This is a genomic window from Mycolicibacterium chengduense (genome assembly GCF_033741155.1).
GTDB lineage: Bacteria > Actinomycetota > Actinomycetes > Mycobacteriales > Mycobacteriaceae > Mycobacterium.
In genome coordinates this window covers 452673-678163 of record NZ_JAWQNH010000001.1, presented here as the reverse complement: position 1 = coordinate 678163, position 225491 = coordinate 452673, and the positions used below count along the sequence as shown (strand labels likewise).

Sequence of the window (225491 nt, the reverse complement as noted above, 5' to 3'; positions counted from 1 at the left end):
CTGGAGCAGATCCTTTTGAAGGAGAGCGCCATCAAGCGACTGGTGGAACCGGCGGAGGTGGCCGATCTGGTCGCTTGGCTGGCGTCGCCGAGTGCGGGCATGGTGACCGGGGCGTCCTACACCATGGACGGCGGATGGAGCGCACGGTGATCGGAGCGACGCTGACGTGACATATTCTCCCCAGGTGACGACGCCGCAGTGGGAACCGACCCCGGCCGGGATCGAGGCAGCCCGGATCACCGATTTCGCGCGGTTCGCCGGCCGGCCCGGTGACTATCCCGCGCTGTGGCAATGGTCGGTCGACGAGCCCGCCGAGTTCTGGGGCACGCTCTGGCGATACTTCGATCTGGGCGATATCGCCGGTGAGGTGCTGGCCGGCTCGGATATGCCCGGCGCGCAATGGTTCCCGGGCACGTCGCTGAATTATGTCGATCAGATCGTTCGGCAGGCGCGCACCGATCGGCCGGCCATCCTGTGCATCGGCGAGGGCGTCGCCGACACCGAACTTTCCTGGACGGAATTGCTGGGCCGCACGGCGGCGTTCGCGGCCACCCTGCGCGATCTCGGTGTCCGGCCCGGTGATCGAGTGGTCGGGTATCTGCCGAATATCGCCGAGGCCGTTATCGCCTTCCTCGGCACGGTCAGCATCGGCGCCGTGTGGAGTGCGTGCGGCCAGGACTACTCGGCCAAAGCCGCCCTGGACCGGCTGGGCCAGCTCGAGCCGGTGGTGCTGGTGGCGGCCGACGGCTACCGGTTCGGCGGCAAGGTGCACGACAAGAGTGCCGATGTGGCCGAACTGCGGGCCGGCCTGCCCACCCTCAAGGCGACCGTGGTTGTGTCGCGGCTGGCACCGGTGCCAGCCGGATGTCTGGACTGGGCGCAGGCCAGCGCGCCCGGCGCCGACGAGCTGGTGACCACCGCCGTGGACTTCGACCATCCGCTCTGGATTCTGTTCTCTTCCGGGACGACCGGCTTGCCCAAGGGCATCATCCACGGTCACGGTGGGGTGCTTGTCGAGCACCTCAAAGCCGTTGCCCTACAAAGTGATATCGGACCCGGTGACACTTTCTTCTGGTTCACCAGTCCCAGTTGGATGATGTGGAACTTTCAGGTCGCGGGGCTGCTCACGGGCGCAACCATCGTCTGTTACGACGGCAGCCCGTCGCACCCCACGCCGGATGCGCTGTGGCAGATCGCCGCTCGGCTCGGGGTTACCGTGCTGGGCACCAGCCCGGGTTATGTGCTCAGCTGCGCCAAGGCCGGCTCGGTACCGCGCACCGACCATGATCTGTCGGCGTTGCGCACCGTCGGGATCACCGGTTCGTCGCTGCCGCCGTCGACGTCGTTGTGGATGCGCGACAATCTGGGTGAGCGAGTGCAGGTGGCCTCTATCAGTGGCGGCACCGATGTGGTGTCGGCGTTCGCCGGTGGCGCCCCGACGGTGCCGGTGTGGCCGGGCGAGTTGTCTGCGCCGTATCTGGGGGTGGCGCTGGACGCGTGGGACGAAACCGGCCGGCCGGTGCGTGGTGAGGTGGGGGAGTTGGTGGTGACCAAACCCTTGCCCTCCATGCCGGTGGCGTTCTGGAACGACCCGGACGGTGTCCGGTACCACGACGCCTATTTCGCGATGTACCCCGGGGTGTGGCGGCATGGTGACTGGATCACCATCACCGATCACGGCAGCGTCATCGTGCACGGCAGGTCGGATTCCACGCTCAACAGGCACGGGATCCGGATGGGCAGTGCTGATATCTATCAGTCGGTGGAGCGTCTGCCCGAGGTCGCCGAGGCCATGGTGATCGGCGTCGAGCAACCCGATGGCGGGTATTGGATGCCGCTGTTCGTGGTTCTGGCTGAGGGGATCGAACTCGACGACGCCTTGGTGCGCAAGGTGAACGAGACCATCCGCTCCGAGGTGTCGCCCCGGCATGTGCCCGACGAGATCATCGTGGCGCCAGGGATTCCGCACACCCGGACCGGCAAGAAACTCGAGGTGCCGGTCAAGAAGTTGTTCCAGGGCGCGGACGCTGCGAAAGTTGTCGAACGCAGCGCCGTCGACAATCCCGATCTGCTGGATTGGTATGTCACGCAGCGTCGAACATGACCAGATCGGCACTGAGCCGGCCCTCGGTGATGCTGATCCGTCTTCGGATCGGCGGCCCCGGTAGTGGCGGGGCGATCGACTGGTAGACGGCTCCGGTCGGAGTGGTGAAGTCCGCTCGGTGGCGACCGTCCCGCTCCGTCGTGCGCACCCGCCAGCCGGGGGATTCCTTGGCATAGTTGCACGCCTCGCAGACACCGAGTCCGTTGACCGCGCTCGTGCGGCCGGACTCACGGTGGGGTTGCGCGTGATCGTGGTGACGGATCGAGGCGTCGCAATACGGGGTGCGGCAGGTTTGATCACGCAACCCGATGAAGGTGGCCAGCCCTTTGGGGAAGATCCGCGAGCGTGATTCCATAGCGACAAGCTGCCCGCTGTCGGGGTGCCGGTAGAGGCGCCGCAGTGTGGCCTTGCAGGTTTCGTCCGTCGCCGCGTCGCCGACGATCTTGCACGCGAATCCGGCTGGCACCGGGCCGTAGCCGTCCAACCAACCGGGCTCGTCGTCGTCCCCGGCCAAGGTGGTATCCGCCATCACCAAATTGAGGGCGACCGGAACGGGTGCGTCGGCGGGGCGCCCGGTGACACGCTCGACCACCGTGTCGGCCATCACCTGGCCGCGGGAGCGCCCGTCGAACGTGGTATCCGCCTCTCGTTTGAGGCTGGCGTACACCGCCACTCCTTGCGCGACGGGCAACAACATCGTCACATAGGTCATGGTGTCCGGTGCGGGGCGGATCCACACGCATCGCTCCTCGGCCGCCTTGGCATTGCGTTCGACCACGGCTTCCGTGTCCAGTCGCACGGTGATCTTCTTCGCCTCGGCCGCGATCCGCTTGTCGCCCCAGCCTTCGAGCTTCGACGCATCACTGCACATCTCGGCGTCGAGCTGTCTGCGGTGCTCGACGGACAGACAGGCAGATTCACGCACGATCAGCGTCGCGCGCCATTCGGTGAGCACCCCGCGTTCCAGTGCCGCCAAGGTATGCGGCATCTCGCGCACCAGGGCCGTCGCCAGCCCGAGATGCTGGCCGCCACGCTTGGGAGCGACGCGACGGGCCAGGGCTACTTCGCTGGCCAGCCCGCGACCGCGCTTCTTCTTCGGTACGCCTGAGGCCATCTCCGCCGCATGGCGCTTCGTTGCCCAGGCCTCCGTTGCACGCGCCTGCGCCGCGGCGGCGGCCGCTTTCAGCCGTTCGAACTGCTCGACGAGCCCACGCAGCGTCACCTCGTCGGCATCGGCGTACGCATCGACACCGAAGTCGAAGCCGAACGTACTTTCGAACATGGCCTGACTGTACGCCCACCGTCCGACAAGTCAGGTCAACCAAGGCCCCATCCGGGACAACGCCTCGGTGATCTCACCGGCGGTCCCCGCAAAGGACAGCCGGACGAACGACCCGCCGTGCACGGTGTCGAAATCCACCCCTGGTGCGATGGCGACCCCGGTGTCGGCCAGCAGCCGCGCGCAGAAGTCCAGCGAGTCCTCCGAGTACCGGGAGATGTCGGCGTACACGTAGAACGCGCCATCGGCGGGGGCCAACCGGTCCAACCCGATCTCAGGCAGCCCGCGCAACAGCAGGTCCCGATTCACCGCGTACTCCTGGACCAGGGCATCGGCGGTGGCCAGCGACTCCGGATCGAAGGCGGCGATGGCAGCCAGCTGCGGCAGGGTGGGTGGACAGATGGAGAAGTTCCCGGTCAGGCGGTCCACGGCGCGGCGCAGCGGCGCGGGCACCAGTAGCCAACCCAAGCGCCAGCCCGTCATCGCGAAGTACTTCGAAAAACTGTTCACCACAATGGCATTGCGGGAGGTCTCCCACGCGCAGCTGGTGGCCGGGGCGCCGGGATAGACCAGACCGTGATAGATCTCGTCGCTGACCAACTGCACCCCGCCGGCGTCGCACCATCGGGCGATCGCCGCCAGATCGGCCGGGGCGATGACGGTCCCGGTCGGGTTCGCCGGGCTGGCGATGATCAGCCCCTTCACCGGCGGGTCCAGCGCCTCGAGCATGGCCACCGTCGGCTGGAATCGAGTCTCCGGTCCGCACGGCACCTCGACCACCTCACAGCCCAGCGCCGAGAGGATGTTGCGATAGCAGGGATACCCGGGACTGGTGACCGCCACCCGGTCGCCGACGTCGAAGCACGCCAGGAATGCCAGCAGGAAACCACCGGTGGAGCCGGTGGTCACCACCACCGCGTCGGGTTCCACATCCAGGCCGTGCCGGTCCTGGTACGACGCGGCAATGGCCGCGCGCAGCTCCGGAATGCCCAGGGCCACGGTATATCCGAGGTTATGGTGGTTCAGCGCCTCGGCTGCGGCCGCGCGCACCGGCGTTGGGGCCTGCGCACTGGGTTGCCCCGCCGACAAATTCACCAGGTCCCCATGCGTGCGCTGCCGCTCGGCGGCGGCCAGCCACACGTCCATCACGTAGAACGGCGGGATACCGGCGCGCAGTGCCACGGGGTTGGTCACCTGAGTCAGGCTAGAACACCTGGCCGCAATACCGGCTGGCCGGTCGAAGGTGCATGCACAATCATCGGATGACTCAGGTTGTGGTGGGTGTCGGCCCCGTCAGTGCCGACGACGTCGTGCGGGTGGCGCGTCAGGATGCGGAAACGGTGATCGCCGACGACGCGGTGGCTGCGATCACAGCCAGTCGAGCTCGGATCGAAGCACTGGCGAACGATCCCGTCCCGGCGTACGGCATCTCCACCGGTTTCGGAGCGCTGGCCACCCGTCACATCCCGGCAGAGTTGCGAACCAAGCTGCAACGCAGCCTGATTCGCTCGCACGCGGCGGGATCGGGACCGGAAGTCGAGCGAGAGGTCATCAGGGCGATGATGTTGCTGAGGTTGTCGACGCTGGCCACCGGCCGCACCGGGGTGCGACCGCATGTCGCCCAGGCCTACGCCGGGCTGCTGTCGGCCGGGCTGACGCCGGTGGTCTACGAATACGGCAGCCTCGGCTGCTCCGGTGACCTCGCGCCGCTGTCGCATGTCGCGCTCGCGATCATGGGTGAAGGTCACGTCCGCAGCCGCGACGGCGCGCTGCTGCCCGCCGCCGACGCCCTGCGCGCGCATGGGCTGGAACCGGTCACCTTCGCCGAGAAGGAAGGCCTGGCCCTGATCAACGGGACCGACGGGATGCTGGGTCAGCTGGTGCTGGCACTGGCAGATCTCGATCGGTTGCTCGTGCTGGCCGATATCGCGGCGGCGATGAGCGTCGAGGGTCTGCTGGGCACCGACCGAGTGTTCGCGGCACATCTGCAGGCTTTGCGACCCCAGGCCGGTCAGGCGATCGCGGCCGAGAACATGACGCGGATGCTGGCCGGGTCGCCCATCGTCGCCAGTCACAGCGGCCCGGACTGCCCGCTGGTGCAGGATGCCTACTCACTGCGGTGTGCTCCCCAGGTGGCCGGTGCCGCGCGGGACACGGTGGCGCATGCCCGCACCGTCGCCGACCGGGAACTGGCCAGCGTCGTCGACAATCCCGTCATCACCGATGCCGGCACCGTCGAGTCCAACGGGAACTTCCACGGCGCCCCGGTCGCCTACGTGCTGGATTTCCTCGCGATCGCCGTGGCGGACCTGGCCAGCATCAGTGAGCGGCGCACCGACCGCTTCCTGGACGCGGCGCGCAACCGCGGCCTCAATGCCTTCCTGGCCGACGATCCGGGTGTGGACAGCGGTCACATGATCGCGCAGTACACGCAGGCCGCCATCGTCTCCGAACTGAAACGTCTGGCACAGCCGGCGAGCGTCGACTCGATACCGTCATCGGCCATGCAGGAGGACCACGTTTCCATGGGGTGGTCGGCGGCCCGCAAGCTGCGCACGGCCATCGACGGGCTCACCCGGGTGCTGGCCATCGAAGTGCTCACCGCCGCGAGAGGAATCGAAATGCGGGCCCCGTTGCGGCCGGCGCCGGCCACCGCGGCCGTGATCGCCGCGGTGCGAGACAGGGTTCCCGGCCTGGGCCCGGATCGTCACCTGGCGCCCGAGATCGAGGCCGTCGTCGAATTGGCCAGGGAAACAACGCTGGTGACCGCCGCCGAGGCCGTCACCGGGTCGCTGCGCTGAACTAGGGGACGAGGCGGCCGAGATCGTCCAGCAGGGTCTCGGCCGCGGCGAGATCCCCACGCAGGTCCCGGTCCGCGTCGTCCCATGGCAGATCCGCAACCAACGCCAGAGCTTGTCCGGCGACACCGGTGAACGTGTGCTGCAGACCGCGCTGCCGCAACAGCCGGAGCGCCCCGAGCAACTCGCAGCACAACAGCACCCGGTAGGCGGCCACCGACCGTTCCAGCTGGAGGGCGCTCTGGGAGGCGAACGTGGCGTCCTCCTCCATGCCCCGGGACAGCACGAGCGTCCCGACGGACGCGGGCTGTGCCGCGGCCCGGATTTCCGCGATGGCCCCGGCGGCCACGTATTCGACCATCATCAGCCCGGACGAGCCATCCTCGGCCACCGCCAGAAAAGCATTGCGGCCGTTGGTCTCCGGATCGTTGAGCATGCGGATTCGGGAGTGCGTGATCGGCGCGGTCAACGCCAGTGCCAACGTGGTGCCGTCGAGTTCCAGTGACAGCGCCGCCTGGTAGAACGCCCCGTGGTGCACCACCTGATCACCTTCGATGTCGAACAGTGGATTCTCTTGGGTCGTGTTGATGGTCCTTTCAAGCTGTCCCACAAGAGATTTCAGCGTCGCGATGACGCTGGCCTGGGCGACAGGGTAGACCCGCAGCCCGTACGGATCCTGGATGCGCGCCGGCCGGTGATCGGGATGGCCGGCGCCGGTGAACAGCGACCGCAAGCGGTCGGCCAGCGCATCGACTTCGGGCGCGGCGGCCGCCCGTGCCGCCGCGGCGGCGAATGCCGACGGGTTACCGTCCAGGGCAAGGAAACTCAGCATGTAGATGACGCTCGACGCGCGTTCGAGCCGGATCAGTTCGTCGGCGGCCAGACAGCTGCGGCCGACGGTCAGCGCGCTGCTACTCATGAACGGCAGTGCGCTGTCGGCGCCCCACGGGGGCATCGGGCTCAGTGGTCTGGTAGCGGGCCGCTCGCCCATCAAGGTGAGCGCGGTTCCGGCCAACGCCGCCAGATCGCCGGTCCCGATCGACGCGTAGTGCCGCAGTTCGGGCAGGGCGTCGTCGTTGAGCATCTGCTGGAGGCCGCCCAGGATGTGCGGATCCAGCCCGGCTCCCGGAATGCACAGCTGGATGAGGCGGACGGCCAGCATGGCGCGCACCGTGCGATCGTCCAGCGGGTCACCCGCGTCGGCGGCGTGGCTGCGCAGCAGTCGCAGCCCGTAGTCGTCGTCATCGGGTGCCACCGGGGTGCTGCGATTGGCTCCCACGCCGGTGGTGCGGCCGTAGGTGGCAAAGCGCGAACTCAGATCGGCCGCCTGCTGATGGGCTCGGGTCACCGCGTCGAGCACGGCGGGTGCGACGCAGACCTGATCGCGCCGCTCTGCCAGCGCCACGACGTCGGCAATCGTGCCCGCTCCGGTCAGCGCAATCATCCGAATCTCCTCGTTCTCTACCGCAGCCGCGCGATCGGTCCTATCATCGCCGAAAGCCGAGAGTTTCCGCCAGATGGAAATCAGATTTTACTTAGTGGAAACGCGAGGTGTGTTGTTCGAAACGTCGGGGCCCTAATTTCGGTGTCGAGGACAGGACGTGCAGGAGGGAGGTCGCCGTGGCCGAAGCGTCCACGCGGACCGTCGAACGGGCGCTGGCGCTGCTCGCGACGGTCTGTGAGACGGGCGGCACGAACCTCGTCGACAGTGCCCGGGAATGCGAGTTGGCGCCCAGCACCGCGCTGCGGTTGTTGCGGACCCTCGAAACGACAGGTTTCGTCAGCAAGGACGAATCCGGCAACTACCGGCCCGGCGGGCGGATCATCCAGCTCGGCGCCCAAGCGTTGAGCAGCGAGTCCCTGATCGATCTGGCCAAACCTGCCATGGACGCACTGGTCGCCGAGACGGGCGAGTCCGCTTATCTGTCGGTGCGGGGGCACGGCCAGACCGCGCTCTACCTCAATATCGTCGAAGGCACCCACTCCGTCCGGCATGCCAACTGGGTGGGTAGGACGGTGCCCCTGGACACCTCGGCGGCCGGGCATGCGCTGCGCGGTGACATTCCCGCCGACGGCTACGTCGTGGTGGAGCGCGGCGTGGAAACCGATGTCACCGCCATCGCATGTCCCGTCCGCTCGGAGGCTCGGATCGTCGGGGCGCTCAGCCTCGTCATCCCGAGCTATCGGCTGACCGCGGCCGAAACGGCGCGGTACGGCCACATGCTGGTCTCGGCCGCCGCGGAGGTTTCCGCCCGGCTGAGCGGATCCACCAAATCAGGCCCCCCGGAAAGACAGTCATGATCACATTCGACACCGTCTCCAAGGTGTACCCGGACGGCACCGTGGCCGTCGACAAGCTGACGCTCACCGCGCCCAACGGCAAGATCACCGCGCTGGTCGGCCCGTCCGGCTGCGGCAAGACGACCTCCATGCGGCTCATCAACCGGCTCATCGAACCCACGTCGGGCACCATCGAACTCGACGGTGTCGATACCCAGTCCCTGGACCGGGTGGCATTGCGGCGCAAGATCGGTTACGTCATCCAGAACGCCGGGCTCTTCCCGCACCGCACCGTGGTCGACAACGTCGCCGCGCTGCCCCGGCTACTCGGCGGCGGGAAGAAGGAAACACGTTCGGCGGCAATGGAACTGTTGGAACGGGTCGGCCTCGACGCCAAGTTCGCCCGACGATACCCATGGCAGCTGTCCGGCGGACAGCAGCAACGCGTGGGCGTGGCGCGAGCGTTGGCGACAGATCCGCCGTTCCTGCTGATGGACGAGCCGTTCAGCGCCGTCGATCCGATCGTCCGAAGCCAACTGCAGGACGAATTCCTGCGCCTGCAGGCCGACATCTCCAAGACCATCGTGATGGTCACCCACGATATCGACGAAGCGCTCAAACTCGGCGACCAAGTGGTGGTGCTGCGCGAAGGCGGCACCCTCGCGCAGGCGGCGACCCCGGCCGAACTGCTGGCGGCGCCCAAGGACGCCTTCGTCGCCGACTTCGTCGGCTCGGCGCGGGGCTACCGGGCTCTCGGCTTCCACACCGGTGACGACCGACTGCCCGTGCAGCAGGAGCCGACCATTGTGGTGGGGCAGCCGCTCTCGACGATTCCACCCGGGGTGGGACGGTGGGTGCTGGCGGTGGACGCGCACCGGTCGCCGATCGGCTGGGTCGACACCGCCGCGGTGTCCGGCGACACCGTGCTGGACAGCCACGTCAACCTGTGCGGCACCACCGCACGCCGTGGTGACCCGTTGCGTGACCTGCTCAACGCGGCGCTGTCCAGCCCGAGTGGACGCGGTGTCGTCACCGACGAATCCGGAGTCCTGCTCGGCACCGCCACCGACCACGACATCATCGACGCGATCCGCCGGGCCAAGGACACCAGGGCGGTTTCGGCATGAACTGGATCTCGTCGAATATCGACCGCATCATCTCGCTGACCATCAGCCACACCTGGCTCACCCTCGTACCAACGGTCCTCGGGCTGCTGCTGGCTTTGCCGCTGGGCTGGTGGGCGCACCGGTCGGGCCGCGGCTACGCCGCCATCGTGGGAACCGCCGGGCTGCTGTACACCATCCCGTCCCTGGCGCTTTTCATCATCCTGCCGGTCATCCTCGGCACCAAGATCCTCGACCCGGTGAATATCGTTGTCGCGCTGACCTTGTACACGCTGGCGCTGCTTGTCCGAGTGGTAGCCGACGGTCTGGGTTCGGTACCGCACGACACAGTTGCCGCCGCCGAAGCGATGGGCTACCGCGGCTGGCAGCGCCTGCTGCTGGTGGAGCTCCCCGTGGCCGTACCGGTGATCGCGGCCGGGTTACGGGTGGCGGTGGTGTCCAACGTCAGCATCGTCACGATGGCCGCCCTGCTCGGCATCCCGCAGTTGGGATCGCTGTTCACCCAGGGCTTTCAACTACGGCTGTACGTCCCGCTGATCACCGGTGTGGTGCTGTGCGTGGTGCTCGCCGTCGTCTTCGACGGGCTGATCATCTGGCTGAACAGACTGCTCACCCCGTGGCGGCAGCGGACGGTGACGTCATGAACATCATCGGCTGGTTCACCGATCCGGCCAACTGGACCGGAGCGGGCGGCATCCCGATGCAGATCGGCTACCACCTGCTGTACTCGGCCATGGCGCTGCTGGCGGCACTGGCCATCGCGGTTCCGCTCGGCATCATGATCGGCTACACCGGCCGCGGCGAAGCGGTGGTGGCCGGGCTCGCGAATGCCTTGCGCGCGTTGCCGTCCCTCGGCCTGTTGGTGCTGCTGTTCCTGATCATCTCACCGGTGGTGGCCGGCAAGCTGGTGTACATCCTGCCCACCATCGTCGTGCTGGTGCTGCTGGCAGTCCCGCCCATCCTGACCGGAACATACGCAGGCATCCAGAGCGCCGATCCGCATGCGGTGGACGCCGCTCGCGGCATGGGCTTCACCAGAACCCAGATCCTGCTGCGCGTGCAGTTGCCGTGCGCGTTGCCACTGATGCTGTCCGGCGTCAGAAGCGCCACCCTGCAGATCGTTTCGACGGCCACCATCGCGGCGTATCTCGGTCTGCAGGGCCTTGGCAGGTTCATCCTGGACGGTCGGGCGACGGCCAGCTTCAGCGAGATGGCCGGTGGCGCGATCCTGGTCGCCCTGCTTGCCATCGTGCTCGAGTTCGCCTTCGCCTGGATCGGCCGGCTCGTCGTCTCGCCCGGCCTGCGCCGAGCCACCACCGAATCCACGTCCCCCGTCGAAACCTCAGTAACCACCGTCACCTTGGAGAGAACATCATGAACAAGCGCAGCATCCTGTCGATCGTCGCCACCACCGCAGCGCTCGCGCTCAGCGCATGCGGAGGCGGCGGGGGCGACCCGCTTTCCGGCGGCGGGAACAGCACCGGATCTGCCGGCTCGCAGATCATCGTCGGGTCCGCCGACTTCACCGAGAGCCAGCTCATCGCCAGCATCTACTCACAGGCGTTGCAGGCCAAGGGTGTCAGCGTGAAGGAGCAGTTCAACATCGGCAGCCGCGAGGTGTACATCCAGGCGCTCAAGGATGGATCCATCGACCTGGTCCCGGAGTATTCGGGAGCGCTGCTGAGCTACCTGGACCCCAAATCCACCGCGGCCACCAAGGACACCGTCACCTCCGAACTCAAGTCCAAGCTGCCCGCCGGCATCGCCATGCTGACCCCGTCCGATGCCGAAGACAAGGACGTCGTCGCCGTTACGCAGGCCACCGCGGACAAATACAAGCTGAAGACCATCTCCGATCTCGCGCCGGTCGCCGGTGAGCTGGTCCTGGGTGGACCGGCGGAATGGAAGACCCGCCAGCAGGGTGTGGTCGGGCTGCGTGACGTGTACGGACTGAACTTCAAGGACTTCGTCAGCCTGGACGCGGGGGGCACACTGACCATGACCGCCCTGACCAACGGTCAGATCCAGGCCGGCGACCTGTTCAGCACCGACCCCGGGCTGAAGACGAATCACCTTGTCGCCCTGGAGGACGACAAGAACCTGTTCGCCGCGGAGAACGTGGTTCCGCTGATCAAGGCGGGTAAGCAGAACGACACCGTGACCAAGACCTTGGACGCGGTGTCGGCCAAACTCACCACCGACGACCTCATTTCGATGAACGCCGAGGCGGCCACGGGCGCCAACCTCTCCGATATCGCCAAGAAGTGGCTGGCCGGCGCCGGCATCAGCGCACAGTGAACGACTCTCTCGTCAAAGGAACTGCAGTGACCCATTCCGAGCCCCTTCCCGTGACCGGCCCCCGCCCCGTCCGCGCCCCGCGCGGCACCGAAATATCGTGTCGCGGCTGGCAACAGGAAGCCGCCCTGCGGATGCTGATGAACAATCTCGACCCCGAGGTGGCCGAGCATCCCGAGGACCTCGTCGTCTACGGCGGCACCGGCCGCGCGGCGCGCAGCTGGGAAGCCTTCGACGCCATCGTGCACACACTGCGCTCGCTGGCCGATGACGAGACGATGCTCATCCAATCCGGTAAACCGGTCGGCGTCGTCCGGACCAACGTCTGGGCGCCGAGGGTGTTGCTGGCGAACTCGAACCTGGTGGGCGACTGGGCCACCTGGGAGCAGTTCCGCAAGCTGGAGGCCGAGGGATTGACGATGTACGGCCAGATGACGGCCGGTTCGTGGATCTACATCGGCACCCAGGGCATCCTGCAGGGCACCTTCGAAACCTTCGGCGCCGTGGCGCGCAAGTTCGCGGCCTCTGGCCGCTATGAGCACAGCAACGGAACCCTGGCCGGCACCATCACGCTGACGGCCGGTGTCGGCGGGATGGGTGGCGCCCAGCCGTTGGCGGTCACCATGAACGAGGGTGTGGCGATCTGCGTCGATTGTGACGAGAGCCGGATCGACCGGCGTATCGCCCACCGCTACCTGGACACCAAGGCCGCCGATATCGACGAAGCCCTGGCGATGGCGATCGAGGCCCGGGATGCCAAGCGGCCGTTGTCCATCGGCTTGGTGGGCAACGCGGCGGCGGTGTTCCCCGAACTGCTGGAACGCGACGCCCCGATCGATATCGTCACCGACCAGACCTCCGCACACGACCCGCTGTCCTACCTGCCACTGGGTATCGACTTCGAGGACATGAAGAAGATGGCGGACAAGGACCCCGCCTACTTCACCGAGCAGGCCGAGCTGTCGATGGCCAAGCATGTCGCGGCCATGGTCGGCTTCATGGACAAGGGCGCCGAGGTATTCGACTACGGCAACTCGATCCGCGACGAGGCTCGCAAGGCCGGCTACGACCGAGCCTTCGCCTTCCCCGGTTTCGTCCCGGCCTACATCCGCCCGCAGTTCGAGGAGGGCCTCGGACCGTTCCGCTGGGCCGCGCTGTCCGGTGACCCCGCCGATATCGCCGCGACGGACCGGGCGATCCTGGAGCTGTTCCCCGACAATGCCCATCTGCGGCGCTGGATCACCATGGCCGGTGAGAAGGTGGCGTTCGAGGGTCTGCCCGCCCGGATCTGCTGGCTCGGCTACGGCGAACGGCACCGGGCGGGCTTGCGGTTCAACGAGATGGTGGCCTCCGGTGAGTTGTCCGCACCCCTGGTCATCGGCCGCGACCACCTGGACTCGGGGTCGGTGGCCTCGCCGTACCGCGAGACCGAATCGATGCTCGACGGTTCCGATGCGATCGCCGACTGGCCGCTGCTGAACGCCTTGGTCAACACCGCGTCCGGGGCGTCCTGGGTGTCCATCCATCACGGCGGTGGCGTGGGCATCGGGCGCTCGATCCACGCCGGTCAGGTATGTGTGGCCGACGGCACCGCACTGGCCGCGCAGAAGCTCGAGCGGGTGCTCACCAATGATCCGGGAATGGGTGTGATCAGGCACGTCGACGCCGGCTACGAGCACGCCGCCGACGTGGCACGCGAACGCGGTGTGCGTATTCCGATGTGGGAGACCGCGTGACATCGTCTGGCACCTCGTTCGACACGCTGTGGCCGGCCATCCTCGAGGTCGGCCGCAACCCGGCCAACGGCGGCTATCGCCGGTTCGCGTGGACGGACGCCGATCTGACCCTGCGGGAGTGGTTCACCGGCGAGGCCGCGCGACGCGGCATGGATGTCGAGGTCGACCGCAACGGCAACCTGTGGGCTTGGTGGCTGCCGCCGGGGTGGTCCGGTGATCCGCGCGACGCATTCGTGACCGGCTCACACCTGGATTCGGTGCCCGACGGTGGGGCGTTCGACGGGCCGCTCGGTATCGTGTCGGCCTTCGCCGCGGTCGATATCGTGCGCGAGCGCGGTGTGGTGCCGGCCATCCCGGTCGGGGTGGCGGCGTTCTCGGATGAGGAGGGCGCCCGGTTCGGCGTGGCGTGTGTGGGATCGCAGTTGTCCACCGGCGCGCTGAGCGCCGACCGGGCCCGAGGTCTGCGTGATATCGACGGAATCACGTTGGCGGAGGCCCTGACCCGGGTGGGTCGCGATCCTGCGCACCTGGGCCCGGATCCCCGGCTGGCCGAGCGGGTGGGCGTGTTCGTCGAGCTGCATGTGGAGCAGGGCCGGGCGCTGGATCTGGTCGACGCCCCGATCGCGGTGGCCTCGTCGATCTGGCCGCACGGCCGGTGGGAGTTCACCTTCGACGGTGAGGCCAACCACGCCGGTGCCACCCGGCTGATCGATCGGCGTGACCCGATGCTGGCGTTCGCGTCCTCGGTGCACACCGCGCGTGAGCAGGCCGCCGCTCACCAGGCGGTGGCCACCTTCGGCAAGGTGATCGTCGCCCCCAACGGGGCCAACGCGATCCCGTCGCAGATCCGTGCGTGGCTGGATGCCAGGGCCGCCGACGAGGCCACCCTGGGCGCGTTGGTCGAGGCCATCTCGGTGGAAGCGCAGCGGCACGCCACCCGTGAGTCGGTGATCCTGGACGTGATCGCCGAATCGATCACGCCGATCGTCGAATTCCCGGAGGGGCCGCGCGCCCGGCTGACCACAGCGCTGCGGCACCTGGGTGATATCCCGGTGCTGCCGACGGCGGCCGGCCATGATGCCGGCATCCTGTCCGCCCTGGTGCCCACGGCCATGCTGTTCGTCCGGAACCCGACCGGTGTGTCGCATTCGCCCGCCGAGTACGCCGAACCGGCCGACTGCAACCGCGGCGCGGTCGCCCTCGCCGACGTGATGGCCGACTGGGTCACCCGGTGACGTCCACCTGGTGGTGTGAGTACGCCTGGCTGAACCAAGCGGTGCAGCCAGGCGTGCTCATCACGGTGCAGGACGGGCGGATCACCACGATCGTGGCGGGCGATCCGGCCCCGGCCGGAGCGAAACGGTTGTCCGGCTTGGTGATTCCCGGCATGGCCAACGCCCATTCGCATGCCTTCCACCGCGCACTGCGGTCGCGCACCCAACGCGACCGTGGATCGTTCTGGACGTGGCGTGACCTCATGTATCAAGTGGCGGACCGCTTGGACCCCGACCGATACCGGGCGCTCGCGCGTGCCGTCTACGCCGAGATGGCGCTGGCCGGTGTCACCGCGGTGGGGGAGTTCCACTACCTGCATCACGACGCCGGCGGGCGGCGCTACGGCGACCCCAACGCGATGGGACACGCGCTGATCGAGGCTGCCGCCGACGCGGGGGTGCGGCTGACCCTGCTCGACACCTGCTATCTGAGCTCCGCACCCGACGGCGCCCCGCTGCACGATGGACCCCAGCGACGGTTCGGCGACGGCAGTGGTGCCGGGTGGGCCGACCGGGTCGAAACGCTGCGCGACCAAACCCGTTCGCGGCCAGGTGTTCTCGTCGGTGCGGCGCTGCACTCGGTGCGCGGCGTCCCGGTCGGCCAGATGCCCGATGTGGTGGAGTGGGCGTCGACGCACCAGGCTCCGCTGCACGTGCACTCCTCCGAGCAGCGCGCCGAGATCGAGCAATGCCTGGCCGTGCACGGTCGCACCCCCACCGCGGTCCTGCGCGACGCCGGTGCGCTCGGCCCGCGGACCACCGCGATTCATGCCACCCACCTGACGGCCCAAGACATCACCGACATGAGTGTCTCGGCGACCGGTGTCTGCTTCTGCCCCACCACCGAACGGGACCTCGGTGACGGGATCGGCCCGGCGCCGGCCCTACTCGCGATGCCCGGGCCGTTCAGCCTGGGATCCGACAGCCATGCCGTCATCGACATGTTCGAAGAGGCCCGTGCCGTCGAGCTCGATGAGCGACTGGCCCGGCAGGAGCGCGGCATCATCGGCGCACCCGCCTTGTTGCGCGCCGCCACCACCGACGGCCACCACGCGATCGGCTGGACCGATGCGGGCGTATTGCAGGTCGGGGCACGCGCCGATCTGGTAGCGGTGGACCTGCATTCGGTACGCACGGCCGGTGGCGGCGCCACCGCGGAGACGGTCGTGTTCGCCGCGTCGGCCGCCGACGTCACCGACGTGGTGGTCGACGGTGCGGTGGTGGTCGCCGACGGTAAGCATGTCCGCGTCGATGTGGCCGCGGAATTGCACGCGGCGATCGCCGATCTGCTGGAGGACGCATGACCATCCTGTACGACGGCATCGTCGAACTGGTCACCAATGATCCGGCCCAGGGTGACGGCAGCGCCCTCGGCGTGATCGGCGATGCGGCCGTGCTGGTCAGCGGTGACACGATCGAATGGGTCGGCCCGCGCGCCGATGCGCCGGCCGCAGATCACCATGTCGACTGCGGCGGTGTCAGCGTGGTGCCCGGTTTCGTGGACAGCCACGCGCATCTGGTCTTCGCCGGTGAACGGTCCGCGGAGTTCGCGGCCCGGATGAGTGGACGCCCCTACGCCGCAGGCGGTATCGCGACGACGGTGGCGGCGACCCGGACGGCCGACGATGCCATGCTGTCGGCGGGCGTGCGCCGGCTCGCCGATGAACTGCTCGCCGCAGGCGTGACGACGTTCGAATGCAAGAGCGGATACGGCCTCAACGTCGCCGACGAGACGCGTTCGCTGGCGGTCGCCCGCGAATACACCACCGAGACAACATTTCTCGGGGCACATGTGGTGCCCGTCGAGTACCGCGACGATCGCGCCGGCTATGTCGAACTGGTCACCGGCGCGATGCTGGATGCCTGCGCGCCGCTGGCCCGCTGGATCGACGTGTTCTGTGACCGCGGCGCTTTCGACGTCGACGAATCCCGCGCCATTCTCACCGCGGGCATCGAGGCCGGGCTACAACCGCGGATGCACGCCGGTCAACTCGGTCCCAGTGCAGGCATCCAACTGGCGGTGCAACTCGGCGCGGCCTCGGTCGATCACTGCACCTATGCCACCGACGCGGACATCGAGGCGCTGGCCGCCGGCAGCACCGTCGCCACGCTGTTGCCGGGTGCGGAGTTCTCCACCCGCGCACCGTGGCCGGACGCCCGCAGGATGATCGACGCCGGCGTGACCGTCGCCATCGCCACCGACTGCAACCCCGGGAGCTCCTTCACCACCAGCATGCCGTTCTGCATCGCGGTGGCGGTGCGTGACATGAATTTCACCCCAGCCGAGGCGTTGTGGGCGGCGACCGCGGGCGGCGCGGCCGCGCTGCGCCGCAACGACGTCGGCATGCTGGCGGCCGGTAAACGGGCCGACTTCGTGTGTCTGGACGCGCCGTCCTACATCCACCTCGCGTACCGGCCGGGGGTGCCGTTGATCCGCGATGTGGTGCGGGCCGGTCAGCCGGTCTAGAACACCTCGGCTTCCAGCCGGCGCAGGTGCTCGCGGGGCGGCCCGAGCAGCTGCGCGCTGCCGTGGGCTCGCTTGAAGTACAACTGGATATCGTGCTCCCAGGTGATCGCGATACCACCGTGCAGCTGGATTGCCTCGGCCGTGACCGTCGAGAGCGTCTCGCTGGCCATGAACCGGGCCAGCGCCGCGGCAGCCGGTGACGGTTCGGCGATCGCATCGTTGACGACGGCGCGGGTCGCCGACACCCGCACATACAGATCGGCCATCCGGTGTTTGAGCGCCTGGAAGCTGCCGATCGGCCGGCCGAACTGCACCCGGTCCTTGGTGTAGGACACCGTCAGATCCAGCACCCGGCTCGCGGCGCCGACCTGTTCGGCGGCCATCAGCAGCGCGGCGGTATCGGCCAGGCCAGGGTCGGCGCCGAGCGGGCTGGTCTCTGCGGGGGTGACGGCCGAGAGCCGGCGGGTCAGGTCCATGGTGGTCTTGGCCTGGGCGGTGAACGTGTTCCAGCGGGTCAGGTTCGCACCGTCTGCGGCGATCACCACGTCGGCGACGTCGCCGTTGACCACGAACTCGGGATCGAACACCACGGTACCGATCGAGGTGCCCTCGGCGAGCCCCTCGAGCGGCTCGTGCACATCGGCGGCCAGCAGGGCCAGCTCGGCCAGCGTGGTACCGAGCAGCGGGGTGGGCACCAACGCCTTGGCCAGTTCCTCCAGAACCACTGCCGCGTCGGCCAATTGACCGCCGGCACCACCCAGCTCCTCAGGTACCACGAGCGCCGCCGCGCCGACCTGTTCGCACAGCAGCTGCCACAGTTGTTCGTCGTAGCCGCGGTCGGAGACCATCGCCGCGCGCACGGCTTCCGGTCCGGCGTGCTTGTCGACCAGCGCGGCGACGGTGTCGCGCAGCAGCTCGCGTTCTTCGCTCATGGGTTAGATGGCCTCCAGCAGTCTACGGCGGTGCAGGGTCGGATCACCCCAGGCCGAGCGCAGTGCCTGCACCCGCAACAGCAGCAGCGACAAATCGTGCTCCTGGGTGAAGCCGATGGCGCCGTGGGTCTGCAACGACGAGCGGGCGGCCAGCAGCGCGGCATCGGCGGCGGCCACCTTGGCGGCGCTGATATCGCGCGCGGTGTCCGGTGATGCGTCGGCCAGAGCGAGCGCCGCGCCGTACACCAGCGGGCGGGCCAGCTCGACGGCAATGTGCACATCGGCCAGCTTGTGTTTGATGGCCTGGTAGGAGCCGATGATCCGGCCGAACTGGCTGCGCTGCTTGGCGTATTCCACGGAGTGGTCCAGCATGGCCTGCCCGGCGCCGACCAACTGGGCGGCGGTGGCCAGCACGCCGAACTCGTAGGCGCGGGCGGTGTCGGCCGGCGCTGCGGCACCGGATGCGGTGACGTCGAACAGGGTGCGGGTCGGATCGACGGACTCGTGGCCGGCGCCCTGCTGCGTGTCGATGCTGGCCTCGCTGACCTGACCGGCTTCGGCCAACAGGACCAGCCCGGCCACGTCGGCGTTCACCGCGCGCGGCACCGACGGCGGCAACGCGACGGTCGCGATCAGCTCACCGGATGCCAACCCTGCGCCGCGATCGTCCTCGGCGAGCAGAATCGGGGCGACGGCGATGGATTCGGTCACCGGGCCGGGCACCGCCCAATAGCCCAGCCGTTCCATCGCGACCACCAGGTCCACCGGATGCGCCTCGATGCCGTCGAACTTCTCGGGCACTAGCAGGGCGGTCACCCCGAGGTCGGCCAGCTGGGCCCACACCTTGCGGCCGGGCGCGGTGTCCCCGCCCGCCCAGGCCCGCACCGCGGCGGGCACATCGGCGGCGCCCAACGCGGCGTCGATGCTGGAGGCGAAATCGCGCTGTTGTTCGTCGAGTTCGAAGTTCATTTGCTCTTCCCCCCGGAGGCCTCACGCGGCAGCCCGAGCAGGCGTTCGGCGATGATGTTGCGCTGAATTTCGTTGGTGCCCGCGTAAATCGGCCCACCCAGGGCGAACAGCAGGCCTTCTGTCCAGGAATCGACACACTCGGCGTCGGGGCCCTGCATATCCAACGCGGTCTGGTGCAGCGCGACGTCGAGATCGGACCAGAACACCTTGGTCACCGACGATTCCGCGCCCAGCTCACCTCCGCCGGCCAGCCGGGTGACCGTGCCGAAGGTGTGCAGTCGATACGCCTGGGCCTTGATCCAGGCGTCGGCCACCCGGTCGGTGAACACCGGGTCGCGCTCGGACTTCCACAGCGCGACAAGCCGTTCCGCCGGTGCCAGGAACCGGGCCGGGCTGCGCAGCGACATGCCCCGCTCATTGCTCGACGTGCTCATCGCCGCTCGCCAGCCGTCGTGCACGCCGCCGATGACGTCTTCGTCGGGCACGAACACGTCGTCTAGGAAGATCTCCCCGAATCCGGTGTCCCCGCCGAGCTGGGCGATCGGCCGGACGGTGACGCCGTCGGCCTTCAGGTCGAACATGACATACGTCAGGCCCTTGTGCCGCTGGGCCTCCGGATCGGAGCGAAACAGGCCGAAGCCGCGTTCGCCGAAGGGTGCCCGGGAACTCCAGATCTTCTGGCCGTTGAGCAGCCAACCACCGTCGGTCCGGGTGGCCGTCGACCGCAGTGACGCCAGATCGCTGCCGGACTCCGGTTCCGACCAGGCCTGCGCCCAGATCTCCTCGCCGCTGGCCATTTTCGGCAGCACCCGGTCGAGCTGTTCGTCGGTGCCGTGCGCGAACAGGGTGGGCGCCAGCATGGACGTGCCGTTGGCGCTGGCCCGTCCGGGCGCGCCGGCGCGGAAGTACTCCTCCTCGAACACCACCCACTGCAACAGAGTGGCGTCCCGGCCGCCATACTTCTTCGGCCAGGCGATCACCGACAGCCCGGCGTCGAACAGGACCTTGTCCCACCGCCGGTGCTGCTCGAAACCCTCACGCGTGTCGTAGGACTCGGTGGGGAACGCGTCCCGGTTGGCCGAGAGGAACTCACGGACCTCGGCCCGGAACGCCTCGGTCTCCTCGTCGAAATGCAGATCCACCTCAGGCCCTTCCACCGATCTCACGCAGCATTGGTTTGACCACTTTGCCTCCTGGGTTTCGCGGCAGAACCTCGAGGAACTCCACCGAGCGGGGCACCTTGAAATTCGCCAGATGCTCACGGGCGTAGGCGATCACCGCGGCCTCGTCGAGTTGTGCACCGGGCTTGGTGACCACGAATGCCTTGCCGACTTCGCCGAGCCGGTCGTCGGGCACCCCGATCACCGCCGAGTCGGCGACCCCGTCGAGGCGGGCGAGCGCCTGCTCGATCTCGGCGGGGTACACGTTGAAGCCGCCGCAGATGTACATGTCCTTGAGTCGGTCGGTGATGGTCAGATTGCCTGCCGCGTCGAGGGTGCCGATGTCGCCGGTGTGCAACCAGCCGTCGGCGTCGATCGCGGCGGCGGTGGCCTCCGGGTCGTCCAGATAGCCGAGCATCACGTTCGGGCCCCGCAGCAGCACCTCACCCGAGTCGCCGAGGCGCAGTTCGAAATCGGCGATGGGCCGGCCGCAGGTGGTGGCGACGGTGACGGCGTCGTCGTCCGCGCGGCACATGGTGCCGAACCCGCTGGCCTCGGTCAGCCCGTAGGCCGTGAGCACGATGTCGATGTCCAGCTCGGACTGCATCCGCTCGATGAGCACTACCGGCACCACCGCGGCTCCGGTGACCGCGAAGCGCAGCGAGCTCAGGTCGTAACGCTCGCGGCTGGGATGGTCGAGCAGCATCTGGTAGATCGTCGGTGGGCCGGGCAGCACGGTGATCTGGTGCTCGGCAACCGCTTTCATGGCTTGCTCGGGATCGAAGGTCAGCTGCGGGATCAGCGTGGCTCCGGTTTGCAGGCAAGCCAGGATGCCGGCCTTGAACCCGAAATTGTGGAAGAAGGGGTTGATGCACAGGTACCGGTCGGCGCTGGTCACCTGGCCGCACGCCGCCCAGGCCGCCGAGGCGTCCAGCGACTGCCGGTGCGCACAGCGCACCCCCTTGCTGCGGCCGGTGGTCCCCGAGGTGAACAGGATGTCGGAGACGTCGTCGGGACCCACGGCGGCGGCGCGGGCGTCGACAGCGGCCAGCGCCTCTTCTTTGCCGCCATGGGCCACGAATTCATCCCAGGTACCGTCGTCGGCCTCGATCGGGATCCGGACGATGTGGCGCAGCGCCGGCAGCGCGGCCCGGTTGAGTTGGGTCGTGCGGTCGGCGCCGAGGAACTGCCCGGCGGCGAACAACAACGGGGCGTGTGTGCGGGCGAGGATATCCGCCGCTTCACTGGCGGTGTAGCGGGTGTTCAGCGGGACGACGACGGCGCCGGCGTAGTGCGTGGCCAGCGCGGCAACCACCCAGTGCCAGGTGTTGGGAGACCAGATGGCGATGCGGTCACCGGGCTGCACACCGTGTTCGATCATGGCGCCAGCCGTGAGCCGGACCTCGTCGCGCAACTGCCCGTAGGTTAGGCGGCGCTGGTCGGTCACCACCGCGAGATGGTCGGGAAGCTGCCCGGCCACCCGATCCAGCACCGCCGGGACGGTCCGCGGTTCCCTCGTCATCGACGCTCCTCTAACAAAGCAAGTGCTTGGTAGGTTAGCCTACAAGGGTGATAGAGGTCGAGGACTTCCGGGCCGAGGTCCGGCAATGGCTCGCCGAGAATCTCGTCGGCGAATACGCAGCGCTCAAGGGTCTGGGCGGCCCGGGTCGGGAGCATGAGGCCTTCGAGGAACGCCGCGCATGGAACCAGCATCTGGCCGCCGCCGGGCTGACCTGCTTGGGCTGGCCGAATGAGCACGGCGGGCGTGGCCTGACCGTCGCGCACCGGGTGGCCTTCTACGAGGAGTACGCCAAGGCCGACGCCCCCGACAAGGTCAATCACCTGGGTGAGGAGCTGCTGGGCCCCACCCTGATCGCATTCGGCACCCCCGAACAGCAGCAGCGTTTCCTACCGGGCATCCGCAACGTCACCGAACTGTGGAGCCAGGGTTACTCCGAGCCCAACGCGGGCAGCGATCTGGCCAACGTGTCGACCACCGCCACGCTCGACGGTGACGAATGGATCATCAACGGGCAGAAGGTGTGGACGTCGCTGGCGCACTGGGCGCAGTGGTGCTTCGTGGTGGCTCGCACCGAGAAGGGCTCCAAGCGGCACGCCGGCCTGTCGTATCTCCTGGTGCCGCTGGACCAGCCCGGCGTGCAGATCCGACCGATCATCCAGCTAACCGGTGACTCGGAGTTCAACGAGGTGTTCTTCGACGACGCTCGCACCGACGCGTCGCTGGTCGTCGGGGAACCCGGTGACGGCTGGCGGGTGGCCATGGGCACGCTGACGTTCGAGCGCGGCGTGTCCACCCTCGGTCAGCAGATCCGTTATGCCCGTGAGCATGCCAATCTGGTCGAGTTGGCCAAACGCACCGGCGCGGCCGACGACCCGCTGATCCGCGAGCGGCTCACCCGATCCTGGACCGGTTTGCAGGCCATGCGCTCGTACGCGCTGGCGACGATGGATGTGGAACAACCCGGCCAAGATTCGGTGTCAAAACTGCTGTGGGCCAACTGGCATCGCGAGCTCGGTGAAATCGCCATGGACGTGCAGGGCATGGCCGGTCTGACGCTGCCCGGCGGTGAGTTCGACGAATGGCAGCGGCTGTACCTGTTCTCCCGCTCGGACACCATCTACGGCGGATCCAACGAGATCCAGCGCAACATCATCGCCGAGCGGGTGCTCGGCCTTCCCCGAGAGGCAAAGGGATGACCGACCTTTCAGTCGCACCGCAGGAGATCGAGGGCCACGGCCTGCTGGCAGGCAAGGTCGTGCTGATCACTGCAGCCGCCGGCACCGGCATCGGGTCGACAACGGCGCGGCGCGCCCTGCTCGAGGGTGCCGATGTGGTGGTCTCCGACTACCACGAACGCCGACTCAACGAGACCAGGGACGAACTGGCCGCACTGGGGCTGGGCAAGGTCGACGCAGTGGTCTGCGATGTCACCTCCACCGACGCCGTCGACGCGTTGATCACCCAGGCGGTGGCTGCCGCCGGCCGGATCGATGTCCTGGTCAACAATGCCGGGCTGGGCGGGCAGACCCCCGTCATCGACATGACCGACGACGAGTGGGATCGCGTCCTGAACGTGACCCTGACCTCGGTCATGCGCGCCACCCGGGCGGCGCTGCGGTACTTCCGCGACGCCGGACACGGCGGTGTCATCGTCAACAACGCCAGCGTGCTGGGCTGGCGCGCGCAGCACTCGCAGTCGCACTACGCCGCCGCCAAAGCCGGCGTGATGGCGCTGACCCGTTGCAGCGCAATCGAAGCCGTCGAGTACAGGGTGCGGATCAACGCGGTGTCGCCCAGCATCGCACGACACAAGTTTCTGGAGAAGACGTCGTCGGCCGAACTGCTGGACCGCCTCGCCGGTGACGAGGCCTTCGGTCGAGCCGCCGAACCGTGGGAGATCGCGACCACCATCGCCTTCCTGGCCAGCGACTACTCCAGCTACCTGACCGGAGAGATCATCTCGGTGTCGAGCCAGCGCGCCTGACCATTCCGCCAATTTCGGGTCGAGGGTCGGTTAGCGTGCGAATTCATGCAGCAACTCTCGGCGTGGATGGGTGCGGGCGTGGTCACCGCCGGTATGTCAGCGGCGATGCTGGCCGGTGCGGGCGCGGCGGCGGCCGACCCACCCACCGGGTCTGACACCGGAAGCTCCTCGGCGAGTACCAGCGCGCCGAAGACCGGCGAGTCCAAGCAGGCCGAGACCAAGCCGCCCGAGACCAAGACTCCCAAAACGGAAACCGCGGGCCAGGATTCGCTGAAGCCGACGACAACACATCGCAAGAAGAAGAAGACGTCCGACGCCGAGACGCGGTCCGCCAAGACCACCGCAGCCGAGGCCGCCGACGGCACGGATGCCACGGCCGACAAGTCCGCGCGCCGCACCCGCTCGACCACCCAGCCCCCGGCCGAGCCCGCCACCGTTTCGGTGAGCCGGCCGGCTGCGGCGTACGCGGCCCCGCTCGCTGCGGCGAGTAGCACCACCGCGCCACGGGTGCCTGCGCTAGTCGGGCTTGTCCAGTCCGTCGTCACCGGCATCGCCCGTGAGGTGCGGGTCGCCGTCAACGGGGTGAGCGCGGTCGCGGTGGCGGTGGTGCGCGCCGCGCAGACCGTGGTCACCGGACCGCCACCGAAGTCGTCGGCCGAAGCATTCCAGCGTTTCGTCTACGCGCCGGTACACACCGTCGCCGAGGCGTGGATCGACACCGAGCTCGGCCGTCAGGTCAACGGTGTCATCAACAGGGTGGCCGGATCGTATGTGATCGGTGACGGAGCCGACGGCACCGCAGCGCACCCCGACGGCGGGGTGGCCGGTTGGTTGCTCGGCGACGGCGGCAACGGCTGGAACAGCACCGAAGCCGGGGTAGCCGGCGGGACCGGCGGCAAGGCCGGACTGCTGGGCAACGGCGGTGAGGGTGGAAACGGTGGAACCGCGGCGGCCGGCGGCCGGGGTGGCGCCGGTGGTCTGCTGATGGGGATCGGGGGTGACGGCGGTGACGGTGGGGCAGGTCCGGCCGGGGGTTCCGGCGGATTCGGCGGCGATGCAACCGGTTTGGTGTTCGGGATCGGCGGCGCCGGTGGCGACGGAGGTGCGGGGGTCGACGGCGGTCGAGGCGGCAACGGTGGGGACGGCGCGCGGCTGCTCGGCAGCGGTGGGGCCGGCGGGGATGCCGGTAACAGCGGCGTGGGCGGAACTGCCACCACACTGCCCGCCCTCGGTGGCGCCGGTGGCAATGGTGGCCTGTTCGGAACACACGGCGGCGTCGGGCATTTCGGCACCGGCGCGGTGATCGCGGGCAGTCCGGGGACCGGACTGTCCACCACCGGCACCTGGATCACCAACGGGGACGGGCAGGTCGTCATCCTGCACGGTGTCAACGAGGTCTACAAGATCGCCCCCTATGACCCGGCCGCCAGCGGCTTCAGCGAGGATGACGCAGAGTTCCTGGCGGCCAACGGTTTCAACGTGGTGCGCCTCGGTGTCATCTGGGCGGCGGTGGAACCCCAACCCGGCGTGTACGACACCGCATACCTGGCATCGCTCGAGCAGACCGTGCAGATGCTGGCCGACCACGGTATCTACACGTTGCTCGACATGCACCAGGACCTCTACAGCAGCACGTTCGCCGGCGAGGGCGCACCCGAGTGGGCCACGCAGACCGGTGGGCTACCCAACCAGAACTTCGGCTTCCCTGGCAGCTACTACCTGAACCCCGCCATGAATTACGCCTGGACCCGGTTCTGGAACAACGCCGAGTCACCGACCGGTCTCGGCTTGCAGGACGCCTACGCCCAGATGTGGGAGAACGTCGCCAGCCACTTCAGCGGTAATCCGGCCGTCATCGGGTACGACGTGATCAACGAGCCGTTCCCGGGCTTTTCCTGGTTGCCGACGCTGCTGGGCAGCCCGCACTTCGGATACCAACAGCTGACCCCGTTCTACAACCAGGTGATCGCGGCCATCCGGGCCGTCGACCCCACCACGGCGGTGTACATCGAACCGGCCAACCCGGCGGTGTCCGAGATCCTGGACATCCTCGGTTTCCCTACGATGCTGGGCACCGTCGACGACCCGAATGTCGTGCTGGCATTCCACGATTACTGTGGCGGACCAAGCCTGAGCGCGCTGTGCGAGTATATCGCCAAAGCGCTTGCCCGCGGCGCCCACAACTACGCGACGCAGCACGGCATCCCGGCGTTCATGAACGAGTTCGGGGCGACCAGTGCCAGCGGTGATCTGACAGCGCAGCTGGCCGCCGCCGACCGTTACCTGATGAGCTGGGCGGTGTGGGCGTACACCGGCAAGGGTGATATCACCACCAGCGGAACGCATGACGGCGAGGCGCTGGTGTACGACCCGGCGTCGCCACCGACCGGTGACAACGTCAACACGGGCAATCTCAAGCTGCTGTCGGCGCCCTATCCGCAGGCCGTGTCGGGCACCCCGACGTCGTGGAGTTACCGCGACGGCACCTTCCGGTTCAGCTACTCGACCGCCAAGGCCGACGGGTCGGGGCACTTTCCGGTCGGGGCGCAGACCACCATCTCGGTGCCCGCCGTCCAGTTCCCGGACGGGTATCAGGTGAGCGTCACCGGCGGGCAGGTGGTGTCGGCGCCGGGTGCGGCGCAGCTGGTGATCGCCGCCGATGACGGGGCGGGCACGGTCAGCGTCGTCGTGACGGGCGCGGGCGGTACTGCGGGGGCGGCTTGACCTCCACCACACATTCGACCTAGCAAGCGCTTGGTTGCTATGCTCTGGTGATGGGGACGGAATCGCCCGGCCAGCCGGCGAGCAGGCGCGACGAGCTGCTGGATCTCGCCGCCACCATGTTCGCCGAACGGGGTCTCAAGGCGACCACCGTTCGCGATATCGCCGATTCCGCGGGCATTCTGTCCGGCAGTTTGTACCACCATTTCAAGTCCAAGGAACAGATGGTCGAGGAGGTTCTCCGGGACTTCCTGGATTGGCTGTTCGCCAAGTACGAGCAGATCGCAGCCTCCGAGGACAGCCCGCTGGAACGGCTCAAGGGACTGTTCCTGGCTTCGTTCGAGGCGATCGAGCACCGGCACGCCCAGGTCGTGATCTACCAGGACGAAGCCAAACGGCTGTCCGCCCTGCCGCAGTTCGCCTTCGTCGACAAGCGCAACCGCGAGCAGCGCAAGATGTGGTTGGACCTCCTGAACCAGGGCATCGCCGACGGATCGTTTCGACCCGACCTCGATGTCGACCTGGTCTACCGGTTCATCCGCGACACCACCTGGGTGTCGGTCCGCTGGTATCAGCCGGGCGGACCCCTCACGGCCGATGAAGTCGGCCGGCAATACCTGGCCATCGTTCTCGGCGGCATAACGAAAAAGGAGATCAGTCATGGGTGAGGCGTACGTCATTGATGCCGTTCGCACCGCGGTCGGCAAGCGCGGGGGATCGCTGTCCGGAGTGCATCCGGTCGACCTGGGGGCGGCCGCCTGGCGCGGACTGTTCGACCGTAACGACCTGGATCCCAGCGCCGTCGACGACGTGATCGCCGGCTGCGTGGACGCCATCGGAGGCCAGGCCGGCAACATCGCCCGGCTGTCCTGGCTGGCCGCCGGCTACCCCGAAGAAGTCCCAGGGGTGACGGTGGACCGCCAATGCGGATCCTCGCAACAGGCCATTTCCTTTGGCGCCCAGGCCATCATGTCCGGTACCGCCGATGTGATCGTGGCCGGTGGCATGCAGAACATGAGCCAGATCCCGATCAGCTCGGCGATGATCGTCGGTGAGCAGTTCGGCTTCACCTCGCCGACCAACGAATCCAAGAGCTGGCTGCACCGCTACGGCGACCAGGAGATCTCGCAGTTTCGCGGCTCCGAAATGATCGCCGAGAAGTGGAACCTGTCCCGCGAAGAGATGGAGCAGTTCGCGCTCACCAGCCATCAGCGCGCACAGGAGGCCATCCGGGCCGGGTACTTCGAGAACGAGATCATTCCGGTGGAGGGGTTCGTCACCGACGAGGGCCCGCGTGACACCTCGCTGGAGAAGATGGCCGGACTCAAGACCCTGGTCGAGGGTGGCCGGCTCACCGCCGCGATGGCAAGCCAGATCTCCGACGGCGCCAGCGCGGTGCTGCTCGCCTCGGAAAGCGCGGTGAAGACGCACGGGCTCACGCCGCGCGCCCGAATCCACCACATCAGTGCCCGCGGCGCGGACCCGGTGTACATGCTCACCGGTCCCATCCCGGCCACCCACTACGCGCTGCAGAAGACGGGATTGTCGATCGAGGACATCGACACCGTCGAGATCAACGAGGCGTTCGCCCCCGTTGTTCAGGCTTGGATCAAGGAGACCGGCGCCGATCCCGCCAAGGTCAACCCGAGCGGCGGCGCCATCGCGCTGGGCCACCCACTCGGTGCCACCGGCGCCAAGCTGTTCGCCACCATGCTGAACACGTTGGAGCGCACCGGCGGTCGCTACGGCCTGCAGACCATGTGCGAGGGTGGCGGCACCGCCAACGTGACCATCATCGAACGGCTCTGACCGCGCGGTCGGTGCTCACCCGTCGACGATGACGAACGACTTGCGGATCGTCTCCCGGATGACCCAGGTTCCCCGCCACCCGCGCGGCAGGACCAGCAGTGAACCCGGGCCGATGTCGGCGGCGGCGCCGTCCTCGCCGGTGACCGTTCCGTAGCCCGAGATGATCTGACACACTTCGGTATTGGTGCTGCGGTCGGCGGTAAACTCACCGGGCCCGCATTCCCACACCCCGGTGGACAGGGCTCCTGCCGACCACACGTCGAGGGTCGATTCCAGCTGATTGCTGCGGCTGGTCGGCTTGGGTTCCGGCGTCGGCAGTTCGGTCACGGTGGCGTGCACGTGGTGCAGACGGACCGCAGTGGGCAGGCTGTTCGATTCGGCAGACACGATAGGGTCCTCGGCGCTCAACGTCCGGTGATCATGTTCGCGATCCGGGCAATTCGGCTGGTGGTCGGCAGATCCCGTGTGCCCTCGCGGCGATCGGCCATCCGGTACAGCACATACATGCTCTGCACACCCAGCCACCGCAGCGGCTCGGGTTCCCAGCGGCGCACGCGGCGGCCCACCCACGGCAACCGGGTCAAGGCGGTGTCCTGGCGCAGCACCAAGTCGGCGAGGGTGCGGCCGGCGAGGTTGGTGGTGGTCAGTCCGCTGCCGACGTAGCCGCCGGCCGTGCCCAGACCGGTCACCGGATCGAGGTCGACCGTCGCCGTCCAGTCCCTCGGCACGCCGAGCACCCCGCACCACGCGTGCACGATGGGCACCGACCGGGTCGCGGGGAACATATCGTGCATCAAGTCGGTGAGCGCGCTGACCGTCCAGTCCTGGGTGGCCCCGTCGATATCGGTGCGGGAGCCGTAGCGATAGGGGATGCCGCGCCCACCCAGCGCGATCCGGTTGTCGGCGGTGCGCTGGGCGTACATGTAGCCGTGCGCGAAATCGCCCACCAGTTCTGCTCCGCGCCAACCGATCTCAGAGGACGCCTGCTCGGACAGCGGTGCGGTGATCACCATCGAGGAATTCATCGGCAGCCAGTCGCGTCGCTGTCCTTCCAGACTGGCGGTGAACCCCTCCAGGCACCGCAGCACCACCGGTGCGCTGACCACCCCGTGATCGGTGACGGCACGGCCCTGCTCGATCCGGGTGACGGTGGTGCCCTCGAAGATCGTGACACCGGCCTCCTCGACGACACGGGCCAGCCCGAGCACCAGTTTGGCGGGTTGCACCCGAGCGCAATGCGGGGTGAACACGCCACCCAGGGCGCCGGCGATCCTGATGCGTTCGTCCAGTTCGTCGCGGGTCAGCGCAACGAAATCCTCGGGCTCTGCACCCCATTCCCGTTCGTAGCGCAGCATTTCGTGCATCCGGCCGAGTTGTGCGCGCGACCGTGCAACGTGCAGCACACCGTCCTTGACGATATCGGCGTCGATTCCCTCGGCCTGCGTGACGGCGATGACGTCATCGACGGCGGTCCGCATGGCCCGCATCAGGTCGGCCACACCTTCACGGCCGTGCGTCGCGGCGTAGGCGTCGCGGCTGCCTGCCAATTCCGCCGACAGCCACCCGCCATTGCGGCCGGATGCGCCGTATCCCGCGAATTCCTTCTCCAGGATGGTGATACGCAGATCGGGTTGTTGCCGCTTGAGGTAGTACGCGGTCCACAGACCGGTCAGGCCGGCACCGACGATGCATACGTCGGCGTCCTGATCACCCGGGAGCGCGGGTCGGCGCTGAGGGAGGCCGATCGATCGATACCAGTACGACACAGCACCGTTGATGAACTGCGTCGAGTCCGAAGACATTTCGGAAGACATTGCTGTACTCCTGTTCGTGTTCGTCACGTGTGCCACTGCGGTTGCGCGCCGTCCGGAAGCGGCACGTCTCATATCGTCGGCGGGCTGACGATCCAGAGAAGTTCGGCGCGTTCGGCGCTGTGGTTGTGCACGGTGTGCGGCACCGATGTCCGGTATTCGGCACTGTCACCGGCCTCGAGCTGATGCATCGCCCCGTCGAGCTCGAGCACGATGCTGCCGGCGATGACGAGCATGATCTCCTGCGAGTCGTCGTGCACGTAGGCGTCTCCTGCGCTGCCACCGGGAGCGAACTCTGCGACGTAGACCTCGAGATTGCGCAAGGGCTTCTGGGACAGCAGGTATTTCGCGCTGGTATCCGAGACGTGGATCTCCGGCCGGTCGCGCTTGCGCAGGATACGCGCGCCGTGCGCATGGTGGTCGGTGAACAGATCGGGCAGCGTGACACCCAGTTCTTCGCACAGCCGGCGTAATGTCCCGACGCTAGCGTTGACCTGACCGCGCTCGAGCTGGCTCAGGAAGCCCGCCGACGTCGCGGCCCGGCTGGCGAGGTCCCGCAGGGTCAGCCTGCGGGCCAACCGGAATTCGCGGATCCGCGCACCCAGATCGGCGTCCGCATCCGCGGCCGCGGGTGCCGCGGCGACGCCTGCGCCGTCAGATTGCATCGATCTGAACCGCCCGTTCGTGGAGGTAAATCCGAAATTCTGTATAACTAAACAAAGTGTTCGTTGACGATATGGCATCGGTGGATCGGGCGCAACCCGCAGACCTGCCTCATGCGCTGACACCGCTCCGCTGTTCGGCGGCAGCCCCGGGGCTAGGGTTGAGCATGGGCAATTCGGGGGAGGCATCCGCAACCGATGTAGGTCAGAACGAGAGCCTGCTCACCGTCGCCGTCGCGCTCGGCGCGAATGTGCTTATCGCCGTTGCCAAAACCGTTGTCGCCGGGCTAACCGGGTCGGCGTCGATGTTGGCCGAGTCCGCGCACTCGTGGGCCGATACCGGCAACGAGGTGTTCCTGCTGATCGGTACCCGCCGGTCGATGAAACCGGCCGATGCCGACCACCGGTTGGGTTATGGCCGCGCCGGCTATATCTGGTCGATGTTCGCGGCCTTCGGCCTGTTCACGGTCGGCGCCGCGGTGTCGGTCTGGCATGGGGTGCAATCACTCGGCGGCGAATCGGAGGCGACCTCATATGCCTGGGCCTATGCGGTTCTCGGGGTCTCCTTCGTGCTGGAGGGAACGTCGTTCCTACAAGCCTTGCAACAAACCAGATCCGGTGCTGCGCAACGCCGAATCCATCCGCTGCGGTACGTCCGGGTGATGTCCAACCCGATGCTGCGCTCGGTGTTCGCCGAGGACCTCTCGGCGTTGATCGGGATCGTCATCGCTTCCGCGGGAATCCTGGCGCACCAGCTGACGGGGGATGCGGTCTGGGATGCCGTCGGCTCCATCCTGGTGGGCATCCTGTTGGGCGGGGTCGCGCTGTTCCTGATCGGTCGCAACATGGACTTCCTGACCGGTGAGGCCGTCACCCCGCTGGCCCGCAATACCGCGCTGCAGAGCCTGCTCGACCACCGCGACGTCGAGCGGGTCAGCTACCTGCACATGGAATGGGTTGGCGCCGATCGGATCTACCTCGTCGCAGCCGTCGATCTGGTCGGGGATGCGGCGGAATCCAACGTCGCTGCCCGGCTGAACGCCATCGCAGACGAGCTCCAGTCGCGGCCCACCATCGTGCGGGCGGTGCTGACGCTGACCCGGCCCGGTGATACCACCGACCTGCGGCCCGGTGAGTTACCGGACTGGTATCGCTGAGCGCTGCTGGACGGTCGTGATTCGGTAGGCGCCGGCGCATGATGTCGAGCAGACTGGAACCATGACCGAGCCAGGCAGCGCCGACAACTCCACCGACCCGCACCGCCCGGAGTTCCACCCGTATCACCACCCCGCTGCCGGGTGGGGAGCGGCCATCAGCGTCACCAAGTTCCTGGCGCGTGAACGCGAGCCGTTCGACGGACCCCGGGCCATCATGAAGATGAACCATGAAGACGGTGGCTTCGACTGTCCCGGCTGCGCCTGGCCCGACGACCTCAAGGGTCTCAAGCTCGATATTTGCGAGAACGGCATCAAGCACGTCACGTGGGAGATGACGCACAAGCGTTGCGGGCGGGAGTTCTTTGCCGCGCATACCGTCTCGGAACTCGCGAGCTGGAGTGACTTCGCGCTGGAAGACCAGGGCCGGCTGACCGAACCCATGGTATACAACCCGGATACCGACCACTACGAGCCGATCGGCTGGGCGGACGCGTTCGCCATGGTGGGCGGCGCGCTTGCTGATCTCGACGATCCCAACCAGGCCGCGTACTACACCTCGGGCCGGCTCGGGAACGAAGCGACCTTCCTCTACCAGCTGATGGCCCGCGAGCTGGGGACCAACAATCTTCCCGACTGTTCGAACATGTGCCACGAGGCCAGCGGCCGCGCGATGCAGGCCGCGCTGGGCACCGGCAAGGGCACCGTGGACCTCGCGGACTGGGAGACCGCCGATGCCCTGTTCGTTCTCGGGGTCAATGCCGCATCCAACGCGCCGCGGATGTTGACCGCGCTGTCGGAGGCCTACCGCCGCGGCGCGCAGATCGTGCACATCAACCCGCTCGTCGAGGGCGGCGCAACCAGGACCATCATCCCGCACGACTTCCTGCGCATGGCGACGTTCAAATCGACCAAGACCAGCACCTTGAACCTGCAACCCAAGATCGGCGGCGATCTGGCCCTGATCCGGGGTATCGCCAAAGTCGTTCTGGAACAGTCGAAAACGGATCCCAAGGCGCTCGACGTGGAGTTCATCGAACGCTTCACCGCCGGATTCGAGCAGTACCGTGACGTGGTCGAAGCCACCCCGTGGGACGAGATCGAAGCGAAATCGGGCGTGTCCGAGCGCGATATCCGCGCTGCGGCCAAGATCTACCGCGACGCCGACCGCAGCATCATCAGTTGGTGTCTGGGCGTCACCCAGCACGAACACGGCGTCGACACCGTCCGCGAGATCGTCAACCTGCTGCTGCTGCGCGGGAATCTGGGCCGGGAAGGCGCCGGCCCGTCGCCGGTGCGCGGCCACAGCAATGTGCAGGGCAACCGCACCTGCGGTATCGATCACCGGCCCACCGAGGGCTTTCTGGACAGGCTGGCCGACGTCTGCAAGATCGACCCGCCCCGCGCTCACGGGCTGGACACCGTCAGGACCATCGAAGCCATGCACAGCGGCGCACTGAAGGTGTTCGTGGGCATGGGCGGAAACTTCGCCGCCGCCGCACCCGACACCGAATACACCTACGCCGGCCTGCGCAAATGTGAACTCACCGTGCAGGTCAGTACCAAACTGAACCGTAGCCACGTCGTCCACGGCCGCCGTGCCCTGATCCTGCCCTGCCTCGGCCGGACCGAGAAGGACCACCAGCGCTCAGGGGTGCAGTCATGTTCGGTCGAGGACTCGATGAGCATGGTGCATCTGTCCCGTGGGATGAAGAAGCCCGCATCCCCGCAGCTGATGTCGGAGCCGGCCATCATCGCCGGTATGGCGGCGGCAGCCCTTCCCGGTAGTGCCACCCCATGGCACTGGTACGTCGAGGATTACGACCGGATCCGCGACACGATGGCCAAGGTGCTCGACGGATTCGAGGATTTCAACAGGCGGGTCCGCCTGCCGCTGGGGTTCCGGATCAAGCAGCCCGCCCGTGAGCTGGTGTTCCTGACTCCTTCGGGCAAGGCCGAATTCTGGGCGCCGCCACTGCCCGACGACACTGTCGGCGAAGACAACCTCATCCTTGCGACACTGCGTTCGCACGATCAGTGGAACACCACCGTCTACTCCGACAACGACCGCTACCGCGGGGTGAAGAATCTGCGCACCCTGGTCTTCATGAACGCCGCGGACATGGCCGATCGCGGCATCCGCGAGTTCGACGAGGTCGATATCGTCGCCACTGCACGCGACGGCAGCACCCGATCGCTACGCCGGTACAAGGCCATTCCGTACAGCATTCCGCGTGGCAACGCTGCCGGCTACATGCCGGAGATGAACGTGCTGTGCGCCATCGGCGATTACAGCACGCAAAGCGATCAGCCGATCATGAAGAACATCAAGGTCCGGGTGCAGCGTTCCGGCTGACTCCGCTGACACGAGCAGCCGGATCAGGCCTGGATGTACTTGGCGGCCGACTCCAGATGCTCGATAGCCTCGGCGACGATCGCCGGGACCAGCTCGGCGCAGGTCGGTAGGTCGTCGAGGATGCCGGCCACCTGGCCCGAGGCCAGCACGCCGGCCTCGGTGTTGCCCTCGACCAACCCTGCTTTGAGCAGCATCGGGGTGTTGGCCGCCATCACCACCTGTGACCAGGTGAGGTCTTTGCCGTGCCGCATCGCCAGGCCGTCGGTGATCATCGACTTCCAGGTCATGCCGGACATCTTCTTGAACTTCTGGGCGTTGGCCACCGCGGCGGCCAAACCCCGCACCGGCGAACCGCTTTCCAACTTCTCGACCAGGCCGGTGCGCAGCACGCGATGCGGCATCCCGTCGACCCGGGTGGACACCACGGTGCCGTCCAGGGCTGCGTCCAGGTACCGGCGTTTGACCGCGTCGGGCACCGTCGAGTCGGCCGTCAGGAGGAAGCGGGTCCCCATCGCGACACCGGCCGCGCCGTAGGACAGCGCCGCAGCCAGGCCGCGACCGTCGAAGAATCCACCGGCGGCCACCACCGGCATACCGGTGTCCTTGACCGCGTCGAGCACCGACGGCAGCAGCAGTGTGGTGGCGATAGGACCGGTGTGGCCACCGCCCTCACCGCCCTGCACGATCACCGCGTCGGCGCCCCAGCCGGCCACCTTCTTGGCGTGTTTGGCCAGTCCGACCGACGGAATGACCACCACGCCGGCATCTTTGAGCTTGGCGATCAGGTCGGGCTTGGGAGCCAAAGCGAAGGAGGCGACTTTGACTCCCTCGCGGATCAGGAGGTCGACGCGGTCGTTCGCGTCGCCGGCGTCGGCACGGATGTTGATGCCGAACGGTTTGTCGGTCGCGGCCTTGACCTTGGTGACGGCCGCTTGCAGTTCTGCCAGTGTCATGGTGGCCGACGCCAGGATGCCAAGACCGCCGGCGTTCGAGGTCGCCGAGACGAGCCGGGCACCCGCGACCCAACCCATCCCGGTCTGTACGACGGGGTGCTCGATACCGACCAGCTCGGTGAGGGGGGTGACCAGCTTACTCATGACCTAAACCTTGACTTCTTTGTCGCGCAATGACTTCGGATCGATCACCTCGCGCAGCAGGCGCTGCTCGTCGGCGTCGGGCAGGCGGGTGGTCTCGGCTTCGCCCAGCCCGTGCACCTCGAACGAGGTGTTCTCGGCGACCTGTTCGGCGTCCACCCCGGGATGCAGCGAGACGGCCCGCATCTGGTGCTCCGGACCGTTGAAGTCGAACACGCCCAGGTTGGTCACCACCCGGTATATGTTCGCGAACCGGTAGGCGGGGTTCTTCGGATCGACTTTGTCCCAGCCGATTCCGGACACGATGTCGACGTTGTCGGTGAACACCCGCTTGGAGTGATTGCCCACCCAGTAACTGGTGGCATGGTTGATCGAGTTACCCGGCGCGCCGCGGACGCCGAACATCTGGCGGGTCGGATGCTGGATGGGGCCGAACGCCGACAGGTTCTGGTTGCCGTAGCGGTCGATCTGGTTGGCGCCCATCACCACGTGGCGCTTGCCCCAGGCCAGGGTTTCGAAAACGCGGTTGAACGGCATCCAGCCCTCGATCGCCGCGGCCGCGCCGATGGCCGGGGTGTCGGCGATGATGCGTGCTTCCCCGTCGGTCAGCACGATGTCGGGGGAGAAGGTCAGGCGTGCCAACCGAGCACCCACCGACACGATGGTGGTCATGGGGGACACCATGATCTCGCCGGCGTCGCGGAACAATTCGGCGCAGGCGACGGCGCAGACCTCGGCGCGGGTGGGAGTCATCGGTTGGCCTCCTCGGCAAACGTGCGCACGGCAGCTTGGTAGTCGTCCTCGCTGCCGGACAGATACGTGGCGACGAACTGGGCCCAGGTGTCATCGGAGCCCGCTGCCTCGGCATAGTGCCGCTGGAACTTCTCGGCCCGCCGGTAGTCGGGCTCGTTGGTGGTGAAGTGCGCACCGCCCGGCGCCTCGACGACGGCATCGACCATCATCCGGTTGATCAGCAGTGCCTGCGGCGGAACGGCTTTCACCAGCTCTTCGGTGGTCACGACGCGTTCCACCGATAGGAACCGCTGCTGTGCGGACATCAGGAACAGATCGTCGAAGTACGGGTCGATACCGGTGTAGGCGGCGTTGCCCCGCTCATCGCCGAGGTTCATGTGCACGAACGCGGCATCCAGGTTCAGTGCCGGCATGGCGATGAGTTCCTGAGCGTCGTAAGGAGATTTGACGGTTTTGAGCTCGTCGCCCCAGAAGGTGCGGACGTCGCTGCCCAAGCCGGCGCGGATCGGCAGGAACGGCAATCGCTGGGCGGCAGCCTGTAGGCCGCAGCGCAGCATGCCCTCGTCCATTTCGCGGGCCTCGATGGCACCGGTGGTGCGGGCCTTGGCGAACCACGGGTCGTAGAACGGCGGCGAGTCCAGCGACACGAAGCCGTAATACACGCGCTTGACCTTGCCCGCCGAGCACAGCAGGCCCAGGTCGGGTCCGCCGTAGGTGACCACCGTCAGGTCCGTCACGTCGGTGCGCAGCAGTGCGCGGACGAAGGCCATCGGCTTGCGCCGGGACCCCCAGCCGCCTATGCCGATGGTCATGCCGCTCTCGATCGAGGCGACCGCCTCATCGAGTGTTGTTCTCTTGTCTGCCACTATTTCCCACCCTTGTCCGTCCCGGCGAACGCATCGCGGTGCTCGTCGGAGACGCCCGCGAGGTTGAGTTCGAAGGTAAAACCTTGTTCCATCCGGTATCTCGCGTTGACCGGCTGGACGTCGATGAAGTTCAACGCCTCCTTGGCTGCGCGGATCACCCGGGTGTCCTTGCTGGCGATATCGCGGGCCACCCGCAGGGCGGACTCGTCGAGGTCGGCGCGCGGCACCACCTCGTGTACCGAGCCGAAATGGTGCAGGGTTTCGGCGGGCACGGTCGCGGCGGTGAAGAACAGCCGGCGCATCAGATGCTGGGGCACCAGCCGGGACAGGTGGGTGGCGGCACCGAGGGCGCCGCGTTCCACCTCGGGCAGGCCGAACTTGGCGTCGTCGGAGGCGACGATGACGTCGGCATTGCCCACCAGCCCGATACCGCCACCCACGCAGAAGCCGTTGACGGCGGCCACCACCGGCACCTCGCATTCGTACACCGAGCGGAACGCGTGGTAACAGCCGCGATTCGCGTCGATCAGGGCGGTGAAGCCCTCGGTGTTCTGCATCTCTTTGATGTCCACGCCGGCGTTGAAGCCGCGCCCCTCGGCTCGCAGGATCACCACATGGGTGCTGCGATCGCGCCCGGCGGCGGTGATGGCATCGCCGAGTTCGAACCATCCGCGCGACGGGATGGCGTTGACCGGTGGGTAGTTGACGGTGACCGAGACGATGCCCGGTTCGACTGTCGTGGTGGTGATCGTCATCAGACACACTTCCTGAAGGGGTCGCTACCTAAGCAAGCACTTGCTTGGTACGCTAGCACAGTGACTGACGGGGCTGGAATCAATCTGCAACTCGCGGGCCGGGTGGTCCTGGTGACGGGCGGGGTGCGCGGGGTCGGCGCCGGGATCAGCGCGGTGTTCGCCGCCCAGGGCGCCACCGTCATCACCTGTGCACGCCGTCCGGTCGAGGGCTCGCCGTACGAGTTCCATGCGTGCGATATCCGCGACGACGAGGCGGTCAGGGGCCTGATCGGCACCATCGTCGCGACGCACGGCCGCCTCGACGTCGTCGTCAACAATGCGGGCGGATCGCCCTATGTGCTGGCCGCCGACGCCTCGGCGAAATTCAGCACCAAGATCATCGAACTGAATCTGATCGGCGCGCTGTCGGTCTCCACGCACGCCAACACCGTCATGCAGAAGCAGGACGGCGGCGGGTCCATCGTGAACATCTCCAGTGTCAGCGGCCACCGGCCCACTCCGGGCACCGCCGCCTACGGGGCGGCCAAGGCCGGCATCGACAACCTGACGACCACCCTGGCCGTCGAATGGGCACCGAAGGTGCGGGTCAACTCGGTGGTGGTGGGCATGGTGGAAACCGAGCAGTCCGAATTGTTCTACGGCGACGCGGACTCTATCGCGGCTATTTCCAAGAACGTGCCCTTGGGGCGCCTTGCCAAGCCGGCCGATATCGGTTGGGCAACAGCATTTCTGGCTTCCGAGGCAGCTTCCTATATCAGTGGTGCTTCGCTACAGGTCCACGGCGGCGGTGAGCCGCCGCACTACCTGAGCACCACGACCGCCGACATCAAATAGAGGAGAGAACAGCAATGGGTTTGCTTGACGGCCGCGTGGTCATCGTGACGGGCGCCGGCGGCGGAATCGGCCGTGCGCACGCGCTCGCCTTCGCCGCCGAAGGGGCGCGCGTGGTGGTCAACGACATCGGTGTGGGCCTCGACGGGTCACCCGCCGGCGGTGGCAGCGCTGCGCAGGCCGTCGTCGACGAAATCCGCTCGGCCGGAGGCGAAGCCGTCACCAGCGGCGCGAACGTCGCGGACTGGGCGCAGGCCGAGGGTCTGATCCAGACCGCGGTCGAGGCGTTCGGCGGACTCGACGTGCTGGTCAACAACGCCGGCATCGTGCGTGACCGGATGTTCGCCAACACTTCCGAGGAAGAGTTCGACGCCGTCACGGCCGTTCACCTCAAGGGCCACTTCGCCACCATGAAGCACGCCGCAGCGTACTGGCGTGCCCAGTCGAAGGCCGGTAACACCGTCGACGCCCGCATCATCAACACCAGTTCCGGAGCCGGGCTGCAGGGCAGCGTCGGTCAGGCCAACTACAGTGCCGCCAAAGCGGGTATCGCCGCCCTGACCCTGGTGGCCGCCGCCGAGATGGGCCGTTACGGTGTCAGCGTCAACGCCATCGCACCCTCGGCCCGTACCAGGATGACCGAGACGGTGTTCGCCGACATGATGTCCACGCAGGAGCAGGATTTCGACGCGATGGCCCCGGAGAACATCTCCCCGCTGGTGGTGTGGCTGGGCAGTGCCGAGTCGCGCGATGTCAGCGGCCGCGTCTTCGAGGTGGAGGGCGGCATCATTCGGGTCGCCGAAGGCTGGGCGCGGGGTGCCGAGATCGACAAGGGCGCCCGCTGGGACCCGGCCGAACTGGGGCCGGTGGTCAGCGACCTGTTGGCCAAGTCGCGGACCCCGCTGCCGGTATACGGCGCCTGAGCGGGCGCGGTCGGCCCCCGGCGCGGCCGGGGGCCGGCTACGCCGGATCGCAGATGACGATCGGGATCTTGCGGTCGGTGTAGGACCGGTAATTCGCGAAATCGGCGTACATGGCATCCAGCTTGGGCCAGTATTCGGCGCGTTCGGCGTCCGTTGCATCGCGGGCCACCAGGTTCAGCTTCTCGTTCTTGGTCTGGAAGCTGATGTTCGGGTTCGCCTTCAGATTCAGATACCACATGGGGTTGGTGGCCCGACCGCCCTGCGAGGCGACCAGGACGATCCGGCTGCCCTCCTGCAGGAAGAGCAACGGACTGTCCCGCAGCTCGCCGGTCTTGCGGCCGGTCGTGGTCAGGATGCCGACCTCGGCGCCGCGCAGGAACTTGTTGGCCAGCTTGCCGCCCGACTTCTTGAACAGCCAGGTCTGCGCTCGCGACATCCACTTGATCGCGGTGCCCGTGGCCGGGGCATTGAGCCGTTCGACCTGCTTGGCATTGAGTGGGCGAGGCGGAGTGGCCATGGCTGCGATCCCTATCGGCTGATGAAGGGGGTGAGTGAGGCTCTGATGTGGTGAATCTTGCCGTCGGAGGCCGGGATCAGGAACGTCTCGTCGACGTGTGAGCACACCCGCCGGCCGAACAACCGCGGTTTGGTCAGCACGTCGAACCGGGCCCGCACCTGATCGCCGTCGACGGAGAACTCCGGCGTCGTCGTCGCCTCGATGATCTTGAACTGCGGACCGTTGTTCAGGCTGCGCCGCAAGTGATCTCCGGAGCGGCCGGTCTTGAGCCCCATCTCGATGCGCACGCATCCCGGTGCGAAAGGCACCTCGTCGGCCCGGTGGGTGACGAGGGCATCGATATACGCCTGCGCCGCGGCGATGCGGTCGGCTTCCGAAGCTGGCACCGGCCGGACTCAGATCCGCTCGATGATGGTGCCGGTGCTCAGCGCCCCGCCGGCGCACATGGTGATCAGCGCCGTGCTCTTGCCGGTGCGCTCCAACTCGTGCAGCGCCGTGGTGATCAACCGGGCGCCGGTGGAACCGACCGGGTGGCCCAGCGCGATGGCCCCACCGTTGACGTTGACCTTGTCCATATCGGCCTCATGGGCGCGCGCCCACGAGAGCACCACCGATGCGAACGCCTCGTTGATCTCGACCAGGTCGATATCGCCGAGTTTCATCCCGGCCTTCTCCAGCACTCGGGCGGTGGACTGCACGGGACCGTCGAGGTGGTAGTACGTTTCGGCGCCCACGTTGGCCTGCGCGACGATGCGGGCACGGGGCTTGAGCCCGAGCGCACGCGCCTTGTCTTCGTCCATCCACAGCACCGCTGCCGCACCGTCGGAGATCTGCGATGACGTCCCCGCGGTGTGAATACCGCCTTCCAGCACCGGTTTCAGCGATGCCAGCCCCTCGGCGGTGGTGTCACGCAGGCCTTGGTCGCGGGTCACCGGAGCCCATTCGGCGGTGGGTTGTCTGTTCTCGTCGAGCACCGGCGCGGAGATGGGCGAGATCTCGCGGTCGAAGCGGCCCTCGGCCCAGGCCTGCTTGGCCTTGAGTTGGGAGGCCAGGCCGAGCGCGTCGATGTCGGCGCGGGTGATGCCGCGGCGCTTGGCAATCCGCTCGGCAGCCTCGAATTGGTTGGGCATGTCGATATCCCATGACGCGGCCCGGATCAGGCCCCGGTCCGGGCCGGCGTTGGCGCCCAAGCCGACCCGGCTCATCGCCTCGATGCCGCACGCGATGCCGATATCGATGGCACCGGTGGCGATCAGACCGGCGATCAGGTGGTTGGCCTGCTGGGCGCTGCCGCACTGGCAGTCGATCGTGGTCGCCCCGACGTGCTCGGGCAGGCCCGCGGTCAGCCAGCCGACGCGGGTGATGTTGTTGGACTGCTCGCCGTACTGCGTGACGCAGCCGCCGATGACCTGCTCGACATCGCCGGCGTCAATCCCGGCCTTCTCCACCACGGCCTTCTGCACCGCGCCCAGCAGTTCGGTGGCGTGCAGACCGGACAACCAGCCGTTGCGCTTGCCGATCGGGCTGCGGGTGGCTTCGACGATGACAGGATTACCCATGTCGTCAGGCTAGAACACGTTTCATTACTCTGACAAGCGACGATGCCACCGTGCCTTTTATCTGCGGTGGAGGCATGTTTTACTGGCACTAGAACACGTTGCATTCTTAGGAGCGCACTTCCATGCCATGCCCCATCCCGAGTGATTTCGACCTTCTCGACGCCAGCCTCAACCTCGAACGGCTGCCCGTGGAAGAACTCGCCGAACTGCGTAAGTCCGAGCCCGTGCACTGGGTCGACGTGCCCGGTGGCACCGGTGGGTTCGGTGACAAAGGCTACTGGCTGGTCACCAAACATGCCGACGTCAAAGAGGTGTCCAAGCGCAACGACATCTACGGCAGCTCACCCGACGGCGCCATCCCGGTGTGGCCGCAGGAGATGACCCGAGAAGCGGTCGACCTGCAGCGCGCCGTGTTGCTGAACATGGACGCTCCGCAGCACACCCGGCTGCGCAAGATCGTCTCCCGCGGATTCACCCCCCGCGCCATCGGCCGACTGGAGGCCGAGCTCGCCGAGCGCGCCCAGAAGATCGCGCAGACCGCCGCGGCCGAGGGGTCCGGCGATTTCGTGGAGCAGGTGTCTTGCGAGCTGCCGCTGCAGGCCATCGCCGGACTGCTCGGTGTCCCGCAGGAGGATCGCGACAAGCTTTTCCGCTGGTCCAACGAGATGACCGCGGGCGAGGATCCCGAGTACGCCGACGTCGACCCGGCCATGTCGTCCTTCGAGCTCATCAGTTACGCGATGAAGATGGCCGAGGAGCGGGCCAAGAACCCGACCGACGACATCGTCACCAAGCTCATCGAGGCCGATATCGACGGTGAGAAGCTCTCCGACGACGAATTCGGCTTCTTCGTCGTGATGCTCGCGGTGGCCGGTAACGAGACCACTCGCAACTCGATCACCCACGGCATGATCGCCTTCTCTCAGCATCCCGAGCAGTGGGAGCTGTACAAGAAGGAACGCCCCGAGACCGCCGCCGACGAGATCGTCCGGTGGGCCACCCCCGTGTCGGCCTTCCAGCGCACCGCGCTGGAAGACACCGAATTGGCCGGCGTGCAGATCAAGAAGGGCCAGCGGGTGGTGATGTCCTACCGCTCGGCGAACTTCGACGACGAGGTCTTCGAGGACCCGCACGCGTTCAACATCCTGCGCAACCCGAATCCGCACGTCGGGTTCGGCGGCACCGGCGCGCACTATTGCATCGGCGCGAATCTGGCCCGCATGACCATCAACCTGATCTTCAACGCGGTCGCCGATCACATGCCCGATCTGAAGCCCGTCGGTACGCCGGAGCGGCTGAAGTCCGGCTGGCTCAATGGTATTAAGCATTGGCAGGTCGACTACACGGGTAAGTGCCCGGTCGCGCACTGAGCAAGGAGCACACGGGTGGACTTCGCACCGAACCCGGAGCAGCAGGCTGTCATCGATGTGGTGACGTCCGTGCTGGATCGGGACAACAGTTGGGACGCACTGGTTTCCGGCGGTGTTCTTGCGCTCGCCGCACCGGAGCGGCTCGGCGGTGATGGTCTCGGGCTGCTCGAGGTGGCGACCGCGCTGACCGAGATCGGCAGGCACGGCACCATCAGCCCGGCGCTGGCGACGCTCGGTCTCGGGCTGGTGCCGCTGCTCGATCTGGCGTCGGCCGAGCAGCAGGATCGCTACCTTGCCGGGGTGGCCAAGGGGGCGGTGCTGTCGGCCGCCCTCAACGAGCCGGGTTCCTCGCTGCCCGAGCGGCCGGCTGTCACGTTCGCCGGCGGGCGGCTCAACGGCACCAAAATCGGTGTGCCCTATGCCCAATCGGCCGAATGGCTGGTGGTCACCGCCGACAGTGCCGTCGTCGTGGTCTCCCCGACTGCCACGGGCGTAACCCTGGTCAAGACGCCGGCGGCCAACGGCTCCGACGAGTTCGTGGTGACCTTCGCCGACGTGCAGGTGCCGGCCGCCGACGTGCTGCAGGGTGCGACCACGCATCGGGTGAACCAGTTGGCGCTGGCGAGCACCGGGGCGTTCGCCGCCGGTCTGGTCGCCGGTGCGCTGCGGCTGACCGCCGACTACGTCGCCACCCGTGAGCAATTCGGCAGGCCGCTGTCCACCTTCCAAACGGTGGCCGCGCAGCTGTCCGAGGTCTACATCGCCTCGCGCACCATCGGTTTGGCGTCCACCTCGGCGGTGTGGTTGCTGTCGGAGGGGCTGGACGCCGATGACGACCTGGCGATCCTGGGATACTGGGTGGCATCGCAGGCCGCCCCGGCGATGCGCGTCTGCCATCACCTGCACGGTGGTATGGGTATGGACATCACCTACCCGATGGATCGTTACTACTCGTCGATCAAGGATCTGACCCGGCTGCTCGGCGGTCCGACGTATCGCCTCGACCTGGTGGGAGCGTAGACCACATGTATATCGAGTTGACCCCCGAGCAGCGGGCGCTGCAAGCCGAACTGCGGCAGTACTTCTCGAACCTGATCACGCCCGAAGAAGCCGCGGCGATGGAAACCGACCGCCATAACGAGGCCTACCGCGCCGTCATCAAGCGGATGGGTTCGGACGGCAAACTCGGCGTCGGCTGGCCGAAGGAATACGGCGGCCTGGGTTTCGGACCGATCGAGCAGCAGATCTTCGTCAACGAGGCCAACCGTGCCGACGTCCCGCTGCCGCTGGTCACCTTGCAGACCGTGGGTCCCACCCTGCAGGTGTACGGCACCGAGGAACAGAAGAAGAAGTTCTTGCCCGGGATCCTCTCCGGCGATATCCATTTCGCCATCGGCTACTCCGAACCCGACGCCGGCACCGACTTGGCCTCGTTGCGGACCACCGCCGTCCGGCACGGTGACGAGTTCATCGTCAACGGGCAGAAGATGTGGACCACCGGCGCACATGACGCCGACTACATCTGGCTGGCCTGCCGTACCGATCCGTCGGCGGCCAAGCACAAGGGCATCTCGATCCTCATCGTCGACACCAAGGATCCGGGCTACAGCTGGACCCCGATCATCCTGTCCGACGGTGCCCATCACACCAATGCGTCCTACTACAACGACGTCCGCGTTCCCGCCGACATGCTGGTCGGTGAGGAGAACGGTGGCTGGAAGCTGATCACCACCCAGCTCAACCACGAGCGGGTCGGCCTGGGTCCGGCCGGACGGGTCGCCGGCATCTATGACCAGATCAAGACGTGGGCCTCCAAACCGGGTTCGGACGGAGTCACCCCGATCGAGCACGATGACGCCAAGCGGCTGCTCGGCCAGATCAGGGCCATCTGGCGGATCAACGAACTGCTCAACTGGCAGGTCGCGGCGTCCGGCGAGACCATCGCCGTCGCCGATGCCGCGGCGACGAAAGTCTTTTCCACCGAACGGATTCAAGAGGTCGGCCGGCTTGCCGAGGAACTCGTCGGCAGATACGGCAACCCGGCCGATCCGGAGACCGCCCACCTGCTGGACTGGCTGGACAAGATGACCAAGCGCAACCTGGTCATCACCTTCGGCGGTGGCGTCAACGAGGTGATGCGGGAGATGATCGCGGCGTCGGGCCTGAAGGTCCCGAGGGTTGCCCGATGAGCGCTTGCGCGAAGAGAAGAGTTGCGCGATGAGCGCTTGCGCGAAGAGAAGAGAGCTTGAGTGAGCGATCTGCAGCAGGGGATCGAGGAGATCCTCGCGTCTGGACGCGGTGAACCCACCGTCGCGCGAGATCCGGTGAATCAGCCCATGATCCATCATTGGACGGATGCGATCGGCGACAAGAACCCGATCTACGTCGACGACGAGGCGGCAAGGGCGGCCGGCCACGACGGTATCGTCGCGCCGCCGGCGATGATCCAGGTGTGGACCATGATGGGTCTGGGTCGCTCGCGGTCTGACGATGATCCGCTGGCGCGCGCGATGAAGCTGTTCGACGACGCCGGATACGTCGGCGTCGTCGCCACCAACTGCGATCAGACCTATCATCGCTACCTCCGGCCGGGCGAACAGGTCGCGATGAGCGCCGAGATCGTCAGCATCATCGGCCCCAAGCAGACCGCACTGGGCGAGGGCTACTTCATCAACCAGAAGATCCGTTGGCATGTCGGCGCCGAGGAAGTCGCCGACATGGACTGGCGCATCATGAAGTTCCTGCCCGCCGCCAAGCAGGCACAACCCGAGGCAGCGGCGATCCCGGAGGATCTCGACCCGGACAAGCTGATGCGCCCGTCGTCGTCACGTGACACCACGTTCTTCTGGGACGGTATCAACGCCCACGAGCTGCGCATCCAGCGCCGCCCCGACGGCACCCTGCAGCATCCGCCGGTTCCCGCCGTGTGGGCGGACAAGGATGCACCCGTCGACTACGTGGTCGCTTCGGGCAACGGCACGGTGTACAGCTACGTGGTGCACCATGCCCCGAAGGTGCCGGGTCGCAGCCTCCCGTTCGTCATCGCGTTGGTGGAACTCGAGGAGGGCGTCCGCATGCTCGGGGAACTGCGCGGGCTCGAGCCCGATCAGGTGAAGATCGGATTGCCGGTGCGCGCAACGTATCTCGACTTCCCCGACAGTGACGTCAGTCCGGCATGGTCGTTGTACGCATGGGAGCCCCAAGCATGAGTGTGACAGCCGAGGTCGGGACCAAGCTGCCCGAACTGCAGATCTACGGCGACCCGACGTTCATCGTGTCCACCGCCATCGCGACCCGCGACTACCAGGACGTGCACCACGATCGGGACAAGGCGCAGGCCAAGGGATCCAAGGACATCTTCGTCAACATCCTCACCGACACCGGGTTGGTCGGGCGTTACGTCACCGATTGGGCCGGGCCCGACGCCCTCGTCAAGTCGATCAAGCTGCGCCTCGGCGTGCCCTGGTATGCCTACGACACCATCACGTTTCGGGGCGAGGTGACAGCGATCGACGGTGACGTGGTGACGTTGAAAGTGGTGGGCAGCAACAGCCTCGGCGATCACGTCATCGCCACATCCACCGTTGCGTTGGGGGGAAGGCAGTGAGTCTGTCGGGTAAGGCGGCCATCGCCGGAATCGGCGCGACCGACTTCTCCAAGAATTCCGGGCGCAGCGAGCTGCGGTTGGCCGCCGAGGCGGTGCTCGACGCGCTCGACGACGCGGGCCTGGCCCCGTCGGACGTCGACGGGCTGGTCACGTTCACCATGGACTCCAACCTGGAGACCGCGGTGGCGCGCTCGACCGGCATCGGTGACCTCACGTTCTTCAGCCAGATCGGTTACGGCGGCGGCGCTGCGGCCGCGACCGTCCAGCAGGCAGCGCTCGCCGTCGCCAGCGGGGTCGCCGAGGTCGTGGTGGCCTATCGCGCGTTCAACGAGCGCTCGGAGTTCCGGTTCGGCCAGGTGATGACCGGCCTGACGGTCAATGCCGACTCCCGCGGAGTCGAGTACAGCTGGTCCTATCCGCACGGGCTGAGCACCCCCGCCGCATCGGTGGCCATGATCGCGCAGCGGTACATGCATGAATACGGAGCCACCAGCGCCGATTTCGGCGCTGTCTCGGTCGCCGATCGAAAGCACGCCGCCAACAATCCGAAGGCGCACTTCTTCGGCAAGCCGATCACCATCGAGGATCACCAGAATTCGAGGTGGATCGCCGAACCACTGCGGCTGTTGGACTGCTGCCAGGAAACCGACGGCGGCGTGGCGATCGTCGTCACCACCCCCGAGCGGGCCAAGGACCTCAAGCACCGGCCGGCGATCATCGAGGCCGCCGCGCAAGGCGCCGGCACCGACCAGTTCACCATGTACTCCTACTACCGGGATGAGCTCGGTCTGCCCGAAATGGGTCTGGTGGGTCGACAACTGTGGGAGCAGAGCGGGCTGTCACCGTCCGATATCCAGACCGCGATCCTGTACGACCACTTCACCCCCTACACGCTGATCCAGCTGGAGGAGCTGGGGTTCTGCGGTAAGGGTGAGGCGAAGGATTTCATCGCGGGCGGCGCCATCGAGATCGGTGGGCGGCTGCCCATCAACACCCATGGTGGTCAGCTCGGTGAGGCCTACATCCACGGCATGAACGGCATCGCCGAGGGCGTGCGCCAGCTGCGTGGCACGTCGGTGAACCAGGTCGACAACGTGGAGCATGTGCTCGTCACGGCGGGCACCGGAGTGCCGACGTCGGGCCTCATCCTGGGCTGAGCCGCGGGCCCGGCACGTGCCGCCGGCCAGAACGGTGCAGGAAGTGTCGAGCGGTGGGCCGCAGGCGCGGTAATCTCGAGAGCGCTGTTACGTGTGCTCGAGGGGGGCCTTGGCATGGGCATTCAGCCCGATATGAGTCCATTCGGCTCGCAGACGGTGACCGGACCGGGCTGGCCGAACGTCGACGAGGATGCGCTGGGTGCTGCGGCGGCGCAGTACGAGGCGCTGGCGGCGAAGATCACCGGGACGGTGGTGCCGCAGCAGCAGGGCCAGCTGATGAAGCTCGCCGACGCATGGCAAGGCGGATCGGCCATCGCCGCGGCGGGTGAGGCGACCACCATCATCGGCGGTCACGAGTCCAACGGGGCGCTGGCGGCCGCCATCGCGGCCAAGCTGCGCAGCATGGAGGCCGCCGTGGTCGCCACCAAGACGCTGGTGAACACCATGGCCGAAGAGACGAATGCCGAGTGCATGGCCATCCAGTCCATGCCGGTCAGCAATGTGCAGGAGCTGCTCCAGGCCAGGATCAAACTGGGGCTGTCGCAGAACACCGCCACGGTGACCGCCAACGCCACCGAACTCGCCAACACCATCGGCGCACCGCCGAGCCTGCCGGCATCGGGTCCGCCCGCGGTCGGTGCGCAGCAGTTGGCCGGTCAGGACCCGCAACAGGCGATGCAGATGATGAGTCAGATGGGCTCCATGCTCACCCAGCTGCCGCAACAGCTGGGCCAGGCGCTGGGGCAGGCACCGCAGCAGATGATGCAGCCGCTGCAACAGCTGACCCAGCCTCTCCAGCAGCTCACCTCGATGCTCGGCAAGGGTGGCTCCCCCTCGGCCGGTGGTGGGCCGTCGCCCTTCGCGGCGTTCTCCAACCACCCGCTGGCGGGTGGTTCGGGCGCCGGCGGTGGCGCCGGGATGGTGCGTGCGGCTGGGCTGCCCGGTGCCGGTGGCGGATCGGCGCAAACCCCGCTGATGGCCAGTTTGGTCGGCAAGACCCTGCCGGTGGCGGTAGCCCCGGCCGAGGCCGCGGCCGGTGCTGTGGTGGGCGGTGTCGCGCCGGTCGCGGCGGGTGGCGGCGGCATGGGCGGTGGGCCGATGGGCATGATGGGCCAGCGCGGCGGCGAGGGCGGGGGAGTCAAGCAGGGTCTGGCGTTACCGCCGTCCCTGGATTACGGGGAAGACGAGGTTGACGACGATGAGTGGTGATCGGCGATGACGAGTCCGCTGGAGAAACCCGAGGGACTGAGTTGGGATGCGGCGTCGGTGGAACTGCCGCCGATGCCGACCATCCCGCCCGGCGCCGACGCGATGAGCATGACCATCGCGGCCGTGTTGCCGACCCTCGAAGCTTCCCTGACGGCCAACGTGTCCGCCGTGGCGGCGAAGGAGAACATGTTCTCCGGCAAGGTCGGGGCGGCGCAGTCGGCGTACCAGAATGCCGATGAGGCCGGTGGCCAGTCGGTCGGCCAACTCGGCAGCATGCTCGGTCAGATGGGTCAGATGAGCCAGTTGGCCCAGACGCCGATGCAGGCCGCCGGCAGCCTGGGCGGGCAGACCGGCAGCTTCGGCTCGATGATGCAGCAGGCCATGGGCAGCGCCGGTCAGGGCGGTGGCTCCGGTTCGGGTGCCGGCGGCGCCGGCGGACTGGGCTCGCTGGGGTCGTTGGGCTCGCAGCTGGCCGGGCAGATACCGCAGGATCAGGGCCGCCCCGAGGACCGTGAGCAGCTGGATCAGCGTGAGCAGCAGCTCAATGAGCGGCAGACGCAGCAGGATCAGCGCCAGACCGAACAGGATCAGCGCGAACACCAGCTCGACCAGCGGCAGGCGCAGCAGGACGCGCGCGACGCGGTGCCCCAGCACGGCGCGGCCGGGCCCGCACCAGGTGCGGCCGGCCCGGCGCCGGTGTCACCGCATGAGCACGGCCGACCGTCCGGTGGTGAGGACCTGTCCCGCCGGGTCTGATCAGGCGGGGACGAGTTCCACACCGGACAACACCACGGCGTTGTCCCGGCTCGGTGCCGTCAATTGCCCGACCAGCTTGCCGTCCTGCTTCCAGATGGCGGCCCGCAGCGTCTCCCCCGGGATGACGGTGCCGGCGAACCGCGCCCCGTAGCTGCCGACCTGGGTGACGTCGCCGTCGAGGAAGTGGTCGACGATGGCCTTGCAGCCGATGCCGTAGGTGCACAGGCCGTGCAGGATCGGCCGGTCGAAACCGGCCGCCTTGGCGAACGCGGGGTCGGAGTGCAGCGGATTGCGGTCCCCGCACAGCCGGTACAGCAGTGCCTGCTGCGGCAGGATCGGCAGCGCGATCTCCGCGTCGGGGGCGCGGTCGGGCAGCTCGACGGACGTGGAGGGCCCCCGCTCGCCGCCGAAACCACCCTCGCCGCGGGCGAAGATCGACCGTTTGGTGGTCCACAGCACGGTGCCGGACTCGTCGGTCACGGTGGACTCACTGACGATGACGGCGGCCTTGCCCTTGTCCCATATCTCGGTGAACCGCTGCTTGGACCAGGCTTTGCCGCTGGTGGGGATGGGGCCGGGCACGGAGACGCCCTCGCTGGCGTGCAGCACCTTGGACAGTTCGATGTCGATGCCGGGGAACTGCACCGTCGGCGCCTCGGTCATGTGGAAGCTGGCCGCGACATTGCCGAAGGTGGGCAACACCTGCGGGGTGTTGTCGGTCAGATAGCGCAGCTCGCGTTCGTCCATCGGGTCGGCGCCCGCGCCGAGGCCCAGGTGGTAGAGCTGGATATCGCTGCTGGTCCACGAGAACTCGATGGGGTCCAGGTCGGCGGCGAGCGCCTTGTCGACGTCGATGGGCATATCAGCTCTCTGTCTTGGAGGTGGCCGACCCGGCCGAGGCGAGATGAAGGGCGGCGAGGTAGCCGAACGTCATGGCGGGCCCGATGGTGCCGCCCGGTCCGGGGTAGGTATGGCCCATCACGGGCGAGCTGACATTACCGGCGGCGTAGAGCCCCTCGATGATCGAGCCGTCGTCGCGCAGGGCGCGGCCGTGCACATCGGTGCGGATACCGCCCTTGGTGCCCAGGTCGCCGGGCACCATCTTGGCCGCGTAGAACGGTGCGTGCTTGATTTCGCCGAGGTTGGGGTTCGGCTTGTTGGTGGGATCGCCGTAGTAACGGTCGTAGGCACTCTCGCCGCGGTGGAAGTCCTGGTCCACACCGGTGCGGGCGAACCCGTTGAACCGCTCGATGGTGGCACCGAGGGACTCGGCGGGCAGACCGGTTTTCTCGGCCAGTTCGGCCAGGGTGTCGGCCTTGACGACGACGCCGGACTCCAGCCACTTCTTCGGGATGCGTTGTCCTGGCTGCAGACCCGCGAAGATGTAGCGGTCGCGGTACTGCTGGTCGAAGACCAGCCAGGCCGGCACGTTCTCGCCAGGGCCGGGGCCCTGGCCGAACTCGCCGCCGTACATGTGGTGGCAGGCCTCGACATAGGGCATCGACTCGTTCATGAAACGCTTGCCGCTGAGGTTGACGATGATCGACCCCGGCGAATTACGCTCCGACAGGGCGAACCACGGCGCGTCGACCAAGGGGACCGTCGGGCCCCACCACGAGTCCTCCATGATTTCCAGTGCAGCGCCGAGCTTTTCGGCAGCCAGGATGCCGTCGCCGGTATTGGCCTTCGCGCCGACGGTCCACTCCGTGGTGATCGGTTGCCGCTGGTACTTGGTGCGCATCTCCTGGTTGTGTTCGAAGCCGCCGCACCCGAGGATGACCCCCTTGCGAGCCCGGATCAGTTGCGGCTCAGCGGATTCCGAAGCACCTTCGGTGCGCACGTAGATACCGCGAACCAGGCCGTCCTCGACGTACAGGTCTGTCAGGGCGGTGTTGAGCAGCACCGGCACCCCGGCGTCACGCAGGGCGATGCGCAGCGGGGCGATCAGTGCGCGGCCCATGCCGACGAGATTCTTACCGGTGGCGTTGGCCCATACCGAACGGACGCCGACCTTGATGCTGCGCAGCACGCCGCGCGGGTGCCGCTTGAGCTGGTTGAGCCGGACATAGTCCTGCTGCAGCACCACCATGTTCATCGGGACCTTGCCGTACGGCGGTTCCAGGCCCTTTTCGTCGGGGCCGAGCTTCTTGGCGTTGAACGGCTTCGGCTCGACCGAACGTCCGGTGGCCTTACCGCCCGGCGTCTCCGGGTAGTAGTCGGAGTAGTTCGGCACCCAGCACAGTTTCAGTGGCGAGTTCTTCAGCACGAACGACAACATCTCCGGACCACGGTCCAGGTAGGTGTCGATCTTCTCGGCCGGGACCACGTCGCCGACGATGGTGTGCAGGTATTTGCGGGCGGCGTCGGCGGTGTCCTTGACCCCGTCACGCTTGAGAATCTCGTTGTTCGGGATCCACACTCCGCCACCTGACCGCGCAGTGGAACCTCCATAGTGCGGAGCCTTTTCAACGACTACTGTCGAGAGGCCCTGGTGGGCAGCGGTGAGGGCGGCGACCATGCCGGCGGCTCCGCTTCCCACCACGACGACGTCGAACGCACCGTACTCCTGTCCAGTCATGTAGAACACGTTATAGAATTGCGGCGGCATTCGACAACAGGCCTGCAACTGTGCCGGTCGAAGGCTTGATCAGATTATGAGGGGAATTCATCGAGATGCTGAGTGCGCAGGTCCGTGACGAACTCGCGGCAGATCTCGCCCAAGCGGAGCGCAGCAGGGTCCCGACCACGCCGTTGACCGACCGCTACCCCGATATCGACGTGGTGGATGCCTACGAAATCCAGCTGATCAACATCCGGCAGCGGGTTGCCGAGGGTGCCCGGGTCATCGGGCACAAGGTGGGCCTGTCGTCGGAGGCCATGCAGAAGATGATGGGCGTGGACGAGCCCGACTACGGTCATCTGCTCGCCGATATGGAGGTTTTCGAGGACAAGCCGGTCCCGACGGCGAACTACCTCTACCCGCGGGTGGAGGTCGAGGTGGGCTTCGTGCTGGCTGATGACCTGCCGGGCGCGGGCTGCACCGAGGACGACGTGCTGGCCGCGACGGCCGCCTTCGCGCCGTCGATCGAACTGATCGACACCCGCATCACCGACTGGAAGATCCAATTGTGCGACACGATCGCCGACAACGCCTCGTCGGCCGGCTGGGTGCTCGGGCCGGAACGCGTGTCGCCCAAGGACATCGATATCAAGGCCATCAACGCGATCCTCAAACGCAACGGTGAGGTGGTGGCGGAGGGGCGCAGCGACGCGGTCCTCGGAAATCCGGTCACCTCGGTGGCCTGGCTGGCCCGCAAGGTCGACCAGTTCGGGGTGCGCCTGAAGGCCGGGGACATCGTCCTGCCGGGCGCCTGTATGCGGGCGATAGATGCCCGTCCAGGCGACGATTTCGTAGCAGATTTCGACGGACTGGGTTCAGTCCGACTGAGTTTCGAGTAGGGGACGTTTGCAATGGCGGATAAGGCGTCAGTGGCGATTGTCGGGTCGGGCAATATCAGCACCGACCTGCTGTACAAGTTGTTGCGTTCGGAGTGGCTGGAACCGCGCTGGATGATCGGGATCGACCCGGAGTCCGAGGGGTTGGCCCGGGCGCGCAAGCTGGGCCTGGAAACCAGCCACGAGGGTGTGGATTGGCTTCTGGCACAGAAGGAATTGCCGGATCTGGTGTTCGAGGCGACCAGTGCTTACGTGCATCGGGACGCGGCGCCCCGGTATGAGGGGGCCGGCATCAGGGCGATCGATTTGACCCCGGCGGCCGTGGGCCCGGGAGTGATCCCGCCGGCGAATCTGCGGGCGCATCTGGACGCGCCGAACGTCAACATGGTCACCTGCGGCGGGCAGGCCACCATCCCGATGGTCTACGCGGTAAGTCGCGCAGTGGCCGACAAAGGGGGCGTGCCCTATGCCGAGATCGTGGCGTCGGTGTCCTCGGCCTCGGCCGGTCCGGGCACCCGAGCCAATATCGACGAGTTCACCAAGACCACCAGCGCCGGGGTGCAGAACATCGGCGGGGCGGCCAGGGGTAAGGCGATCATCATCCTGAACCCGGCCGAGCCGCCGATGATCATGCGCGACACCATTTTCTGCGCGATCCCCGAAGATGCCGACCACGCCGCGATCACCGCGTCGATCAAGGAGGTGGTGGCCGAGGTGCAGACCTATGTGCCCGGCTACCGGCTGCTCAACGAACCGCAGTTCGACGAGCCGTCGGTGGTGAACGGCGGCAACCATGTCGTCACCGTTTTCGTGGAAGTGGAAGGTGCCGGTGACTACCTTCCGCCGTACGCTGGAAATCTGGACATCATGACCGCCGCGGCCACCAAGGTCGGCGAGGAAATCGCCAAAGAACGTGCCTCTGCAGGAACAGGAGCGCAAGCATGAGTGCAGAAGTCTGGTTCGACGCCAGCTGGGACGTCCGGATGACCGACACGTCGTTGCGCGACGGGTCGCACCACAAGCGTCATCAGTTCACCAAGGATGAGGTCGGCTCGATCGTCGCGGCGTTGGATGCCGCCGGGGTGCCGGTCATCGAGGTCACTCACGGCGACGGCCTCGGCGGGTCGAGCTTCAACTACGGGTTCTCGAAAACCCCTGAGCAGGAACTGATCAAGCTCGCCGCCGAGACCGCCACCCAGGCCAAGATCGCCTTCCTCATGCTGCCAGGGGTGGGTACCAAGGAAGACATCAAGGAAGCCCAGAACAATGGCGGTGAGATCTGCCGGATCGCCACGCACTGCACCGAGGCCGACGTGTCGATCCAGCACTTCGGGCTCGCCCGCGAGCTCGGGCTGGAGACCGTCGGGTTTCTGATGATGAGTCACACCATCTCCCCGGAGAAGTTGGCCGCCCAGGCCCGGATCATGGCCGACGCCGGCTGCCAGTGCGTCTACGTCGTGGACTCTGCCGGTGCGTTGGTGCTCGAAGGGGTCGCCGACCGGGTGGCCGCGCTGGTCGCCGAATTGGGGTCGGATGCTCAAGTTGGTTTTCATGGCCACGAGAACCTCGGCCTCGGCGTCGCCAATTCGGTCGAGGCCGTGCGCGCCGGTGCCAAGCAGATCGACGGGTCCTGCCGCCGCTTCGGCGCCGGTGCCGGCAATGCGCCCGTCGAGGCGCTGGTCGGGGTCTTCGACAAGATCGGCGTGAAGACCGGTATCGACTTCTTCGATATCGCCGACGCCGCCGAAGAGGTCGTCGCGCCGGCGATGCCGGCCGAGTGCCTGCTCGACCGCAACGCACTGGTGATGGGCTACGCCGGGGTGTACTCCAGCTTCCTCAAGCACGCGGTTCGCCAGGGCGAACGTTATGGCGTGCCCGCCCACGAGTTGTTGCTCCGGGTCGGGCAGCGCAAGCTGATCGGCGGCCAGGAAGACCAGCTCATCGACATCGCCTTGGAGATCAAGCGCGAGCAAGAGGCCGCCGCGAACGCTTGACCCCCTCCCGCCCAATTGATCAAACGGGCGGAAAAGTGCGAGAGCGAGCCGGCAAAAGGTCGGTTTGGGTAACTACCAGCCGGCACCGGCAAGATGGGCGCATGTCCACCCCTGCGACTGCACGCCGACGGGCGGGCTCGCTCGAACTGCTGCTGGTCGGTCTCATCGCGCTGGCCTTGTCGGCGAGCTTCGTCAGTGATCTGCTGACGACGCATCCTCGCATCGCCGCGGCGGCGACCATCTTCTGTGGCGTGTTCGTCCAAGCGCTGCCGTTCCTGGTGCTCGGCGTCATCGTCAGCGGACTGGTCGCGGCGTTCGTCACCGCCGAGCGGTTACAGCGCTGGCTGCCGCGCCGGCCGGTGCTCGCCGTGGCCGCAGCGGGCGTAGGCGGGGCTGCGCTGCCCGGCTGCGAATGCGGTTCGGTTCCGGTGGCGCGCCGATTGTTCAGCGCTGGCACCGGAGGGGCCGCGCTGACCTTCATGCTCTCCGCACCGGCGATCAACCCAGTGGTGCTGGTGGCCACCGCCGTCGCCTTTCCCGGCCAGCCGCAGATGGTGGTGGCCCGCTGCGGTGCATCACTTGTCACCGCGGTCGTCATGGGCCTGCTGTGGCAGCGGTGGGGCCGCACCGACTGGGTCACCCGCACCCTGCCGACCCCGCACGACGACGCAGCGCCGCGCTGGGCGGTGTTCACCGGCGCGGCCCGGCATGATTTCCTGCAATCCGCCGGTTACCTGGTGCTCGGTGCGGCCGCCGTGGCGCTGCTGCGGGCGTTCGTGCCGGCCTGGGTGTTCGGCCACGTCGCGGGCAATATGGCGGTGGGTATCGTCATGATGGCGGTGCTCGCGGTGGTACTGGCGCTGTGCTCGGAGGCCGACGCCTTCGTCGCCGCCGGGTTCACCATGCTGCCGTTACTGCCCCGGCTGGTGTTCCTGGTCGTCGGTCCGGCGATCGACGTGAAACTGTTCGCGATGCAGGTCGGCATGTTCGGGCGCGCGTTCGCGGTGCGGTTCGCACCGGTGACATTCGTGGTCGCGACGACCAGCGCCGTCGTCGTCGGGTTGCTGGTGCTGGGCACGACATGAGTCGGGTCACCGAGAACACCCTGGTGCTGTTGATCGGCCTGAGCGCGGGCTTGCTGGTGCTCAAGGGCACCTACCTCAACTTCGTCAAACCCGGTCTGCTGCCGTGGTTGATCGCCGCCGCGGTGCTGTTGGTGGCTCTCGCGCTGGCCGGCTTCGTCGCCGACGCCCGGCATGGTGCCGCCGAACACCAGCACCATCGCAGCATGGCGTGGCTGCTCCTGATTCCGGTGGCACTCACCGCTTTTGTGGCGGTACCCGCGGTCGGTGTGGTCGGTGCGACACCGGAAACCGTAGCTGCCGCCCAGCCGCAGAAGCGGGCGTTTCCACCGTTACCGGCCGACGGCACGGTGTCCCTACCGGAGCTGCTCATGCGTGCGGCCGCCGATTCGACCAACAGCCTGGACAACCGAACAATCACCACCACCGGTTTCACCATGGGCGGTGACCTGGGCCGGGTCGTCATCATCTGCTGTGCGGCGGACGCCCAACTGGCCCGGATTCACCTGGCGGGCAACATCTCCGAACATCCCGAGGACACCTGGCTACGGGTAGAGGGCCGCGTCGTTCCCGGAACCTCGAATCCGTCCACCAACTTCGTCCCGACTCTGGAGGTCATCCGGGCCACCCCGATTCCGAAACCGGCCAACACCTACGCGTACTGAGCGACTGGTCAGCTGGGCGTGTATCCCGGTTCGGCCAGCAACTCGCGCAGACCCGCGTCGATGAAATCGGTGTCGACGGGATTGCTGCCGCCACCGGCGAAGTGCCCCCAGATGCCGGGGATCACCCGGACCTCGCCATGCGGGATGAACTGGCTTGCCCACTGCTCGTCCTCGGGCGGGAAGTACAGGTCCTTCTCCGCGGGCATGGCCAACAGTGGACAGCGGATGGAAGCCAGCGCCTTTTCCACATCGCCTCCGAAACCCGGTGTGTTCCCGACGTTCCCGCTGTGCCACGTCCCGATCATGGTGATCAGGTTGTTGGGGTCGCGTCCATCGCGGAAAAAGCCCTCCCAGAACCCGTACAGGAAATCATCCAACGACGTGTAGCCCAGGGTCCGCCAGGTCTCCTCCCAGTAGAACGCCTGCGAATAACCCCAGCCCGAATAGACCCGAGCGAAGGCCCGCAGTCCTTTGATCGGCGGCTTCTCGGGGTCGTAGTCGCCGGCAGCGAAGGCGGCATCGGCAGACAGGGCGGTCACCAAGGATTCGAGGAACACCTTGTTGTGCGGAGCCGTCACACTTGAGCCGCAGAACGGTGCGGCCCGCTGCACCATCTCAGGGTGGCTCACCGCCCACTGGTAGGTCTGGCCCGCACCCATCGACCATCCGGTCACGAGGGAGAGTGACGAGATCCCGAACTTCTCGGTGACCAACCGGTGCTGTGCTTCCACTTGGTCGTAAAAGGTGACGGCCGGAAAGCGGGGGCCGTCATAAGGGGCGGGCGTGTTCGACGGCGAGGAGGACAGGCCGTTGCCCAGCATGTTCGGGATGATGATGAACCGTTCATCGGGATCGAGGGCGCGACCGGGCCCGATGAGCCATTCATTGTTGGTGTGCCAGCCGGAGTACCAGGTCGGGTAGACGATGGCATTGGACTTGTCCGCGTTCAGGGTGCCGTAGGTCTTGTAGGCCAGCGTTGCATCGCGCAGTGTGCAGCCGTTCTGCAGCGTGAAATCGCCGAGATCGAAGTACTCGGCATCCGTGGGTGCGGGCATGGACGTCCTCCGTCGCAGACTTTTACTGCCATTTGGAAATAATGGTCAAACCTACTCGTAGCACGCCCGGCGTCAAGCGGAAGCGTGCGGGTCACGGGAGCGCCGTGTCGAGGGCCATCGGCCGCCCGGCATCATGGGGGCATGCCAACACGCTGCGAGGCACAGGCGATCCTGGAACAACTCGCCGGCCCGGGCGCCGAGCTGCGCGACGATCAATGGACGGCCATCGAGGCGCTGGTGGTGCACCGGCGGCGCGCACTCGTGGTGCAGCGCACCGGCTGGGGTAAGTCGGCGGTGTACTTCATCGCCGCCAAACTGCTGCGGGCCGCCGGGCGTGGTCCGACGGTCATCGTGTCGCCGCTGCTGGCGCTGATGCGTAACCAGGTCGCCGCCGCCCAACGGGCCGGGGTGGCCGCTGCGACCATCAACTCCAGCAACGTCACCGAATGGGACGACGTGCATCAGCGGGTGACCGCGGGTGAGCTCGACGTGTTGCTGGTCAGCCCGGAACGGCTGAACAATCCCGACTTTCGCGATGCGGTGCTGCCGGCGCTGGCCGCCGATGCCGGGCTGGTGGTGGTGGACGAGGCGCACTGTGTCTCGGACTGGGGCCACGATTTCCGCCCCGACTATCGCCGCATCCGCACGCTGATCGGCGAACTGGGTTCCGATATACCGGTTCTGGCCACCACAGCCACGGCCAACGACAGGGTGGTCGCAGACGTTGCGGCGCAGCTGGGCGTCGGCGTCGGCGGTGCCGACAATGCAGCTGGCGTCGGCGGTGCCGACAATGCGGCCGCTGCCGACACCCTGGTGCTGCGCGGCGGGCTCGATCGCGAGTCGCTTCGGCTGTCGGTGGTACAAGCCGGCGGTCCCGCACAACGCGCGGCATGGGTTGCCGCCCAACTGGATTCGCTGCCCGGTTCGGGCATCATCTACACGCTCACGGTGTCCCAGGCACACGACATCGCCACGCTGCTGCGGGAGCGTGGCCATCAGGTCGGCGCCTACACCGGGTCGACGGAAGCGGCCGAGCGGGAACAACTCGAGGCCGACCTGTTGGCCAACCGGGTCAAGGCCCTGATAGCGACGTCGGCACTGGGCATGGGATTCGACAAACCCGATCTCGGGTTCGTCGTGCATCTGGGGGCCCCGTCCTCGCCGATCGCCTACTACCAGCAGGTGGGCCGAGCCGGGCGCGCCACCGCCAGCGCCGAGGTGATCCTGCTGCCAGGGCGTGAGGACGCCGACGTCTGGCGGTACTTCGCATCGGTGGCCTTCCCGTCGGAAGCCATGGTGCGCAAGGTGATCGGTGCGCTGGAGGCCGACCGGGCATTGTCAACGGCCGCACTGGAACCGCTGGTCGACCTCAACCGGTCTCGCCTGGAAATGGTCCTCAAGGTGCTCGATGTGGATGGCGCGGTCCGCCGGGTCAAGGGCGGCTGGATCAGCACCCGGCAACCCTGGGAGTACGACGAGCCGCGCTACCGCCGGCTGGCGGAGGCCCGGCAACGGGAGCAGCAGGCCATGCTCGACTACCAGTCGACCAGCGAGTGCCGAATGGCCTTCCTGCGCCGGCAACTCGACGATCCCGAGCTGACCGCCGATCATTGCTGCGGGCGGTGCGACAACTGCACCGGCCCGCGATACGCGTCGACGGTGGACTCGGCGGCAGCCGAGTCGGCCCGGGCGCAGTTGATGCGGCCCGGCGTGGAGCTCGCCCCGCGTAAGCAATGGCCCACCGGGCTGGCGGCCATCGGTGTCGAGCTGTCCGGACGTATCCCGGACGGACCCGAGCCCGGCCGGGTGATCGGCCGGCTCACCGACCTCGGGTGGGGGACCCGGCTGCGGCGGCTGCTCGACGAGCCCGACGGCGATGTGCCCGACGACCTGGTGCAGGCGGCCGTCGAGGTGCTCAAGGCGTGGAATTGGACGACCCGGCCCACCGCAGTGCTGGCCATGGATTCGGCCACCCGCCCGCTGCTGATCCGTTCGCTGGCGGCGCGGCTCGCTCAGCTGGGCCGGCTGACCGACCTCGGCGTGCTCGACTACCGGGCCGGGCACCGGCCGATCACCGCGGCCAATTCGGCCTATCGGGTGGCCGGGTTGCGGGACGCTTGGGACCCGCCCGCCCAGATCGACACCGGCCCGGTGTTGCTGGTCGACGATGTCACCGACACCGGCTGGACGCTGACCATGGCGGCCCGGGTGGTGCGCCGCGCCGGCGCCTCAGCCGTCCTGCCGTTCGCGTTCGCTGCGGTGCGCTGAGAACCCCAGCTGACCGGCGACCGCCTCGACGCCGTCGAGTCGAATATCGCTGCGCCGGATGGTTTCCCATCGATCACGGCTCATCGCGAAGGAGATGATCACGTCCCCGCGGTCGCGCCGGGGCTCGACCGCGTCGCCGGTGCGTACGTAGGGCAGCGAACGGGTGACGGCCAGCGATGCCGCGTTGTCATGCCACGCACGAGTGCGGGCCTGCTGGGCGCCCATCCCCGCGAAGATCAGGTGCAGCGCGGCCTGACGCATCTCCTTACCGATGCCGCGGCCCTGGTGGGCGCGGCCCAGCCACGATCCCGTCGTCACCGAGCGGCGCTGCGGAAAGTCTTCCGCGTGCACCGTGCACACCCCGACGGCCCGACCGTCGACCACTACGGCGAGGGGGATGTCCCAGTGCTCGGGCGTGACCTCGGCTCGGCACCGCCACAAGTACTGCAAGGTATTGCGTTCCAGCTGCGGTGACGCGACGTCGGTCCAGGGCTCGGAGAACGGCATGGTGGCGGGATCGTGGATGCCGCGGGCCGCCAGCACCGCCAATTCGGTGGCCAGCTCGTCGGTGATGTAGCGCAGCACCAGGTTCGGGGTGGTCACCTCCAGTTCTGCCAGAGGCCAGATCGGATCCGCCATGGCTGCCATCGCAGCACAGAAAGCGGTTCAGGGGAAACGATTTTGCGTGCGCCTAGAGGATCTTGATATCGGTCGCGGGATCCCACACCGCACGCATGGTGGCGATCTTCCCGGAGTCGTCGAAGGTCATGATGTCGATCGGCTGCACCTCGTAGCCGTTACCGGCGGTGCTGACGCGCAAGCGGAACTCGAAGACTGCGGTATCCCCGGCCACGCGGCTCCACAGCAGTTCTGACGTGGTCTCCTCCATGCCGGCGATCACGCTGTAGAACTCGACGAAGGACGCGCGGTCGGTCCTGAGTTCGGAGCCGACCGGATCTTCGATCGTGGCGCCGACGGCGAACAGGTCCGCGACGGCCTCGGGCTGATGGGCGGCGACGAGTTCGACGTATCGCGCCACGGTGTGCTGGATCTGGTCTGGGGATGGCATGCGTGTCTCTTCCGGAGATGGGTGCTCGAACGGCACGACCATACACCAATCGAGCAAATGTATGGTCAGTGTGTGGCGTCGGGACCGGGTGCGGTACCGCCCAATTGGGCCGTCAGTGCGCCTGCGGTGGCCATCACGGCGTGCGCCCGCTGGGTGATCTCGGGTTCGGTCAGCGCATGGCCGACCTGGAGTGAGACGACCATGACTTGGCGTTGGTGGTGGTCGAACACCGGGGCGGCGATGACGCTGACATCGTGGCGGGCGTGGGGGTCCGCCTCGCTGCCCTCTGCTCTTCGCGCAAGCGGCTCATCGCTGCCCTCTGCTCTTCGCGCAAGCGGCTCATCGCTCGGCAGGTAGACGCGCTCGCCGATATCGGACACCAATTCGCCCAGCAGTGCCCGCAATTCGTCGGGCAGCGTGCTCGACATCCCGGCCATCAAGGCGTAGAGCCGTCGTCCGCCGGGCGTGAGGCGTTCCACCAGATATCCGGTGCGCCGGCATTCGGTGATGACCCGGTCCAGGCGCTCGCTGTCGGTACGCAGCGGGATGGTCGGCTCCTTGGCAAGCCAGTCGCGCACGGCCCGCTCGTCCCACAACACGAACATCAGCCCGACCGGCGGGGCGAACGGATAGCTCTGGCCGACCCTGACCGCCGGCGGGGTGCCGGTCGGCGCGACCAGCTCGAGCAAGGTGATCCGGTCGTCCACGACGCCCGACAGCGCCGCGGTGCCGGCGAATGTCTCGCTGAGGCGCCCGAGCTCGGCCCGCGCGGCGGGGCTGACCCGCATCGATTCCTGCGCGGTGTGCCCCAGCGCGATCAGCGCAGGGCCCAATCGATACGTCTTCTCGGTTGTGTCGCGCACGAGATAGCCGGCATCGGCGAGCGTCGTCACGATGCCCAGGCAGGTGGGCTTGCTGAGGCCGACCTGGCGGGCCAGTTCGGACAGCCCGAATCGGTCATGGGGATGGCGGGCCAGGAACTCCAGTACCGCCACCACTCGAGCCGTCGGGGGTGAGGCGCGCCCGGCCGGTTCCGGCAGTGGCATGGCGACCCCTTCGTTGACGCGGATTAGAACGCGTTCTAGTCTCAGGTCGGAAACTCTACCACCGTGTTCCAATATTGGAACGCGGGGATCGGATGGAGATGTACGCACAGCCATTCCTGGACGCCATCGCCGAGGCCGAGCGCCTGGTGCGCGAGGCGCACTTCATCGAGTCCGAGGCCGACCTGATGGAAGGTCTGCAATACCTCGCCGGAGGCATCTCGGCCTGCACCCACATCGCGTTCGACTACGACCGCGATCACCCTTTCCTGCATACCGGCACCGGTCCGTTCAACAAGATGGGCCTGGACAATCCGGACACCATGTACTTCGGCACCCGCGTGCAGGCTGGTCATGAATACGTGGTGACGGGGCGGCGTGGGACCACGACCGACGTCAGCTTCCAGCTGCTCGGCGGCGAGTACACCGACAAGGTGGTGCCCGACAGTGAGACCGCGTTCGACGACCGCAAACTGGACATCGCCGCCGACGGCACCTTCGAATGGCGGTTCACCCCGGACGCGCCGTCACAATTGGTGATCCGCGAGGTCTACAACGACTGGTCGGCCCAGCGTGGCTCCTTCGCCATCGCCCGGACCGACACCGCAGGCACCGCGCCACCGCCGCTGACCCGTGAACTGATCGAGAAGCGTTTCGCGGTGGCGGGCACCCAACTGGTGCAACGGGTCAAGACGTGGCTGCAGTTCCCCAAATGGTTCTACGACAATCTGCCGGTCAACACGCTGACCGCGCCACGCCTGACCCCGGGCGGCTTGGCCACCCAGTACTCGTCGGTCGGGCACTACGACATCACCCCCGACCAGGCGGTCCTGATCACGCTGCCTGTCACGGACGCGCCGTATCTGGGCTTCCAGCTGGGCAGCCTCTGGTACATCTCGCTGGACTACATCAACCACCAGACCTCGCTGAACGGCACTCAGGCCCAAGCCGATCCGGACGGCAAGATCCGCATCGTGGTCTCCGATGCGAACCCCGGGGTGACGAACTGGTGCGAGACCCTCGGGCACCGCAAGGGTTACCTGCAGTTCCGGTGGCAGCGGGTGTCACGTGAGCTGACCGAGGCCGACGGCCCGACCGCCGAGATCGTGGACCTGGCCGAGGTGCCGGCGAAGCTGCCCTACCACGAATCGAACAAGATCTCCGAAGATGACTGGCGCGCCCGGATCGCGCTGCGGCAGAAGCAAATCGGCGAAAGAATGGTGGGTTAGATGTCCGGACTGTTGCAAGACAAGGTCGTCGTCATCAGCGGTGTCGGGCCGGCACTGGGCACCACGCTGGCCCGCCGATGTGCCGAGGCAGGTGCCGATGTGGTGCTGGCCGCGCGCACCGTGGAGCGGCTGGACGATGTTGCCAAGCAGGTCACCGCGTTGGGCCGGCGGGCGGTGGCCATCGGCACCGACATCACCGATGACCAGCAGGTTGCCAATCTGGTCTCGGAATCGGTGGCGGCCTACGGCAAGATCGACGTGCTGATCAACAACGCGTTCCGAGTTCCGTCGATGAAACCGTTCGCCAAGACCAGCTACGACCACATTCGGGAGACCGTCGAACTGACCGTGTTGGGCGCGCTGCGGCTCATCCAGGGCTTCACCCCCGCACTCACCGAGGCCAAAGGCTCGGTGGTGAACGTCAACTCGATGGTGGTCCGGCACTCCGATCCCAAACAGGGTGCCTACAAGCTGGCCAAGTCCGCACTGCTGGCCATGTCCCAGTCGCTGGCCAGTGAGCTCGGCGAGGCCGGCATCCGGGTCAACTCCGTTCTGCCCGGGTATATCTGGGGTGGAACACTGCAGAGCTATTTCGAGCACCAGGCCGGCAAATACGGCACCACGGTGGACGAGATCTACAAGGCGGCCGCGGCCAACAGCGACCTCAAGCGGTTGCCCACCGAGGACGAAGTGGCCTCGGCGATCCTGTTCATGGCCAGCGATCTGTCCAGCGGCATCACCGGACAGACGCTGGATGTCAACTGCGGAGAGTACAAGTACTGATCATGAGCCCGAGAACCAATGTAGGCACTGTCGACGACCTGCACGCATCGGCCGTGAAGGCTTGCGGTCTCGACGATTTCGGCCCCGACGAAGACAACTACAAGGAGGCGCTCGCCGTCCTGCTGGAGGCTTACCAGCGCGAGGCCGACCTCACCGAGCTCGGCAGCAAGATGCAGCGCTTCTTCGTCAGGAATGCGTTGGTCGCCCGCTTGGTTTCCGAAGCGGCGTTCAAGCAGTACCCCCAGCACGCCGACGTCCCGATCGAGCGACCGATCTTCGTCACCGGGCTGCCGCGCACCGGCACGACGGTGATCCATCGGCTGCTCACCGCCGACCCCGCACACCAGGGCCTGGAACTGTGGCTGGCCGAGTTCCCGCAGCCTCGCCCGCCACGGGAAACATGGACGCAGAACCCGGTTTTCGCGCAACTGGACGCTCAGTTCAGCAAAGCGCACGAGGAGAATCCCGACTACACCGGCCTGCACTTCATGACCGCCGACGAGGTGGAGGAGTGCTGGCAGTTGCTGCGCCAGTCGCTGCACTCGGTGTCGTACGAGACGCTGGCGCACATCCCCACCTACTCGCGGTGGTTGGCCCAGCAGGACTGGACCAAGTCGTATCAGCGGCATCGCCGCAACCTGCAGCTGATCGGACTCAACGAGCCGGAAAAGCGGTGGGTACTCAAGAATCCCAGTCACCTGTTCGCACTCGACGCGCTGTTCGCGACATATCCCGACGCACTGGTGGTGCAGTGCCACCGGCCGGCCGAGACGATCATGGCGTCCATGTGCTCGCTGGCCCAGCACACCACCGAGGGCTGGTCGAACACCTTCCGCGGCGAGGTGATCGGGGCCGACTCGATGGAAACCTGGTCACGCGGACTGGAACTGTTCAACGCCGAGCGGGCCAAGCATGATCCGGCTCAGTTCTGCGATGTCGACTATTTCGAGTTCGTCAAGGATCCGATCGGCGCGGTGGAGGGCATCTACCGGACCTTCGGGATCGAGTTCACCGATGCGGCGCGCCACGCCATGGCCGACAGCCACGCCAAGAGCCAGCAGGGGCCGCGTGCACCGAAGCACACCTATTCACTGGCCGACTACGGGTTGACCGCTGAGCAGGTCAAGGAGCGGTTCACCGGATTGTGACCGTCACGCGGCGGTATTGGCCAGCTGTTCAATACGTTTGAGTGCGTCCTTGGCCAGCGCGCCGACGTTGTAACCGTTCACCGGGCCGCAGGTGGTCAGTTCGACGGCGGCGTTGTGTGCCGCGACGAAGGCGTTGTCGCATGCCCAGTCGGCGGCGTGGAATGACCACACCACGATGTCCGGAGACCGCGGATCGGCCGGTGCCGGCCCCATGGTGAACAGGTACTTGCGGCCCTTCATATCGGTGACGCTGAACGGGGTGTCCCCGCACGACGCCAGGGCAGCACGTGCCCCGTCGACGGCGGCCCCGGGATCGAAGTCCGAGGGGTAGACGGCGACGATCTCCTCGACGTACACCTCGTGGCCGTCCGTGGTGACCCAGTGCCCGCCGTCGGTGGCGGCCGGATGGTGATCGACGATGAAGGGGGCGTCCTGCTCACGGGCCACGCCCGCGCAGGAGGCCGGTTCGACGGTGACGAACCGGTTGCCGTCCTTGCCCTTGGCCTGCTTGCTGAGCAGATCACCCACCTGGGTGGCCAGAATGGGGCCAACCCGTGGCGCCGAATGGGGTACCGCGGTGTCGATGAGGCGAGTGCACCCGGTCAGGCCGGCGGTCAGCGCGACCGCGGCGATGCAGCTAGCCGTCGCCAGGCGACGGCGCGCTCGACACCTCTTCCAGACAGCCTTCTGCGATGGCATGCCTGATGCTATCGGTCAGCTTGGGACAAGACCGGGTCCTGGCGGGATCGCCCCCTGCGGTCCGGATCTCGCCGAACACGGCGCAGCGCTGTGTGGCGTCGCTGTTCCACTGCACCGAGGTGTGCTCCGGACCGAGCTTCTTCACCTGTACGGCGACATGACAGAACCGGCAGTCCACCGACACCAGGCCCGAGGTCAGGTAGCGCTCGCGATCCCGCGCCGTGGCCTCCCGCACCTCGGCGGCCCGCTGCGGATCGCCGGTGAAATCCGGTGCCTTGGACCAGGATCCGGCCGCCGGCGCTCCGGTACCGACAGGCTGGTCGTGCTCGTCATGGCCGAGCAGTTCCAGCATCGAACGGGCCAGATTGTCGACATCCGGTGTCTGGGCCCGCTCGTTGTGGGTGGTCATTGGGTCGGTTGGGTCGCGGCTTCGTTCTGGCGCTTGAGGTTCTCCTCGACCTCGACATGCCACTTCTCGTTGGCGGCCGTGGTGTCGACCTCCATCTCGAAGCGGTCGGTCATGTCCGCGGTGATGTCGGCGACGTCGACGTAGAACTGCTGGTACCACCGGCGCATCTGGTAGACCGCGCCGTCCTCCTCGACCAGCAGGGGATTGTCGATCCGGGTCTTGTGCTTCCAGATCTCGACGTCTTGCAGGAAGCCCTTGCTCACACCGTCGGTGAAAGCCGACGCCAGCTTGTCGGTGGTGGCCTCGTCCATGCCCTTGGGCTTCTCGACGATGACACCCCATTGCAGGATGAACGAGTCCTGGGTGACGGGGTAGTGGCAGTTGATCAGGATCGACTCGGCCTTGAAGCCGCCGTAGTTGTTGTGCAGCCAGTTGATCATGAACGACGGGCCGAAGTAGGACGCCTCGGAGTCCAGGTGCGCCTCGCCGTAGGCGGTGCCCATGCCACCGATGTCGGGCCGGCCGACGTTGTGCAGGTACTGCGAGGCGATGTGGCCTTCGAAGACGTTCTTGAAGTAGGTGGGCAACCCGAAGTGGATGTAGAAGAAGTGCGCCATGTCGGTGACGTTGTCGATGATCTCGCGGCAGTTGGAGCCCTCGATCAGCATCGAGTTCCACCGCCAGTCCGTCCAGTCGTCGCTGGCGAACTCCGGGATCTCGGGGATACGCACCTCGGGCTGCGGCGGGTTGCCTTCGTGGTCGTGCCAGACGAACAACAGGCCGCCACGGACGTCGGTGTGCCAGGCGCGGGTGCGGGCCAGGCGCGGCGTGCGCTTGGCGTACGGGACCAGCTTGCACTTGCCGTCACCACCCCAGCGCCAGTCGTGGAACGGGCAGGCCACCTCGTCGCCCTTGATCGTGCCCTGCGACAGGTCACCGCCCATATGGCGGCAGTACCCGTCGAGGATCTTGAGTTCACCCTGTGAGTCGGCGAAAACGACCAGTTTGGTGCCGAACGCTTGCACCGGGTGCGGCTTGCCGTCCAGGAACTGCCGTACCGGCCCCAGGCAGTGCCAGCCACGCGCAAAACGATCTGGCAGGGCGCCAGTGTCGATCTCCCTGATGGCGGCGGCAGATTCGGTATTCACGGTGGGCCTCCCGTATCGGTCTCTCTAACTAGAACACGTTACAGTTTTGCTCCTCCATCGCGCAACGCGGGTATGCCCACCTGCGGTATATGTGAACCATGCCTCTTTACGAATTCGAGGGCCGGGCCCCGGTGGTGGACCCGGACGCCTTCGTCGCGCCGACGGCGACCCTCGTCGGGGATGTGCATGTCGCCGCGGGCGCATCGGTCTGGTTCAACGTCGTACTGCGGGCCGATTACGCACCGGTCATCATCCGGGAAGGGGCCAACGTGCAGGACGGGTCGGTGCTGCACGCCCCACCCGGAATCCCGGTCGATGTCGGCCCGGGGGCGACCATCGCGCACGGTTGTGTCATCCACGGCGCGCATATCGGCCGCAATGCGGTGATCGCCAACCACGCCACGGTGCTCGACGGCGCGGTGATCGGGGCACGCACCCTGGTCGCCGCGCATGCGCTGGTGGTGGGCGGGACAAAGGTGCCCGACGAAGTCCTGGTCACCGGCGTCCCGGCCAAGGTCAAGGGTCCGATCGCCGGCACCGGTGCGCAGACCTGGGTCCAGACCAACGGCGAGGCCTACCAGGAGTTGGCGCGCCGCTACCGGGAAGGCCTCACCGAAGTACTCACAGGGCAGTAGCCAGCCCGGTGCGCAGGGCGATCGCCTGCATCTTGCCGACATTGGTGACGAACTGATCGGTCGTCGGATCGCCGATCGCGCTCTGGAACTCCAGTCGCACCAGGGCGCGGTCCACCGTGAAGAACATCAGCGTGACCGACTTGTCCTCCTCGGGCTTGGCCCCTCGGACGACGATGCCGCCATTACCGACCGCGATGGGCTGCGGAGTGCCGCCGGCCACCAGCGAGGGCAGCGTCGCCTGGGCCTGTTGCAGGGTGGCTGCGGCGGTCGCGGCGTTCGGGTACACCAGCACCACCGTGCTGATGGCGCGGGTGTCCTCGTCGTTGACAAAGAAGGCGCTCGCACCGGGCATGCCGTCAGGTTGGGATTGCGCCGACTGCTGGTGGAAGGTGTCCTCGGCGTCACTGAGGTCGTCGGCGGTGATCAGCAGCTTCTGGTAGTCCGGTGCGGCCTTCGGTTTGGACGGTGCCGAGGTGCTGGTGGAGGTGGGTTGCGCGGGTAGTCCCGGGAGACTGGTCGCCGCGGGAGTGCTCCCGTCGGGGGCGGTACAACCGCTGATCAGCAGGGCTGACAGAAGGGCGAGAACGGCGAAGCGGAAGCGAAACACTGGGCTCTATTGACTCGTGGGGAAGGTTGACGTCGGAACTACCGACAACCGTACAGAGCCTAGGTAGGTGTTGCCGTGCTCGCGGCCCGGCTCACTTCCCAGTACGCCCGCAGGGCGAGCATCTCGCCCTTGTCGTTCACCCGGTAGGTGAACACGCCCTCGGTGGTGATCCGGTGCCCGCCCATGGTGGTGACGATGCTGCCGATATTGGCCTCCTCGTCACCGCACTGGAAGGTGTCGACGAAATGGAATTCCAGCTTGTCGGTCGGGGCGATGGCTTTGTCCCAGAACGCGGCGATGGCTTCCTTGCCGCGGTGCCCGGCGCCCTCGGGGTCGAAGAACGACGGTCCGATCGGATCCTGCACCACCGCGTCGTCGGCGAACACCGCCAGCCACGCCTCCTTGTCGCGCGCGGCCACCGCGGCGCGGGAGCGCTTGCCCGCCAGATGTGCGGGATGGTCGGGATCGGTGACCGCCATGTCAGCCCTTCGGCGTCGGCTTGTCGGCGCCCACCACCCACATCGAGTAGTACTGCGCACCACCGCCGTAGGCGTGGCCGAGCGCCTTCCGAGCACCGGGTACCTGGTGGTCGCCACCCTTGCCCATCACCTGGATGGCGGACTCGGCGAACCGGATCATGCCCGAGGCGCCGATCGGATTCGACGACAGCACCCCGCCGGACGCGTTGAACGGGATCCGCCCGCCGATCGCCGTCTCGCCGGCCTCGGTCAGTTTCCAGCCCTCGCCCTCCGGGGCGAACCCGAGGCTTTCCAGCCACATCGGCTCGTACCAGGAGAACGGCACGTAGACCTCGGCGGCGTCGATCTCGTCGATGGGCGAGGTGATGCCGGCGTCTCGCCAGAGCGCGGCGGCGGCATCCCGGCTGGCCTGCGGATTCACCTGATCGCGACCGGCGTAGGCCAGGGGTTCGGTGCGCAGGGCGGTCGCGTGCACCCAGGCGACCGGGTGCCCCTTGGCGAGATGCGCTTCCGCTGAGTTTTCATCGCCGATCACCATGGCCGCCGCACCGTCGGAGGACGGGCAGGTCTCGTCATAGCGGATCGGATCCCACAGCATCGGGGACTGCATCACCTTCTCGACGGTGATATCGGGCTGGTGCAGGTGCGCCAGCGGGTTCTTGGCCCCGTTGAGGCGGTCCTTGACGGCCACGATGGCGCCGATGTGGTTGGGGGCGCCGGAGCGGCGGATGTAGGCGCGGATGTGCGGGGCGAAGTACCCGCCGGCGCCGGCGCCCACCGGCTTGGTGAACGGCACCGGAATGCTCAACGCCCACATGGCATTCGACTCGGACTGCTTCTCCCACGCCATGGTCAGCACGCGCTTGTACTTACCGGACTGCACCAGGCTGGCCGCGACGATCGCGGTCGACCCACCGACCGAGCCTGCGGTGTGCACGCGGATCAGCGGCTTGTTGGTGGCGCCGACAGCGTCGGCCATGAACAGTTCGGGCATCATGACGCCCTCGAAGAAGTCGGGCGCCTTGCCGACCACCACCGCGTCGATATCGTCGAACGTGGAGTCGGCGTCCGCCAGCGCCCGGTCGATGGCCTCGCGCACCAGCCCGTTCATCGACACGTCGTGGCGTTTGGCGACGTACTTCGTCTGCCCGGTGCCCAGCACCGCTGCGAGCTTGCCCGCCACTAGATCTTCTCCTCTTCGCGCAAGCGGCTCATCGGCTACTTCCCTTCCAAAACGGCGACGAGATTCTGTTGCAGCGCTGGCCCACTGGTCGCGTGGGCCAGCACCCGCTGTGCTGAACCGTCGAAGATGTGCTGTGCGGCGAAACCGATGCGTTCCAGGCCCGCCGAGAACATCGGATTGGCGGACAGGGCACCACCGGAGGGGTTGATCTTGGTCTTGTCCGTCAAACCGATCGCTTCCTTGAGGATCAGGTGTTGGTGGGTGAAGGGTGCGTAGATCTCGGCCACGTCGATCGAGCCGGTATCGCCTCCCGTCGCCGCCTGCGCCGAGGCCGCTGTCGACGGCGATACCGTCAGGTCGCGGGCGCCCAGAATCGGTGTCTCGATCCGGTGCTCGAAACCCGTTATCCAGGCCGGGTTTTCGCGCAACTCGCGGGCCCTGTCACCGGCCGCCAGCACGATGGCCGACGCGCCGTCGGTGATCGGGGCGATGTCGTGGCGGCGTAGCGGATCGGCGAAGTAGGGCCGGGACAGCAGGTCGCCGATGCTGCCGGTGACCTCTTCCCGATCGGTGCGCCCACCCGCGGCGTAGGAGTCCAGCGCCACCTGGGCCATCAGCTCGGCCGTCCACTTACCGGCATCCAGGCCGGCCCTGGCCTGCAGCCCCGCCATGGACACCGAGTCCGGCCACAGCGGCGCAACGGTATACGGATCGGTCTGCAGGGCCAGCACCCGGCGCAGGGTGCCCGCCGAGGACTTGCCGAAGCCGTACACCAGCGCGGTCTCGACCTGCCCGGTGAGCAACTTGATGTAGGCCTCGTACAGCGCCCATGCGGCGTCCATCTCGACGTGGCTCTCGTTGATCGGCGGGATGGCGCCGATCGAGTCGATCGCCGAGATGAACGAGAATGCCCGGCCGGCAAGGTAATCGGATGACCCCGAGCACCAGAAGCCGATATCGGTCTGCTTGATGCCGAGTTCTTCGTAGAGCTGGTGGAAACACGGCATCAGCATCTCGACGCCGTTCGTGGTGCCGTCGGTGCGGCGGACGTGGGGCGCGTGCGCGAAGCCCACCACTGCGATATCAGTCATATGCGTGCAGGCCTTTACAGGTGGTGCTTGTAGGAGTCGTAATCGGCGTCGGGTTCACCGGTCGGCTTGAAGTAGTCGATGTTGTCGATACCCAGCCCCCATTCCTCGCGGGGCTTCCACACCGCCTGCACACGCATTCCCATCCGCACATCGGCCGGGTCGATCTCGGTGACCAGATGCAGGAACGGAATGTCGGCACCGTCGAGCAACACGTACGCCGCGACGTACGGCGGCTTGATGCGCTGCCCGGTGAACGGGATGTTGATGATCGCGAACGTGGTCACGGTGCCCCTGTCGGGCAGTTCGATGAACTCGTCGAGTGCCAGGCCGGTCGCCGGATCGGCTTCCTTCGGCGGGAAATACACCTTGCCGGGCTTGCCGTCGCGGCCGCTGCGAGTCCGGCCGCCGAGCAGCTTGCCCTCTTCCAGCGCCTTCAGGAAGGTCGTCTCGGGTAGCGACGCGGTGTGCTGGATCTCGATGAAACTCGGCGCCACCTGCACGGTGACCGGCTCCCTGGGATCTTGCGCGTCGGACGCGCCCTCGGGCTCGGAATCTTCCCCTGGCAAGAAGTAGGCGATATCGGTGATGGCGCCGACGGGTTCGTCCACCCAATGCGCGTGCACCCGGGCGCCGGTGCTGATCTCGTCGGCCGAGTTCACCGCGACCGCGTGCAGCAGCGGGGTGTCGGCACCGTCGAGCAGGATCAGCGCCCAGGCGAACGGCTTACTGAGGGGCTGTCCCTCCAGCGGGGTGGACTGCCAGGTCCAGGACCGCACGGTGCCGACCGCGCTCACCGGTACTACCTCGGTCAATGCCGCGTAGGTGACGGGGTCATACTCGGCAGGTGGTACGTGCACCCGGCCGTCCGAACCGCGCACGCCGACGATGCGTCGTTCGCGTAGCGCGGTGAAGAACTGAGACAGGAGCGGTCCGACTGAACGGGTGTAGTCGAATGAAAGCCTCAGCGGCGCCGAGAGGGGCCGCTCATGCTTGTCGATCTGCACCGGGCTGCTTTGGCCTGTGGTCACGGCATCGAGTAGAACAGGTTCTAAGAATGGTTTCAAGGACAGGTCTGGAGAAGCTATGAAGTTGGGTTTGCAGTTGGGTTATTGGGGCGCGAAGCCGCCGACCAACCACGCCGAACTCGTCGCGGCGGCCGAAGAAGCGAACTTCGACACCGTGTTCACGGCGGAGGCCTGGGGGTCGGATGCCTACACCCCGCTGGCCTGGTGGGGCCGGGAGACCACCCGGATGCGGCTGGGCACGTCGGTGCTGCAGCTCTCGGCGCGCACGCCCACCGCGCTGGCGATGGCCGCGCTGACGCTGGATCACCTGTCCGGTGGCAGGCATATCGTCGGCCTCGGGGTTTCCGGGCCGCAGGTCGTCGAGGGCTGGTACGGCGCGAAGTTCCCCAAGCCGTTGGCCCGCACCCGGGAGTACATCGACATCCTGCGTCAGGTGTGGGCGCGCGAGGCTCCCGTGCACAGCGACGGTCCGCATTACCCGCTGCCCGTCACGGGCGAGGGCACCTCGGGATTGGGCAAGAACCTCAAACCGATCACCCACCCGCTGCGCGCGGACATCCCGGTGATGCTGGGCGCCGAAGGCCCGAAGAACGTGGCGCTGGCCGCCGAGATCTGTGACGGCTGGTTGCCGATCTTCTACTCGCCGCGCATTGCGGGGATGTACAACGAGTGGCTGGACGAGGGTTTCGCCCGGCCGGGGGCGCGGCGCACCCGAGAGACCTTCGAGATCTGCGCGACCGCGCAGGTGGTGGTCACCGACGACCGGCCGGCCATCATGGAACTGATGAAACCGCACCTGGCGCTCTACATGGGTGGGATGGGTGCCGAGGACACCAATTTCCACGCCGACGTCTACCGCCGGATGGGTTACGCGGAGGTGGTCGACGACGTCACCAAGCTGTTCCGCAGCGACCGCAAAGACGAAGCGGCCAAGATCATCCCGGACGAACTCGTCGACGATTCGGCGATCGTGGGGGACCTCGACTACGTCAAGCAACAGATCAAGGCCTGGGAGGCCGCCGGCGTCACCATGATGGTCGTGGGGGCGCGGTCCGTCGAGCAGATCCGCGATCTTGCCGCCTTGGTGTGAACAGATCTTGCTGAGTGTCTAGAACACGTTCTAGATTGACGGTGTGACGCAGAACACCGACTTTTCGCGCGAGCGCTCATCGCAGCACACAATCCAGGGTGCCGTGCTGACCATGCCGGTGCGCGTGCGCACCGCCCGGCAGCACATGGCGATGTTCTCGGTGAACGCCGACGCGGCCCAACGGATGATCGACTACAGCGGTCTGCAGGTCTGCCGGTACCGGACGAACAAGGCCATCGTCGTGCTGATGTTGATGCACTACCTCGACACCGACCTGGGCCAGTACTACGAGTACGGCACCAATGTGATGGTCAACCCGCCGGGTTCGCGTGCGACGGGTCTGCGGGCGCTGCAGTCGGCCGGTGCGTTCATCCACCACCTGCCCGTCGATCAGTCGTTCACGCTGGAGGCCGGCCGGTCCATCTGGGGATACCCGAAGGTGTTGGCGGACTTCACCCTCCGTGGTCGGCCACACTTCTCCTTCGACGTCAGCATCGACGGCCGGCACGCCGTCGGGATGGATTTCCGGCCCGGACTGCCGATCCCGGCGATGGTCACCTCGGGCACCCGGGTGCACGCCACGTACTCCCATCTCGACGGCGTCACCCGGCAGACCGCCGGCGAGATGCGCATGACGGGTGTGCGATACCGGCCGGGTGGTGCCACGGTCCGTCTCGGCGACCACCCGTACGCACGCGAACTCGCCGATCTCGGCTTCCCCAGGCGCGCGCTGTTCTCCGGTTCGGCGGCGAACGTCGACATGACTTTCGGTGACGCCGAGGTGATCTCGTGACATCGGTGCTCGCCAAACCCGACGTCGACCTGGCCGACGGCCGTTTCTACGCCGACGGCCCTGCGGCTCGCGAAGCGTACCGGTGGATGCGGGCGAATCAGCCGGTGTTCCGGGACCGCAACGGTCAGGCCGCGGCCGCCAGCTATCAGGCGGTACTGGACACCGAGCGCCATCCCGAACTGTTCTCCAGCGCCGGCGGCATCCGGCCCGATCAACCCGCCATGCCGTACATGATCGACATGGACGACCCGGCACACCTGTTGCGGCGCAAGTTGGTCAACGCCGGATTCACCCGCAAGCGGGTGATGGACAAGCTGCCCTCCATCGAGCGGCTCTGCGACGCCCTGATCGACGGCGTCTGCGAGCGGGGCGAAGCCGACTTCGTCCGGGACATCGCCGCTCCGCTGCCGATGGCGGTGATCGGGGACATGCTCGGCGTGCTGCCCGAGGAACGCGAGATGCTGCTGCAGTGGTCGGATGACCTGGTATGCGGATTGTCTTCGCATGTCGACGAATTGACCGTGCAGAAGCTGATGGACACGTTCGCCGCCTATACCGCCTTCACCATGGACGTCATCGCCAAGCGGCGGACCGAACCCACCGAGGACCTGTTCTCCGTGCTGGTGCACTCGGAGGTGGACGGGCAGCGGATGAGCGATGACGAGATCGTCATGGAAACCCTGCTCATCCTCATCGGCGGCGACGAGACCACCCGGCACACCCTGTCCGGGGGCACCGAACAGCTGCTCCGGCACCGGGACCAATGGGAGTCGCTGGTGGCGCATCCCGATCTGCTGCCCGGCGCCATCGAGGAGATGCTGCGCTGGACATCGCCGGTGAAGAACATGTGCCGCACCGTCACGGCCGACACCGAATTCCACGGCACCCAGCTGCGAGCCGGCGAGAAGATCATGTTGATGTTCGAGTCGGCCAACTTCGACGAATCCGTCTTCGAAAATCCCGACGAGTTCCGCATCGACCGAAACCCGAACAGTCACTTGGCCTTCGGCTTCGGGACCCACTTCTGCCTGGGTAATCAGCTGGCCCGGCTGGAACTGCGGTTGATGACCGAGCGGGTGCTGCGCCGGCTGCCCGACCTGCGACTGGCCGACGATGCCGAGGTGCCGTTGCGGCCGGCCAACTTCGTCAGTGGTCCCGAGAGCATGCCGGTGGTGTTCACTCCGATGCCGCGGCTGCTGGGCTAGGTTCGGCGGCCGGCCCGGACGACGATCGGGCCATCTCCCGCATACCCACATCGAAACCCACCAGCGGTCGGTAGCCGAGGTCGGCGCGCGCGGCGCCGATGTCATAGCTGCGGTCACGGCCCATGATGGTGATCAGCCAGTTGTTCAGCGCAGGGGCGGTCGGTCTGCACAGCAGCCGGGCGCCGGCATCCACCACGGCCGCGATCGGCGCGGCGACGGCCACCGGAATGCTGCGGCTGTCGGAGACGTCGACGCCCTGGGTGGCCATCAGTGCCGTGAAGAAGTCGCGAATCGGCATCGGATGTCCGTCCGTCACGTAGTAGATCGCGCCGTCGCGACCGCGGGTGAGCGACAGGGTGACGGCCTCGGCGAGATTGTCGACGTGGATGTGGTCCATGACATGGCGGCCGTTGTCCAACCACACCCACTGGCCCCTGGCGGCCCTGTCGACGGCGTCGGCGATGGTGCCGATGCCCGGTCCCCAGATGAACGGCGGGCGAAGGATGACCAGACTCATGCCCGGTGTGGGGGTGCCGCGCAGCGCCCGCTCGGTCTGCAGCTTGACGCGGCAGTACGCGATGTTCGGAGTGCCGTCGTCGGTGGTCTCGTCGACGACGGTGGCGCGCTGGCTGCCGAGCGAGACACCAGCGGCGCTGATCAGGACGAAGCGCGACACACCCGCTTGCGCGGCAGCGGCGTGCAGGGCGACGGTGGGGTCGTGGTTGTCGGCCCGGAAACCGGCGTCGGGTCCCCAGAAATCCATGCGGGCGGCGGCGTGCACCACGGCGTCGACCGTGCCCAACTGGTCCAGCCATCCCGGCAGCTGGGTGGAGCTGGTGTCGGAGACCTTGGTGAGCTCGATGAGGTCGCCGCGCACCGCTTCGGCGCCGGCGTCGGTCACGGTGGCGGCACTGGAGGCCGAGCGCGCCAGCGCCAGCACGGTGTGGCCGTCGGCGCGTAGTCGGCCGATCAGATGCCGGCCGACGAAGCCGCTGCCGCCCGTCAGGAAAATACGCATGGAAGACTCCTCGTTCAGATCGCGATGCATCGGCAGAGATACATCAGTTTCGATGCATCGACGTAGATGTATTGATGTCAATAGATTGGCATCAATACACTTTGCTGTCAAGAGAGGTCACGGAGGTACGGCGTGGGGACGACTCGATCAGACGGCGACCAGCCCACGGCCGTCGAGCTCGCGGATAGCTTCGGGCGGGTGGCCAAGATCCTGGCCAGAGAATTCGACGAACGCCTCGCCGAGGTCGGGGTGTCGCTACCGCGGTCCCGCGTGCTGGCCGAGGTGGTCCGGTCGGGACCGGTCCGCGTCACCGATGTCGGCCAGGCCGTCGGCATCGCCCAGGGCACCGCCTCCACGCTGCTCGAGGCGCTGGTACGCGATGGTCTGGTCACCCGATCCGAGGACTCGGCGGACCGGCGGGTGACCAAGATGGTTGCCACGCCCAAGGGCATGCGGCAGGCCGAACTCTGGCAGCGGGCCTACCGGGCGGCCGCGGAGGATCTGTTCGCCGTCCTGCCGCGCTCGCGCTGGGCTGACCTCGTCGACATCATGGCGATCCTGGGCGGCGGTGGCCGGCCGGCGTCATCCGACTAGATCGAACACGTGGCAGGGTGAGAACGCAGGGTGAGAACTCCGCACTATTTGGGCTGAATTTCGGGCAGAGCCTTCACCCGGGCCCCGGGAGCCCGCTAAAGATGGTCCAATGACCACATCACAGGATCGGGCGGGGACGCGGGCGGACACTCGCCGGGCCATCTGGAACACCGTCAGGGGATCGTCGGGCAACCTGGTCGAGTGGTATGACGTCTACGTCTACACCGTCTTCGCGACGTATTTCGAGAAGCAGTTCTTCGACGAGGCCGACCAGAATTCGACCGTCTACGTCTATGCGATCTTCGCCGTCACCTTCCTGACCCGGCCGCTGGGCTCGTGGTTCTTCGGCCGGTTCGCCGACCGCCGTGGCCGCCGCGCCGCACTGACCGTCAGCGTCTCGCTGATGGCGCTGTGTTCGCTGGTGATCGCCCTGGTGCCCGGCCGGGAGAGTATCGGGGCGGCGGCTCCGATCATCCTGATCCTGTGCCGGCTGGTGCAGGGTTTCGCGACCGGCGGGGAGTACGGCACGTCGGCCACCTACATGTCCGAAGCGGCCACCCGGGAGCGGCGCGGCTTCTTCTCGTCGTTCCAGTACGTCACGCTGGTCGGCGGTCACGTGCTGGCCCAGTTCACCCTGCTGATCATCCTGACCACGCTGAGTAACGAGCAGGTGCACGAATTCGGTTGGCGCATCGGCTTCGCCATCGGCGGTGCGGCCGCCATCGTGGTGTTCTGGCTGCGCCGCACGATGGACGAATCGTTGTCGGCCGAACAACTGGCGGCCATCCGGGAAGGCAAGGACGACAGCGCGGGCTCGATCCGGGTGCTGCTCACCGACTACTGGAAGCCGCTGCTGCTGTGCTTCCTGATCACCCTCGGCGGCACCGTCGCGTTCTACGCCTACAGCGTCAACGCGCCGGCCATCGTCAAGGCCACCTACAAGAACGAGGCGATGACGGCCACCTGGATCAACCTTGTCGGACTGATCGTGCTGATGCTGCTGCAGCCGGTCGGCGGGCTGATCAGCGATAAGGTGGGGCGCAAGCCGCTGCTGCTGTTCTTCGGCATCGGCGGAGTCATCTACACGTACGTGTTGTATACCTATCTGCCGCAAACACATTCACCGATGCTGTCCTTCCTGCTGGTGGTCGTCGGCTACGTGATACTCACCGGCTACACCTCGATCAACGCGCTGGTGAAATCGGAGCTGTTCCCGGCCCGGGTCCGAGCCCTCGGCGTCGGCGTGGGCTACGCGCTGGCCAATTCGGCCTTCGGTGGCACCGCGCCACTGATCTACCAGGCGCTCAAGGCCCGCGACCAGGTGCCGCTGTTCATCGGATACGTGACGGTGTGCATCGCGGTGTCGCTGCTGGTGTACGTGTTCTTCCTGAAGAACAAGGCCAGCACCTATCTGGACCGCGAACAGGGTGAGGCGTTCCTGGCAGCCGCCGAAGACGGGGTCAGTGGTCTTCGCCGGTACAGCTGACGGCCGGCGGCGTCTCGGGTTTGCCTGCCGTCACCTCTGCCGCCCGCTGAAGGAGGCCGTGCAAGGTGCTCAGCTCGTCATGGGTCAGCGCGCCGAACATGTGATGCTCCATGGTCGCCAGGGCCTTCTCCGCCTCGGCGAGCCGGGCCGCACCGGTTTCGGTGACGACCACGGTGTGCCGGCGGCGGTCCTCGGGGGAGCGCCGGCGTTCGGCCAACCCGGCCGACTCCAGTTCGTTGAGCAGGATCACCACATTGGTCGGATCGATACCGAGGGAGTCGGCGAGCCCCGCCTGGCCCTGCTCGCCGAAATCGCGGAGCAGTGTGAGCGCGATGATATGCCTGGTTCGGAGGCCGACCTTGGCGATCTCGGCCTCCGCGGTACCACGCAACCGTCGTAGGACCAGGTCCAACAGGGGGCCGAGCAGCAACTCCTGGCGCGGCGGCGTGCTCACGGCGTGAGTCTACGGGAATTCGAAAGCCTAGAATGGTGTATAGATAGTTAGTGAACCACTAACTATCCATCAGGAGTCGATCATGTCGAATCTGTTGCACATCGATTCATCGGTGCAGGGCGAACGGTCGGTGAGCCGTCGCCTCACCGCACGCGCCGCGGAACGCTGGCTGGCCGCGCATCCCGGCGGCACCGTCACCTATCGGGATTTGGCCGCCGATCCGCTACCGCACCTGGATCCGGCGACATCGGCGTCCTTGAGCGCGACGTTGGTCGGGGAGATCACCGCCGCCGACGCGATCGTGCTCGGACTGCCGCTCTACAACTTCGGGCCGCCGAGCACCGTGAAGGCGTGGGTGGATCACATCGTGGCGGCCGGCCTGTCCATGGACGCCGACACCGGCGCCGGGCTGCTGGGCGGCACCGATTTCGTGGCGATCGAGACGCGTGGTGGCGGGTACGGCCCCGGAACGCCGCGCGAAGGGTGGGACCATGCCCAGACCTGGCTGACGCACGGGGTGTCGCTGACGGGCCTGCAGCCCCGTTTCGTCGTCGTCGAGTTGACCATGGCCGACGTCAACCCGGCCATGGCCGAGCTGAAACCCCTTGCCGCACAAAGCCTTGCTGATGGCGAGGCGCAGATCGATGCGCTCTGGGCGTCGGCGGGGTTGAGCCCTACCTCATCTTGAACTGGGGCGCCCGCTTCTCCTTGAACGCCAACGGACCTTCCTTGGCGTCCTCGGACAGGAACACCGGGATGCCGTTGGCGGTGTCGGGCTTGAACGCGTCCAACTCGTGCATGCCCTCGGTATCGCGGATCGTCTTGAGGATGGCCTGCACCGCCAGCGGTCCGTTGTTGTTGATCACCTCGGCGATCTCCAGCGCCTTGTCCAGCGCGGTGCCGTCGGGCACCACATAGCCGATCAGTCCGTAGTCCAGTGCCTGCTGCGCGGTGATGTGGCGTCCGGTCAGCAGCATGTCGCACGCGATGGTGTACGGGATCTGGCGCACCAGGCGAACCGCCGAGCCGCCCATCGGGTACAGGCTCCATTTGGCCTCGGAGATGCCGAATTTGGCGCTCACCCCGGCCACCCGGATATCGGTGCCCTGCAGGATCTCTGTGCCGCCCGCGATCGCCGGACCTTCCACGGCCGCGATCAGCGGCTTGGTCAGCCGGCGGCCCTTGAGCAGCCCGTCGATGCGGGACGGGTCGTAGCTGCCGTCCTTGAACGAATCGCCCGGCGGCTTCTTGGTGGCGCCCTTGAGGTCCATGCCTGCGCAGAAGTACCCGCCGGCGCCGGTCAGGATGCAGGTGCGGATCTCCGGATCGTCGTCGACGCGGTCCCAGGCCTCGACCATGATCGAGAGCATCTCGCCGGAAAGGGCGTTACGCGCCTCCGGGCGGTTGAGCGTCACGATCAGAGTGTGTCCGCGCTGCTCAATGAGGGCGTCGGGCCCTTTCTCGGTCTCACCCACGGGTATCAGCCTCTCTGCAATTTCGACCCAGACTTGTCTCGAAATGTAACACGTTCTAGTTTAGGTTCCGTGGTCCTGAATATCGCCGATCTCGCCGAGCACGCCATCGACGCTGTGCCTGACCGTGTCGCCCTCATCAGTGGCGACCAAAAGCTCACCTATGCCGAGTTGGAGGAGAAGGCGAACCGGTTCGCCCACTACCTCCAGACCCAAGGTATCCAGAAGGACGACAAGGTCGGCCTGTACTGCCGCAATCGCATCGAGATCGTCATCGCGATGCTCGGCATCGTCAAGGCCGGCGCCATCCTGGTGAACGTCAACTTCCGTTATGTCGAGGGCGAACTGAAGTACCTGTTCGACAACTCGGACATGGTCGCGCTGGTGCACGAGCGCCGCTACGCCGACCGGGTGGCCAATGTGCTGCCCGAGACGCCGAACGTCAAGAGGGTCCTGGTCGTAGAGGACGGAACCGACGACGATTACCAGCGGTACGGCGGCGTGGAGTTCTACTCCGCCATCGCGCCGCACTCCGCTGACCGCGACTTCGGTCCGCGCAGCGAGGACGCCATCTACCTGCTGTACACCGGCGGCACCACGGGATTCCCCAAGGGAGTCATGTGGCGGCACGAGGACATCTACCGGGTGCTGCTGGGCGGCACCGACTTCGCCACCGGTGAACCGCTGGCCGACGAGTACGACCTGTCCCGCCAGGCCGCGGCCAACGGGCCGATGGTGCGCTACCCGATCCCGCCGATGATCCACGGTGCCACCCAGTCGGCCACCTGGATGGCGCTATTCTCCGGCGGCACCGTGCTGTTGGTCCCGGAGTTCAACGCCGACGAGGTATGGCAGGCCATCCACGACCACAAGGTCAACCTGCTGTTCTTCACCGGTGACGCGATGGCCCGCCCGTTGCTGGATTCGCTTCTGGCACATCAGGACAACGGCAACCAGTTCGACCTGTCCAGCCTGTTCCTACTGGCCAGCACCGCCGCCCTGTTCTCCACCAGCCTCAAGGAGAAATTCCTCGAGCTGCTGCCCAACCGGGTCATCACCGACTCGATCGGCTCGTCCGAGACCGGCTTCGGTGGTACCAGCGTGGTGGCCAAGGGGCAGTCGCACACCGGCGGGCCGCGGGTGACGATCGACAAGAACACGGTCGTGCTCGACGAGGACGGTAACGAGGTGGTGCCCGGCTCGGGTGTGCGCGGCATCATCGCCAAGCGCGGCCACATCCCGGTGGGGTATTTCAAGGACGAGAAGAAGACCGCCGAGACGTTTCGCACCATCAACGGTGTGCGGTACGCGATCCCGGGCGACTACGCCACCGTCGAGGCCGACGGCAGCGTGACCATGTTGGGCCGCGGTTCGGTGTCGATCAACAGCGGTGGCGAGAAGATCTACCCCGAAGAGGTGGAGGCCGCCCTCAAGGGCCATCCCGACGTGTTCGACGCCTTGGTGGTCGGCGTGCCCGACGAACGCTTCGGCAATCACGTCGCCGCCGTGGTCCAACCGCGCGACGGCACCCGGCCGACACTGGCCGATCTCGACGCGTTCGTACGTACCGAGATCGCGGGATACAAAGTGCCGCGCAGCCTTTGGCTGGTCGACGAGGTGAAGCGGTCCCCGGCCGGTAAGCCCGACTACCGCTGGGCCAAGGACGTCACCGAAGAGCGCCCGGCCGACGAGGTGCACGCCAAGCATGTAGGAGCCAAGTAATGCACACAGAACTCTGCGACAGGTTCGGGATCGAATACCCGATCTTCGTCTTCACCCCGTCGGAGAAGGTGGCCGCCGCGGTCAGCAAGGCCGGTGGTCTCGGCGTGCTGGGCTGTGTGCGGTTCAACGATGCCGACGACCTCGAAGAAGTCCTGCAGTGGATGGACGCCAACACCGACGGCAAGCCGTACGGGGTGGACGTGGTGATGCCTGCCAAGATCCCCACCGAGGGCAGCGCCGTCGACATCAACAAGCTGATCCCGCAGAGTCACCGTGACTTCGTCGCGAAAACCCTTGCCGACCTTGGTGTTCCGCCGCTACCTGAGGACGGGGAGCGCAACGAGGGCGTGCTGGGCTGGTTGCACTCGGTGGCCCGAAGCCATGTCGACGTGGCGCTCAAGCACCCGATCAAGCTGATCGCCAACGCGCTGGGTTCCCCGCCGGTGGACGTCATCGAGCAGGCGCACGCCGCCGGCGTCCCGGTGGCCGCGCTCGCCGGTAGCGCCAAACACGCGCTGCGCCATGTGGAGAACGGCGTGGACATCGTCGTCGCGCAGGGCCACGAGGCGGGCGGACACACCGGCGAGATCGGTTCGGTCGTCCTGTGGCCCGAGATCGTCGATGCGCTCGACGGTAAGGCGCCGGTGCTGGCCGCCGGCGGTATCGGTACGGGCAAGCAGGTGGCCGCCGCGCTCGCGCTCGGCGCCTCCGGTGTGTGGATGGGCTCGGCCTTTCTCACCTCCGCCGAGTACGACCTCGGCCATCGGGAGCCCGGTGGCACGTCCACCATCCAGGAGGCGCTGCTGCGCGCCACCACCGCAGACACGGTGCGCCGCAAGATCTACACCGGCAAGCCGGCCCGGTTGCTGAAGACCAAGTGGACCGAGGCGTGGGACGCCCCAGACGCACCGGAGCCGCTGCCCATGCCGCTGCAGAACATCCTCGTCAGCGAGGCGCACCAGCGGATGAACGAGTCGGACAATCCGGACACGGTGTCCATGCCGGTCGGTCAGATCGTGGGCCGGATGAACGAGATCCGTCCCGTCGCCGACATCATCGCCGAGCTGGTGGCCGGGTTCGAGCAGGCCACCAAGCGCCTCGACGACATCGCCGGCGGGTAGCGCTCAGACGCCCCTGGCCCCGTCGATCCGCTCCCTGATCAGGTCGGCATGCCCGCAATGACGGGCGTACTCGGCGATCACATGGGTGTAGATCCAGCGCAGCGTCACGGCTGCACCCATGAAGGGGCTGGTGTCGTCCAGTGCGCGGCCGGCACAGTTGGCCTTGGCGACGGCGATCTCGTCCTGCCAGGTGCGCAACACCGACGCGAACGAGGTGTCGGGTGCGATGTCGAAACCACCGGAATGTCCGTCGGGGGAGCGTTCGCCGTCGAGCGGCGGCACATCCTCGCCCAGCAGCACCCGGCGGAACCAGTTGCGCTCCACTTCGGCCTCGTGCTGCACCAACCCCATCAACGTCAGGGGCGACGGTTCGGCACTGGCCGTGCGTAACTGGTCGTCGGTCAGGCCGGAGCATTTTTCGGCCAGGGTGCCGCGATAGAAGTCGAGCCAGCCCTCGAGGTTGGTGCGCTCGTCCGCGTCCAGCGGGGGTCTGGTCCGTTCGGTATCGCTCACCGCCCGGGGAGCTTCTGCACCGCTTGGATCATCGGGGTCAGCGCCTTCTGCCACCAGGCCGACGGAATGCCCAGCGGCGGATCGAGATTGAGCACTCGCGCGGTGGACACCGTCTGGGATTCCGTGTACTTGAGGATACCGTCGGCGCCGTGCCGGCGTCCGACACCGGAGGCCTTCATGCCGCCCATCGGCGCGGCCGTGCTGCCGAAGGCTAGCGCGTAACCCTCGTCGACGTTGACGGTGCCGGCCTGCAGCCGGGCTGCGATCGCCTCGCCCTCGGCTTTGGTGCCGGCCCACACGCTGGCGTTGAGGCCGTACTCGGTGTCGTTGGCCTTGGCGATCGCCTCGTCGACCGAATCGACGGGGTAGATCGACACCAGCGGGCCGAACGTCTCATTGCGGCCGCATTCCATCTCGTCGGTGACGTCGGTGAGCACCGTCGGCTCGTAGAACAGCGGGCCGATATCGGGCCGGGCGTTGCCGCCGGCGATCACCTTGGCGCCCTTGGCCTTTGCATCGTCGACATGCCCGGACACCGTCTTGATCTGATCCTCGGAGATCAGGCTGCCCATATCGGCGTTGAAGTCGTAGGTCGCGGCGAGCTTCATCGCGGTGACCTGCTTTGCGAACTTGGTGGCGAACTCGTCGGCCACCGCCCGCTCGACGTAGATCCGTTCGATGGAGATGCACAGCTGGCCGGCGTTGGAGAAGCAGGCCCGGGTGGCGGCCTTGGCTGCCACGTCCAGGTTGGCGCCCGCGGTCACGATCATCGGGTTCTTGCCGCCCAACTCGGCGGAAAAACCGATCAGCCGGCTGCCGCACTGCTCGGCCAGGTTCCGGCCGGTGGCGGTGGACCCGGTGAACATCAGGTAGTCGCAGTTCTGCACGATCGCGGTGCCGACCACCGAGCCGGGGCCGGGCACCACGGCGAACAGATCCCGCGGCAGGCCGGCCTGGTACAGCAACTCGGCATTGGCGAGCGTGCAGTAGGGGGTCTGGCTGTCGGGTTTCACCACGACGGCGTTTCCGGCCAGTAGGGCGGGGATCGAATCCGAGATGGACAGGGCCATCGGGTAGTTCCACGGCGAGATCACCCCGATCACGCCCTTGGGATGGTGGTTGACCACGGTCTTGACGATTCCTGGCAGGAGGCCCTGCACCCGCTTGGTGCCCAGTAGTTTGACCGCCTCGCGCGCGTAGTACCGCGCGTTGAGGATCATGTCGACGATCTCCTCCTGCGCGGCCGAGCGGGCCTTGCCCGTCTCCGCCTGCCCGACGTCCATCAGGAAGTCGCGGTTGGCGATCACCAGGTCGCGGAACCGTTCGATGATCGCGGACCGCTCGGCGACCGGGCGGTTGGCCCACTCACGTTGTGCGGCACGTGCTTTGGTGAACGCTGCGGCGACGTCGTCGGCGGTGCCGACCGGGATGGTGGTCAGTTCGCGGCCGGTGAACACCTCCTCGATCGGCTTGGACGGGCGCGCATCGATGTCGGCGATGGCGACCAGCGTGCGCAGTCGTGCGAAGTCGGCGGCTGATGGAGCGGGCATGGCCGACCCTCCCTTACTGGTGAGTAACTAGCGGTTAGGGCAAACCTACTCGGTACCGGCGGTCACGCAAAGAGCGCAGGTCCGATTTCTTCCCCGACGACGCACGATGCCTCCACGGGGCGTACCCGTGGAGGCATCGTCATCGGTTGCGTCAGGGCGTGATGGTGGTACCCGAATCGATGGCATCGGTTGCCGCGCCCACGATGTCCATCTGGTCCTCCAGACCGTCGGCGTTGAGCTGCAACACATACAGCCCGTCGCTGCCCGGGATCACGACCGTCTTCTGCGCCACGATCTTCTTCTGGCCGTCCTGGACCCAGGTTCCGCCGAGTTGGAAGGCCGGGTACTCGCCGAGCGTGCTCGTGGCACCTTCGTTCAGTGGTTCGTAACCGGACAGGTTCTGCAGCTCACCCGGCGCCAGGTCGAGGATCTTCTGCGGGTCGACGTTGCCGGTCAGCTTGGACACGATCGCGACGACGCTCGGGGTGTACTCCGCGGCCTCCGGACCGGTGTACACGATCGCACCGTAGGCCCAATCCGGGGTGTCGGCCCCGGCGGTTTCCCAGCCTTCCGGCACCGGCAGGTCGATGGTCGGCGAACCTGGGTCGCCACGCCTGACCTGGGTCTCCTGGATGTTGTTTTCCTTGATGTAGCTCGCGATGGTCTCGTGCGGACCGGTCGCATCCTCGTCACGGGGGGCCACCTTGGGCTTGCTGGTGGATGTCTTGCTGGTCGTCGGTTTCTCCGAGGACGACGCGGTGGTCTTTTCGCTGCTGCTGGCCGCGGTCTTGGTGTCCGAGCCGCAGCCCGACAGGACCACGGCGAAGGCGGTGGCCGCGGCCGCCAGGCCGGTGAGCGCAGATGCTCTCATGACATAAGCTCCTTGTGGGTAAAGTTCTTCCGAATGCAATTACGGCAAAAGGGCACCGTTATGCATTGCCGGTTGGAAGCGTAGCCCAGCTGCGTGTTCGCTGTGGTGAGTAGAACTACTCCAATTCGCGGGCATTAAAACATGTCCCGCGACGGCTAATTCTCGTACGATTACCGACCCGGTCGGCCCTGGTCCGCTGGGTACGTCGGGCTATGCAGCCCCCCGGCCAGGAATGGTTTGTCCGGCGCCCAATCCCGACAAATCCGACGCCGGGGATATCGACGCGCAGCCATTTCGTCGGCAATCACCGCCGCGGCGTCAACCGCGTACCGCCGGCCGTTCGATGGCATGCACCGGATCGGCGCAATCGGTCGCTTCGGCCGACAGTTCGCGCTTGAGCACTTTGAACGTCTCGGTGCGGGGCAGTGCCGTGCTGACCCGGATGAGCGACGGCCACTGCTTGGGGCCGAGGTCGGGCTGGGCGTCGAGGAACGTGACGAATTCGGTCGCGTCGAACGTCGCGCCGGGTGCGGGCACCACGGCGGCCATCACCCGGTCGCCGACAGCCGGGTCGGGGATGGGGTAGACGGCCACCTCGGCGATGCCGGGATGGCGCAGCAGGATCCGTTCGATCGGCGCGGTGCCGAGGTTCTCGCCGTCGACGCGCATCCAATCGCCAAGGCGCCCGGCGAAATACACGTAACCGGCGTCGTCGCGGTAGGCGAGGTCGCCGGTGTGGTACACCCCGCCGGCCATGCGCTCGGCCTCGGCTTCCGGTGCGTTGTAGTAGCCGCGGAACCATCCGGGGCCGGTCGGGTTCACGATCTCGCCCACCACACCCGGTGGACACGGTCGCCCGGTCTCCACATCCACGATGGCCACCTCATCGGTCAGCGGGCCCAACGATCCGTCCGGGGTGTCAGGGGTGCGCGCGATCGCCACCCCGCCTTCGGTGGAGCCGAACCCGTCGACCACCCGCACCCCGAACCGGTCGGCGAAGCGGACCAGATCCCGCGCAGCGCCCTCGTTGCCGTAGAGGAACTTCAACGGGTTGTCCGCATCATCTGCCTGCTCGGGGGCGGCCAGGATGTAGGACAGCGGTTTACCGACGTAGTTGGCGTAGGTGGCACCGTAGCGGCGGACATCCGGGATGAACTGCGAGGCGGAGAACTTGCGCCGCAACGCGATCGAGGCGCCCGCGGCGACAGCGACCGCCCAGCCGGCCATGATGGCGTTGGAGTGGAACAGCGGCATGGCCAAGTAACAGGTGTCGGTCGGGCCGAGGCCGAACCGTTCGGCCAGCATCCGGCCGGGGAAGGCCACCTTGTCGTGGGTGACCCGAACGGCCTTGGGCTCGCCACTGGTGCCCGAGGTGAAGATCAGCATGAACAGGTCGTCGGGAGAACGCTCGGCGAATGTCACCGAGGCGCCGGTATAGCGGCCCAGTTCGGCCGCCCACTGCGGGGATTCGACATCGATGTGGTCGACGCCCTCCGGTAGTTCCGCACCGGAGTCGGCGAGAACGACCTGACAGTCCGCACGTTCGATATCGCGGACCAGCGCCGCGCCGCGGCGGGTCGGGTTCAGGCCCACCGGTACCAGGCCGGACATCCCCGCAGCGACCAAGACGGTGGAAAAGAACGGCGTATTACCCAGCAGCACACCGATATGCGGAGGCCGGTCCGGGGCGAGCCGGGCCCGCAAGGCGCACGCCAACGACGCCCCCGCCGCGATGTGGTCATGCCAGCTGGTGAACTCGTCGCCGTAGTGCACGCCGCGGTCGGTGACGCCGACCAGCGGGGCCAGCAAGGAGCCAACGGTGTCGGTCATTCAGGCCGATCATTCAGGCCGGGGTGTCGGCCAGCTCGCGCCCGATCCGTAGCAGCTGCCCGGTGGCGCCGCCGAGAGTGAACTCGGTCTGCTTGGCGGCCAGGAAGTAGCGGTGGACCGGGTGATCGATGTCGATGCCGACGCCGCCGTGTACGTGCACCGCGGTATGCGCGACGCGGTGGCCCGCGTCGGCTGCCCAGAACGCGGCGGTGGCCACGTCGATATCGGCGGGGAGATCCTCGGAGAGCCGCCAGGCGGCCTGGGTGAGGGTCGAGCGCAGCGCTTTGACGTCGATGTAGTTGTCGGCCAGCCGTGACGACACGGCTTGGAAGCTGCCGATCGGCCGATCGAACTGCTCGCGCTCGCGCGCGTAGAGGGCGGTCAGCTCCAGCGCCCGCTCCAGCACGCCGAGCTGGAAAGCGCTGCGGCCGAGGGCGCTGTGCACCGTCAGCCAGTCGAGTACCTCGTGTCCGCCGACGATCCGGGCGGCCTCGGCGGGAGCACCACCGAGTTCCAGATGCCCGACGCTGCCGTGACCGGTGGTGTCCAGCGAACTGACCGTCACGCCGGGATCGCCCGACGTGACCAGGAAAACCTGCACCCCGGAAGGTGTTTCGGCCGGGACCAGGAACGCGTCGGCCACCGGACCGTAGGGCACCTGGGTGCGGGTGCCGGTCAGGCGGAATCCGCCGTCAGCCTCCTGTGCCCGAACCGGACCCTCACCCATCTCACCGTCGAGGGCCACCGTGACGACCTTGGTGCCGTCGACCGCAGGGGCAGCCCAATCGCCCTGCAGGGCTGCGGATCCGAATTTGGCCAGCGCACCTGCGGCCAGCACGGCGGATTCCAGGTAGGGCACCGCGGCGAGCTGGCGCCCCAGCGCGGTGAGCACGGCGGTTTGCTCGAGCACGCCGAACCCGCCACCGCCGACGGATTCCGGTGCGGCGGTGGACAGGACGTCGGCATCGATCAGCTTGGCCCACAGATCGCGGTCGAAGCGCTGCTCGAGCCCGTCCAACGTGCGTTGGTGTTCGGGGGTGCACACCGACTCGGTGATGGTGCGGACCAGGCCGGCCAGGTCGGTCGACGCCTCGGTAGGGGTGAAGTCCATGTGACGTCTCCTCTTAACGGTTCACTCGGGGCAGGCCGAGCGCGACCATGCCGATGATGTCGCGCTGGATTTCGTTGGTGCCACCGCCGAAGGTGAGGATGAGGCAGGAGCGATGCATCCGTTCCACCCGGCCCCGCAGCAGTGCGCCGGGGGATCCGGCGCGCAGCGTCGCCGAGGTGCCGAGCACCTCCATGAGCAGGCGGTAGGCCTCGGTGGCCAGTTCCGTGCCGTACACCTTGGCGGCCGACGCGTCGGCGGGCGACGGCGTGCTGTCCGAGGCGGAGGCCAGCTCCCAGTTGATCAGTTTGAGGACCTCGGCCTTGGCGTGCACGCGTGCCAGGTTCAGCTGCACCCATTCCGAATCGATCAGCCGTTTGCCGTGCACATCCTTGGTGTTCTGCGCCCACTCCCGAACGCCGTTGAGTGCCAAGAAGATCGGCTGGGCAGATACCAGCGCGACGCGCTCGTGGTTGAGCTGGTTGGTGACCAGTTTCCAGCCGGCGTTCTCCTCGCCGACCAGGCTGCTGACGGGAACGCGCACATCCTGGTAGTAGGTGGCGCTGGTGTCGACACCGGCCACTGTGTGCACCGGCGTCCAGGAGAAGCCCTCGGCGGTTGTCGGCACGATGAGCATCGAGATCCCGCGGTGCTTCTTCGCCTCGGGGTTGGTGCGTACCGCCAGCCACACATAGTCGGCGTAGGCGATCAGGCTGGTCCACATCTTCTGGCCGTTGATCACGTATTCGTCACCGTCGCGCACCGCGGTGGTACGCAGCGAAGCCAGATCGGTGCCGGCGCCCGGTTCGGAGTAGCCGATGGAGAAATGCAGTTCACCGGCGGCGATCTTGGGCAGGAAGAACTTCTTCTGCTCCTCGGTGCCGAAGTGCATGATCGTCGGCGCCACGCTGTTGATGGTCAGGAACGGCACCGGCACGTTGGCGATCGCCGCCTCGTCGTTGAAGATCAGGCTCTCCATCGGGGTGCGGGCCTGACCGCCGTACTCGGTGGGCCAGTTCAGCGTGAGCCAGCCGTCCTTGCCCATCTGCGCGACGGTCTCGCGATAGACGTTGCCGCGCCCCATCTCGCCGTCGCTTGCGGCCAGCGCCTCGGCCCGCTCGGGTGTCATCAGCTTGGCGAAGTAGGCGCGCAGTTCACGGCGCAACTCCTCCTGCTCGGCGGTGTAACCGATCCGCATGGCGGCATCCTGTCTGTCTGAGGTTGCGGGGCGACCGGCCGAAACCGGTTGCCCGCCGATATGCTCGTTGTAACACGTTCTAGTCTTGCGGTCCAGGGCGGTACCGTTAGCCTGCACAGGGGCACACAGCCCGTGCCCGGAGCGCGAGGAGGTTCACATGCACGTAGAAGTCGACCGTGACCGCTGCGAAGGTAACGCGGTGTGTGTCGGGATAGCGCCCGACCTGTTCGATCTGGACGAGGATGACTATGCCGTGGTCAAGGTCGACCCGGTGCCGGCCGACCAGGAGGACCTGGCCGAGCAGTCCGTCGCCGAATGCCCACGGGCCGCCCTGATCCGAAAAGACTAGAGGTATTCATAAATTGAGTTCATCTGTGGAAAGCTCTGCTGCGCTCGACCTGTCCGGGAAGGTCGCCGTGGTGACCGGCGCCGCCGCTGGCTTGGGCCGTGCCGAGGCGATCGGTCTGGCCCGCGCGGGCGCGACCGTGGTGGTCAACGACATGGCCGCCGCGCTGGACCGCTCCGACGTCCTCGACGAGATCGCCGCGGCCGGGGCCAAGGGGGTGGCCGTCGCCGGTGACATCAGCGCGCGCAGCACGGCCGACGAGCTGGTGTCCACCGCCGATGGTCTCGGCGGCTTGGGCATCGTCGTCAACAACGCCGGCATCACCCGGGACAAGATGCTGTTCAACATGTCCGACGAGGACTGGGACGCGGTGATCGCCGTGCACCTGCGCGGTCATTTCCTGCTGACCCGGAACGCGGCGGCCTACTGGCGGGCCAAGGCCAAGGAGTCGGCCGACGGGCAGGTGTACGGGCGCATCGTCAACACGTCGTCGGAGGCCGGGTTGGCCGGCCCGGTGGGGCAGGCCAACTACGGCGCGGCCAAGGCCGGGATCACGGCGTTGACGCTGACGGCGGCGCGCGGACTGAGCCGGTACGGGGTGCGGGCCAACGCCATCGCCCCGCGGGCGCGTACGGCGATGACCGCCGACGTGTTCGGTGACGCGCCGGAATTGTCCGACGGCCAGGTCGACGCACTGTCGCCCGAACATGTGGTGACGTTGGTGACCTACCTGAGCTCGCCGGCGTCCGATGCCGTCAACGGGCAGCTGTTCATCGTCTACGGTCCGACGGTGACCCTGGTCGCGGCGCCCACGGTCGCTGCGCGTTTCCACGCGACCGGTGACGCCTGGGATCCGGCGGAGCTGAGCTCGGCGCTGCGTGGATTCTTTGCTGAGCGCGATCCGGAAATAGGATTCTCGGCCGCTGCGCTGATGGGCTCTTGAAGTCGAGAAGGGCGCACCCGCCAGGCCGGCCCGGACTAGAACACGTTCTAGAATGATGTCGGTCACACATGCCCTGAACAGCAGAAATAAGATGTTTTGGTGAAGATTGCCGTTCTTTGACACTGTGAACGTGTTCTAGTTAGTATGAGCCCGCTCACTAAGGGCAGCGTGCAGACCAGGGGTGGAAAGGCCGCCGGAGCGAACGGATACCCGCTATATTCGGGCTCTTCGCCAACGCGGGATTGCTCAACCCTCAACCGAGAACGGAGCCGAGGTTGATCGAACAGCTTGCGGCTCCGGCGCGGGCCGTGGGTGGGTTCTTCGAGATGACCATCGACACCTTCGTCAAGATGTGGCAGCGGCCCTTCCAGTTCCGGGAGTTCCTCGACCAGACCTGGATGATCGCCCGGGTGTCGCTCGTCCCCACGCTGCTGGTGTCCATCCCCTTCACCGTGCTGGTCGCCTTCACGCTCAACATCCTGCTGCGGGAGATCGGCGCGGCCGACCTCTCCGGGGCGGGCACCGCGTTCGGCACCATCACCCAGCTCGGCCCGGTGGTGACGGTGCTCGTCGTGGCCGGCGCCGGCGCCACCGCCATCTGCGCCGATCTGGGCGCCCGCACCATCCGCGAAGAAATCGACGCCATGCGGGTGCTCGGCATCGACCCGATCCAGCGGCTGGTGGTGCCGCGCGTGCTGGCATCGACGTTCGTGGCGCTGCTGCTCAACGGCCTGGTGTGTGCCATCGGTTTGGCGGGCGGCTATGTGTTCTCGGTGTTCCTGCAAGGGGTGAACCCGGGTGCGTTCATCAACGGGCTGACCATCCTGACCGGGCTGGGCGAGCTGGTGCTCGCCATGTTCAAGTCCGTATTGTTCGGTTTGATGGCCGGTCTGGTCGGCTGCTATCGCGGCCTGACGGTGCAGGGCGGACCCAAGGGTGTCGGCATCGCGGTCAACGAGACCGTGGTGTACGCGTTCATCTGTCTCTTCGTCATCAACGTCATCCTGACCGCCGTCGGCGTCCGAGTGCTGGAGCGGTAGGCAGCCCATGAGTTATGACGTGACACTGCGGGTGCGCAGATTCTTCCGCGGCGTGCCGCGCGCCGTGGACACCGTCGGCGAGCAGGCGCTGTTCTACGGCGAGACGATGCGCTACATCCCCAACGCCGTCACCCGCTACCGCAAGGAGACCATCCGGCTGGTCGCGGAGATGACCATGGGTGCCGGCGCCCTGGTGATGATCGGTGGCACCGTCGGTGTCGCGGCCTTCCTCACCTTGGCCTCCGGCGGCGTCATCGCCGTGCAGGGGTATTCGTCGCTGGGCAATATCGGCATCGAGGCGCTCACCGGGTTCCTTTCGGCGTTTCTCAACGTGCGCATCGTCGCGCCGGTCATCGCCGGTATCGCCTTGGCCGCCACCATCGGCGCCGGCACGACCGCGCAGCTGGGTGCGATGCGGGTCGCCGAGGAGATCGACGCGGTCGAGGCCATGGCCGTGCATGCGGTGTCCTACTTGGTGTCCACCCGGTTGATCGCCGGCCTGATCGCGATCATCCCGCTGTACTCGCTGTCGGTGCTTGCCGCATTCTTCGCGGCCCGGTTCACCACCGTGTTCATCAACGGGCAGTCAGCAGGCCTCTACGACCACTACTTCAATACCTTCCTGATACCCACCGACCTGCTGTGGTCGTTCCTGCAGGCCATCGTCATGTCGATCGCGGTGATGCTGGTGCACACCTACTACGGCTACAACGCCTCGGGTGGGCCGGTCGGGGTGGGCATCGCCGTCGGCCAGGCCGTGCGCACCTCGCTCATCGTCGTCGTGACCATCACCCTGTTCATCTCGCTCGCCGTGTACGGCGCGTCCGGCAACTTCAACCTCTCCGGGTAAACCGTCATGTCATCTGGAACATCGAAGCGCAGTCACGTCAGGATCGCCGCCGCGATCCTGGCCGTGATCGTGGCCGCCGCGGTGACGTTCACCTACCTGTCCTATACCGCGGCGTTCACGCAGACCGACACCGTCACCGTCACCTCGCCACGGGCGGGCCTGGTGATGGAGACCGACGCCAAGGTCAAGTACCGCGGCATCCAGATCGGTAAGGTCACCAACATCGCCTACGCCGGTGACCAGGCCAAGCTGACCCTGGACATCGACCGCAGCCAAATGCGCTTCATCCCGTCCAATGCCGAGGTCAAGATCGGTGGCACAACGGTTTTCGGTGCGAAATCGGTCGAATTCCTGCCGCCGCAGCAGCCCAGGAGCACCCCGCTGCAGCCGGGGACCAACATCGAGGCCGGCAGCGTCCAGTTGGAAGTCAACACGTTGTTCCAGACGCTGACCGACGTGCTGCACAAGATCGACCCGGTCAACCTGAACGCCACGTTGACGGCGCTGGGCGAGGGTCTGCGCGGTCACGGTGATGATCTCGGCGCCACCATGGCTGGCCTGAACAGCTATCTGGCGCAACTGAATCCGAAGCTGCCCACGCTGCAAGCCGATATCGCCAAGACCGGTGTGGTCGCCAACATCTACGGTGACGCGGGTGCCGATCTGGCCACCGTGATCGACAACGCGCCGAAGCTGGGGCAGACCGTCATCGACGAACAGGACAACCTCAACGCGGCGCTGCTGGCTGCCACCGGCTTCGCGGAGAACGGCACCGCCACGTTGGCGCCGGCCGCCGACGACTACATCGCCGCCATCCAGCGACTGCGTGCGCTGGCCAAGGTGTCGGCCGACTATTCGCCCGAATTCGGCTGCCTGTTCAAGGGAGTCCGGAAGGCCAACGACACCTTCGCCCCCGTCATCGGTGGTATCCGTCCCGGTCTTTTCGTGGCGTCGAACTTCCTGCCGGGTGCGCCGGCGTACACCTTTCCGGAGAGCCTGCCGATGGTGAACGCCTCCGGCGGCCCGAACTGCCGCGGTTTGCCCGATGTCCCCTCCAAACAATTCGGTGGCAGTTGGTACCACTCGCCGTTCCTGGTGACCGACAACGCGTACGTGCCCTACCAGCCGAACACCGAGGTCGCCTTCAACGCACCGTCGACGTTGCAGTTCCTGTTCAACGGTGCCTACGCCGAACGGGATGATTTCTGATGAGCGCTTGCGTGAAGAACATGGGCTGCTAATGGGTAGCGAGAGGCGAACCCTGATCAACGTTGCCGTCTTCACGGTGGCGATGCTGCTGGTGGCCGCCGGCCTGGTGGTGGTGTTCGGCCAGTTCCGGTTCGCCTCCAGCAGCGACTATCACGCGACCTTCGCCGAGGCCTCACGGCTCAAGGCCGGGCAGGACGTCCGCATCGCCGGCGTGCCGGTGGGCAGCGTGAAGGCGGTCAAGCTCAACCCCGACAACAGTGTCGATGTTTCGTTCGACGTCAACAAGCGCTACCAGCTCTACACGTCGACTCGTGCGGTGGTGCGCTACGAGAACTTGGTCGGTGACCGTTACCTGGAGATCGCCTCGGGCCCGGGCGAATTGCGCAAGCTACCGCCCGGAGCGACCATCGCGCGGGAGAACACCCAGCCCGCCCTTGATCTCGACGCGCTGCTGGGCGGTCTGCGGCCGGTGCTCAAGGGGCTCGACGGCGACAAGGTCAACGAGGTGAGCAATGCCGTCATCGAGCTGCTGCAGGGCCAAGGTGGCGCCATCCAGAACCTGCTGGCCAACACCAGCTCGTTCAGCCAGAACCTGGCCAACCGGGACCAGCTCATCGGCGACGTGATCACCAATCTGAACACCGTGCTCGGTACCGTCGACGAGAAGGGCGCCCAGTTCAATGCCAGCGTCGACGAACTGCAGAAGCTCATCACCGGTCTGGCCGAGGGACGCGACCCGATCGCCGGGGCGATCGGACCGCTGGCTTCGGCCGAGAACGACCTGACCGAGATGTTGCAGGCCTCCCGGCGACCGCTACAGGGCGTCATCGAAAACGCCCGGCCGTTCCTGCAGCGGGTCGACGAACGCAAGGCCGATGTCAACAAGGTGATCGAACCGCTCGCGGAGAATTACCTACGCCTCAACGCCCTTGGCGCCTACGGTTCGTTCTTCAACATCTACTACTGCTCGATCCGGATGAAGATCAACGGCCCGGCCGGCAGCGACATCCTGATCCCGTTCGGTGGTCCACCGGACCCGACCAAGGGGAGGTGCTCGGCCAATGGCTAGTCCCACGGGCAGCAACCCGCTACGGACCGGGGTCCTGGGCATCTTCGTGGTGGTCTGCCTGGTACTCATCTCCTTCGGCTACACCGGCTTGCCATGGTGGCCGCAGGGCCGCAACTACGAGGCCTACTTCACCGACGCCGGTGGCATCTCCCCGGGTAACGACGTCGCCGTCTCCGGGATCAAGGTCGGCAAGGTGACGTCGGTGGCCCTGGCCGGCGACCAGGCAAAGGTCGGTTTCACCGTCGATCGCAATATCAAGGTGGGCAACCAGAGTCTGGTGGCCATCAAGACGGACACCGTGCTGGGGCAGAAATCGCTGTCGGTGACACCCAAGGGCAGTGGTGATTCGACGGTGATCCCGGTGGGGCGTACCACCACGCCGTACACGCTGAACACGGCGCTGCAGGACCTCGGCGGCAACGTCAGCGCCCTGGACAAGCCCAAGTTCGAGCAGGCGCTGCAAACCCTGACCGACACCATGCGCGATGCCACCCCCCAACTGCGTGGCGCGCTGGACGGCGTGGCCAGCCTGAGCCGCAGCCTCAACAAGCGTGACCAGGCTCTGGAGGAACTGCTTCGGCACGCCAAGAATGTCTCGGACACCCTGGCTCAGCGGGCCGACCAGGTGAACAAACTGGTCACCGACGGCAACCTGTTGTTCGCCGCCCTCGACGAACGCCGGCAGGCCCTGAACAACTTGATCGCCGGCATCGACGATGTGTCCCATCAGCTTTCGGGGTTCGTCGCCGACAACAAGCGTGAGTTCGAGCCGTTGTTGCGCCGCCTCAACGCCGTGATGGACAACCTGCTGGAGCGGCGCGAACACATCGGTGAGGCACTCAAGCGCCTGCCGGGCTACGCCACGGCGCTGGCCGAGGTGGTCGGCAACGGCCCGGGCTTCAACATCAACCTTTACGGGCTGCCGCCGGCGACGATCTCCGAAGTCTTGCTGGACACCTACTTCCAGCCCGGCAAGCTGCCCGACAGCCTCGCGGACATGCTGCGCGGCTACATCTCCGAACGCCTGATCATTAGGCCGAAATCGCCATGACACAACCAGATTCGACATCCAAGCGCGCACCCTGGCTGCGTGCTGCCCTCGCCGTGGCGTTGGTGGCCCTGCTCGCCATCGGGGTGTACGTGGTGTGGCCCAGCCGCGGCGGGCAGAAGGTGGTCGCCTATTTCCCCACCGCGGTCGGGCTCTACCCCGGTGACGATGTCCGGGTGGTCGGGGTGCCGGTCGGGCGGATAGACGCGATCCAGCCACGGGCCGAGGATGTGAAGGTCACGATGACCTTGGATCCGGGTGTCAAGGTTCCCGCCGACGCCAGGGCTCTGATCATCGCGCCGAACCTGGTGTCCGCCCGCTTCATCCAGTTGACCCCGGCCTTCACCGGCGGCCAGACCTTGGCCGACGGCGCCGAGATCGGTCTGGACCGCACCGGCGTGCCGGTCGAGTGGGACGAGGTCAAGGAGCAGCTCACCGCGCTGTCGGCCCAGCTCGGCCCGAAACAGAACGGCGTCCAGGGGCCGCTGGTGGCCGCCGTCAACCAGGCGGCCGACACCTTCGACGGCAATGGTGACTCGTTCCGCCAGGCGCTGCGCGAGCTGTCGCAGACCGCGGGCCGGCTGGGCGACTCGCGCACCGACCTGTTCGGGACGGTGCGTAACCTGCAGGTCCTGGTCAATGCCTTGGCCAACAGCAACGAACAGATCGTGCAGTTCACCAATCACGTGGCATCGGTGTCCCAGGTGCTGGCCGACAGTTCGGCCGATCTCGACACCACCCTGGGTGCGCTCAACCAGGCACTCGTGGATGTCAAAGGGCTGCTCCATGATTCGAACAAGTCGTTGATCGACTCGGTGGGCAAGCTGGCCGACTTCACGCAGATCCTCAACGACCACAGCGATGACATCGAACAGGTCCTGCATGTCACGCCCAACGGGCTGGCCAACTTCTACAACATCTACAACCCGGCCCAGGGCACCGTCGGCGGGTTGCTGTCGCTGCCCAACTTCGCCAATCCGGTGCAGTTCATCTGCGGCGGCACCTTCGATGTCGGCGCGTCGGCGGACAACTACAAGCGGGCCGAGTTGTGCCGGCAGCGGATGGGGCCGGTGTTCAAGCGCATCGCGATGAATTACCCGCCGGTGCTGTTCCATCCGATCGACAGCATCACCGCGTACAAGGGGCAGATCATCTACGACACGCCCGCCACCGAGGCCAAGGCCCAGACCCCAGTGTCCTATCTGCAATGGCAACCGGCGCCCGGGGTCATACCATCGACGACCGGTCCCGACGGCAACCTCAGTGACCTCATCCTGCCGCCGCCCGCCGTCCCAGGACAGATCTCGCCGGCGGGCCCGGTGCCCCCGGCGCCGCCGATGGGTGCGGGTGCTCCCGCGCCGGCCGCGGCACCTCAGGGGGCGGGCCGATGAGGCACCCGAGGAAGGCGTTGAGGAGGGCGACGCTGCGCACCACCGCGCTGGGCTCGGGGGCGCTGCTGGTGGCCGGCTGTTCGTTCGGCGGATTGAACTCGCTGGACATGCCGGGTACGGCAGGCCACGGCCCCGGCTCGTACACCATCACCGTGGAACTGCCCGATGTGGCGACCCTTCCGCAGAATTCGCCGGTGATGGTCGACGACGTGACGGTCGGCAGCGTGTCGGGGATCGACGCCGTGCAGCGGCCCGACGGTACGTTCTACGCCGCGGTCAAGCTGTCGCTCGACGGGGATGTGAACCTGCCGGAGAACTCGACCGCCACCGTCGCGCAGACCTCGCTGCTGGGCTCCCAGCATGTCCAACTGGCAGCCCCGGAGGGCAAGGCCGTCGGGAAGCTGAAGCAGGGCTCGAACATCCCGCTCGGGAGCATCGGCCGCTACCCGACCACCGAGGAAGTGCTGTCCTCGTTGGGCGTGGTGGTCAACAAGGGCAATCTCGGTGCGCTGCAGGACATCACCGACGAGGCGTATGCGGCCGTCGCAGGCCGCACCGGCAGCTTCGCCGAGCTGCTGCCCCGGTTGGCTGAACTGACTGCGTCACTGGACCAGCAGACCAACGACATCATTGCCGCGGCCGACGGGCTGAACCGATTCGCATCGGTGCTGGCCCGCAGCAAGGACAACCTGGGCCGGACCCTCGACACGCTGCCCAATGCGTTGAAGGTGCTCAACGACAACCGGTCCAATATCGTCGACGCGTTCCGCGCGCTGCAGAAGTTCGCCACGGTGGGAGCGCGCGTGCTCTCGGAGACCAAAGCCGATTTCGCCGCGGATATGAAGGACCTGTTCCCGGTCATCAAGGCCTTCAACGACAATGTCGACGACGTCATCGTGGACCTGGAGCTGTTGCCCACCTTCCCGTTCCACTACAAGTATCTGCGCAATGCGGTGCGCGGTGACTATCTGAACGTCTTCGTCACGTTCGACCTCACCGTGCGGCGTTTCGGCGAATCGATATTCACCACGTCGTTCTTCGACCCGAACATGAAGCACCTGAACGAGGTCATCAACCCGCCGGACTTCCTGACCGGCGCGCTGGCCAATCTGTCCGGCCAGGCCGCCGATCCGTTCAAGATCCCGCCGGGCACGGCCACCCAGCACGGAGGTACGCCGTAATGCTGGACCGGTTGACGCGACTTCAGTTGTCGATCTTCGCGGTGGTCACCGTGCTGACGGTGACCGCGATCTCGGCGTTCTATCTGCACGTGCCGGCAGCGTTGGGGATCGGAACCTACAACGTCACGGCGAATTTCGTGGCAGGCGGCGGGCTGTACCCGAACGCGAACGTGACCTATCGCGGCGTCACGATCGGCCGGGTCGAATCGGTCGGGCTCACCAACGACGGTGTCGTGGCGCAGATGCGGCTCAACACCGACACCGACGTGCCCGAGAACGTGACCGCCACCGTCAAGAGCGTCTCGGCGGTCGGCGAGCAGTACATCGACCTGGTGCCGCCCGGCAACGGGGCTGCCAAGGCGCTGCTGCGCAACGGGTCCAACATCGGCGTCGAACGCACCGCGATCGGCCAGGACATCGCTGGGCTGCTGAAGCAGGCCGACGATCTGGTGAGCAGTATCGGGGACAGCCGCATCCAGGACCTGTTGAAGGAAACATTCAAGGCGTTCAACGGCGCCGGGCCCGAGCTGGCTCGGCTCATCCAGTCCTCGCGGCTGTTGGTGGACGAGGCCAACGCGAACTACGGGCAGACCACCCAGCTCATCGACCAGGTCGGCCCGTTCCTGGACGCCCAGATCAAGGCCGGCGCGGACATCAAGTCGACCGCCGACGGCCTGGCCCGGCTGACCACCCAGGTGGCCAACGCCGATCCGCAGTTGCGCTCGGTGCTCAAGACGGTGCCCGGTGCGGTGGCCGAAGCCAACACCACGTTCGCCGGTATCCGGCCGACCTTCCCGATGCTGGCGGCCAACCTGGCCGATTTCGGCCGGATCGGCGTGATCTACCACAAGTCGATCGAACAGGCCCTGGTCATCTTCCCGGCGTTGATCGCCGCGCTGAACACCGTCGGCGGCGGGCTGCCTTTCGACGAAGGCGGCAAACTGGACTTCAAGGTCGACCTCGGTGACGCGCCGCCGTGTGTGACCGGCTTCCTGCCGCCCACCCAGATTCGCTCGCCTGCCGACACGACGTTGCGGGATCTGCCCAACGATCTGTACTGCAAGACCGCGCAGAACGATCCGTCGGTGGTGCGCGGCGCCCGTAACTACCCGTGCCAGGAGTTCCCCGGCAAGCGGGCGCCGACCATCCAGCTGTGCCGTGATCCGCGCGGCTACGTGCCGATCGGGAGCAACCCGTGGCGCGGCCCGCCGGTCCCGTACGGCACTCCCGTCGAGGACGGCCGCAATATCCTGCCGCCCAACAAGTTCCCGAACATCCCGCCCGGCGCCGACTACGACCCAGGCCCACCTGCGGTGCAGCTGCCCCCCGGCGTGCAGCCGGGTCCGGGTCCGGCGCCGAATGCGCCGTTCCCGCTGCCGGTACCACCCAACGACAACCCGCCGGCGCCGCCGGGCACGTTCTACGCACCGCCGGATCAGGTGGTGCCGCCGTACGGACGCCAGCCACCGCCGCCGCCCGCGGGGGCACCGCCTGCCGACACGCCACCACCGCCGTTGCCCGCCGAGGCACCGCAACCCCAGGCCAGTGCGCCGGCGAGCACCACCTACGATCCGAGGACCGGTGTGTTCGCGGATCCGTCGGGCGGCACGGGAGTGTTCGCCTCCGGGTCCGACAAATTCTCACCGGCGGAGAACTGGGTAGATTTGATGATGGCGCCCAAGCAGGTTTAGGCAGGTCTAGATGGTTGAGGAACAGGTTTCGGCGGACGAGCCGAAGCCGGTCCGCCGGCGTGCCTCGCGCGCGGCAGGACCCGCGGGCGGCACCCCGGCGCCGGCACCTGATCCGGTGGTGGTGAGCGCGCCCAGCGGCGCACGAGCCGGTAAGCCGAAGAAGTCGGTGTCGTTGCCGCGGCGCCAACCCAACCGGGGCCGAGTGGCGCTGGTGTCGGCCATCGCTGCGGTGCTGGCGGCTGCCGCACTCGTCACCACCGTGTTGGTGCTTCTCGACCAGCATCGCCACGCCGACGCGACGATCGCGCGACAGCAGCGCTTCGTGGACACCGCGGAGCAGACGGTGCTGAACATGTTCAGCTACAACCAGAACAATATCGACGAGAGTGTGAACCGCTTCGTCGACGGCACCAGCGGTCCGCTGCGCGACATGATGAGCCAGGGCAACAACGTCGACAACCTCAAGGCCATCTTCCGTGACACCCAGGCCAGTTCGGAGGCTGTGGTCAGCGGCGCCGCGCTGGAGAAGATCGATGAGGTCGGGCGTAATGCCGCGGTGCTGGTGGCGGTGCGGGTCACGGTGACCGACCTCGACGGGGTGAACAAGCCGTCGCAGGCCTACCGCATGCGCGTCGTCGTGCACGAGGACGACAACGGCCACATGACCGGATATGACCTCAAGTACCCCGAGGGTGGAAACTGATGCGCGGCAAGCTCATTGCGCTCGTGGTGCTGGTCTTCGCGCTGGGCCTGGTCGGCCTGTCCGCGGTCGGTGGTGCACTGTACTGGGACCGCACGCAGAACCGGGCCGTGCAATCCGCCAGCGCGGATCTGCCGGCGCTGGCCACCGAGCAGATCCCGAAGGTTTTCGGTTACGACTATCAGACGGTGGAACGCAGCCTGACCGAAGCGGCGACACTGCTGACCCCCGATTACAGGCGTGAGTTCGAGGACCGTGCCGCCAAGGACATCATTCCACAGGCACGTGATCGCCAGGTGGTCAGCCAAGCCAACGTGGTCGGCGCGGGAATGCTGGCCGCTCAACGTGATTCGGCGTCGGTGCTGGTGTTCATGAATCGCACCGTCACCGACAAGTCGAAGCAGCCGGTGTACGACGGCAGCCGCCTCCGCGTCGATTACCGGAAAATCGACGGAAAGTGGCTGATCAACTACATCCAGCCGGTGTAACCGCTCAGTTCTTGTTGGCGGCCAGCGCGTCCAGGAACGAGCGCGCCCAACGATCCACGTCGTGTGCGAGCACCTGACGGCGCAGCGCTCGCATCCGGCGCCGGCCCTCTTCCGGCGTCTGGGTGAGCGCTTGCTCGATGGCTTCCTTCACGCCGTCGGTGTGGTGCGGGTTGCACAGGTAGGCCTGCCGCAATTCCGCTGCCGCGCCGGTGAATTCGGACAGCACCAGGGCACCGCCGAGATCGCTGCGGCACGCCACGTACTCCTTGGCCACCAGGTTCATCCCGTCCCGCAGCGGGGTGACGAGCATGATGTCGGCGGCGACGAAGAAGGCGATGAGTTCGTCCCGCGGCACGGGGCGGTGCAGGTAGTGCACCACGGGCCTGCCGACCTCGCCATACTCACCGTTGATGTGGCCCACCTGGCGCTCGATGCCCTCGCGCATCTCGATATAACTCTCCACCCGTTCACGACTCGGGGTGGCTAGCTGGACCAGCACGGTGTCGGTGCGATCCGCGCGCTTGTCGGCGAGCAGATCGGTGAACGCCTTGAGCCGGACGTCGATGCCCTTGGTGTAGTCGAGGCGGTCGACGCCGAGCATGATCTTGCGGGGGTTTCCGAGTTCGGATCGAATTTGTTTGGCGCGCTGCCGAATTCCACGGTCACGCGCCTTGGCGTCGAGTTCGGCGGAATCGATGGAGATGGGGAAGGCGCCGACCTTGACGGTGCGGAAACCCACCTGCACCTCGCCGAATCGAGACCGCACGCCGACGGTCCCGCGCGAGGTGTTCACGCCGACCAGCCGTCTGGCCAGGATCAGGAAATTCTGCGCGCCGCCGGGCAAATGGAAGCCGACCAGGTCGGCCCCGAGTAGCCCCTCGATGATCTCGGTGCGCCACGGCATCTGCATGAACAGCTCGACCGGGGGGAACGGAATGTGCAGGAAGAACCCGATGGTCAGGTCCGGGCGCAACATGCGCAACATCTTCGGCACGAGTTGCAGCTGGTAGTCCTGTACCCAGACAGTGGCTCCGGGTGCCGCCGCCTTGGAGGTGGCTTCGGCGAAGCGCCGGTTCACGTCGACGTAGCGTTCCCACCATTCGCGGCGGTACTCGGGTTTGACGATGACGTCGTGGTAGAGGGGCCACAGTGTGGCATTGGAGAAGCCCTCGTAATACTCGGCGACATCCTCGGCAGACAGCCGCACCGGGAAGAGCCGCAGCCCCTCCTGGACGATCGGTTCCTCGTCACTGTCGGGGACACCCGGCCAGCCGATCCAGGCGCCGCGCTGTTTGCGAAGCAACGGCTCCAGCGCGGTCACCAGGCCGCCGGGACTGCGCTTCCATGTGGTTGTGCCGTCGGGCAGGCGCACTTGGTCGATGGGGAGCCGATTGGCGACCACGACGAAGTCGGATGTGCCCTCGACGGGTGTGGAGTCGGTCAAATTTCCGTCTCCGGCCACCACCTACGCCTCTTGCTTCGCCGGACCGATACCCAGCATGGACAGGAACATCCGGCATTCGTCGGCATCGGTGGCGTACGCCGCCACGACGCGACGCGCCTGACTGGCGGTGTCGTCGGCAACCGGCTCGACTTCGCCGATATCGGCGGTCTCAGATTTTGCAGGCATCTTCCTACTCTAGGTGACCCGGCACACCGCACGGCGACAGGCCGGGTCACCCGCCCGTTCCGGGCTTTTACGGGCTGGAGCTGACGCTGGTCTCCGGCTGCTGGAACTGCGTCGCGTCCTCGGACAGGCCGATGCATTGACCCGAGTTGTGGCCGGTGCACGGGATGCCGTTGATCGCCGGCAGATCGGGGTTGCCCGGGATGGAGTTGAACGGCGCTGCCGGGGAGTTCGGCACGGTGTGCGGCAGGCAGGTGCCCGTGAACAGGTCTTCTTCTTCACCGGAGTCGCAGGCCAGCGCCGGGCGGTCGACCGGGCCGAGGGTCGTGACGACGGCGACGACCGGGGCGGCGGTCACCGCGACCGCGAATCCGCCGGCAAGGATCAGTCGTGGAACGGAAAACTCGAAGCTCGCCATCGTCACGCTTTCTGTAGTTATTGACCGAGACGTCGGACAGATTCTAAGGAAGCTGACAGAAATCTGCATGAGATCCATGAGTTGCCTGGGAGTTTGTTTCGAACCGAGGCGGCCGATGGAACAAACGACGACACAAAGCGGCCGGGACGCCCGCGTGGGGCGTCCCGGCCGGATGATGTGCCAGCGACTTCGCTACGGGCTGGAGCTCACGCTGGTGTGCGGCTCCACGAACTGCGGCTGATCCTCGGACAGGCCGATGCACTGGCCGGAGTTGCCGCCGGTGCACGGGACGCCGTCGATGGACGGCAGGCCACCCGGCGAGGTGTTGCCGAATTCCGGCGAGTTGGGTACCAGCTCGGGAGTGCACGAGCCGGTGAAGGTGTCCTCGGATTCTCCGGACGGGCACGAGGCAAAGGCGGGTCCGGCGGGCGCCTCGAGGGCGAACGTCGCGAGCGCGGGTGCCGCGAAGACCGCTGCGGCGAAGCCGCCGGCAAGGATCAGTCGCCGGGCAGGAAAGGCGAATGTCGCCATGGCGTCACGCTTTCTGTGATTTGCTGGCCGGTTCTTCCCGGCCGAGCGGGGGCAGGGTCGGATGTGGATCCTGAGTCAAGAATACGCTGACGAGGGCGAAAATGCCTGGCAGGCCTACGAAATTCAGCCGACGCCGGTGTCATGCTGTGAGTGGTCTGCACGATAGCTGTGGTATGGCTGAACCCGCGAATGGCTGTACGGCGCGCAGGCGGCATGGTTCGATGACGAGAACGTGTTCCAGTTCTGGCGCGCACGTTGATACGCACGCTCTACGGAGGGATCGCGGTGCAGCTTTCGTTGGCGGATCGTACGGTGCTGGTAACCGGCGGTGGGAGCGGTATCGGCAAGGGGGTCGCCGCGGCGGTGGTCGCCAGCGGCGGCAACGCAATGCTGGTGGGGCGCAACGCCGATCGGCTCGCCGCGGCGGTCGACGAGATCGCCGCCGCCGGCGGGGCGGATCGGGTCCGCTACGAACCGGCCGATGTCACCGACGAGGACGAGGTGGCCCGCGTGGTGGACGCCGCCACGGCGTGGACCGGGCGGCTGCACGGCGTCGTGCACTGTGCCGGTGGGTCCTTGACCATCGGCCCGCTGACGCAGGTGGATTCCGAACTCTGGCGCCAGACCGTGGACCTCAACGTCAACGGCACGATGTACGTGCTCAAGCACAGCGCCAGGGCGATGGTGCGCGGCGGCGGCGGGTCCTTCGTCGGCATTTCGTCGATCGCGTCGAGCAACACCCACCGCTGGTTCGCGGCCTACGGACCGAGCAAGGCCGCGCTCGACCACCTGCTGCAGTTGGCCGCCGACGAACTCGGCCCGTCGTGGGTGCGGGTGAACAGCATCCGGCCGGGGTTGATCAAGACCGAGATGGTGGCACCCATCCTGGATTCTCCGGAGATCAGCGCCGACTACGCGAGCTGTACCCCGCTGCCGCGTCCGGGTGAGGTGGCAGACATTGCCAACGCGGCCGTCTTCCTGCTCAGCGATGCGGCCGCGTGGATCACCGGTCAGCTGCTCAACGTCGACGGCGGACATTGCCTGCGACGGGGTCCGGACATGTCCTCGATGCTGGGCCCGGTCTTCGGCGAAGACGCCCTGCGCGGTGTCGTCCCCTGATCAGGGCAGATACCTGGGGCAGTACATGCGCAGGGCCGCGCCACCGAACTTGGTGGCCTGATCGTCGGACAGGTCGGTCTGGTTCTTGATGCTGTACAGCGCATAGGACAGCGGCTTGCCGCGGAACAGCACCCCGCAGGCCGAGTGCGCGATACCGATCGCCTTGGTGTCGCTGCCCACCTTGATCTTGAGCTGGTCCAGCGCCGTCAAGAACTGCTGATCGGTGCTGTCGTCGGCCATCGCCGGTGCCGACAGGGCGGTCATGGCGCCCGCAGCGAGCACCGCCGCGGCCAGGGTGCGCTTGATCGTCATCGGTCGTCCCATCCCGTTTGCCAATGTCACGGGGAGTATCGCTGACGGCAGCGCCGGCGTTACCGCACGTCGTCGCTGGGCACCGGCGGGTGGGCGGCCAGTTCGTGGTGGATTCGGCCGTCGACGGCGGTCAGCGGGCGGCCACCGCCGCCCCAGCGTCGCGCGATGATCTCGGCCACGATGGAGACCGCCGTCTCCTCGGGGGTTCGGGCGCCCAGATCCAGTCCGATCGGGCTGGACAGGCGGTCCAGGTCGGTCTCGGTCAGTCCGGCTTCGCCGAGCCTGGCCAATCGGTCCAGGTGGGTGCGCCGCGATCCCATCGCGCCCACGTACCCGACCTGCGGTAGCCGCAGCGCCACCGCGAGGGCGGGCACATCGAATTTGGGGTCGTGGGTGAGCACACAGATCGCGGTACGGCCGTCGATCTCCCCGAGGTCCTGTTGCCCGCGCAGAAACCGGTCCGGCCAGTCGACCACCACCTGATCGGCCGCGGGAAAGCGGGCCGGGGTGGCGAACACCGGACGGGCATCGCACACCGTGACGCGGTAGCCGAGGAAGGCGGCCTGCTGGGCCAGGGCGGCGGCGAAGTCGATCGCGCCGATGATGAGCATGCGCGGCCTGGGCGCGTAACTGGCGACGAAAACCTCCATGCCGGTATCGGTCACGCCGGAGCTCTCGTCGAGGCGCTCGCCGTCGGGGCCGTAGGACAGCACCGCGGTACGGCCGGCCACCAGCAGGCCGCGGGCGTCGTCGACGACCGCCGCGTCGGCGCGTTCTGACCCCAGCGTGCCCAGATGCCGGTCCGGGTCGACGATCAGCCGCCGACCCAGCCGGGCCCGGTCGGGGTGGGCGATCACCGTGGCCACCGCGATCGGCCGGTGCGCTCCGATCGCCGCGGCGACCACATCGAGTTCGGGAAAGGTGTTCTGCGACAACGGTTCGACGAACACGTCGAGCAGACCGCCGCAGGTCAGGCCGACGGCGAAGGCATCGTCGTCACTGATTCCGTAGCGCTGCAATGCCGGCAGTCCGGCGCCGACCACCTCGGTGGCCAGTTCGTACACGGCACCTTCGACGCAGCCACCCGAGACCGATCCGGACACGCTGCCATCGGGGGCGACCACCAGGGCGGCGCCGGCCGGGCGCGGCGCGGACCTGATCGTGCGCACCACCGTGGCCAGCCCGGCGGTGCCACCGGATCGCCAGATGGCCATCAGGTCATCGAGAACCTCACGCACGGTGTGGAGTCTAGGGGGGTGGGCTGAGGTGGCGAGTCCTGCGCACCGGGAATTTCGCTGCTCCGCGGGGCGTCGGTTATGGGTGGGTCGGGGTGTTCGACCGATGAGCGATGGTGTTGGAGGTTGTGATGAACGGGCTGCGCAAGTTCGCCACGGGGGCGGCGATCGTCGGCGCATTGGGAATGGGCGCGTTGGGGGTGGGTACCGCGACGGCCGCCGCGGCCCCGTTCGCCGAGGACCCCGGTTGGGGACACGGCCACGGTGACGACTGGCGTTGGGACAACGGCCGCCACCGCGGCTGGGACTACGGGCCTGGGCCGGGGGTGTACCTGCCGTGCGTGACGGGTCCGTTGGGCTACGTCACGGTGTGCCCTTAGTCGGTACGGGTCCAGAGACAGTGCCCGGTCATCGTGATGTCGAACAGGCTGGGCAGTACCTGGAATGAAAGCGACTGGCCAGGTTCGCCTTTCGTGATGACGGGCGGGCCGACGACCCCGGCGCTGACGACAGTGTGCTGGGTGGCGGCGCACTGGGCTTGCGGGTCCAGTGGCGTCGCCGTCCACGCGCCGGAGCTCAGATTGGGGTTTCGCAGGCCTTCGCCGTGCAGGGCGATGGGCGGCCCGAAGCTGACCCAGCGATCGTTGGGATCCCCGGGTGCGGTGACGGCCTGCCAGTGCGCGTCCTGGCACACCAGCGGCAGGGACATTCCGTACGGCAGCGTGGCGGCACCGCTGAGATCCGGTGTGCACGGGGAGTCCTGTTGCGGCGCAACGGGATCGGCCCACGCGACGGCCGGGGCGGCCAGTGCCGTGGCAAACAGGGCGAGCAGCCGCGTCAGCACGGTCACAGCTTGGTCAGGTCGGTCTTCATCAACATCACGTTGTACTGACTCCACAGCGACAGGTTCCAGTACAGATCGGTGCCCGTGCCGACGGTGGACGGTGACCACGGGTGCAGCATCGGGGCGTAGATGCCGCCGTTCTGCTGGGTCATCAGCACCGTGGGGGCCGACCAGGTGCCCTCGGGGCTGTCCGCCGTGCGCAGGATGATGTTGTTGAACTGGTCGGCATGCAGCACCACGTACTTGTTCAGTGTCTGGTTGTACTGCACCGACATCTCACTGACCTGGTTGCCGGGTTTCCCGATGCCGCAGGCCCCCTTCTCCTGGCCGAAGACCGGGCTGGCCTTGGACGGATCGTTCTTGTACCAACCGGCGGAGTAAGCGCCGATTCCGAAGAGTCCGCCCTTGCTGCCCTTGCTGTAGAACTCGTACTTGCTGGCGTCGAGGATGTCCTTCTCCAGCACCCGCGACACGTAGGCCGACCCCTGCCTGCCGTTCGGGGTGCCGTAGGAGTAGACGTAACCGTCGCCGGGACGCAGCAGCGCGGCCTGCTGGAACTTGGCGTTGCCGCCGAAATTGGTGCGGACGCTCTTGGGGGCGATGTACCAGTTCTCGCCGTTGTCCTCGGAGTAGGCGATTGCCGAGTAGTTGGTGGTCCACTGTCCCGCGGCGCCCCACTGTTTGACGGACATGAAGCTGAGGTACTGTGTCGCACCGTATTTCGTGCCGGGGGTGGGCACCGAGATCCCGGCGGTGGGGATCAACGTCACGCCGGTGGGCAGCCCGGCCGGCAGCCGTTCGGGCAGGATGATCTGGCGGGAATAGGTCTCGCCCCACAACGGTGAGCCGCCGAACATGTTGCCGTTGAGCCATTGGCCGTTCGGAATGCTCATCCCGTTGGACAGGTCGGTGTCGGAGCTGCGGAACAGCGTGTTGAGGCGCCAGGTGCCGGTCATGTTGGGGCCACCGAAGGTGTCGCCGAAGGCGATGAGGACCTGGTGTTCGTTGATGGGGGTGCTCGGGTCGTCGGCAATCCCGTTGTCCCACATGGTGCCGACGTCGGTGCCCCAGATGCCGAACCGGGTGTAGGTGTCGTTCGGGGCGAAGTTGCCGGTGACCCAGTCGACGAAGCTGGTCGACGGGCTCAGCTGCTGGCCGGGGTAGGGGAAGCCCGGGCGCGGGTTCATCGCGGCCGCGGCCAGTGCCAGGCTGGTGGTATCGGTGGCGACGCCGCCGGTGGCCGCCGCGCTCTTCGGGTTGATCGCGGTCAGGAGGTTTTCCACTTCACGGCGGGCGAAGGCCAGCAGCGTCCAGCCCAGCACAGGCTGCGCCGGCGAGTTCGGTGCGAAACTCAGCGCCCAGTCCAGGACACCGGATACCGCCTTGAGGACGGTGGTGACCGGTTTGCGTAAAACGTCCGGGATCGACACGGGCGCCTTCGCGACCGACGTGGATGTCGCGGATGTCGTGGCCGCCGCAAGCGACCGGGCGTCGGCGAACACGGCGACCGAGGCGGCAGGTTGAACCGTGGCCGACACCGCCGCGGTCGCCGCCGTGGCCGTCTTTACTTCGGTAGCCGAGGGGGTTACGGCGGCGGTTGCCTTGGTGGTCTTGTTCTCGGCGGTCGTCTTGTTCTCGGTGGCGCCCTTGGTTTCGGGGCGGGCGTCCTTCTTGGGTTTGGCCGGTTTCGGCGTCTCCTTCTCCGGCTCCGGAGATTCGGGGTCGGAGTCGGCCTCGGGCTTGGTCTCGATGTCTGGTTTGGTTTCGGTGTCCGGTTTGGTCTCGGTGTCCGGTGTGGTTGACGTGCCGGTATTGGTCTGGGCGTTGACCTGCGTGGTGCTGGATTTGGTGTCGGTGGCTTTGGCGTCGGTCTTGGCGCTGCCGGTCGTGGTGCCCGAAGTCGTGGTGCCGGAAGTGGTGGTGCCCGAAGTCTTAGTGCCGGAAGTCGTGGTGCCCGAAGTCTTAGTGCCGGAAGTCGTGGTGCCCGAAGTCTTAGTGCCGGAAGTCGTGGTGCCGGAAGTGGTGGTATCGGCCTTGGCGCCGCCGGTCGCGGTACCGCCTGAGGACTGGGCGCCGGTGGATGAGGTACCGGAGGTGCCGGTGTCGTCGGCCGCAGCGATTCCGTGACCCGTCGCGATCGCCGTGCCCACGCCTAGGGCCACCGCCAAGCCGCCGACCCGACCGATGTGTGCTGCTGCGCGCATGCGTGCGTCCTCCGTCGATCACCCGGTTCGGGTCAACCCGTTTGTGCAACCCCCTCCATAGTCGCAGCGGCGACGGTATTTGTTACGCCGAACGTCTCAGTTGCTCAATCCGGCTTCGCGCAGCGCGTCCTCGTAGAGCCCGATCGCCTCGTCGATCCCGGCATCCACCCAGGCGTCCACCGCAGCAACCCGATCGGCAACCAGCTGTACCTGGTTGACCCAGGTCTCGAAGTCGGCATCGCGGCGCAGCGTGTCGATCTGGCCGGTGCTGCCCTGGATCAGGAAGAAGCCACCCAGTTCGGGGCTCTGCGGTCGGAGGATCACCGTCTCGAATCGCTCGATCCGGCCATCCTGTGCTGCTTGTTGCAGGTAGTCGCGGGACTTCTTCAGCAGCCCCAACGCGTTGGTCTCGCGACCCCGTGTCGGTAGTCCCCACGCGACCCAGAATGCGGCCTCGGCCATGACGGTTCCTCCTTGTCCGGCGCCGGGAAGAGGTGCGACCCGGTGCCCCACGCCGACCTTAGACTGGACCGCATGACCGCACCCCTGCATGTCGATCCTGCGGCCCTGCTGGCCGCCGCGGCGGCGCAGTCGCAGGTGGCAGCGGCCGTGGCGAGTCTCGATATCGGCACCGCGCTGGCCGGGGCGGCCGACGGGATGACCGGTATGGCCTCGGGTGCGGCCAGTCGATTCGCCGCCGAGGCGCTCGACTCGGCGGCAGACACTCTGCACAGTGGATTGACCACGTACGCAAGCAGTTTGACGGCCGCGGCGGCGGCGTACCGGCAGGCCGACGAAGAACTCGGCGGCCGGCTGGGCGACTCCTTGCGCTGAGCGGCCTTTGGCTACCGATCGGGGCCCAAAGACCCTACTGGCTGATCGTTTTCCGGAGTGGAATCTCCTCATGACCAGCACCTTGCACAGTCCTGCCGACTCGACCACCACCAATGTCATGCATGCCGCCGTCGTCACCGGCTTCGGCGAGCCACTGCGGGTGGAACAGCTCGATGTGCCCACCCCCGGCTACGGCGAGGTACTGGTCAAGCTCGAAACCTCCGGCGTGTGCCACACGGATTTACATGCCGCACATGGTGATTGGCCCGTCAAGCCGACGCCTCCCTTTGTTCCCGGGCATGAGGGGTGCGGCACCGTCGTCGCGCTCGGTGACGGCGTCGACGACCTGAAGGTCGGTGACAAGGTCGGTAACGCCTGGCTCTGGTCGGCGTGCGGCCGCTGCGAGTACTGCCGTACCGGGTGGGAAACCCTCTGCGAGAGCCAACGCAACGGCGGCTACACCGTCAACGGCAGCTTCGGCTCGTTCATGCTGGTCGAGGCCGCCCACGCGGCACGCATCCCCGAGGGTGCCGACCCGGTCGAGGTCGCCCCCATCCTGTGCGCCGGGGTCACCGTCTACAAGGGCCTCAAGGTCACCGATACCCGGCCCGGTCAGTGGGTGGCCATCTCGGGTATCGGCGGGTTGGGTCACATCGCGGTGCAGTATGCGCGCGCGATGGGGCTGCGGGTGGTCGCGGTGGACGTCGACGACACGAAGCTCGCGCTGGCCACCCGCCTCGGCGCCGAGGTGGTTGTCAACGCCCGCACCGCCGATGTCGTCGCCGAGGTGCAGAGGGCCACCGGCGGGGTGCACGGCGTGTTGGTCACCGCGGTGCATCCGCAGGCCTTCGGGCAGGCGATCGGGCTGGCGCGCCGCGGCGGCACGATCGTGTTCATCGGGCTACCTCCCGGCGAATTCCCGGCCCCGATCTTCGACATCGTGCTCAAGGGCCTGACCATTCGCGGATCGATCGTCGGCACCCGCCAGGACATGGCCGAGGCCCTGGACTTCTACGCCCGTGGCTTGATCCACCCCACCGTGCACACCGCGCGGCTGGAGGACATCAACGACGTGTTCGCCCGGATGGAGGCCGGCCAGATCGACGGCCGCATCGTGATCGACTACCGCTAGTACGACAGCCCGTCGGCGTAACGCTGCCTGCGGTAGCTGCGGCCGTTGCCGCGGTTGCGGCTCTTGTAGGTGGGCAGTTGCGAATCGCAGTTCGGGCACACCAGGCGGAGGTTCTCCCGGCGATTGTTGGTGGCATTGCCGTCGATGTGGTCCAAGACCAGGACCAGAGGCAGCCCTTGCCAGGTGCTCGCCCCGCCGCAGATCGCGCAGCAGCCCGATTGGGCTTCGGCGAGGTAGGCGCGGATGTAGTGGCCCTGGTGACCACGAACCTTCGCGTCCCCGGAGTCGAGCCATAACTTTGTGCTGTTCGTGCGGCGGACGAGTGCCTGGCACGCATTGCCGCAGTAGATCTTCTGGCTGCGTTTGAAAAGTGGTGCGCCGCAACCCCGGCAGAGGTTCATGAGGTCAAACTACGGGCAGGCACCGACAAGTCGGATGCCGTGTGGAGCCCCCTATCGGGATTGAACCGATGACCTACATATTACAAGTATGTTGCTCTACCACTGAGCTAAGGAGGCGTTGGTACGTCGCACAGCTTAGCGGGTCAATCCTCGTGCTCGATGACCCGTTGCGAGGTGACCGGCCGAGGCGTGGCACGCCGGCCACGCTGCCGCGGCAGGGGGATCCGGCCGGCGATATTGCTCAACGGGTTCACCACCTGACTCAGCGTGATGACCGCCTCGTGCAAAGCGTCGATGGTGGGGGTGAGCGCTTCCAGCCCCGGTGTCAGCCGGTTCAGGGTGTCGGCGACGTCGGCCAGTTTGAGCAGGGGGCCGTCCGGGTCGGTCAGCGTGTCGAGCAGGCCGCCCTCGGCCAGCAGCTTGTCGGCCACCCCGTCCTCACGCAGCACCCGTTCGATGAGACCGTTGTCGGCGAGCAGCTGGTCGGCCAGGCCGCCGGGGGCGATGACGCGGGACAGGGCTCCGCTGTCGGTGGTGAGCCGGTCGATCAGCCCGCCCTCGGCGGTGACCTGCTCGACCAGCCCGCCGGGTGCCAGGGCGCGGCCCACCGGTCCGTTCTCGGCCAGCAGTTGGTCGGCGACGCCGTCCTGGCGTAACGCGCGCTCCACCACGCCGTCCTCGGCGAGCAACCGGTCGGCCAGGCCGCCCGGGGCGATCACCCGCGACACCACGCCGCCGTCGGCGGTCAACCGGTCCATCAGCCCGCCCTCGGCGGTGACCTGATCGATCAGGCCGTCCTTGGCCAGCGCGCGGGCCACCGGGCCGTTCTCGGCGGTGAGCCGGTCCAGGAGGCCGCCGGGCGCGGTGAGTTGGTCGACCATGCCGCCCGGCCGGAGCAGCTGGTTGAGTGGCCCGTCCGGTGCCAGCGCCCGCCCCAGCGGGGCGTCGTCGTCCATCAACCGAGCCAGCCGGTTGGCCCGGTCCACCGCGTCCTCCAGGCCGAGCATGCCGGCGAACGAGGTGCCCCCGCCGCTCATCGCGGCCGGGTCGTTCAGCGAACGCTGGACCGTCTTGAGCGTCCCACCCGCTATGCTCAGGCCCAGGTCGGCAACGGCGAGTCCGAGGCGGACCGGAGCCGTGGCAAACTGCACGACGGTGTTGCCGAGGTTCATGGCGCCAGTCTAGGTGCGGGCGCGGGGGCCGCGCGGCCAGTCCAGGGGTTACCCTCACATCAGATTCCCAGGTTCACAGGAATCTCACAGTCGGTATGCAGGTTGAGTCCAAACGGCGGGTGGACAGTAGCTGTATGGCAATTGCGGCGGTACCTGAAAGCATTCCCGAAGCGCGGATCCTCGTGGTGGACGACGAGGTGAATATCGTCGAGCTGCTCTCGGTGAGTCTGAAGTTCCAAGGTTTCGAGGTGCACACCGCGTCCAACGGACCGGCCGCCCTGGACAAGGCGCGGGAGGTCAAGCCGGACGCGGTGATCCTCGACGTGATGATGCCCGGCATGGACGGCTTCGGGGTGCTGCGCCGGCTGCGGGCCGACGGTATCGACGCCCCGGCGCTGTTCCTCACCGCGCGGGACACCCTGCAGGACAAGATCGCCGGGCTGACTCTGGGGGGTGACGACTACGTCACCAAGCCGTTCAGCCTGGAAGAGGTGGTGGCCCGGCTGCGGGTCATCCTGCGGCGCACCGGACGGGGTATCGAGGAACCGCGCAATGCCCGGCTGACCTTCGCCGATATCGAACTCGACGAGGACACCCACGAGGTGTGGAAGGCCGGCGAACCGGTCTCACTGTCGCCGACCGAGTTCACCCTGCTGCGCTACTTCATCATCAACGCCGGCACCGTGCTGTCCAAGCCGAAGATCCTCGACCACGTGTGGCGCTACGACTTCGGCGGTGACGTCAACGTCGTCGAGTCCTACGTGTCCTACCTGCGGCGCAAGATCGACACCGGGGAGAAGCGGCTGCTGCACACGCTGCGCGGGGTCGGTTACGTGCTGCGCGAGCCGCGCTGATCGCGCCGACGATTCCGGAACAGCCGGACGGCCGGGCGATTCCGGCCAACAATGAGTACATGACCGACAATCCCCGGCGCGGGGTGCCGCTGCGGGTTGGCCTGGTGGCCGCGACCTTGGTGCTGGTGGCATTCGGCTTGCTCGCCTCCGGCGTCGCCGTCACCTCGATCATGTCGCACACCGAGGTGGACCGGATCGACCAGACGCTGCTGGACGCGTCCCGCAGCTGGGCGCAGGCTCCCCGCCGGATGCCGACGCAGCCCACCGAAGATCCGAATCCGGCCCGACCACCGTCGAACTTCTACGTCCGGGGGATCGGACCCGACGGCCACATCTGGATGGCGGTCAACGATCGCGACGCCGAACCCGACCTGCCCGACGACAACAACGTCGGCCCGGTGCCGGTGACCGTCGGATCGGTCGACGGATCCCGCGTCGAGTGGCGTGCCATGACGGTCCGCGGCCCGCACGGCGAGCTGACCACCGTGGCGATCGACCTGTCGGAAGTGCAGTCCACGGTGCGCGCGCTCATCTACGCCCAGGTCGGGATCGGCGTGGCCGTGCTGTTGGTGCTCGGCGTGGCCGGCTTCGCCGTGGTGCATCGCAGCCTGCGCCCGCTGGTGGAGGTCGAGCAGACCGCCGCTGCCATTGCCGCAGGCGAGCTGGATCGCCGTGTACCGCAACGTGATCCACGAACCGAGGTGGGTCGGCTGTCGCTGGCACTGAACGGCATGCTGGCCCAGATCCAACGCGCGGTGGCCTCCTCGGACGCCTCCGCCGAGCAGGCGCGCCGTTCCGAGGAGCGGATGCGCCGCTTCATCACCGACGCCAGCCACGAACTGCGCACTCCGTTGACCACCATCCGCGGTTACGCCGAGCTGTACCGCCAGGGCGCGGCCCGCGACGTGGACATGCTGATGGGCCGTATCGAGAGCGAGGCCCGCCGGATGGGCCTGCTGGTCGAAGACCTGCTGCTGCTGGCCCGCCTCGACGTCCAGCGACCGTTGGAACGCAACCGGGTGGACCTGTTGGCACTGGCCAGCGATGCCGTGCACGATGCGCAGTCGGTGGCTCCCGCCCGGCACATCCGGATGGAGGTGTTCGACGGTCCGGGCACGCCGGAGGTGCTCGGCGACGACGCCCGGCTCCGCCAGGTGCTGAGCAACCTGGTGGCCAACGCCCTGCAGCACACCCCGGAATCCGCTGGTATCACGGTTCGGGTCGGCACCGAGGGCGATCATGCGGTGCTGGAGGTCTGCGACGAGGGCCCGGGGATGAGCAGTGAGGATGCCCAACGCGTCTTCGAACGGTTCTATCGGGCGGACTCGTCCCGCACGCGGGCCAGCGGTGGCACCGGACTGGGGCTGTCCATCGTCGATTCTCTGGTCTACGCCCACGGCGGAACCGTGTCGGTGCAAACCGCTCCCGGACACGGCTGCCGGTTCCGGGTCAACCTGCCGCGCATCGCCGAGATCAGCACAGAAGCCGTCCCTGCGGCCTTGCCCGCGCCGGACGCCGTTCAGGTGAGCTGAGTCAGCGCCGCCTTGATCCGGGCCTGGGCATCGTCGAGCGATTCCGGTGACGGGTTGCGGTCCACGTTGGCGAATCCGAAATCGCTGAGGTTGCGGGCCGGGAACACGTGCACGTGCAGATGCGGCACCTCCAGCCCGGCGATGATGACGCCGGCTCGGTCGGCGTCGAACGCCGTGGTCACCGCCTTGCCGATGAGCTGGGACACCGACATCACCTTGCCGAACAGCTCGGGGTCCAGGTCCTGCCAGTTGTCCACCTCGGCGCGCGGCACCACCAAGGTGTGGCCCGGCGTCATGGGTTCGATGGTCAGGAACGCCACCACCTCGTCGTCCTGGTAGACGAAACGGCCGGGGAGCTCCCCGTTGATGATCTTGGTGAAGACGGTCGCCATGGCTACCGAGCATAGTCAGGGTGCAGCAAGCTCCCAGGGGCACGGCAGTGGGGTGGCAGCTTATTACGCGAGCGTGAAGGATATGACGGAGCTGGCTCGCCCCCAGACTGACGGGGGCCGGTTCTCGGCTGCGCCGGACACCCCGGTTCTCGACATCGTCATCCCGGTGTACAACGAGGAGCGGGCGCTGCCCGCCTGCGTTACCCGACTCCACCGCTACCTCACCGAGCAGGTGCCCTACCCGACCCGGATCACGGTGGCCGACAACGCCAGTACCGATTCCACTCTCGCGGTGGCGCGGCGGCTGGCCGGTGAACTGCCCGGCGTCGAGGTGATCCGGCTGGACCGCAAGGGCCGCGGCGGCGCGCTGTACACCGCATGGATGGCCTCACCCGCCGTCGTGGTGGCCTACATGGACGTCGACCTGTCCACCGATCTGTCGGCACTGATGCCGTTGGTGGCTCCGCTGATCTCCGGACACTCCGATGTGGCCATCGGATCGCGGTTGGCGGCGTCGGCCCGGGTGGTGCGCGGGCCTAAGCGCGAATTCATCTCGCGCTCATACAATTTCATTCTCCGGGGCGCGCTCGGCGCGCAGTTCTCCGATGCGCAATGCGGATTCAAGGCGGTGCGCGCCGACGTGGCCCGACAACTGTTGCCGTTGGTGGTCGACACCGGCTGGTTCTTCGACACCGAACTGCTGGTGATCGCCGAACGCGCCGGCCTGCGCATCCACGAGGTCCCGGTGGACTGGGTCGACGACCCGGACTCCCGCGTCGACATCGTCGCCACCGCGATCGACGACCTCAAGGGCTGCTGGCGGGTCGGTCGGGCGCTGGCATCGGGTGCACTGCCCCTGCGTGAGCTGCAGGTCAGCCTCGGACGCGAACCGCTGGTGCCCGGCGTGCCGCCCGGTTTGGTGGGGCAGCTGGCCCGGTTCTGCATCGTCGGCGTCATCAGCACCATCGTGTACGCCGTGCTGTTCATCCTGCTGCACGCGGCGATGGGGGCCCAGGCGGCAAACCTGACGGCGTTGCTGCTCACCGCGATCGGTAACACGACGGCCAACCGCGCGTTCACCTTCGGCATCCGGGGGCGCACCGGGGTGGCGCGGCACCAGGCCAGCGGTCTGCTGGTCTTCCTGTTCGGACTGGCCATCACCAGCGGTTCGCTGCTGGTGCTGCACCACTTCGGCTTGACCAAGGACAAGGCCGTCGAACTGTCGGTGCTGGTGGTCGCCAACCTGGTGGCCACGTTGGTGCGCTTCGTCGCGCTGCGCCGGGTGTTCGGGGTGCACCGGCGCTAGAGAATCGCGTCGGCAAGCCGGTCGAGCTGGTCGAGTCCGGCGGTCGTGGGATGGAACAGCAGCCGGTCGAACCCCATATCTCGATACCGGCGAACCGTGGCGCGGGCCTCGTCGGCGGAGCAGACCATATCGTCGATATTCACCTGCGCGTACTCGGGGCTGAAGCCGTAATAGCGGGCCAGGTGCGCCTTTCCGGCGTCGACGATGTCCTCGGGTCCCATCCCGAAATTCACCGACGCCTGGAGGTAGGGGCGGCCGCTGCGGCCCGCGGCCACCCAGCCGTCCTGGATACGGCCGACGAGCTCGGCCTGGATGTCGTAGTGGCGGACCGCGCCGGCAGCCCAGCCGTCGCCGACGGTGGTCACCCGCCGGACCGTGGCTGCCGAGTGGCCGCCGAACAGCAGGGGAACCGAGATGGGCGCAGCGCATACCGCGGCAGTGCCGGTATCGGTCCACAGTCCGCGCAACTGCTCGACCTGTTCGTCGAGGATTTTGCCTCGGCGATCGAAATCAGTTCCGGTGCTGGCATAGTCGTCGCGCCTGTTGCCGACGCCGAGACCGATCACCAGCCGGCCACCGGATATCTGTGCCACCCCGGCGATCTCCTTGGCCAGCGGTACCACCGGATAGACCGGGGCGAGCAGGACATTCGTCACCAGTGTGACGTCGGTGCTGGCACCGGCCGCGGCGGCCAGCGCGATGAGCGAGTCCAACCCCGGGTAGCGCAGCCGGTCGATGGTGGCCAGCGACTCGAATCCGCGTGCTTCGGCGCGCCGTGCCCACTCCGCGATGCTCCCGCCCGCGACCCCGGCGATGTGGTTCGGCAACCCGATTCCCAGTTTCATGATGTCCAGCATCGTTCGGCTGAGTGAATCCGGCCAGGGATCCGCATCTAAACGGCAAAAATCGGCGGCAAAGGCGTCAGATGCGTAGTGTTATCGACACCATGGAGCGCCTGGACGGTCAAATTCTGCACGCTTTGCAGATCGCGCCGCGGGTGCCGTTCCGGCGAATCGCGGAGGTCATCGGCACCGGTGAGCAGACGGTCGCCCGGCGCTACCGGGCGCTGCGCCGCGACGGCGTCCTGCGGGTGGTGGGAGTCGTCAACCCGAGGATGTATGGCGAGTGCCAGTGGCTCGTGCGGGTGCGGGCCAAACCGGAGAATCTGCCCAAACTGGCGGCAGCGCTGGTCCGTTGGCCGGAGGTGACGCACGCCAACGTGCTGTCCGGCGGCACCGAACTGATCTGCGTCATCCGCGCGCCGATCGGTGACACCGGCGACGGGCTGCTGCACCGGCTGCCCCGGACGTCGGCGGTTCTCGACGTCCGAGTGGACTTGGTGCTCAATGTGTTCGGGCAGGCGTCCGGCGGCCACTGGACCGGGCACGGCCACGCTCTGAACGAGCAGCAGCTCGCCGCGCTGCAACCGCCGGGAATCGTGCGTCCACCTCCACCGAGCCCACCGTCCGCCGATGACCGGCTGTTGATCGACGCCCTGGCCGATGACGGCCGCATCTCCGACAGCGCGCTGGCCGCCCGCACGGGATGGTCACCGGCGCGAGTCAAGCGCCGGCTGGCGGCACTGCAGGACTCCGGCACCCTGTCCTACGACCTCGACGTGCTGCCCGAACTGCTTGGATTCACGGTGAACGCGACGATCTGGATCTCTACCGCGCCGCGGCATCTCGCCGCGACGGCCGAACAGATCGTGGCGCATGACGAGGTGGCGTCGGTCATCGCGGTCAGTGGCTCGGCCAACCTGATGGTGGTGGTGATATGCCGCGACGTCGAACACCTCTACCGCTACCTGGCGGAGCGGCTGGCCACCGTCGAGCACATCCAGACCTATGACGTCAGCATCCGCAGCAAGCGGCTCAAACAGGTCGGCTCGCTGATCGCGCACGGCCGGTTGGTCCGGGCGGGCTAACCGCCGATCAGGGCGTGGACCTCCTCGATCGCATAGGGTGCGGTGTCCTTGTGGTCCCGATAACTGATGAATCCGGTTGTCGGGCGCGCGAATTCACCGACGAAACCGCCGGCGGCGATGAAGATCCGCCCGGTCACGTCGGCGGCCAGGTCACTGGCGAGATACCCGTAGGTGGGGGCGACGTACTCGGGCGGGCCGGCATCCAGCGCACCCTGGGCGCTGACATCGTCGAGCAGGCCGCGCCGGTTCAGCTCGGCGATATGCCGCTCGTAATCGGCGCCCTCCGATAGCCGGGTGCGCGCGCCCGGGCACACCACATTCGCCCGTACGCCGTGCTCTTTGAGTTCGGCGGCGATGGCCAGTGTCAGGCCGTTCACCCCGCCCTTGCCCGCCGGGTAACCGGTTCCCCCGTAGTCGCCGAGGAATGCGAACGAGCTGGTGTTCACGATCGCTCCCGCGCCCTGCCGGACCAGGTGTGGGGCGGCGGCCCGGCACGTCTCGAAGGCGGTCAAGAGGTGCGCGTCGAGCAGATCACGGAATTGGGCCGAACTGACGGTCAGGATCGAGGATCCGACCGGCTCGGCGGTGCCGGCACAGTTGATGAGGATGTCGATCCGACCGTAAGCCTGCACGCATGCCTCGATCAGACCGTCGGCCACGACCGGATCGGCCGGTGAACCGGCGAAGCCGAGGCCCGAAACCTGCTGGGCGGCTTGATCGGTAGCCACCGGGTCACGGCCGTTGACCACCACCGAAGCGCCCTGGGCGGCCAGCAGCTCGGCGACGGCCAGACCGATCCCGCGGGTGCCGCCGACCACGACGGCGGCCCGCCCGGCCAGCAGCGCGCTAATCGGCCTTCGCCTCGGTGAACTCCATCGCGTCCATGTTCCAGTAGCCGCGCAGATTGGTGATCAGACCGGCGTCGTCGACTCGGTAGGTGAACACGCCACGCACGCTGGCGACGAAGCCGTTCGGGAATTCGGTGCGCAGCACCAGGATGTAGGCGATCTCGTTGGGGGAGCTGGACGGGAACGTCGCCTCGCACGTCACTGTCAGCTGGTTCGGTCCGATATTGGTGTCGTAGAAGGCGGCCAGCGCTTCCTTGCCGCGCACCCCGGTGCCGTCGGGGTTGGTGACAGCCTCCCCGATCGGGTCCTCGAGCACGACGTCGTCGGCCATCAAGGTCAGCCAGCCCGCGCGGTCGCCGGACTGCACGGCGCGCCACGACGCCTGGGACGCCCGCACGACGGGGGATTCGGACATGTCTCTCCTCATGGCGATTTGTGGAGCGGCACCCGTAATGATTACGGGCGCCGCTCCACAAATCCCGGGTTAGCGATCGGCGTCGGTGTAGCGGATGACGCCGCGGATGTTGCGGCCTTCCAGCATGTCCTGGTAGCCGTCGTTGATCTGCTCCAGCTTGTACTGCCGGGTGACCATGTCATCGAGGTTGAGCCGGCCGGCCTTGTACATCGACAGCAGCTGCGGGATGTCGTGGTGCGGGTTGCCGCCACCGAAGATGGTGCCCTGCAGGCGCTTCTGCAGCAGGGTCAGCATCGAGAGGTTGAGCTTGACGTCGTTGCTGGCCATGTTGGCCACGGCGGTGGCCACCACGGTGCCGCCCTTGGCGGTGATGTTCATGTAGTGGTCGATGTCCTCGCCCTTGAGCTCGCCCACGGTCACGATGGTCTTGTGCGCCATCCGGCCGTTGGTGACCTCGGCGACCCCGGCCATCGCGGAGAAGATGTCCGGATAGGCGTGGGTGGCGCCGAACTTGAGTGCGTTGTCGCGCTTGAACTCCACGGGATCCACCGCGAAGATGTTGCGGGCACCGGCGTTGAGTGCACCTTGCAGGGCTCCGGTGCCGACGCCGCCGACACCGACGATCACCACATCGTCGCCGGGGCGGACATCACCGCTGCGGACGGCCGAGCCGTACCCGGTGGTCACGCCGCAGCCGACCAGGCAGGCGACCTCGAAGGGGATGGACGGGTCGATCTTCACGACCGAGCTCTTGTGCACCACCATGTAGGGGCTGAACGTGCCGAGCAGGGTCATCGGGATGACGGGCTGACCGTTCTTGGCAGCGTGGATGCGATACGTGCCGTCGGACACTGCGGTCCCGGCGAGCAGCCCGGCTCCCAGGTCGCAGAGGTTGCGCAGACCCTCCTGGCACGCCGGACATTCACCACAGGACGGGATGAACGACAGCACCACATGGTCACCCGGGGCGATGTGCTCGACGCCGGGGCCGACCTCGGTGACGACGCCGGCGCCTTCGTGGCCGCCGAGCACCGGGAACCCGGCCATCGGGATATCGCCGGTGACCAGGTGATGGTCGGAGTGGCACATGCCCGAGGCTTCCATCTGGATCTTGACCTCGTCCTTGACGGGATCACCGATCTCGATTTCCTCGATCGACCATGGCTGGTTGAATTCCCAGATCAGAGCGCCTTTGGTCTTCATATCTCCTGCTTTCGACGAGAGCCTCGAGCTCAAGACTAGAGGCTCTAGTTAGCCACATCACACCGCTCCCAAGCAACCGCTTGGTGGTGATTCACCAGATGGGCACTGGAGACTGGCCGAGCGGGTAGTAGCCGGGCAACTTCTCGCCGGCCAGTGAGCGTTCGATGCGCTTCTGCATGGTCGGCGTGAGGTCACCCGAGGTGATCAGGTCCATGAATGCCTTCTGCACATGCCCGAAGTCGAAGAAGTCGCGCTGCCATTCGATCAGTAGCTCGTCATTCAGCCGGAACCAGCTCCCGCCAATGCCGTAGATCTCGTCGGTGGTTCCGTCGGACTTGTTGGCGATCTGCTTCCAGAAGCCGACGATCTCGTTCTGCTTGTCGTCGATGAGCACCTTCTGGTACTCGTACACCCAGTTCTCCAGGCCCTCCATCTCCAAACCCAGTGCCACATCGCGGATTTCGGCGCGGCCGATGCACATGACATCTTCCTTGGGGCCGATGTTCCAGCCGTAGGTGGCGTCCTCGGTGTAGAAGTCCGCCAACGGTTTCCAGTCGCCGGCCGCCTCGGCGTCCCGGTTTGCCTGCAGCCAGTGCTGGGTCCAGTCCTCGAGTTGCTCGCGTGACGCCATTGTCAGTCCTTTTCTTCAAGAGATAGTGCTCGGGTGGGGCACATGTCGATGGCTCGCTCCACGTCCTCGCGGAGCTCGTCGGGCGGTTCGGCATCGACGATCTCGACGACGCCGCGTTTGGGTACCTTGAACACGTCGGGGGCCTCGAGCTCGCACATCGCGTGACCTTGGCACAGGTCCTCGTCGAGTTCGATTCGGTAACAGCCCATCATCGGCTCCTAGGATGTGCGCTTGCGGTAACGGACCTTCGCCGGCCGCGCCAATTGGACGACCATCTTGGAGTGGTCGTTGCGGTAGCTTTCCGGTGGCTGGGCCATCTCGAATTCGTACTCGCGCAGCAACACCGAGAAGATGGCCTTGATCTGCATCTGCGCGAACGCCGCACCCACGCAGCGGTGCCTGCCTGCGCCGAACGGGATCCAGGTCCACCGGTTGATCAGATCTTCCTGGCGCGGCTTGTTGTAGCGGTCCGGGTCGAAGGCGTCCGGATCGGGGAAGTCCTCGGGGATCCGGTTCGAGATCGCCGGTGAGGCGGCCACCATCTGACCTTTGTGTATCGGGTGCCCGGCCACCTCGAATTCGTCTTGGGCGACTCGCATCAGGATGATCAGCGGCGGGTGCAGGCGCAGCGTCTCCTTGAGCGCGTTGTCGATGTTCGGGATCTGGCGCAGCGCATGGAAACTCACCTCCTGGCCGTCGGAGTAGAGGTCGTCGAGCTCGGCCTGCACCTTGGCGTAGAACTCGGGGTGGCGCAGCAGCTCGATCAGCGTCCAGGACGAGGTGCCCGAGCTGGTGTGGTGCCCGGCGAACATCAGCGAGATGAACATGCCGGTCACCTCGTTGGCCGAGAAGCGCGGGTTGCCGTCCTCGTCCTTGATCGAGACCAGCACGTCGAGCAGGTCACGATCACTCTTGTCGGTCGGCGGGTTGGCGATTCGCCCGTCCATGACCTCCTGCACCAGCTCGACCAGGCTGGCCCGCGCCTCGTCGCGGATCCGGAAGCTCTCGATGGGCAAGTAGGGGTCGACGTAGCACAGCGGGTCGGTACCGCGTTCCAGCAGGTGATAGTAGTTCGCGAACCGGGAATCGAGCTGGTTGCGGAACTTCAGCCCGATCAGACACGCCGTCGACGTGTAGATGGTCAACTCGGCGAAGAACTCCAGCAGATCGATCTCGCCGGTGTCACCCCAGTTCTCGATCATCCGCCGGACTTCGTTCTCGATGGTGGCGGCGTGACCCTTCATCTGTTCGCCGCGCAGCGCGGTGTTGTGCAGCATCTCGGCGCGCCGCTCGGGGTCGGCGTCGAACACCACGCCCTCGCCGAAGATCGGCGTCATGAACGGATAGGCCTCGGCCTGGTTGAGTTCGCTGTCGGTGGACCGGAAGAAGAACTCGTTGGCCTCCGACCCGGTCAGCAGCACGACCTGCTTGTCGGCGAGCTGGAACCAGCCGGCGTCACCGCACTCCTCGCGGACCCGCCGCATCAGTCCGATCGGGTCGGTACGGAACTCCTCCAGGTGGCCGTGCTCCAGCTCGCCGCCCGAAACCCGTTGTACCTCTTCGATAATCGTCACGACGTCGGCATCCCTTCTGCGCCGAGCGCCAGCTTCTGACGGTCTGTGACATCGGCCAGTGGAGCCTCCGGCTGCAACTCCATGTTGGCGATGAACCCGCCGCGCGGCGTCTCGGCGACGAACGTGATGGCGCGTGCCAGATCGGCTGCGCGCAGGAAGTAGTCGTGCCGCGCCTGTCCCCATTTGGCCCAATCCTCCAGCGCAGGGCCGATCAGCTCGGCAGGCAGGCTCCAGCCCATGGCGGTCTTGGTGGGCCCGGGATGCACGATCGAGGCGCGCACTCCGGTGCCTTCCAACTCCATCTGATAGTTGTGCACCATGGCGACCAGGGCTGCCTTGGCGGCACCGTAGGCGCCCATGTGCGGCCGCTGCCGCAGGGCCACATCGGATCCGACGAAGATCAGGTCGCCGCGCCGGCGCTCCAGCATGCCGGGCAGCACCGCCCCGGCCACGCGGTTGGCGCCGATCAGGTGGATCTGCACTTGGGATTCGAATTGTTCGGTACTGATCGCCTCGAGCTTGCCGAAGTAGGTGTCGCCGGCGCCGGCCACCAGCACCTCGATGTCACCGAGTTCGGCGGTGGTCTGTTCGACGGCGGCCTTCACCGAATCCGGGTCGGTGACGTCGAGGTGCACGGCGATGGCCTCACCGCCGTCGGCGCGGATCTTCTCGACGATCTCCTGCAACTTGTCGACCCGGCGTGCACCGAGCGCGACGGGAAATCCATTGGCGGCCAGTTTGATCGCGGTCGCCTCTCCGATGCCGGAGGAAGCGCCGGCGACCAGTGCGGGACGGCGATCGGGAAGGGGATCGAATCTGGGCATGCAAGAAGGCCTTTCGGGCTGTCAGCGGTGCTGGACGGTGATCGGGAGGTGAGCGAATCCCCGGACGCTGCTGGAGTGCACGCGGACCGAGTTGGCCTCGTCCACCTCGTATCCGCGGATCCGCTTGAACAACTCGGTCAGCGCCACCCTCGCCTCCATGCGGGCCAGATGCGCCCCGAGGCAGAAGTGGGCTCCGCTGCCGAAACTCACCAGCTTCGAACCGATATCGCGACCGATGCGGTACTCGTCGGGGTTCTCGAAAGCGCGCTCGTCCCGGTTGGCCGAACCGGCCAGCAGCACCAGTACGTCGCCGGCGGGAACGGTGGTGTCGTAGAACGTCAGGTCTTCGACCACCGCGCGAGCCAGGATCTGGCTGGACGTGTCATACCGTAGCGTCTCCTCGACCCACGCCGGGATGAGCCCGTGGTCGTCGAACACCGGGGCCAGCTGGTCGGGAAACTTGGCACCCCAATATGCGGCGTTGGCAAGCAGTTTGGTGGTGGTCTCGTTGCCGGCCACCACCATGAGGAACAGGAAGGCCATGATCTCGTCGTCGGTGAGCTTGTCACCGTCGATCTCGGCCTCGACGAGCGCCGAGGTCAGGTCGTCGGTGACACCGTTGCGGCGCTGCCGGACCATGTCGGCGTAGTAGACCAGCAGCTCGCCGGAGGCCTCGATGGCCGACGCCGGCACGTCGGCCACACCGTCCTCGCGGTGCATGACACCGTCGGCAAGGGCCCGGATGTGCACCCGGTCTTCCTCGGGCACGCCCATCAGTTCGGAGATGACGTCCATCGGCAGCTTGCCCGCGAAATCGTCGACGTAGTCGAACGTGTCGCTCTGCAGGGCGGCATCGAGATGCTGTACCGCGATCTCGGTGACCCGACCCTCCAATTCGCGGATCCGCCGCGGGGTGAAACCCTTGGACACCAGGGTGCGCAACCGCAGGTGGGCTGGATCGTCGAGGGCGAGAAACGACATCACCCGGTGCGCCTCGTCGTTGCGCGAGATCGGATCGAGGGCGACGCCGTGCTTGTTGGACAGCGCGACACTGTTGCGGAAACCCTGCACGACGTCACTGTGTCGGGACAGCGCCCAGAACTTGAGGTCCTCGTTGCGGTACAGCGGCGCCTCGTCCCGCAGCCGGCGATAGTACGGATACGGATCCTCGTGGAAGTCGTAGTCATACGGATCCAGCAGGGGTGCAGCGGTGTTCAGGCTCATTGGTGGTCTCCGAGTAGCAGGCCGACGACGTAGCTGAGTCGGTCGGCGATCTGGTGGTAGGTGAAGGCACCGCTGCCCGCGTTGACGAGGGCGCCGAAGTACGTCATCTCGAGCGCGGAGACCACCCGGGGGTCGGCGTCCGGCCCGACGGCGGTGCGGATGCGCCGGTGAATCTCGGCGCCGATCCGGTCGCGCACCGTGCGCACCGTCTGATCGGCACCGGTCAGCAGCGCGGCCGTGCACGCGGCGGCCACCTCGGGTTCGTCGGCGACCACCAGCGCCATGCTGCGCAAGGCCTGTTCGACGCGGCTTGCCATCGGTTCGTTCACATCGGTGAAGTAGGGCACCTGCTTCACCAGGTCCAGGTAGATCTCGGCGATCAGGTGATTCTTGGACGAGAAGTAGGTGTAGGCGGTGGCCGGCGCGACCTTGGCGCGGGCGGCCACCGCCCGCACCGTCAGGTCTGAGTACGAGGACTCGCGCAGCATCTCCAGGCCGGCGGTGAGGACCTTTCGAAAGGTCTCTTCCTGCCGGCGGTTGCGCGGGGAATCCCCGGCTTCACTTGTGACGGCTGCCACGGCATCGCTGGACACATGTCTAAGTTATCCGACAATGGCTGCGCGCGGCAAGCTACTTCTTCAAAACGCCACTAAAACAGCACTATTGACGCCGCGCAGGCGACCCGCCCTTGCCTCTTTCGGTGGGCTGGGGCTATCGTTCGGATCAAAGTCACCGGACAGCTGTCCAGAATGTGTGAGGGAGAACCGATGCCACTGCTGGCTGACCGCGAGAGCCGGTTGTTCATCGACGGCAAACTGGTCACCGCGGGTGCGGGGACCTTCCAGACGATCAACCCCGCCACCGAGGAAGTCCTCGGCGTGGCGGCCAACGCCGACGAATCCGACATGTCGGCCGCCATCGGCGCGGCCCGCACCGCATTCGACACCACCGATTGGTCGACCGACACCGAGCTGCGGGTGCGCTGTCTGCGTCAGCTGCGGGCAGCGATGCAATCGCACGTCGAGGAATTGCGCGATCTGACCATCGCCGAGGTGGGTGCGCCGCGCATGCTGACCGCCGGCGCCCAGCTGGAAGGCCCGATCGACGACCTGGCCTTCGCCGCCGACACCGCGGCGGGCTACGCGTGGCGCACCGATCTCGGACACGCAGCACCGCAGGGGATTCCGACCAATCGGACCATCGCCCGCGAGGCCGTCGGCGTGGTCGGCGCGATCACCCCGTGGAACTTCCCGCACCAGATCAACTTGGCGAAGGTCGGCCCGGCGCTCGCCGCCGGTAACACCTTGATCCTCAAGCCCGCGCCGGACACCCCGTGGGCGGCCGCCGTGCTCGGGGAGCTGATCGCCGAGCACACCGATTTCCCGCCCGGCGTGATCAACATCGTCACCTCCGACGACCACGGTGTCGGCGCGATGCTGTCCAAGGACCCGCGAGTGGACATGGTGTCGTTCACCGGGTCCACCAGCACCGGCCGCGCCGTGATGATCGATGCCGCCGCCACGATCAAGAAGGTGTTCTTGGAGCTCGGCGGTAAGTCGGCCTTCCTGGTGCTCGACGACGCCGATCTGGGCGGCGCCTGCGCGATGGCCGCGTTCACCGTGGCCATGCACGCCGGTCAGGGCTGCGCCATCACCACCCGCCTGGTGGTCCCCAGGGCGCAGTACGACGAGGCCGTCGAGGCCGCCGCTGCGACGCTCGGCGGCATCAAACCCGGTGACCCGAACAGCAAGCGCACCGTGTGCGGGCCGGTGATCTCGGCGCGGCAGCGGGACCGGATCCAGGGGTACCTGGACTCGGCGATCGCCGAGGGCGGCCGGTTCGCCTGTGGTGGCGGCCGGCCGGCCGATCTGGATACCGGCTTCTTCGTCGAACCGACCGTGATTGCGGGCCTGGACAATTCGGCCAAGGTGGCCCGTGAGGAGATCTTCGGTCCGGTGCTCACGGTCATTGCCCACGACGGCGATGATGACGCGGTGCGGATCGCCAACGATTCGCCCTACGGATTATCGGGCACGGTGTTCTCCGCTGACGATGCTCGCGCGCAGGCCGTGGCCGCCCGGTTGCGGGTCGGCACCGTCAACGTCAACGGCGGCGTCTGGTATTCGGCCGACGCGCCGTTCGGTGGCTACAAGCAGTCCGGGATCGGCCGCGAGATGGGCGTGGCCGGCTTCGAGGAGTACCTGGAAACCAAACTCATCGCGACCCTGGCGAACTGAAGGAGAACCACAGTGGGGCAATTCGACAACAAAGTCGGCATCGTCACCGGTGCCGGCGGCGGCATCGGCCAAGCCTATGCCGAGGCGCTGGCGCGCGAGGGCGCGGCGGTGGTGGTGGCCGATATCAACGTCGAGGGTGCGCAGAAGGTCGCCGACGCCATCAAGGGCGAGGGCGGCACCGCGCTGGCGGTCCGCGTCGACGTGTCCGACCCCGAATCGGCCAGGGACATGGCGGCGCAGACGCTTTCGGAGTTCGGCGGCATCGACTACCTGGTGAACAACGCCGCGATCTTCGGTGGCATGAAGCTGGACTTCCTGCTGACCGTCGACCCGGACTACTACAAGAAGTTCATGAGCGTGAACCTCGACGGCGCACTGTGGTGCACCCGCGCGGTGTACAAGAAGATGGCCAAGCGCGGCGGCGGCGCGATCGTCAACCAATCCTCCACCGCGGCGTGGATGTACGCGAACTTCTACGGTTTGGCCAAGGTCGGCGTCAACGGTCTGACCCAGCAGCTCTCCCGGGAACTGGGCGGGCAGAACATCCGCATCAACGCCATCGCACCCGGGCCGATCGACACCGAGGCCAACCGCACCACCACCCCGCAGGAGATGGTCGCCGACATCGTCAAGGGCATCCCGCTGTCCCGGATGGGCCAGCCCGAGGACCTTGTCGGCATGTGTCTTTTCCTGTTGTCGGATCAGGCGAAGTGGATCACCGGGCAGATCTTCAACGTCGACGGCGGACAGATCATCCGCTCATGAAGCTCGGCTACATCGGCCTGGGCAACCAGGGTGCGCCGATGGCCAAGCGGCTGGCCGACTGGCCGGACGGGTTGATCGTCTTCGATGTCCGAACCGAGGCGATGACCCCATTGGCCGAACTGGGCGCGATGCTGGCCGACGATGTCGCCGGCGTTGCCGCGGCGGATGTCATCAGCGTGACCGTGCTCAACGACGCCCAGGTGCGTGACGTCGTCGCCGAACTGGGCCGGCATGCCGGCGGGGGCACCGTCATCGCGATCCATTCCACCATTGAGCCCGACACCGCCGCCGAACTGGCCGAGCTGGTGGCGCCCAAGGGAATTCATATCGTCGATGCCCCGGTCAGTGGGGGCGCGGGGGCAGCCGAGAAGGGTGAACTGGCCGTCATGGTCGGTGCCTGTGACGAGGCCTACGAACGGGTCAAGCCGGTGTTCAAGAAGTGGGCGTCGTTGGTGGTGCGTGCCGGTGAGCCCGGCGCGGGTACCCGGATGAAGCTGGCCAGGAACATGCTGACCTTCGTCGGTTTCGCGGCGTCCTGCGAGGCGATGGCCTTGGCCGAGGCGGCCGGTATCGACCTGCAGAAGCTGGGAAGGGTGGTCCGGCACAGCGATGCGCAGAGTGGTGGCCCTGGCGCGATCATCCTGCGCGACGACACCACACCCCTGGCGCCGGATCATTGGCTCTACCAGATGTTCACCCATACCCGCGGGCTCGCCGAGAAGGACCTGACGCTGGCCCTCGGGCTGGGCGATGCGCTGGGAGTGGATCTGCCGTTGGCTCAGGTGGCGTTGCAGAACCTGGCCGACGGTCTCGGAGTACCGCACACGAAGGAGCAGTGAGGATGACCGATCGCCGTCAGCAGGGCCTGCAGAAGATGAACGAGGTCTACGGCTGGGAGATGCCCGATGTGCAGGGCGACCCGTTCTTCGACCTCACCGTGGAACACCTCTTCGGCACCATCTGGACCCGGCCCGGACTGTCGATGCGCGACAAACGCCTGCTGACCCTGGCGGCGGTGACCGCGGTGGGCAATTCGGATCTCGCCGAGATCCAGATCAACGCCGCCCTGCACAACGGAGAGCTCACCGCAGAGGAACTCAAAGAGGTGTCGGTGTTCCTGACCCACTACCTCGGATTCCCGTTGGGCTCCAAGCTGGACGGGGCGGTCAGCAAGGTGGTGCGCAACCGGAAGAAGGGCACCGGTGCGGACAAGAAGGCCAACGTCGACGCCGCGGTGAAGATGCACTCCGGGGGCGGCGCCGATGACAAGTAGGTACGCCGCGCTGACCCGGGACGAGCTGGCGACCCTGGTCCCCGAGCTGCTGCTGATCGGACAGTTGATCGACCGCTCCGGAATGGCTTGGTGCATCAGCAGTTTCGGTCGCGACGAGATGCTGCAGATCGCCATCGAGGAGTGGGCGGCCGCCAGCCCGCTGTACACCAAGCGGATGCAGAAGGCGCTCAACTACCAGGGCGACGACATCTTCACCCTGTTCAAAGGACTGCAACTGGATATCGGTGCACCGCCGCAGTTCATGGATTTCCGCTATATCGTGCACGACCGCTGGCACGGCGAGTTCTATCTGGATCATTGCGGTGCACTGCTGGACGTGGAGCCGATGGGCCCCGACTACGTCAAGGGCATGTGCCACGACATCGAGGATCCGACCTTCGACGCCACCGCACTGGCCACCAATCGGAGGGCGCAGGTCCGGCCCATCCACCGGCCCCCGAGAACACCGGCCGACCGGCAACCGCACTGCGCGTGGACGGTGATCATCGACGAGTCCCACCCGGAGGTGCCGTTCATCCCGGAGATCGACCTCGTCGCCGCCACCCACGCCCATGCGTGTGAATTGGACCCGATCGACCCGGATGACGAAGGCAACGCCGACTATTCGGGTGATCTGCTCGCCGACGTCGACTTCGCCGCGTTCTCGCACTCGGCGCTGGTCCGGATCGCCGACGAGGTGTGCCTGCAGATGCATCTGCTGGTCAAGTCGTTCACCATCGCGGTGGAAAAGCGGGCTAAGGACGATGCGGCGCTGGCTCGGTCGATCCGAACCAAGCAGCTGATCGGCATCGCCGGGGTGGCCGCGGCCCGAATTCACAAGGCGCTCAAGCTCGGCAACGACGCCGAGGGTGCGTTGCGGGTGCTGGAATTGCACCCGTTGCTCAATCCGGCGGCCTACGTATACGCCCGGGTGCAACCGGACTCCGTGCACGTACGCCCGTCACCGGCACATGACGACGGTGCGTGGATCTCGCTGGTCTCACCGACCGCCGACGCTCCGCTACAAGCCATCGTCGCTGCGGTCGACCCGCACCTGCGCGCCGAGGTATCCGGCAGCGAGTCGGACTGGACCGTGCGGGTGATCACGACCGACACCGCGGCCAAGAAGCTGCCCGAGGTGGAGGTCTGCGAATTCAGCGGTGGCGCATCCTGGGTGTTCGAGGAACGAAAGTCGCTGCCGCTCACCGTCGTCTCGTCGTGATTTGTGGAGTCCTACCCGTAATCATTACGGGTAGGGCTCCACAAATCGCACTAACGGCGCAGCGCCGGCGCGACCCAGCGGCGCAGGTAATCGCGCAGCCGGGCGCCGGTGCGCGGCGGACGGCCCGGGTCGATCACGAACGACTGGATGATGCGCAGCAGGTACTCGGCCAGCTCGTCGAGTTCATCGTCGTCGAAACCCGCTGCGGCCCAATCGACGTCGAAGCGACGTACCACCGACTGCGCGAACTGTAGACCGAGGTCGGAGGTCACCGATTCGGTGTGCGCCGGCGTACGGCCCGGCGCCAACAACAACCCGATGTGCTTGTCCTTGGGTAACCACTCCAGCGCGGTCGCGATGGCCTCGACGGCGGCATCCATCGGATCGGTCAAGCCCTCGATGTGGGCCGCGAGACGGTCCAGGAAATCGGTGGCAGCGACGACGCCGGCCTGGATCAACAGCGCATCGGTGCTGGGGAAGTAGCGGTACACCGTCTGCCGGGTGACGCCCAGGGTGCGCGCAATGTCGGCGATGGAGAAATCGGCGCCGCGCTCGTCGATGGCCTTGCCCGCGGCGGCCAGGATGCGCGCGACGGCCTCATCGTCGGACGCCGGGGCGTCGCCGGACCAGCCGTGGGTGCGCACCCGGGCAGCTTACTGGTAGGCGACCTGCAGGTCCTTGACGCCGTTGATCCAGCCGGAGCGCAGTCGCTGGGGTTCGGCGAGCTTCGAGATGTCGGGGATCTGGTCGGCGATCTCGTTGAACATCAGCTTGATTTCCATGCGGGCCAGGTTGGCGCCGATGCAGAAGTGAGCACCGTTCCCGCCGAACGCCAGATGCGGATTCGGGTTGCGCAGGATGTCGAACCGGAAGGGGTTCTCGAAGACCTCTTCGTCGTAGTTGGCCGAGCTGTAGAACAGCCCGGCGCGCTGGCCCTTGCCGATGGTGACCCCGCCGACCTCGGTGTCCACCAGCGCGGTGCGCTGGAAGCAGTGCACCGGGGTGGCCCACCGGATGATCTCCTCGATGGCGGTGTCGGGCCGTTCGCGTTTGAAGAGCTCCCACTGGTCCGGGTTGTCGAAGAATGCGTTCATGCCGTGGGTCATCGCGTTGCGGGTGGTCTCGTTGCCGGCGACGGCCAGCAGGATGACGAAGAACGCGAACTCGACCTCGGTGATGGACTCTCCATCTATGTCGGCCTGCACCAGGCGGGTGACGATATCGTCGGCCGGACATGCCCGGCGCTGCTCGGCCATGGTGTACGCGTAGCCCATCAACTCCGCGTTGGCGGTGGTCGGGTCGGAGTCGAAATCCGGGTCGTCGGTGTTCATGATGCAGTTGGACCAGTGGAAGATCTTCTCCCGGTCTTCTTCCGGGACGCCGATGAGGTCCGCGATGGCCTGCAGCGGCAGGCCCATGGCGATGTCGTCGACGAAGTTGCCGGTGTCCTTCTCCTTGGCCGCGGCCACGATGGCGCGTGCCGAGTCGGCCAGTTTCTGTTCCAGCCCCGCCACCGAGCGGGGGGTGAACAGCCGGGACACCAGCTTGCGCAGTCGGGTGTGTTCGGGTGCGTCGTGATTGATGAGCAGTGCCTTGGTGAGCTCGAGCTGATCGGCGGTGATGCCGTCGGGTAGGCGCATGACCGCGCCTTTGGAGTTGGTGGACCAGATGTCGCCGTTGCGGGAGATGGCCTTGATGTCCTCGTGGCGGCTGATCACCCAGTAGCCGCCGTCGCCGAAGATCGATTCCTGCTGCTCGTTCCACCACACCGGCGCGGTCTTGCGCAGCGCGGCGAACTCGGTGACCGGAATGCCGCGCAACAGGACGTCTGGGTCTGTGAAGTCGATCCGGTCGCCGAAGGGGCAGGCATTTGTCGTGGTCATCGGTGTCCTCCTGTGACGTACCGCACTCGCTAAACCGACCATACACTGGAATGTCAACTGTATGGCCGCGGCTTTGGTGTCGGCGTCGGACCGCGGCCGATAGGGTGAGCACTCGTGCGCGTCCTCGTGATCGGATCCGGTGCCCGTGAACACGCCCTGCTGCTCGCCCTGAGCCGCGATCCGGGCGTCGACTACCTGGCCGTGGCCCCGGGTAACGCCGGCACCGCCGCTGTTGCCGAGCAATACGACGTCGATGCGACGTCGGGGGAGGCGGTCGTTGCGCTGGCGCAGCGGCTGAACGCCGACCTGGTGGTCATCGGCCCCGAGGTGCCCCTGGTGCTCGGGGTCGCCGACGCGCTGCGCTCCGCGGGCATCGCCACCTTCGGGCCGTCCAAGGATGCCGCCCGCATCGAGGGGTCCAAGGCGTTCGCCAAGGATGTGATGGCCGTCGCGGGGGTGCGGACCGCCACCAGTGAGATCGTCGACAATCCCGCTCACCTGGACGCGGCGCTGGACCGGTTCGGCCCGGCCGCCGGTCAGCGGGCCTGGGTGGTCAAGGACGACGGTCTGGCTGCCGGCAAGGGCGTCGTCGTCACCGCCGACCGGGACGCCGCCCGCGCCCACGCCGCCGAACTGCTGGAGACCGGGCACCCGGTGCTGCTCGAATCGTTCCTGGACGGTCCGGAGGTGTCGCTGTTCTGCGTCGTCGACGGCGAAACGGTGGTCCCCCTGCTGCCCGCGCAGGACTTCAAGCGCGTCGGCGACAACGACACCGGGCCCAACACCGGCGGGATGGGCGCCTACACGCCGCTGCCCTGGTTGCCGGCCGAGGTGCTCGCCCAGATCGTCGACGAGGTGGTGAAACCCGTTGCCGCCGAGATGGTCTCACGCGGCAGTGCGTTCTCCGGCCTGCTCTACGCCGGCCTGGCCATCACCTCCAACGGCCCCGCCGTCGTCGAATTCAACTGCCGTTTCGGCGATCCCGAGACGCAGGCGGTACTCGCCCTGCTGGACTCCCCGCTGGGGACGCTGCTGCACGCCGCCGCCACCGGCTCGCTGGCCGAGCATCCGCCGCTGCGCTGGCGCGACGGTTCGGCCGTCACGGTGGTCGTCGCCGCCGAGAACTATCCTGGCCGGCCGCGTGTCGGTGATGCGATCACCGGCTCGGAGGCCGAGGGCGTGCTGCACGCCGGTACCAGTCGGCGTGACGACGGTGCCATCGTGTCCTCGGGTGGCCGGGTGTTGTCGGTGGTGGGCACCGGCGCCGACCTGACCGCCGCACGGGCCGACGCCTACCGGCGGATCGACTCGATCCGGTTGCCCGGCAGTCATTTCCGCACCGATATCGGGTTGGCAGCTGCCGAGGGCCGGATCAGTCTAGGCGACCAGTAGCGGACCCAGCCAAGCCGCCTCGGCAGGCAGCTGCGAACTCCAGAAGCCGGCGTCGTGGCCGCCGGGCGAGAAGCCCCCCGCCGGCGGCGTCGGCAGCTGCGCGATGAACTCCCGCGTCGCCGACGCGAACGGGTCGCTGTTGCCGATGTCGATGCGGATCGGGATCTGGCCGAGCGCGGGCAGCCCCCACACACTGTTGGCGGCGTAGTCCTCGGCGCCGTCGAACGCTCCCGGCGCGGCCGCCCCTGACGATGTCCACAATGCCGGGCTGACCGCGCAGATCGCCGCGGTCCGCGCCGGGCCCAGCCGCGCGCCGAGCAGCAGCGCGCCGTATCCGCCCATCGACCATCCCAGGAAGCCGACCCGGGAGGTGTCCAGGCCCTGGGCCGCCAGCATCGGGATGAGTTCGTCGAGCACCATCGCGCCGGCGTCGTCACCGTCGGCGCGCTTGTGCCAGTACCCTCCGCCGCCGTCGACCGCCACCACCGCGAACGGCGGGATGCCGGTGGCCACCGCCTGCGCCAAACCGTCCTCCACCCCGCCGGCCATCACCGTGGCGGCGTCGCTGCCCTTGCCGTGCAGCGCGATGACGGGCCGCAGTGGCGCTGTCTGGCCGGGCGGGCGCGCGATGGCCCAGTTGGTGGTGATCCCGCCGCGAGCCGCCGACACGAACGACCCGGTGACATACGTCGGCGCCGGCTGCTGCGGCACCGGAGGCGGGGCGAGCGGCGCCCCCACACTCGTCATCGCCACCGGTGGGGCGGCGGTGTCCGGGGCGCTCGCGGCGGTGCCCAGCGCGTAGGCACCGGCCGCACCGGCGGCCGCGCCCAGGCCCAGTTGCAGAACCGTCCGGCGCGTCACGTCTGGCATGCGGGCCATCATGCCATCGGGCGCCCACCGAACTTGTGCAGTGGCTTGGTGATTGCCAAAAACCCCCATACAACAGGCCCTTTGCTGGCAGCATGCAAGGCGTGACGGCGGCAGTGACTCCCAAAGGGGAACGGCGGCGGGGCGCTCTTGTGAGCGCCGCCGCCGATCTGCTGTGCGAGGGCGGCATCGACGCGGTGCGCCATCGGGCAGTTGCGCGCCGGGCCGGTCTGCCATTGGCGTCGACGACCTACTACTTCTCCTCGCTGGAGGATCTCATCGCCAAGGCCGTCGAACATATCGGCGCCCGCGAGGCCGAGCAGATGAAGTCACAGGTGGCGACGCTGTCCCGGCGCAAGCGCGGCGCGGAGTCCACGGCCGACCTGCTGGTCGACCTGCTCGTCGGTGACGACCCCGGCTCGCGGGTGCCCGAACTGATCTCCCGCTACGAGCGCTATATCGCCTGCGCCCGGCAGCCCGAACTGCGCGATATCCAGCGCCGGATCCTGCGCCAGCGCACCGACGCCGTGGTCGAGGTGGTGGAGCGATCCGGGCGCACGGTGCACGCCGAACTGCTCACCGCGATGGTGCGGGCCGTCGACGGTGCGGTCGTCGCCGCCCTCGTCGACGACGGCGACACCCCGCGCGAGACTGCCCGCGCCACCCTGATGGATGTGATCGACGTTCTCGCGCCATTCGACTGACTCGTAAGCTGTGTGGTCGTGAGCATCCCGAACGTCCTGGCCAACCGCTACGCGAGTGATGAAATGGTGGCCATCTGGTCACCCGAAGCCAAGATCATCGCCGAACGCCGCCTGTGGTTGGCGGTGTTGCGGGCGCAGGCCGAGCTCGGCGTATCGGTGCCCGACGGGGTGGTGGCCGACTACGAACGCGTGCTGGAGAACGTCGATCTGGCGTCCATCGCGGCCCGCGAACGCGTCACCCGCCACGACGTGAAAGCCCGCATCGAGGAGTTCAACGCGCTGGCCGGACACGAGCATGTGCACAAGGGCATGACCAGCCGCGACCTCACCGAGAACGTCGAACAACTGCAGATCCGCCGATCACTGGAGCTGGTGTTCGCGCACGGGGTGGCCGTCGTGGCGCGGCTGGCCGAGCGGGCCGTGCTCTATCGCGACCTGGTGATGGCGGGGCGCTCGCACAACGTCGCGGCACAGGCCACCACGCTGGGCAAGCGCTTCGCGTCGGCGGCGGAGGAGACGCTGGTGGCATTGCAGCGGCTGCGTGAACTCATCGACCGTTACCCGCTGCGCGGCATCAAGGGCCCGATGGGCACCGCGCAGGACATGCTCGACCTCTTCGACGGTGACACCGCACGGCTGGCCGAGCTGGAGCGCCGCGTTGCCGAATTCCTGGGATTCGCAGACGTTTTCACCAGCGTCGGGCAGGTGTACCCGCGCTCGCTGGACCATGACGTGATCTCGGCACTGGTGCAGCTGGGGGCGGGACCGTCGTCGTTCGCCCACACCATCCGGTTGATGGCCGGCCACGAACTGGTCACCGAGGGCTTTGCGCCAGGGCAGGTCGGCTCGTCGGCCATGCCGCACAAGATGAACACCCGCTCCTGTGAACGCGTCAACGGCCTGCAGGTGGTGCTGCGCGGATACGCGTCGATGGCCGCCGAACTGGCCGGCGCGCAATGGAACGAGGGTGACGTGTTCTGTTCGGTGGTGCGCCGCGTGGCGCTGCCTGATGCCTTCTTCGCCATCGACGGTCAGACCGAGACCTTCCTGACGGTGCTCGACGAGTTCGGCGCCTACCCCGCGGTGATCCAGCGCGAGCTGGACCGCTACCTGCCGTTCCTGGCCACCACCCGCATCCTCATCGCCGCCGTGCGGGCCGGGGTGGGACGGGAGGCCGCCCACGAGGTCATCAAGGAACACGCCGTCGCGGTGGCGTTGGCCATGCGCGAAAAGGGTTCGGAGCCAGACCTGTTGGACCGGCTGGCGGCCGACCCCCGGTTGCCGCTGGACCGGGTGGCGCTCGACGCCGCGCTGGCCGACCGTGCGGCGTTCAGCGGCGCGGCCTCGGCGCAGGTCGACACCGTGGTCGGCGCGGTCGACGAGCTGGTGAGCCGCTACCCCGAGGCGGCCAAGTACACCTCGGGTGCCATCTTGTGACCCTGCCGGATCTGACCGATCTGGATAATTTCGCTCAGGGGTTTCCCCATGAGCTGTTCGCCGCGCATCGCGCGCAGGCGCCGGTGTACTGGCACGAACCCACCGAACACACCCCGGACGGCGAGGGCTTCTGGTCGGTTGCCACCCACGCCGAAACCCTTGCCGTGCTGCGTGACCCGGTGACGTTCTCGTCGGTCACCGGTGGCCCGCGGCCCTACGGCGGCACGTTGTTGCAGGACCTGGCGATCGCCGGCCAGGTGCTCAACATGATGGACGATCCGCGGCATGCGCAGATCCGCAAGCTGGTGTCGTCGGGACTGACACCGCGGATGATCGCGCGCGTCGAAGACGACCTGCGGTCTCGGACCCGCGCCCTGCTGGACGCCGTCACACCCGGTGAGCCCTTGGACTTCCTGGTCGAGGTGGCCGCCGAGCTGCCCATGCAGATGATCTGCATCCTGCTGGGAATCCCGGAGTCCGAACGGCATTGGCTGTTCCACGCGATCGAGCCGCAGTTCGACTTCTCCGGTCGCAGTGCGTCGGTCGGTCAACTGACCGCCGAGGAAGCCGGCTCACGGATGTACACCTATGGCATGGAGCTGATCGCCGCCAAACGCGCGCAGCCCACCGACGACATGCTTTCGGTCGTCGCCAACGCCACCGATGCCGCGCTGTCGGACCTGGAGCTCTATCTGTTCTTCAGCTTGCTGTTCAGTGCCGGTGCCGAGACCACCCGCAACGCGGTGGCCGGGGGGCTGTTGTCGCTGATCTCCCATCCCGAGCAGTGGGCGGCCTTGCGGGCCGATAGGTCGTTGCTGCCCACGGCAATCGAGGAGATGGTGCGCTGGACCACGCCGTCGCCGTCGAAAAGACGCACCGCGACGCGGGACGTGACATTGGGCGGATGCGCGATCGAGGCGGGGCAGAAGGTACAGGTGTGGGAGGGCTCGGCCAACCGCGACTCGGCGGTGTTCGCCGACCCGGATGTCTTCGACATCACCCGTAAGCCGAACCAGCACTTGGGTTTCGGTTACGGCGTGCACTACTGCCTTGGTGCGAACCTGGCCCGGCTGGAGTTGCGGGTGATGTTCTCCGAGCTGCTGGCGCGGTTCTCCGGCGCACAGTTGGTGGCCCCGGTGGAGTGGACGCGCAGCAACCGGCACACCGGAATTCGGCACCTTTTCGTGCGATTTGTGGAGCCGCAGCCGTAATGGTTACGGGTGCGGCTCCACAAGTCTCTGCTTCAGAGCCCGTTTGATCTCTGCGACGACCCGGTCGGGGTACTCGTTGAGGTCCAACCACGTGAATCGGAGAACCTGCCAGCCCGCGAGAATCAACGCGTTCTGCCGGATCCGGTCGCTGTGAAACACCTCCGCGTCGCTGTGGAAGGCCCAGCCGTCGGTCTCCAGTGCCAGAGTGGCCGCGGGAAAGCCGTAGTCGACTTTGTACCCGGCCACCCGAAAGTTGGCCTTCCATCCGGTGATGCCGGCTTGCCGGAGCAGCTTCCCGAGCAGGCGTTCGGCCTCGGAACGTGCGCCATCCCCGGCCGCCAACAACAGGATGCGCGCTCTCGGCGAGCCGTGCCTGCCCTTGTTGTTCAGGTGGGATTTCCAAAGCTCGGGCAGTTCGAGGTGGCGCTGCAGTGCGGTGTCCATGACCTTGGCGCCTCCACCGCGACGGACGGCAGCCTCGATGACCGTCAACGGGAGGGTTGTCACACGAAGATCGCTGACCTCGATGATTTCACGTGGGTCGAGATCGCGTCGCCGCAGCTTGGTGCCGGGGTGCATCCGACGTCGCCGCTCTCTGGGAACGGTCACCTCGACGATGTCGGGAGCGAACTGCGTCAGGTGATGCCACCATGCCGCGGTCAACCCGCTGGCTACGCCTTCCGCGCCGTAGGACCACACGGCAGCGCGTACGCGCGCCGCATCGGTGAACTGCCGGTCGTCGGCGAAGTAGACACCGCGAGCGCAGCGGAGCCATTGTCCGCTGCGAACTCGGTAATCGATGTCGTCTTGGCTGAGGCCGGCCCGCAGAGCCTGCGCCAAGGTGATCACACCGTCGTGTTCGCGTAGGAGATCACTGAGCATGCTGTTTCGGACGCGGGCCGGCGCCGACAGGTTCCCATCTTTGTGATTTGTGGAGCCGTACCCGTAATGGTTACGGGTGCGGCTCCACAAATCGCTACGACTTGAGCCGGATGCCGGCGGCGTGCAGTTCCAGCAGGGCCAGGCCCCGGATGGCCATCCGGTCGTCGCGGCGCCAGGCACCGATCGGGTCGGGGTCGACGGCGGTGAGCTTGGCCAGCGGCCGGTTGGCCAGCGCGCGCATGGCCAGCAGTTCCTGGCCGGCGTGGCTGGAGGCCAGGGACAACACCATCAGCTTGCGGCGGAAGAATCGCACCCGCAGGAACAACCAGGGCATCGCGACGGCCAGGATCGGGGTGGCCGCCACCGCCAACGCCAGCACCCAGGCCAGCCAGCTCGCGGTCACGTCGAGGCTGTGCCCGGCGCCGGCGATCTCATCGGCGGCGCGGCTGGCCGCCTTCAGCGGGCCGGCCAGGGTGCCGCCGATCAGTGGCACGTCATCGGTGCTGTCACCGGCCGAGGCCAGGTTGCCGGACACTCCGTCGGCGCCGCTCTGCACCTGGCGGCCCACCTCGGAGATGGTGGCGACGGCCGCGTACACCGCCCCGCCCACCATCACCCAGATGGCGGTCCAGACGATGACCGCGATGTCACTGAGCAGCTGCACCAGCAGCCGACCCGGTTTGGTGGCGTAGGGCAGGTACCGCGAAGTCATGGTTCCGATCCCAGCACATAGGGTGGGCGGATGCGCCCCGCTCTGACCGACTACCGGCATCTGGCCAGCGGCAAAGTTCGCGAGCTGTACCGCATCGACGACGATCACCTGCTGTTCGTGGCCTCCGACCGCATCTCCGCCTTCGACTACGTTCTGGACACCGAGATCCCCGACAAGGGTCGGATCCTCACCGCGATGAGCGTGTTCTTCTTCGACCACCTCGGCGTGCCCAACCACCTGGCCGGCCCGCCCGACGACGAACGCATCCCCGCCGAGGTGCTCGGGCGCGCGTTGGTGGTCCGCCGGCTGGAGATGCTGCCCGTCGAATGCGTCGCCCGCGGCTACCTGACCGGGTCGGGTCTGATCGACTACCGGCAGACCGGAGCGGTATGCGGGATCGAGCTGCCCGCGGGGCTGGGGGAGGCCAGCAAGTTCGCGCAGCCGATCTTCACCCCGGCCACCAAGGCCGAACTCGGTGACCACGACGAGAACATCGCCTTCGACGCCGTCGTCACGCTCGTCGGCGAGCAGCGCGCGGCGCAGCTGCGCGACCAGACCCTGGCCGTGTACTCCAAGGCCGCCGACCACGCCCTGAGCAAGGGAGTGATCGTTGCCGATACCAAGTTCGAGTTCGGTGTGGACGCCGACGGCGAACTGGTGCTGGCCGACGAGGTACTGACCCCGGATTCGTCGCGGTACTGGCCGGCCGACACCTATCAACCCGGCGTGGTGCAGCCCAGCTACGACAAGCAGTTCGTCCGTAACTGGCTGACCGGGCCGGACTCCGGCTGGGACCGGCACGGCAGCACGCCCCCGCCGCCGCTGCCCGCGGAGATAGCGGCAGCCACCCGGGCGCGTTATATCGAGGCCTACGAGCGCATCTCGGGCCTGAGCTTCGGCGATTGGATCGGCGCATGAGCCAGACCGCACCCATTGCCAAGCGCGTTCCGAAGCGCCGCGAGCACCACGGTGACGTCTTCATCGACCACTACGAGTGGCTGCGCGAGAAAGACAATCCCGAGGTCATCGCCCACCTGGAGGCGGAGAACGCCTATGCCGACCAGGTCACCGAGCAACTGGCGCCGCTGCGGCAGAAGATCTTCGACGAGATCAAGGCTCGCACCAAGGAAACGGATCTGTCGGTTCCGACCCGGCGCGGCAACTGGTGGTACTACGCCCGCAGCTTCGAGGGCAAGCAGTACGGCGTCCAATGCCGCTGTCCCATCGCCGATCCCGACGACTGGACGCCGCCGGAGCTGGACGAGAACACCCCGATTCCCGGCGAGCAGATCCTGCTCGACGAGAACGTCGAAGCCGAGGGCCACGACTTCTTCGCACTCGGTGCGATCAGCGTCAGCATCGACGGCAACATCCTGGCCTACTCGGTGGACGTCAAGGGCGACGAACGCTACACCTTGCGGTTCAAGGACTTACGCACCGGCGAACTGTACGAGGACGTGATCGCCGGAATCGGCTCCGGAGTCACCTGGGCGGCCGACAACCGCACCGTCTACTACGTGACGGTCGACGACGCGTGGCGCCCGGACACCGTGTGGCGGCACCGGCTGGCGTCGGGGCTGCCCGCCCAGAAGGTGTTCCACGAACCCGACGAACGCTTCTGGCTGGCGGTCGGGCGCACCCGCAGCGACAAGTACGTGCTCATCGCGGCGGGCAGCGCCGTCACCACCGAGGTGCACTACGCCGACGCGACCGACCCCGAAGCGGAGTTCACCGTCGTGCTGCCGCGGCGCGACCTCGTCGAGTACTCGGTGGAGCACGCCGTCGTCGGTGGTGAGGACCGCTTCCTCATCATGCACAACGACGGCGCGGTCAACTTCACCCTCGTCGACGCACCGGTCAGCGACCCGACCGCGTTCCGCACCCTCATCGAAGGCCGCGACGACGTGCGTCTCGATGGGGTCGACGCATTCGAGAAGCACCTCGTGGTCAGCTATCGCCGCGAGGCGCTGCCCCGAATCCAGTTGTGGCCCATCACCGCCGACGGTTCCTATGGCGCGCCCGAGGAGATCGCCTTCGAGTCTGAGCTGATGTCCGCCGGCTTGTCGGGTAACCCGAACTGGTCCTCGCCGAAGCTGCGTGTCGGCGCGACATCGTTCGTGCTGCCGGTACGCATCTACGACCTGGACCTGACCACCGGCGAGCGCACCCTGTTGCGCGAGCAGCCCGTTCTTGGCGACTACCGGCCGGATGATTACATCGAACGTCGGGACTGGGCCGTCGCCGGAGACGGTGCCAGGATCCCGATTTCGATCGTCCACCGGGTCGGGTTGCCTTTCCCTGCGCCGGCGTTGTTGTACGGCTACGGCGCCTACGAGTCGTGCGAGGACCCGCGTTTCTCCATCGCCCGGTTGTCGCTACTGGACCGCGGCATGGTGTTCGCGGTGGCGCACGTGCGCGGTGGCGGTGAGTTGGGCCGGCCGTGGTACGAGAACGGCAAGATGCTGCACAAGCGCAACACCTTCACCGATTTCATCGCAGTGGCAGAGCATCTCGTGGAAACAGGCCTGACCCGACCGGAGAATCTGGTGGCTCTGGGCGGCAGCGCCGGCGGTCTGCTGATCGGCGCGGTGACCAACCTGGCGCCGCAGGCGTTCGCCGGGGTGCTGGCCCAGGTGCCGTTCGTCGACCCGCTGACCACCATCTTGGATCCGTCCCTGCCGTTGACCGTCACCGAATGGGACGAGTGGGGAAATCCGCTGGAGGACAAGAACGTCTACGAGTACATGAAATCGTACTCGCCGTACGAGAACGTCGAGGCCAAGGATTACCCGGCCATCCTGGCCATGACATCGCTCAACGACACCCGGGTCTACTACGTGGAGCCGGCGAAATGGGTTGCCGCACTGCGCCATGTCAAGACCGATGACCACCCGGTGCTGTTGAAGACGGAGATGGCGGCCGGGCACGGTGGTATCAGCGGACGCTACGAACGCTGGAAGGAAGCCGCCTTCCAGTACGCCTGGGTGCTGGCCACCGCCGACCGCGACCACTACGGCAGCGGTCAGGTGGACGGCTAGGTTCGTCAACACCCCAGTATCTTGACGCTGTCAAGATACGATGTCCGGGTGACCAAGCGGACGTACCACCATGGCGACCTGCGAGCGGTCATCCTTGCCGAGGCCGCGGCGCTGGTCGCCGAGCGGGGCGCCGACGGGATATCGCTGCGTGAGCTGGCCCGCTCGGCCGGGGTGTCGCATGCCGCGCCGGCGCACCACTTCACCGACCGGCGCGGGCTGTTCACCGCGCTGGCCGCCGAGGGCTTCCGGCTGCTGACCGTGGCGCTGGCCGAGGCCCGCCCCGCGTTCATCGACGCGGCCAAGGCGTACGTGCGGTTCGCGCTCGACCATCCCGGCCACTACGAGGTGATGTTCGACAAATCGCTGTACGACGAGCGCGACCCCGACGTGGTGGCGGCCGCCGCCGCGGCCGGAGCCGAACTCGATCGCGGTGTCGGCACCCTGACCGACCCGCACGCCACGGCCGACCCGGCCGGTGCCGCGCTGGCCGCCTGGTCGCTGGTGCACGGCTTCGCGCAGCTGTGGCTCAACGACGCCATCGACAAGAGACGCACCACCGGCGATCCGATCGCCACCGTCGAGAGGCTGGCGGCGATCCTGTTCGACGGCTAGCGTCGGGTGCCGTGAGCTCAGGACATATCAAAGACCTCCCGCTGACCACGCTGTCCGGCACTCCCACCACACTGGCCCACTTGTCCAGTGGCGCAACGCTGGTCGTCAACGTCGCCTCGCAATGTGGTCTCACCCCGCAGTACGGCGCGCTGGAACGACTGGCCCAGACGTACGGCGAGCGTGGCCTCACCGTCGTCGGGGTGCCCTGTAACCAGTTCATGGGCCAGGAACCGGGCACCGCCGACGAGATCCAGACGTTCTGCTCGACCACCTACGGCGTCACGTTCCCGCTGCTGGCCAAAACCGACGTCAACGGCGCCGACCGGCACCCCCTCTACGCCGAACTGACCAAAACCCCCGACGCCGACGGCGCGGCCGGCGACATCCAGTGGAACTTCGAGAAGTTCCTGCTGGCGCCGGACGGCACCGTGGTGAACCGGTTCCGGCCGCGCACCGAACCGGACGCGCCCGAGGTGATCGCGGCCATCGAAGCGGTACTGGCCGGATAACTGTCCCAGAAGTCAACTTCCGTGCGGGTGTTGGCAACCGTCGCGACACCTGACGTTGCCACACTGGGCGGGTGGCAGGAGAACTGATCGTCTCCCTCTCGGGCATCAGGGATCGCACCCTGACCGAGGTGGTGGCGTTCTGCACCGAACTGGACGCCCGCGGCGTGCCGCTATCGCTGATGGTCGCGCCGCGGCTCAAGGGCGACTACCGGCTGGAAAATGATCGCGAGACCGTGGACTGGCTCGCGCAGCGTCGCGCCCGCGGTGACGCGATCATCCTGCACGGTTTCGACGAGGCCGCCACCAAGACCCGCCGCGGTGAGTTCGCGGTGCTGCCCGCGCACGAGGCGAACCTGCGGTTGATGGGCGCTGATCGCGTGCTCGAGCACCTGGGCCTGCGCACCCGACTGTTCGCCGCACCCGGCTGGAACGTCTCGCAGGGAACGATCACCGCACTGCCGCGCAACGGGTTCCGGTTGCTGGTCGGCCTGTCCGGCATCACCGACCTGGTGCGGGACACCACCGTGCGGGCCCGGGTGCTCGGCATCGGCGAGGGGTTCCTCACCGAGCCGTGGTGGTGCCGGACGCTGGTGCTCTCGGCCGATCGCAGCGCACGGCGCGGCGGAACGATCCGGCTGGCGGTGTCGGCCCGCCAGCTGTCCAGCGACGGGACCCGTCGGGCCATCCTCGATGCGGTCGACCTGGCGCTCATGCACGGCTGCCTGCCGTCGCTGTACCGCTGGGCGGTGCCTGCCGCCATCACGAAGCCGGATGCCGCCTGACGCTCGGCGCTTCGGGATAACGTGGGCGGCATGGATGCCGACGTCATCGTGGTGGGGGCGGGACTGGCCGGGTTGGTCGCCGCCTGTGAGCTGATCGAGCGCGGCCGCCGCGTCCTGATCATCGACCAAGAGAACGCCGCCAACATCGGCGGTCAGGCGTTCTGGTCGTTCGGCGGGCTGTTCTTCGTCGACAGTCCCGAGCAGCGCCGGCTCGGTATCCGGGACAGCCACGAACTGGCCCTGCAGGACTGGCTCGGTTCCGCAGGTTTCGACCGGCCCGAGGACCACTGGCCCAAGCAATGGGCGCATGCTTATGTCGATTTCGCCGCCGGCGAGAAGCGTGCCTGGCTGCGCGCCCGTGGGCTGCAGACCTTCGCGTTGGTCGGCTGGGCCGAGCGTGGCGGCTACGACGCGCGCGGACACGGCAATTCGGTGCCGCGGTTCCACATCACCTGGGGTACCGGGCCGGCGCTGGTGGACATCTTCGCCCGCCGCCTGCTGGGTCACTCCGCCGTCCGGTTCGCCCACCGGCACCGCGTCGACGAACTCATCGTGGAAAACGGTGCCGTCGTCGGGGTGCGCGGGGCGGTGCTGGAATCGTCGACCGCCGAACGTGGTGTCGCGTCGTCACGGAACACCGTGGGCGAGTTCGAATTCCGGGCACAGGCCGTCATCGTGGCCAGCGGTGGTATCGGCGGCAACCATGACCTGGTGCGGAAGAACTGGCCGGCCCGGATGGGCACGCCCCCGGCGACCATGCTGTCCGGGGTGCCCGAACACGTCGACGGACGGATGATCGGGATCGCCGAGGCCGCAGGAGCGCAGGTCATCAACGCCGACCGGATGTGGCACTACACCGAGGGCATCACCAACTACGACCCGGTGTGGCCCAACCACGGCATCCGGATCCTGCCAGGCCCGTCATCGCTGTGGCTCGACGCCACCGGGAAACGCCTGCCGGTGCCGCTCTACCCGGGCTTCGACACGTTGGGCACCCTGGAGTACATCGCCACCACCGGCTACGACTACACCTGGTTCGTGCTCAACGCCCGCATCATCGCCAAGGAGTTCGGCCTGTCCGGGCAGGAGCAGAACCCGGACCTGACCGGGCGCAGCGTACGCGCCGTGCTGACCCGCGGCCGGGACGGCGGACCCGCCCCGGTGCGCGCCTTCGTGGACCGCGGCCCGGACTTCGTGACGGCAAACTCGTTGCGGGAGCTGGTATCCGCAATGAACGGCGTCGACGGCGTGGTTCCCCTGGACTACGCCACGGTGGAGGCCGAGGTGACCGCGCGCGACCGCGAGGTGGTGAACCGCTTCACCAAGGACGGGCAGATCACCGCGATCCGCGGGGCGCGCGGCTACCTGGCCGAGCGGGTGGCCCGGGTCGTCGCGCCGCATCGGCTGACCGATCCCAAGGCCGGCCCGTTGATCGCCGTCAAACTCCATATCCTGACCCGGAAGTCGTTGGGCGGCTTACATACCGACCTGGAATCCCGGGTGCTCACGGCCGGCGGCGGCACCTTCGACGGACTGTATGCGGCCGGGGAGGCCGCCGGGTTCGGCGGCGGCGGCGTGCACGGCTACCGCTCGCTGGAGGGCACCTTCCTGGGCGGCTGTGTGTTCTCCGGCAGGGCCGCGGGTCGCGCTGCTGCCCGGGACACCGCCTGAGGTCCGGCCGCGAGCACCGCCAGGCACACCATCGCGGTGGCCCACAGCCAGCCACCGAAGATATCGGTCAGATAGTGCAGGTCGGTCGCGGCCATGCCGAGCCCGCCGATCACGCTGACCACCACGGCCAGCGCCACCCGCCACAGCGCATAGCCGGTGGCCAGCACCAGCATCGCGGTGACGGTGGTGACGACGGTGGTATGCCCGCTCGGATAGGCGTAGGCCCATGAGGTGCCGTCGCCCTTGGTCCGGCCGAACAGCTTCTTGAGCACCCGCGATCCGATCAGCGCCACGGCCGGGCACAGGGCCGCCACCACCGCGACCCGCCATCGTCGTCGCCACAGCGCCACCAGTACCGCGACGGCCAGCAGCACGACCATCGCCACCCCCCAGGTGACGTAGAGCATCCAGATGGGGTCGCGGCCGAAGATCCTGTTCAGCACGGTCAGCGCGGTGGTGTCGAACGCGGTGTTGCCGTGCCCGACCAGCAGCCCGAGCCCTACCATGGCCGCGATGGCGATGGGCGGCCACCAGCGCAGCAGTGCGTGCCCGTTCAGAACTGCGTTCCGTTCTCCGCTTCGAGCACCTGGAAGTCGGTATCGGTCATCTCCGAGAGTCGGCCGTAGTAGATCCCGCGGGCCGACGGGTCGATGATGCCCTGATGGATCGGTACCGCCCGGGCCGGCGCCACCGCACGCAGGTAGTCGACGGCCTCGGCGATCTTCATCCAGGGTGCCGCCGCGGGGGTGGCCAGTACGTCGACCGGCTCGCCCGGGGCGAACAGCGCATCACCCGGGTGCATCAGCCGGGCCGGGTGGTCCCCGTCGCCGATCAGGTAGGACGTGTTGTCGATCACCGGGATGTCGGGGTGGATGGTGGCGTGCGTGCCGCCGACGCCGCGCACCGTCAGGTGACCGACGGTGAACGTGTCGCCCGCGTGCACGGCCGTCCACGGCTCGCCCAGCTGCGCCGCGGTCTGCGGATCGGCGTACAGCGTGGCCTGCGGATTCGCCTCCACCAGGGCGGGTAGCCGGGCGGTGTCGGCATGGTCGGGATGCTGATGGGTGATCAGGATCGCGTCCAGGCCCGTGATGCCCTCGAAGCCGTGTGAGAAGGTGCCGGGATCGAACAGCACCGTCGTCTCGCCCTCGGTGCCGTTGCCGAAGCTGGCCAGCAGGCAGGAGTGGCCGAAGTGCGTGAGTTGCATGGCTCCATTGTGGCTTGTATTCACGTCGGTAGAGTTACAGCCGATCAAGACCACATTTACCGCTCGTGAAGGAGTACCCGTGGCCCGCGTCGTAGTGCACGTGATGCCCAAGGCCGAGATCCTCGACCCGCAGGGGCAGGCGATCGTCGGCGCGTTGGGACGGCTCGGCCATGGCGGTGTGTCCGACGTCCGGCAGGGTAAGCGGTTCGAGCTGGAGGTCGACGACTCGGTGTCCGACGCGGCACTGACCGAGATCGCCGAGTCGCTGCTGGCCAACACGGTCATCGAGGACTTCGTCGTGACCCGGGAGCAGGCGTGAGCGCCCCTTCAGGCGGGGCGAAAGTAGGTGTGATCACCTTCCCCGGCACGCTCGACGATGTCGACGCCGCGCGCGCGGTGCGGCTGGCCGGGGGAGAGGCCGTGGCGCTGTGGCACGCCGACGCCGACCTCAAGGGCGTCGACGCGGTGGTGGTGCCCGGCGGCTTCTCCTACGGCGACTACCTGCGCGCCGGCGCCATCGCCAGTTTCGCGCCGGTGATGCGCTCCGTCGTCGACGCGGCCCGCGGCGGGATGCCGGTGCTGGGCATCTGCAACGGCTTCCAGGTGCTGTGCGAGTCGGGCCTGTTGCCGGGTGCACTCACCCGCAACGCCGGGCTGCACTTCATCTGCCGCGACGTGTGGCTGCAGGTGGCGTCGAACACCACGGCCTGGACCACCCGTTACGAGCAGGACGCCGACCTGCTGGTGCCGCTGAAATCGGGCGAGGGCCGGTATGTGGCCTCCGAGGCCGTGCTCGACGAACTCGAGGGCGAGGGCCGCGTGGTGTTCCGCTACCGCGAGAACCTGAACGGGTCGATGCGCGGGATCGCCGGGGTCAGCTCGGCCGACGGCCGGGTGGTGGGGCTGATGCCGCACCCCGAACACGCCACCGAGCCGCTGACCGGACCGTCCGACGACGGCCTGGGCCTGTTCTACTCCGCGCTGGATGCGGTGCTGACGGCGTAACTGCCGGTTCACCGCAGCAGTCCGGGTTGGGCTGGCTGTCAAAGCGCCGGATGGCCAAAAGTTTTGGGTTTTCCGACGAATCGCTCGCGTCCGTAGTCGACGGATTCGGTATCCCCGGACTTAGACTCCTGATGTTCGCGCCCGCTCTTCCGGTCCGGACATTCGGCGAGCGAGTTCATCTGAAAGGCCTTTATGAAAGTCCGTGTGGCCCTTGGCGTCTTTGTCATCATTGCGGCATACGTCACCACCATCATCCTGTACGCGGCCACCGGTCTCGGCGGTCCCCAGGCGCTACCGGTCGATCAGCCGGTGCCCGGCGCCACCTCGGTCGTGTTCGACCTGGAAGAGGTGCACGCAGTTAAGGGTGAGATGGTTGCCAACGTCACCGTGACGCCGGGGCCGGGGTTACTCGATCCGGTAACGCACGGCCTGACCGAAGACCTCAGTGTCGCAATCCATTCGGCCGTCACGCCGACCACGCGCAGCTGGGCCAAGGGCACCGTGCCGGGGGTGTTCCCCGTCGCGCTCACCATCGCGGGCAACCCCGGTGGGTACCCCTTTGACCGGTACAAATCCGGCCCCATCACCGTCGAGGTGGTGCAGGGGACCAACCGAGTCCCGCAGCGAACCTGGGCAACGTTCGTCGACAGGGTGCCCGGCTGGATGTTCAGCGTCCCCTCGCACGAAGCGTCCGACGCGTCCGCGGTGTACCGGGTTGACTTGCTTCGGTCGCCGAGCACCGCCGCGTTTGCCGCCATCATCTTGGGCGCACTGATCACCATTGCCGTGCTGGGCGTCGTCGTCGCCACGCAGACCCTGCGCAATCAGCGCAAGTTCCAACCACCGATGACGACGTGGTTCGCGGCGATGCTGTTCGCCGTCGTGCCGCTGCGCAACGCGTTGCCCGATGCGCCACCGATGGGAACGTGGGTGGACGTCACCGTGGTGCTCTGGGTGGTGGTGGCCCTGGTTGCGTCCATGAGCATCTACATCGCCTGTTGGTGGCGGCACCTCAAACCCGAGGGCGACGACAAGCGGTGAGCGCCCGGGCCGATCAGGCGCTCAGGGCGACCGACGCTTCGGCGGTGTAGTTCAGGAAGGTGAACGTCTCCTGCAGGTACAGCTGCACGGTCTGGGCGTCGTGGCTCAGATAGCCGATCGACACGTCGGTACCGATCTGCAGATCGAAATCGCCTCCGCGGGTTGACAACACGAAGGCTCCGTCGATGGCCGGGGCCCAGATGATGTCCCCGTCGACCACCCGGTTGAGGTGCTCGCGCAGCGGGTAGCCGTGTTCGGTGGTCTCGCTGACCTTGGTGTATGCGTCGGCCGACAGCAGCACCGAGTACGGGCCGTCGACACCGGCCAGCCGCAGCTCCGACAGCGCCTGGGCGATCACGTCGGGGTAGCCGCGCGGATCCTCGGGCAGCGCCAGGCCGGGGTTCGAGCTGGCCGCGCGGATGCCTTGGATGTTGGCCTCGGCATACCCTTCGAAGATCGCCCGGTCCTCGGCGAACGCCAGCTTCTTGGCGGCGTCCTTGACCGGGTCCCAGTCCGAGTCCTGCGAGCCGCGTTCGACGTCGTCGATGGCGTCGCGGGTGATGGTGAACGGCACCCGCAGCCGCACCAGCGGCCGGCTGTCGCGCAGGTGTGCGATCACGCCGTCACCGGGGGAGGTCACGTCCAGCAGGTGGCCGGTGGACACCGCGGCGGTGGTGGCGCCGGTGGGGCCGGTGCAGTCGACCACCCGGCGGCCGGCGATATGCCGTTTGAAGGTGCGGGTGGCCTCCTGCTCGATCTCGGCCCACGCCTCGTCGGTGACCGGCGCCAGTTCGCGGTACAGGTTGTTCATTGAGGTTGTCCTTTCAGGCTGCCGATCGACAGTGAACCGGAGTAGGGGGGCGTGACGGTGACTGTTGCGGGGGCGGGTGCGGCCGCCCCGGGCATGGGTGGCGGGTCGTCGAGGAAATTGGCGGTCGGGGTGAAGAACAGGCAACCGGTGACCGCGGTGGAGAAGTCCAGGATCCGATCGGTGTTGCCGGGCGGATCGCCGATGAACATGTTGCGCAGCATTCGCTCGGTGACCGCGGCGGTGCGGGAATACCCGATGTAGTAGGTGCCGAACTCGCCCTTACCGATTTCGCCGAACGGCATGTTGTGCCGCAGGATCTTCAGCTCGTTGCCCTGGTCGTCGGAGATGACGTTGAGGGCTACATGCGAATTCGCCGGTTTCACCGCGTCGTCGAGTTCGATGTCGTCGAGCTTGGTGCGGCCGATCACCCGCTCCTGCTCCTCGACGGACAGCGCGTTCCACGCCGAAATGTCGTGCAGGTAGCGCTGGACGTGCACGTAGCAGCCGCCGGCGAAATCGGGATCTTCGTCGCCGATCTGGCTGGCGCTGACAGCCACCGGGCCGCCCGGGTTCTCCGTGCCGTCCACGAAGCCCAGCAGGTCGCGGTTGTCGAAGAACTTGAAGCCGTGCACCTCGTCGACGATGGTGATGGCACCGTCCATGGCGGCGACGATCTTGCCCGCCAACTCGAAACAGACGTCCAGCGATTCGGCTCGGATGTGGAACAGCAGATCCCCCGGCGTCGAGGGGGCGCGGTGCCGCGGGCCCTCAAGGGCGATGAACGGATGCAACTCGGCCGGGCGGGGCCCGCTGAACAACCGGTCCCAGGCGTCGGATCCGATCGAGGTGATCACCGACAGGTGCTTGGCCGGATCGCGAAACCCTATGGCGCGGACCAGACCCGAGATATCGCCGAGGGCGTCGTGCACGGTCTGCTCGCCGCCGTCGTCGATGGTGGCGACCATGAAGATGGCGGCCGGGGTCAGTGGCGCGAGCACCGCCTGCGGAACGAGATCGGACACATCGCAGACCCTAGCGCGGCCGGACGTCGTCGCACCGGTCAAGATGAAAAGATGCCTGCTAGCCCCCAAAGCCTGTGTGAGTTCATCGACGCGTCGCCGTCCCCGTTCCATGTGTGTGCGACGGCCGCGCGGCTGCTGGCGGCCGCCGGGTACACCGAACTGTCCGAATCGGAGTCCTGGCCCGACACCGGCGGCAAGTTCTTCACGGTGCGGGCCGGCTCGCTGGTCGCCTGGGATTCGACACCCGGCGACGTCCCGTTCCGGATCGTCGGCGGTCACACCGACAGTCCCAACCTGCGGGTCAAACAGCACCCCGACCGGATGGTCGCGGGTTGGCAGGTGGTGGCGTTGGAACCCTACGGTGGCGCGTGGCTGAACTCGTGGCTGGACCGCGACCTCGGCATCAGCGGCCGGCTGTCGGTGGAGGAGGGTGGGCAGCTGACACATCGGCTGGTGCGCATCGACGACCCGATCCTGCGGGTGCCGCAATTGGCCATCCATCTGTCCGACGACCGCAAGGGTGTCAGCCCCGATCCGCAGCGGCACGTCAACGCCATCTGGGGGGTGGGCGAGCAGCGATCGTTCATCGGGTTCGTCGCCGAACGGGCCGGCGTACGCGAGTCCGAGGTGCTGGGCTTCGACCTGATGACCCACGACCTGTCGCCGTCGGCGATCACCGGCGCCGGACAGGAGTTCGTCAGCGCCCCGCGATTGGACAACCAGGTGACCTGTTATGCCGGGCTGGAGGCGCTGCTCGCCGCCGAGCCGCACAGTCACATCCCGGTGCTCGCGCTGTTCGACCACGAGGAGGTCGGTTCGCAGTCCGATCACGGGGCGCAGTCCGAACTGCTGCCGACGGTGCTGGAGCGCATCGTGCTGGCGGCGGGTCACGGTCGGGAGCACTTCCTGCGTCGCTGCGCCGAGTCGATGGTGGCCTCCGGCGACATGGCCCATGCCACCCACCCGAACTACCCGGACCGGCACGAGCCCGGGCACCTCATCGCCGTCAACGCCGGTCCGGTACTCAAGGTGCAGCCCAACCTGCGGTACGCCACCGACGGCCGGACCGCGGCGGCGTTCGCGCTGGCGTGCAGGCAGGCCGGGGTGCCGCTGCAACGCTACGAGCACCGAGCCGACCTGCCGTGCGGGTCGACCATCGGGCCGATGACGTCGGCGCGCACCGGCATCCCCACCGTCGACGTGGGGGCGGCGCAGCTGGCCATGCATTCGGCCAGGGAGGTGATGGGCGCGGCCGACGTCGCCACCTACTCGGCGGCCCTGCAGGCGTTCCTGGCGCCGGCGGCGGCCACTCGTCGGGGGTAGTGGTTATCCTCCGCCCATGGCCATTGGTGTGGAGATGATCACTGTCGATTCGCTCGATCCCGACCGCCTGGCGGCGTGGTGGGCCACTGCCACCGGGGGTGAGCTGACGGCCCTGATGCCCGGCGAATTCGTGTACGTAACGTTGGCCGGTGGCCTTCGGCTGGGCTTCCAGCGGGTCGACGATCCGACGGCCGGTAAGAACCGGGTGCATGTCGACTTCCACACGCAGGATCTGGAAGCCGAGGTCACCCGCCTGGTGTCGCTGGGCGCCACTGAGACCGGTAGGCACGATTTCGGCCCCGAGTTCCAGTGGGTGGTCTTCGCCGACCCGGACGGCAACGCCTTTTGCGTGGCCGCGTCCTCCTGAGCCCTGCCATCTGGTTGGCAGTGTTCTGCTCTGGGCGGACTGGGGCCGGTGCTGGTCGGCCGATATCCCCGGAACGAATAAACTGTGCCGGTGACGTCTGGTAACAGCCCCGAAGTAGACACCGTCGACCGGGCAGCCACCACCCCTGACCACCCGCAGCCCTACCGTGAACTCGGCCTCAAGGACGACGAGTATCAGCGCATCCGCGAGATCCTGGGCCGCCGTCCCACCGACGCCGAGCTGGCGATGTACTCGGTGATGTGGAGCGAACACTGCTCCTACAAGTCCTCCAAGGTGCACCTGCGCTACTTCGGCGAGACCACCACCGACGAGATGCGCGCCGGCATGCTGGCCGGCATCGGTGAGAACGCCGGCGTCGTCGACATCGGTGACGGCTGGGCCGTCACGTTCAAGGTGGAGTCGCACAACCACCCGTCCTATGTGGAGCCCTACCAGGGTGCGGCCACCGGCGTCGGCGGCATCGTGCGCGACATCATGGCGATGGGCGCCCGCCCGGTGGCCGTCATGGATCAGCTGCGGTTCGGGGCGGCCGACGCCCCGGACACCCGCCGGGTGCTCGACGGCGTGGTGCGCGGTATCGGCGGTTACGGAAACTCCCTCGGTCTGCCGAACATCGGCGGTGAGACCGTGTTCGACGCCTCCTACGCCGGTAACCCCTTGGTGAACGCGTTGTGCGTCGGGGTGCTGCGCAAGGAGGATCTGCACCTGGCGTTCGCGTCGGGCACCGGCAACAAGATCATCCTGTTCGGTGCCCGCACCGGCCTGGACGGTATCGGCGGTGTGTCGGTGCTGGCGTCGGAGACGTTCGGCGGCGACGAGGGCTCGGGCCCGGGCCGCAAGAAGCTGCCCGCCGTGCAGGTGGGTGACCCCTTCATGGAGAAGGTGCTCATCGAGTGCTGCCTTGAGCTCTACGCGGCCGACCTAGTGGTCGGCATCCAGGACCTCGGTGGAGCTGGATTGTCTTGCGCCACATCCGAACTCGCGTCCGCTGGGGACGGCGGCATGCGGGTCGAGCTGGAGACGGTGCCGCAGCGGGCGGCGAACATGACCCCGGCCGAGATCCTGTCGAGCGAGTCGCAGGAACGCATGTGCGCCGTCGTCACACCGGAGAACGTGGACAAGTTCCTGGCCGTCTGCCGTAAATGGGATGTGCTGGCCACCGTCATCGGCGAGGTCACCGATGGCGATCGGTTGGAGATCACCTGGCACGGCGAGACCGTTGTGGACGTGCCGCCGCGCACCGTCGCCCACGAGGGCCCGGTGTATCAGCGGCCGGTGGCCCGGCCCGACACCCAGGACGCGTTGATCGCCGACACCTCGGCCACCCTGCCGCGTCCGGCGACCGGGGCCGAACTCAAGGCGACTCTGCTTGCGCTGCTGGGCAGCCCGCATCTGTGCAGCCGGGCCTACATCACCGAGCAGTACGACCGCTACGTGCGCGGCAACACCGTGCTGGCCGAGCATGCCGACGGCGGGGTGCTGCGCATCGACGAGGAAACGGGCCGCGGGGTGGCTGTCTCGACGGACGCGTCCGGGCGCTACACCCAACTGGACCCGTACGCCGGCGCGCAGTTGGCGCTGGCCGAGGCCTACCGCAACGTCGCGGTCACCGGCGCCACCCCGGTCGCGGTGACCAACTGCCTGAACTTCGGTTCACCGGAGGACCCCGGCGTCATGTGGCAGTTCTCCCAGGCGGTCCGCGGTCTCGCCGACGGCTGCGCGGCCCTTGGCATTCCGGTCACCGGTGGCAACGTCAGCTTCTACAACCAGACCGGGACCACCGCCATTCTGCCCACCCCGGTGGTCGGTGTGCTCGGTGTCATCGACGATGTGAAGCGCCGCATCCCGACGGGCCTGGGTACCGAGCCCGGCGAAACCCTGCTGCTGCTGGGGGACACCCACGACGAGTTCGACGGCTCCATCTGGGCGCAGGTGACCGCCGACCATCTGGGCGGGGTGCCGCCGAAGGTGGATCTGGCTCGCGAGAAGCTGCTCGCCGAGGTGCTGACCGCGGCGTCGCGGGACGGGTTGATCTCGGCCGCGCACGACCTGAGCGAGGGCGGGCTGATGCAGGCCGTGGTGGAGGCCGCGCTGGCCGGTGAAACCGGTTGCCGCGTCATCATTGGAGAAGATGCCGATCCGTTCGTGACGCTGTTCTCCGAGTCGGCCGGCCGAGTACTGGTGGCGGTGCCGCGCACCGAGGAGAGCCGGTTCCGGTCGATGTGCGAGGCGCGCGGCCTGCCGGTCACCCGGATCGGCGTGGTCGACCAGGGCAGTGACGCCGTGGAGGTCCAGGACCAGTTCAGTGTGACGCTGGACGAGCTGCGCCGTACCTCCGAGGGTGTGCTGCCCGGGTTGTTCGGGTGATCGAGCGGACCGGTAGCCATCACCCACTGTTGGTGTGGGTCTGGAGCCTGGTCCGCCTCGACTTCGTCGGTATCGCCTTCGCTGCCGTGCTGTTCTGTCTGTCGTTGACGCCATCGCTGCTACCGCGGGACTGGCTGTTCGCCGGCTTGATCGGCGGTCTCAACGCGGCCATCGGATACGGCCTCGGCGTGGGTATCGGAAAACTGGTGTATCGCCTGGTTTTACGGCACCGGTCGTGGTGGCCGCCGACCCCACGGGTCACCCGCATCATCAAGGCCGCGATCGTGATCGCAGCGGTGGGGTCGGCGCTGCTGGTACTCATCCCGGCCGCGGCCTGGCAGCGGCAGGTGTCGGCGGCGATGGGTATCCAGGGGCCGGGCACCGTGGGCTACCTACGCACGCTGCTGGTCGCGGTGCTGGTGGCGGCGGCCGCGCTTGCCACCTGGCGGATACTCGTCGACGCGGTCAAAATGCTGGCCCGCCTGCTGATCAGGCGCTGGCGGCTGCACAGCGAGGTGGCGTTCTTCATCGGCACCGCCATCGTGGTGGCATTACTCATCACGCTCGTCAACGGCGTCCTCTACCGCGGTTTCCTGATCGGCGCCAGCAGCGTCTTCCAGCCACAGAACTCCACCACGCGGGCCGGCGTCAGCCAGCCACTGCAGTCGGAACGGTCGGGCAGCCCGACATCGTTCGCGCCCTGGGACACCTTGGGCTACCAGGGCCGCAACTTTGTCGCAGGCGGCCCCGATGCCACCGAACTCACCCGGGTCAACGGCACACCGGCCCGCGAACCCATCCGGTTGTACGTCGGGTTGCAGACCGCCGACACCCCCGAGAGCCGGCTCGCGGTGTTGCTCAGCGAGCTCGAGCGCACCGACGCCTTCGACCGCAAACTGTTGGTGATCGTCCCCACGACAGGAACCGGGTGGATCAATCCGGTTGCGGCGCGCGCCATCGAGATGATGTACAACGGCGACACCGCCCTGATCGGAATGCAGTATTCGTATCTGCCGAGCTGGATTTCGTTCCTCAGCGACCGGGAGACATCGGTGCAGACCGGCCGGATGATGATCGACGCCATCCACGACCGCTGGTCCCGACTGCCGAAGGAGCACCGGCCGAAGCTCGCCCTGTACGGCGAGAGCCTCGGGTCACTGGCCGGCCAGGGCGCCTTCGGCTGGCTGCCCGATATCGCCGCGATGGACTTCTCCTCGGTGCTGTGGGTCGGGCCACCCAACGAGAGTTCGTTGTGGAGCGGTCTGGTGCAGCGCCGCGACCCGGGCACCCCCGAGGTGCAACCCCGCTATGACAACGGCCGTACGGTGCGGTTCTCCCAAGCGCAGAGCTCCGAGGCGATCGCCCGGGTGGCGGCGGCCCCCTGGACCGGGACCCGGGTGCTGTACCTGCAGCACGCGTCCGATCCCATCGTCTGGTGGTCCCCGAAACTTCTGTTCTCCCGGCCGGATTGGCTGACCGAACCGCCCGGCGTCGACCGGACGGCTTCCATGCGCTGGTATCCGATCGTGACGTTCTGGCAGGTGAGTGCCGATATGACCAACGCCGCGGGCGTTCCCGGCGGCCACGGCCACAATTACGGCGACTCGGTGCTCGACGGCTGGGTGGCCGTCGCGCCGCCGGACGGCTGGACGCCGGCGGACACCGAACGGGTGCGGGCCGCGCTGCACCGCGACGAGAGCGACGACCAATACTGATGTCCGCCAGCATGTTCCGGGCCGTCGCACTGGCCGTGGGAGTGGCGGCGGGTAAGTCCGTGCTGACCCGCGCGCCCGCGCTGGCCGCAGCGGCGACGGCCGTGCTGGCCCTCAGCGGCGCCACCGTCGGGGTGCGGCGCCCGGTGCTGGCCGCGGGGGTGCGGCTGGGATTGGCGGTGGCGGTGCCGGTCGCGGTCGGGGTGGCCGCCTCGGCGGCGCTGCCGCCGGTGCGCGCCGGGATGGCGGCCCGGGAGCTGCCTGACGATTCCCTGCGCTGGCTGGTGTTGCGCATCCCGCTGGCCACCGTGTGGGCCGAGGAGGCGGCGTTTCGTGCCGGCCTGGGCAACGTCACCGCGGCGGCGTTCGGCCCGCGCGCCGGCCGGCTGGTCCAGTCGATTGCGTTCGGGCTCAGCCATATCGGTGACGCGCGGCGTACGCGAGAGCCAGTAGCCGCCACGGTCGTGGCGACCGCGGCGGCCGGCTGGGTGTTCGACTGGCTGTACCGGCGCTCGGGCAGTCTGGCGGCGCCGATGCTGGTGCACTTGGCGATCAACGAGGCGGGTGCGGTCGCGGCGTTGGTGGTGCAGCGGCGGGGCTAGACGTCGCGGATATCGGGCACCAGGTCGTGCGGGTCGGTGTCCTGATCGTCGATCCCGAAACTGATGATCCGGCGCGGTGTCACCCGGATGATCGCCGAATCCAGATGCCCGTCCGGGTCGGAGGCGGCTGTCGCCTGCTCGGCGGTGCCCCGGATCTCCAGGCAGCGCACCCGCCAGGGGTCGTGCGAGGCGATATCGTCGACGACGAAGGCCACCTTGTTGTTGTGCGCCAGACTCCGGTACTTGCGGCTGGCCGACATCCGGTAGCCGGCGATGTCGATGGTGCCCAGCTCGTCGTTGTAGGTGAAGCCGACCGGGCTGTTCTGTGGAGCGCCGTGCGGGTCGACGGTGGCCAGTCGGCCCAACACCGTGCCGCGCAGGAAGTCCAGTTCGTGCGGTTTGAAGGTCATGGCTGCCACGGTAGGAGCTCAAGAAAGGTTGAGGTCAACCCTCACGGGTTGATGGTGGGCTCGCCGACCTGACGGCCCCAGACGTACTCGCTGAAAATCGGTGAGCCCCATTCGAAATGGTTGTACGGCGCGATCGACAGTCCGGTGTCCATCACCAGATACGGCGCGGGCCACAGATCTTTGGTGATCTTCTGCCAGCAGCCGGGCTTGCCCTCCGGCCCACCGTGGGCGTTCACCCTGGGCAGGTTGTCCGGATAGACATAGGCGTTGGGCAGCCCGAACCCGAAGACCGTACCGTCGGAATCCAGCGAGTAGCCGTTGTCACCGCCGAACGTCGCCGCCATCAACGGTTCCACGTCGTGGTAGTTGCGGATGGTGCAGAACAACTGCGGGCTGTAGTGGTCGAACAGCGTCGCTGTCGGGATCAGGTCGGCGGCACCGCGCACCAGATAAGGCCCGCCGCGCTCCAGGACGTCACCGCCGAGGGCTCCGAATCCGACGGCGGCCAGCAGGGCCCGATCGATCGTCGCGCGTTCGTCGTCGAGTGTGGCGGCGGTGCGCGCCGCGTGGGTCAACCCGTCGAACAGATCAGGAGCCGCGTCGGCGTAGCGATCGCCCAGGTCGGCCAGGGCACGGATGTCACGCCGGAACTGAGCGGTCCGGGCGTTGGCGTCGGCGAGGATGTCGTCGGCATCCGACAGGGACCGGCCGAAGCTGTCACCCATCCCGCTCAGCGCGTCGGCCGCGGCGGTCAGGGTGAGATTGAGCTTGACCGGGTCGACCCGCTCCGAGATGGCCAGTACCGTCTCGAAAAGCGAGTTGAACTCGGTGCTCACCCACGTCGCGGTGATCTCGCCGGATGCGGAGATGTGCTGCGAAGCAGGGTGTTCCGGTGACCTGAGGGCGATGTACTTGTTGCCGAACACGGTGGTGGCGTTGATATCCGCGGTGACGTTGGCCGGAATCAGCGCCAGGTAGCGCGGTTCGATCTGCACCGTCAACCGGGCGTGCGGCACCCCGCCCACGTCGGCGGGGGACACCATCTGTACCCGCCCGATCTCCACACCGTTGAAGGTCACCTTGGATCCCGGGTCCACGCCGAGGCCGGCCCGCGGGGACAGCACGGTCAGGGCCGCCCGGTACCGGAAATCGCCACGGAACTGCAGGTAGATGAGTACCGCCAGCACCGTGAGCACTGCCAATGCGACCGCCCCGACGGTGCGGTGAGGCACTGCGAAGCGCTCGGCGGCCACCTTGCGACACTAATGGGATGGCGGCGCGGCGCACGGCAGATCCGGAACAGACGCGGGCCGCGGTGCTCGCGGTCGCCGACTGGCTTCGCGACGACAGTGTGCCGAGCCCCGACCGCCCGGTGCTTGCCGAGGCGGTGCGCCTCACCGCACGCACGCTGGCCGCGCTGGCCCCCGGTGCCAGTGTCGAGGTGCGTGTCCCGCCCTTCGTCGCGGTGCAGTGCATCGAGGGACCGCGGCACACCCGCGGTACCCCGCCGAACGTGGTGGAAGCCGATCCGCGGACCTGGCTTCGGCTGGCCACCGGCTTACTGCGCATCGATGCGGCGCCCGGCCTGACCATGTCGGGCTCGCGGGCCGCCGAGATCGCCGACTGGCTGCCCGTGGTGCCGCTGCCGGACTGAACCCGGTCAGCGGAAGTACGGGTATTCCTGCACCCAGTGGAAACCGCGGTTGCGCAGCGGGAAGGTGTTCGGGTCCACCCGGTCCAGCTCGATGTGCACGGGGCTGCCGCGCAGCGTCCCGACCAACGTCAGCCGGTCGGCATCGGGGCGCTGGACGTGAAGGTCGGCGAACGGTGTCGGGTCCGGTACGGGTGCGGTACTGCCGTCGGGTATCGGCAGCGGTGTGGTCAGCGTCAGGGTGGCCGAGCCCGTGTCCAGGTCAGCCGGCGCGGTGTGCAGCCGGCCATCCATCGACTGGAAGGTCACCGCTCCCACCTCATCGAAAACGAGCCGCTGCCAACGGTTTTCATCGGTTGTCAGGGGTGCCACGGCTCGGCCGTCCAGCGTGAACGAGCGGACCGACCAGATCCCGTAGAGCTCCGGTTTGGGCCGCCCCCCGCCGTAGCTGTCCCACGCCTGCCAGCCCTGGATCAGCAGACCGGCGAGCACCCAGATGCCGAGGGCCAGCTGAACTCTGACCGCCCAGCGGTTGGCCCGCGCGCCGGTGAACAACCGCGGCACGGGTACCGGTTCGCAGGCCCGCTCCAGCACCACGGCGGCGAACAGCCGCCTGGCCTGGGGTGCCAGCAGTACGGCGCTGATCAGCAACAGATGCGAGGACAAGATCTTGACCGGAACGTCGAAGGTCATGTTGAGCAGGACCACCTGCGCCATGCTGAGCAGGCTCAGCAGCGCTCCGAACGTGGCGGTTCGGGGGAGGAACAACAACAAGCCGGCGACCATCTCGACCGCGCCGAGCGCCATCTCGTAGACGGGCGAGCTGCCGACCTGCAACCACAGCACCGACGCGGGGCTGAACTGGCCGAACGGCTGGAGCAGCGCGGATAGCGGCGGCTCGGGCATCTGCGTCGGGATGACCTTGGCCGCACCGTAGAACAGCATCTGCCCGCCCAGGCACAGCCGCAGGAACACCCGGAACCAGACGGCCAGCTCGGGATAGCCGCTGCTGCGGCGGTCCAGCAGCGTCCACACCACGGTGCCCAGCGCGGCGACGACCAGCAGGCAGAACATGGCCACCCAGATCGCCGCCTGGTCACCGCTGCCCGACCCCGGATGCAGCCGCGCGTCCACACCGAACAGCAGCCGTCCCACCCATCGGCTGGCCGGATCCGTCAACAGCATCTGCCACTGCACCGCGCCGGCGGGTAGCAGCATGGCCAGCGGACCGGTGAAGACGAAGGTGATCTGGGCGAACCACAGGCAGAACAACCCGAAGTACACAAAGCAGAATCGGAATGCGATTCGCGTCAGCGGCCCCCATGGGGCAGTCGGCTCGGTGGTCGTGGCGTTGACGGTGTCTTGGCTCACATCCATTTACCGTAGCCGTCGCCTGCGCTGGCGGAATGTGCGCACCCACCAACCTTGTTGAGGCTCACGAGGGAGCAATCCGCCGTTCGATTCCGTCAATGACGGTGATTGCCCGTAAACTCAGTTACGTCACCCCCAGCCCCCAGGGAGCAGCCATCGTGACCTTCGAGCCGGTAGAGCCTGAAGAGAACCCCAAAGAGGAGTGCGGCGTCTTCGGCGTCTGGGCACCCGGCGAAGATGTGGCCAAGCTCGCATATTACGGGCTGTATGCGCTGCAACACCGTGGGCAGGAAGCGGCAGGCATCGCCGTCGCCGACGGCTCGCAGGTGCTGGTCTTCAAGGATCTCGGCCTGGTCAGCCAGGTGTTCGACGAGCAGACCCTGGCCGCCATGCCCGGCCATGTCGCCATCGGACACTGCCGCTACTCGACCACCGGCTCCACCACGTGGGAGAACGCCCAGCCGGTGTTCCGCAACACGGCGGCGGGCACCGGTGTTGCGTTGGGCCACAACGGCAATCTGGTCAACACTGCCGAGCTGGCCAAGCAGGCCAGGGAGGCCGGGCTGATCGAGACCAGGGGCGCACCGACCGCCACCACCGACTCCGACATCTTGGGCGCGCTGCTGGCACACGGTGCCGCCGACGCGACGCTGGAACAGGCGGCGCTGCAGCTGCTGCCCACCGTTCGCGGTGCGTTCTGCCTGACCTTCATGGACGAGAACACGCTGTATGCCGCGCGTGACCCGTACGGGGTGCGTCCGCTGTCGCTGGGCCGGCTGGATCGCGGCTGGGTGGTGGCCTCGGAGACCGCGGCCCTGGACATCGTCGGGGCGTCCTTCGTCCGCGATATCGAACCCGGCGAACTGCTGGCGATCGACGCCGACGGCGTGCGCTCCACCCGCTTCGCGAACCCGACGCCCAAGGGCTGCGTGTTCGAGTACGTCTACCTGGCGCGCCCGGACAGCGTGATCGGCGGCCGGTCCGTGCATGCGACCCGGGTGGACATCGGCCGTCGGCTGGCCAGTGAGCACCCGGTGGAGGCCGACCTGGTGATCGGGGTGCCCGAGTCGGGGATCCCCGCGGCCGTCGGCTACGCGCAGGGCTCCGGTATCGCCTACGGGCAAGGCCTAATGAAGAACGCCTATGTGGGCCGCACCTTCATCCAGCCGTCGCAGACCATCCGCCAGCTCGGCATCCGGCTGAAGCTGAACCCGCTCAAGGAAGTCATCCGCGGCAAGCGGCTGATCGTCGTCGACGACTCGATCGTGCGCGGCAACACCCAGCGCGCCCTGATCCGCATGCTGCGGGAGGCCGGCGCGCTTGAGGTGCACGTTCGCATCGCGTCACCGCCGGTGAAGTGGCCGTGCTTCTACGGCATCGACTTCGCCACCCCCGCCGAGCTGATCGCCAACGGCTCCAGCGGTGACGAGGACGAGATGCTCGAGGACGTGCGGCGCGCCATCGGCGCCGACACCCTGGGCTATATCAGCCAGCAGGGCATGATCGCGGCCACCGAGCAGCCGTCGTCGCGGTTGTGCTCGGCGTGCTTCGACGGCAACTACCCGATCGAACTGCCCGGTGAGAGCGCCCTCGGCAAGAACGTCATCGAGCACATGCTGGCCAACGCCGCGCGCAACGGGATGCCGCTGCAGGACGCCAACGACAACGCGTCGGCGCTGCGCCGGCCCTAGCCGCTGTACAACCCGTCGGCGGACCGGGCGCTGACCCGCCCAGCGGTGTCCAGTCCGGCGTGCGACCGGTAGCCTTTAGCCTGATGAGTCAGGGTCGCGCCGAACAACACGGCATCTCTTATGCAACGGCCGGGGTGGACATCGAGGCGGGGGATCGCGCCGTCGAGCTGTTCAAACCGCTGGCCAAGAAAGCCACCCGTCCCGAGGTGCGGGGCGGACTGGGCGGGTTCGCCGGACTGTTCGCGTTGCGCGGCGGGTACCGGGAGCCGCTCTTGGCGTCGTCGACGGACGGGGTCGGCACGAAGCTGGCCATCGCGCAGGCGATGGACAAGCACGACACCGTCGGGCTGGACCTGGTGGCGATGGTCGTCGACGACCTCGTGGTGTGCGGCGCCGAACCGTTGTTCCTGCAGGACTACATCGCCGTCGGGCGCACCGTGCCCGAACGGGTCAGCGCCATCGTGTCCGGTATCGCCGACGGGTGCGTACTGGCCGGCTGTGCGCTACTGGGCGGTGAGACCGCCGAACACCCCGGATTGATGGAACCCGACCACTACGACATCTCCGCGACCGGTGTGGGCGTCGTGGAGGCCGACGACGTGCTGGGCCCCGAACGGGTCAAGCCAGGTGACGTCATCATCGCGATGGCCTCGACCGGTCTGCACTCCAACGGCTACTCCCTGGCCCGCAAGGTGCTGCTGGAGATCGACCGGATGGATCTGGCCGGCCACGTCGAGGAGTTCGGCCGCACCCTGGGCGAGGAACTGCTCGAACCCACCTACATCTACGCCAAGGACTGTCTGGCGCTGGCCTCCGAGACCCAGGTGCGCACGTTCTGCCACGTCACCGGTGGCGGACTCGCAGGCAACCTCGAACGGGTGATCCCGAACGGGTTGGTCGCAGAGATGGACCGCGGCACCTGGACTCCGGCGCCCGTCTTCGGCATGATCGCCCAGCGCGGCCGCGTGGAGCGGGCCGAGATGGAGAAGACGTTCAACATGGGCGTCGGCATGGTCGCCATCGTCGCGCCGGAGGACACCGACCGCGCGTTGGCGATTCTCACCGCACGCCACCTGAACTGCTGGACGCTGGGCACTGTCACCAAGGGTGGAAAAGGTGAAGCCCGAGCACACCTGGTTGGTCAGCACCCGCGGTTCTGATTTCGATCAGGACGCGGGGCTACCCGTACGGGTGGGAGTCAGCGGCGCCAGTCGTCGTCTTCGACGTAGCGATCGGCCAGGCCGTCGCTGAAGTCATCAGACTCGGGCGCGTTGGACAGCTCACGCTGCAACCGCTCGAAATCGGTTTGTGGCGAGCTGTACTTAAGGTCACGAGCAACCTTTGTCTGCTTCGCCTTCGCCCGGCCGCGGCCCATAGGGGACCCCCTCGCGCAATAACGGAGCGGCCCAACGTGCAGGCGGCTCCGATCTGAGTGTGTGTTTATTGTCCTGCCGTCACTTTACCGTGCCGGACGGCGCCGCGCTGGTAGGCCCTGCCGGTGGCCGGGCTGCGACGGTCAGCGGCCGGCGCCGCGCAGCCGGTCGACCGCGATCCGGCCGGCGCCGACGTGCTCGTCGGCGGCCACCGAGGTCGGGTCGATCACCGCCGCAACGATCACCTCGCCGCCGGTGCTCAGCTCGGTGTCCGCCGGAATACCGCGCTTGACCAGGCCCAACGCGATGGGGCCGTCGTCCACGTGGTCCACCACGGTGCCCAACCGGCCGACCGTGCGACCGCCTGCGGTGAGCGGATCACCCGTGCTGGGTCGGTCCCCGGAGCCGTCGAGTTGCAGCAGCACCAGCATGCGCGGCGGTTTGCCCAGGTTGTGCACCCTGGCGACGGTCTCCTGGCCGCGGTAGCAGCCCTTGTCGAGGTGCACGGCCCCCTCGCCGGGGCCGCCGATCCAGCCGACCTCGTGCGGGATGGTGCGCTCGTCGGTGTCCACGCCCAGGCGCGGGCGCCGAGCAGCCACCCGGTGCGCCTCATAGGCCCAGATCCCGGCCGGCACCACACCGGCGCCGGCCAGCGTGCGCTTCCAGTCGTCCACGGCCGACCGTGGCACCACCAGGTCGTATTCTTCGGGAAAGGTGCCGCGCAGGAACCCGCCATCGGGCAGCCCGACAGCGGTCCACGGGCCGGGCAGTGCGTCCACCCCCAGCGCAGAAGGCACCGCGGGTGCCGACAAGCCCGGGCCGAGCAAGGACAGCACGGCCAACTCGGCCGGCTCGACCACCACATCGGCCCAGAAGATCATCTTGCGCAGGAAGGCCAGCAGCGGTTCGCCGCGCCACGGCTCGGTATCCAGCACGGTGACGCCGTCGAGCTGGGACTGCAGCCAGTGATCTTCCACACGACCCTGCCCGTCCAGGCTCAGATTCTGCACCACGGCGCCGTCGGTCAGGTCACTGACGTGCTGGCTGGAGATGGTGTGCAACCACGAACGCCGCTCGCCGCCGGTCAGGGTGAGCACCGCCCGATGCGAACGATCGACCATCACGGCGCCGTCGGCCGCGGCGCGCTGCTCGCCGAACGGATCGCCGTAATGCCACACGGCCCCGGCGTCGGGACCGGTCTCGGGGGCGGGAACTGCGGACATGTCCCCAGCCTACGACGGCGTCGTCAGTAGGCTCAGGCCTCATGCCCGCCGGCCTGATCGTGACGCTCGACGGCCGGGTGCACGCCGCTGACGAGCCCCTGGTGCGGGGCACCGACCCGGCGCTGACCCACGGTGACGCGGTGTTCGAGACCGCGCTGGTGCGCGACGGCCATGTGTGTCTGCTTCAGGAACATCTGGTCCGGCTGCTGGCCTCGGCGCGGATCGCCGGCCTGCCCGACCCCGATGTGGCCGCGTTCCGCGCGGCGGCCGGCGCGGCCGTGACCGGATGGCCGGACCGGGACGCGGTGCTGCGGCTGGTGCACGGCCACGGTGTGGGTTTCGCTGCGATATCACCGGTGCCGGAACACGCGGTCGCCGCGCGCCGCGACGGCGTGGCCGCGGTGACCCTGGCCGCTGCACCGTCTGATGCGTTGGCCGGCGCGAAATCACTGTCCTACGCCCGGCATGTCGCCGCGCTGCGCGAGGCCGCCCGTCGAGGCGCCGGGGATGCGATCTACCTGGACGCGGACGGGCAGGTGCTGGAGGGGCCGCGGTCGTCGGTGGTGATCGCTGATGGCGAAACTCTCCTCAGCCCGCCGTCCACCCTGCCGATCCTGCCGGGTACCACCGTGGCCGCGTTGTTCGGCACCGCGCCGCGCGTCGCCCACCGCCGGTTGACCATCACGGATCTCTTTGCCGCGCAAGGTGTTTGGTTGCTATCGGCGGTGACATTGGTGGCCAGGGTGCATACCCTGGACGGTGTCGTGCTGGCGCAGGCGCCCCTGCACGCAGCGCTGACCGCGTGGGTGAACGACGCCGTCGGCCGCCGGGAGTGACCGAAAATCGGTTGTCGGCGCCGCCTGCCGCGGGTACTTTCGTCGGTACACAGGGAAGGAGGTGGTCCGACAAATTGAGTGACATACGGACATGTGAGGTGGCTGCTAGCTAGCAGCACCAGGCGCGAGGAATCCACCTGCGAGCGCTGGCGAATTCCGAGCAGCCACCCGACCCCCGAGCCCTTGGTTTTGTCCAACCAGGAATCACGGCTCGGGGGTCGCCCCATTTCTGGACTACTTCGGGGGTGTCGGCGCGAGCGACGCGCACGCCTCGTTGGCCTTATCCCACGTTTCCTGGTCGACGCCCGGCGGCGCCGGCGGCGTCTTGCCCTCGCCGGGCTGGGGTGCTCCCGCGGGCGGCGGACCGCTAGGCGGGGTCATCCCGGACGGCGGGGCCATTCCGCCGGGCGGACCACCCTCCGGCGGTGCGGGGACGCCGTGCTCTGTCAGGCAGGCGGTGAAAGCATCGTGACCGTCCGGCGCGGCCGCTGCCGACGTCGCTTCCGACGTGGCGGTCGACGAGGTTGATGCCGACGCCGAAGTCGTTGATTCCGTGGACGATCCGCCCGACGAACAACCAACCACGCCGGCGATCAAGGCCGCACCGGTGACGCCGAGCGCCGCGGTGCGCAGTGCAGTCAGACCCATGAATTCTCCGTTCTCGAATTGACGGAGACGACGGTATGGGCCATCGATGGGTGTCCGATGTAGCCAGCCTGGGCGCAGGTTAAGCGCTGCGAGCGGGTTATCCGACGAAGCGGCTCAACCGTGCCGACAGGTGCGGCACCAGCCCGCCGTCGGCGTCCACCCGCTCTTCCACGTAGGCCAGGTCACCGTCCTCGACGATGCCGTACAACCGCTTGGCGCCGCCGACCAACAGACCGGACTTGCTGCGCGCCAGGGCGTCGGTGGCCAGTTCCCAGGAGGACTGATTGCGCGGGCGACCGTAGAACAGTTCGATGTAGCCGGCCGAATGGGACAGCAGCAGTTCGATGGCCTGCATTTCCGACGGGTCCGACGGGTCGTTGACGAAGCGCCAGAACCCGGTCTCACGGAAGCCGGTGGAGGCGAATTCGCCCTCCGGGCCCAGCCGCCAAGACCGGCTGTCCCAATTCAGGTAATCGCCACCGTCGTGCGAGACGATGATCTGTTGGCCGAACCGGTAATCGCCATGGGTGTCACGGCCCTCGCCCTCGCCGCGCCACACGCCGACCAGCGGCAGCAGTGCCAGCAGAGCGGGATTGAGGTCCGCGCCCTCCCTCAGGTTCGCCGTATCGGCCGGTAGCGGCAGATCGTCGAAGGTGGGGATGTTCCGGGAGGCGGTGATCCTGGCCCGCTCGGCGGCAGCTGCCACGGCCCGGTCACCCGAGCCGGGCTCGACCGCGTCGCCGGCGCTCACGCCTCGTCGGTGATCAGACGGTACAGGGCGTACAGCGCGAACCAGGTGATGACGACGACGGCCGCCACAAGCATGAATTCGAAGAAGAGGACCACGTCAGGAGTCTAACTGCCGAGGGCCGCTGCGCTCGAACCGGAGTCCGGGCGCAGCGGCTCGTGCCTCGCCTTGATCGGCGTCAGGCGACCTTGATGTCGACTTCGTGGATGCCGGCGCCCGACGGGGTCACGCTGGCGTCACCGTTACCGGCGGGCGACAGCGCCCGCACGGTCCAGGTGCCCGGCGCGGCGAAGAACCGGAAATCGCCGGTCGCCGAGGCCACCACCTCGGCGGTGAACTCGTCGCTGGAGTCCAGCAGACGCACGAAGGCGCCACCGACCGTCTGGCCGCTACCGTCCACGACCCGACCGGTGATGACGGTTTCCTTCTCCAGGTCGACGCCGGCAGGCAGCGTCACGCCTTGCTTAGGTGCAGAGCACATATCAATTTCCCAACTCGATCGGGGCGCCCACCAGGGAGCCGTATTCCGTCCAACTGCCGTCGTAGTTCTTGACGTTCTGGTAACCCAGCAGCTCCTGCAGCACGAACCAGGTGTGCGAGGAACGCTCACCGATGCGGCAGTACGCGATGGTCTCTTTCTGTCCGTCCAGGCCGGCCGCGGCGTAGAGCTTGGCCAGGTCCTCGTCGGACTTGAAGGTGCCGTCCTCGTTGGCCGCCTTGCTCCACGGCACGTTGATGGCGCCGGGGATGTGGCCCGGACGCTGGCTCTGCTCCTGCGGCAGGTGCGCCGGGGCCAGGATCTTGCCGGAGAACTCGTCGGGGGAGCGCACGTCGACCAGGTTCTTGGCGCCGATCGCGGCGATGACCTCGTCGCGGAACGCGCGGATGGCGTTGTTGGGTGCCTTGGCCGAGTACGAGGTGGCGGGACGCGTGGGCACGTCGGTCACCAGCGGGCGGCCGTCCAGTTCCCACTTCTTGCGGCCCCCGTCGAGCAGCTTGACGTTCTCGTGGCCGTACAGCTTGAAGTACCAGTACGCGTACGCGGCGAACCAGTTGTTGTTGCCGCCGTACAGGATCACGGTGTCGTCGTTGCTGATTCCCTTGTCGGACAACAGCTTCGAGAACTGCTGCTGGTCGACGAAGTCGCGCTTGACCTGATCCTGCAGCTCGGTCTTCCAGTCCAGCCGGACGGCGCCGGCGATGTGGCCGCCTTCGTAGGCCGACGTGTCCTCGTCGACCTCGACGAAGACGGTGTTCGGCGCGTCGAGATTGCTCTCGGCCCAGTCGGTGGAGACCAGGACGTCGGAGCGTGCCATGTAGTGGTTCCTTTCGGGTTATCGGCTTGTCAGGAGGTTGCGCGTCGCAGGCGAGCGACGAACGGGTAGATCTGGCAGCCCAGGCAGATGCCGAAGGCCGCGTTCAGGAACGCCGCGAACAGGGCGAACGCGGTCGCAATCAGGCCGAGCGCATCGAGTCCGGCCGCGAAACCCGCGGTCCCGACGACGGCGAAGGCGAAGCCGACCAACTGGGCGAACTTCAGCGGGGGCACCGGCTCCTTCTCGGTGACCGGGCCCAGCCGCGGCGCGATGACGGTGGCGAACACCCGGCCGTAGGGATGCTGGCGGGGCCCGAGGGTGGCCCCGATCGCGAAGACCACTGCTTGCAGGCCGAGGATCACCGCCGCAGCGGGCACGCTGATCGGTGCGACGAGCAGTGTGAGGATCAGGACCGCGGTGGTGACCCAGGCGGCGAAACGTGGGCCGCGAACGTCGACCTGATCGAGGGTGGTGCTGGTGGTGGACATGTACGTGCTCCTGTTGCGTGGCTGGGGTCGGGCTGAATTGGGGCACATCCGGCCCTTCGGGCCCGGCCCCGAGCGCGGCGCAGTGAAAAAAGCGCGGCTACTCAGCAGCTACAACAACAACAGCAACAACCCGCGACGCGGCACAGATCGACTGCGCGGCGCTTGGTGAGCAGCAGCTCAAGGCGGGCGGACACGACGCACACAATACCCGTTGACCCGGTGATCAGGCCAATAGCGGTTCCAGCGCCGAACGCAGGTCAGCGGCCTTGGGAACCCCGGCGGCGCGATAGCGTTGCCGGCCCTGCGCGTCGAAGATGAACGTCGTCGGCAGTGACAGCACCGAAAGCCGCCGGGCGGCGGCCGGATTGGCGTCCAGGTCGATCTCGACATGCGCGACCGCAGGCAGCTCACCGCAGACTTGGGTGACGACGCGGCGCACGGCCGCGCACGGGCCACACCAGACGGCGGTGAAATGCACGATGGTCGGCCCGGTGCCGGACAGCCCGAGATCGGAGGTGTCGACGTCCTCGACGGCGGCATCCTCGGCCGCGGCCCGCAGCAGGCCGGCCCGCAGGGTCACCAGCCGACCGACGATGTAGCCGATGCCCAGCACGCCGATCACGACGACGATGGCCAGGGCCATGGAGGTGTTCATGATTGTCGAAACCCCTGCAGCGTGATGGTTACTCCCTCGGTGATGCCTTCCACGATGATGTCGGATCCGCGGACGCCCGCCGAGGTGGGCGTGAGACCGAACGGCAGCTTCTGGCCGGGCACCCGGGAGGTGAAGGCCTGCAGTACCGCCGCGGTCCGGTCCTCCGGGACGGATTGGTCGGCGGTGCCGGGGCCGGTCAGCACGCCGGTCGGGGTGAGCACCAACGTCGATTGATTGGGACCGTCGAGGGTGAGGTCCACCGACACGCTGACCCGTTTGCCGAAGCCCGCGGCGGTCGGGGTGCCGGTGAACACCAGCCCGTTGCCGCTGGAGATACCCGACTCGGTGGTGTTGTCCGCGGCGTCGTTGGATTCCCGCGGCGGCGCCTCGATCTGCAGATCCTTGATGCCCATGACATTGCCGATATGCCGGGAGTCGATGATGATCCGGCTTTCCAGTTTGCCGACCGGCAGGGCGGCGCCCGGGCCGATCAGCCACGACGAATCGTGCAGGTCGACGTGGTGCATGGTGGCTTCCAGGGACACCTTGCCGGTGACCGGGTGATCCACGCCCGCGGCTCGGATCTCCACCTCTTTGTAGTGATGGCTGGTGGCTTGGGTGACGAACGGAAAGCCCAGGATGCTGGCCCACGGGTCGAAGGACAGGTTGGCCGCGGTCCGGACACTGCGCGCCAGCCGGTACTCGGCGTAGATCGCCGCGCCGAAATCGGCGCCGACGGCCCCGACCACCACGGCGGTGAGAGCGGCGACGAGAGCGGCCAGCAGTTTGCGCACCGGGTCATTCTGGCGCACTTGAGTCCGACCGCAGTCGTAGGAGCCCGTTCAAGTCAGCTAACTACCAGGTAGCACGCTATCCTCAGGTATCGTCGGTCGTAACGGCCACGTGTCAGCCATGAATCTGGAAGATGACCTTCGACAGCGTTGTCCCAGGGAATCCGCCAGGGCGCCGGAGGGCCTTTTGGAGCTATTGCTACTCACCGTAGACCCGAACCCTGAGTCCGTGCTGCCGTCGTTGTCCCTGCTGGCACACAACGTCCGGTCCGCGCCGACCGAGGTTTCGTCGCTGCTGGAGGCCAGTACGGCCGATGTCGCCATCGTGGATGCGCGGACGGATCTGGCCGCGGCCCGCGGCCTGTGCCGGCTGCTGGGTACCACCGGGACGTCGATTCCGGTGGTCGCCGTGGTCAACGAGGGCGGGCTGGTGGCCGTCAACGTGGAATGGGGCCTCGACGAGATCTTGTTGCCGGGCACCGGGCCCGCGGAGATCGACGCCCGGCTGCGGTTGCTGGTCGGTCGGCGCGGCGGGGTGTCGGATCAGGAGAGCCTGGGCAAGGTGACCCTGGGCGAGCTCGTCATCGACGAGGGCACCTATACCGCCCGGTTGCGGGGCCGCCCGCTCGATCTCACCTACAAGGAATTCGAACTGCTGAAGTACCTGGCCCAGCACGCCGGGCGGGTCTTCACCCGGGCGCAGTTGCTCCAGGAGGTCTGGGGCTACGACTTCTTCGGCGGTACCCGCACCGTCGACGTGCATGTCCGGCGGTTGCGGGCGAAACTCGGCCCCGAATACGAAGCCCTGATCGGCACCGTGCGCAACGTCGGCTACAAGGCCGTGCGGCCGGCGCGTGGCCGGCCCCCGGCTCCGGAGACCGATGAAGCAGACGAGGACGTCTTCGACGACGACGATTTCGGTTCCGCGTCCGAGGCGTTCGACCCGCTGCACAGTCAGTGATCTCGTGGCAGACCGGGCTGGCGGTAGCCGACCAGCAGCGCATCATCGCGCTCATCGACGCGGCCACGGTCACCGATGGTGTCGCGCCTGTCGGCGATCAAGTGCTGCGTGAGCTTGCCCGCGACGACACCCGGCACCTGCTGGCGTCCGACGGTGACGAGCTGACCGGATATCTGAACCTGGCCTCCGGAATGGCCGAGGTGGTTGTGCACCCGGCCGCGCGGCGGCGCGGGATCGGCGCGGAGCTGGTCCGCACCGGCCTGGCGGCCGGCGGCGACGACACCCGGGTGTGGGCGCACGGCAATCTGGAGCCGGCCCGATCCCTGGCGGCGTCCCTCGGGCTGGTGCCCAAGCGGGAGCTGCTGCAGATGCGCCGCGCGCTAGCCGACCTGCCGCCGCTTCCGACGGCTGACGGGTTGCGCACCTATGCCGGCCCCTCCGACGACGCCGAGTTGTTGCGGGTGAACAACGCCGCGTTCTCCTGGCATCCCGAGCAGGGCGGCTGGACCGAGGCCGATATCGCCGAGCGCCGGGCCGAGGGCTGGTTCGACCCGGCGGGGCTGTTCCTCATCTTCGATGGACCCACACTGCTCGGCTTCCACTGGACGAAGGTGCACAACCCGGAGATCGGCGGGCAGGAGCGAAGCGACCCGGGGAATGTCTGGGGCGAGGTGTACGTGGTGGGAGTCGATCCGGCCGCGCAGGGCCGGGGCCTGGGCGCCACGTTGACCTTGGTGGGCCTGCACCACCTGGCGCAGGGGCTCGGCCCGCAGGCCGACGTGACGCTCTATGTCGAGGGGGACAACACCGCCGCGGTGAAGACATATCGGCGGTTGGGTTTCGAGGTGTTCAGCGCGGATGTGGCCTACGGGCGCTGAACCGCCGGGGCCCCTGCCGGGACGCGTTCTCAGCATCCTGTGAACGCCCTGGACCTATTCACCTTCCGTTCACTTTCCATCTGCGAAGAGTCCACCACCAGCGCATACGTTGCCGGGGAGTCTGAAGCCGTCAACCGAAAGTGGGATAAGTGAAGCTCAATCGCTTTGGCAAGGTCTTTGGTGTCACGCTGTCGGCCGCGGCCGCTCTGACCCTGGCCGCCTGTGGCAGCGACAACAACACTGGCACCGCCTCGTCGTCGTCCGCCTCCGGTACAGCAGCCTCGGCCGCCGACTGCGCCGGCAAGAACAGCCTGACCGCCGAGGGCTCGACCGCGCAGCAGAACGCGATCGCCGAGTTCAACAAGGTGTGGGGGCAGGTGTGCTCGGGCAAGTCCCTGGCGTACAACCCGACCGGTTCCGGCGCGGGTGTGGACCAGTTCATCGCCAAGCAGGTCGACTTCGCCGGCTCTGACTCGGCCCTCAAGGACGACCAGGTGAAGAAGGCCGCCGAGCGCTGCGGTGGCAACGAGGCCTGGAACCTGCCGCTGGTCTTCGGTCCCGTCGCGCTGGCCTACAACATCGAGGGCGTCGACAACCTCGTCGTCAACCCCGAGGTGCTCGCCAAGATCTTCCAGGGCCAGATCAAGAAGTGGAACGACCCGGCCATCGCCGCGCTGAACTCTGGCGCCACCCTGCCCGACGCCGACATCAAGCCGATCTACCGCTCGGATTCCTCGGGCACCACCGACAACTTCCAGAAGTACCTGGCCGCCGCCGCGCCGCAGGCGTGGACCAAGGGTGCGGGCAAGGAGTTCCAGGGCGGCGCCGGTGAAGGCGCGCAGAAGTCCTCCGGTGTGGTGCAGGCCATCCAGGCCACGCCCGGCTCGATCGGCTACGTCGAGAAGAGCCCGGCCATGGCCGCCAACCTGCACACCGCCCAGATCGACAGCGGTGCCGGTGCGGTCGCACTGACCGACGACTCCACCGCCAAGGCCGTCGGCGCCGCCACGTTCAAGGGTGACGGCAAGGACCTGACCCTGGACCTGAACGCGCTGTACGCCTCGAAGGAAGCCGGCGTGTACCCGCTGATGCTGGCCACCTACGAGATCGTGTGCTCGAAGGGTTACGACGCGGATACCGCTGCTGCCGTCAAGTCCTTCCTGACGGTGTCGGCCAACCAGGGCCAGGCGAGCCTGTCGCAGGCCGGGTACGTCGCCCTGCCGGACTCGTTCAAGCAGCGCCTGCTGGCCTCTGTCTCGGCGATCTCCTGACGGCTGGCGTCTGGCGAAAATTGCGGTGAGGATGGACTGGCGGACCGATGACCAACCAGGTCCCTGACGGGATAACAGTGACGACACCAGATCCAATGAAGGCGGGGTCGGGCGAAGCGCTCGCGACGCCCCACCCTGAGCCGGAACCCATCTCCACCAACCCATCCAAGGGCGCGAGAGTGCGCTTGGGAGACCGCGTGTTCCGCGGTCTGGCAGAAGGATCGGGCATCCTGATCGTCGCGCTCATCGCGGCGATCGGGGTGTTCCTTCTGTGGCGCGCGGTGCCTGCACTGCAGCGCAACGAGGAGAACTTCTTCACCTACGGCGGTAACTGGATCACCACCGACACGTCGGCGATGCACTTCGGCATCCTCGACCTGTTGCAGGTGACGGTTTTCGTCTCGCTCTTCGCTCTCGTGCTGGCCATGCCGGTGGCGCTGGGCATCGCGATCTTCCTGACCCAGTACGCCGGTAAGCGGCTGCGCGGCCCACTGGCCTACATGGTGGACCTGCTCGCCGCGGTGCCCTCGATCGTCTACGGCGTGTGGGGCCTGTACGTGCTGGCGCCGGTGCTCAAGCCCGTCGCCATGTGGCTCAACGAGAACCTGGACTGGCTGTTCCTGTTCAAGACGGGCAACGCCTCGGTGGCCGGTGGTGGCACCATCTTCACCGCAGGCATCGTGCTCGCGGTGATGATCCTGCCGATCATCACCGCGGTCACCCGTGAGGTTTTCGTGCAGACCCCGCGCGGCCAGATCGAGGCGGCGCTGGCCTTGGGCGCCACCCGCTGGGAGGTGGTGCGCACCACCGTGCTGCCGTTCGGACTGTCCGGTTACATCAGCGGCGCGATGCTCGGCCTCGGCCGTGCACTCGGTGAGACCATCGCGCTGCTGATCATCCTGCGTGGCACGCAGACGGCGTTCAGCTGGACCCTGTTCGACGGCGGATACACCTTCGCCAGCAAGATCGCGGCCACCGCAAGCGAATTCAACGACCAGTACAAGGCCGGCGCCTATATCGCCGCGGGCCTGGTGCTGTTCATCCTGACGTTCATCGTGAACTCGCTGGCCCGCGCCGCGGTGGCGGGAAGGGGTGCGAAATGACTTCGATATTGGAGCAGCCGGTCAAGGCGCCGGCTTTCCAGGGCGTCAGCGCCCGCCGCAAACTGACCAACAACATCGCCACGGTGTTGGTCACGGCGTCGGTCCTGGTGGCTCTGGTGCCGTTGGTGTGGGTGCTGATCTCGGTTATCAGCAAGGGCTTCAACGCCATCACCTCGCCGACGTGGTTCACCAACTCGCAGGCCGGGATGACCACTTTCACCGCGGGCGGCGGCGTCTATCACGCGATCGTCGGCACCCTGTTGCAGGGCCTGGTCTGCTCGATCATCTCCATCCCGGTCGGGGTGATGGTGGCGGTCTATCTCGTCGAGTACGGCGGCGGTACGCGACTCGGCCGGATCACCACGTTCATGGTCGACATCCTCACCGGCGTGCCGTCCATCGTGGCGGCGCTGTTCATCTACGCGCTGTGGGTGGCCACGCTGGGTTTCCAGCGCTCCGGTTTCGCGGTGTCGCTGGCCCTGGTGCTGCTGATGATCCCGGTCATCGTGCGCGCTACCGAGGAGATGCTGCGCATCGTACCGATGGATCTGCGCGAGGCGAGTTATGCCCTGGGCGTGCCCAAGTGGAAGACCATCGTGCGCATCGTCATCCCGACGGCGCTGTCGGGCATCGTCACCGGTGTCATGTTGGCGCTGGCCCGCGTCATGGGCGAGACGGCCCCGCTGCTGATCCTGGTCGGGTACGCCCAGGCGATGAACTTCGACATGTTCGGCGGATTCATGGGATCGCTGCCCGGCATGATGTACGACCAGATCTCGGCCGGTGCGGGCGCGAACCCGGTGCCCACCGACCGGCTGTGGGGAGCAGCGCTCACCCTGATCATCCTGGTCGCGCTGCTGAACATCGGCGCCCGGTTCGTCGCGAAACTGTTTGCCCCCAAGAAGGTTTAGTAGGTTTAGGAGCTCGTCATGGCAAAACGGCTTGATCTCAAAGACGTCAACATCTACTACGGTGCGTTCCACGCGGTCTCCAACGTCTCGCTGTCGGTGCAACCGCGCAGTGTGATGGCCTTCATCGGTCCCTCCGGCTGCGGCAAGTCGACGGTGCTGCGCACCCTCAACCGCATGCACGAGGTCATTCCGGGCGCCCGCGTCGAGGGTTCGGTGCTGCTCGACGGGGAGGACATCTACGGCGCCGGGGTGGACCCGGTCGGTGTACGCAAGACCATCGGCATGGTGTTCCAGCGGCCGAATCCGTTCCCCACCATGTCGATTCGCGACAACGTGGTGGCCGGGCTGAAGCTGCAGGGGGTGCGAAACAAGAAGACCCTCGACGAGGTCGCCGAGCGTTCGCTCAAGGGTGCCAACCTGTGGAACGAGGTGAAGGACCGCCTCGACAAGCCCGGTGGTGGTTTGTCCGGTGGTCAGCAGCAGCGGCTGTGCATCGCCCGCGCCATCGCCGTGCAACCCGACGTGCTACTGATGGACGAGCCCTGCTCGGCCCTGGACCCGATTTCGACGCTGGCCATCGAAGATCTGATTGCCGAGCTCAAGCAGGACTTCACCATCGTCATCGTCACGCACAACATGCAGCAGGCTGCGCGGGTCAGTGATCAGACGGCGTTCTTCAATCTCGAGGCCACGGGTAAGCCCGGCAAGCTGATCGAGATCGACGACACCGAGAAGATCTTCTCCAACCCGACGCAGAAGGCCACCGAGGACTACATCTCCGGCCGCTTCGGCTAATCGCTAGGGGACCAGTACGACTCGGGTACCGGACGGCTCAGCGGCGGTCCAGGCTTCGGACACCTCGGCCAGCGGCCGGGCGGTGGTGCCCAGCTGGAGCCGGCCGTCGGCCACCATCTCCAGCAGCTGCGGCAGTGCCTCGGTGCGGGCCCGACCGAGCACATCGGGCGGGACACTGCCGAAGCCGATGCCGGACAACGTGATTGCGGTGCCGCGCAGTATTCCGGCGGGCAGTGCGATATCCGGTCCGGCCATGGAGCCGATCTGCACCCAGCGTGTCGGGTGAAAATGCGTGGACGGATGACTGCCGGCCAGCGCTTGCAGCGTGGCGACCGCCGGTTCTCCCCACAGGTAGTCCAGGACCGCGTCGAACGGCCGCTCGGTGTGCAGCGCCGTGACGCGGGCGGCGAGGTCGTCCTCGCGCATGGCGATGGCGTCGTCGGCGCCGACGGTGCGTAACCAGTCCAGCCGGGCGGTGTCGCGCCCGGCGACCACCACCCGACCCGCGCCGAACAGCGACTTGGCCAGCTGGACGGCCGTCGCACCGGTGACACCGGTGGCGCCCAGCACCAGCACATGCTGGCCGGGTTGCAGGGCAGCGCCGTGCTGCAGCGCCATCCACGCCGACATGCCGGGGTTCGGAACAGCCGCGGCGGTGACGGAGTCGACACCGTCGGGTACCTCGAACGTGCCCTGGGTATTGATCGCGGCGCGCTCGGCCATCAACCCGTGGGCCCCGATCGCGCTGGCGTAGACCCGGCGACCGTCGGCGAGCCGGACCACGCCATCCACACCGGGGATGGCCGGCAACTGAATCTCCTTGCTGGCGTAGTGCAGTCCGGAGACGATGCCACGGGTGAGGTTGGTCAGCGCCGAGGCCTCGACGGTCGCGACGACCATGTCGTCACCGGCCTGGGGCTCGTCGAACTCGGTGTAAACGGGCACCTGGCCCCATTCGGTGACGACGGCGGCTTTCATCCGGACTCCTGTTTCCGTAGAAATCGTTTCTATGGAAACAATGTACGGCGATGTGCCGTGGAGGGCAATATGGTTTCCATGAAAACAAAGTCGGCCTTGATCGACGCCATCAACACGCTCGTCGGCGCGGTCGGGGACAAGTTCGACACCGACGAGGACGGGGACCCTGAACGCGATTTCATGGCGCGCCGCTGCCCGAAGCGGTTGGAGCCCGCCATTCGCCGGCTACCCACATTGTCGATGCACCTGCTGGCAACCCTTGCCGAGGAACCGTGCAGTCTGGTGGGCCTGTCCGCCCGCTCGGGCCAGCTCAAGGGCACGGTGTCCAAGCATGTGCAGCGTCTGGTGGACGCCGGCCTGGTGCGGCGCTCACCGGTTCCGGGCAACCGCAAGGAGATCCAGTTGGGACTCACCGCCGACGGGGAGCTGCTGGCCGCGGCGCACGCCGAACTGCACACCGAAATGGACCGCGGGATCCGCGAGTTCCTGCAGCGCTACAGCAATGCCGACCTGCAGGTGCTGGAAACCGTGTTGCGCGATCTGCTGGCTACGCGGAAGGAGGGCGTGCGGATCGTGCCCGGGGGATGACATCGGGGGCGAGCGAAGCGACGGGGAATGAGCGTCAGCGCGCGGCGAGGTCGTCTTCCTCGGGCAGCTGGCCGGTGACCTGGAAGATCACCCGGCGGGCCACCTCGACCGCATGGTCGGCGAAGCGCTCGTAGAACCGGCTCAGCAGCGTCACGTCGACGGCCGCGGTGACCCCGTGCTTCCACTCCTTGTCCATCAGAACCGAGAACAGATGACGATGCAGGTCGTCCATCGCATCGTCTTCTTCGCGGATCTGGGCGGCTTTCTGTGGATCCAGGGTACGCAGCACCTCCTGCGCACTGTTGCCCAATTCGACTGCGACACGACCCATTTCGGCGAAGTATCCGTTCACCTCTTCGGGCAGCGCGTGCTGGGGGTGCCGGCGGCGGGCGATCTTGGCGACGTGCAGGGCCAGCGCGCCCATCCGGTCGACATCGGCGACGATCTGGATGGAGCTGACGATGGCGCGCAGGTCACCGGCCACCGGCGCCTGCAGGGCGAGGATGACGAAAGCCTCCTCCTCGGCCAGCTTGCTGACCTCGGTGATGCGCTCGTGATCGGTGATGACCTGCTCGGCCAGCACCAGATCGGCTTGCAGCAGGGCCTGGGTGGCGCGCTCCATGGCCTGACCTGCCAGGCCACACATCTCGCCGAGCCGATCGTTGAGGCCGTCCAACTGCTCGTGGTACGCGGTACGCATGGGGTAGAGCCTACGGTTGTGGGCCACGATCGTCACGATGGTGCAGGTGAACGAACGATGAATGCCAGAGGGTTTCGCGTAGCGGCTATTCGCAGGTGGTGTCGGCCGCGTTGGTGACGGTCAGGTCCTCGGGCAGGTGCGTCGGCTCGGCCGCGGTGCCCTGCACCAGGTGCACCTTCACCGCCGAACCGCTGGGCGACGGCGGGGCGACCGCGCGGTAGTCCGACCCCAGCACCACGCGCACCACATCACCCAGCCCGGTGGCCCGTTCGATGGTCGCGTTGGCGAACGACGATGCCACGGTGGCCGCCGCCTGCTCGTTGCCGGGTGCGAAGAACACCGTCGTCGCGTCCAGGGGACCCGGGTAGTCGTCAGGGGTGTCGACGTTGAACCCGTGCTGCTGCAGCGCGGCGGCTGCGTCGGCGGCCAGGCCGTTCTCACCGGTGGAGTTCGACACCCGGACGGTCACCGAACCGGGGTCGGTGGCCACCGCGTCGACGAGTTCGGCGTCGACCGGCGCCGGACCGACCGCCATCTGCGGGGTCTGCGGCACGGGGGTGTTGTCCGGATTGCGTTCCTCGGGCAGCGGATCGTCGTTGATGATCGCGTCGAACAGGGCGTGTACGTCATCGGTGCGGGGCGGCTCGTTACCGTCGGCGTCCGTCACACCGGTGGTGGGCACGGTGATGAAGCTGATGCGCCCGGCGTTCACGCCCTGGATGGACTGGCCCAGGTCGACGAGGTCCTTGGTCTTGATGTTGTCGACGTAGCTGTCCTGGATGAACATGTTGACGACGTTGTTGAGCTTGCTCAGCGAGAAGAACGTGTCCTTGGAGATCAGCGACCGCAACAACGAGGACAGGAACAGCTGCTGGCGTTTGATCCGGCCGTAGTCACCGTTGAGCTCGGTGGTGACCTGCCGGGCACGGACGTACTGCAGCGCGGTGTGCCCGTCGACCATCTGTCGTCCGGCGTGGGCCAGCACCGTCCCGAGTTCGTAATCCTCCAGCGGGGTGGTGCTGCAGACCTCCACGCCGCCGAGCGCGTCGACCATCTTGGCGAAACCGGCGAAGTCGACGGCCATGAAGCGGTTGATCGACAGGCCGGACAGCTTCTGGATGACCTTCACCAGGCACTTGGGTCCGCCGAATGCGTACGCCGAGTTCAGTTTCGTCTCGGTGTAGACCTCGTCGGGCCCGTATTCACCGGTGTCCTCGTCGTACACCGGGCCGTACTGCCCGGTGTCGGAGTTCCACGCCTCGCACTTGGTGGGGGTGATGGCCAGGTCACGCGGGAACGACACCGCCACCACTCGTTTGCGGTTGGCCGGGATGTTCACCAGCATCACCGTGTCCGACCGCGCCCCAGCGGCGTCGTCGGTGGTCCCGGCGCCCATATCGCTGTTGGCGCCGATCCGACTGTCCACCCCGACGATGAGGAAGTTCTCGTCACCGAACTGGGCGTTGGGGTCGATGATGTCGCGGGAGTTGAGATCCAGCGCCGAGACCTTGTTGAGGCTGTTGTTCTTCATCGACTGCCACTGCCAGGCGCCGCCGGTCAGCACCAGGGCGGAGATCGCGATGAGCGCCGCCGCGACCCGGCCCATGAGGCGCACCCGGGGGTGCCGGCGCCGCGCGGCGGGCGTGGTCGGCAGGGTCGGGCTCGGCCGATCGGGATGGGTGAACAACGCCAGGTCGGGAAGCTCGGACGCATAACCGGAGGCGAAGGCCGGAGCGACGTGCAGGACCTCGGTGTCCGAATCGCGGGACTCGTCGCGGGGCTCGGGTGCCTGCGCCGCGACCGGTTCCTCAGGGTCCTCGACGGCGGGTTCCGGTTCGGGCTGGGGTTCGGCTTCGGCTTCGGGTTCGGCTTCCGGTTCGACACGGCGGCGGCGCCGGCCGCCGGTGCCCGACTCGTTGGCGAGTTTGGCGATGAGGTCGGCGACCGCGACCCCGTCGGTGTGGTTACCGGTGCCCTCCGCATCGGGGCGTGGGTCGGGCGGCAACACACCCTTGGCGCGCTCCCACGGCGCGGCGCCTGGTGCCGGCGGCGTCGATCGGGTAAGCCTCGGAGTGGACGGCGTTGGATCGGGGGGACCCCAAAGACCGGGAGTGGCGTTGTCGCCGTCACTCATGTCCTACCGGCCTTCGACTTTTCGCGGGGGACGTGCGCGCCGTTGCACACGCGGGGGTCGTGGGGGCTGCCTTGTTGTCTAGCAGCCCAGCACCCGCTTCCGCCAACCGGAAGCGGTCAAGTGGGTCCCCATCGTACTGAGACAACCCGAGCCCCAGCCAGTCCGAAGATATGTCGAGGCCGTCTCGATCTTGTTTCGGTCGCAACTATCCAGCGGGTTCGGGTCAGCCACCGGAGTGCATCACATCGGCCCCTTCGGGCACGGTGACATCGTCCGGATCGTCGAGCCAGCCTTCGGGCAGTGTCACCGACGACGGCGACCCCTGCCGGCCGCGCGGACCGGCGGCGTGCGGCGGGAACGGTACGTCGGCGTCGAGCTGACGCAGCAGGCCGTCGAGCTCGTCGAGGGTCTTCACCAGGGCCAGCGCCCGGCGGGTGTCGGCGCCGGCCGGGAATCCGTGCAGGTACCAGGCGATGTGCTTGCGCATATCGCGCATGCCCTTGTCCTCGCCGAAATGCGCGGCCAGCAGCTCACCGTGCCGGCGCATGATGTCGGCCACCTCGCCGAGCGTGGGTGGGGTCGCGACCGGCCGGCCGGTGAAGGCGGCCGACAGTTCGGCGAACAACCAGGGCCGGCCCAGGCAACCGCGGCCGATGACCACACCGTCGCAGCCGGTCTGCTCCATCATGGCCAGCGCGTCGTCGGCGTTGAAGATGTCCCCGTTGCCCAGCACCGGGATCGATGTGACGTGCTGCTTGAGGGCGGCGATCTGGCTCCAGTCGGCCGCGCCGGAATAGCGCTGGGCCGCGGTGCGGGCGTGCAGGGCCACCGCCGCCACACCCTCCTGTTCGGCGATCCGGCCGGCGTCCAGGTGGGTGTGATGAGCGTCGTCGATCCCGATCCGGAACTTCACCGTGACCGGGATGTCGGTCCCCTCGGTGGCGCGGACCGCGGCCGCGACGATCTTGCCGAACAGCCGACGCTTATAGGGGATGGCCGAGCCGCCGCCGCGCCGGGTCACCTTGGGCACTGGGCAGCCGAAGTTCATGTCGATGTGGTCGGCCATGTCCTCGTCGACGATCATCTTGGCCGCGGCGTAGGTGGTGTCCGGGTCGACGGTGTAGAGCTGCAGCGACCGCGGCGACTCGGTCGGGGCGAACGTGGTCATGTGCAAGGTGACCGGGTGACGCTCGACGAGGGCCCGCGCGGTGACCATCTCGCAGACGTACAGCCCGCTGACGGTTCCGGCCCTGGCCAGCTCCAGCTCGCGGCACAGCGTACGGAAGGCCACGTTGGTGACCCCGGCCATCGGTGCCAGCACGACGGGGCTGTGCAACGCGATCGACCCGATCCGCAGAGCTGCGGATCGGGTCGGAAGCGGTGCAGCGGCGGTCAGCGTCATCCGGCCGCGGAGGAGGTGACCAGGAGGTTCTTCATCGCCTTCTTCTCGGCGACCTTGCGCTCGCGCTCCAGGCGACGCTCCTTGGCGATCTCGAACTTCACGCAGGTCTCCTCGAGCTCCTCGACGTGCTTGCCGATCTCGTCGCGCAGCCGGGCGCCTTCGCCGGTGAAGTCCTCACGCTCGAAGATGCGCCACTTCTTGAGCACCGGCATCACGATGTCGTCGAGGTGGATACGCGGGTCGTAGACGCCGCCGGTGGCGATGACCACGGCCTTGCGGCGGAAGTCCGGAATCGTGTAGCCGGGCATCTTGAAGTTGGTCAGCACCTTGTGCAGCGACTTCATCGCCTGGTTGGGGGCGATGTCCAGGCCGGCGGCCGACACGTCCCGGTAGAAGATCATGTGCAGGTTCTCGTCGGCCGAGATCCGGCCCAGCAGCTGGTCGGCGATGGGCTCGTTGCAGGCCTTGCCGGTGTTGCGGTGGCTGACCCGGGTGGCCAGTTCCTGGAACGTCACGTAGATGACGGAGTCGAAAAGGCTTGCGGCGAACAGCTCGTCACCGCCCTGCTGGTTCTGGCCGGGGGAGAAGCCGCGGGTGACCTGCTCGACGCGCAGTTCTTCGAGTTCGATGGGGTCGATGGCGCGGGTCACCAGCAGGTAATCGCGCAGCGCGATGCCGTGCCGGTTCTCCTCGGCCGTCCAGCGGTTCACCCAGAAGCCCCAGGGGCCGTCCATGGTGAAGTTCATCGCGATCTCGCGGTGATAGGAGGGCAGGTTGTCCTCGGTCAGCAGGTTGGTGACCATCGCGATGCGCGCGACCTCGGAGAGCTTGGACTGCTCGGGATCCCACTCCTGGCCGCCGAGGGCGTAGAAGTTCTTACCGTCCGACCACGGGATGTAGTCGTGCGGGTTCCAGTCCTTGCGCATGGTCAGATGCCGGTTGATCTGCTGTTCGACCACGGGCTCCAACTCGTGCAAGAGCTGAAGATCGGTCAAGTCCTGCGACACGGTCACTCCCAGTTATCTGTACCTATTGGTTGCAGTCAATATATCTGTGGATCCCGGTTACATCAAGTTTGTCGCCGGGCCCGTCATGTAACGGTTGCCACTCATTTTCAGGAACTAAACAGGCTCGGCGGACGGGCTGCGTTCGGTTGCACAGCGCGTTACGATGCCCCGCATACATCAAGACCCTGAGTAATGGGAGTAGGGCCACACGTGAAAAAGCTGATCGTTTTGGGGTCGGGCACCGTCGGTGCGCTGGCAGCCGCTACCGCGTTGTTCGGTACGGGTGTGGCCGCTGCCGATAGTTACGCCGGGCAGACCTACAGCGATGCCAGCTCCGCTGCCGGCGACGCCGGTCAGACGGTCGTCGTGGCCGCCCGGGTCGGGGACAAGCTGGATCAGGGCGACTGCATCGTCACCCGCTCCCAGACCGCCCCGTTCGCCAGCGCGAACGACGGTGCGCACGTGTCCAACACCGTGCAGTTCTATCTGAACTGCAACGGCGGCGTCGCGACCGCCACCAGCCCGGGCGCCTCGGTGGCCAGCCCGGAAGGCCGGGCCGCCAAGGCCGCCGCCGACGAGGCCGCCGCCAAGGCGCTGGCCGAGCAGCAGGCCGCCGAGCAGCAGGCCGCAGACCAGCAGGAGCAGGAGCTGGCCCAGGTCAGCACCCCTGACCAGTAGTCAGCGGGCTCTCCTCCTGTTCCAGGGCCTGGTGTAGCACCAGGTCACTGCAGTAGTCGACGAACTGGTCGCGCGTGGCGCTGAGCCGTCCGTTCAGATAGCCGGTGAACAGCGCCGTCAGTGCGCCCACCAGGCCGGTGGCGATCATTTCCTGGCGGGCGGGATCGCTCACATGGCGCAACCGGCTCTGCAACAGGCCGATGAACGACGGCATCCAGTCGGCGCCCGATGTGGTGAGCACCGGTTCGCGCTCCGGTGCCAGCAGGAGCACCCGTCCGCGCGTGGGATCGTCGACCATCAGGGCGACAAAGCCTTCCACCGCCTCCCGCGGTGTGGTCGCCGACGCCAGCGTGGACATCGCGGTCGTGCAGACCTCGTCGTATACGGCGCGCACGAATTCGTCTCTGTCGCTGAAGCTTTCGTAAAAGTAGCGTTCGGTCAGCGCGGCCATCCGGCATACCGCGCGGACGGTCAGGCCGGGGCCTTCCGGACCGCCGAGCAGGGTGATGCCGGCGGCGATCAATTCGGCGCGCCGCAGTGCCTGGCGATCGGACAGGGGGACGCCCGACCAGCGGCCGCGTCGTTGACCGGATGGCTCCGGGCTCTTAAGCTCCATAGTGACAACGAGTGTAGTCAGAATTCGCTCGACAGCGAGGGGAACAGCGCCCGTGACACAGGACATGTCGCAGTCATGCCCGGCGGCCGAGGAGCAGGTGCCTGCCGCAGGGTGCCCGGTGACGTCCGGCGGGTACGACGCACCGCCGATCCCGCTCGGCCCGGACTCGCTGACCTGGAAGTACTTCGGTCAGTGGACGGGTCTTTTCCAGGGCACCTGGGCGGGCTCCATGCAGAACATGCATCCCCAGCTGGGTGCAGCGGTGCAGCAGCACTCGATCTTCTTCATGGAGCGGATCCCGCGGCTGTTGCGGTCGATCTACCCGATCGGCGGGGTGGTCTTCGACGGTGACCGGGCGCCGCAGACCGGTGCCGAGGTGCGCGACTATCACATCGGGATCAAAGGGGTCGACGAGCAGGGGCGCCGGTACAGCGCGCTCAATCCCGATGTCTTCTACTGGGCACACGCCACCTTCTTCAAGTCCACGCTGCTGGCCGCCGAGAAGTTCGGCGGCGGGCTGACCGAGGCGGACAAGCGTCAGCTGTTCGACGAGCACATCACCTGGTATCGCATGTACGGGATGAGCATGCGTCCGGTGCCCAAGAGCTGGGAGGAGTTCCAGGCGTATTGGGACCACATGTGCCGCGACGTGCTGGAGAACAACTGGGCCGCGCGCGAGGTGATGGATCTGTCGACCATGCCCAAACATCCTTCACTGCAATGGATTCCGGATCGACTGTGGGCGCTGAACCTCAAGGTGATGCAGCGCTTCCTGACGTTCATGACCGTCGCCCTGTACGACCCGCCGGTGCGTGAACTCATGGGCTACACGTGGTCTGCTCGTCAGCAGTGGTGGCACGACCGGCTCTGCGAGGTGATCACCCTGGTGTCCAAGTACGGACCCAAACGCCGGCTGATGCATCCGCGCAAGCGCTCGGCGATGGATCGCGCGACGGGCCGGCTGCCCGCCGACGCGCCGCTGGTGCACACCCCGGCCCGCAACCTGCCGCCGGTCGAATATCGCGACAGCCCGAACTTCTACTGTCCGAACGTCGGCTGACACACCGGGCGGCGGCTCGCCCCGCGCACGGGTTAGCGTTGGGGGCATGCAGGGGCCGGAACTTCTCGGCGGCCGATATGAACTGCGGGGGGTGCTGGGCCGCGGCGGGATGGCGGAGGTGCGCGCGGGCTGGGATGTCAGGCTCGGCCGCGCCGTCGCCATCAAAATGCTCTATCCGCAGCTGAGCGCACAGCCCGACAGCCGCAACCGGTTCGCGGTGGAGGCGCGGGCGGCCGCCGGGCTGAGCCATCCTCACGTCGTCGCGGTACACGATGTCGGCGAGCACCACACGACGCCCTACATCGTCATGGAGCGGTTGCCGGGGCGCACCCTCGCCGACGCACTGCACCACGGCCCGCTCCCCGAGCCGCATGTGCGCGCGGTGCTCGACCAGGTGCTCTCGGCGCTGTCGGCCGCGCACGGCGCCGGTGTGCTGCACCGCGATATCAAACCGGCGAACATTCTGCTCACCGAAGACGGCGCGGCGAAGGTGGCCGACTTCGGCATCGCCAAGAGCGCCGACTCAGCCGACACCGTGACCGGCCAGGTCATCGGCACCGTGGCGTATCTGTCCGCCAACCGGATCGCGGGCCGGCCGGCGACGGTCACCGACGATCTGTACGCCGTCGCGGTGGTGGGGTACGAGGCACTGGCCGGCCGGCGGCCGTTTCCGCAGCAGAACCTCGCCGAGCTGGCCCGCGCCGTGGCCGAGCGCCGGTATCCGCCGTTGGCCACCGTGCGCCCCGACGCCGATCCGGTGCTGGTGGATGTCGTCGAACGCGGGTTGTCCGGCGGCTTCGGCAGCGCGGCGCAGATGCGGGCGGCACTGGCCGGCGGGCCGCCCGTGCGGCCGCCGACGCTGGTGCTGGAGCATCCGCCGCTGCCTGATCCGGCGACGACGGTGCTGCCGCGGCGGCGCCGTCGCCGGCCGGTGCTCGCGGCGATCGGCGCGCTCGTCGTCGTGGTGTTGGTGGTGCTGGCCTCCGTCGTCGATGCCGCGTCGCGCACCGTGGCGCCGCAGCCGGCCGGCACGGCGACCTCCGAGACATCCCCGCCGCCGGTCACCACTTCGGTGACGCCAGCGACCTCGTTGGCGCCCGTCCCCGTTGATCAGCCAGGGCCGCCGCAGGGGCCCGGCAACGGAAACGGCAAGGGAAACGGCAACGGGCACAAGCCCAAACACGGCCAGGGCTGAGCGCGGCTGTGAGGTCCTCGTAGCGTGGCGTGAACGCCGCCGAAATTGCCGGGCAACGGCGCCGCGGTGTGCTTATGCCATGAGTATCTACGAGCAGATCGGCGGCGGTGCCGCCATCGAAGCGGTGGTGGAGGACTTCTACGTTCGCGTGCTCGCCGACGACGAGCTGGCCGGGTTCTTCACGGGCACGAACATGGCCCGGCTCAAGGGCAAGCAGGCGGAGTTCTTCGGGGCCGCCCTCGGCGGCCCGGAGCCCTACACCGGCGCGCCGATGCGGCAGGTCCATCAAGGCCGGGGCATCACCCTGCATCACTTCAATCTCGTCGCCGGGCACCTGTCGGACAGTCTGACCGCGGCCGGGGTGCCCGAGGAGTTGGTGGCCCAGATCATCGGTGCGGTCGCGCCGCTTGCCGACGAGATTGCGACCGCGCGGAGTGCCTGATCGTTCTGTCGTGACTTTGGTGCCCCCACCAGGGCTCGAACCTGGGACCTGCGGATTAAAAGTCCGTAGCTCTACCGACTGAGCTATAGGGGCGTGGAGCAACAGGATACTGCCTGCCGTCGCGGGGCCGCCGCAGGGCCGGGGTGAGCAGCGCGAGGGGACCCCGTTTGGGATTTCTGGCGGCCGTGTCCTAAGCTATCGAAGCTCCCAACGGAACGAAGTTGCGAGTACCCCGGAGGAATTCGGATTAGGCCCCCATCGTCTAGTGGCCTAGGACGCCGCCCTTTCACGGCGGTAGCACGGGTTCGAATCCCGTTGGGGGTACGCAACGACGGCAACGTCGGAGCACGCAGGAAAGCAAGGCCCTGTGGCGCAGTTGGTTAGCGCGCCGCCCTGTCACGGCGGAGGTCGCGGGTTCGAGTCCCGTCAGGGTCGCAGTATTGCGGCGTAAGGCTTGCTCGGTCGAGAGACCGGCGCCTTCCGGCCAGGTAGCTCAGTTGGTACGAGCGTCCGCCTGAAAAGCGGAAGGTCGCCGGTTCGATCCCGGCCCTGGCCACTTCAGAGGCGGTGTTCGCCTTGACACCGTACATAATCCGACGTTTATTCGTCGCTAATGCTGAGTTTCTCGTCGAGGATGTCCGCCACCTCGGTGTGCACGCGACCCCGGTTCATGTACACGTCTTGAGTCATGGATGGCCGTGCGTGCCCCAATTGGTCGGCACCGATCCGGGCAGACAGGCCGGCGTCATCAATCATCGTGGCCACCGACTTGCGGAAGCTATGGCTCGACACATCAGGCAGCCCGAGATCTTCTCGGACCTCGCGCCACTGCTTGCCCATGTTGTCCGGGTCTCGCAGCGTCCCCGCGGACGATGGGAATATCACGCCTGCGGTGTTCGGCCGCTGCCAGCCATCCTTGCGCCTTCGGAGCGCGTCAGCGGCGAACTGGGGGAGCGGCACCGACCGTGACCCGCCGCCCTTTGTGGTGTCCTGCCGTACCAATCCCTGACCCTTCAGCCGGACCACCGACGCCCGCACGGTAAGCACTCGGCCATCGAGGTCAACGTCCTCCCACCGCAGCGCCAGTAGCTCAGACCTCCGCAACCCCGTCGCCGCCAACACGGTGACCGGGTCGCGGAGGTCTTTCTGTTCGCATACCACCGACGGCGCCAGGGCGGTGAGCAGCTTGCGAACCTGATCGACATCGAGGGCCGGCCAGCACTACGAGATCCGCTTGACTCAAGAGACGTCGACCGCATCAAGGGCACCTCTGCGGCCATCTCGTCTGCCGACGCCGGGACTATCAACACGTGGCTCGATGACGCAGCCCGAGGCATACGCCAGTCCTGGCCAGCCGGGTACGAGGTCGGCGCTGGAGCCATTTTTTACATGTCCTCGACCCGACCCCTTGTCAGCCAGGTTGATCTATCTAATGAGCTTTTTCCACCAACATCTCTGGCGCCCCGCTTACGAGTTGGCAGAGACGCCCCACAGCGCCCGATTGAGCCGCTGCCGGAATGTTTTCGGCGCCTCTGGTTCGGGTTCTTCCGGCCAAAAGGAGTTGGGCGCGGTGTGGTGAAACGCGTGGTGGACGTCGTACGCAGTAATCCCGTGGATTCCGTCCGGGTTGTGATCGTCGAGAAAGCGTTTGATGTCGTCGGTTGAGGCTCCCAGGCGAAGCTGATTGGTGATCTCTCGATGAAACAGAAGCGGTATCCCACCAACATGATCGGCTTCTCGTGCGGCCCAGAGCCGCCGATACACGCGAAGTTCTGGCGGCGGCGGGTTGAGGTCGCGGAACCACGAGGTTGCTCCCGGCTCGAATCTCCACGCGGATCGTCGTGATGATCGCGTTGCTCGCCGGCCGACTGCGGTCGCTGAGGCGCGTACGAGCAGTGGGTTTCGGCCGCTACGGGTTCCCAGTGAGGGGCTGGCCAGCGTGGGCCACAAGTGGTACGCGGCAGTCACGTTGTCGCCGGGTTCAAGGCGGTGCGGTCTGCCGGACTCGAAAGGTTCAACTTCGGTGTCCGCGTCGGCGAATGAAGTGGGTACGACTGTGGAGCGTCCCAGTTTGAACCGCTGCGAGCGTCCAAGGTCGAACGAGATGTTTTCGACGGACACGGGGGTGCGACCGATGTTGGTGACCCGCACGAGCCCGTACTCGATGCCGTAGAAGAGCCCGTCATTTCGGCTGCGGATTGCTGCGAAGGTGGGCGTTCGGCGGCCTGGGCCTCGAAGGGTGAGTGTCATCCCGTGGTCGGTGAGGTAGCAGAACGCAATTTCGACCTTTAGGCGTGCTCCCTGCAGCTTGTATAGCGCGAGTTGCCACGCAAAACCGAAGAGGGTTATCAGTGCGCTACACGCGGCAACAACTAGCGCGATGACCGCGAGCGGGTCTGGACCCGTCGGTTCCGGAGTCACGACGATCACCGTAGGTCGGGGCGGGGCGAGCTCCTGCCTCCGCCACACCCATGGGTGATATGTCTGGTGCCTGTTACCTAGGCGGTGACCCGCGGGACCAGGGCAAACTGGTGTGAATGAAAAAATCACCCATCAGCGCGGTAGGCTCGGCTGGCGAGCCTGATAAAGAGCGCCGAGCCTACCGCGCTGATGGCACCACCAGGCGTTTTGTCGTTTAGTCAGCGAATGCTCTCCCACTCCTCCGAAAATTTTTCTCACCTGTGGAAGTCCAGCGCTAGGTCTGGGTGATGCGGATCTCACCCGGTTCAGAAAACAAAAACGCGCGACCTGCGTTTTTGCTAACAGCGGAGTTACGGTTTTCGAAAAACAGGGCACATGAGTACCGTGCGAGACGGTAGTTACGTCTAGAGTTCGGAAGTAGCAGGCGCTCGATCCGTCGGAAGGGAGGCTTCAGCATGACTGCCGCAATCAGTTATGACAGCGAGTCTGAGATCGTCGAAACCGGCGATGCCCCCGAAGTTCGGATTGAAGCCCCGGCGCACACCAAGTTCGTGAAGATCGTCGAGAGCGACGGGACGATCCGGCTAGTGCCATTCGCCCTGCTTGATGCCGCTGAACGAGCAATTCTTGAAGATGCTGCCCTGTACACGCAGACGCGTCGTGGCCTGGCCGCTTTCAGTGCTGGCAAGGGTGTGTCCTCGGACTGGCTGTTCGACGACGAGTGAATCCGCCCGCCGGGGTTGAGTTCAGCCCGGACGTTGACCAGTGGTTCCGCTCGGCTGAGCACGTTCCTGCGCTTCGGGTGAAGTTCAAAAAGGCGAAGAAAGCCGTCCGCTTGATGAGGGACGTTGGTCCTCATCACCCCGGGTTCGAGACCCACGCCATGAAGACTCTGAAGGGTCCAAATGACCTGACTATCTGGAACTCCTATGTGGAGAACCATACGGCTGGTGCGTGGCGGATGTACTGGGTGTGGAAGGGCTCGATCGTCTACATCATTTCAATCGGGCCGCACGACCACACCCCTGGTCAGCAGCTGGTGCTGCCCACGCCATCGGAGCCTGACGAGCCGCCGCCGGCCGCTTCCTAGGTAAGCCTGGCGGAGTGCGGTTATCCCTGATCGAGTACGAACTTCCGCAGCGACTCGGGCCAGCTCCACGCGAAGTCTGGATTGACTTCCCACGCGGTTGCAACCGGTCCGACGGGGCAGCGAGTGTCGATCAGGATTCGGATGCCGTCGGCGCCGACGTTGTACTTCCCAGCGGCTTGTTCGGCGGCCTGCTTCACCCGTGAGCGTAGGTCGTCGGTGAGACCGTCCCACCATTTGGCTACGAGAGCTTCCAAGGGTACGCCGTACCGCATCACCAGCTTGGTGGAGTCATCCCCTTCAAGCACGATCACCGCGCCGCCATGATGCGCCTCGTACCGGACAGGTCTGTCCGTCGTGGGGACGTGCTTCGCGGTCGCCACCAGATCCGGCACGATCACTCGCAGGCCATTTGGGTCACCGCCAGCAAATCCGATCAGATCGTGATAGAGGTGTTCCGTTGCGAAGCCGACCAGGACTCCATCGGTCGTCGCCGCGCCCAAGTGCCGAATGTCGACCAAAGCCGCACTGCCTGTCATAGTGCTGGAGGGTAGTCTCCAGATGCTTATTCGTCGGATATACCGGCGACTCGCCGATAAACGCTGACAAACGATGGGATCGGCAGACATACGAAACGCGCTGCTAATGAGTCGTTTTGGGAAGATCTTGCGGCGTGTTGAGAACCTCCGACCTAAAAGCGGAAGGTCGCCGGTTCGATCCCGGCCCTGGCCACTTCAAGAACCACCCGGTGTCGGGTGGTTTTTTCCGTTTCTGAGGCGGTGCGTGATCGGCTCTTAACTCTCCTGGATTCGTCTGGCGGCGGCACTCCACCTTTGAGTCCGCAGTGATCGCTTGCTTCACCTGAGCCAATCGGTATGGCCGGCGGTTCCTGCTCGGAGTTGCACCATGCGGTCTCGGCGCGTCTCAGTCGATAGGCTCCGCGGCGTTCCACTCCCGAGCCGCCTTACGCAACTCAGCGCGCAGCGCTGCACGGCGCACCTGCGGACGCGAGTGCCAGTGGCACATCCAGCAGCTGCACACATTGGTGCCGGTGAAGACGAACTGCCGATAGCAGCGGCCGATCTGGCCGGTCGACCAGGCGGGATCTAGGTCGGGCAAGTCGCAGTCGCGGCCACCGCAACGGTGGACGACGCGCACCGCAACTTCACGGCGAGCGACGCGGACGCGGTAAGGGGCGTGGGCATCGGTACGGGACACGGCGGTCTCCTCAGACAAGTAGCCCCACCGAGTCCGCAGTTCGCCGCGGGATGGGGCTACGGCATGAGCGGTAGGCCGCCGGCCGAGAACAGCGCGTGCATGAGTAGAGATCGTATGAGCGCGAGGTGACATAAGTCAGCCGAATATCCGACCCGTCACCGTCGCCTCCGCTGGAACCGCCAGATCCCGTGGTCGAGGGCAGCCGCCGACACGTCGAGTTCCCGAGCCGTGGCGGTCACGATCTCGGCGGCGAACTCTGACCCAACGCCGCAGCGCGCCAAAGTGCAGCGCGACGGGGCACCATTCGATAACGCACTCAGCGCCGCTATCGTCGCGACATTCGCCGCCGTGCGACCATCCCAGGATGGTCACGCCTTGTGTTGACCGCTCCGCGATCAACCGACAGAAGTGGACACCACCATGGACGAAGCCCCGACGCTGTCACAGTTTTCCTTGCATGCCTACGACAAGTTGCGTTACGCAGATACCGATCGGCAAGGGCACGTCAACAATTCGGTCTTTTCGACGGCGCTGGAAACCGGTCGCGTCGAACTTCTTTACGCTGCTGACGGCGGCATCGTCGAACCAAACAAATCCTTTGTTATCGCCCGTCTGGAGCTGGACTTTCGCGGGGAGTTGACCTGGCCCGGCGAGGTCGCGATCGGCACGAGCGTTGAATCGGTCGGCCGCAGCTCATTCACGCTGGCGCAAGCCCTGTTTCAACGAGACCGATGCGTAGCCGTCGCCCGTACAGTCATCGTGCAAGTCGACGACGAGACGCGCCGCGCGACACCCCTGAGTGCGGTCGCCGCTACCCACCTGGTGAATCTCCAACCTTGAGGATGACCGCGCTGACCAACACGGCACGGTTGCGTCCAGCGGAATGCCGTATGGGTCGGACTTGATCAGCGGTCCCGGTGTGTCGATCCACGCGTGACTTCCTCGCCTCACATCGCCTGCGCGGTCACCGGCGACTGCGTCCGCACGTGCAGGCGGGTGCGGTCGGCGCGGAACAGGTCGACGGAGTACTCGAAGGCCCGGCCGCGTTGGTCGAAACCCCGGCGTTCCAGCTTCAGCACCGGCGTGCCTGCGGGCCGCCCGAGCAGCTTCCCCTCGGCGCTGGTAACGCTGGCCACCTCGATCGACTCGTCGGCGGCACAGATCTGCAGCCCGAACTGCGTGCGTAAGGTGCGGTAGACCGACGTCATCCCGGTGCGCAATACGCCGGCCAACTCGGGCCGCAGGTACATCTGCTCCAGGGACAGCGTCTCCCCGTCGGCATGCCGCAACCGCAGCAGCGACACCACCGCCTCGCCGTCGGCCATCCCAAGGGCCGAGCTGACCGGCGCCGGCGCCGCCACCAACCCGGCCCGGATCACGGTCGTGCCGTCCCGGAACCCCTGATCGTGCAGGATCTCCGGGATTCCCTTCACGGTGTTCAAGCTGCGCACGATGCCGTGTGACTGGCAGAACGGCCGGGCCGCCTGAGGTGACGCGTCGCGTTGGGTGACGTCGGTCAGGTAGGCGCCGCCGGCGCGCCCCTTCACCCGGCGAATCCGGTGCTCGCGTTCGAGCAGATCCAGTGCCCGGCGCACCGTGGTCCGCGACATTCCCAGGCGCTCGGCCAGCGCGCGCTCGGTCGGCAACCGGTGCTCGCCGCGCTCGGCGAGTTCGTCGGCCAGCCTGCGCAGGGCCTGCTGCGCTTGCTCGTGCACGAGCATGACGTACCCCTTCCTGAGTCAGCCGCGGGGAGACCGTGCTGTCACGCTAACCCGGGCACGTCGTGTCCGCGTGTTCGCGGTGTAAAGATCACCGCCGGATGTGTTACACAACGTTTACAGGTGGCCCGATGAACCAGAAATGGTTCATCCCAAGGGTGTTACGTGTGAGCGACAACCGTGCTGATCGTGTCCGGCTCGCCCTCGAGCTGGCCGAGGTCGCGGGCGAGATCTCCCGCCGCTACTTCGCCACGCCCGACCTGTCGGTCCAGGCCAAGACCGACGGATCGCCGATCACCCGGGCCGACCGGGAGATCGAGCTGGCGATGCGCGAAGCGGTGGCCGGCGCGTTCCCTGCGGACAGTTTCACCGGTGAGGAATACCCGGACACCGAGGGCACTTCGGCGTATCGGTGGATCGTCGACCCGATCGACGGAACCAAATCCTTCATTCGCGGCGTACCGCTGTACGCCAATCTCATCGCCGTCCAGGAGGGCGATGAGATCGTCTTCGGGCTGATCAACCTGCCCAGCGCCGACACCCTGGTGCACGCCGAACGCGGTGGCGGGTGCTGGCGAAACGGTGCGCCGGCCCGGGTTTCGGGTCACGACGCCCTCGACGGCGCCTACGTGATGGCGACCTGGCTGGAGGACTGGGATCCCGAGATCATCGGCGGCCTGCACAGCCAGGGTGCCGTGCTGCGCACCTGGGGCGACGCGTTCGGCTACGCGATGGTGGCCTGCGGCCAAGCCGACGCCGTGGTGGACTACCGAGCACAACCCTACGATCTGGCACCGATGCCGGTCATCATCGAGGAAGCCGGCGGCCGCTTCACCAGTCTGGACAGTCGACGGGTGTTCGACGCGGGCAACGGCATCGCCAGCAACGGTCTCCTCCACGACACGCTGCTGTCCCATGTGGGATCCGAAACCACCCAGCGACAAGGAATTCCATTGTGAAAGATTTCATCCGCGGGCTCAGCCGCCGGTCGATCGTCATCTTCTTCGGCACCCTCTATGCCGTCGCGCTCCTGTTCGCGATCTTTCCGCCGCTCTACTTGTGGGGCAGCGGTAGCAGTTTCGAGATCCTCGGCATCCCGTTCGCGATCATGTACTGGATCATCGACGCCCTCGTGCTCGGACTGACCCTGGCAGCTTTCTACATCGTCGAAGACATTCGCGGCGAACTCGACGACGACTCGTTGGAACCACTCGCAGAGAACCTCGGAGGCTGACATGTTGATCATGCTTGCCATGCTGGCTGTGTTCTACGCCATCGTGATCGCCATTCTCTATGTCACCCAACAAAAGACATCGCCGACCTTCGACGAGTACGCCGTCGGCGGTCGCAGCTACGGACCGTGGTATGTCGCCATGAGCTATGTGAACTCATGGTGGCCGGGGTCGACCTTCATCGCCTTCTTCGGATTGGCCACCGGCGCAGGCGTGTTCGGCCTCTACGGTCTGGCGTACTCCAGCCTGGGCGTGGCGATGATGTACTTCATGGCCACCCGCGCATGGCGCTGGGGTAAGAAGTACGACCTGCGGTCCCAACCCGACCTGCTCGGCAAGCGCTTCGACTCACCCGCGGTGCGCATCGTCGCCAGCGTCATCGGCATCGTGTCCCTGTTCCCCTGGGTGGTGCTGGGGATGCAGGCCCTCGGCACCGTCTTCGAACTCGCCAGTGACGGCGCCTGGTCGGTCACCACCTGCCTGATCGTCGGGCTGGCCGTGATCCTGATCCGGCAGTACTGGACCGTCCGGATGGGGATGCGCGGTCTGATCATGACCGACGCCTTCCAGGGCACCGTGGCCTACGTGTTCTCGGCCCTGGTGTGCGTTGTTCTGCTCTCCGGTATCGCCGGTGGTCCGATCAGCATTGCCAACCTCAACGACGTCGCACACCAGTACCTGGTGCTGCCCGGTGACGGCGACAAGTACGGACCGCTCTACATCTTCGCCCTGATCTTCACCGGCGTCATCGGATCACTGTGCTGGCCGACGAGTTTCCAGCGCATCTACACCGCCTCCAGCGTGCGGTCGGTGAAATCGGGCACCTTGTGCACGGTGCTGATCTCCGGTGTCTTCTACACCTTGCTGATGCTGGTGGGTATCGCCGCGACGGTGATGCCCGACGTCGGCGCGAGCCCGCAGGCCGGCTGGTTCACCATCATGAGCGACTACGGCGGCACGTGGCTGCTCGGCCTCGGTATCACCATCGTCTTCGCGGCCTCCATGGGCCACATCGACGGCAGCGTGCAGGTGTGCGGTCTGCAGATTGCCAACGACCTCGTCAACACGACCAAGCGGCCGCTGTCGGACAAGCGGCTGACCCAGGTCGCCAAGACCTCGATGGTGGTCTTCATGATCGCCGCGGGTGTCGTCGCCTACGCCACGTTCAACATGACCCGGCTGCAGCTGCTGGCCCAGATCTCCTATCAAGGCGTCATCCAGCTGGCGGTGCCGCTGTTCCTGGGCATCTTCTGGCGGGGCGGCAACAAGCAGGGCGCGGTGGCCGGCATGCTCTCGGGCTTCCTGGTCGCGATGGTCATGACCTCGATCTACCCCGACGACGTGCGCTGGCTGGGCAGCCTGACCGGCGGTATCGTCGGCTTGGTGGTCAACCTGGCGGTCTTCCTCGCCGCTGCCGCGCTGATCGGCACCGACGATGCCGACAAGGCCCGGGTCGACGAGATGTTCGAAGCCGCCAAGACCAAGATGCGGGTCGCGGCGCCCAGCGCGCCGGTATCGCTGGAGGATCAGGTGCACGAGCTGGCCGAAGAGACCCGATGACCTCAGGCCTGACCGAATCCGGGTTTCTCGCCGATTTCGCCGCCCTGTCGGCGATCGGCGCGACCGCGGCAGGCGGGGTGGACCGCGAAGCGGCCACCGCCGCCGACGGGCGGGCCCGGGAGTGGTTGCGCGACTGGTTCATCGAGCACGGGCTGGATTGCCGTGTCGACGCCGTCGGCAACATGTACGGCTGCGCCGAGATCGTCGCGGGCGCGCCGTACGTCCTGCTCGGCTCGCATCTCGACAGCCAACCGACCTCCGGTCGTTTCGACGGCGCCTACGGAGTACTGGCAGCGGCCTACGCTGCGGCCGCGGCCGCGAGCCGGCCCGACGGAGCCCGCTTCAACGTCGCGGCGGTGAACTGGTTCAACGAGGAGGGCTCACGCTTCTCGCCGAGCCTGATGGGCAGCGCCGTCTACACCGGCAAGCTGCCCGCCGACGCCGTGCTCGACACCGTCGGAAAGGACGGCGTGACGGTGCGGGAAGCGTTGACAGCCATCGGTTTCCATGGCAGCGATACCCCGCCGCAGGCCGGCGCCTTCGCCGAGATCCACATCGAGCAGGGCCGCACGCTGATCGACCAGGGCCTCGATATCGGGGTGGTGACCGAGAACTGGGCGGCCTACAAGTACGCCATCACCGTGCACGGCGAGCAAGCCCACACCGGCGCAACGCATATGCGTTACCGGCGTGACGCGCTGGTGGGCGCCAGCCAGGTGGTGCTGGCGGTCCGAGCCGTCGCCGACGAGTTCGGCCCCGACACGGTGCTCGGCTCGGTCGGCAGCTTCACCGTCGAACCCAATTCCCCGGTGGTGGTGCCGGCGCGGGTCCGGCTGGCAGCGGATCTGCGCGCCCTGGACGGCGGAACCGTCGAAGCCGCGCACCGGTCTTTCCTGCAACGGGTTTCGGCGATCACCGGGGCCGGCGAGGTCCGTGTCGATATCGAATCGGCGACCCCGCGACCCTCCACCCGCTATCAGGAAGCCGGTATCGCCCTGGCCGGCGGCGTCGCCGACGATCTCGGACTGCGGTGGCGGACGCTTCCGACGATGGCCGGGCACGATTCGGTGAACCTGAAATCGCTGGTGCCGACGGTCATGCTGTTCGTGCCCAGCGTCGACGGCGTGTCACACAACGAGGACGAGTACAGCACCGATGCGCACCTGCTGGCCGGCCTGCGCATGCTGACCGGCACCGCGCGCCAGCTGGTGACCGGAGCTCTCGAGGCGGCCGCACTGTCATGAGCGATTCCATCCTGGACGCCACCGCCGACGCCCTGCGCGGCGAATACCGCAGCGGTGTAACGAGTCCGGTCGAGGTCCTGGAGTTGACGCTGGCGCGTATCGAAGCCCGCAATCCGGCCATCAACGCCATGGCCTACCTGGACATCCCGGGCGCACAGGCCGCGGCGCGGGCCTCTGCGCGACGCTGGGCCGACGGTACGCCGCTGAGCCCGTGGGACGGTGTGCCCGTCACCATCAAGGACAGCGTCAATGCGATCGGGATGCCGTGGCGGCACGGCTGCGCGGCCAACGCGGACCTGCCCGACGCGAGCGTCGACGCCCCGCCGGCTGCCCGGCTCAAAGAGGCCGGTGCCGTCATCCTCGGTAAGACCACCATGCCCGACTTCGGCATGATGGCAGCCGGTGTCAGCTCGTTGTACGGCATCACCCGCAACCCGTGGGACACCTCGCGCAGCACCGGCGGGTCCAGCTCCGGTGCCGGCGCCGCGCTTGCCGCCGGTATCGGGTTCGGCGCCGTCGGTAGTGACATCGCGGGCTCGGTGCGGCTGCCCGCCGGGCACTGCGGTCTGGTGGCGCTCAAACCCACTCAGGGCCGTATCCCGCACACCGCGCCTTCGACCATGCGCTCGGCCGGTCCGATGGGGCGCACCGTCGACGAGGTGATGGACATGTTCGAGGTGCTGAGCCGCCCGGACGCCCGTGACCTGTGGAGCCTGGCCCCCGAGCCGGCACCGGACGCCCAGGAAGCCCTGTCGCCCAAAGGTCTTCGCATCGGGGTACTCACCGAGCTGGGTGCCGGCTTCGGCGCCGACGATCAGGTGCTGTCGGTGGTCCACGATGCGGCCGCGGTGTTGCGCGACGCCGGCGCGCAGGTATCGGCGATGTCACCGGTGTTCTACGATGACCCCTACCCGGCCCTGGACCGGCTCTTCCAGGTGCGCGCTACAACCGAGCTGGAGTCGATCCGGGCCGATCTGCAGCCCCTGGTGCATCAGACGATCCGGCAGTGGTGCGCCCCCGGCGCCGAATACCGCGCAACCGACTTCACCCGCGACGGTGAGGCGGTCGCCCGCTCGGCCGAGCGGATGCGGGTCGCCTGCGCGTCGTTCGACTACGTCATCGCACCGGTCCTACCGGTGGTGGGATTCGCGGCCGAGGATTGCGGCCTGGATCCAGCATATCCGCTGGCGCACTGCGGTTTCACCGCGTGGTTCAACCAGACCGCGCAACCGGCCAGCGCGCTGTGCTTCGGGATGAGCGCCGGGATGCCGGTCGGTATCCAGGTGATCGGGCCGCGCTTTGCCGACCGCGAGGTGTTGCGGCTGACGAAATGGCTTGAGCAGCGCCGTCCCGTCACCATCGTCTGGCCTGCGCCCGCGGCGGCCGTTTTCACCGGAGGAGGTAACTGACATGAGTGCCACCGCACCGCCGATAGCGCTGCCGTTGCGGGCCATGGGCCTGTTCACCGGCGCCATCGCGGCCGATCCCACCCCCACGATGGCCAGCCCGAGTTGGTGGGGTGCGGACTCCGAGTGTTTCGATGTGCGCGGTGACGACGAGTCCGGCACGACGTCAGCTGCTTTCGTCAAGTCGATGATCGGCCACGCGGGCGCTTATATCGACATTCCGCACGCATTCGCCGCCGCGGCGGAGGCCGGTCTGCGCGGGGTGGGTCCCGCGGTGTACGCGGCCGACCCCACCGCCGGAATCCTGGTTCTGGAGAACCTGGTCGACAGCTCGTCCACGGCGACCCTGGATATCTTCGACGACGACGCCCGGCTGGAACAGCTGATCGCGCTACGGGCGCAGGTGCACGATTTCGGCGCGATTACCCGCACGGCCACCGTCTTCGACGATATCCGCACCTTGACCGCACTGGCCACGGCCAACGGGGTGACCCTGCCTGCCGACTTCGACTGGATGCTGCGCATGCTGAGCATGGCCGAGAAGCGGATAGCGGCATCCGGTTTCGACCTGGTGCCGTGCCACGGTGACGGCAACGTGTCGAATGTGCTGCTTGCCGACGACGGCCGGATGTTGCTGGTGGATTGGGATGTCGCGGCGTTGATGGACCCGCTGCAGGATATCGGCGTTCTGCTGGCTGAGGTCCGCCCGTTCGACTCGACGGCGCGTGAGGTGTTCGCGGCGGCCTGGGGGAGTTTCGATCAAACGCTGTTCGATCGCGCGCGGGTCTACGGTGTCGCCGACTGTGTCCGTTGGGGATTGATCGGCGCCTACGCGGACCACGCACGTCCGGGCACCCTCGAATACTCGAAACTCTCCGACTGGCAGTTCCTGCGGGCGCGGGCCGGTCTCGGTGAGCGCGCCTTCTACGATCGGGTGAACAACCTGTGACCGCCTCACCGACGACACGCGACGCCACCGGTAACCGGGTGCTCGGCAGCGCGCGCAACGATGTCGAACGACGCGTGGAAGCAGCGTTGGCAGCGATCGAGATCTGGCGCGGAAAGCACATCGAATACGCTCCGGTGTTCGGTGGCCTGCAGAACAGCAACTGGCGCATCACCGTTGCCGGCAGCGACACCCGCTACTTCCTCAAGATCCCCGGCGAGGGCAGCGACACCTTCATCGACCGGGCGCTGGCCAACGAAGCCGCGCGACGGGCCGGCGACAAGGGAATCGGCGCGCAGTTGGTGTACTTCGATGCCGGTACCGGTGTCGAGGTGATCGAGTTCCTGGAGGGCTACCGGGCCTGCACCAACGGTGATTTCAAGGATATCGCCGTCGCCCATCAGATCATCGACATCTACCGGGTGCTGCACGACGGCGGCCTGCTCAGCGTCACCAAGACGATGTTCGACATGATCGACGAGCACCTGGCTCAGGTCGGCGAACTCGGGGTGCGGCTGCCTGCCGATGCCGAGCTGATCCTCGGCGAGTACCAGGTGGCCAAGTCGGCGCTGCTTGCCTCCGGGCTGGATCTGGCTGCCTGCCACAACGATCCGATGCCCGGTAATTTCCTCGTCGCCGACGGCGGGCCGATGAAGCTGGTCGACTACGAGTTCGCCTCGAACAACGAGCGCGCCTACGAGCTGGCGTTGCTGACTACCGAGATGTTCTATACCGAGGAACAGATCATCGAACTCGTCGAGGACTTCTACGGCCGCAGTGATTTCGGCCTGCTCGCCCGGGTCCAGGTCTGCGGTGCGCTGGCCGACACCAAATGGGGCCTATGGGCATGCGTGAACCAACAGCTCAGTACGGCATGGGATTTCGACTATCACAAGTACGGCTGCTGGAAGCTGATGCGCGCCCGGTTGAAAATGGCGGACCCGCGTTGGCCGTTCTGGCTCGCGTCACTCTAGACAGCCGGCCTGGCGTCGGCCCAGGGCCGGGCCGCCTCGTAGTTGGCCGCGGCGCGCAGGACGGCGGCATCGGCGCGGTGCGCCCCGGCGATCTGCAGCCCGACGGGCCGGCCGTCGGCGGTGAATCCCGCGGGCACGGTGATGGCGGGTGTGGTGGTCATGTTGTACGGGTAGGTCAGCAGCCAACCCAGCAGCTGGCGTTGCAGCGACTGCCCTTCGAGCCAGTGCGGGGCGAAGCGCTCCAACGGAAACGTGGGGGTCGCCAGCGTCGGGCTGACCAGAATGTCATAGGTCCGCATGAATTCGCTGAAGGTGTCCCACATCTGGCCGCGAAATGCCTCAGCCCGGCCGATGTCCACTGCGGTCAGGGTCTCGGCCTGCTCGAAAATCTCAATCAGGTTGTCGTCGACCTGGCCGTGCTGGGATTTCCAGTCCAGGACGTCGTACTCACACGAGTACCCCGGAATCCACAGTCCCTTCCACATGGCTTCTTCCGGGTTGCCCCATGCCGGGGTGGCCTCTTCGACGGTGGCTCCCAGAGATTCGAAGGCCCGCACCGCTTCTGCGCATACCGCCACCACCTCTGGATCGACATGGCCCAGGCCGAGATCGGGCGACCAGGCGACCCGCCACCCCGTGACGTCACCGGCGGTGGCTGCCGCGTAGTCGATGCCGTCGGCGGGCACGCTGTTCGGGTCGGAGTCCGACGGCCCCGCCATCACCGAGAACATCAGCGCCGCATCGGCGACGGTGCGGGTGATCGGTCCGTGGAAGATGTGGGTGTAGTGCCTGCCGTCCAGGAGCGTGTGCGGGATGCGGCCCAGCGACGGTTTGAAGCCCACCACGCCGCACATCGCCGCCGGTATGCGCACCGATCCGGCACCGTCGGCACCTTCGGCCAGTGGTCCCAGGCCCGCTGCGACGGCCGCGGCCGCGCCGCCGCTGGATCCACCCGCGGTGTGGCCGTGCTTCCACGGGTTGTGGGTGGGGCCGTAGAGGTGACTGTCGGTGCCGCCGTAGTAACCGAACTCCGGGGCGTTGGTCTTGCCCAGGAACAGCCCGCCGGCCTCCTTCAACCGCGTCACCACGGTGGCATCGTGTCTGCCAACCTGTCCCGCCAGTGGTTTGAGCGAGGAGTCGAACGGCAGTCCGGCCATGGTGGTCAGGCCTTTGATCGAGAACGGGACGCCGTGCAGGGGCCCGCGCGGCGCGCCGCTGGTCAACTCGTCGTGCAGTGCGGCGGCGTCGGCCAGGACCTGGTCCCGGTCGAAGTGGATATAGGCGTTCAGACCGGGGTTCATCGACTCGATGCGATCGGCGAACGCGGTCGCGATCTCGGTGACCGCGATCGAGCCGGTACGGACGGCGTCGGCGAGTTCGGTTGCGGGAGTCCAGCACAATTCGTTGTCGGGCATGCTGGCATCGTAGGGCGTGGGCCGCCCTCTCGCAGTGCGAAAAATATTGTCCGGCAACAGATTACGTGATGGTTGCCGGACCGGCAGGCTGTGCGCTCACCGCGGCCGTCGGCCAAGGTTGCCGGGTGGTCACAAAGGTCTATCTCTGCAGACGGGCATCTGCGCTTGGCCGCCAGCGTGATGTGTTCGGTCCGGGTTCCGTCAGTTGTCACTTCCCGCCGTTTGAGTTTGAGGAAATTTGCTCCTGACCGCAGTCATCTGGCAGTACCACTCCGAGTAGCAGGCAGGCGACTCTAACGAAGGCAGGGCGGCATTTCCTGTGCCTCTATGGAGCTTGAGGAGGATCATGTGCCGGTGCTCGAAGAGCCTTTTTGAGAATCGTCGCCTGGCGATATCCACGGATACACGACATCGACGTATTCGTCGCGGGAGATGACGAGGGTGTCGGCGGGTGCCGTGATGTCTACGTAGAAGTGGCCGGGATTATGCCCGTCGCTCTCGTTCAGAACGCTCAAGTCCGCTGCTAATTCTGCCGCTTTGGCAGCGTCGAGCCGCCATGAGATACAACTAGGACTTAGTTCGATAGTGGCGGCGCCGGGCTCAATCCGGAATTCTTGAGTGACATCAGCATGAAGTAGCCGAGATGACCCGACGCGAATGGCCTCGCTGATCGCGGCGAGGATGTCAGCAACACCGTCGCCGTCCAGCGTCAGCAACACCGCGTCGTCGCCAAAATAGAACTCAGGCATCAAGTTCACGCGAATGACACTCACAACGGTTTCCGTCCCTGGTGTTTCTCTTGAGGTAGCAGCGAGTTCCGTGAGGCTGGGCATAACCGCTGTCACGCAGTGGCCGCACTGAGATCTGCGTCACCCCCACGTTTACCCAGCCCACCACATTGGTACATAACCTCCCGTTCAGCGTGTTCGGAGACAACCGCGTGGAGAGGAACGATCGATGAGGATCAAGAACGTGTGCGCGGGTGCGGCCGTGGCCACCGCCCTGTTCGCCGGGCCGCTCGCCCTGGCCGGTACCGCCAGCGCCGAGCCCGTCCCGATGCCGCCGGCCCCGCCGGCCGGTCCGACTGTTTCCTCGCCGCCGGCGTGGGCACCGCCCAAGCCGGTCGATCCCGTCTGGGCCAACGGCAACCCGCAGGTGTGGGACGCCGGCTGGAACCACTGGGGTGTCTGGGTCGACGGGACCTTCATCCCCACCTTCTGACCACCCTCCTCAAGAAGAGCCCGGGCCGCTGATGCCCCGGGCTTTTCTTATGTCCTCAGGCGGGTAGCCGGCGATTGCGGGTCAGCGCTGTCACCGCCGACGCCACCGTCACCAGCACGGCCAGCCGCAGCCAGCCGGCGCTGGCGTCCCCGGGCACCGTTTGGTACCCGATCTGCTGCTGCAGCGTGTCGTAGACCCCGTTGAGCTGGTCGAGATTCGACGCGTGGAACATCTGCCCCTTGGTGATCTCGGAGATCTTCTTCAGGGTGGCATCGTCGACCGGCACCGGCTGCCGGATGCCGTTGAGGTCGACGTAGCCGTCCGGGGTGCCGAACGAGATCGTCGAGATCGGCACGCCCTGATCGCGGGCTGCGCGGGCCGCGGTGAACGCACCACGCGACTCATCGGGCTCCGAGGGCACCGTCTCCTTGCCGTCGGACTCCAGCACGATGCGCGACGGCGGCGGACCGTCCCCGCCACCGACGATCGCGTCGGCGGTGGAGATGGCCTGCAGCGCGGTGAAGATCGCCTCACCGGTCGCAGTGCGTTCCTCCGGCTTGAGCCCGTCGATGGCGTTGCGCATCTTGGCGCGGTTGGTGGTCGGCGCCACCAACACCGTCGCCGACCCGCCGAAGGCGATCAACCCGAGGTTGATACCCGGGGTCAGCTCATCGGTGAACTTCTTCCCGGCCGCCTGCGCCGCGGCCAGCCGGCTGGGCGCCACGTCGGTGGCCCGCATGGACTCCGACACGTCGATCACCAGCATCACCACCGCCCGATCCCGTGGGATCCGCACATCGTGGGTGGGCCCGGCCAGGGCGCAGGTCAGCAGCAGCAGGGCAGCCACCAGCAGCGCCGCCGACACATGCCGCCACCGGTCCCGGCGTACCCGCGCCACCTGTTCCAGGATGTGCAGGTTCGCAAACCGCAGAACCTGGGTGCGCCGGCAGCGCAGCATCACCACGTACAACACCGCGACGGCCGCGGCGACCAGCGCGAACAGGAAGAACCAGGCGTGGGCGAAACCCGCCAGCGTGATCGGGCCCAGGAATGGCAGCGTCATCGCTGCGCCAGGTTAGGACGGGGTGCTGACGGTTGACTCGGTGACGAATGTCAACCGGCTGTGACCTCAGTTCACGCAGGGTGTGCGGTCGCCGCTGACCGGCAGTCCGTGGTCGGGCGTCGTGTCGTTGTCGGCGCCATCGTCGACACCGAACCACGGCGAGTGCGTCGCCGTGGTGGTGGTCGTGGGTGTCGACGAGGTGGTCGTGCTGCTGGACGTCTCGGATTCCGACGCGGTCAGTTTGGTCGGCACCAGGTAGCCGTTGCCGATCACCACGCGGACCTGGCCGGCGGGCAGATCCTTACCGGGCACGGTGACCACGTCGCCGAGCAACCCGGACAGCCGCTGGGCCACGTCCTCGGCGCCGGTCCCGTAGCTGATGGTGGTCAGGGTGGGCTTGTCGTCGAGCTGTACGTCGGGCTTTTCCACCTGGTATCCGCGCTTTTCCAGGGCGGTGGCCACCGCGGACGCCGTCCAGTTGCTCTCGGCGTTGACCACCTGGATCGGGTTGGTCGGAACGGCGGCCGTGTTGGTGACGGCGTTACCGTCGGAAAATGCTTCGCGCACCTGGGCTTTGATGGCATCGGGGTCGATGATGTTGACGTCCTGGCCGTTTCGGGTGTCATAGCGCAGCACCGGCAGTGTTTTGTAGACGACGTCGGAGCCGCTGATCGCGCCGAGCCTGCGGAACAGGTCGGAGTCCCAGCCGCCGGACAACACGATGTCCTTGTGCGCGATGGCCATCAACTCGTTCAGTTTGCCCAGATCGGTGAACGCGCCGGACTCTTGGAGCTGGCGCATCACCGCGACCAGGAACGCCTGCTGGCGATGCGTCCGGTCCAGATCACCGTTCTCCAGGCCGTGCCGCTGACGGACAAAGGCCAGCGCCTGTGCGGCGTTCAGGGTCTGATGGCCGGCCGGGAAATCGGCACCCGAATAGTCGTCGTGCACAGCGTGATTGAGGCACACCTGGATACCGCCCAGGCTGGAGGCCAGATCGTAGAAGCCGCCCAGGTTGATCTCGGCGAAGTAGTCGATGGGCACGCCGACCAGGTTGCGCACCGCGCCCAGGGTGGCCGCCCGGCCGGCTTCGCGCCCCGCCATCTCCAGCTGTTCGCGGTCGTCGATGCCTTGGTCGGCCAGGTGCTGCTCGGTGTAGAACTTCGTCAGCCCGTACGCCTCTTTGATCTTGATGTTGGTGTAGCCGGGCAGGCGGTGGAATTCGACGTAGTCGTCCCGCGGGATGGAGAACGCGGTGACCTTGTTGCCGGCGTCGATGTGCACCAGGATCAGGGTGTTGGTGTTGTAGCCGCCGGTCTCGGAGTCCCCGGCGTGCAATTGGTCGAGCACCTCTTGCGGCAGGTCGTTGCCGTGCTGATCTTTACGCGAGTCCAAGCCGATCAGCAGGATGGTGATCGGTCCGCCGTTGGTGTGCACGGTCTCGGCCAGTGCCTGCGAGACGGTGAAGCCGGTCAGCACGCCGCGGGTGGTCCACCATGCCGCCCCGGACACCGCCACCAGCACGGCCGAAACCATGGCAAGGACGACGCGGGCCCAGCGGAGCCGGCGCCGAGGCGGTTCAGGCATTCGGTGCCGGGCGGCGTCGGGCATATCAGGCGAAGTGTACGACCGAGGCCGCTCCCGCGATAACGCAATAGACGGCGAACGGCAGCAAGGTTCGGTGCTGGAAGTAGCGCGTCAGGAAGCGGACGGACAGGTATGCCGTCAGCGCCGCGACGGCGGATCCGGCGAGCACCTGCCCGCCGATGCCGTGCCCGGCGGGGCCGGCCAGCTCCGGCAGCTTGAGCACACCGGCAGCCAGGATTATCGGTGTGGCCAGCAGAAACGCGAACTTCGCTGCGTCCTCGTGGTCCAGGCCGCGCAGCAGGCCACCGACAATGGTGACGCCTGAGCGGCTGATCCCGGCCAGCAGCGCCAGGCTCTGCGCCAAACCGATCCCGGCGGCCTCCAGCGGCTGCAATTCGACCAGGGCGCGGGTGCCCGCGCGACGGCGTTGCAGCAGCTCGCCTATGGCAAGAATCACACCGTTGAGGGTGAGGAACACCGCGGCCACCAGTGGGGTCGCGAACAGTCTGCGCAGGGGATGTTCGAACGCCAGGCCCAGCAACCCGGTCGGCACCGTGGCGATGATGAGCAGCCAGCCCAGCCGCTGCGCGGAGGTCTCGATGCGGCGCGTGCGCACCGAGGTGATCAAGGCGCCGACGATGCGCACCCAGTCCCGCCAGTAGAACACCAGCAACGCCAGCGCGGTCGCGACGTGCAGGCCCACCACGAACGCCAGATAGGGCGTATGGCCGTTCGAATTGCCCTGTGTGACAAGGTCACTCCACGACCCGCCGAGCCAGGCCGGAACCAGCACGGAGTGGCCCAGGCTGGAGATGGGGAACAACTCGGTGACACCTTGCAAGGCGCCGATCAGCACGGCTTGGAGATAACTCAGCATGGATACCTAATCGGTTGTGCGGCGGTGGAATCGGTCCCGCAACTGCGGATCGGCTTCCCACCACAGCGTCGGAGCGGCGGCTTCGGACTCGGCGTCCAGTGCGGTATCGATGACCGCGGCCTGCTTTTTCTCGTCGGAGGACATCGCGCGCATCAGCACCATCAGGAACGGCACCCCCAGCACATCGCCGAGGATCCACAGGATGCCGGCGCCGACGGACTGGTCCACCCGCTGGCTCGGACCCCAGGTGCGGTTGACGGCTAGGTAGTAGTCGGTGGCGATCAGCGGGCCCAACCACAACACGATGCCCAGCAGTCCGTCGCCGAGGGTTTCGGCGATGCTGATGACCATCGACAGCATCTGGGGGTACCGACGCGGCACCGGATCGGCCTGGATGCGCGCATAGAAGTAACCGAAACCGATGAACGGCAGCATGATCCGGGTGAGCGGTGCCAGCACCGGGTTCGTCAACGACGCGACGTACCAGGGGGTCAGGTACAACAGCCACGGGGTGGCCAGCATCACGACCGAGGTGGTCGCCGGGTGGGTGAGGGCCCGCGCGGTGCGCCCGGCGAGCACCCGGTCGACGACGGCGGCGCCGCCGGCCTGGCGCACCGCCGTCAACGGGGTGCCCAACGCCAGCAGCATGGGAACCACGAACAGCAACAGCAGCACCTGCAGCGCCCGCACCCAGAACAGCACCGGGGCGTAGACCCCGACCATGCTCATGGTGGCCAGCACCCAGACCCCGATACCGGACCAGAACGCCGCCCGCCGCGCGGCGGGCACGGCGGCGCGCCGGCAACACCATGCGTAGGCGCTGCCTGCCAGCAGGAGCAGCGCCGCCGAAGCCGCGTCGACCGTCCACGACGTGAGCGCGGTGGACAGCGTCAGCGGAGCCACCGCCGGATACATGGCGGCCAGTATGGGGCTGCTCGCTGTGCATCTCCTGCGCGTTGCCGGGCAGTACGATGACTGCCCGATATGAGGTGGACCTGGTGACAACCGAACCCGCTGCACCCGACTTCCGGCAGCGACTGCTCACGGCCTTCGAAGAGTCGATTGCCGAAACCGGTTATGCCAAGACGACGATCGCCGATATCGTGCGTCGGGCCCGGACCTCCCGGCGCACCTTCTACGAGCATTTCGCCAGCAAGGAGGAATGTTTCGTCGGACTGCTCAGCGAGGCCAATGCCGACCAGGTGCGCCAGATCGCCGCGGCGGTCGACTCGACGGCGCCGTGGCAGCAGCAGGCCCGCCAAGCCATCGAGGCGTGGATCACCTCGGCCGAGTCCCGGCCCGACCTGACGCTGAGCTGGATCCGGGACGGCCCCTCCCTGGGTGCGGCGGGCCGCCAACTCACCCGCGACGCCATGGAACAGTTCGTCGGCCTGGTGCACGGCCTGGTGGACAGCCAGATGTTCCGGGACGCGGGGATCGGACCGATCTCGCGGCAGCGGTTGATCATGCTGTTGGGCGGGCTTCGTGAGCTCACCGCGGTCACCGTCGAGAACGGCGGAGCGATGAGCGATTTCACCGAGGAGGCGGTGGCGGCCACCATCGCGCTCATCACGCCGGCCTGCTAACTACCGCGCTGCGGTACGTTGCAGGGATGGTCCGGCCAGCTCAAACGGCGCGCAGCGAGCGCACCCGCGAAGCGCTCCGGCAGGCCGCCCTGGTGCGTTTCCTGGCGCAGGGTGTCGAGGACACCTCGGCCGAACAGATCGCCGCCGATGCCGGGGTGTCGCTGCGGACCTTCTACCGACATTTCTCGTCCAAGCACGACCTGCTGTTCGTGGACTACGACGCCGGTTTGGAATGGTTCCGCGCGGCCCTGGCCGAACGGACCTCCGGCGAGTCGATCGTCGAGTCGGTGCACTCGGCGATCCTGGCCTCGCCCTACGACGTGGAGGCGGTGGCCAAGATCGCCGAGCTGCGCGCCGAGGAATTGGAGCCGGGCCGGATCGTGCGGCACATCCGGCAGGTCGAAGCGGATTTCGCCGAGGTGGTCGAGGGGCATCTGCTTCGCGACCATCCGCCCCGGCCGGGCACCGACGACCAGCTGCGGGTGACGGTGGCGGCCCGGTGCATCGCGGCCGCCGTGTTCGGGGCCATGGAGGTGTGGATGCTGGGCGAGCGATCGCTGCCCGAGTTGGCGCGGCTGTGCAAGACGGCACTGAACTCTCTGGAGACCGGCATCCTGCCGATATAGTTTTGTCAATATTGACAAAACTTGCTCCGGCTGCGAGCCTCGGTTGATGCCGGATTCCACGGATTTCGATGCCATCGTCATCGGTGCGGGCCACAACGGTCTCGCCGCCGCCGCACTCCTGCAGCGCGCCGGACTGCACACGGTGTGCCTGGACGCCAAGCTCTACGCCGGGGGCATGGCCTCCACCGTCGAACTCTTCGACGGCTACAAGTTCGAGATCGCCGGGTCGCTGCAGTTCCCGACCTCGGCGGCGGTCAGCGCCGAACTCGGGCTCGACGAACTACCGACCGTCGACGTCGACGTGATGTCGGTGTCACTGCGCGGCATCGGCGATGATCCGGTGGTCTATTACACCGACCCGATGAAGCTGCTCACCCACCTCAACGAGGTGCACGGCGCCGAAGCGGTCAACGGCATGGCCGGGCTGATGGCCTGGAGCCAGGCGCCTACCCGGGCGCTCGGCCGGTTCGACGCGGGCCGCCCGTCCCGCACGCTCGACGAGATGTATGCCTGCGCCACAAACGAATTCGAGCGCTCGGCCATCAGTGACACGCTGTTCGGCTCGGTCACCGACGTGCTGAACCGGTATCTGCCCGACAGTGAGAAACACGGCGCGCTGCGCGGCATGCTGTCCTTCCTCGCCGTCAACACCACCTACCGGGGCCCCGCCACCCCTGGCAGCGCCGCGGCGCTGGCCTTCGGCCTCGCCGTCCCCGACGAGAACGCCGTGCTGATGAAGAAGCTGCGCGGAGGCATCGGAGCGCTCACCGATCACCTACTGCGCCGACTCACCGACGCCGGGGGTGAACTGCGGCTGCGGGCCAAGGTGCAGCAGATCTTGGTCGTCGGCGGCCGCGTCACCGGCGTGCGCCTGGAGGACGGGTCCACCATCACCGCGCCGGTGGTGGTCTCGGGTGTCGCCCCCGACCTCACCGTCAACGAACTCCTCGACCCCGCCGCCATCCCCGCCGATGTCCGGGAACGCTTCGCCCGCATTGACCACCGCGGGAGCTATCTGCAGATGCACTTCGCGCTGGACGGCATCCCCACCTTCGCCGAGCCCTACGGCATCCTCAATGACCCCGAGATGCAATCTGCCATTGGTCTTTTCAACACTCCCGAGGAACTGCAGCAGCAGTGGGAGGACAGCAGGCGCGGCATCGTGCCGGCCGACCCGGCCGTCGCGATGCAGCTGCCGTCGGTGCACGACCCCGACCTCGCGCCACCGGGGAAGCACGCCGTGTCGGCGTTCTCGCTGTGGTTCCCCATCCAAGACGGCCCCGAGGCGGCCTCGACGTCCTACGGTGAACTCAAAGCCGAGATGGGCCGCCGCGTCATCGAGAAGATCACCCGCATCGCACCGGATTTCGAGAAGCTCATCACCCGGCACACCACCTTCACCCCGAAACACATGGGCACCATGTTCGGTGCGCCCGGCGGGGACTACTGCCACGGTCTCATCCATCCCGAGCAGATGGGGCCCAACCGGCCCGGGCCAACCGGCTATGCCGACCACCCCCTTCCGGTCGAGGGCCTGTACCTCGGCAGTGCCGGCTGCCACGGCGGACCGGGTATCACCTTCATCCCCGGCTACAACGCCGCCCAGGCCGTGTTGAGGGGCTGAGCGGCGGCCGGGCTCAGTCCTGGCGCTCCTGGAGCTGGCTCATCCAGTCCCTCGGCACCCGCCCACGCGGCCCCGGCACCGGCTGGTCGACCGGATGGCCTTGCGGGGCAGCCAATTCCGGACCGTCGTAGTAGGCGTTGGTGTCATAGTTCCAGAACCAGTCCTCGTCCGGCTCGAAGCTGCGGATGACAGGGTGGCCGGACTGGCGCCAATGCGCCTGCGCGTGCCTGGCCAGCGAATCGTCGCAGCAGCCGATGTGCCCGCACGCCGCGCACCGGCGCAGGTGCACCCACCAGCCGCCCGCCTCCTCACATTCCACACATCCGGTACCACTGGGTGGCACAGTCGGGTCGACGTCGGGCGTAGCAGGGGCCATGGGTTCGAGCTTACTGCGCGGCAAGCGTTTCCATCGGCGAGATGGGATCAGCATGAGCAAAACGCTTCCCGTCAAACCGACCAGCAAAATCCGATATTGACGTCGACGTTCCTGTCGACGTTCCCTTTGACAGCTAACTGGTGCAGTCTTAACGTCCGCGCGGTGAACGGGTCGGCGCAGCTGAGCAAGTCCATGGATGCCGTGGGCGGCTTCGTGGTGCTGTCCGCCGAGACGCTCACGGCCGCGTTCCGGCGGCCGTTCGCCTGGCGCGAGCTCTTCGAACAGATCTCGTTCGTCGCCCGGGTGTCCATCTTCCCGACCATCATGCTGTCCATCCCGTACACCGTGCTGATCGTCTTCACTCTCAACATCGTGCTGCTGGAGATCGGCGCCGGGGATCTGTCCGGCGCAGGTGCCGCGCTGGCGTCGGTCACCCAGGTGGGGCCGGTAGTCACCGCCATCGTCGTCGCCGGGGCGGGCGCCACCGCGATGTGCGCCGACCTGGGCGCCCGCACCATCCGCGAAGAGATCGACGCGATGAAGGTAATCGGCGTCAATCCCGTTCAAGCCCTCGTAGTTCCACGTGTCGTCGCCGCCACCTTCGTGGCGCTGATGCTGTACTCGGTGGTCGCGGTGGTGGGCCTGACCGGCAGCTACATCTTCGTGGTGTACGTCCAGCACGTCACCCCCGGCGCATTCGTTGCCGGCCTGACACTGCTGACCGGCTTGCCGCAGGTCATCGTGTCGTTGGTGAAAGCCCTGCTGTTCGGCCTGTCGGCCGGCCTGATTGCCTGCTACAAAGGGCTTTCCGTGGGTGGCGGCCCGACCGGCGTCGGCAACGCCGTCAACGAGACGGTGGTGTTCGCCTTCATGGCGCTGTTCCTCATCAACATCTTGGCGACGGCACTGGGCGTGAAGGTGGCGCCGTGATGACCGACTCCACCGCCACCAGACGCACCGTGGTCGACCGGCTGCGCACCCTGGGGGAGCAGACCGCGTTCTACGGCCAGTCCCTGGCGTTCATCGCCGACGCCCTCCGGCGCTACCCCGGTGAGGTGCTGCGGCTCATCGCGGTCATGGGACTGGGCACCGGGGCGCTGGCCGTCATCGGCGGCACGGTCGTCATCATCGGGTTCCTCACCTTGTCCACCGGGGCGCTGATCGCCGTCCAGGGCTACAACACCCTCTCCAACGTCGGCATCGAAGCACTCACCGGATTTTTGTCGGCCTTCCTCAACGTCCGATTCATCGCCCCCGCCACGGCGGGGGTGGCCCTCGCCGCGACCATCGGCGCCGGCGCCACCGCGCAGCTGGGTGCCATGCGGATCAACGAAGAGATCGACGCGCTGGAGGTGATGGGTATCCGGTCCATCACCTACCTGGTGTCCACTCGCATCGTCGCCGGGGTGGTGGTGGTCATCCCGCTCTACACCGTGGCCGTGCTGATGTCGTTCCTGGCCACCCAGTTCGGCACCACCGTGATCTACGGCCAGTCCAACGGCGTCTACCAGCACTACTTCTCCACCTTCCTGCGCCCAATGGACCTGGTGTGGTCGTTCGTCGCCGCGCTGTCGATGGCGGCCGCGGTCATGGTTGTGCACACCTACTACGGCTTCACCGCCTCCGGCGGACCGGCCGGCGTGGGAGAGGCTGTCGGCCGCGCCGTGCGAACATCGGTCACCGCAACGGTATTCGTCCTGCTGACCATCACACTGTCCGTCTACGGCCAGTCGGGCAACTTCCACCTGTCGGGTTAGGTCACATGACCAACAGTGCCCGCCGCGAGAATATCGACCCGATCTGGTACGCGCCCATCCTCTTCATCGTCATCGGGGTGCTGGTCGCACTGACCGTGCTGCTGTTCAACGGGACCCTGCGGTCCTTCGTACCCGTCACCCTGGTCTCCGACCGGGCCGGCCTGGTGATGGAAAACGGTGCCAAGGTCAAGCTGCGGGGTGTGCAGATCGGTGAGGTCGGGGCCGTCGGCTCGCACGACGGGCTCGCGTCGCTGGACCTCAAGCTCGACCCCGGACCGTTCGCCTACCTGCCGAGCAACGTCGAGGCAGAGATCAAGTCCAGCACCGCCTTCGGCGCCAAGTACGTCGACCTCATCATCCCCGACGACCCCAGCGCCCAGCCGCTGCGCTCCGGTGCGGTGCTGCAGTCCCGCAACGTCACCGTCGAGGTGAACACCGTCTTCGAGAACCTGCAATCGGTGGTACACGCCATCGACCCGGCGAAACTGAACTCGGTGCTCTCGGCCGTCGCGCAATCGTTGCGCGGCAAGGGGGAACGCATCGGCGAGGCGATCACGTCGGCCAACAACCTGCTACTGACCGTCAACCCGCGGATGCCGACCATCCAGCGGGACTGGCAGCTGTTCGGCCAGACCACCGCCGCCTACTCCGCTGCCGCCCAGGACATCCTGTCGATCCTCGACTCGGCGGCCACCACGAGCACCACCATCACCACCCACGCCCAGGCGCTCGACGCGCTGCTGCTGTCCGCGGTCGGCTTCGCCCGCTCGGGCATCGACACCATCGGCGGCAACCAGACGAACCTGGTGCGCGCCATGAACATCCTGGACCCCACCACCAGCCTGCTGCTGAAATACTCGCCCACCTACACCTGCCTGTTCCAAGGTGCGCAGTGGTTCCTGGAACACGGCGGCCGAGACGCCATGGGCGGCAACGGGAAATCCGTCATCATGGACGCCGCCATGCTGGCCGGCGACGACCCGTACCGTTTCCCGGACAACCTGCCGATCGTCAACGCCAAGGGCGGGCCCGGCGGCAAACCCAGCTGTGGCTCTCTGCCCGACGTCAGCAAGAACTTCCCGGTCAAATACCTGGTCACCGACACCGGATTCGGTACCGGACCGGACATCCGCACCAACCCCGGAATCGGGTTCCCCGGCTGGGCCAACTACCTCCCGGTCACCCGGGCGGTGCCGGAACCGCCCAGTATCCGGTACAACGGCCCGCCGGCGCCCGGGCCCTTCCCGCCCCAATTCGCACCCGGCCCACCCCCGCCTGCGGCACCCGACACCCCGACCCCCTAGGACACCTCATGCGACGAGCCAGCATCGCCGGCACGGTGATACGCGTGGCGCTGTTCACCGCGCTGTGCCTGGTCTTCCTGTTCGTGCTGCTGACCGTGTTCGGGCAGTTCCGGTTCGACTCCCGCGCCACCTTCCACGCCGTGTTCACCAACGTGTCCGGGCTCAAGGAAGGCAACTTCGTGCGCATCGCCGGTGTGGAGGTCGGCAAGGTCGGCTCGATGACCCTGCAGAAGGACGGCACCGTGTACGTCGACTTCGCCATCGACAAGAACCTCACTCTCACCGAGGGCACCACCGCCGCGGTGCGCTACGAAAACCTGATCGGCGACCGGTATCTGGCCCTGGAAGAGGGCGCCGGCTCGGTACGCCGGCTCACCCCTGGCGAGACGATCCCGAAGGAACGCACCTCACCGGCCCTCGACGTCGACGCCCTGATCGGCGGGTTCCGCCCGCTGTTCCGGGCGCTGGACCCCGACCAGGTGAACGCGCTGTCCGGTGAACTGCTCAAGGTGTTCCAGGGCCAGGGCGGCACCATCTCCTCGGTGCTGGCCCAAACCTCGGCGCTGACCACCACGCTGGCCGGGCGCGACCAGCTGATCGGCCAGGTGATCACCAACCTCAACACGGTGCTCGGCACCTTCGCCGCACGGGATCAGCAGTTCTCGGTGGGGCTGGACAAGCTCTCGGAATTGGTACAGGGCCTGTCGGACCGCCGAACCGACATCGCGCACGGCGTCGCGCATATCAGCGCGGCAACGGCCACCATCGCCGATCTGTTGACCGATATGCGGCCGCCACTGAAAGAGGCTGTGGTGCAGACGGATCGGGTGTCCGGTCAGATCGAGGCCGACCACGCCTACGTCGACGACCTGGTGCGGACACTGCCCGACGCCTACCAGATCCTCGCGCGCAACGGACTCTACGGCGACTACTTCGGCTTCTACCTCTGCGACGCCATCCTCAAGGTCAACGGTAAAGGCGGTCAACCGGTGTACGTCAAACTCGCCGGCCAGGACACCGGACGGTGCACGCCGAAACCGGTCCAGCACAGCGACGGAGGGCGATGATGAAGCTGAAACGCCCGACCGTCAAACCCATCGCCGAACGCAACCGAGTCGCCGTCGGCGTCGTCGGCACCATCATCGCCGCGCTGGTCGTCGTCGCCGCGTTCTCGTACGACCGGCTGCCGTTCATCAAGGGCACCTCCGATTATTCGGCCTACTTCACCGAGGCCGGCGGGATCAAACCCGGCAGCGACGTCCGTGTTTCGGGACTCTCGGTCGGGCGGGTGTCCGATATCCACCTCGAAGGCACCAAAGTCCGCGTCGACTTCACCGTCAAGGACGGCGTCGACCTCGGTGACCGCACCGAAGCTGCGATCAAAACCGAAACCGTGCTCGGCACCAAGATGCTCGAGGTCACCCCGCGCGGGGACGGCACGCTGACCGGCACCATCCCGCTGGAGCGCACCACGTCGCCCTACGACCTGCCGACCGCGCTCGGCGACCTCACCACCGCCATCAGCGGGCTGGACACCACCCAATTGTCCTCTGCGCTCACCACTTTGGCCGACACCTTCAAGCAGACGCCCGCCGACCTCAAACTCGCCCTCGACGGCGTCGCGCAGTTCTCCGATACCCTCAACGCCCGCGACGCGCAGCTGCGCAACCTGCTGGGCAACGCCAACAAGGTCACCGCGGTGCTGGCCAAGCGCAGCGACCAGATCGCAAGCCTGGTCGTGAACGCCAATGCCCTACTGGCCGAACTGGTGGCCCAACGCGACGCGGTGGACGGTTTTATGACCAACCTGACGGCGGTGGCCCAGCAGATCTCCGGACTGGTCGCCGACAACAAGGCCGCCCTCAAACCCGCGCTGCACAAGCTCAACGGTGTGCTCTCCATCCTGGACAACCGCAAGAAGGAACTCCAACGCACCGTCACGCTGTTCCGCCGGTACGCCATGTCCTTCGGCGAGGTGCTCGGTGCAGGCCCGTATTTCAAGGCCTCCCTGGTGAACCTACTGCCCGGCCAGTTCGTCCAGCCGTTCATCGATGCCGCATTCTCCGACCTCGGCGTGGACCCGAACGTCAAGCTGCCCTCCGAACTGGTCGACCCCGCGATCGGGCAACCAGGCACCCCCGCGCTGCCGGTGCCCTACCCGCGCACCGGTCAAGGTGGGGACCCGAACCTCACCCTGCCCGACGCCATCACCGGTAACCCCGGCGATCCGCGCTACCCCTACCGCCAGCCGCTGCCCGCCCCGCCGCCCGGTGGCCCACCGCCGGGACCGCCGGCCCTCGCCCCGCCCGGTGTCGTCGGCCCGGTGCCGTATACCGGGCCCACCCCGGTCTACGTGCCGGCGCCTGGTGAGCCGGGAGGCCAGCCATGAGAGGTAACGCGCGACTGCTGACGGCGGCGCTGCTCGTGGTCGTCCTGGCTGCCGGGATCTCCGTGGTCGCCACGCCGGCTGGATCCAGATGGTGGAAGCACGTGGCCAAGGACACCTTTGTCGCCTACTTCGCCAACGCCAACGGCCTCTACACCGGTGACGAGGTGCGCATCCTAGGGGTCGCCGTCGGCACCGTGGACAAGATCGAGCCGCAACCGCACACCACCAAGGTGACCTTCTCCGTCGATGCGCAGTATCCGGTGCCCGCCGACGTGAAAGCGGCCATCCTGTCCCCGTCGCTGGTCAGCGCCCGCGCCATCCAGCTGGTACCCGCCTATGACGGTGGGCCGAAACTGGTTGCCGGCGCGTCGATTCCGCAGGAGCGCACCGCCGTCCCGGTGGAATGGGACGACTTCCGTCAACAACTGGAGAAACTCACCGCGTCCCTACAGCCGCAAACCCCCGGCGGGCCCAACTCCGTCGGCGAGTTCGTCAACAGCACCGCGGAGAACCTGCGCGGCGAGGGGGATACCGCCCACGACACCGTGATCAAACTGTCGCAGGCACTTTCGGCACTCGGCGATCACAGCACCGATATCTTCAGCACCGTGCGCAACATGCAGGCGCTGGTGTCGGCGCTGGCCTCCAGTAGTGATCTGCTGGCCGCCTTCAACCAGAACCTCGCCCAGGTGAGCACCGTGCTGACCAACACCCCCAACGAAGTCGCCGACGCCACCCAGAACCTGGACGCCGCCGTCGGGGACCTGCGCGGATTCGTGGCCGGCAACCGGGAAGCGCTGGGCACCACCTTCGACCACTTCAACCAGATCACCGCCGCGCTCAACGACAGCCGCACCGACATCAAACAGGTGCTGCACATCGCACCGACGGTGCTGCAGAACTTCGTCAACATCTACCAACCGGCGCAAAGCGCCATCACCGGCATCCTGGCGCCGGTCAACTTCGCCGATACCGTCCAATTCCTCTGCAGCGCCGTGCAAGCGGCGTCCCGGCTGAACTTCGAGCAGTCGTCGAAACTGTGCGTGCAGTACCTGGCGCCCATCGTGAAGAACCGGCAGATGAACTTCTTCCCGATCGGCGGCAACCCGTTCGTGGGCACCATGGCCCGCCCGAACGAGATCACCTACAGCGAAGACAGGCTGCGGCCACCGGGCGATCCGCTGCTGCCGCCGCCCCCGGCGCCGCCGACCGACCCCATGCAGGTGCTGGCGGCGGAGGCGCCGCCGGTGGCGACACCCGATCCCGCGTCCGAGCTGCCCGGCCTGATGGTGCCCGCCCCGTGAGGCGGCCGGTGCTGGCGGCGCTGCTGGTGGCCTGCGTGGCGATGATCCCGGGATGCCAATGGCGCGGCCTGAATTCACTGAGCCTGCCCGGCACCGAGGGGGGCGGCGACGGCTCCTACACCATCCAGGCGCAGCTGCCCGACGTCGTCGTCATCCAGCAGAACACCCGGGTCCGGGTGGCCGACGTCAACGTCGGTAACGTCACCAAGATCGAGGTACAGGACTGGCACGCCCTGGTGACCATGCGTATCAACGGCGACGTGCACCTGCCCGCCAACAGCACCGCCAAGGTCGGTCAGACCAGCCTGCTCGGATCCATGCACATCGAACTGGCACCGCCCACCGACGAAGCGCCGCAAGGACAATTGCACGACGGATCGGTGATCCCACTGTCCAGGGCGGCCACCTACCCGACCACCGAGCAGACGTTGGCCTCGGTGTCCGTCCTGCTCAACGGCGGCGGGCTGGGGGAGTTGCAGGAGATCAACCAGACCTTCGCCAAGGCGCTGGCCGGTCGGGAGGCCGATATGCGCAGCCTGCTGACCCAATTGGACACCTTCATCACCGGAGTCAACGCGCAGACCGCCGACATCATCACGGCCACCGAACATCTCAACAGCCTCGCCGGACAGTTCGCGGCCAACAACCCGACCGTCGACAAGGCACTGACCACGCTGCCACAGGCCCTGGCCGTTCTCGCCGACACCCGCACCAAGCTGGCCGACGCCATCGACGGGCTCGGCAAGTTCAGCGCCGTCGCCAATTCGACCGTCACGCAGAGCAAAGAGGCGTTGGTGAACAACCTGCGCAGTATCGGCCCGGTGTTGCGATCCCTGGCCGACGCCGGGCCGTCGCTGACCAAGGGCCTGGATTTCCTGTCCACCTATCCCTGGGTGAAGAGCAACCTGTCCAACTGGTTCCGCGGTGACTTCGCCAACATCACCCTGGTGCTCGACCTGACGCTGAGCCGGCTGGACAGCAGCATCTTCACCGGCACCCGGTGGGAGGGCAACCTCACCGAGCTGGAGATGCAGTGGGGCCGCACCATCGGGCAGATGCCCAGCCCCTACACCGCAGGCAATCCGCTGATCGCGCCCTACCACTTCGGGGGCTACTGACATGCTGCGCCTGCACCGCAAAATCTGGATCCAGTTGGCCATCCTGGCCGCCATCACCGTCATCTCGGTAGGGGTGATGGCATTCGGCATTGTGAATGTGCCCGCACTGCTCGGCTACGGCCGCTATACGGTGTCCCTGGACCTGCCGTCCTCCGGCGGCTTGTACGAGAGTTCGGTGGTGACCTACCGTGGCGACGAAATCGGCCGGGTCACCGGCATCGCCGTCACCAAGGACGGTGTGCGCGCCACGCTGACGCTGAAGACCGCCACCCCGGTGCCCGCCGACGTGTCCGCCGCCGTGCACAGCCGCTCGGCCGTCGGTGAGCAGTTCGTCGAACTGACCCCCGGCGCCGACGGTGGGCCCGCATTGCGCGACGGCGACGTCATCCCCGCCGGCAAGGTGTCGGTACCGCCGGACATCGGCAACCTGCTCGACGCCACCAACCGTGCCCTGCAAGCCATTCCGCAGGACAACCTGAAGACCGTCGTCGACGAGGCCGCCAAGGCCGTCGGCGGGCTGGGGCCCGAACTGTCGCGCATCGTGGACGGCTCCACCGCCCTGGCCATCGAGGGCGGTAAATCCACCGACCAGCTCGCAAGGCTCATCGACGAGGCGCCCCCCGTGCTGGACTCCCAAGTGCAGAACGCGGATTCGATCCAGGCTTGGGCCGCGCACACCGCGGCGCTGTTCGGCCAGTTCAAGGCCCAGGACCGGGCGTTCGGTGATCTGCTGGACCAGGGCGGTCCCGCGCTGAACGAGGGCACGCGGCTGTTCGACCGCGTGGCACCCGCACTGCCTGTGCTGCTGGCCAACCTGGTCAGCCTCGGTGATATCGCGGTGACCTACCGCAACGACATCGAGCAACTGCTGGTGCTGTTCCCGCAGGGCACCGCCGTCATGTCCGCGATCGCCGTCGCGGACTCCGGCGTGAAACAGCCCTACAACGGGATCTATCTCGACTTCAACCTCAACCTGAATCTGCCGCCACCGTGCAACACCGGTTTCCTTCCGGTACGCCAGCAGCGGGCACCGTCGGAGCAGGACTACCCGGACCGCACCGCCGGGGAGCTGTACTGCCGGGTGCCGCAGGACTCCGCCCTGAATGTCCGTGGCGCCAGGGACATTCCGTGTGAGACCAAGCCGTGGAAGCGCGCGCCGACGGTCGAGATGTGCGAGAGCGACGAGGAGTACGTCCCGCTCAACGAGGGCTACAACTGGAAAGGCGACCCGAACGCGACATTGTCCGGGCAGAGCGTGCCGCAGTACCCGCCCGGCACGCCGGCGGCCGCCACCCCGGAAGGGGCGGCCCAAGCGGCGCCGAGCCCGCCGCCGGTGGCGGCCGTCCCCTACGACCCGGCCACCGGTGACTACATCGGCCCCGACGGTCGCCGATACACCCAGGGTGACCTGGCGAACCCGGGTAACCGGACCTGGCAGTCGATGCTGGTGCCGCCGGGCCGGTAGGCACTCAGGCGTGGCCGTTGTCCCGCCATGCCCGCTCGAACGGCAACCGCCACGCGTTCGGCGCGATCAGTTGGTGGATGGCGTTGGGACCCCACGTGCCGGGCTGGTAGATCTTGGCCGGCGGGGGATCTTCCAGCAGTTGTACCGAACGCTCCCAAAGGGATTCGATGCCCTCGGCGGTGGTGAACAGCGTGTGGTCGCCACGCATCGCGTCCAGGATCAGCCGTTCGTAGGCTTCCAGCACATCCCCACCGGCGGCGATCTCCTGGGTGGAGAACTGCATGGACATCTTGTCCAGTTTCATGCCGGGGCCGGGACGTTTCCCGTAGAACGACAGGGACACCTTCGAGTTGTCGGCCAGATCGAACGTCAGGTGGTCGGGCCCTTGCGAGCCGACCCCGGAGCCGGCCGGGAACATGGTGCGCGGCGCCTCTTTGAAGGCGATCGAGATGATCCGCATGCCCTCGGCCATCTTCTTGCCGGTGCGCAGGTAGATGGGGACGCCGGCCCAGCGCCAGTTGTCGATGCCGACCTTCAGCGCGATGAACGTCTCGGTGTCGGAATCGCGTGCCACGCCGTCGAGTTCGCGGTACCCGACGAACTGGCCGCGCACCACGTCGGCACACTTGATCGGCAGCATGGAGCGGAACACCTTGTTCTTCTCCTCACTGATGGCCCGTGGCTCCAGCGCGGTCGGTGGTTCCATCACCACGAATGCCATCACCTGGAACAGGTGGGTGACCACCATGTCCTTGTACGCGCCGGTGCTCTCGTAGAAATTGGCGCGCTCGTCCAAGCCGAGCATCTCGGGGATGTCGATCTGGATGTGGTCGATGAAGTTGCGGTTCCAGATCGGCTCGAACAGGCCGTTGGCAAACCGGAAGGCCAGGATGTTCTGCGCCGCTTCCTTGCCAAGAAAGTGATCGATGCGAAAAACCTGGCGTTCCTTGAACGTCTCGTGCACGAAGTCGTTGAGTGCGACCGCGCTGGCCAGGTCGGTGCCGAACGGCTTTTCCATCACGACGCGGGAGCGGTCCACCAGGTCGGCCTCGCGCAGCATGGTGATCACCGCGCGGGCGGCCTTCGGCGGAACCGAGAGATAGTGCAGCCGTTGCGCATTACCACCGAGACGCGCTTCGGCCTCGGCGACCGCCGAGGCCAGCGCCGCCGGGCCGGCGCTCTGCGGCACATAGGTGACGATCTTGGCGAAGTTGGCCCACTGCTCGTCGGTGAGTTTGTGCGTGCCGAACCGCTCGATCGCCTCCTTGACCAAGGCGCGGAACTCGTCGTCGGTGAGATCCTCCAGCGAGGTACCGACCACCTGGATGTCGGGTGCCAGTTCCGACTGATCCAGATACGCCATGCCGGGCAGCAGTTTGCGTTTCGCGAGGTCGCCGGTTGCCCCGAACAGCACGATGACGTGCGGTTCGAGTGGATCGGTGTCCCGGCGGTGGGGGCGGGCGCCCGGCGCGGGATAGGCGATGGTCTGCGGGTTGTCTGGCTTGGGGTCGGCCACCCCGGTGATGCTTCCACCGGTAGGTGAACTCTGCACGACATGGAGGCGGTCAATTGCCACCTGCGCCCGTCGGGTGGTGGTTACTGTCAGCCCATGGCAACCAGTGACTCCCGCGAAGTGGTCATCGAAGCGACACCGGAAGAGATTCTCGCCGTGGTCGCCGACGTCGAGTCGACCCCCACCTGGTCGCCGCAGTACCAGAAGGCCGAGGTCGTCGAGACCGACGACGAGGGCCGGCCCCGCATCGTGAAACAGACCGTCAAGACCGTCGGCATCACCGACGAGTTGACCGTCGAGTACACCTGGGCGCCGGACAAGGTCAGCTGGGTGCTGCTGAAGGCGGGGCAGCTCAAGGCGCAACAGTGCAGTTACACGCTCACACCGCAGGGTGACAGCACGAAAGTTCGCTTCGACATCACC

The 225491-nt window shown here is 67.2% G+C and carries 231 protein-coding genes, 5 tRNA genes and 1 pseudogene (2 of these 237 cut by a window edge); 131 read left to right on the top strand and 106 right to left on the bottom strand.

The window, feature by feature from the left end; all coding sequences use genetic code 11:
• Together SBI67_RS03425 and SBI67_RS03420 are read left to right on the top strand one after the other, a co-directional pair.
• On the top strand, nt 1-150 hold the 3' end of the coding sequence (locus SBI67_RS03425) for a 3-hydroxybutyrate dehydrogenase (RefSeq protein WP_318979201.1). 597 nt of this gene lie to the left of the window's left edge; the window shows 150 of its 747 coding nt (coding positions 598-747); its start codon lies off the left edge, out of view; its stop codon occupies nt 148-150.
• A gap of 34 nt (nt 151-184) precedes the next feature.
• The gene (locus SBI67_RS03420; RefSeq protein ID WP_318979200.1) at nt 185-2104 is read left to right on the top strand and encodes an acetoacetate--CoA ligase; all 1920 of its coding nucleotides are present in this window, start codon (nt 185-187) and stop codon (nt 2102-2104) included.
• Here the strand turns inward: SBI67_RS03420 and SBI67_RS03415 are convergent.
• Both SBI67_RS03415 and SBI67_RS03410 read right to left on the bottom strand, forming a co-directional pair.
• Nucleotides 2085-3386, bottom strand: coding sequence for a 13E12 repeat family protein (locus tag SBI67_RS03415; RefSeq protein WP_318979199.1), 1302 nt, complete (start codon nt 3384-3386; stop codon nt 2085-2087). The two genes, SBI67_RS03420 and SBI67_RS03415, sit on opposite strands and share 20 nt — an antisense overlap.
• A gap of 30 nt (nt 3387-3416) precedes the next feature.
• A complete protein-coding gene (locus SBI67_RS03410) occupies nt 3417-4577 on the bottom strand; it encodes a pyridoxal phosphate-dependent aminotransferase (RefSeq protein WP_318979198.1) in 1161 nt (386 codons plus the stop codon).
• 68 nt (nt 4578-4645) lie between these two features.
• On the opposite strand from SBI67_RS03410, the gene hutH reads away from it, so the two are divergent.
• A complete protein-coding gene (gene hutH, locus SBI67_RS03405; protein WP_318979197.1) occupies nt 4646-6184 on the top strand; it encodes a histidine ammonia-lyase in 1539 nt (512 codons plus the stop codon).
• A 1-nt stretch (nt 6185) separates the two neighbouring features.
• On the opposite strand, the gene SBI67_RS03400 is transcribed toward hutH, so the two are convergent.
• Nucleotides 6186-7625, bottom strand: a complete 1440-nt coding sequence (locus tag SBI67_RS03400) for an aromatic amino acid lyase (RefSeq protein WP_318979196.1) — start codon at nt 7623-7625, stop codon at nt 6186-6188.
• Nucleotides 7626-7801: 176 nt separating this feature from the next.
• Here SBI67_RS03400 and SBI67_RS03395 point away from each other — a divergent pair, with 176 nt between their 5' ends.
• Genes SBI67_RS03395 through hutI form a run of 9 tightly spaced genes read left to right on the top strand, consistent with a single transcriptional unit; the run spans nt 7802 to nt 17357 of the window.
• Complete coding sequence (locus SBI67_RS03395; protein ID WP_318979195.1) at nt 7802-8482, top strand: IclR family transcriptional regulator; 681 nt, start codon at nt 7802-7804, stop codon at nt 8480-8482.
• Complete coding sequence (locus SBI67_RS03390; protein WP_318979194.1) at nt 8479-9588, top strand: ABC transporter ATP-binding protein; 1110 nt, start codon at nt 8479-8481, stop codon at nt 9586-9588. The genes SBI67_RS03395 and SBI67_RS03390 overlap by 4 nt, the downstream gene beginning before the upstream one ends.
• Complete coding sequence (locus tag SBI67_RS03385) at nt 9585-10229, top strand: ABC transporter permease (RefSeq protein ID WP_318979193.1); 645 nt, start codon at nt 9585-9587, stop codon at nt 10227-10229. Before SBI67_RS03390 ends, SBI67_RS03385 begins: the two co-directional genes overlap by 4 nt.
• 2 nt (nt 10230-10231) lie before the next feature.
• Nucleotides 10232-10963: an ABC transporter permease gene (locus SBI67_RS03380; RefSeq protein WP_413232403.1), complete on the top strand. Its 732-nt coding sequence runs from the start codon at nt 10232-10234 to the stop codon at nt 10961-10963.
• Nucleotides 10960-11883, top strand: a complete 924-nt coding sequence (locus SBI67_RS03375; protein WP_318979191.1) for an ABC transporter substrate-binding protein — start codon at nt 10960-10962, stop codon at nt 11881-11883. The genes SBI67_RS03380 and SBI67_RS03375 overlap by 4 nt, the downstream gene beginning before the upstream one ends.
• A gap of 26 nt (nt 11884-11909) precedes the next feature.
• Nucleotides 11910-13616, top strand: a complete 1707-nt coding sequence (hutU, locus tag SBI67_RS03370) for a urocanate hydratase (RefSeq protein ID WP_318979190.1) — start codon at nt 11910-11912, stop codon at nt 13614-13616.
• Complete coding sequence (locus SBI67_RS03365) at nt 13613-14851, top strand: allantoate amidohydrolase (RefSeq protein WP_318979189.1); 1239 nt, start codon at nt 13613-13615, stop codon at nt 14849-14851. Before hutU ends, SBI67_RS03365 begins: the two co-directional genes overlap by 4 nt.
• Nucleotides 14848-16194, top strand: coding sequence for a formimidoylglutamate deiminase (locus SBI67_RS03360; RefSeq protein WP_318979188.1), 1347 nt, complete (start codon nt 14848-14850; stop codon nt 16192-16194). Before SBI67_RS03365 ends, SBI67_RS03360 begins: the two co-directional genes overlap by 4 nt.
• Nucleotides 16191-17357: an imidazolonepropionase gene (hutI, locus tag SBI67_RS03355; protein WP_318979187.1), complete on the top strand. Its 1167-nt coding sequence runs from the start codon at nt 16191-16193 to the stop codon at nt 17355-17357. The genes SBI67_RS03360 and hutI overlap by 4 nt, the downstream gene beginning before the upstream one ends.
• Here hutI and ipdE2 read toward each other — a convergent pair.
• The 4 genes from ipdE2 to fadD3 are packed head-to-tail and all read right to left on the bottom strand — an operon-like array spanning nt 17354 to nt 21940.
• Entirely contained in the window at nt 17354-18289 is a 936-nt protein-coding gene (ipdE2, locus tag SBI67_RS03350; protein WP_318979186.1) for an acyl-CoA dehydrogenase IpdE2, read from the bottom strand. The genes hutI and ipdE2 overlap by 4 nt on opposite strands.
• A 3-nt stretch (nt 18290-18292) precedes the next feature.
• Nucleotides 18293-19258, bottom strand: coding sequence for an acyl-CoA dehydrogenase family protein (locus SBI67_RS03345; RefSeq protein WP_318979185.1), 966 nt, complete (start codon nt 19256-19258; stop codon nt 18293-18295).
• A complete protein-coding gene (locus SBI67_RS03340) occupies nt 19255-20400 on the bottom strand; it encodes an acyl-CoA dehydrogenase family protein (protein WP_318979557.1) in 1146 nt (381 codons plus the stop codon). The genes SBI67_RS03345 and SBI67_RS03340 overlap by 4 nt, the downstream gene beginning before the upstream one ends.
• A 1-nt stretch (nt 20401) precedes the next feature.
• Nucleotides 20402-21940: a 3-((3aS,4S,7aS)-7a-methyl-1,5-dioxo-octahydro-1H-inden-4-yl)propanoate--CoA ligase FadD3 gene (gene fadD3, locus SBI67_RS03335; RefSeq protein ID WP_318979184.1), complete on the bottom strand. Its 1539-nt coding sequence runs from the start codon at nt 21938-21940 to the stop codon at nt 20402-20404.
• 47 nt (nt 21941-21987) lie between these two features.
• Between fadD3 and ipdE1 the strand changes: the two genes are divergently transcribed.
• From ipdE1 to fadA6, 5 genes are read left to right on the top strand one after another with little or no spacing between them, the layout of a single operon-like run.
• Complete coding sequence (gene ipdE1, locus SBI67_RS03330) at nt 21988-23136, top strand: acyl-CoA dehydrogenase IpdE1 (RefSeq protein ID WP_318979183.1); 1149 nt, start codon at nt 21988-21990, stop codon at nt 23134-23136.
• Nucleotides 23133-23924, top strand: coding sequence for a (5R,7aS)-5-hydroxy-7a-methyl-1-oxo-2,3,5,6,7,7a-hexahydro-1H-indene-carboxyl-CoA reductase (ipdF, locus tag SBI67_RS03325; RefSeq protein WP_318979182.1), 792 nt, complete (start codon nt 23133-23135; stop codon nt 23922-23924). Before ipdE1 ends, ipdF begins: the two co-directional genes overlap by 4 nt.
• A 45-nt stretch (nt 23925-23969) precedes the next feature.
• Nucleotides 23970-26648, top strand: coding sequence for a cellulase family glycosylhydrolase (locus SBI67_RS03320; RefSeq protein WP_318979181.1), 2679 nt, complete (start codon nt 23970-23972; stop codon nt 26646-26648).
• Nucleotides 26649-26698: 50 nt separating this feature from the next.
• A complete protein-coding gene (kstR2, locus tag SBI67_RS03315; RefSeq protein ID WP_318979180.1) occupies nt 26699-27313 on the top strand; it encodes a TetR family transcriptional regulator KstR2 in 615 nt (204 codons plus the stop codon).
• The gene (fadA6, locus tag SBI67_RS03310) at nt 27306-28454 is read left to right on the top strand and encodes a steroid 3-ketoacyl-CoA thiolase FadA6 (RefSeq protein ID WP_318979179.1); all 1149 of its coding nucleotides are present in this window, start codon (nt 27306-27308) and stop codon (nt 28452-28454) included. The genes kstR2 and fadA6 overlap by 8 nt, the downstream gene beginning before the upstream one ends.
• A 15-nt stretch (nt 28455-28469) precedes the next feature.
• Here fadA6 and SBI67_RS03305 read toward each other — a convergent pair whose 3' ends face one another.
• The 3 genes from SBI67_RS03305 to SBI67_RS03295 form a co-directional block, all read right to left on the bottom strand.
• Nucleotides 28470-28841 (bottom strand): cupin domain-containing protein, encoded by a 372-nt coding sequence (locus SBI67_RS03305; protein WP_318979178.1) that lies wholly within the window; start codon nt 28839-28841, stop codon nt 28470-28472.
• Nucleotides 28842-28858: 17 nt separating this feature from the next.
• The gene (locus tag SBI67_RS03300) at nt 28859-30268 is read right to left on the bottom strand and encodes an NAD(P)/FAD-dependent oxidoreductase (RefSeq protein ID WP_318979177.1); all 1410 of its coding nucleotides are present in this window, start codon (nt 30266-30268) and stop codon (nt 28859-28861) included.
• Nucleotides 30269-30336: 68 nt separating this feature from the next.
• Nucleotides 30337-30930 (bottom strand): type II toxin-antitoxin system RelB family anti-toxin, encoded by a 594-nt coding sequence (locus SBI67_RS03295; RefSeq protein ID WP_318979176.1) that lies wholly within the window; start codon nt 30928-30930, stop codon nt 30337-30339.
• 164 nt (nt 30931-31094) lie between these two features.
• Between SBI67_RS03295 and SBI67_RS03290 the strand changes: the two genes are divergently transcribed.
• Both SBI67_RS03290 and SBI67_RS03285 read left to right on the top strand, forming a co-directional pair.
• The gene (locus tag SBI67_RS03290) at nt 31095-32084 is read left to right on the top strand and encodes a cation diffusion facilitator family transporter (RefSeq protein WP_318979175.1); all 990 of its coding nucleotides are present in this window, start codon (nt 31095-31097) and stop codon (nt 32082-32084) included.
• 61 nt (nt 32085-32145) lie between these two features.
• The gene (locus tag SBI67_RS03285) at nt 32146-34437 is read left to right on the top strand and encodes an FdhF/YdeP family oxidoreductase (RefSeq protein ID WP_318979174.1); all 2292 of its coding nucleotides are present in this window, start codon (nt 32146-32148) and stop codon (nt 34435-34437) included.
• A gap of 23 nt (nt 34438-34460) precedes the next feature.
• Here the strand turns inward: SBI67_RS03285 and ipdC are convergent, their stop codons facing one another.
• From ipdC to echA20, 4 genes are read right to left on the bottom strand one after another with little or no spacing between them, the layout of a single operon-like run.
• Nucleotides 34461-35534 (bottom strand): (3aS,4S,5R,7aS)-5-hydroxy-7a-methyl-1-oxo-octahydro-1H-indene-4-carboxyl-CoA dehydrogenase, encoded by a 1074-nt coding sequence (ipdC, locus tag SBI67_RS03280; RefSeq protein WP_318979173.1) that lies wholly within the window; start codon nt 35532-35534, stop codon nt 34461-34463.
• A gap of 3 nt (nt 35535-35537) precedes the next feature.
• Nucleotides 35538-36284, bottom strand: coding sequence for a cholesterol ring-cleaving hydrolase subunit IpdB (gene ipdB / locus SBI67_RS03275; protein ID WP_318979172.1), 747 nt, complete (start codon nt 36282-36284; stop codon nt 35538-35540).
• The gene (ipdA, locus tag SBI67_RS03270; RefSeq protein ID WP_318979171.1) at nt 36281-37150 is read right to left on the bottom strand and encodes a cholesterol ring-cleaving hydrolase subunit IpdA; all 870 of its coding nucleotides are present in this window, start codon (nt 37148-37150) and stop codon (nt 36281-36283) included. Before ipdA ends, ipdB begins: the two co-directional genes overlap by 4 nt.
• A complete protein-coding gene (echA20, locus tag SBI67_RS03265; protein WP_318979170.1) occupies nt 37150-37905 on the bottom strand; it encodes a (7aS)-7a-methyl-1,5-dioxo-2,3,5,6,7,7a-hexahydro-1H-indene-carboxyl-CoA hydrolase in 756 nt (251 codons plus the stop codon). Before echA20 ends, ipdA begins: the two co-directional genes overlap by 1 nt.
• A gap of 60 nt (nt 37906-37965) precedes the next feature.
• On the opposite strand from echA20, the gene SBI67_RS03260 reads away from it, so the two are divergent.
• Both SBI67_RS03260 and SBI67_RS03255 read left to right on the top strand, forming a co-directional pair.
• Nucleotides 37966-38739, top strand: a complete 774-nt coding sequence (locus SBI67_RS03260; protein ID WP_318979169.1) for an SDR family oxidoreductase — start codon at nt 37966-37968, stop codon at nt 38737-38739.
• A 14-nt stretch (nt 38740-38753) separates the two neighbouring features.
• Nucleotides 38754-39659 (top strand): SDR family oxidoreductase, encoded by a 906-nt coding sequence (locus SBI67_RS03255; RefSeq protein ID WP_318979168.1) that lies wholly within the window; start codon nt 38754-38756, stop codon nt 39657-39659.
• A 37-nt stretch (nt 39660-39696) separates the two neighbouring features.
• Here the strand turns inward: SBI67_RS03255 and SBI67_RS03250 are convergent, their stop codons facing one another.
• Genes SBI67_RS03250 through SBI67_RS03240 form a run of 3 tightly spaced genes read right to left on the bottom strand, consistent with a single transcriptional unit; the run spans nt 39697 to nt 41735 of the window.
• Nucleotides 39697-40176 (bottom strand): nitroreductase family deazaflavin-dependent oxidoreductase, encoded by a 480-nt coding sequence (locus SBI67_RS03250; protein ID WP_318979167.1) that lies wholly within the window; start codon nt 40174-40176, stop codon nt 39697-39699.
• A gap of 11 nt (nt 40177-40187) precedes the next feature.
• On the bottom strand, nt 40188-40562 hold the full coding sequence (locus SBI67_RS03245; protein ID WP_318979166.1) for a DUF8021 domain-containing protein: 375 nt from the start codon (nt 40560-40562) through the stop codon (nt 40188-40190).
• A gap of 9 nt (nt 40563-40571) precedes the next feature.
• On the bottom strand, nt 40572-41735 hold the full coding sequence (locus SBI67_RS03240; RefSeq protein WP_318979165.1) for a steroid 3-ketoacyl-CoA thiolase: 1164 nt from the start codon (nt 41733-41735) through the stop codon (nt 40572-40574).
• A gap of 122 nt (nt 41736-41857) precedes the next feature.
• On the opposite strand from SBI67_RS03240, the gene SBI67_RS03235 reads away from it, so the two are divergent.
• The 8 genes from SBI67_RS03235 to SBI67_RS03200 all read left to right on the top strand — a co-directional run bounded on the left by SBI67_RS03235 (nt 41858) and on the right by SBI67_RS03200 (nt 49834).
• On the top strand, nt 41858-43105 hold the full coding sequence (locus SBI67_RS03235; RefSeq protein ID WP_318979164.1) for a cytochrome P450: 1248 nt from the start codon (nt 41858-41860) through the stop codon (nt 43103-43105).
• A gap of 15 nt (nt 43106-43120) precedes the next feature.
• Nucleotides 43121-44125: an acyl-CoA dehydrogenase family protein gene (locus SBI67_RS03230; protein WP_318979163.1), complete on the top strand. Its 1005-nt coding sequence runs from the start codon at nt 43121-43123 to the stop codon at nt 44123-44125.
• A gap of 5 nt (nt 44126-44130) precedes the next feature.
• Entirely contained in the window at nt 44131-45294 is a 1164-nt protein-coding gene (gene fadE29, locus SBI67_RS03225) for an acyl-CoA dehydrogenase FadE29 (RefSeq protein ID WP_318979162.1), read from the top strand.
• A 60-nt stretch (nt 45295-45354) separates the two neighbouring features.
• Nucleotides 45355-46314 (top strand): bifunctional MaoC family dehydratase N-terminal/OB-fold nucleic acid binding domain-containing protein, encoded by a 960-nt coding sequence (locus tag SBI67_RS03220; RefSeq protein WP_318979161.1) that lies wholly within the window; start codon nt 45355-45357, stop codon nt 46312-46314.
• Complete coding sequence (locus SBI67_RS03215; protein WP_318979160.1) at nt 46296-46712, top strand: MaoC family dehydratase; 417 nt, start codon at nt 46296-46298, stop codon at nt 46710-46712. The genes SBI67_RS03220 and SBI67_RS03215 overlap by 19 nt, the downstream gene beginning before the upstream one ends.
• Nucleotides 46709-47869 (top strand): 17-hydroxy-3-oxo-4-pregnene-20-carboxyl-CoA lyase, encoded by a 1161-nt coding sequence (locus tag SBI67_RS03210; protein WP_318979159.1) that lies wholly within the window; start codon nt 46709-46711, stop codon nt 47867-47869. The genes SBI67_RS03215 and SBI67_RS03210 overlap by 4 nt, the downstream gene beginning before the upstream one ends.
• 114 nt (nt 47870-47983) lie before the next feature.
• Nucleotides 47984-49078 carry a hypothetical protein gene (locus tag SBI67_RS03205; protein ID WP_318979158.1) on the top strand — a complete coding sequence of 365 codons (1095 nt, stop codon included), beginning with the start codon at nt 47984-47986 and terminating at the stop codon, nt 49076-49078.
• A gap of 6 nt (nt 49079-49084) precedes the next feature.
• Nucleotides 49085-49834 carry a hypothetical protein gene (locus tag SBI67_RS03200; RefSeq protein WP_318979157.1) on the top strand — a complete coding sequence of 250 codons (750 nt, stop codon included), beginning with the start codon at nt 49085-49087 and terminating at the stop codon, nt 49832-49834.
• Here the strand turns inward: SBI67_RS03200 and SBI67_RS03195 are convergent, their stop codons facing one another.
• Nucleotides 49835-50695, bottom strand: a complete 861-nt coding sequence (locus tag SBI67_RS03195; RefSeq protein ID WP_318979156.1) for an enoyl-CoA hydratase ChsH3 — start codon at nt 50693-50695, stop codon at nt 49835-49837.
• Nucleotide 50696: 1 nt separating this feature from the next.
• Complete coding sequence (kstD, locus tag SBI67_RS03190; protein WP_318979155.1) at nt 50697-52412, bottom strand: 3-oxosteroid 1-dehydrogenase; 1716 nt, start codon at nt 52410-52412, stop codon at nt 50697-50699.
• Nucleotides 52413-52507: 95 nt separating this feature from the next.
• Between kstD and SBI67_RS03185 the strand changes: the two genes are divergently transcribed.
• The 5 genes from SBI67_RS03185 (at nt 52508) to SBI67_RS03165 (ending at nt 57031) form a co-directional block, all read left to right on the top strand.
• Nucleotides 52508-53293: a 2-keto-4-pentenoate hydratase gene (locus tag SBI67_RS03185; protein ID WP_318979154.1), complete on the top strand. Its 786-nt coding sequence runs from the start codon at nt 52508-52510 to the stop codon at nt 53291-53293.
• A 12-nt stretch (nt 53294-53305) separates the two neighbouring features.
• Complete coding sequence (locus SBI67_RS03180) at nt 53306-54235, top strand: acetaldehyde dehydrogenase (acetylating) (RefSeq protein ID WP_318979153.1); 930 nt, start codon at nt 53306-53308, stop codon at nt 54233-54235.
• Nucleotides 54232-55284, top strand: coding sequence for a 4-hydroxy-2-oxovalerate aldolase (gene dmpG, locus SBI67_RS03175; RefSeq protein ID WP_318979152.1), 1053 nt, complete (start codon nt 54232-54234; stop codon nt 55282-55284). The genes SBI67_RS03180 and dmpG overlap by 4 nt, the downstream gene beginning before the upstream one ends.
• A gap of 101 nt (nt 55285-55385) precedes the next feature.
• Nucleotides 55386-56369: a permease gene (locus SBI67_RS03170; protein WP_318979151.1), complete on the top strand. Its 984-nt coding sequence runs from the start codon at nt 55386-55388 to the stop codon at nt 56367-56369.
• The gene (locus tag SBI67_RS03165) at nt 56366-57031 is read left to right on the top strand and encodes a TIGR03943 family putative permease subunit (protein ID WP_318979150.1); all 666 of its coding nucleotides are present in this window, start codon (nt 56366-56368) and stop codon (nt 57029-57031) included. The genes SBI67_RS03170 and SBI67_RS03165 overlap by 4 nt, the downstream gene beginning before the upstream one ends.
• Nucleotides 57032-57039: 8 nt before the next feature.
• Here SBI67_RS03165 and SBI67_RS03160 read toward each other — a convergent pair whose 3' ends face one another.
• Complete coding sequence (locus SBI67_RS03160; RefSeq protein WP_318979149.1) at nt 57040-58086, bottom strand: alpha/beta fold hydrolase; 1047 nt, start codon at nt 58084-58086, stop codon at nt 57040-57042.
• A 141-nt stretch (nt 58087-58227) separates the two neighbouring features.
• Between SBI67_RS03160 and SBI67_RS03155 the strand changes: the two genes are divergently transcribed.
• Nucleotides 58228-60354 carry a RecQ family ATP-dependent DNA helicase gene (locus SBI67_RS03155; RefSeq protein ID WP_318979148.1) on the top strand — a complete coding sequence of 709 codons (2127 nt, stop codon included), beginning with the start codon at nt 58228-58230 and terminating at the stop codon, nt 60352-60354.
• Here the strand turns inward: SBI67_RS03155 and SBI67_RS03150 are convergent.
• The 3 genes from SBI67_RS03150 to SBI67_RS03140 form a co-directional block, all read right to left on the bottom strand.
• Nucleotides 60316-60993, bottom strand: coding sequence for a GNAT family N-acetyltransferase (locus SBI67_RS03150; RefSeq protein ID WP_318979147.1), 678 nt, complete (start codon nt 60991-60993; stop codon nt 60316-60318). The two genes, SBI67_RS03155 and SBI67_RS03150, sit on opposite strands and share 39 nt — an antisense overlap.
• Nucleotides 60994-61045: 52 nt before the next feature.
• A complete protein-coding gene (locus SBI67_RS03145) occupies nt 61046-61423 on the bottom strand; it encodes a nuclear transport factor 2 family protein (protein ID WP_318979146.1) in 378 nt (125 codons plus the stop codon).
• Between the two features lie 65 nt (nt 61424-61488).
• On the bottom strand, nt 61489-62469 hold the full coding sequence (locus SBI67_RS03140) for an IclR family transcriptional regulator (RefSeq protein ID WP_318979145.1): 981 nt from the start codon (nt 62467-62469) through the stop codon (nt 61489-61491).
• Nucleotides 62470-62567: 98 nt separating this feature from the next.
• Here SBI67_RS03140 and SBI67_RS03135 point away from each other — a divergent pair, with 98 nt between their 5' ends.
• Genes SBI67_RS03135 through SBI67_RS03125 form a run of 3 tightly spaced genes read left to right on the top strand, consistent with a single transcriptional unit; the run spans nt 62568 to nt 65626 of the window.
• Nucleotides 62568-63695, top strand: a complete 1128-nt coding sequence (locus tag SBI67_RS03135) for a hypothetical protein (RefSeq protein ID WP_318979144.1) — start codon at nt 62568-62570, stop codon at nt 63693-63695.
• Nucleotides 63696-64478 (top strand): SDR family oxidoreductase, encoded by a 783-nt coding sequence (locus tag SBI67_RS03130; protein ID WP_318979143.1) that lies wholly within the window; start codon nt 63696-63698, stop codon nt 64476-64478.
• Between the two features lie 2 nt (nt 64479-64480).
• Nucleotides 64481-65626, top strand: a complete 1146-nt coding sequence (locus tag SBI67_RS03125; RefSeq protein WP_318979142.1) for a sulfotransferase family protein — start codon at nt 64481-64483, stop codon at nt 65624-65626.
• A gap of 3 nt (nt 65627-65629) precedes the next feature.
• Here SBI67_RS03125 and SBI67_RS03120 read toward each other — a convergent pair whose 3' ends face one another.
• From SBI67_RS03120 to SBI67_RS03110, 3 genes are read right to left on the bottom strand one after another with little or no spacing between them, the layout of a single operon-like run.
• Nucleotides 65630-66325, bottom strand: coding sequence for a sensor domain-containing protein (locus tag SBI67_RS03120; RefSeq protein ID WP_318979141.1), 696 nt, complete (start codon nt 66323-66325; stop codon nt 65630-65632).
• Nucleotides 66264-66734 carry a hypothetical protein gene (locus tag SBI67_RS03115; RefSeq protein WP_318979140.1) on the bottom strand — a complete coding sequence of 157 codons (471 nt, stop codon included), beginning with the start codon at nt 66732-66734 and terminating at the stop codon, nt 66264-66266. The genes SBI67_RS03120 and SBI67_RS03115 overlap by 62 nt, the downstream gene beginning before the upstream one ends.
• Nucleotides 66731-67882 carry a 3-ketosteroid-9-alpha-monooxygenase, oxygenase component gene (locus SBI67_RS03110; RefSeq protein ID WP_318979139.1) on the bottom strand — a complete coding sequence of 384 codons (1152 nt, stop codon included), beginning with the start codon at nt 67880-67882 and terminating at the stop codon, nt 66731-66733. Before SBI67_RS03110 ends, SBI67_RS03115 begins: the two co-directional genes overlap by 4 nt.
• A gap of 98 nt (nt 67883-67980) precedes the next feature.
• Between SBI67_RS03110 and SBI67_RS03105 the strand changes: the two genes are divergently transcribed.
• Complete coding sequence (locus tag SBI67_RS03105) at nt 67981-68517, top strand: gamma carbonic anhydrase family protein (protein ID WP_318979138.1); 537 nt, start codon at nt 67981-67983, stop codon at nt 68515-68517.
• On the opposite strand, the gene SBI67_RS03100 is transcribed toward SBI67_RS03105, so the two are convergent.
• From SBI67_RS03100 to SBI67_RS03080, 5 genes are read right to left on the bottom strand one after another with little or no spacing between them, the layout of a single operon-like run.
• Nucleotides 68504-69124, bottom strand: coding sequence for a hypothetical protein (locus SBI67_RS03100; RefSeq protein WP_318979137.1), 621 nt, complete (start codon nt 69122-69124; stop codon nt 68504-68506). The genes SBI67_RS03105 and SBI67_RS03100 overlap by 14 nt on opposite strands.
• A gap of 59 nt (nt 69125-69183) precedes the next feature.
• Nucleotides 69184-69603 carry a nuclear transport factor 2 family protein gene (locus SBI67_RS03095; RefSeq protein ID WP_318979136.1) on the bottom strand — a complete coding sequence of 140 codons (420 nt, stop codon included), beginning with the start codon at nt 69601-69603 and terminating at the stop codon, nt 69184-69186.
• 1 nt (nt 69604) lies between these two features.
• Nucleotides 69605-70786: a thiolase family protein gene (locus SBI67_RS03090; protein ID WP_318979135.1), complete on the bottom strand. Its 1182-nt coding sequence runs from the start codon at nt 70784-70786 to the stop codon at nt 69605-69607.
• 35 nt (nt 70787-70821) lie between these two features.
• On the bottom strand, nt 70822-71877 hold the full coding sequence (locus SBI67_RS03085) for a thiolase family protein (RefSeq protein WP_318979134.1): 1056 nt from the start codon (nt 71875-71877) through the stop codon (nt 70822-70824).
• Between the two features lie 14 nt (nt 71878-71891).
• Nucleotides 71892-72905, bottom strand: coding sequence for a Zn-ribbon domain-containing OB-fold protein (locus SBI67_RS03080; protein WP_318979133.1), 1014 nt, complete (start codon nt 72903-72905; stop codon nt 71892-71894).
• Between the two features lie 55 nt (nt 72906-72960).
• Between SBI67_RS03080 and SBI67_RS03075 the strand changes: the two genes are divergently transcribed.
• The 3 genes from SBI67_RS03075 (at nt 72961) to SBI67_RS03065 (ending at nt 75990) form a co-directional block, all read left to right on the top strand.
• Nucleotides 72961-73992: an LLM class F420-dependent oxidoreductase gene (locus SBI67_RS03075; protein WP_318979132.1), complete on the top strand. Its 1032-nt coding sequence runs from the start codon at nt 72961-72963 to the stop codon at nt 73990-73992.
• 112 nt (nt 73993-74104) lie between these two features.
• The gene (locus SBI67_RS03070) at nt 74105-74785 is read left to right on the top strand and encodes an acetoacetate decarboxylase family protein (protein WP_318979556.1); all 681 of its coding nucleotides are present in this window, start codon (nt 74105-74107) and stop codon (nt 74783-74785) included.
• The gene (locus SBI67_RS03065; protein ID WP_318979131.1) at nt 74782-75990 is read left to right on the top strand and encodes a cytochrome P450; all 1209 of its coding nucleotides are present in this window, start codon (nt 74782-74784) and stop codon (nt 75988-75990) included. The genes SBI67_RS03070 and SBI67_RS03065 overlap by 4 nt, the downstream gene beginning before the upstream one ends.
• Here the strand turns inward: SBI67_RS03065 and SBI67_RS03060 are convergent.
• Entirely contained in the window at nt 75962-77008 is a 1047-nt protein-coding gene (locus SBI67_RS03060; RefSeq protein ID WP_318979130.1) for an NAD-dependent epimerase/dehydratase family protein, read from the bottom strand. The two genes, SBI67_RS03065 and SBI67_RS03060, sit on opposite strands and share 29 nt — an antisense overlap.
• A 132-nt stretch (nt 77009-77140) precedes the next feature.
• Between SBI67_RS03060 and SBI67_RS03055 the strand changes: the two genes are divergently transcribed.
• Complete coding sequence (locus tag SBI67_RS03055) at nt 77141-77602, top strand: MarR family winged helix-turn-helix transcriptional regulator (protein ID WP_318979129.1); 462 nt, start codon at nt 77141-77143, stop codon at nt 77600-77602.
• A 109-nt stretch (nt 77603-77711) separates the two neighbouring features.
• Nucleotides 77712-79088: an MFS transporter gene (locus tag SBI67_RS03050; protein ID WP_318979128.1), complete on the top strand. Its 1377-nt coding sequence runs from the start codon at nt 77712-77714 to the stop codon at nt 79086-79088.
• On the opposite strand, the gene SBI67_RS03045 is transcribed toward SBI67_RS03050, so the two are convergent.
• The gene (locus SBI67_RS03045; RefSeq protein ID WP_024453780.1) at nt 79063-79542 is read right to left on the bottom strand and encodes a MarR family winged helix-turn-helix transcriptional regulator; all 480 of its coding nucleotides are present in this window, start codon (nt 79540-79542) and stop codon (nt 79063-79065) included. The genes SBI67_RS03050 and SBI67_RS03045 overlap by 26 nt on opposite strands.
• Before the next feature lie 82 nt (nt 79543-79624).
• Here SBI67_RS03045 and SBI67_RS03040 point away from each other — a divergent pair, with 82 nt between their 5' ends.
• On the top strand, nt 79625-80230 hold the full coding sequence (locus tag SBI67_RS03040; RefSeq protein WP_318979127.1) for an FMN-dependent NADH-azoreductase: 606 nt from the start codon (nt 79625-79627) through the stop codon (nt 80228-80230).
• On the opposite strand, the gene SBI67_RS03035 is transcribed toward SBI67_RS03040, so the two are convergent.
• Nucleotides 80217-81017 (bottom strand): crotonase/enoyl-CoA hydratase family protein, encoded by an 801-nt coding sequence (locus SBI67_RS03035; protein ID WP_318979126.1) that lies wholly within the window; start codon nt 81015-81017, stop codon nt 80217-80219. The genes SBI67_RS03040 and SBI67_RS03035 overlap by 14 nt on opposite strands.
• 69 nt (nt 81018-81086) lie before the next feature.
• On the opposite strand from SBI67_RS03035, the gene SBI67_RS03030 reads away from it, so the two are divergent.
• Both SBI67_RS03030 and SBI67_RS03025 read left to right on the top strand, forming a co-directional pair.
• Complete coding sequence (locus SBI67_RS03030; RefSeq protein WP_318979125.1) at nt 81087-82736, top strand: medium/long-chain-fatty-acid--CoA/3-oxocholest-4-en-26-oate--CoA ligase; 1650 nt, start codon at nt 81087-81089, stop codon at nt 82734-82736.
• Nucleotides 82736-83857, top strand: a complete 1122-nt coding sequence (locus SBI67_RS03025) for an NAD(P)H-dependent flavin oxidoreductase (RefSeq protein ID WP_318979124.1) — start codon at nt 82736-82738, stop codon at nt 83855-83857. The genes SBI67_RS03030 and SBI67_RS03025 overlap by 1 nt, the downstream gene beginning before the upstream one ends.
• Before the next feature lie 3 nt (nt 83858-83860).
• Here the strand turns inward: SBI67_RS03025 and SBI67_RS03020 are convergent, their stop codons facing one another.
• The 6 genes from SBI67_RS03020 to SBI67_RS02995 form a co-directional block, all read right to left on the bottom strand.
• Nucleotides 83861-84370, bottom strand: a complete 510-nt coding sequence (locus SBI67_RS03020; protein ID WP_318979123.1) for a DinB family protein — start codon at nt 84368-84370, stop codon at nt 83861-83863.
• Nucleotides 84367-85920: a succinic semialdehyde dehydrogenase gene (locus SBI67_RS03015; RefSeq protein ID WP_318979122.1), complete on the bottom strand. Its 1554-nt coding sequence runs from the start codon at nt 85918-85920 to the stop codon at nt 84367-84369. Before SBI67_RS03015 ends, SBI67_RS03020 begins: the two co-directional genes overlap by 4 nt.
• A gap of 151 nt (nt 85921-86071) precedes the next feature.
• Nucleotides 86072-86791: an envelope biogenesis lipoprotein LpqN gene (lpqN, locus tag SBI67_RS03010; RefSeq protein ID WP_318979121.1), complete on the bottom strand. Its 720-nt coding sequence runs from the start codon at nt 86789-86791 to the stop codon at nt 86072-86074.
• A 318-nt stretch (nt 86792-87109) separates the two neighbouring features.
• Nucleotides 87110-88621 carry a long-chain-fatty-acid--CoA ligase FadD17 gene (fadD17, locus tag SBI67_RS03005; RefSeq protein WP_318979120.1) on the bottom strand — a complete coding sequence of 504 codons (1512 nt, stop codon included), beginning with the start codon at nt 88619-88621 and terminating at the stop codon, nt 87110-87112.
• A gap of 13 nt (nt 88622-88634) precedes the next feature.
• Entirely contained in the window at nt 88635-89732 is a 1098-nt protein-coding gene (locus SBI67_RS03000) for an acyl-CoA dehydrogenase family protein (protein ID WP_318979119.1), read from the bottom strand.
• A gap of 13 nt (nt 89733-89745) precedes the next feature.
• Entirely contained in the window at nt 89746-90927 is a 1182-nt protein-coding gene (locus SBI67_RS02995) for an acyl-CoA dehydrogenase (protein ID WP_318979118.1), read from the bottom strand.
• 157 nt (nt 90928-91084) lie between these two features.
• Here SBI67_RS02995 and SBI67_RS02990 point away from each other — a divergent pair, with 157 nt between their 5' ends.
• From SBI67_RS02990 to SBI67_RS02935, 12 genes are all read left to right on the top strand, one after another.
• Nucleotides 91085-91276: a ferredoxin gene (locus tag SBI67_RS02990; RefSeq protein WP_318979117.1), complete on the top strand. Its 192-nt coding sequence runs from the start codon at nt 91085-91087 to the stop codon at nt 91274-91276.
• Nucleotides 91277-91301: 25 nt separating this feature from the next.
• Nucleotides 91302-92216 carry a 3-oxoacyl-ACP reductase gene (locus SBI67_RS02985; protein WP_318979116.1) on the top strand — a complete coding sequence of 305 codons (915 nt, stop codon included), beginning with the start codon at nt 91302-91304 and terminating at the stop codon, nt 92214-92216.
• Nucleotides 92217-92491: 275 nt separating this feature from the next.
• Entirely contained in the window at nt 92492-93256 is a 765-nt protein-coding gene (locus tag SBI67_RS02980; protein WP_024453767.1) for an MlaE family ABC transporter permease, read from the top strand.
• A gap of 7 nt (nt 93257-93263) precedes the next feature.
• The gene (locus SBI67_RS02975) at nt 93264-94106 is read left to right on the top strand and encodes an MlaE family ABC transporter permease (RefSeq protein WP_318979115.1); all 843 of its coding nucleotides are present in this window, start codon (nt 93264-93266) and stop codon (nt 94104-94106) included.
• Between the two features lie 6 nt (nt 94107-94112).
• Nucleotides 94113-95315, top strand: coding sequence for an MCE family protein (locus tag SBI67_RS02970; protein ID WP_318979114.1), 1203 nt, complete (start codon nt 94113-94115; stop codon nt 95313-95315).
• A gap of 31 nt (nt 95316-95346) precedes the next feature.
• A complete protein-coding gene (locus SBI67_RS02965) occupies nt 95347-96384 on the top strand; it encodes an MCE family protein (RefSeq protein ID WP_318979113.1) in 1038 nt (345 codons plus the stop codon).
• Nucleotides 96377-97435 carry an MCE family protein gene (locus tag SBI67_RS02960; protein WP_318979112.1) on the top strand — a complete coding sequence of 353 codons (1059 nt, stop codon included), beginning with the start codon at nt 96377-96379 and terminating at the stop codon, nt 97433-97435. The genes SBI67_RS02965 and SBI67_RS02960 overlap by 8 nt, the downstream gene beginning before the upstream one ends.
• Nucleotides 97432-98823 (top strand): MCE family protein, encoded by a 1392-nt coding sequence (locus SBI67_RS02955; protein WP_318979111.1) that lies wholly within the window; start codon nt 97432-97434, stop codon nt 98821-98823. The genes SBI67_RS02960 and SBI67_RS02955 overlap by 4 nt, the downstream gene beginning before the upstream one ends.
• The gene (locus tag SBI67_RS02950) at nt 98820-100004 is read left to right on the top strand and encodes an MCE family protein (RefSeq protein ID WP_318979110.1); all 1185 of its coding nucleotides are present in this window, start codon (nt 98820-98822) and stop codon (nt 100002-100004) included. Before SBI67_RS02955 ends, SBI67_RS02950 begins: the two co-directional genes overlap by 4 nt.
• Complete coding sequence (locus tag SBI67_RS02945) at nt 100004-101695, top strand: MCE family protein (protein ID WP_318979109.1); 1692 nt, start codon at nt 100004-100006, stop codon at nt 101693-101695. Before SBI67_RS02950 ends, SBI67_RS02945 begins: the two co-directional genes overlap by 1 nt.
• Nucleotides 101696-101705: 10 nt before the next feature.
• Nucleotides 101706-102398, top strand: coding sequence for an Rv1363c family protein (locus SBI67_RS02940; protein WP_318979108.1), 693 nt, complete (start codon nt 101706-101708; stop codon nt 102396-102398).
• Entirely contained in the window at nt 102398-102883 is a 486-nt protein-coding gene (locus SBI67_RS02935) for a mammalian cell entry protein (RefSeq protein ID WP_318979107.1), read from the top strand. Before SBI67_RS02940 ends, SBI67_RS02935 begins: the two co-directional genes overlap by 1 nt.
• 4 nt (nt 102884-102887) lie before the next feature.
• Here the strand turns inward: SBI67_RS02935 and SBI67_RS02930 are convergent, their stop codons facing one another.
• The 4 genes from SBI67_RS02930 to SBI67_RS02915 form a co-directional block, all read right to left on the bottom strand.
• Nucleotides 102888-104327 (bottom strand): alpha,alpha-trehalose-phosphate synthase (UDP-forming), encoded by a 1440-nt coding sequence (locus SBI67_RS02930; RefSeq protein WP_266046800.1) that lies wholly within the window; start codon nt 104325-104327, stop codon nt 102888-102890.
• Between the two features lie 21 nt (nt 104328-104348).
• On the bottom strand, nt 104349-104513 hold the full coding sequence (locus SBI67_RS02925) for a hypothetical protein (RefSeq protein WP_109790107.1): 165 nt from the start codon (nt 104511-104513) through the stop codon (nt 104349-104351).
• Between the two features lie 67 nt (nt 104514-104580).
• Nucleotides 104581-104928 carry an intersectin-EH binding protein Ibp1 gene (locus SBI67_RS02920; protein ID WP_318979106.1) on the bottom strand — a complete coding sequence of 116 codons (348 nt, stop codon included), beginning with the start codon at nt 104926-104928 and terminating at the stop codon, nt 104581-104583.
• 192 nt (nt 104929-105120) lie between these two features.
• Complete coding sequence (locus SBI67_RS02915) at nt 105121-105459, bottom strand: intersectin-EH binding protein Ibp1 (RefSeq protein WP_266046798.1); 339 nt, start codon at nt 105457-105459, stop codon at nt 105121-105123.
• A gap of 285 nt (nt 105460-105744) precedes the next feature.
• On the opposite strand from SBI67_RS02915, the gene SBI67_RS02910 reads away from it, so the two are divergent.
• Nucleotides 105745-106578: an SDR family oxidoreductase gene (locus SBI67_RS02910; RefSeq protein ID WP_318979105.1), complete on the top strand. Its 834-nt coding sequence runs from the start codon at nt 105745-105747 to the stop codon at nt 106576-106578.
• Here the strand turns inward: SBI67_RS02910 and SBI67_RS02905 are convergent, their stop codons facing one another.
• Both SBI67_RS02905 and SBI67_RS02900 read right to left on the bottom strand, forming a co-directional pair.
• Entirely contained in the window at nt 106579-106890 is a 312-nt protein-coding gene (locus SBI67_RS02905) for a DUF732 domain-containing protein (protein WP_318979104.1), read from the bottom strand.
• A gap of 59 nt (nt 106891-106949) precedes the next feature.
• Nucleotides 106950-108128 carry an XdhC family protein gene (locus SBI67_RS02900; protein ID WP_318979103.1) on the bottom strand — a complete coding sequence of 393 codons (1179 nt, stop codon included), beginning with the start codon at nt 108126-108128 and terminating at the stop codon, nt 106950-106952.
• 110 nt (nt 108129-108238) lie between these two features.
• On the opposite strand from SBI67_RS02900, the gene SBI67_RS02895 reads away from it, so the two are divergent.
• A complete protein-coding gene (locus SBI67_RS02895) occupies nt 108239-108505 on the top strand; it encodes a hypothetical protein (RefSeq protein WP_318979102.1) in 267 nt (88 codons plus the stop codon).
• Here SBI67_RS02895 and SBI67_RS02890 read toward each other — a convergent pair.
• The 3 genes from SBI67_RS02890 to SBI67_RS02880 all read right to left on the bottom strand — a co-directional run bounded on the left by SBI67_RS02890 (nt 108502) and on the right by SBI67_RS02880 (nt 111635).
• The gene (locus tag SBI67_RS02890) at nt 108502-108969 is read right to left on the bottom strand and encodes a hypothetical protein (RefSeq protein ID WP_318979101.1); all 468 of its coding nucleotides are present in this window, start codon (nt 108967-108969) and stop codon (nt 108502-108504) included. The genes SBI67_RS02895 and SBI67_RS02890 overlap by 4 nt on opposite strands.
• A gap of 2 nt (nt 108970-108971) precedes the next feature.
• Nucleotides 108972-111173: a glycoside hydrolase family 183 protein gene (locus SBI67_RS02885; RefSeq protein WP_318979100.1), complete on the bottom strand. Its 2202-nt coding sequence runs from the start codon at nt 111171-111173 to the stop codon at nt 108972-108974.
• Nucleotides 111174-111269: 96 nt separating this feature from the next.
• Entirely contained in the window at nt 111270-111635 is a 366-nt protein-coding gene (locus SBI67_RS02880) for a hypothetical protein (protein ID WP_318979099.1), read from the bottom strand.
• A gap of 72 nt (nt 111636-111707) precedes the next feature.
• Between SBI67_RS02880 and SBI67_RS02875 the strand changes: the two genes are divergently transcribed.
• Together SBI67_RS02875 and adhP are read left to right on the top strand one after the other, a co-directional pair.
• Nucleotides 111708-112007, top strand: a complete 300-nt coding sequence (locus tag SBI67_RS02875; protein ID WP_318979098.1) for a type VII secretion target — start codon at nt 111708-111710, stop codon at nt 112005-112007.
• Nucleotides 112008-112077: 70 nt separating this feature from the next.
• A complete protein-coding gene (gene adhP / locus SBI67_RS02870) occupies nt 112078-113139 on the top strand; it encodes an alcohol dehydrogenase AdhP (RefSeq protein WP_318979097.1) in 1062 nt (353 codons plus the stop codon).
• On the opposite strand, the gene SBI67_RS02865 is transcribed toward adhP, so the two are convergent.
• The 3 genes from SBI67_RS02865 to SBI67_RS02855 all read right to left on the bottom strand — a co-directional run bounded on the left by SBI67_RS02865 (nt 113136) and on the right by SBI67_RS02855 (nt 114712).
• On the bottom strand, nt 113136-113540 hold the full coding sequence (locus SBI67_RS02865) for an HNH endonuclease (RefSeq protein ID WP_318979096.1): 405 nt from the start codon (nt 113538-113540) through the stop codon (nt 113136-113138). The genes adhP and SBI67_RS02865 overlap by 4 nt on opposite strands.
• Nucleotides 113541-113582: 42 nt before the next feature.
• Nucleotides 113583-113657, bottom strand: a tRNA-Thr gene (locus tag SBI67_RS02860).
• 26 nt (nt 113658-113683) lie between these two features.
• On the bottom strand, nt 113684-114712 hold the full coding sequence (locus SBI67_RS02855) for a hypothetical protein (protein ID WP_318979095.1): 1029 nt from the start codon (nt 114710-114712) through the stop codon (nt 113684-113686).
• A 134-nt stretch (nt 114713-114846) separates the two neighbouring features.
• Here SBI67_RS02855 and SBI67_RS02850 point away from each other — a divergent pair, with 134 nt between their 5' ends.
• Nucleotides 114847-115566: a response regulator transcription factor gene (locus SBI67_RS02850; RefSeq protein ID WP_318979094.1), complete on the top strand. Its 720-nt coding sequence runs from the start codon at nt 114847-114849 to the stop codon at nt 115564-115566.
• 59 nt (nt 115567-115625) lie between these two features.
• Entirely contained in the window at nt 115626-117098 is a 1473-nt protein-coding gene (locus SBI67_RS02845) for a sensor histidine kinase (RefSeq protein ID WP_318979093.1), read from the top strand.
• Here the strand turns inward: SBI67_RS02845 and SBI67_RS02840 are convergent.
• Nucleotides 117086-117490, bottom strand: coding sequence for an HIT family protein (locus tag SBI67_RS02840; RefSeq protein WP_318979092.1), 405 nt, complete (start codon nt 117488-117490; stop codon nt 117086-117088). The genes SBI67_RS02845 and SBI67_RS02840 overlap by 13 nt on opposite strands.
• 82 nt (nt 117491-117572) lie before the next feature.
• Between SBI67_RS02840 and SBI67_RS02835 the strand changes: the two genes are divergently transcribed.
• On the top strand, nt 117573-118796 hold the full coding sequence (locus tag SBI67_RS02835) for a bifunctional glycosyltransferase family 2/GtrA family protein (protein WP_318979555.1): 1224 nt from the start codon (nt 117573-117575) through the stop codon (nt 118794-118796).
• On the opposite strand, the gene SBI67_RS02830 is transcribed toward SBI67_RS02835, so the two are convergent.
• Nucleotides 118793-119641 carry an LLM class flavin-dependent oxidoreductase gene (locus SBI67_RS02830; protein ID WP_318979091.1) on the bottom strand — a complete coding sequence of 283 codons (849 nt, stop codon included), beginning with the start codon at nt 119639-119641 and terminating at the stop codon, nt 118793-118795. The genes SBI67_RS02835 and SBI67_RS02830 overlap by 4 nt on opposite strands.
• 80 nt (nt 119642-119721) lie before the next feature.
• On the opposite strand from SBI67_RS02830, the gene SBI67_RS02825 reads away from it, so the two are divergent.
• Nucleotides 119722-120723: an Lrp/AsnC family transcriptional regulator gene (locus SBI67_RS02825; RefSeq protein ID WP_318979090.1), complete on the top strand. Its 1002-nt coding sequence runs from the start codon at nt 119722-119724 to the stop codon at nt 120721-120723.
• Here the strand turns inward: SBI67_RS02825 and SBI67_RS02820 are convergent.
• The 9 genes from SBI67_RS02820 to SBI67_RS02780 all read right to left on the bottom strand — a co-directional run bounded on the left by SBI67_RS02820 (nt 120720) and on the right by SBI67_RS02780 (nt 128035).
• A complete protein-coding gene (locus SBI67_RS02820) occupies nt 120720-121541 on the bottom strand; it encodes an SDR family NAD(P)-dependent oxidoreductase (RefSeq protein WP_318979089.1) in 822 nt (273 codons plus the stop codon). The genes SBI67_RS02825 and SBI67_RS02820 overlap by 4 nt on opposite strands.
• Nucleotides 121542-121569: 28 nt before the next feature.
• Nucleotides 121570-121986: a nuclear transport factor 2 family protein gene (locus SBI67_RS02815; RefSeq protein ID WP_318979088.1), complete on the bottom strand. Its 417-nt coding sequence runs from the start codon at nt 121984-121986 to the stop codon at nt 121570-121572.
• A gap of 69 nt (nt 121987-122055) precedes the next feature.
• Nucleotides 122056-123189 carry an NDMA-dependent alcohol dehydrogenase gene (locus SBI67_RS02810; protein WP_318979087.1) on the bottom strand — a complete coding sequence of 378 codons (1134 nt, stop codon included), beginning with the start codon at nt 123187-123189 and terminating at the stop codon, nt 122056-122058.
• 91 nt (nt 123190-123280) lie between these two features.
• Nucleotides 123281-123820: a nuclear transport factor 2 family protein gene (locus SBI67_RS02805; RefSeq protein ID WP_318979086.1), complete on the bottom strand. Its 540-nt coding sequence runs from the start codon at nt 123818-123820 to the stop codon at nt 123281-123283.
• A gap of 2 nt (nt 123821-123822) precedes the next feature.
• The gene (locus SBI67_RS02800) at nt 123823-124029 is read right to left on the bottom strand and encodes a ferredoxin (RefSeq protein WP_318979554.1); all 207 of its coding nucleotides are present in this window, start codon (nt 124027-124029) and stop codon (nt 123823-123825) included.
• A 9-nt stretch (nt 124030-124038) separates the two neighbouring features.
• Nucleotides 124039-125394, bottom strand: a complete 1356-nt coding sequence (locus SBI67_RS02795) for a lanosterol 14-alpha demethylase (RefSeq protein WP_318979085.1) — start codon at nt 125392-125394, stop codon at nt 124039-124041.
• The gene (locus tag SBI67_RS02790; protein ID WP_318979084.1) at nt 125391-126218 is read right to left on the bottom strand and encodes an SDR family oxidoreductase; all 828 of its coding nucleotides are present in this window, start codon (nt 126216-126218) and stop codon (nt 125391-125393) included. Before SBI67_RS02790 ends, SBI67_RS02795 begins: the two co-directional genes overlap by 4 nt.
• A 21-nt stretch (nt 126219-126239) precedes the next feature.
• Nucleotides 126240-127442 (bottom strand): cytochrome P450, encoded by a 1203-nt coding sequence (locus SBI67_RS02785; RefSeq protein ID WP_318979083.1) that lies wholly within the window; start codon nt 127440-127442, stop codon nt 126240-126242.
• Nucleotides 127439-128035, bottom strand: coding sequence for a TetR family transcriptional regulator (locus SBI67_RS02780; protein WP_318979082.1), 597 nt, complete (start codon nt 128033-128035; stop codon nt 127439-127441). The genes SBI67_RS02785 and SBI67_RS02780 overlap by 4 nt, the downstream gene beginning before the upstream one ends.
• Before the next feature lie 174 nt (nt 128036-128209).
• Between SBI67_RS02780 and SBI67_RS02775 the strand changes: the two genes are divergently transcribed.
• The 5 genes from SBI67_RS02775 to SBI67_RS02755 are packed head-to-tail and all read left to right on the top strand — an operon-like array spanning nt 128210 to nt 132939.
• Complete coding sequence (locus SBI67_RS02775) at nt 128210-129679, top strand: aldehyde dehydrogenase (protein ID WP_318979081.1); 1470 nt, start codon at nt 128210-128212, stop codon at nt 129677-129679.
• A gap of 12 nt (nt 129680-129691) precedes the next feature.
• Complete coding sequence (locus SBI67_RS02770; protein ID WP_318979080.1) at nt 129692-130444, top strand: SDR family oxidoreductase; 753 nt, start codon at nt 129692-129694, stop codon at nt 130442-130444.
• Entirely contained in the window at nt 130441-131283 is an 843-nt protein-coding gene (locus SBI67_RS02765) for an NAD(P)-dependent oxidoreductase (RefSeq protein WP_318979079.1), read from the top strand. Before SBI67_RS02770 ends, SBI67_RS02765 begins: the two co-directional genes overlap by 4 nt.
• A gap of 2 nt (nt 131284-131285) precedes the next feature.
• Nucleotides 131286-131717 (top strand): carboxymuconolactone decarboxylase family protein, encoded by a 432-nt coding sequence (locus SBI67_RS02760; protein WP_318979078.1) that lies wholly within the window; start codon nt 131286-131288, stop codon nt 131715-131717.
• Nucleotides 131707-132939 (top strand): hypothetical protein, encoded by a 1233-nt coding sequence (locus tag SBI67_RS02755; protein WP_318979077.1) that lies wholly within the window; start codon nt 131707-131709, stop codon nt 132937-132939. Before SBI67_RS02760 ends, SBI67_RS02755 begins: the two co-directional genes overlap by 11 nt.
• 50 nt (nt 132940-132989) lie before the next feature.
• On the opposite strand, the gene SBI67_RS02750 is transcribed toward SBI67_RS02755, so the two are convergent.
• Both SBI67_RS02750 and SBI67_RS02745 read right to left on the bottom strand, forming a co-directional pair.
• Nucleotides 132990-133583 (bottom strand): TetR/AcrR family transcriptional regulator, encoded by a 594-nt coding sequence (locus SBI67_RS02750; protein ID WP_318979076.1) that lies wholly within the window; start codon nt 133581-133583, stop codon nt 132990-132992.
• 9 nt (nt 133584-133592) lie between these two features.
• Complete coding sequence (locus tag SBI67_RS02745; RefSeq protein WP_318979075.1) at nt 133593-134822, bottom strand: cytochrome P450; 1230 nt, start codon at nt 134820-134822, stop codon at nt 133593-133595.
• Nucleotides 134823-134936: 114 nt separating this feature from the next.
• On the opposite strand from SBI67_RS02745, the gene purD reads away from it, so the two are divergent.
• Nucleotides 134937-136214, top strand: coding sequence for a phosphoribosylamine--glycine ligase (purD, locus tag SBI67_RS02740; protein ID WP_318979074.1), 1278 nt, complete (start codon nt 134937-134939; stop codon nt 136212-136214).
• Here purD and SBI67_RS02735 read toward each other — a convergent pair.
• A complete protein-coding gene (locus SBI67_RS02735; protein ID WP_318979073.1) occupies nt 136200-137096 on the bottom strand; it encodes an alpha/beta hydrolase in 897 nt (298 codons plus the stop codon). The two genes, purD and SBI67_RS02735, sit on opposite strands and share 15 nt — an antisense overlap.
• Before the next feature lie 80 nt (nt 137097-137176).
• Between SBI67_RS02735 and SBI67_RS02730 the strand changes: the two genes are divergently transcribed.
• From SBI67_RS02730 to SBI67_RS02720, 3 genes are read left to right on the top strand one after another with little or no spacing between them, the layout of a single operon-like run.
• Nucleotides 137177-137785 carry a TetR/AcrR family transcriptional regulator gene (locus tag SBI67_RS02730; protein WP_318979072.1) on the top strand — a complete coding sequence of 203 codons (609 nt, stop codon included), beginning with the start codon at nt 137177-137179 and terminating at the stop codon, nt 137783-137785.
• Between the two features lie 18 nt (nt 137786-137803).
• The gene (gene purB, locus SBI67_RS02725) at nt 137804-139222 is read left to right on the top strand and encodes an adenylosuccinate lyase (RefSeq protein WP_318979071.1); all 1419 of its coding nucleotides are present in this window, start codon (nt 137804-137806) and stop codon (nt 139220-139222) included.
• Entirely contained in the window at nt 139219-140433 is a 1215-nt protein-coding gene (locus tag SBI67_RS02720) for a cytochrome P450 (RefSeq protein WP_318979070.1), read from the top strand. The genes purB and SBI67_RS02720 overlap by 4 nt, the downstream gene beginning before the upstream one ends.
• A 3-nt stretch (nt 140434-140436) precedes the next feature.
• On the opposite strand, the gene SBI67_RS02715 is transcribed toward SBI67_RS02720, so the two are convergent.
• Nucleotides 140437-141315, bottom strand: a complete 879-nt coding sequence (locus SBI67_RS02715) for a PDDEXK-like endonuclease domain-containing protein (RefSeq protein ID WP_318979069.1) — start codon at nt 141313-141315, stop codon at nt 140437-140439.
• Nucleotides 141316-141409: 94 nt separating this feature from the next.
• On the bottom strand, nt 141410-142027 hold the full coding sequence (locus tag SBI67_RS02710) for a hypothetical protein (protein WP_318979068.1): 618 nt from the start codon (nt 142025-142027) through the stop codon (nt 141410-141412).
• Between the two features lie 30 nt (nt 142028-142057).
• Between SBI67_RS02710 and SBI67_RS02705 the strand changes: the two genes are divergently transcribed.
• The 6 genes from SBI67_RS02705 (at nt 142058) to SBI67_RS02680 (ending at nt 148639) form a co-directional block, all read left to right on the top strand.
• Complete coding sequence (locus tag SBI67_RS02705; protein ID WP_318979067.1) at nt 142058-142945, top strand: phosphoribosylaminoimidazolesuccinocarboxamide synthase; 888 nt, start codon at nt 142058-142060, stop codon at nt 142943-142945.
• Nucleotides 142942-145065, top strand: coding sequence for a S9 family peptidase (locus SBI67_RS02700; RefSeq protein ID WP_318979066.1), 2124 nt, complete (start codon nt 142942-142944; stop codon nt 145063-145065). Before SBI67_RS02705 ends, SBI67_RS02700 begins: the two co-directional genes overlap by 4 nt.
• Nucleotides 145066-145113: 48 nt before the next feature.
• The gene (locus tag SBI67_RS02695; protein ID WP_318979065.1) at nt 145114-145677 is read left to right on the top strand and encodes a TetR/AcrR family transcriptional regulator; all 564 of its coding nucleotides are present in this window, start codon (nt 145114-145116) and stop codon (nt 145675-145677) included.
• Between the two features lie 26 nt (nt 145678-145703).
• Nucleotides 145704-146186, top strand: a complete 483-nt coding sequence (locus SBI67_RS02690; RefSeq protein ID WP_413232402.1) for a glutathione peroxidase — start codon at nt 145704-145706, stop codon at nt 146184-146186.
• A gap of 71 nt (nt 146187-146257) precedes the next feature.
• Nucleotides 146258-146968 (top strand): DUF2334 domain-containing protein, encoded by a 711-nt coding sequence (locus SBI67_RS02685; protein WP_318979063.1) that lies wholly within the window; start codon nt 146258-146260, stop codon nt 146966-146968.
• 30 nt (nt 146969-146998) lie between these two features.
• Nucleotides 146999-148639, top strand: a complete 1641-nt coding sequence (locus tag SBI67_RS02680; protein WP_318979062.1) for an FAD-binding dehydrogenase — start codon at nt 146999-147001, stop codon at nt 148637-148639.
• Here SBI67_RS02680 and SBI67_RS02675 read toward each other — a convergent pair.
• Together SBI67_RS02675 and SBI67_RS02670 are read right to left on the bottom strand one after the other, a co-directional pair.
• On the bottom strand, nt 148552-149145 hold the full coding sequence (locus SBI67_RS02675; RefSeq protein WP_318979061.1) for a phosphatase PAP2 family protein: 594 nt from the start codon (nt 149143-149145) through the stop codon (nt 148552-148554). The genes SBI67_RS02680 and SBI67_RS02675 overlap by 88 nt on opposite strands.
• A 47-nt stretch (nt 149146-149192) precedes the next feature.
• Nucleotides 149193-149846 (bottom strand): MBL fold metallo-hydrolase, encoded by a 654-nt coding sequence (locus SBI67_RS02670; RefSeq protein WP_318979060.1) that lies wholly within the window; start codon nt 149844-149846, stop codon nt 149193-149195.
• A gap of 79 nt (nt 149847-149925) precedes the next feature.
• Here SBI67_RS02670 and purS point away from each other — a divergent pair, with 79 nt between their 5' ends.
• From purS to SBI67_RS02655, 3 genes are all read left to right on the top strand, one after another.
• A complete protein-coding gene (gene purS, locus SBI67_RS02665; RefSeq protein WP_318979059.1) occupies nt 149926-150165 on the top strand; it encodes a phosphoribosylformylglycinamidine synthase subunit PurS in 240 nt (79 codons plus the stop codon).
• A complete protein-coding gene (purQ, locus tag SBI67_RS02660) occupies nt 150162-150851 on the top strand; it encodes a phosphoribosylformylglycinamidine synthase subunit PurQ (protein WP_318979058.1) in 690 nt (229 codons plus the stop codon). Before purS ends, purQ begins: the two co-directional genes overlap by 4 nt.
• A gap of 192 nt (nt 150852-151043) precedes the next feature.
• Complete coding sequence (locus SBI67_RS02655) at nt 151044-151892, top strand: DUF4436 domain-containing protein (RefSeq protein ID WP_318979057.1); 849 nt, start codon at nt 151044-151046, stop codon at nt 151890-151892.
• A gap of 13 nt (nt 151893-151905) precedes the next feature.
• Here the strand turns inward: SBI67_RS02655 and SBI67_RS02650 are convergent, their stop codons facing one another.
• A complete protein-coding gene (locus tag SBI67_RS02650; RefSeq protein WP_266046753.1) occupies nt 151906-152703 on the bottom strand; it encodes a family 1 encapsulin nanocompartment shell protein in 798 nt (265 codons plus the stop codon).
• Nucleotides 152700-153725: a Dyp-type peroxidase gene (locus SBI67_RS02645; protein WP_318979056.1), complete on the bottom strand. Its 1026-nt coding sequence runs from the start codon at nt 153723-153725 to the stop codon at nt 152700-152702. The genes SBI67_RS02650 and SBI67_RS02645 overlap by 4 nt, the downstream gene beginning before the upstream one ends.
• Nucleotides 153726-153776: 51 nt before the next feature.
• Between SBI67_RS02645 and SBI67_RS02640 the strand changes: the two genes are divergently transcribed.
• From SBI67_RS02640 to SBI67_RS02620, 5 genes are all read left to right on the top strand, one after another.
• Nucleotides 153777-155048, top strand: coding sequence for a M18 family aminopeptidase (locus SBI67_RS02640; protein WP_318979055.1), 1272 nt, complete (start codon nt 153777-153779; stop codon nt 155046-155048).
• Nucleotides 155049-155064: 16 nt separating this feature from the next.
• Entirely contained in the window at nt 155065-155415 is a 351-nt protein-coding gene (locus SBI67_RS02635; protein WP_318979054.1) for a VOC family protein, read from the top strand.
• A gap of 90 nt (nt 155416-155505) precedes the next feature.
• Nucleotides 155506-157803, top strand: coding sequence for a phosphoribosylformylglycinamidine synthase subunit PurL (gene purL / locus SBI67_RS02630; protein ID WP_318979053.1), 2298 nt, complete (start codon nt 155506-155508; stop codon nt 157801-157803).
• Nucleotides 157800-159518, top strand: coding sequence for an alpha/beta hydrolase (locus tag SBI67_RS02625; RefSeq protein WP_318979052.1), 1719 nt, complete (start codon nt 157800-157802; stop codon nt 159516-159518). The genes purL and SBI67_RS02625 overlap by 4 nt, the downstream gene beginning before the upstream one ends.
• A complete protein-coding gene (locus tag SBI67_RS02620; protein WP_318979051.1) occupies nt 159518-160117 on the top strand; it encodes an Rv0804 family intramembrane glutamic endopeptidase in 600 nt (199 codons plus the stop codon). Before SBI67_RS02625 ends, SBI67_RS02620 begins: the two co-directional genes overlap by 1 nt.
• Here the strand turns inward: SBI67_RS02620 and SBI67_RS02615 are convergent.
• Both SBI67_RS02615 and SBI67_RS02610 read right to left on the bottom strand, forming a co-directional pair.
• The gene (locus SBI67_RS02615; protein ID WP_318979050.1) at nt 160114-160527 is read right to left on the bottom strand and encodes a PPOX class F420-dependent oxidoreductase; all 414 of its coding nucleotides are present in this window, start codon (nt 160525-160527) and stop codon (nt 160114-160116) included. The two genes, SBI67_RS02620 and SBI67_RS02615, sit on opposite strands and share 4 nt — an antisense overlap.
• Nucleotides 160528-160568: 41 nt before the next feature.
• Nucleotides 160569-161780 (bottom strand): MCE family protein, encoded by a 1212-nt coding sequence (locus SBI67_RS02610; protein WP_318979049.1) that lies wholly within the window; start codon nt 161778-161780, stop codon nt 160569-160571.
• Between the two features lie 17 nt (nt 161781-161797).
• On the opposite strand from SBI67_RS02610, the gene SBI67_RS02605 reads away from it, so the two are divergent.
• Nucleotides 161798-162181, top strand: a complete 384-nt coding sequence (locus SBI67_RS02605; protein ID WP_318979048.1) for a sterol carrier family protein — start codon at nt 161798-161800, stop codon at nt 162179-162181.
• 6 nt (nt 162182-162187) lie between these two features.
• Here the strand turns inward: SBI67_RS02605 and SBI67_RS02600 are convergent, their stop codons facing one another.
• Nucleotides 162188-163555, bottom strand: coding sequence for a DoxX family protein (locus tag SBI67_RS02600; protein WP_318979047.1), 1368 nt, complete (start codon nt 163553-163555; stop codon nt 162188-162190).
• Between the two features lie 152 nt (nt 163556-163707).
• On the opposite strand from SBI67_RS02600, the gene purF reads away from it, so the two are divergent.
• Together purF and purM are read left to right on the top strand one after the other, a co-directional pair.
• On the top strand, nt 163708-165240 hold the full coding sequence (gene purF, locus SBI67_RS02595; RefSeq protein WP_318979553.1) for an amidophosphoribosyltransferase: 1533 nt from the start codon (nt 163708-163710) through the stop codon (nt 165238-165240).
• Nucleotides 165241-165323: 83 nt separating this feature from the next.
• Nucleotides 165324-166400 (top strand): phosphoribosylformylglycinamidine cyclo-ligase, encoded by a 1077-nt coding sequence (purM, locus tag SBI67_RS02590; RefSeq protein ID WP_266046744.1) that lies wholly within the window; start codon nt 165324-165326, stop codon nt 166398-166400.
• A 38-nt stretch (nt 166401-166438) separates the two neighbouring features.
• Here the strand turns inward: purM and SBI67_RS02585 are convergent, their stop codons facing one another.
• Both SBI67_RS02585 and ygfZ read right to left on the bottom strand, forming a co-directional pair.
• Entirely contained in the window at nt 166439-166615 is a 177-nt protein-coding gene (locus SBI67_RS02585; RefSeq protein WP_081664195.1) for a DUF3073 domain-containing protein, read from the bottom strand.
• 141 nt (nt 166616-166756) lie between these two features.
• Nucleotides 166757-167836, bottom strand: a complete 1080-nt coding sequence (gene ygfZ, locus SBI67_RS02580; protein ID WP_318979046.1) for a CAF17-like 4Fe-4S cluster assembly/insertion protein YgfZ — start codon at nt 167834-167836, stop codon at nt 166757-166759.
• 41 nt (nt 167837-167877) lie between these two features.
• Here ygfZ and SBI67_RS02575 point away from each other — a divergent pair, with 41 nt between their 5' ends.
• A complete protein-coding gene (locus tag SBI67_RS02575; RefSeq protein ID WP_318979045.1) occupies nt 167878-168672 on the top strand; it encodes an aminotransferase class IV in 795 nt (264 codons plus the stop codon).
• Nucleotides 168673-168906: 234 nt separating this feature from the next.
• Here SBI67_RS02575 and SBI67_RS02570 read toward each other — a convergent pair whose 3' ends face one another.
• From SBI67_RS02570 to lmeA, 8 genes are all read right to left on the bottom strand, one after another.
• Entirely contained in the window at nt 168907-169320 is a 414-nt protein-coding gene (locus SBI67_RS02570; protein ID WP_318979044.1) for a hypothetical protein, read from the bottom strand.
• A 97-nt stretch (nt 169321-169417) separates the two neighbouring features.
• The gene (locus SBI67_RS02565) at nt 169418-170071 is read right to left on the bottom strand and encodes a heme-binding beta-barrel domain-containing protein (RefSeq protein WP_266046740.1); all 654 of its coding nucleotides are present in this window, start codon (nt 170069-170071) and stop codon (nt 169418-169420) included.
• A gap of 175 nt (nt 170072-170246) precedes the next feature.
• The gene (locus SBI67_RS02560; RefSeq protein WP_062655781.1) at nt 170247-170549 is read right to left on the bottom strand and encodes a DUF1416 domain-containing protein; all 303 of its coding nucleotides are present in this window, start codon (nt 170547-170549) and stop codon (nt 170247-170249) included.
• A gap of 1 nt (nt 170550) precedes the next feature.
• On the bottom strand, nt 170551-171384 hold the full coding sequence (locus tag SBI67_RS02555) for a sulfurtransferase (protein ID WP_318979043.1): 834 nt from the start codon (nt 171382-171384) through the stop codon (nt 170551-170553).
• Between the two features lie 29 nt (nt 171385-171413).
• Nucleotides 171414-171872 (bottom strand): DUF4395 domain-containing protein, encoded by a 459-nt coding sequence (locus tag SBI67_RS02550; RefSeq protein ID WP_318979042.1) that lies wholly within the window; start codon nt 171870-171872, stop codon nt 171414-171416.
• A gap of 101 nt (nt 171873-171973) precedes the next feature.
• On the bottom strand, nt 171974-172066 hold the full coding sequence (locus SBI67_RS29080; RefSeq protein ID WP_353961945.1) for an Ms5788A family Cys-rich leader peptide: 93 nt from the start codon (nt 172064-172066) through the stop codon (nt 171974-171976).
• Between the two features lie 29 nt (nt 172067-172095).
• On the bottom strand, nt 172096-172527 hold the full coding sequence (locus tag SBI67_RS02545) for a thioredoxin family protein (RefSeq protein ID WP_318979041.1): 432 nt from the start codon (nt 172525-172527) through the stop codon (nt 172096-172098).
• A complete protein-coding gene (gene lmeA, locus SBI67_RS02540; protein WP_318979040.1) occupies nt 172524-173339 on the bottom strand; it encodes a mannan chain length control protein LmeA in 816 nt (271 codons plus the stop codon). The genes SBI67_RS02545 and lmeA overlap by 4 nt, the downstream gene beginning before the upstream one ends.
• 166 nt (nt 173340-173505) lie before the next feature.
• Between lmeA and SBI67_RS02535 the strand changes: the two genes are divergently transcribed.
• From SBI67_RS02535 to pstB, 6 genes are all read left to right on the top strand, one after another.
• Nucleotides 173506-174279: a winged helix-turn-helix transcriptional regulator gene (locus SBI67_RS02535; protein WP_318979552.1), complete on the top strand. Its 774-nt coding sequence runs from the start codon at nt 173506-173508 to the stop codon at nt 174277-174279.
• Nucleotides 174276-175157: a mycothiol synthase gene (gene mshD / locus SBI67_RS02530; RefSeq protein ID WP_318979039.1), complete on the top strand. Its 882-nt coding sequence runs from the start codon at nt 174276-174278 to the stop codon at nt 175155-175157. The genes SBI67_RS02535 and mshD overlap by 4 nt, the downstream gene beginning before the upstream one ends.
• Before the next feature lie 149 nt (nt 175158-175306).
• Entirely contained in the window at nt 175307-176428 is a 1122-nt protein-coding gene (gene pstS, locus SBI67_RS02525; protein ID WP_318979038.1) for a phosphate ABC transporter substrate-binding protein PstS, read from the top strand.
• A gap of 47 nt (nt 176429-176475) precedes the next feature.
• Nucleotides 176476-177531, top strand: coding sequence for a phosphate ABC transporter permease subunit PstC (gene pstC, locus SBI67_RS02520; protein ID WP_318979037.1), 1056 nt, complete (start codon nt 176476-176478; stop codon nt 177529-177531).
• Nucleotides 177528-178442 carry a phosphate ABC transporter permease PstA gene (gene pstA / locus SBI67_RS02515; protein WP_318979036.1) on the top strand — a complete coding sequence of 305 codons (915 nt, stop codon included), beginning with the start codon at nt 177528-177530 and terminating at the stop codon, nt 178440-178442. Before pstC ends, pstA begins: the two co-directional genes overlap by 4 nt.
• An 18-nt stretch (nt 178443-178460) precedes the next feature.
• Nucleotides 178461-179237: a phosphate ABC transporter ATP-binding protein PstB gene (gene pstB / locus SBI67_RS02510; RefSeq protein WP_024450105.1), complete on the top strand. Its 777-nt coding sequence runs from the start codon at nt 178461-178463 to the stop codon at nt 179235-179237.
• Between the two features lie 3 nt (nt 179238-179240).
• On the opposite strand, the gene SBI67_RS02505 is transcribed toward pstB, so the two are convergent.
• A complete protein-coding gene (locus SBI67_RS02505; protein WP_318979035.1) occupies nt 179241-180215 on the bottom strand; it encodes a quinone oxidoreductase family protein in 975 nt (324 codons plus the stop codon).
• Between the two features lie 78 nt (nt 180216-180293).
• Between SBI67_RS02505 and SBI67_RS02500 the strand changes: the two genes are divergently transcribed.
• Complete coding sequence (locus SBI67_RS02500) at nt 180294-180803, top strand: MarR family winged helix-turn-helix transcriptional regulator (protein WP_266046729.1); 510 nt, start codon at nt 180294-180296, stop codon at nt 180801-180803.
• 34 nt (nt 180804-180837) lie between these two features.
• Here the strand turns inward: SBI67_RS02500 and phoU are convergent, their stop codons facing one another.
• The 4 genes from phoU to SBI67_RS02480 all read right to left on the bottom strand — a co-directional run bounded on the left by phoU (nt 180838) and on the right by SBI67_RS02480 (nt 186046).
• Nucleotides 180838-181503 carry a phosphate signaling complex protein PhoU gene (gene phoU, locus SBI67_RS02495; RefSeq protein ID WP_266046728.1) on the bottom strand — a complete coding sequence of 222 codons (666 nt, stop codon included), beginning with the start codon at nt 181501-181503 and terminating at the stop codon, nt 180838-180840.
• An 85-nt stretch (nt 181504-181588) separates the two neighbouring features.
• Nucleotides 181589-183637, bottom strand: a complete 2049-nt coding sequence (locus SBI67_RS02490; RefSeq protein WP_318979034.1) for an LCP family glycopolymer transferase — start codon at nt 183635-183637, stop codon at nt 181589-181591.
• Nucleotides 183638-183860: 223 nt separating this feature from the next.
• A complete protein-coding gene (dusB, locus tag SBI67_RS02485; RefSeq protein WP_318979551.1) occupies nt 183861-184994 on the bottom strand; it encodes a tRNA dihydrouridine synthase DusB in 1134 nt (377 codons plus the stop codon).
• A gap of 41 nt (nt 184995-185035) precedes the next feature.
• Nucleotides 185036-186046: an acyl-ACP desaturase gene (locus tag SBI67_RS02480; protein ID WP_266046726.1), complete on the bottom strand. Its 1011-nt coding sequence runs from the start codon at nt 186044-186046 to the stop codon at nt 185036-185038.
• A 210-nt stretch (nt 186047-186256) separates the two neighbouring features.
• Here SBI67_RS02480 and SBI67_RS02475 point away from each other — a divergent pair, with 210 nt between their 5' ends.
• A complete protein-coding gene (locus SBI67_RS02475; RefSeq protein ID WP_266046725.1) occupies nt 186257-186724 on the top strand; it encodes a hypothetical protein in 468 nt (155 codons plus the stop codon).
• Here SBI67_RS02475 and SBI67_RS02470 read toward each other — a convergent pair.
• On the bottom strand, nt 186705-187340 hold the full coding sequence (locus SBI67_RS02470) for a TetR/AcrR family transcriptional regulator (protein WP_266046724.1): 636 nt from the start codon (nt 187338-187340) through the stop codon (nt 186705-186707). The genes SBI67_RS02475 and SBI67_RS02470 overlap by 20 nt on opposite strands.
• Before the next feature lie 64 nt (nt 187341-187404).
• On the opposite strand from SBI67_RS02470, the gene SBI67_RS02465 reads away from it, so the two are divergent.
• From SBI67_RS02465 to SBI67_RS02455, 3 genes are all read left to right on the top strand, one after another.
• The gene (locus tag SBI67_RS02465) at nt 187405-188400 is read left to right on the top strand and encodes an oxygenase MpaB family protein (RefSeq protein ID WP_318979550.1); all 996 of its coding nucleotides are present in this window, start codon (nt 187405-187407) and stop codon (nt 188398-188400) included.
• Between the two features lie 46 nt (nt 188401-188446).
• A complete protein-coding gene (locus tag SBI67_RS02460; RefSeq protein ID WP_318979033.1) occupies nt 188447-189595 on the top strand; it encodes a serine/threonine-protein kinase in 1149 nt (382 codons plus the stop codon).
• A 79-nt stretch (nt 189596-189674) separates the two neighbouring features.
• Nucleotides 189675-190037 carry a group I truncated hemoglobin gene (locus tag SBI67_RS02455; protein WP_318979032.1) on the top strand — a complete coding sequence of 121 codons (363 nt, stop codon included), beginning with the start codon at nt 189675-189677 and terminating at the stop codon, nt 190035-190037.
• 17 nt (nt 190038-190054) lie between these two features.
• Here SBI67_RS02455 and SBI67_RS02450 read toward each other — a convergent pair.
• Nucleotides 190055-190130, bottom strand: a tRNA-Lys gene (locus SBI67_RS02450).
• A 158-nt stretch (nt 190131-190288) separates the two neighbouring features.
• Between SBI67_RS02450 and SBI67_RS02445 the strand changes: the two genes are divergently transcribed.
• From SBI67_RS02445 to SBI67_RS02435, 3 genes are all read left to right on the top strand, one after another.
• A tRNA-Glu gene (locus tag SBI67_RS02445) sits at nt 190289-190361 on the top strand.
• A 37-nt stretch (nt 190362-190398) separates the two neighbouring features.
• Nucleotides 190399-190472 (top strand) — tRNA-Asp (locus SBI67_RS02440).
• A gap of 47 nt (nt 190473-190519) precedes the next feature.
• A tRNA-Phe gene (locus tag SBI67_RS02435) sits at nt 190520-190593 on the top strand.
• 44 nt (nt 190594-190637) lie between these two features.
• On the opposite strand, the pseudogene SBI67_RS02430 reads toward SBI67_RS02435, so the two are convergent.
• Nucleotides 190638-191234, bottom strand: a pseudogene (locus SBI67_RS02430) (tyrosine-type recombinase/integrase); the annotation flags it as partial.
• A 270-nt stretch (nt 191235-191504) separates the two neighbouring features.
• Nucleotides 191505-192458, bottom strand: a complete 954-nt coding sequence (locus SBI67_RS02425) for a hypothetical protein (RefSeq protein ID WP_318979031.1) — start codon at nt 192456-192458, stop codon at nt 191505-191507.
• Between the two features lie 455 nt (nt 192459-192913).
• Between SBI67_RS02425 and SBI67_RS02420 the strand changes: the two genes are divergently transcribed.
• A complete protein-coding gene (locus SBI67_RS02420) occupies nt 192914-193183 on the top strand; it encodes a hypothetical protein (protein WP_318979030.1) in 270 nt (89 codons plus the stop codon).
• Nucleotides 193180-193548 (top strand): hypothetical protein, encoded by a 369-nt coding sequence (locus tag SBI67_RS02415; RefSeq protein ID WP_318979029.1) that lies wholly within the window; start codon nt 193180-193182, stop codon nt 193546-193548. The genes SBI67_RS02420 and SBI67_RS02415 overlap by 4 nt, the downstream gene beginning before the upstream one ends.
• 20 nt (nt 193549-193568) lie before the next feature.
• Here the strand turns inward: SBI67_RS02415 and SBI67_RS02410 are convergent, their stop codons facing one another.
• The 3 genes from SBI67_RS02410 to SBI67_RS29190 all read right to left on the bottom strand — a co-directional run bounded on the left by SBI67_RS02410 (nt 193569) and on the right by SBI67_RS29190 (nt 195044).
• Nucleotides 193569-194084, bottom strand: a complete 516-nt coding sequence (locus SBI67_RS02410) for a hypothetical protein (protein ID WP_318979028.1) — start codon at nt 194082-194084, stop codon at nt 193569-193571.
• A gap of 385 nt (nt 194085-194469) precedes the next feature.
• Nucleotides 194470-194763, bottom strand: a complete 294-nt coding sequence (locus tag SBI67_RS02405; protein WP_318979027.1) for a hypothetical protein — start codon at nt 194761-194763, stop codon at nt 194470-194472.
• A 155-nt stretch (nt 194764-194918) separates the two neighbouring features.
• Nucleotides 194919-195044, bottom strand: coding sequence for a DUF8548 family protein (locus tag SBI67_RS29190; RefSeq protein ID WP_489685544.1), 126 nt, complete (start codon nt 195042-195044; stop codon nt 194919-194921).
• Between the two features lie 139 nt (nt 195045-195183).
• On the opposite strand from SBI67_RS29190, the gene SBI67_RS02400 reads away from it, so the two are divergent.
• Nucleotides 195184-195603, top strand: coding sequence for an acyl-CoA thioesterase (locus tag SBI67_RS02400; protein ID WP_318979026.1), 420 nt, complete (start codon nt 195184-195186; stop codon nt 195601-195603).
• A gap of 107 nt (nt 195604-195710) precedes the next feature.
• On the opposite strand, the gene SBI67_RS02395 is transcribed toward SBI67_RS02400, so the two are convergent.
• On the bottom strand, nt 195711-196484 hold the full coding sequence (locus SBI67_RS02395; RefSeq protein ID WP_318979025.1) for a GntR family transcriptional regulator: 774 nt from the start codon (nt 196482-196484) through the stop codon (nt 195711-195713).
• A 164-nt stretch (nt 196485-196648) separates the two neighbouring features.
• Between SBI67_RS02395 and SBI67_RS02390 the strand changes: the two genes are divergently transcribed.
• Genes SBI67_RS02390 through SBI67_RS02360 form a run of 7 tightly spaced genes read left to right on the top strand, consistent with a single transcriptional unit; the run spans nt 196649 to nt 203843 of the window.
• Entirely contained in the window at nt 196649-197440 is a 792-nt protein-coding gene (locus tag SBI67_RS02390) for an inositol monophosphatase family protein (protein WP_318979024.1), read from the top strand.
• Entirely contained in the window at nt 197437-197715 is a 279-nt protein-coding gene (locus tag SBI67_RS02385) for a hypothetical protein (RefSeq protein WP_266048180.1), read from the top strand. The genes SBI67_RS02390 and SBI67_RS02385 overlap by 4 nt, the downstream gene beginning before the upstream one ends.
• Nucleotide 197716: 1 nt before the next feature.
• Nucleotides 197717-199273: a sodium:solute symporter family protein gene (locus SBI67_RS02380; protein WP_318979023.1), complete on the top strand. Its 1557-nt coding sequence runs from the start codon at nt 197717-197719 to the stop codon at nt 199271-199273.
• Nucleotides 199270-200517, top strand: a complete 1248-nt coding sequence (locus tag SBI67_RS02375) for a M20 family metallo-hydrolase (RefSeq protein ID WP_318979022.1) — start codon at nt 199270-199272, stop codon at nt 200515-200517. The genes SBI67_RS02380 and SBI67_RS02375 overlap by 4 nt, the downstream gene beginning before the upstream one ends.
• Entirely contained in the window at nt 200514-201926 is a 1413-nt protein-coding gene (locus SBI67_RS02370; protein ID WP_318979021.1) for an amidase, read from the top strand. The genes SBI67_RS02375 and SBI67_RS02370 overlap by 4 nt, the downstream gene beginning before the upstream one ends.
• Before the next feature lies 1 nt (nt 201927).
• Nucleotides 201928-202872 (top strand): phosphotransferase, encoded by a 945-nt coding sequence (locus tag SBI67_RS02365; protein WP_318979020.1) that lies wholly within the window; start codon nt 201928-201930, stop codon nt 202870-202872.
• Nucleotides 202869-203843 carry a phosphotransferase gene (locus SBI67_RS02360; protein WP_318979019.1) on the top strand — a complete coding sequence of 325 codons (975 nt, stop codon included), beginning with the start codon at nt 202869-202871 and terminating at the stop codon, nt 203841-203843. The genes SBI67_RS02365 and SBI67_RS02360 overlap by 4 nt, the downstream gene beginning before the upstream one ends.
• On the opposite strand, the gene SBI67_RS02355 is transcribed toward SBI67_RS02360, so the two are convergent.
• Both SBI67_RS02355 and SBI67_RS02350 read right to left on the bottom strand, forming a co-directional pair.
• Nucleotides 203840-205258, bottom strand: a complete 1419-nt coding sequence (locus tag SBI67_RS02355; protein WP_318979018.1) for an amidase — start codon at nt 205256-205258, stop codon at nt 203840-203842. The two genes, SBI67_RS02360 and SBI67_RS02355, sit on opposite strands and share 4 nt — an antisense overlap.
• Before the next feature lie 344 nt (nt 205259-205602).
• Entirely contained in the window at nt 205603-206031 is a 429-nt protein-coding gene (locus SBI67_RS02350) for a hypothetical protein (RefSeq protein ID WP_318979017.1), read from the bottom strand.
• A 184-nt stretch (nt 206032-206215) separates the two neighbouring features.
• Between SBI67_RS02350 and SBI67_RS02345 the strand changes: the two genes are divergently transcribed.
• Nucleotides 206216-206479: a hypothetical protein gene (locus SBI67_RS02345; RefSeq protein WP_318979016.1), complete on the top strand. Its 264-nt coding sequence runs from the start codon at nt 206216-206218 to the stop codon at nt 206477-206479.
• A 55-nt stretch (nt 206480-206534) separates the two neighbouring features.
• Here SBI67_RS02345 and SBI67_RS02340 read toward each other — a convergent pair whose 3' ends face one another.
• The 4 genes from SBI67_RS02340 to SBI67_RS02325 form a co-directional block, all read right to left on the bottom strand.
• A complete protein-coding gene (locus SBI67_RS02340) occupies nt 206535-207542 on the bottom strand; it encodes a VWA domain-containing protein (protein ID WP_318979015.1) in 1008 nt (335 codons plus the stop codon).
• Between the two features lie 66 nt (nt 207543-207608).
• The gene (locus SBI67_RS02335; protein ID WP_318979014.1) at nt 207609-209153 is read right to left on the bottom strand and encodes an LCP family protein; all 1545 of its coding nucleotides are present in this window, start codon (nt 209151-209153) and stop codon (nt 207609-207611) included.
• A gap of 1 nt (nt 209154) precedes the next feature.
• Nucleotides 209155-210006 (bottom strand): undecaprenyl-diphosphate phosphatase, encoded by an 852-nt coding sequence (locus SBI67_RS02330; protein ID WP_318979013.1) that lies wholly within the window; start codon nt 210004-210006, stop codon nt 209155-209157.
• A gap of 6 nt (nt 210007-210012) precedes the next feature.
• Entirely contained in the window at nt 210013-210921 is a 909-nt protein-coding gene (locus SBI67_RS02325) for a cytochrome c oxidase assembly protein (RefSeq protein ID WP_318979012.1), read from the bottom strand.
• Between the two features lie 83 nt (nt 210922-211004).
• Here SBI67_RS02325 and SBI67_RS02320 point away from each other — a divergent pair, with 83 nt between their 5' ends.
• Genes SBI67_RS02320 through SBI67_RS02310 form a run of 3 tightly spaced genes read left to right on the top strand, consistent with a single transcriptional unit; the run spans nt 211005 to nt 213842 of the window.
• Complete coding sequence (locus SBI67_RS02320) at nt 211005-211592, top strand: TetR/AcrR family transcriptional regulator (RefSeq protein ID WP_318979011.1); 588 nt, start codon at nt 211005-211007, stop codon at nt 211590-211592.
• Between the two features lie 26 nt (nt 211593-211618).
• The gene (locus SBI67_RS02315) at nt 211619-212218 is read left to right on the top strand and encodes a TetR/AcrR family transcriptional regulator (protein ID WP_318979010.1); all 600 of its coding nucleotides are present in this window, start codon (nt 211619-211621) and stop codon (nt 212216-212218) included.
• A gap of 46 nt (nt 212219-212264) precedes the next feature.
• On the top strand, nt 212265-213842 hold the full coding sequence (locus SBI67_RS02310) for a phytoene desaturase family protein (RefSeq protein ID WP_318979009.1): 1578 nt from the start codon (nt 212265-212267) through the stop codon (nt 213840-213842).
• A 13-nt stretch (nt 213843-213855) separates the two neighbouring features.
• On the opposite strand, the gene SBI67_RS02305 is transcribed toward SBI67_RS02310, so the two are convergent.
• Nucleotides 213856-214218 (bottom strand): UBP-type zinc finger domain-containing protein, encoded by a 363-nt coding sequence (locus SBI67_RS02305; RefSeq protein WP_318979008.1) that lies wholly within the window; start codon nt 214216-214218, stop codon nt 213856-213858.
• A 192-nt stretch (nt 214219-214410) separates the two neighbouring features.
• On the opposite strand from SBI67_RS02305, the gene SBI67_RS02300 reads away from it, so the two are divergent.
• From SBI67_RS02300 to SBI67_RS02265, 8 genes are read left to right on the top strand one after another with little or no spacing between them, the layout of a single operon-like run.
• Nucleotides 214411-215148, top strand: a complete 738-nt coding sequence (locus tag SBI67_RS02300; RefSeq protein WP_413232401.1) for an MlaE family ABC transporter permease — start codon at nt 214411-214413, stop codon at nt 215146-215148.
• Entirely contained in the window at nt 215148-215975 is an 828-nt protein-coding gene (locus tag SBI67_RS02295) for an ABC transporter permease (RefSeq protein ID WP_318979006.1), read from the top strand. The genes SBI67_RS02300 and SBI67_RS02295 overlap by 1 nt, the downstream gene beginning before the upstream one ends.
• Nucleotides 215976-215980: 5 nt before the next feature.
• Nucleotides 215981-217279, top strand: coding sequence for an MCE family protein (locus SBI67_RS02290; RefSeq protein ID WP_318979005.1), 1299 nt, complete (start codon nt 215981-215983; stop codon nt 217277-217279).
• A gap of 8 nt (nt 217280-217287) precedes the next feature.
• Nucleotides 217288-218346: an MCE family protein gene (locus SBI67_RS02285; protein ID WP_318979004.1), complete on the top strand. Its 1059-nt coding sequence runs from the start codon at nt 217288-217290 to the stop codon at nt 218344-218346.
• A complete protein-coding gene (locus tag SBI67_RS02280) occupies nt 218343-219668 on the top strand; it encodes an MCE family protein (RefSeq protein WP_318979003.1) in 1326 nt (441 codons plus the stop codon). Before SBI67_RS02285 ends, SBI67_RS02280 begins: the two co-directional genes overlap by 4 nt.
• On the top strand, nt 219665-220972 hold the full coding sequence (locus tag SBI67_RS02275) for an MCE family protein (RefSeq protein WP_318979002.1): 1308 nt from the start codon (nt 219665-219667) through the stop codon (nt 220970-220972). The genes SBI67_RS02280 and SBI67_RS02275 overlap by 4 nt, the downstream gene beginning before the upstream one ends.
• Nucleotides 220969-222090 (top strand): MCE family protein, encoded by a 1122-nt coding sequence (locus SBI67_RS02270; protein ID WP_318979001.1) that lies wholly within the window; start codon nt 220969-220971, stop codon nt 222088-222090. Before SBI67_RS02275 ends, SBI67_RS02270 begins: the two co-directional genes overlap by 4 nt.
• Before the next feature lies 1 nt (nt 222091).
• On the top strand, nt 222092-223555 hold the full coding sequence (locus SBI67_RS02265; RefSeq protein WP_318979000.1) for an MCE family protein: 1464 nt from the start codon (nt 222092-222094) through the stop codon (nt 223553-223555).
• A gap of 4 nt (nt 223556-223559) precedes the next feature.
• On the opposite strand, the gene zwf is transcribed toward SBI67_RS02265, so the two are convergent.
• Nucleotides 223560-225071, bottom strand: a complete 1512-nt coding sequence (gene zwf, locus SBI67_RS02260) for a glucose-6-phosphate dehydrogenase (RefSeq protein ID WP_413232385.1) — start codon at nt 225069-225071, stop codon at nt 223560-223562.
• A gap of 93 nt (nt 225072-225164) precedes the next feature.
• Here zwf and SBI67_RS02255 point away from each other — a divergent pair, with 93 nt between their 5' ends.
• Nucleotides 225165-225491, top strand: the 5' portion of a protein-coding gene (locus tag SBI67_RS02255; RefSeq protein ID WP_318978999.1) for an SRPBCC family protein. Its footprint extends 114 nt past the window's final position; only the first 327 of its 441 coding nucleotides appear in the window; it begins with the start codon at nt 225165-225167; its stop codon lies off the right edge, out of view.

Coding starts and splice junctions, on each gene's coding strand:
- SBI67_RS02810 (WP_318979087.1), bottom strand. CDS start 123,189: ATGAAGACCAAAGGCGCTCTGATCTGGGAATTCAACCAGCCATGGTCG.
- SBI67_RS02935 (WP_318979107.1), top strand. CDS start 102,398: ATGCGCGGCAAGCTCATTGCGCTCGTGGTGCTGGTCTTCGCGCTGGGC.
- SBI67_RS02560 (WP_062655781.1), bottom strand. CDS start 170,549: ATGTGCTCTGCACCTAAGCAAGGCGTGACGCTGCCTGCCGGCGTCGAC.
- SBI67_RS02330 (WP_318979013.1), bottom strand. CDS start 210,006: ATGCTGAGTTATCTCCAAGCCGTGCTGATCGGCGCCTTGCAAGGTGTC.
- SBI67_RS02805 (WP_318979086.1), bottom strand. CDS start 123,820: ATGGCGTCACGCGAGCAACTCGAGGACTGGACCCAGCACTGGCTGCAG.
- SBI67_RS02265 (WP_318979000.1), top strand. CDS start 222,092: ATGCTGCGCCTGCACCGCAAAATCTGGATCCAGTTGGCCATCCTGGCC.
- SBI67_RS03170 (WP_318979151.1), top strand. CDS start 55,386: ATGTCCACCCCTGCGACTGCACGCCGACGGGCGGGCTCGCTCGAACTG.
- phoU (WP_266046728.1), bottom strand. CDS start 181,503: ATGCGTACCGCGTACCACGAGCAGTTGGACGGCCTCAACGATCGGCTC.
- SBI67_RS02620 (WP_318979051.1), top strand. CDS start 159,518: ATGTCCGCCAGCATGTTCCGGGCCGTCGCACTGGCCGTGGGAGTGGCG.
- SBI67_RS02885 (WP_318979100.1), bottom strand. CDS start 111,173: ATGCGCGCAGCAGCACACATCGGTCGGGTCGGCGGCTTGGCGGTGGCC.
- kstD (WP_318979155.1), bottom strand. CDS start 52,412: ATGACTGGACAGGAGTACGGTGCGTTCGACGTCGTCGTGGTGGGAAGC.
- SBI67_RS03295 (WP_318979176.1), bottom strand. CDS start 30,930: ATGCAATCTGACGGCGCAGGCGTCGCCGCGGCACCCGCGGCCGCGGAT.
- SBI67_RS02880 (WP_318979099.1), bottom strand. CDS start 111,635: ATGGCCGAGGCCGCATTCTGGGTCGCGTGGGGACTACCGACACGGGGT.
- SBI67_RS02275 (WP_318979002.1), top strand. CDS start 219,665: ATGAGAGGTAACGCGCGACTGCTGACGGCGGCGCTGCTCGTGGTCGTC.
- adhP (WP_318979097.1), top strand. CDS start 112,078: ATGACCAGCACCTTGCACAGTCCTGCCGACTCGACCACCACCAATGTC.
- SBI67_RS02365 (WP_318979020.1), top strand. CDS start 201,928: ATGAGTGCCACCGCACCGCCGATAGCGCTGCCGTTGCGGGCCATGGGC.
- SBI67_RS03255 (WP_318979168.1), top strand. CDS start 38,754: ATGGGTTTGCTTGACGGCCGCGTGGTCATCGTGACGGGCGCCGGCGGC.
- SBI67_RS02655 (WP_318979057.1), top strand. CDS start 151,044: ATGAAAGTCCGTGTGGCCCTTGGCGTCTTTGTCATCATTGCGGCATAC.
- SBI67_RS02755 (WP_318979077.1), top strand. CDS start 131,707: ATGACAAGTAGGTACGCCGCGCTGACCCGGGACGAGCTGGCGACCCTG.
- SBI67_RS03040 (WP_318979127.1), top strand. CDS start 79,625: ATGTCGAATCTGTTGCACATCGATTCATCGGTGCAGGGCGAACGGTCG.
- SBI67_RS02925 (WP_109790107.1), bottom strand. CDS start 104,513: ATGCCTGCAAAATCTGAGACCGCCGATATCGGCGAAGTCGAGCCGGTT.
- SBI67_RS02700 (WP_318979066.1), top strand. CDS start 142,942: ATGAGCCAGACCGCACCCATTGCCAAGCGCGTTCCGAAGCGCCGCGAG.
- SBI67_RS02455 (WP_318979032.1), top strand. CDS start 189,675: ATGAGTATCTACGAGCAGATCGGCGGCGGTGCCGCCATCGAAGCGGTG.
- SBI67_RS02960 (WP_318979112.1), top strand. CDS start 96,377: ATGGCTAGTCCCACGGGCAGCAACCCGCTACGGACCGGGGTCCTGGGC.
- SBI67_RS02800 (WP_318979554.1), bottom strand. CDS start 124,029: ATGGGCTGTTACCGAATCGAACTCGACGAGGACCTGTGCCAAGGTCAC.
- SBI67_RS02710 (WP_318979068.1), bottom strand. CDS start 142,027: ATGACTTCGCGGTACCTGCCCTACGCCACCAAACCGGGTCGGCTGCTG.
- SBI67_RS03165 (WP_318979150.1), top strand. CDS start 56,366: ATGAGTCGGGTCACCGAGAACACCCTGGTGCTGTTGATCGGCCTGAGC.
- SBI67_RS03235 (WP_318979164.1), top strand. CDS start 41,858: ATGCCATGCCCCATCCCGAGTGATTTCGACCTTCTCGACGCCAGCCTC.
- SBI67_RS03000 (WP_318979119.1), bottom strand. CDS start 89,732: ATGGACTTCACCCCTACCGAGGCGTCGACCGACCTGGCCGGCCTGGTC.
- SBI67_RS02585 (WP_081664195.1), bottom strand. CDS start 166,615: ATGGGCCGCGGCCGGGCGAAGGCGAAGCAGACAAAGGTTGCTCGTGAC.
- SBI67_RS03300 (WP_318979177.1), bottom strand. CDS start 30,268: ATGTCTTCCGAAATGTCTTCGGACTCGACGCAGTTCATCAACGGTGCT.
- SBI67_RS02635 (WP_318979054.1), top strand. CDS start 155,065: ATGGCCATTGGTGTGGAGATGATCACTGTCGATTCGCTCGATCCCGAC.
- SBI67_RS02830 (WP_318979091.1), bottom strand. CDS start 119,641: ATGAAACTGGGAATCGGGTTGCCGAACCACATCGCCGGGGTCGCGGGC.
- SBI67_RS02545 (WP_318979041.1), bottom strand. CDS start 172,527: ATGAACACCTCCATGGCCCTGGCCATCGTCGTCGTGATCGGCGTGCTG.
- SBI67_RS02735 (WP_318979073.1), bottom strand. CDS start 137,096: ATGATGGCCCGCATGCCAGACGTGACGCGCCGGACGGTTCTGCAACTG.
- SBI67_RS02355 (WP_318979018.1), bottom strand. CDS start 205,258: ATGCCCGACAACGAATTGTGCTGGACTCCCGCAACCGAACTCGCCGAC.
- fadD17 (WP_318979120.1), bottom strand. CDS start 88,621: ATGACCGACACCGTTGGCTCCTTGCTGGCCCCGCTGGTCGGCGTCACC.
- SBI67_RS02605 (WP_318979048.1), top strand. CDS start 161,798: ATGGCGGCGCGGCGCACGGCAGATCCGGAACAGACGCGGGCCGCGGTG.
- SBI67_RS02845 (WP_318979093.1), top strand. CDS start 115,626: ATGACCGACAATCCCCGGCGCGGGGTGCCGCTGCGGGTTGGCCTGGTG.
- pstC (WP_318979037.1), top strand. CDS start 176,476: ATGACCAACCAGGTCCCTGACGGGATAACAGTGACGACACCAGATCCA.
- SBI67_RS02915 (WP_266046798.1), bottom strand. CDS start 105,459: ATGGCGACATTCGCCTTTCCTGCCCGGCGACTGATCCTTGCCGGCGGC.
- SBI67_RS02555 (WP_318979043.1), bottom strand. CDS start 171,384: ATGGCACGCTCCGACGTCCTGGTCTCCACCGACTGGGCCGAGAGCAAT.
- SBI67_RS02895 (WP_318979102.1), top strand. CDS start 108,239: ATGGTGTTGGAGGTTGTGATGAACGGGCTGCGCAAGTTCGCCACGGGG.
- SBI67_RS02785 (WP_318979083.1), bottom strand. CDS start 127,442: ATGAGCCTGAACACCGCTGCACCCCTGCTGGATCCGTATGACTACGAC.
- pstA (WP_318979036.1), top strand. CDS start 177,528: ATGACTTCGATATTGGAGCAGCCGGTCAAGGCGCCGGCTTTCCAGGGC.
- SBI67_RS02840 (WP_318979092.1), bottom strand. CDS start 117,490: ATGGCGACCGTCTTCACCAAGATCATCAACGGGGAGCTCCCCGGCCGT.
- SBI67_RS03135 (WP_318979144.1), top strand. CDS start 62,568: ATGTACGCACAGCCATTCCTGGACGCCATCGCCGAGGCCGAGCGCCTG.
- SBI67_RS02865 (WP_318979096.1), bottom strand. CDS start 113,540: ATGAACCTCTGCCGGGGTTGCGGCGCACCACTTTTCAAACGCAGCCAG.
- SBI67_RS03070 (WP_318979556.1), top strand. CDS start 74,105: ATGCCGGTGCGCGTGCGCACCGCCCGGCAGCACATGGCGATGTTCTCG.
- SBI67_RS02955 (WP_318979111.1), top strand. CDS start 97,432: ATGACACAACCAGATTCGACATCCAAGCGCGCACCCTGGCTGCGTGCT.
- SBI67_RS02705 (WP_318979067.1), top strand. CDS start 142,058: ATGCGCCCCGCTCTGACCGACTACCGGCATCTGGCCAGCGGCAAAGTT.
- SBI67_RS03250 (WP_318979167.1), bottom strand. CDS start 40,176: ATGGCCACTCCGCCTCGCCCACTCAATGCCAAGCAGGTCGAACGGCTC.
- SBI67_RS02310 (WP_318979009.1), top strand. CDS start 212,265: ATGCCGGATTCCACGGATTTCGATGCCATCGTCATCGGTGCGGGCCAC.
- SBI67_RS02295 (WP_318979006.1), top strand. CDS start 215,148: ATGACCGACTCCACCGCCACCAGACGCACCGTGGTCGACCGGCTGCGC.
- SBI67_RS03285 (WP_318979174.1), top strand. CDS start 32,146: ATGACCGAGCCAGGCAGCGCCGACAACTCCACCGACCCGCACCGCCCG.
- SBI67_RS02615 (WP_318979050.1), bottom strand. CDS start 160,527: ATGACCTTCAAACCGCACGAACTGGACTTCCTGCGCGGCACGGTGTTG.
- SBI67_RS03120 (WP_318979141.1), bottom strand. CDS start 66,325: ATGCCATCGCAGAAGGCTGTCTGGAAGAGGTGTCGAGCGCGCCGTCGC.
- SBI67_RS02420 (WP_318979030.1), top strand. CDS start 192,914: ATGACTGCCGCAATCAGTTATGACAGCGAGTCTGAGATCGTCGAAACC.
- SBI67_RS02305 (WP_318979008.1), bottom strand. CDS start 214,218: ATGGCCCCTGCTACGCCCGACGTCGACCCGACTGTGCCACCCAGTGGT.
- kstR2 (WP_318979180.1), top strand. CDS start 26,699: ATGGGGACGGAATCGCCCGGCCAGCCGGCGAGCAGGCGCGACGAGCTG.
- SBI67_RS02945 (WP_318979109.1), top strand. CDS start 100,004: ATGCTGGACCGGTTGACGCGACTTCAGTTGTCGATCTTCGCGGTGGTC.
- SBI67_RS03115 (WP_318979140.1), bottom strand. CDS start 66,734: ATGACCACCCACAACGAGCGGGCCCAGACACCGGATGTCGACAATCTG.
- ygfZ (WP_318979046.1), bottom strand. CDS start 167,836: ATGTCCGCAGTTCCCGCCCCCGAGACCGGTCCCGACGCCGGGGCCGTG.
- SBI67_RS03155 (WP_318979148.1), top strand. CDS start 58,228: ATGCCAACACGCTGCGAGGCACAGGCGATCCTGGAACAACTCGCCGGC.
- SBI67_RS02325 (WP_318979012.1), bottom strand. CDS start 210,921: ATGTATCCGGCGGTGGCTCCGCTGACGCTGTCCACCGCGCTCACGTCG.
- SBI67_RS02990 (WP_318979117.1), top strand. CDS start 91,085: ATGCACGTAGAAGTCGACCGTGACCGCTGCGAAGGTAACGCGGTGTGT.
- SBI67_RS03345 (WP_318979185.1), bottom strand. CDS start 19,258: ATGAACTTCGAACTCGACGAACAACAGCGCGATTTCGCCTCCAGCATC.
- SBI67_RS02815 (WP_318979088.1), bottom strand. CDS start 121,986: ATGTCCGAATCCCCCGTCGTGCGGGCGTCCCAGGCGTCGTGGCGCGCC.
- SBI67_RS02500 (WP_266046729.1), top strand. CDS start 180,294: ATGAAAACAAAGTCGGCCTTGATCGACGCCATCAACACGCTCGTCGGC.
- SBI67_RS03385 (WP_318979193.1), top strand. CDS start 9,585: ATGAACTGGATCTCGTCGAATATCGACCGCATCATCTCGCTGACCATC.
- SBI67_RS02715 (WP_318979069.1), bottom strand. CDS start 141,315: ATGCTCAGTGATCTCCTACGCGAACACGACGGTGTGATCACCTTGGCG.
- SBI67_RS02570 (WP_318979044.1), bottom strand. CDS start 169,320: ATGGGTCTGACTGCACTGCGCACCGCGGCGCTCGGCGTCACCGGTGCG.
- SBI67_RS03205 (WP_318979158.1), top strand. CDS start 47,984: ATGGGCATTCAGCCCGATATGAGTCCATTCGGCTCGCAGACGGTGACC.
- fadD3 (WP_318979184.1), bottom strand. CDS start 21,940: ATGACGAGGGAACCGCGGACCGTCCCGGCGGTGCTGGATCGGGTGGCC.
- SBI67_RS03400 (WP_318979196.1), bottom strand. CDS start 7,625: ATGATTGCGCTGACCGGAGCGGGCACGATTGCCGACGTCGTGGCGCTG.
- SBI67_RS02675 (WP_318979061.1), bottom strand. CDS start 149,145: ATGGTAGGGCTCGGGCTGCTGGTCGGGCACGGCAACACCGCGTTCGAC.
- ipdF (WP_318979182.1), top strand. CDS start 23,133: ATGACCGACCTTTCAGTCGCACCGCAGGAGATCGAGGGCCACGGCCTG.
- SBI67_RS02855 (WP_318979095.1), bottom strand. CDS start 114,712: ATGAACCTCGGCAACACCGTCGTGCAGTTTGCCACGGCTCCGGTCCGC.
- SBI67_RS02290 (WP_318979005.1), top strand. CDS start 215,981: ATGACCAACAGTGCCCGCCGCGAGAATATCGACCCGATCTGGTACGCG.
- SBI67_RS02905 (WP_318979104.1), bottom strand. CDS start 106,890: ATGACGATCAAGCGCACCCTGGCCGCGGCGGTGCTCGCTGCGGGCGCC.
- SBI67_RS03415 (WP_318979199.1), bottom strand. CDS start 3,386: ATGTTCGAAAGTACGTTCGGCTTCGACTTCGGTGTCGATGCGTACGCC.
- SBI67_RS02395 (WP_318979025.1), bottom strand. CDS start 196,484: ATGCTCGTGCACGAGCAAGCGCAGCAGGCCCTGCGCAGGCTGGCCGAC.
- SBI67_RS02600 (WP_318979047.1), bottom strand. CDS start 163,555: ATGGATGTGAGCCAAGACACCGTCAACGCCACGACCACCGAGCCGACT.
- SBI67_RS03390 (WP_318979194.1), top strand. CDS start 8,479: ATGATCACATTCGACACCGTCTCCAAGGTGTACCCGGACGGCACCGTG.
- SBI67_RS03375 (WP_318979191.1), top strand. CDS start 10,960: ATGAACAAGCGCAGCATCCTGTCGATCGTCGCCACCACCGCAGCGCTC.
- SBI67_RS02380 (WP_318979023.1), top strand. CDS start 197,717: ATGTTGATCATGCTTGCCATGCTGGCTGTGTTCTACGCCATCGTGATC.
- SBI67_RS03015 (WP_318979122.1), bottom strand. CDS start 85,920: ATGCCCGCTCCATCAGCCGCCGACTTCGCACGACTGCGCACGCTGGTC.
- SBI67_RS03105 (WP_318979138.1), top strand. CDS start 67,981: ATGCCTCTTTACGAATTCGAGGGCCGGGCCCCGGTGGTGGACCCGGAC.
- SBI67_RS02775 (WP_318979081.1), top strand. CDS start 128,210: ATGCCACTGCTGGCTGACCGCGAGAGCCGGTTGTTCATCGACGGCAAA.
- SBI67_RS03195 (WP_318979156.1), bottom strand. CDS start 50,695: ATGCCCATCGACGTCGACAAGGCGCTCGCCGCCGACCTGGACCCCATC.
- SBI67_RS02965 (WP_318979113.1), top strand. CDS start 95,347: ATGGGTAGCGAGAGGCGAACCCTGATCAACGTTGCCGTCTTCACGGTG.
- SBI67_RS02375 (WP_318979022.1), top strand. CDS start 199,270: ATGACCTCAGGCCTGACCGAATCCGGGTTTCTCGCCGATTTCGCCGCC.
- SBI67_RS02650 (WP_266046753.1), bottom strand. CDS start 152,703: ATGAACAACCTGTACCGCGAACTGGCGCCGGTCACCGACGAGGCGTGG.
- purM (WP_266046744.1), top strand. CDS start 165,324: ATGAGTCAGGGTCGCGCCGAACAACACGGCATCTCTTATGCAACGGCC.
- SBI67_RS02745 (WP_318979075.1), bottom strand. CDS start 134,822: ATGACCACGACAAATGCCTGCCCCTTCGGCGACCGGATCGACTTCACA.
- SBI67_RS03125 (WP_318979142.1), top strand. CDS start 64,481: ATGAGCCCGAGAACCAATGTAGGCACTGTCGACGACCTGCACGCATCG.
- echA20 (WP_318979170.1), bottom strand. CDS start 37,905: ATGACGATCACCACCACGACAGTCGAACCGGGCATCGTCTCGGTCACC.
- SBI67_RS03185 (WP_318979154.1), top strand. CDS start 52,508: ATGCTGAGTGCGCAGGTCCGTGACGAACTCGCGGCAGATCTCGCCCAA.
- ipdC (WP_318979173.1), bottom strand. CDS start 35,534: ATGAGTAAGCTGGTCACCCCCCTCACCGAGCTGGTCGGTATCGAGCAC.
- SBI67_RS03320 (WP_318979181.1), top strand. CDS start 23,970: ATGCAGCAACTCTCGGCGTGGATGGGTGCGGGCGTGGTCACCGCCGGT.
- SBI67_RS02315 (WP_318979010.1), top strand. CDS start 211,619: ATGGTCCGGCCAGCTCAAACGGCGCGCAGCGAGCGCACCCGCGAAGCG.
- SBI67_RS02460 (WP_318979033.1), top strand. CDS start 188,447: ATGCAGGGGCCGGAACTTCTCGGCGGCCGATATGAACTGCGGGGGGTG.
- SBI67_RS03145 (WP_318979146.1), bottom strand. CDS start 61,423: ATGCCATCCCCAGACCAGATCCAGCACACCGTGGCGCGATACGTCGAA.
- pstB (WP_024450105.1), top strand. CDS start 178,461: ATGGCAAAACGGCTTGATCTCAAAGACGTCAACATCTACTACGGTGCG.
- fadA6 (WP_318979179.1), top strand. CDS start 27,306: ATGGGTGAGGCGTACGTCATTGATGCCGTTCGCACCGCGGTCGGCAAG.
- SBI67_RS02410 (WP_318979028.1), bottom strand. CDS start 194,084: ATGACAGGCAGTGCGGCTTTGGTCGACATTCGGCACTTGGGCGCGGCG.
- lpqN (WP_318979121.1), bottom strand. CDS start 86,791: ATGAGAGCATCTGCGCTCACCGGCCTGGCGGCCGCGGCCACCGCCTTC.
- SBI67_RS02575 (WP_318979045.1), top strand. CDS start 167,878: ATGCCCGCCGGCCTGATCGTGACGCTCGACGGCCGGGTGCACGCCGCT.
- SBI67_RS03060 (WP_318979130.1), bottom strand. CDS start 77,008: ATGCGTATTTTCCTGACGGGCGGCAGCGGCTTCGTCGGCCGGCATCTG.
- SBI67_RS02465 (WP_318979550.1), top strand. CDS start 187,405: ATGTCGCAGTCATGCCCGGCGGCCGAGGAGCAGGTGCCTGCCGCAGGG.
- SBI67_RS03200 (WP_318979157.1), top strand. CDS start 49,085: ATGACGAGTCCGCTGGAGAAACCCGAGGGACTGAGTTGGGATGCGGCG.
- SBI67_RS03150 (WP_318979147.1), bottom strand. CDS start 60,993: ATGGCGGATCCGATCTGGCCTCTGGCAGAACTGGAGGTGACCACCCCG.
- SBI67_RS02760 (WP_318979078.1), top strand. CDS start 131,286: ATGACCGATCGCCGTCAGCAGGGCCTGCAGAAGATGAACGAGGTCTAC.
- SBI67_RS02300 (WP_413232401.1), top strand. CDS start 214,411: ATGGATGCCGTGGGCGGCTTCGTGGTGCTGTCCGCCGAGACGCTCACG.
- SBI67_RS03085 (WP_318979134.1), bottom strand. CDS start 71,877: ATGACTGATATCGCAGTGGTGGGCTTCGCGCACGCGCCCCACGTCCGC.
- SBI67_RS03025 (WP_318979124.1), top strand. CDS start 82,736: ATGCACACAGAACTCTGCGACAGGTTCGGGATCGAATACCCGATCTTC.
- SBI67_RS03290 (WP_318979175.1), top strand. CDS start 31,095: ATGGGCAATTCGGGGGAGGCATCCGCAACCGATGTAGGTCAGAACGAG.
- SBI67_RS03130 (WP_318979143.1), top strand. CDS start 63,696: ATGTCCGGACTGTTGCAAGACAAGGTCGTCGTCATCAGCGGTGTCGGG.
- SBI67_RS02340 (WP_318979015.1), bottom strand. CDS start 207,542: ATGACGCTGCCATTCCTGGGCCCGATCACGCTGGCGGGTTTCGCCCAC.
- SBI67_RS02765 (WP_318979079.1), top strand. CDS start 130,441: ATGAAGCTCGGCTACATCGGCCTGGGCAACCAGGGTGCGCCGATGGCC.
- SBI67_RS02550 (WP_318979042.1), bottom strand. CDS start 171,872: ATGTCCACCACCAGCACCACCCTCGATCAGGTCGACGTTCGCGGCCCA.
- SBI67_RS02285 (WP_318979004.1), top strand. CDS start 217,288: ATGCGACGAGCCAGCATCGCCGGCACGGTGATACGCGTGGCGCTGTTC.
- SBI67_RS03160 (WP_318979149.1), bottom strand. CDS start 58,086: ATGCCCGCACCCACGGATGCCGAGTACTTCGATCTCGGCGATTTCACG.
- SBI67_RS02370 (WP_318979021.1), top strand. CDS start 200,514: ATGAGCGATTCCATCCTGGACGCCACCGCCGACGCCCTGCGCGGCGAA.
- hutI (WP_318979187.1), top strand. CDS start 16,191: ATGACCATCCTGTACGACGGCATCGTCGAACTGGTCACCAATGATCCG.
- SBI67_RS02920 (WP_318979106.1), bottom strand. CDS start 104,928: ATGGCGAGCTTCGAGTTTTCCGTTCCACGACTGATCCTTGCCGGCGGA.
- fadE29 (WP_318979162.1), top strand. CDS start 44,131: ATGTATATCGAGTTGACCCCCGAGCAGCGGGCGCTGCAAGCCGAACTG.
- SBI67_RS03095 (WP_318979136.1), bottom strand. CDS start 69,603: ATGGCGGTCACCGATCCCGACCATCCCGCACATCTGGCGGGCAAGCGC.
- ipdE2 (WP_318979186.1), bottom strand. CDS start 18,289: ATGAGCGAAGAACGCGAGCTGCTGCGCGACACCGTCGCCGCGCTGGTC.
- hutH (WP_318979197.1), top strand. CDS start 4,646: ATGACTCAGGTTGTGGTGGGTGTCGGCCCCGTCAGTGCCGACGACGTC.
- SBI67_RS03140 (WP_318979145.1), bottom strand. CDS start 62,469: ATGCCACTGCCGGAACCGGCCGGGCGCGCCTCACCCCCGACGGCTCGA.
- SBI67_RS02835 (WP_318979555.1), top strand. CDS start 117,573: ATGACGGAGCTGGCTCGCCCCCAGACTGACGGGGGCCGGTTCTCGGCT.
- SBI67_RS02825 (WP_318979090.1), top strand. CDS start 119,722: ATGCGTAGTGTTATCGACACCATGGAGCGCCTGGACGGTCAAATTCTG.
- SBI67_RS02975 (WP_318979115.1), top strand. CDS start 93,264: ATGAGTTATGACGTGACACTGCGGGTGCGCAGATTCTTCCGCGGCGTG.
- SBI67_RS03075 (WP_318979132.1), top strand. CDS start 72,961: ATGAAGTTGGGTTTGCAGTTGGGTTATTGGGGCGCGAAGCCGCCGACC.
- SBI67_RS02505 (WP_318979035.1), bottom strand. CDS start 180,215: ATGAAAGCCGCCGTCGTCACCGAATGGGGCCAGGTGCCCGTTTACACC.
- SBI67_RS02335 (WP_318979014.1), bottom strand. CDS start 209,153: ATGCCCGACGCCGCCCGGCACCGAATGCCTGAACCGCCTCGGCGCCGG.
- SBI67_RS02680 (WP_318979062.1), top strand. CDS start 146,999: ATGGATGCCGACGTCATCGTGGTGGGGGCGGGACTGGCCGGGTTGGTC.
- SBI67_RS02470 (WP_266046724.1), bottom strand. CDS start 187,340: ATGGAGCTTAAGAGCCCGGAGCCATCCGGTCAACGACGCGGCCGCTGG.
- SBI67_RS03240 (WP_318979165.1), bottom strand. CDS start 41,735: ATGGGTAATCCTGTCATCGTCGAAGCCACCCGCAGCCCGATCGGCAAG.
- SBI67_RS02970 (WP_318979114.1), top strand. CDS start 94,113: ATGTCATCTGGAACATCGAAGCGCAGTCACGTCAGGATCGCCGCCGCG.
- dmpG (WP_318979152.1), top strand. CDS start 54,232: ATGAGTGCAGAAGTCTGGTTCGACGCCAGCTGGGACGTCCGGATGACC.
- SBI67_RS02875 (WP_318979098.1), top strand. CDS start 111,708: ATGACCGCACCCCTGCATGTCGATCCTGCGGCCCTGCTGGCCGCCGCG.
- SBI67_RS02940 (WP_318979108.1), top strand. CDS start 101,706: ATGGTTGAGGAACAGGTTTCGGCGGACGAGCCGAAGCCGGTCCGCCGG.
- SBI67_RS02730 (WP_318979072.1), top strand. CDS start 137,177: ATGCAAGGCGTGACGGCGGCAGTGACTCCCAAAGGGGAACGGCGGCGG.
- SBI67_RS02995 (WP_318979118.1), bottom strand. CDS start 90,927: ATGCGGATCGGTTACACCGCCGAGCAGGAGGAGTTGCGCCGTGAACTG.
- SBI67_RS02950 (WP_318979110.1), top strand. CDS start 98,820: ATGAGGCACCCGAGGAAGGCGTTGAGGAGGGCGACGCTGCGCACCACC.
- SBI67_RS03215 (WP_318979160.1), top strand. CDS start 46,296: ATGGGAGCCCCAAGCATGAGTGTGACAGCCGAGGTCGGGACCAAGCTG.
- SBI67_RS02640 (WP_318979055.1), top strand. CDS start 153,777: ATGCCTGCTAGCCCCCAAAGCCTGTGTGAGTTCATCGACGCGTCGCCG.
- SBI67_RS02490 (WP_318979034.1), bottom strand. CDS start 183,637: ATGAGTGACGGCGACAACGCCACTCCCGGTCTTTGGGGTCCCCCCGAT.
- SBI67_RS02345 (WP_318979016.1), top strand. CDS start 206,216: ATGAGGATCAAGAACGTGTGCGCGGGTGCGGCCGTGGCCACCGCCCTG.
- SBI67_RS02280 (WP_318979003.1), top strand. CDS start 218,343: ATGATGAAGCTGAAACGCCCGACCGTCAAACCCATCGCCGAACGCAAC.
- SBI67_RS02850 (WP_318979094.1), top strand. CDS start 114,847: ATGGCAATTGCGGCGGTACCTGAAAGCATTCCCGAAGCGCGGATCCTC.
- SBI67_RS03050 (WP_318979128.1), top strand. CDS start 77,712: ATGACCACATCACAGGATCGGGCGGGGACGCGGGCGGACACTCGCCGG.
- SBI67_RS03180 (WP_318979153.1), top strand. CDS start 53,306: ATGGCGGATAAGGCGTCAGTGGCGATTGTCGGGTCGGGCAATATCAGC.
- ipdB (WP_318979172.1), bottom strand. CDS start 36,284: ATGACTCCCACCCGCGCCGAGGTCTGCGCCGTCGCCTGCGCCGAATTG.
- SBI67_RS02670 (WP_318979060.1), bottom strand. CDS start 149,846: ATGCAACTCACGCACTTCGGCCACTCCTGCCTGCTGGCCAGCTTCGGC.
- SBI67_RS02790 (WP_318979084.1), bottom strand. CDS start 126,218: ATGCCCAGATTCGATCCCCTTCCCGATCGCCGTCCCGCACTGGTCGCC.
- SBI67_RS02400 (WP_318979026.1), top strand. CDS start 195,184: ATGGACGAAGCCCCGACGCTGTCACAGTTTTCCTTGCATGCCTACGAC.